The sequence below is a fragment of the Mycolicibacterium monacense genome (genome assembly GCF_010731575.1).
Taxonomy (GTDB): domain Bacteria; phylum Actinomycetota; class Actinomycetes; order Mycobacteriales; family Mycobacteriaceae; genus Mycobacterium; species Mycobacterium monacense.
This window is the reverse complement of record NZ_AP022617.1, coordinates 4,688,659-4,916,623: the sequence shown is the minus strand read 5'-3', so window position 1 is coordinate 4,916,623 and position 227,965 is coordinate 4,688,659. Positions and strand designations below refer to the sequence as shown.

At 68.6% G+C, this 227,965-nt stretch carries 216 protein-coding genes, 4 tRNA genes and 1 pseudogene (2 of these 221 running past the window's edge); 137 read left to right on the top strand and 84 right to left on the bottom strand.

The genetic code is table 11. The annotated features are described in order from the left end of the window. The 8 genes from gnd to G6N49_RS23440 all read left to right on the top strand — a co-directional run. Positions 1-173: the final stretch of a phosphogluconate dehydrogenase (NAD(+)-dependent, decarboxylating) gene (gene gnd / locus G6N49_RS23475; protein ID WP_011854140.1), read on the top strand. Its footprint begins 721 nt before the window's first position; 173 of the gene's 894 nt are visible here — the last part of the coding sequence; its start codon lies off the left edge, out of view; it ends in the stop codon at positions 171-173. Between the two features lie 52 nt (positions 174-225). Next, the gene (recF, locus tag G6N49_RS23470) at positions 226-1,368 is read left to right on the top strand and encodes a DNA replication/repair protein RecF (RefSeq protein ID WP_011854141.1); all 1,143 of its coding nucleotides are present in this window, start codon (positions 226-228) and stop codon (positions 1,366-1,368) included. Beyond that, positions 1,365-1,937 carry a DUF721 family protein gene (locus G6N49_RS23465; RefSeq protein WP_011557433.1) on the top strand — a complete coding sequence of 191 codons (573 nt, stop codon included), beginning with the start codon at positions 1,365-1,367 and terminating at the stop codon, positions 1,935-1,937. The genes recF and G6N49_RS23465 overlap by 4 nt, the downstream gene beginning before the upstream one ends. 220 nt (positions 1,938-2,157) lie before the next feature. Next, the gene (gene gyrB / locus G6N49_RS23460; RefSeq protein WP_011557434.1) at positions 2,158-4,185 is read left to right on the top strand and encodes a DNA topoisomerase (ATP-hydrolyzing) subunit B; all 2,028 of its coding nucleotides are present in this window, start codon (positions 2,158-2,160) and stop codon (positions 4,183-4,185) included. A gap of 33 nt (positions 4,186-4,218) precedes the next feature. After that, entirely contained in the window at positions 4,219-6,729 is a 2,511-nt protein-coding gene (gene gyrA / locus G6N49_RS23455) for a DNA gyrase subunit A (RefSeq protein ID WP_011854142.1), read from the top strand. 17 nt (positions 6,730-6,746) lie between these two features. Beyond that, on the top strand, positions 6,747-7,619 hold the full coding sequence (locus tag G6N49_RS23450; protein WP_011557436.1) for a DUF3566 domain-containing protein: 873 nt from the start codon (positions 6,747-6,749) through the stop codon (positions 7,617-7,619). Between the two features lie 94 nt (positions 7,620-7,713). After that, positions 7,714-7,787 (top strand) — tRNA-Ile (locus G6N49_RS23445). A 161-nt stretch (positions 7,788-7,948) separates the two neighbouring features. Next, positions 7,949-8,021 (top strand) — tRNA-Ala (locus tag G6N49_RS23440). A 48-nt stretch (positions 8,022-8,069) separates the two neighbouring features. Here G6N49_RS23440 and G6N49_RS23435 read toward each other — a convergent pair. Continuing rightward, on the bottom strand, positions 8,070-9,200 hold the full coding sequence (locus G6N49_RS23435) for a site-specific integrase (protein ID WP_083045515.1): 1,131 nt from the start codon (positions 9,198-9,200) through the stop codon (positions 8,070-8,072). Beyond that, on the bottom strand, positions 9,187-9,708 hold the full coding sequence (locus G6N49_RS29295; protein ID WP_179967787.1) for an XRE family transcriptional regulator: 522 nt from the start codon (positions 9,706-9,708) through the stop codon (positions 9,187-9,189). The genes G6N49_RS23435 and G6N49_RS29295 overlap by 14 nt, the downstream gene beginning before the upstream one ends. A 124-nt stretch (positions 9,709-9,832) precedes the next feature. Here G6N49_RS29295 and G6N49_RS23425 point away from each other — a divergent pair, with 124 nt between their 5' ends. From G6N49_RS23425 to G6N49_RS23385, 9 genes are all read left to right on the top strand, one after another. Further along, positions 9,833-10,042, top strand: coding sequence for a helix-turn-helix domain-containing protein (locus G6N49_RS23425; RefSeq protein ID WP_083045514.1), 210 nt, complete (start codon positions 9,833-9,835; stop codon positions 10,040-10,042). Between the two features lie 142 nt (positions 10,043-10,184). Next, a complete protein-coding gene (locus tag G6N49_RS23420) occupies positions 10,185-10,481 on the top strand; it encodes a hypothetical protein (RefSeq protein WP_083045513.1) in 297 nt (98 codons plus the stop codon). Beyond that, positions 10,478-10,837 carry a hypothetical protein gene (locus G6N49_RS23415; RefSeq protein ID WP_083045512.1) on the top strand — a complete coding sequence of 120 codons (360 nt, stop codon included), beginning with the start codon at positions 10,478-10,480 and terminating at the stop codon, positions 10,835-10,837. Before G6N49_RS23420 ends, G6N49_RS23415 begins: the two co-directional genes overlap by 4 nt. Positions 10,838-10,967: 130 nt before the next feature. After that, on the top strand, positions 10,968-11,342 hold the full coding sequence (locus tag G6N49_RS23410) for a DUF2742 domain-containing protein (RefSeq protein WP_083045511.1): 375 nt from the start codon (positions 10,968-10,970) through the stop codon (positions 11,340-11,342). Then, complete coding sequence (locus G6N49_RS23405) at positions 11,339-13,120, top strand: hypothetical protein (protein WP_083045510.1); 1,782 nt, start codon at positions 11,339-11,341, stop codon at positions 13,118-13,120. The genes G6N49_RS23410 and G6N49_RS23405 overlap by 4 nt, the downstream gene beginning before the upstream one ends. Before the next feature lie 124 nt (positions 13,121-13,244). Beyond that, entirely contained in the window at positions 13,245-13,592 is a 348-nt protein-coding gene (locus G6N49_RS23400) for a hypothetical protein (RefSeq protein ID WP_083045509.1), read from the top strand. Next, a complete protein-coding gene (locus G6N49_RS23395; RefSeq protein ID WP_083045508.1) occupies positions 13,589-14,101 on the top strand; it encodes a hypothetical protein in 513 nt (170 codons plus the stop codon). The genes G6N49_RS23400 and G6N49_RS23395 overlap by 4 nt, the downstream gene beginning before the upstream one ends. Positions 14,102-14,227: 126 nt before the next feature. Continuing rightward, positions 14,228-15,058: a phage major capsid protein gene (locus tag G6N49_RS23390; RefSeq protein ID WP_083045507.1), complete on the top strand. Its 831-nt coding sequence runs from the start codon at positions 14,228-14,230 to the stop codon at positions 15,056-15,058. A gap of 380 nt (positions 15,059-15,438) precedes the next feature. Continuing rightward, a complete protein-coding gene (locus tag G6N49_RS23385; RefSeq protein WP_083045506.1) occupies positions 15,439-15,933 on the top strand; it encodes a hypothetical protein in 495 nt (164 codons plus the stop codon). A gap of 124 nt (positions 15,934-16,057) precedes the next feature. Here the strand turns inward: G6N49_RS23385 and G6N49_RS23380 are convergent, their stop codons facing one another. Further along, entirely contained in the window at positions 16,058-16,255 is a 198-nt protein-coding gene (locus G6N49_RS23380) for a hypothetical protein (RefSeq protein ID WP_083045505.1), read from the bottom strand. 463 nt (positions 16,256-16,718) lie between these two features. Between G6N49_RS23380 and G6N49_RS23375 the strand changes: the two genes are divergently transcribed. Further along, on the top strand, positions 16,719-17,399 hold the full coding sequence (locus tag G6N49_RS23375; RefSeq protein WP_163647432.1) for an NYN domain-containing protein: 681 nt from the start codon (positions 16,719-16,721) through the stop codon (positions 17,397-17,399). Positions 17,400-17,490: 91 nt separating this feature from the next. After that, positions 17,491-17,557 (top strand) — tRNA-Ala (locus tag G6N49_RS23370). A 24-nt stretch (positions 17,558-17,581) separates the two neighbouring features. Here G6N49_RS23370 and cwsA read toward each other — a convergent pair. Then, positions 17,582-17,995: a cell wall synthesis protein CwsA gene (gene cwsA, locus G6N49_RS23365; RefSeq protein ID WP_011557437.1), complete on the bottom strand. Its 414-nt coding sequence runs from the start codon at positions 17,993-17,995 to the stop codon at positions 17,582-17,584. Positions 17,996-18,092: 97 nt separating this feature from the next. Here cwsA and G6N49_RS23360 point away from each other — a divergent pair, with 97 nt between their 5' ends. Continuing rightward, a complete protein-coding gene (locus G6N49_RS23360) occupies positions 18,093-18,620 on the top strand; it encodes a peptidylprolyl isomerase (protein ID WP_011557438.1) in 528 nt (175 codons plus the stop codon). A gap of 13 nt (positions 18,621-18,633) precedes the next feature. On the opposite strand, the gene G6N49_RS23355 is transcribed toward G6N49_RS23360, so the two are convergent. After that, entirely contained in the window at positions 18,634-19,053 is a 420-nt protein-coding gene (locus tag G6N49_RS23355; protein WP_011557439.1) for a PH domain-containing protein, read from the bottom strand. A gap of 155 nt (positions 19,054-19,208) precedes the next feature. Then, entirely contained in the window at positions 19,209-19,493 is a 285-nt protein-coding gene (gene crgA / locus G6N49_RS23350; RefSeq protein WP_011557440.1) for a cell division protein CrgA, read from the bottom strand. 65 nt (positions 19,494-19,558) lie between these two features. On the opposite strand from crgA, the gene G6N49_RS23345 reads away from it, so the two are divergent. Both G6N49_RS23345 and G6N49_RS23340 read left to right on the top strand, forming a co-directional pair. Beyond that, positions 19,559-20,395, top strand: a complete 837-nt coding sequence (locus tag G6N49_RS23345; protein ID WP_011854143.1) for a DUF881 domain-containing protein — start codon at positions 19,559-19,561, stop codon at positions 20,393-20,395. Between the two features lie 23 nt (positions 20,396-20,418). Continuing rightward, positions 20,419-21,093 (top strand): aminodeoxychorismate/anthranilate synthase component II, encoded by a 675-nt coding sequence (locus tag G6N49_RS23340; RefSeq protein WP_011854144.1) that lies wholly within the window; start codon positions 20,419-20,421, stop codon positions 21,091-21,093. On the opposite strand, the gene pknB is transcribed toward G6N49_RS23340, so the two are convergent. The 7 genes from pknB to G6N49_RS23305 all read right to left on the bottom strand — a co-directional run bounded on the left by pknB (position 21,071) and on the right by G6N49_RS23305 (position 30,675). Beyond that, the gene (gene pknB, locus G6N49_RS23335) at positions 21,071-22,945 is read right to left on the bottom strand and encodes a Stk1 family PASTA domain-containing Ser/Thr kinase (RefSeq protein ID WP_011854145.1); all 1,875 of its coding nucleotides are present in this window, start codon (positions 22,943-22,945) and stop codon (positions 21,071-21,073) included. The two genes, G6N49_RS23340 and pknB, sit on opposite strands and share 23 nt — an antisense overlap. Then, positions 22,942-24,273: a protein kinase domain-containing protein gene (locus tag G6N49_RS23330; protein ID WP_011557444.1), complete on the bottom strand. Its 1,332-nt coding sequence runs from the start codon at positions 24,271-24,273 to the stop codon at positions 22,942-22,944. The genes pknB and G6N49_RS23330 overlap by 4 nt, the downstream gene beginning before the upstream one ends. 31 nt (positions 24,274-24,304) lie before the next feature. Further along, on the bottom strand, positions 24,305-25,780 hold the full coding sequence (gene pbpA, locus G6N49_RS23325) for a D,D-transpeptidase PbpA (protein WP_011557445.1): 1,476 nt from the start codon (positions 25,778-25,780) through the stop codon (positions 24,305-24,307). Continuing rightward, a complete protein-coding gene (locus G6N49_RS23320; RefSeq protein ID WP_011557446.1) occupies positions 25,777-27,189 on the bottom strand; it encodes a peptidoglycan glycosyltransferase RodA in 1,413 nt (470 codons plus the stop codon). The genes pbpA and G6N49_RS23320 overlap by 4 nt, the downstream gene beginning before the upstream one ends. Further along, entirely contained in the window at positions 27,186-28,661 is a 1,476-nt protein-coding gene (locus G6N49_RS23315) for a PP2C family protein-serine/threonine phosphatase (protein WP_011854146.1), read from the bottom strand. Before G6N49_RS23315 ends, G6N49_RS23320 begins: the two co-directional genes overlap by 4 nt. Further along, complete coding sequence (locus G6N49_RS23310) at positions 28,658-29,122, bottom strand: FHA domain-containing protein FhaB/FipA (protein WP_011557448.1); 465 nt, start codon at positions 29,120-29,122, stop codon at positions 28,658-28,660. Before G6N49_RS23310 ends, G6N49_RS23315 begins: the two co-directional genes overlap by 4 nt. A 143-nt stretch (positions 29,123-29,265) precedes the next feature. After that, positions 29,266-30,675 (bottom strand): FhaA domain-containing protein, encoded by a 1,410-nt coding sequence (locus tag G6N49_RS23305; RefSeq protein WP_011557449.1) that lies wholly within the window; start codon positions 30,673-30,675, stop codon positions 29,266-29,268. A gap of 237 nt (positions 30,676-30,912) precedes the next feature. On the opposite strand from G6N49_RS23305, the gene G6N49_RS23300 reads away from it, so the two are divergent. Beyond that, a tRNA-Leu gene (locus G6N49_RS23300) sits at positions 30,913-30,995 on the top strand. Positions 30,996-31,109: 114 nt separating this feature from the next. On the opposite strand, the gene G6N49_RS23295 is transcribed toward G6N49_RS23300, so the two are convergent. The 4 genes from G6N49_RS23295 to G6N49_RS23285 form a co-directional block, all read right to left on the bottom strand. Beyond that, positions 31,110-31,706, bottom strand: a complete 597-nt coding sequence (locus G6N49_RS23295) for a hypothetical protein (protein ID WP_099962229.1) — start codon at positions 31,704-31,706, stop codon at positions 31,110-31,112. Between the two features lie 114 nt (positions 31,707-31,820). Then, positions 31,821-31,964 carry a hypothetical protein gene (locus G6N49_RS29615; protein WP_216824059.1) on the bottom strand — a complete coding sequence of 48 codons (144 nt, stop codon included), beginning with the start codon at positions 31,962-31,964 and terminating at the stop codon, positions 31,821-31,823. Next, complete coding sequence (locus G6N49_RS23290) at positions 31,961-32,269, bottom strand: hypothetical protein (RefSeq protein ID WP_235679571.1); 309 nt, start codon at positions 32,267-32,269, stop codon at positions 31,961-31,963. Before G6N49_RS23290 ends, G6N49_RS29615 begins: the two co-directional genes overlap by 4 nt. Before the next feature lie 23 nt (positions 32,270-32,292). After that, a complete protein-coding gene (locus tag G6N49_RS23285; protein WP_024445165.1) occupies positions 32,293-33,714 on the bottom strand; it encodes a hypothetical protein in 1,422 nt (473 codons plus the stop codon). 166 nt (positions 33,715-33,880) lie between these two features. Here G6N49_RS23285 and G6N49_RS23280 point away from each other — a divergent pair, with 166 nt between their 5' ends. Genes G6N49_RS23280 through G6N49_RS23260 form a run of 5 tightly spaced genes read left to right on the top strand, consistent with a single transcriptional unit; the run spans position 33,881 to position 42,902 of the window. After that, positions 33,881-35,743: a hypothetical protein gene (locus tag G6N49_RS23280; protein ID WP_083045643.1), complete on the top strand. Its 1,863-nt coding sequence runs from the start codon at positions 33,881-33,883 to the stop codon at positions 35,741-35,743. A 10-nt stretch (positions 35,744-35,753) separates the two neighbouring features. Next, positions 35,754-37,379 carry a class I SAM-dependent DNA methyltransferase gene (locus tag G6N49_RS23275; protein ID WP_083045642.1) on the top strand — a complete coding sequence of 542 codons (1,626 nt, stop codon included), beginning with the start codon at positions 35,754-35,756 and terminating at the stop codon, positions 37,377-37,379. Positions 37,380-37,425: 46 nt separating this feature from the next. Then, complete coding sequence (locus G6N49_RS23270) at positions 37,426-38,553, top strand: restriction endonuclease subunit S (RefSeq protein WP_099962231.1); 1,128 nt, start codon at positions 37,426-37,428, stop codon at positions 38,551-38,553. Then, complete coding sequence (locus tag G6N49_RS23265) at positions 38,554-39,657, top strand: 5'-nucleotidase (protein WP_083045640.1); 1,104 nt, start codon at positions 38,554-38,556, stop codon at positions 39,655-39,657. Beyond that, entirely contained in the window at positions 39,654-42,902 is a 3,249-nt protein-coding gene (locus G6N49_RS23260; protein ID WP_083045639.1) for a type I restriction endonuclease subunit R, read from the top strand. The genes G6N49_RS23265 and G6N49_RS23260 overlap by 4 nt, the downstream gene beginning before the upstream one ends. A gap of 18 nt (positions 42,903-42,920) precedes the next feature. Here G6N49_RS23260 and G6N49_RS23255 read toward each other — a convergent pair. From G6N49_RS23255 to G6N49_RS23245, 3 genes and pseudogenes are all read right to left on the bottom strand, one after another. Then, positions 42,921-44,147: pseudogene (locus G6N49_RS23255) on the bottom strand (IS3 family transposase). A gap of 226 nt (positions 44,148-44,373) precedes the next feature. Then, a complete protein-coding gene (locus tag G6N49_RS23250) occupies positions 44,374-45,807 on the bottom strand; it encodes a hypothetical protein (protein ID WP_133056637.1) in 1,434 nt (477 codons plus the stop codon). Between the two features lie 499 nt (positions 45,808-46,306). Next, positions 46,307-46,573 carry a hypothetical protein gene (locus G6N49_RS23245; RefSeq protein WP_024445172.1) on the bottom strand — a complete coding sequence of 89 codons (267 nt, stop codon included), beginning with the start codon at positions 46,571-46,573 and terminating at the stop codon, positions 46,307-46,309. Positions 46,574-46,959: 386 nt separating this feature from the next. Here G6N49_RS23245 and G6N49_RS23240 point away from each other — a divergent pair, with 386 nt between their 5' ends. The 4 genes from G6N49_RS23240 to G6N49_RS23225 all read left to right on the top strand — a co-directional run bounded on the left by G6N49_RS23240 (position 46,960) and on the right by G6N49_RS23225 (position 51,689). Then, a complete protein-coding gene (locus G6N49_RS23240) occupies positions 46,960-47,133 on the top strand; it encodes a hypothetical protein (protein ID WP_163647431.1) in 174 nt (57 codons plus the stop codon). Positions 47,134-48,086: 953 nt separating this feature from the next. After that, positions 48,087-49,193, top strand: coding sequence for a hypothetical protein (locus tag G6N49_RS23235; protein WP_083044498.1), 1,107 nt, complete (start codon positions 48,087-48,089; stop codon positions 49,191-49,193). Continuing rightward, positions 49,190-50,974: a hypothetical protein gene (locus G6N49_RS23230; RefSeq protein ID WP_083044499.1), complete on the top strand. Its 1,785-nt coding sequence runs from the start codon at positions 49,190-49,192 to the stop codon at positions 50,972-50,974. Before G6N49_RS23235 ends, G6N49_RS23230 begins: the two co-directional genes overlap by 4 nt. A 508-nt stretch (positions 50,975-51,482) precedes the next feature. Continuing rightward, entirely contained in the window at positions 51,483-51,689 is a 207-nt protein-coding gene (locus G6N49_RS23225) for a hypothetical protein (RefSeq protein WP_041924946.1), read from the top strand. 212 nt (positions 51,690-51,901) lie between these two features. On the opposite strand, the gene G6N49_RS23220 is transcribed toward G6N49_RS23225, so the two are convergent. Then, positions 51,902-52,921 carry an aldo/keto reductase gene (locus G6N49_RS23220; protein WP_011854148.1) on the bottom strand — a complete coding sequence of 340 codons (1,020 nt, stop codon included), beginning with the start codon at positions 52,919-52,921 and terminating at the stop codon, positions 51,902-51,904. Between the two features lie 84 nt (positions 52,922-53,005). On the opposite strand from G6N49_RS23220, the gene G6N49_RS23215 reads away from it, so the two are divergent. Together G6N49_RS23215 and G6N49_RS23210 are read left to right on the top strand one after the other, a co-directional pair. Then, on the top strand, positions 53,006-53,611 hold the full coding sequence (locus tag G6N49_RS23215; protein WP_011557462.1) for a TetR/AcrR family transcriptional regulator: 606 nt from the start codon (positions 53,006-53,008) through the stop codon (positions 53,609-53,611). Positions 53,612-53,907: 296 nt separating this feature from the next. Further along, on the top strand, positions 53,908-54,744 hold the full coding sequence (locus G6N49_RS23210) for a hypothetical protein (protein WP_235679570.1): 837 nt from the start codon (positions 53,908-53,910) through the stop codon (positions 54,742-54,744). 24 nt (positions 54,745-54,768) lie between these two features. Here G6N49_RS23210 and G6N49_RS23205 read toward each other — a convergent pair whose 3' ends face one another. Then, positions 54,769-55,797: an alpha/beta fold hydrolase gene (locus G6N49_RS23205; protein WP_011557464.1), complete on the bottom strand. Its 1,029-nt coding sequence runs from the start codon at positions 55,795-55,797 to the stop codon at positions 54,769-54,771. A 104-nt stretch (positions 55,798-55,901) separates the two neighbouring features. After that, a complete protein-coding gene (locus G6N49_RS23200; RefSeq protein WP_179967786.1) occupies positions 55,902-57,461 on the bottom strand; it encodes a protein kinase family protein in 1,560 nt (519 codons plus the stop codon). Between the two features lie 154 nt (positions 57,462-57,615). Between G6N49_RS23200 and G6N49_RS23195 the strand changes: the two genes are divergently transcribed. Next, positions 57,616-58,053 (top strand): hypothetical protein, encoded by a 438-nt coding sequence (locus tag G6N49_RS23195; protein WP_179967785.1) that lies wholly within the window; start codon positions 57,616-57,618, stop codon positions 58,051-58,053. 50 nt (positions 58,054-58,103) lie between these two features. Here the strand turns inward: G6N49_RS23195 and G6N49_RS23190 are convergent, their stop codons facing one another. Then, positions 58,104-58,679: a TetR/AcrR family transcriptional regulator gene (locus tag G6N49_RS23190; protein ID WP_011854151.1), complete on the bottom strand. Its 576-nt coding sequence runs from the start codon at positions 58,677-58,679 to the stop codon at positions 58,104-58,106. A 73-nt stretch (positions 58,680-58,752) separates the two neighbouring features. Here G6N49_RS23190 and G6N49_RS23185 point away from each other — a divergent pair, with 73 nt between their 5' ends. The 6 genes from G6N49_RS23185 to G6N49_RS23160 are packed head-to-tail and all read left to right on the top strand — an operon-like array spanning position 58,753 to position 64,832. Continuing rightward, on the top strand, positions 58,753-59,760 hold the full coding sequence (locus tag G6N49_RS23185; protein ID WP_011854152.1) for an NAD-dependent epimerase/dehydratase family protein: 1,008 nt from the start codon (positions 58,753-58,755) through the stop codon (positions 59,758-59,760). After that, on the top strand, positions 59,760-61,976 hold the full coding sequence (locus tag G6N49_RS23180) for an acyl-CoA dehydrogenase family protein (RefSeq protein ID WP_011854153.1): 2,217 nt from the start codon (positions 59,760-59,762) through the stop codon (positions 61,974-61,976). Before G6N49_RS23185 ends, G6N49_RS23180 begins: the two co-directional genes overlap by 1 nt. A 13-nt stretch (positions 61,977-61,989) precedes the next feature. Next, positions 61,990-63,198, top strand: a complete 1,209-nt coding sequence (locus tag G6N49_RS23175) for a thiolase family protein (protein WP_011854154.1) — start codon at positions 61,990-61,992, stop codon at positions 63,196-63,198. Between the two features lie 4 nt (positions 63,199-63,202). Next, positions 63,203-63,619: a Zn-ribbon domain-containing OB-fold protein gene (locus G6N49_RS23170; RefSeq protein ID WP_011854155.1), complete on the top strand. Its 417-nt coding sequence runs from the start codon at positions 63,203-63,205 to the stop codon at positions 63,617-63,619. Next, positions 63,616-64,023: a nuclear transport factor 2 family protein gene (locus G6N49_RS23165; protein ID WP_011854156.1), complete on the top strand. Its 408-nt coding sequence runs from the start codon at positions 63,616-63,618 to the stop codon at positions 64,021-64,023. The genes G6N49_RS23170 and G6N49_RS23165 overlap by 4 nt, the downstream gene beginning before the upstream one ends. Beyond that, the gene (locus G6N49_RS23160) at positions 64,020-64,832 is read left to right on the top strand and encodes an SDR family NAD(P)-dependent oxidoreductase (RefSeq protein ID WP_011854157.1); all 813 of its coding nucleotides are present in this window, start codon (positions 64,020-64,022) and stop codon (positions 64,830-64,832) included. The genes G6N49_RS23165 and G6N49_RS23160 overlap by 4 nt, the downstream gene beginning before the upstream one ends. Before the next feature lie 23 nt (positions 64,833-64,855). Here G6N49_RS23160 and modA read toward each other — a convergent pair whose 3' ends face one another. Both modA and G6N49_RS23150 read right to left on the bottom strand, forming a co-directional pair. Continuing rightward, the gene (gene modA / locus G6N49_RS23155; RefSeq protein WP_011854158.1) at positions 64,856-65,596 is read right to left on the bottom strand and encodes a molybdate ABC transporter substrate-binding protein; all 741 of its coding nucleotides are present in this window, start codon (positions 65,594-65,596) and stop codon (positions 64,856-64,858) included. After that, positions 65,593-65,997 carry a TOBE domain-containing protein gene (locus tag G6N49_RS23150; RefSeq protein WP_011854159.1) on the bottom strand — a complete coding sequence of 135 codons (405 nt, stop codon included), beginning with the start codon at positions 65,995-65,997 and terminating at the stop codon, positions 65,593-65,595. The genes modA and G6N49_RS23150 overlap by 4 nt, the downstream gene beginning before the upstream one ends. Before the next feature lie 192 nt (positions 65,998-66,189). On the opposite strand from G6N49_RS23150, the gene G6N49_RS23145 reads away from it, so the two are divergent. The 6 genes from G6N49_RS23145 to G6N49_RS23120 all read left to right on the top strand — a co-directional run bounded on the left by G6N49_RS23145 (position 66,190) and on the right by G6N49_RS23120 (position 74,015). Continuing rightward, entirely contained in the window at positions 66,190-68,190 is a 2,001-nt protein-coding gene (locus G6N49_RS23145) for a SaeA-related protein (RefSeq protein WP_011854160.1), read from the top strand. Continuing rightward, positions 68,187-70,676: a GAP1-N2 domain-containing protein gene (locus tag G6N49_RS23140; protein ID WP_011854161.1), complete on the top strand. Its 2,490-nt coding sequence runs from the start codon at positions 68,187-68,189 to the stop codon at positions 70,674-70,676. Before G6N49_RS23145 ends, G6N49_RS23140 begins: the two co-directional genes overlap by 4 nt. A 1-nt stretch (position 70,677) precedes the next feature. Continuing rightward, complete coding sequence (locus G6N49_RS23135) at positions 70,678-71,835, top strand: hypothetical protein (RefSeq protein ID WP_011854162.1); 1,158 nt, start codon at positions 70,678-70,680, stop codon at positions 71,833-71,835. 159 nt (positions 71,836-71,994) lie between these two features. Further along, positions 71,995-72,969: an FHA domain-containing protein gene (locus tag G6N49_RS23130; protein WP_235679569.1), complete on the top strand. Its 975-nt coding sequence runs from the start codon at positions 71,995-71,997 to the stop codon at positions 72,967-72,969. A gap of 60 nt (positions 72,970-73,029) precedes the next feature. Further along, positions 73,030-73,539 (top strand): pyridoxamine 5'-phosphate oxidase family protein, encoded by a 510-nt coding sequence (locus G6N49_RS23125; protein WP_011557479.1) that lies wholly within the window; start codon positions 73,030-73,032, stop codon positions 73,537-73,539. Continuing rightward, positions 73,536-74,015 carry a nitroreductase family deazaflavin-dependent oxidoreductase gene (locus G6N49_RS23120; protein WP_011854164.1) on the top strand — a complete coding sequence of 160 codons (480 nt, stop codon included), beginning with the start codon at positions 73,536-73,538 and terminating at the stop codon, positions 74,013-74,015. Before G6N49_RS23125 ends, G6N49_RS23120 begins: the two co-directional genes overlap by 4 nt. Here the strand turns inward: G6N49_RS23120 and G6N49_RS23115 are convergent. The 3 genes from G6N49_RS23115 to G6N49_RS23105 are packed head-to-tail and all read right to left on the bottom strand — an operon-like array spanning position 73,996 to position 75,690. Further along, positions 73,996-74,826: an acyl-CoA thioesterase domain-containing protein gene (locus G6N49_RS23115; RefSeq protein WP_011557481.1), complete on the bottom strand. Its 831-nt coding sequence runs from the start codon at positions 74,824-74,826 to the stop codon at positions 73,996-73,998. The two genes, G6N49_RS23120 and G6N49_RS23115, sit on opposite strands and share 20 nt — an antisense overlap. Positions 74,827-74,877: 51 nt before the next feature. Then, positions 74,878-75,183, bottom strand: coding sequence for a GNAT family N-acetyltransferase (locus G6N49_RS23110; protein ID WP_011557482.1), 306 nt, complete (start codon positions 75,181-75,183; stop codon positions 74,878-74,880). Between the two features lie 12 nt (positions 75,184-75,195). Then, a complete protein-coding gene (locus tag G6N49_RS23105; RefSeq protein WP_083044502.1) occupies positions 75,196-75,690 on the bottom strand; it encodes an EVE domain-containing protein in 495 nt (164 codons plus the stop codon). 126 nt (positions 75,691-75,816) lie between these two features. On the opposite strand from G6N49_RS23105, the gene G6N49_RS23100 reads away from it, so the two are divergent. Beyond that, on the top strand, positions 75,817-76,095 hold the full coding sequence (locus tag G6N49_RS23100) for a DivIVA domain-containing protein (protein ID WP_235679568.1): 279 nt from the start codon (positions 75,817-75,819) through the stop codon (positions 76,093-76,095). A 133-nt stretch (positions 76,096-76,228) separates the two neighbouring features. On the opposite strand, the gene G6N49_RS23095 is transcribed toward G6N49_RS23100, so the two are convergent. Then, a complete protein-coding gene (locus G6N49_RS23095; protein ID WP_011557485.1) occupies positions 76,229-76,522 on the bottom strand; it encodes a WhiB family transcriptional regulator in 294 nt (97 codons plus the stop codon). Between the two features lie 358 nt (positions 76,523-76,880). Here G6N49_RS23095 and G6N49_RS23090 point away from each other — a divergent pair, with 358 nt between their 5' ends. Beyond that, a complete protein-coding gene (locus G6N49_RS23090; protein WP_011854165.1) occupies positions 76,881-77,612 on the top strand; it encodes a hypothetical protein in 732 nt (243 codons plus the stop codon). A 121-nt stretch (positions 77,613-77,733) separates the two neighbouring features. Next, a complete protein-coding gene (locus G6N49_RS23085) occupies positions 77,734-78,684 on the top strand; it encodes a hypothetical protein (RefSeq protein WP_011854166.1) in 951 nt (316 codons plus the stop codon). A 69-nt stretch (positions 78,685-78,753) separates the two neighbouring features. Here the strand turns inward: G6N49_RS23085 and G6N49_RS23080 are convergent, their stop codons facing one another. Further along, the gene (locus tag G6N49_RS23080; RefSeq protein WP_011854167.1) at positions 78,754-79,785 is read right to left on the bottom strand and encodes an MPT63 family protein; all 1,032 of its coding nucleotides are present in this window, start codon (positions 79,783-79,785) and stop codon (positions 78,754-78,756) included. A gap of 117 nt (positions 79,786-79,902) precedes the next feature. Next, the gene (locus tag G6N49_RS23075) at positions 79,903-81,192 is read right to left on the bottom strand and encodes a MinD/ParA family ATP-binding protein (RefSeq protein WP_179967784.1); all 1,290 of its coding nucleotides are present in this window, start codon (positions 81,190-81,192) and stop codon (positions 79,903-79,905) included. A gap of 541 nt (positions 81,193-81,733) precedes the next feature. Here G6N49_RS23075 and G6N49_RS23070 point away from each other — a divergent pair. The 13 genes from G6N49_RS23070 (at position 81,734) to G6N49_RS23010 (ending at position 96,252) form a co-directional block, all read left to right on the top strand. After that, entirely contained in the window at positions 81,734-82,582 is an 849-nt protein-coding gene (locus tag G6N49_RS23070) for an ESX secretion-associated protein EspG (RefSeq protein WP_011854168.1), read from the top strand. A 12-nt stretch (positions 82,583-82,594) separates the two neighbouring features. Next, positions 82,595-83,095 carry a hypothetical protein gene (locus tag G6N49_RS23065; protein WP_011854169.1) on the top strand — a complete coding sequence of 167 codons (501 nt, stop codon included), beginning with the start codon at positions 82,595-82,597 and terminating at the stop codon, positions 83,093-83,095. Beyond that, positions 83,088-84,809 carry a type VII secretion AAA-ATPase EccA gene (gene eccA, locus G6N49_RS23060; RefSeq protein WP_011854170.1) on the top strand — a complete coding sequence of 574 codons (1,722 nt, stop codon included), beginning with the start codon at positions 83,088-83,090 and terminating at the stop codon, positions 84,807-84,809. Before G6N49_RS23065 ends, eccA begins: the two co-directional genes overlap by 8 nt. A gap of 3 nt (positions 84,810-84,812) precedes the next feature. Continuing rightward, positions 84,813-86,288, top strand: coding sequence for a type VII secretion protein EccB (eccB, locus tag G6N49_RS23055; RefSeq protein ID WP_011557493.1), 1,476 nt, complete (start codon positions 84,813-84,815; stop codon positions 86,286-86,288). Positions 86,289-86,301: 13 nt separating this feature from the next. Then, complete coding sequence (gene eccCa / locus G6N49_RS23050; RefSeq protein ID WP_011557494.1) at positions 86,302-88,539, top strand: type VII secretion protein EccCa; 2,238 nt, start codon at positions 86,302-86,304, stop codon at positions 88,537-88,539. Next, complete coding sequence (gene eccCb / locus G6N49_RS23045; protein ID WP_083044504.1) at positions 88,536-90,338, top strand: type VII secretion protein EccCb; 1,803 nt, start codon at positions 88,536-88,538, stop codon at positions 90,336-90,338. The genes eccCa and eccCb overlap by 4 nt, the downstream gene beginning before the upstream one ends. Positions 90,339-90,485: 147 nt before the next feature. Next, a complete protein-coding gene (locus tag G6N49_RS23040) occupies positions 90,486-90,779 on the top strand; it encodes a PE family protein (protein ID WP_011557496.1) in 294 nt (97 codons plus the stop codon). 50 nt (positions 90,780-90,829) lie between these two features. Beyond that, positions 90,830-92,161, top strand: coding sequence for a PPE family protein (locus G6N49_RS23035; protein WP_083044505.1), 1,332 nt, complete (start codon positions 90,830-90,832; stop codon positions 92,159-92,161). A 93-nt stretch (positions 92,162-92,254) separates the two neighbouring features. Further along, a complete protein-coding gene (locus G6N49_RS23030; RefSeq protein ID WP_011557498.1) occupies positions 92,255-92,554 on the top strand; it encodes a WXG100 family type VII secretion target in 300 nt (99 codons plus the stop codon). A 30-nt stretch (positions 92,555-92,584) separates the two neighbouring features. After that, positions 92,585-92,872, top strand: coding sequence for a WXG100 family type VII secretion target (locus G6N49_RS23025; RefSeq protein WP_011557499.1), 288 nt, complete (start codon positions 92,585-92,587; stop codon positions 92,870-92,872). Positions 92,873-92,977: 105 nt separating this feature from the next. After that, positions 92,978-94,405 carry a MinD/ParA family ATP-binding protein gene (locus G6N49_RS23020; protein WP_083044506.1) on the top strand — a complete coding sequence of 476 codons (1,428 nt, stop codon included), beginning with the start codon at positions 92,978-92,980 and terminating at the stop codon, positions 94,403-94,405. Further along, entirely contained in the window at positions 94,402-95,931 is a 1,530-nt protein-coding gene (gene eccD / locus G6N49_RS23015; RefSeq protein WP_041924947.1) for a type VII secretion integral membrane protein EccD, read from the top strand. Before G6N49_RS23020 ends, eccD begins: the two co-directional genes overlap by 4 nt. Positions 95,932-95,940: 9 nt before the next feature. Continuing rightward, positions 95,941-96,252, top strand: a complete 312-nt coding sequence (locus G6N49_RS23010) for a type VII secretion target (protein WP_011557502.1) — start codon at positions 95,941-95,943, stop codon at positions 96,250-96,252. 5 nt (positions 96,253-96,257) lie between these two features. Here G6N49_RS23010 and G6N49_RS23005 read toward each other — a convergent pair whose 3' ends face one another. The 8 genes from G6N49_RS23005 to G6N49_RS22970 all read right to left on the bottom strand — a co-directional run bounded on the left by G6N49_RS23005 (position 96,258) and on the right by G6N49_RS22970 (position 105,238). Then, a complete protein-coding gene (locus G6N49_RS23005; RefSeq protein WP_011557503.1) occupies positions 96,258-96,578 on the bottom strand; it encodes a YbaB/EbfC family nucleoid-associated protein in 321 nt (106 codons plus the stop codon). Positions 96,579-96,586: 8 nt separating this feature from the next. Next, positions 96,587-98,191, bottom strand: coding sequence for a PPE domain-containing protein (locus tag G6N49_RS23000; RefSeq protein WP_011854179.1), 1,605 nt, complete (start codon positions 98,189-98,191; stop codon positions 96,587-96,589). Between the two features lie 50 nt (positions 98,192-98,241). Further along, positions 98,242-99,639 carry a type VII secretion protein EccE gene (gene eccE, locus G6N49_RS22995; RefSeq protein WP_011854180.1) on the bottom strand — a complete coding sequence of 466 codons (1,398 nt, stop codon included), beginning with the start codon at positions 99,637-99,639 and terminating at the stop codon, positions 98,242-98,244. After that, on the bottom strand, positions 99,636-100,982 hold the full coding sequence (gene mycP / locus G6N49_RS22990) for a type VII secretion-associated serine protease mycosin (protein WP_011854181.1): 1,347 nt from the start codon (positions 100,980-100,982) through the stop codon (positions 99,636-99,638). Before mycP ends, eccE begins: the two co-directional genes overlap by 4 nt. Before the next feature lie 190 nt (positions 100,983-101,172). Then, positions 101,173-101,430, bottom strand: a complete 258-nt coding sequence (locus G6N49_RS22985; RefSeq protein WP_011557507.1) for an HPr family phosphocarrier protein — start codon at positions 101,428-101,430, stop codon at positions 101,173-101,175. A gap of 30 nt (positions 101,431-101,460) precedes the next feature. After that, the gene (locus tag G6N49_RS22980) at positions 101,461-103,476 is read right to left on the bottom strand and encodes a PTS fructose transporter subunit IIABC (RefSeq protein ID WP_011854182.1); all 2,016 of its coding nucleotides are present in this window, start codon (positions 103,474-103,476) and stop codon (positions 101,461-101,463) included. Positions 103,477-103,496: 20 nt separating this feature from the next. Continuing rightward, a complete protein-coding gene (locus tag G6N49_RS22975; protein WP_011557509.1) occupies positions 103,497-104,474 on the bottom strand; it encodes a 1-phosphofructokinase family hexose kinase in 978 nt (325 codons plus the stop codon). After that, entirely contained in the window at positions 104,471-105,238 is a 768-nt protein-coding gene (locus G6N49_RS22970; protein WP_083044507.1) for a DeoR/GlpR family DNA-binding transcription regulator, read from the bottom strand. Before G6N49_RS22970 ends, G6N49_RS22975 begins: the two co-directional genes overlap by 4 nt. A gap of 42 nt (positions 105,239-105,280) precedes the next feature. Between G6N49_RS22970 and G6N49_RS22965 the strand changes: the two genes are divergently transcribed. Beyond that, positions 105,281-107,035, top strand: coding sequence for a phosphoenolpyruvate--protein phosphotransferase (locus G6N49_RS22965; protein ID WP_011557511.1), 1,755 nt, complete (start codon positions 105,281-105,283; stop codon positions 107,033-107,035). A 36-nt stretch (positions 107,036-107,071) separates the two neighbouring features. After that, on the top strand, positions 107,072-108,058 hold the full coding sequence (locus G6N49_RS22960) for a pirin family protein (RefSeq protein WP_011557512.1): 987 nt from the start codon (positions 107,072-107,074) through the stop codon (positions 108,056-108,058). A 2-nt stretch (positions 108,059-108,060) separates the two neighbouring features. Here the strand turns inward: G6N49_RS22960 and G6N49_RS22955 are convergent, their stop codons facing one another. Both G6N49_RS22955 and G6N49_RS22950 read right to left on the bottom strand, forming a co-directional pair. Further along, on the bottom strand, positions 108,061-110,217 hold the full coding sequence (locus tag G6N49_RS22955) for an FUSC family protein (RefSeq protein ID WP_011557513.1): 2,157 nt from the start codon (positions 110,215-110,217) through the stop codon (positions 108,061-108,063). A gap of 31 nt (positions 110,218-110,248) precedes the next feature. After that, positions 110,249-110,815 carry a TetR/AcrR family transcriptional regulator gene (locus G6N49_RS22950; protein WP_064876207.1) on the bottom strand — a complete coding sequence of 189 codons (567 nt, stop codon included), beginning with the start codon at positions 110,813-110,815 and terminating at the stop codon, positions 110,249-110,251. 165 nt (positions 110,816-110,980) lie between these two features. Between G6N49_RS22950 and G6N49_RS22945 the strand changes: the two genes are divergently transcribed. The 9 genes from G6N49_RS22945 (at position 110,981) to G6N49_RS22905 (ending at position 118,760) form a co-directional block, all read left to right on the top strand. After that, positions 110,981-111,616 carry a TetR/AcrR family transcriptional regulator gene (locus tag G6N49_RS22945; RefSeq protein WP_011557515.1) on the top strand — a complete coding sequence of 212 codons (636 nt, stop codon included), beginning with the start codon at positions 110,981-110,983 and terminating at the stop codon, positions 111,614-111,616. Between the two features lie 108 nt (positions 111,617-111,724). Further along, positions 111,725-112,663, top strand: coding sequence for a class I SAM-dependent methyltransferase (locus G6N49_RS22940; protein WP_064876205.1), 939 nt, complete (start codon positions 111,725-111,727; stop codon positions 112,661-112,663). Beyond that, on the top strand, positions 112,660-113,451 hold the full coding sequence (locus G6N49_RS22935; protein WP_011557517.1) for an SAM-dependent methyltransferase: 792 nt from the start codon (positions 112,660-112,662) through the stop codon (positions 113,449-113,451). Before G6N49_RS22940 ends, G6N49_RS22935 begins: the two co-directional genes overlap by 4 nt. Positions 113,452-113,522: 71 nt before the next feature. Continuing rightward, entirely contained in the window at positions 113,523-114,944 is a 1,422-nt protein-coding gene (locus G6N49_RS22930; protein ID WP_064876204.1) for an aldehyde dehydrogenase family protein, read from the top strand. A gap of 74 nt (positions 114,945-115,018) precedes the next feature. Then, entirely contained in the window at positions 115,019-115,882 is an 864-nt protein-coding gene (locus G6N49_RS22925) for an SDR family oxidoreductase (protein ID WP_011557519.1), read from the top strand. A gap of 2 nt (positions 115,883-115,884) precedes the next feature. Next, positions 115,885-116,850, top strand: a complete 966-nt coding sequence (locus tag G6N49_RS22920) for an NADPH:quinone oxidoreductase family protein (RefSeq protein WP_064876202.1) — start codon at positions 115,885-115,887, stop codon at positions 116,848-116,850. After that, positions 116,847-117,551, top strand: coding sequence for a haloacid dehalogenase type II (locus G6N49_RS22915; protein ID WP_234786955.1), 705 nt, complete (start codon positions 116,847-116,849; stop codon positions 117,549-117,551). The genes G6N49_RS22920 and G6N49_RS22915 overlap by 4 nt, the downstream gene beginning before the upstream one ends. 40 nt (positions 117,552-117,591) lie before the next feature. Next, on the top strand, positions 117,592-118,281 hold the full coding sequence (locus tag G6N49_RS22910) for a methyltransferase domain-containing protein (protein ID WP_179967861.1): 690 nt from the start codon (positions 117,592-117,594) through the stop codon (positions 118,279-118,281). Further along, positions 118,278-118,760: a DUF456 domain-containing protein gene (locus G6N49_RS22905; protein WP_083044578.1), complete on the top strand. Its 483-nt coding sequence runs from the start codon at positions 118,278-118,280 to the stop codon at positions 118,758-118,760. Before G6N49_RS22910 ends, G6N49_RS22905 begins: the two co-directional genes overlap by 4 nt. 53 nt (positions 118,761-118,813) lie before the next feature. On the opposite strand, the gene G6N49_RS22900 is transcribed toward G6N49_RS22905, so the two are convergent. The 3 genes from G6N49_RS22900 to G6N49_RS22890 form a co-directional block, all read right to left on the bottom strand. Further along, entirely contained in the window at positions 118,814-119,650 is an 837-nt protein-coding gene (locus G6N49_RS22900) for a type IV toxin-antitoxin system AbiEi family antitoxin (RefSeq protein ID WP_011854194.1), read from the bottom strand. 91 nt (positions 119,651-119,741) lie between these two features. Then, positions 119,742-120,542, bottom strand: a complete 801-nt coding sequence (locus tag G6N49_RS22895; protein WP_011557525.1) for a tyrosine-protein phosphatase — start codon at positions 120,540-120,542, stop codon at positions 119,742-119,744. Next, entirely contained in the window at positions 120,542-121,768 is a 1,227-nt protein-coding gene (locus G6N49_RS22890; protein ID WP_085975361.1) for an acyl-CoA dehydrogenase family protein, read from the bottom strand. Before G6N49_RS22890 ends, G6N49_RS22895 begins: the two co-directional genes overlap by 1 nt. Before the next feature lie 17 nt (positions 121,769-121,785). On the opposite strand from G6N49_RS22890, the gene G6N49_RS29725 reads away from it, so the two are divergent. Beyond that, positions 121,786-121,914, top strand: coding sequence for a hypothetical protein (locus G6N49_RS29725; RefSeq protein WP_268793762.1), 129 nt, complete (start codon positions 121,786-121,788; stop codon positions 121,912-121,914). Here the strand turns inward: G6N49_RS29725 and G6N49_RS22885 are convergent. The 4 genes from G6N49_RS22885 to G6N49_RS22870 are packed head-to-tail and all read right to left on the bottom strand — an operon-like array spanning position 121,901 to position 126,755. Continuing rightward, positions 121,901-123,043: an acyl-CoA dehydrogenase family protein gene (locus G6N49_RS22885; RefSeq protein ID WP_011557527.1), complete on the bottom strand. Its 1,143-nt coding sequence runs from the start codon at positions 123,041-123,043 to the stop codon at positions 121,901-121,903. The two genes, G6N49_RS29725 and G6N49_RS22885, sit on opposite strands and share 14 nt — an antisense overlap. A 5-nt stretch (positions 123,044-123,048) precedes the next feature. Then, complete coding sequence (gene pntB, locus G6N49_RS22880; protein ID WP_011557528.1) at positions 123,049-124,488, bottom strand: Re/Si-specific NAD(P)(+) transhydrogenase subunit beta; 1,440 nt, start codon at positions 124,486-124,488, stop codon at positions 123,049-123,051. Positions 124,489-124,491: 3 nt separating this feature from the next. Beyond that, positions 124,492-126,015: a Re/Si-specific NAD(P)(+) transhydrogenase subunit alpha gene (locus tag G6N49_RS22875; RefSeq protein WP_011557529.1), complete on the bottom strand. Its 1,524-nt coding sequence runs from the start codon at positions 126,013-126,015 to the stop codon at positions 124,492-124,494. Between the two features lie 53 nt (positions 126,016-126,068). Next, the gene (locus tag G6N49_RS22870) at positions 126,069-126,755 is read right to left on the bottom strand and encodes an SDR family oxidoreductase (RefSeq protein ID WP_011557530.1); all 687 of its coding nucleotides are present in this window, start codon (positions 126,753-126,755) and stop codon (positions 126,069-126,071) included. A 137-nt stretch (positions 126,756-126,892) separates the two neighbouring features. Between G6N49_RS22870 and G6N49_RS22865 the strand changes: the two genes are divergently transcribed. The 4 genes from G6N49_RS22865 (at position 126,893) to G6N49_RS22850 (ending at position 131,290) form a co-directional block, all read left to right on the top strand. Further along, positions 126,893-128,500 (top strand): Na+/H+ antiporter, encoded by a 1,608-nt coding sequence (locus G6N49_RS22865; protein ID WP_011854195.1) that lies wholly within the window; start codon positions 126,893-126,895, stop codon positions 128,498-128,500. A 134-nt stretch (positions 128,501-128,634) separates the two neighbouring features. Further along, positions 128,635-129,495 carry an ABC transporter permease gene (locus G6N49_RS22860; protein WP_011854196.1) on the top strand — a complete coding sequence of 287 codons (861 nt, stop codon included), beginning with the start codon at positions 128,635-128,637 and terminating at the stop codon, positions 129,493-129,495. Positions 129,496-129,501: 6 nt separating this feature from the next. Next, positions 129,502-130,527, top strand: coding sequence for a taurine ABC transporter substrate-binding protein (locus G6N49_RS22855; RefSeq protein ID WP_011854197.1), 1,026 nt, complete (start codon positions 129,502-129,504; stop codon positions 130,525-130,527). Continuing rightward, a complete protein-coding gene (locus G6N49_RS22850) occupies positions 130,511-131,290 on the top strand; it encodes an ABC transporter ATP-binding protein (protein WP_011557534.1) in 780 nt (259 codons plus the stop codon). The genes G6N49_RS22855 and G6N49_RS22850 overlap by 17 nt, the downstream gene beginning before the upstream one ends. A 107-nt stretch (positions 131,291-131,397) precedes the next feature. Here the strand turns inward: G6N49_RS22850 and G6N49_RS22845 are convergent, their stop codons facing one another. Further along, positions 131,398-131,526: a hypothetical protein gene (locus G6N49_RS22845; protein ID WP_011557535.1), complete on the bottom strand. Its 129-nt coding sequence runs from the start codon at positions 131,524-131,526 to the stop codon at positions 131,398-131,400. Positions 131,527-131,674: 148 nt separating this feature from the next. On the opposite strand from G6N49_RS22845, the gene G6N49_RS22840 reads away from it, so the two are divergent. Genes G6N49_RS22840 through G6N49_RS22830 form a run of 3 tightly spaced genes read left to right on the top strand, consistent with a single transcriptional unit; the run spans position 131,675 to position 134,863 of the window. Next, on the top strand, positions 131,675-132,334 hold the full coding sequence (locus G6N49_RS22840) for a TetR/AcrR family transcriptional regulator (protein ID WP_011557536.1): 660 nt from the start codon (positions 131,675-131,677) through the stop codon (positions 132,332-132,334). Continuing rightward, complete coding sequence (locus G6N49_RS22835; RefSeq protein WP_011854198.1) at positions 132,327-133,100, top strand: SDR family oxidoreductase; 774 nt, start codon at positions 132,327-132,329, stop codon at positions 133,098-133,100. The genes G6N49_RS22840 and G6N49_RS22835 overlap by 8 nt, the downstream gene beginning before the upstream one ends. Then, a complete protein-coding gene (locus G6N49_RS22830; protein WP_011854199.1) occupies positions 133,097-134,863 on the top strand; it encodes an acyl-CoA dehydrogenase in 1,767 nt (588 codons plus the stop codon). The genes G6N49_RS22835 and G6N49_RS22830 overlap by 4 nt, the downstream gene beginning before the upstream one ends. Before the next feature lie 8 nt (positions 134,864-134,871). On the opposite strand, the gene G6N49_RS22825 is transcribed toward G6N49_RS22830, so the two are convergent. After that, positions 134,872-135,978, bottom strand: a complete 1,107-nt coding sequence (locus G6N49_RS22825) for an alcohol dehydrogenase catalytic domain-containing protein (protein WP_085975440.1) — start codon at positions 135,976-135,978, stop codon at positions 134,872-134,874. A gap of 40 nt (positions 135,979-136,018) precedes the next feature. Here G6N49_RS22825 and G6N49_RS22820 point away from each other — a divergent pair, with 40 nt between their 5' ends. Continuing rightward, positions 136,019-136,462, top strand: coding sequence for an acyl-CoA thioesterase (locus tag G6N49_RS22820; protein ID WP_011557539.1), 444 nt, complete (start codon positions 136,019-136,021; stop codon positions 136,460-136,462). A 16-nt stretch (positions 136,463-136,478) separates the two neighbouring features. Continuing rightward, complete coding sequence (locus G6N49_RS22815; protein WP_011557540.1) at positions 136,479-136,925, top strand: SRPBCC family protein; 447 nt, start codon at positions 136,479-136,481, stop codon at positions 136,923-136,925. 21 nt (positions 136,926-136,946) lie between these two features. On the opposite strand, the gene G6N49_RS22810 is transcribed toward G6N49_RS22815, so the two are convergent. Then, entirely contained in the window at positions 136,947-137,642 is a 696-nt protein-coding gene (locus G6N49_RS22810) for a GntR family transcriptional regulator (RefSeq protein WP_011557541.1), read from the bottom strand. Between the two features lie 135 nt (positions 137,643-137,777). On the opposite strand from G6N49_RS22810, the gene fadD5 reads away from it, so the two are divergent. The 16 genes from fadD5 to G6N49_RS22730 all read left to right on the top strand — a co-directional run bounded on the left by fadD5 (position 137,778) and on the right by G6N49_RS22730 (position 156,740). Next, a complete protein-coding gene (fadD5, locus tag G6N49_RS22805) occupies positions 137,778-139,448 on the top strand; it encodes a fatty-acid--CoA ligase FadD5 (RefSeq protein WP_011854200.1) in 1,671 nt (556 codons plus the stop codon). A 212-nt stretch (positions 139,449-139,660) separates the two neighbouring features. After that, the gene (locus G6N49_RS22800; protein ID WP_011557543.1) at positions 139,661-140,458 is read left to right on the top strand and encodes an MlaE family ABC transporter permease; all 798 of its coding nucleotides are present in this window, start codon (positions 139,661-139,663) and stop codon (positions 140,456-140,458) included. Between the two features lies 1 nt (position 140,459). Then, positions 140,460-141,353: an MlaE family ABC transporter permease gene (locus G6N49_RS22795; protein WP_011854201.1), complete on the top strand. Its 894-nt coding sequence runs from the start codon at positions 140,460-140,462 to the stop codon at positions 141,351-141,353. 2 nt (positions 141,354-141,355) lie between these two features. After that, positions 141,356-142,576 carry an MCE family protein gene (locus G6N49_RS22790; RefSeq protein WP_011854202.1) on the top strand — a complete coding sequence of 407 codons (1,221 nt, stop codon included), beginning with the start codon at positions 141,356-141,358 and terminating at the stop codon, positions 142,574-142,576. Next, positions 142,573-143,604, top strand: a complete 1,032-nt coding sequence (locus tag G6N49_RS22785) for a virulence factor Mce family protein (protein WP_011557546.1) — start codon at positions 142,573-142,575, stop codon at positions 143,602-143,604. Before G6N49_RS22790 ends, G6N49_RS22785 begins: the two co-directional genes overlap by 4 nt. Beyond that, positions 143,601-145,181: a virulence factor Mce family protein gene (locus G6N49_RS22780; protein WP_064875009.1), complete on the top strand. Its 1,581-nt coding sequence runs from the start codon at positions 143,601-143,603 to the stop codon at positions 145,179-145,181. Before G6N49_RS22785 ends, G6N49_RS22780 begins: the two co-directional genes overlap by 4 nt. Before the next feature lie 14 nt (positions 145,182-145,195). Next, positions 145,196-146,842, top strand: coding sequence for a virulence factor Mce family protein (locus tag G6N49_RS22775; RefSeq protein WP_011557548.1), 1,647 nt, complete (start codon positions 145,196-145,198; stop codon positions 146,840-146,842). Continuing rightward, complete coding sequence (locus tag G6N49_RS22770; RefSeq protein WP_059097314.1) at positions 146,842-147,990, top strand: virulence factor Mce family protein; 1,149 nt, start codon at positions 146,842-146,844, stop codon at positions 147,988-147,990. Before G6N49_RS22775 ends, G6N49_RS22770 begins: the two co-directional genes overlap by 1 nt. A 3-nt stretch (positions 147,991-147,993) precedes the next feature. Next, positions 147,994-149,553: a virulence factor Mce family protein gene (locus G6N49_RS22765; protein WP_011854205.1), complete on the top strand. Its 1,560-nt coding sequence runs from the start codon at positions 147,994-147,996 to the stop codon at positions 149,551-149,553. Next, positions 149,523-150,194, top strand: a complete 672-nt coding sequence (locus G6N49_RS22760) for an Rv1363c family protein (RefSeq protein WP_011854206.1) — start codon at positions 149,523-149,525, stop codon at positions 150,192-150,194. The genes G6N49_RS22765 and G6N49_RS22760 overlap by 31 nt, the downstream gene beginning before the upstream one ends. Further along, positions 150,191-151,162, top strand: a complete 972-nt coding sequence (locus G6N49_RS22755; protein ID WP_011557552.1) for an RDD family protein — start codon at positions 150,191-150,193, stop codon at positions 151,160-151,162. Before G6N49_RS22760 ends, G6N49_RS22755 begins: the two co-directional genes overlap by 4 nt. Further along, a complete protein-coding gene (locus G6N49_RS22750) occupies positions 151,159-151,710 on the top strand; it encodes an Rv1363c family protein (RefSeq protein ID WP_011854207.1) in 552 nt (183 codons plus the stop codon). The genes G6N49_RS22755 and G6N49_RS22750 overlap by 4 nt, the downstream gene beginning before the upstream one ends. Then, positions 151,677-152,624 carry a hypothetical protein gene (locus G6N49_RS22745; RefSeq protein WP_011854208.1) on the top strand — a complete coding sequence of 316 codons (948 nt, stop codon included), beginning with the start codon at positions 151,677-151,679 and terminating at the stop codon, positions 152,622-152,624. Before G6N49_RS22750 ends, G6N49_RS22745 begins: the two co-directional genes overlap by 34 nt. 16 nt (positions 152,625-152,640) lie before the next feature. Beyond that, the gene (locus tag G6N49_RS22740) at positions 152,641-153,315 is read left to right on the top strand and encodes a YoaK family protein (protein WP_011854209.1); all 675 of its coding nucleotides are present in this window, start codon (positions 152,641-152,643) and stop codon (positions 153,313-153,315) included. Beyond that, complete coding sequence (locus tag G6N49_RS22735) at positions 153,312-154,082, top strand: fructosamine kinase family protein (protein ID WP_011854210.1); 771 nt, start codon at positions 153,312-153,314, stop codon at positions 154,080-154,082. The genes G6N49_RS22740 and G6N49_RS22735 overlap by 4 nt, the downstream gene beginning before the upstream one ends. Before the next feature lie 372 nt (positions 154,083-154,454). Further along, positions 154,455-156,740 carry a hypothetical protein gene (locus tag G6N49_RS22730; RefSeq protein ID WP_064875007.1) on the top strand — a complete coding sequence of 762 codons (2,286 nt, stop codon included), beginning with the start codon at positions 154,455-154,457 and terminating at the stop codon, positions 156,738-156,740. A 3-nt stretch (positions 156,741-156,743) separates the two neighbouring features. On the opposite strand, the gene G6N49_RS22725 is transcribed toward G6N49_RS22730, so the two are convergent. Further along, entirely contained in the window at positions 156,744-158,924 is a 2,181-nt protein-coding gene (locus G6N49_RS22725; protein ID WP_083044508.1) for an acyltransferase family protein, read from the bottom strand. A gap of 50 nt (positions 158,925-158,974) precedes the next feature. Then, positions 158,975-160,054 carry a phosphodiester glycosidase family protein gene (locus G6N49_RS22720; RefSeq protein ID WP_179967782.1) on the bottom strand — a complete coding sequence of 360 codons (1,080 nt, stop codon included), beginning with the start codon at positions 160,052-160,054 and terminating at the stop codon, positions 158,975-158,977. Positions 160,055-160,294: 240 nt separating this feature from the next. On the opposite strand from G6N49_RS22720, the gene G6N49_RS22715 reads away from it, so the two are divergent. Then, complete coding sequence (locus G6N49_RS22715) at positions 160,295-160,585, top strand: GlsB/YeaQ/YmgE family stress response membrane protein (RefSeq protein WP_011557560.1); 291 nt, start codon at positions 160,295-160,297, stop codon at positions 160,583-160,585. 55 nt (positions 160,586-160,640) lie between these two features. On the opposite strand, the gene G6N49_RS22710 is transcribed toward G6N49_RS22715, so the two are convergent. Next, positions 160,641-161,924, bottom strand: a complete 1,284-nt coding sequence (locus tag G6N49_RS22710; protein ID WP_083044510.1) for a PQQ-dependent sugar dehydrogenase — start codon at positions 161,922-161,924, stop codon at positions 160,641-160,643. Continuing rightward, positions 161,902-162,666 (bottom strand): pirin family protein, encoded by a 765-nt coding sequence (locus tag G6N49_RS22705; RefSeq protein ID WP_083044511.1) that lies wholly within the window; start codon positions 162,664-162,666, stop codon positions 161,902-161,904. The genes G6N49_RS22710 and G6N49_RS22705 overlap by 23 nt, the downstream gene beginning before the upstream one ends. Before the next feature lie 72 nt (positions 162,667-162,738). Here G6N49_RS22705 and G6N49_RS22700 point away from each other — a divergent pair, with 72 nt between their 5' ends. Next, the gene (locus tag G6N49_RS22700) at positions 162,739-163,194 is read left to right on the top strand and encodes a MarR family winged helix-turn-helix transcriptional regulator (RefSeq protein WP_083044512.1); all 456 of its coding nucleotides are present in this window, start codon (positions 162,739-162,741) and stop codon (positions 163,192-163,194) included. Here the strand turns inward: G6N49_RS22700 and G6N49_RS22695 are convergent. Next, entirely contained in the window at positions 163,183-164,307 is a 1,125-nt protein-coding gene (locus G6N49_RS22695; protein WP_011557564.1) for an NDMA-dependent alcohol dehydrogenase, read from the bottom strand. The genes G6N49_RS22700 and G6N49_RS22695 overlap by 12 nt on opposite strands. Positions 164,308-164,501: 194 nt before the next feature. Here G6N49_RS22695 and G6N49_RS22690 point away from each other — a divergent pair, with 194 nt between their 5' ends. Then, on the top strand, positions 164,502-165,404 hold the full coding sequence (locus tag G6N49_RS22690) for an endonuclease domain-containing protein (protein ID WP_083044579.1): 903 nt from the start codon (positions 164,502-164,504) through the stop codon (positions 165,402-165,404). Positions 165,405-165,432: 28 nt separating this feature from the next. On the opposite strand, the gene G6N49_RS22685 is transcribed toward G6N49_RS22690, so the two are convergent. Further along, positions 165,433-166,446, bottom strand: coding sequence for a sigma-70 family RNA polymerase sigma factor (locus tag G6N49_RS22685; RefSeq protein ID WP_011557566.1), 1,014 nt, complete (start codon positions 166,444-166,446; stop codon positions 165,433-165,435). Between the two features lie 44 nt (positions 166,447-166,490). Here G6N49_RS22685 and G6N49_RS22680 point away from each other — a divergent pair, with 44 nt between their 5' ends. Genes G6N49_RS22680 through G6N49_RS22655 form a run of 6 tightly spaced genes read left to right on the top strand, consistent with a single transcriptional unit; the run spans position 166,491 to position 170,706 of the window. Next, positions 166,491-167,330, top strand: coding sequence for an alpha/beta hydrolase (locus G6N49_RS22680; protein ID WP_011557567.1), 840 nt, complete (start codon positions 166,491-166,493; stop codon positions 167,328-167,330). Beyond that, positions 167,327-168,340, top strand: a complete 1,014-nt coding sequence (locus G6N49_RS22675; RefSeq protein WP_064874997.1) for an alpha/beta fold hydrolase — start codon at positions 167,327-167,329, stop codon at positions 168,338-168,340. The genes G6N49_RS22680 and G6N49_RS22675 overlap by 4 nt, the downstream gene beginning before the upstream one ends. Positions 168,341-168,350: 10 nt before the next feature. Further along, complete coding sequence (locus tag G6N49_RS22670; protein ID WP_064875019.1) at positions 168,351-169,100, top strand: DUF2786 domain-containing protein; 750 nt, start codon at positions 168,351-168,353, stop codon at positions 169,098-169,100. Continuing rightward, the gene (locus G6N49_RS22665; RefSeq protein WP_011557570.1) at positions 169,097-169,612 is read left to right on the top strand and encodes a TIGR04338 family metallohydrolase; all 516 of its coding nucleotides are present in this window, start codon (positions 169,097-169,099) and stop codon (positions 169,610-169,612) included. The genes G6N49_RS22670 and G6N49_RS22665 overlap by 4 nt, the downstream gene beginning before the upstream one ends. Before the next feature lie 3 nt (positions 169,613-169,615). Then, complete coding sequence (locus G6N49_RS22660; protein ID WP_011557571.1) at positions 169,616-170,281, top strand: O-methyltransferase; 666 nt, start codon at positions 169,616-169,618, stop codon at positions 170,279-170,281. A 26-nt stretch (positions 170,282-170,307) separates the two neighbouring features. Beyond that, positions 170,308-170,706 (top strand): SRPBCC family protein, encoded by a 399-nt coding sequence (locus tag G6N49_RS22655; RefSeq protein ID WP_011557572.1) that lies wholly within the window; start codon positions 170,308-170,310, stop codon positions 170,704-170,706. 93 nt (positions 170,707-170,799) lie between these two features. Here the strand turns inward: G6N49_RS22655 and ilvD are convergent, their stop codons facing one another. Beyond that, complete coding sequence (gene ilvD, locus G6N49_RS22650; RefSeq protein ID WP_064874995.1) at positions 170,800-172,542, bottom strand: dihydroxy-acid dehydratase; 1,743 nt, start codon at positions 172,540-172,542, stop codon at positions 170,800-170,802. A 79-nt stretch (positions 172,543-172,621) separates the two neighbouring features. Here ilvD and G6N49_RS22645 point away from each other — a divergent pair, with 79 nt between their 5' ends. The 10 genes from G6N49_RS22645 (at position 172,622) to G6N49_RS22600 (ending at position 180,551) form a co-directional block, all read left to right on the top strand. Then, a complete protein-coding gene (locus G6N49_RS22645; RefSeq protein WP_011557574.1) occupies positions 172,622-173,230 on the top strand; it encodes a DUF305 domain-containing protein in 609 nt (202 codons plus the stop codon). A gap of 2 nt (positions 173,231-173,232) precedes the next feature. Further along, positions 173,233-173,544: a copper-sensing transcriptional repressor RicR gene (gene ricR / locus G6N49_RS22640; RefSeq protein WP_011557575.1), complete on the top strand. Its 312-nt coding sequence runs from the start codon at positions 173,233-173,235 to the stop codon at positions 173,542-173,544. Positions 173,545-173,556: 12 nt separating this feature from the next. Beyond that, positions 173,557-174,069, top strand: coding sequence for a GNAT family N-acetyltransferase (locus tag G6N49_RS22635; RefSeq protein WP_234786902.1), 513 nt, complete (start codon positions 173,557-173,559; stop codon positions 174,067-174,069). Between the two features lie 7 nt (positions 174,070-174,076). Next, positions 174,077-175,279 (top strand): MFS transporter, encoded by a 1,203-nt coding sequence (locus G6N49_RS22630; protein WP_064874993.1) that lies wholly within the window; start codon positions 174,077-174,079, stop codon positions 175,277-175,279. A 76-nt stretch (positions 175,280-175,355) separates the two neighbouring features. Further along, positions 175,356-176,342, top strand: a complete 987-nt coding sequence (locus G6N49_RS22625) for a L,D-transpeptidase (protein ID WP_011557578.1) — start codon at positions 175,356-175,358, stop codon at positions 176,340-176,342. A 98-nt stretch (positions 176,343-176,440) separates the two neighbouring features. Then, on the top strand, positions 176,441-177,403 hold the full coding sequence (locus G6N49_RS22620; RefSeq protein WP_064874991.1) for a DUF4129 domain-containing protein: 963 nt from the start codon (positions 176,441-176,443) through the stop codon (positions 177,401-177,403). Continuing rightward, positions 177,400-177,885, top strand: a complete 486-nt coding sequence (locus tag G6N49_RS22615) for a hypothetical protein (protein WP_064874989.1) — start codon at positions 177,400-177,402, stop codon at positions 177,883-177,885. Before G6N49_RS22620 ends, G6N49_RS22615 begins: the two co-directional genes overlap by 4 nt. Before the next feature lie 10 nt (positions 177,886-177,895). Next, on the top strand, positions 177,896-178,858 hold the full coding sequence (locus G6N49_RS22610) for an AAA family ATPase (RefSeq protein WP_064874987.1): 963 nt from the start codon (positions 177,896-177,898) through the stop codon (positions 178,856-178,858). After that, complete coding sequence (locus tag G6N49_RS22605; RefSeq protein WP_011557582.1) at positions 178,858-180,084, top strand: DUF58 domain-containing protein; 1,227 nt, start codon at positions 178,858-178,860, stop codon at positions 180,082-180,084. Before G6N49_RS22610 ends, G6N49_RS22605 begins: the two co-directional genes overlap by 1 nt. After that, positions 180,081-180,551, top strand: a complete 471-nt coding sequence (locus G6N49_RS22600; protein WP_064874983.1) for a hypothetical protein — start codon at positions 180,081-180,083, stop codon at positions 180,549-180,551. The genes G6N49_RS22605 and G6N49_RS22600 overlap by 4 nt, the downstream gene beginning before the upstream one ends. On the opposite strand, the gene G6N49_RS22595 is transcribed toward G6N49_RS22600, so the two are convergent. Next, a complete protein-coding gene (locus tag G6N49_RS22595) occupies positions 180,548-182,542 on the bottom strand; it encodes a M13 family metallopeptidase (RefSeq protein WP_083044513.1) in 1,995 nt (664 codons plus the stop codon). The two genes, G6N49_RS22600 and G6N49_RS22595, sit on opposite strands and share 4 nt — an antisense overlap. Before the next feature lie 40 nt (positions 182,543-182,582). Here G6N49_RS22595 and G6N49_RS22590 point away from each other — a divergent pair, with 40 nt between their 5' ends. Continuing rightward, entirely contained in the window at positions 182,583-183,197 is a 615-nt protein-coding gene (locus G6N49_RS22590; RefSeq protein WP_083044514.1) for a hypothetical protein, read from the top strand. After that, entirely contained in the window at positions 183,194-183,883 is a 690-nt protein-coding gene (locus G6N49_RS22585) for a hypothetical protein (RefSeq protein WP_083044515.1), read from the top strand. Before G6N49_RS22590 ends, G6N49_RS22585 begins: the two co-directional genes overlap by 4 nt. Positions 183,884-183,931: 48 nt before the next feature. Here the strand turns inward: G6N49_RS22585 and G6N49_RS22580 are convergent, their stop codons facing one another. Genes G6N49_RS22580 through G6N49_RS22570 form a run of 3 tightly spaced genes read right to left on the bottom strand, consistent with a single transcriptional unit; the run spans position 183,932 to position 187,858 of the window. Next, positions 183,932-184,351, bottom strand: a complete 420-nt coding sequence (locus G6N49_RS22580; RefSeq protein WP_011557587.1) for a CoA-binding protein — start codon at positions 184,349-184,351, stop codon at positions 183,932-183,934. 28 nt (positions 184,352-184,379) lie between these two features. Beyond that, positions 184,380-184,910, bottom strand: a complete 531-nt coding sequence (locus G6N49_RS22575; protein ID WP_083044516.1) for an SDR family oxidoreductase — start codon at positions 184,908-184,910, stop codon at positions 184,380-184,382. Further along, positions 184,907-187,858: an MMPL family transporter gene (locus tag G6N49_RS22570; RefSeq protein ID WP_083044517.1), complete on the bottom strand. Its 2,952-nt coding sequence runs from the start codon at positions 187,856-187,858 to the stop codon at positions 184,907-184,909. Before G6N49_RS22570 ends, G6N49_RS22575 begins: the two co-directional genes overlap by 4 nt. Before the next feature lie 328 nt (positions 187,859-188,186). Here G6N49_RS22570 and G6N49_RS22565 point away from each other — a divergent pair, with 328 nt between their 5' ends. The 4 genes from G6N49_RS22565 (at position 188,187) to G6N49_RS22550 (ending at position 191,291) form a co-directional block, all read left to right on the top strand. Further along, positions 188,187-188,675 (top strand): hemophore, encoded by a 489-nt coding sequence (locus tag G6N49_RS22565; protein ID WP_011557590.1) that lies wholly within the window; start codon positions 188,187-188,189, stop codon positions 188,673-188,675. A 138-nt stretch (positions 188,676-188,813) separates the two neighbouring features. Next, positions 188,814-189,212, top strand: coding sequence for a heme-binding protein (locus tag G6N49_RS22560; RefSeq protein WP_011557591.1), 399 nt, complete (start codon positions 188,814-188,816; stop codon positions 189,210-189,212). Positions 189,213-189,217: 5 nt separating this feature from the next. Further along, positions 189,218-189,949 carry a response regulator transcription factor gene (locus G6N49_RS22555; RefSeq protein WP_011557592.1) on the top strand — a complete coding sequence of 244 codons (732 nt, stop codon included), beginning with the start codon at positions 189,218-189,220 and terminating at the stop codon, positions 189,947-189,949. 4 nt (positions 189,950-189,953) lie between these two features. Beyond that, entirely contained in the window at positions 189,954-191,291 is a 1,338-nt protein-coding gene (locus G6N49_RS22550; RefSeq protein WP_083044518.1) for a sensor histidine kinase, read from the top strand. Here G6N49_RS22550 and G6N49_RS22545 read toward each other — a convergent pair. Beyond that, entirely contained in the window at positions 191,279-191,662 is a 384-nt protein-coding gene (locus G6N49_RS22545; RefSeq protein ID WP_064874971.1) for a DUF3054 domain-containing protein, read from the bottom strand. The two genes, G6N49_RS22550 and G6N49_RS22545, sit on opposite strands and share 13 nt — an antisense overlap. A 60-nt stretch (positions 191,663-191,722) precedes the next feature. Next, a complete protein-coding gene (locus G6N49_RS22540) occupies positions 191,723-192,859 on the bottom strand; it encodes a lysylphosphatidylglycerol synthase transmembrane domain-containing protein (protein WP_011557595.1) in 1,137 nt (378 codons plus the stop codon). A 118-nt stretch (positions 192,860-192,977) separates the two neighbouring features. Between G6N49_RS22540 and G6N49_RS22535 the strand changes: the two genes are divergently transcribed. Continuing rightward, positions 192,978-194,123, top strand: coding sequence for an AI-2E family transporter (locus G6N49_RS22535; protein WP_011854243.1), 1,146 nt, complete (start codon positions 192,978-192,980; stop codon positions 194,121-194,123). Positions 194,124-194,145: 22 nt separating this feature from the next. Here G6N49_RS22535 and G6N49_RS22530 read toward each other — a convergent pair whose 3' ends face one another. From G6N49_RS22530 to trmB, 3 genes are read right to left on the bottom strand one after another with little or no spacing between them, the layout of a single operon-like run. Beyond that, positions 194,146-197,415 carry an MMPL family transporter gene (locus G6N49_RS22530; protein WP_083044519.1) on the bottom strand — a complete coding sequence of 1,090 codons (3,270 nt, stop codon included), beginning with the start codon at positions 197,413-197,415 and terminating at the stop codon, positions 194,146-194,148. Between the two features lie 46 nt (positions 197,416-197,461). After that, positions 197,462-198,160: an NYN domain-containing protein gene (locus tag G6N49_RS22525; protein ID WP_011557599.1), complete on the bottom strand. Its 699-nt coding sequence runs from the start codon at positions 198,158-198,160 to the stop codon at positions 197,462-197,464. Then, on the bottom strand, positions 198,157-198,936 hold the full coding sequence (trmB, locus tag G6N49_RS22520; protein WP_064874967.1) for a tRNA (guanosine(46)-N7)-methyltransferase TrmB: 780 nt from the start codon (positions 198,934-198,936) through the stop codon (positions 198,157-198,159). Before trmB ends, G6N49_RS22525 begins: the two co-directional genes overlap by 4 nt. Positions 198,937-199,030: 94 nt before the next feature. On the opposite strand from trmB, the gene G6N49_RS22515 reads away from it, so the two are divergent. The 5 genes from G6N49_RS22515 (at position 199,031) to G6N49_RS22495 (ending at position 206,144) form a co-directional block, all read left to right on the top strand. Then, positions 199,031-200,056 (top strand): hypothetical protein, encoded by a 1,026-nt coding sequence (locus G6N49_RS22515; protein WP_083044520.1) that lies wholly within the window; start codon positions 199,031-199,033, stop codon positions 200,054-200,056. Beyond that, positions 200,053-201,546, top strand: coding sequence for a hypothetical protein (locus G6N49_RS22510; RefSeq protein WP_083044521.1), 1,494 nt, complete (start codon positions 200,053-200,055; stop codon positions 201,544-201,546). Before G6N49_RS22515 ends, G6N49_RS22510 begins: the two co-directional genes overlap by 4 nt. Positions 201,547-201,744: 198 nt before the next feature. After that, positions 201,745-203,574, top strand: coding sequence for a phosphoenolpyruvate carboxykinase (GTP) (locus G6N49_RS22505; RefSeq protein WP_064875017.1), 1,830 nt, complete (start codon positions 201,745-201,747; stop codon positions 203,572-203,574). Positions 203,575-203,739: 165 nt separating this feature from the next. Next, positions 203,740-205,260, top strand: coding sequence for a fatty-acid--CoA ligase FadD4 (gene fadD4, locus G6N49_RS22500; RefSeq protein ID WP_064874961.1), 1,521 nt, complete (start codon positions 203,740-203,742; stop codon positions 205,258-205,260). An 8-nt stretch (positions 205,261-205,268) separates the two neighbouring features. After that, on the top strand, positions 205,269-206,144 hold the full coding sequence (locus tag G6N49_RS22495; protein ID WP_064875015.1) for an enoyl-CoA hydratase/isomerase family protein: 876 nt from the start codon (positions 205,269-205,271) through the stop codon (positions 206,142-206,144). 155 nt (positions 206,145-206,299) lie between these two features. On the opposite strand, the gene G6N49_RS22490 is transcribed toward G6N49_RS22495, so the two are convergent. Next, positions 206,300-207,031, bottom strand: a complete 732-nt coding sequence (locus tag G6N49_RS22490; RefSeq protein WP_110807585.1) for an SDR family oxidoreductase — start codon at positions 207,029-207,031, stop codon at positions 206,300-206,302. A 101-nt stretch (positions 207,032-207,132) separates the two neighbouring features. On the opposite strand from G6N49_RS22490, the gene G6N49_RS22485 reads away from it, so the two are divergent. Further along, complete coding sequence (locus G6N49_RS22485; protein WP_179967781.1) at positions 207,133-207,954, top strand: helix-turn-helix transcriptional regulator; 822 nt, start codon at positions 207,133-207,135, stop codon at positions 207,952-207,954. A 50-nt stretch (positions 207,955-208,004) separates the two neighbouring features. Here G6N49_RS22485 and G6N49_RS22480 read toward each other — a convergent pair whose 3' ends face one another. Continuing rightward, on the bottom strand, positions 208,005-208,742 hold the full coding sequence (locus tag G6N49_RS22480) for a GntR family transcriptional regulator (RefSeq protein ID WP_083044522.1): 738 nt from the start codon (positions 208,740-208,742) through the stop codon (positions 208,005-208,007). Between the two features lie 9 nt (positions 208,743-208,751). Then, complete coding sequence (locus tag G6N49_RS22475; RefSeq protein ID WP_011854253.1) at positions 208,752-209,909, bottom strand: acyl-CoA dehydrogenase family protein; 1,158 nt, start codon at positions 209,907-209,909, stop codon at positions 208,752-208,754. Between the two features lie 65 nt (positions 209,910-209,974). On the opposite strand from G6N49_RS22475, the gene G6N49_RS22470 reads away from it, so the two are divergent. The 3 genes from G6N49_RS22470 to G6N49_RS22460 all read left to right on the top strand — a co-directional run bounded on the left by G6N49_RS22470 (position 209,975) and on the right by G6N49_RS22460 (position 213,458). Then, on the top strand, positions 209,975-210,970 hold the full coding sequence (locus G6N49_RS22470) for a MaoC family dehydratase (RefSeq protein WP_083044523.1): 996 nt from the start codon (positions 209,975-209,977) through the stop codon (positions 210,968-210,970). Positions 210,971-211,062: 92 nt separating this feature from the next. Then, positions 211,063-212,169 (top strand): CoA transferase, encoded by a 1,107-nt coding sequence (locus G6N49_RS22465; RefSeq protein ID WP_083044524.1) that lies wholly within the window; start codon positions 211,063-211,065, stop codon positions 212,167-212,169. Next, positions 212,163-213,458 (top strand): amidohydrolase family protein, encoded by a 1,296-nt coding sequence (locus tag G6N49_RS22460; RefSeq protein ID WP_083044525.1) that lies wholly within the window; start codon positions 212,163-212,165, stop codon positions 213,456-213,458. The genes G6N49_RS22465 and G6N49_RS22460 overlap by 7 nt, the downstream gene beginning before the upstream one ends. A 10-nt stretch (positions 213,459-213,468) precedes the next feature. On the opposite strand, the gene G6N49_RS22455 is transcribed toward G6N49_RS22460, so the two are convergent. Beyond that, complete coding sequence (locus tag G6N49_RS22455; protein WP_011854257.1) at positions 213,469-214,341, bottom strand: potassium channel family protein; 873 nt, start codon at positions 214,339-214,341, stop codon at positions 213,469-213,471. Positions 214,342-214,450: 109 nt separating this feature from the next. Then, on the bottom strand, positions 214,451-216,763 hold the full coding sequence (gene aceA / locus G6N49_RS22450) for an isocitrate lyase ICL2 (RefSeq protein WP_064915812.1): 2,313 nt from the start codon (positions 216,761-216,763) through the stop codon (positions 214,451-214,453). Between the two features lie 120 nt (positions 216,764-216,883). Here aceA and G6N49_RS22445 point away from each other — a divergent pair, with 120 nt between their 5' ends. Further along, positions 216,884-217,672, top strand: a complete 789-nt coding sequence (locus tag G6N49_RS22445; RefSeq protein ID WP_064874946.1) for an SDR family NAD(P)-dependent oxidoreductase — start codon at positions 216,884-216,886, stop codon at positions 217,670-217,672. Here the strand turns inward: G6N49_RS22445 and G6N49_RS22440 are convergent. The 10 genes from G6N49_RS22440 to G6N49_RS22395 form a co-directional block, all read right to left on the bottom strand. Beyond that, a complete protein-coding gene (locus tag G6N49_RS22440; protein ID WP_083044526.1) occupies positions 217,669-218,451 on the bottom strand; it encodes a GntR family transcriptional regulator in 783 nt (260 codons plus the stop codon). The two genes, G6N49_RS22445 and G6N49_RS22440, sit on opposite strands and share 4 nt — an antisense overlap. A gap of 68 nt (positions 218,452-218,519) precedes the next feature. Then, positions 218,520-219,299: a 3-oxoacyl-ACP reductase FabG gene (gene fabG / locus G6N49_RS22435; protein WP_011854261.1), complete on the bottom strand. Its 780-nt coding sequence runs from the start codon at positions 219,297-219,299 to the stop codon at positions 218,520-218,522. 34 nt (positions 219,300-219,333) lie between these two features. Then, positions 219,334-220,326: a phosphotransferase enzyme family protein gene (locus G6N49_RS22430; protein WP_064874940.1), complete on the bottom strand. Its 993-nt coding sequence runs from the start codon at positions 220,324-220,326 to the stop codon at positions 219,334-219,336. Beyond that, complete coding sequence (locus tag G6N49_RS22425) at positions 220,326-220,979, bottom strand: microcompartment protein (protein ID WP_011557619.1); 654 nt, start codon at positions 220,977-220,979, stop codon at positions 220,326-220,328. Before G6N49_RS22425 ends, G6N49_RS22430 begins: the two co-directional genes overlap by 1 nt. A gap of 44 nt (positions 220,980-221,023) precedes the next feature. Then, positions 221,024-221,305 (bottom strand): BMC domain-containing protein, encoded by a 282-nt coding sequence (locus tag G6N49_RS22420; RefSeq protein WP_011557620.1) that lies wholly within the window; start codon positions 221,303-221,305, stop codon positions 221,024-221,026. A gap of 23 nt (positions 221,306-221,328) precedes the next feature. Beyond that, entirely contained in the window at positions 221,329-221,583 is a 255-nt protein-coding gene (locus G6N49_RS22415; RefSeq protein WP_011557621.1) for a EutN/CcmL family microcompartment protein, read from the bottom strand. Further along, positions 221,580-222,104, bottom strand: coding sequence for a hypothetical protein (locus G6N49_RS22410; protein ID WP_064915813.1), 525 nt, complete (start codon positions 222,102-222,104; stop codon positions 221,580-221,582). The genes G6N49_RS22415 and G6N49_RS22410 overlap by 4 nt, the downstream gene beginning before the upstream one ends. Continuing rightward, complete coding sequence (locus G6N49_RS22405; RefSeq protein WP_011854263.1) at positions 222,101-222,706, bottom strand: BMC domain-containing protein; 606 nt, start codon at positions 222,704-222,706, stop codon at positions 222,101-222,103. Before G6N49_RS22405 ends, G6N49_RS22410 begins: the two co-directional genes overlap by 4 nt. 3 nt (positions 222,707-222,709) lie before the next feature. Continuing rightward, the gene (locus tag G6N49_RS22400; protein ID WP_083044527.1) at positions 222,710-224,230 is read right to left on the bottom strand and encodes an aldehyde dehydrogenase family protein; all 1,521 of its coding nucleotides are present in this window, start codon (positions 224,228-224,230) and stop codon (positions 222,710-222,712) included. Positions 224,231-224,313: 83 nt separating this feature from the next. After that, positions 224,314-225,591 (bottom strand): class-III pyridoxal-phosphate-dependent aminotransferase, encoded by a 1,278-nt coding sequence (locus G6N49_RS22395; RefSeq protein WP_011854265.1) that lies wholly within the window; start codon positions 225,589-225,591, stop codon positions 224,314-224,316. A 150-nt stretch (positions 225,592-225,741) separates the two neighbouring features. Between G6N49_RS22395 and G6N49_RS22390 the strand changes: the two genes are divergently transcribed. Then, on the top strand, positions 225,742-227,274 hold the full coding sequence (locus G6N49_RS22390; protein WP_011557626.1) for an APC family permease: 1,533 nt from the start codon (positions 225,742-225,744) through the stop codon (positions 227,272-227,274). On the opposite strand, the gene G6N49_RS22385 is transcribed toward G6N49_RS22390, so the two are convergent. After that, positions 227,271-227,965, bottom strand: the 3' portion of a protein-coding gene (locus G6N49_RS22385) for an alpha/beta hydrolase (RefSeq protein ID WP_011854267.1). 211 nt of this gene lie beyond the right edge of the window; only the last 695 of its 906 coding nucleotides appear in the window; its start codon lies off the right edge, out of view; the stop codon is at positions 227,271-227,273. The genes G6N49_RS22390 and G6N49_RS22385 overlap by 4 nt on opposite strands.

Below are 227,965 nucleotides of genomic sequence, written 5' to 3'. Positions count from 1 at the left end.
GGTGGACGGTCGAGGAGGCGATCCGCCTCCGCGTGCCGGTGCCGTCCATCGCGGCATCGCTGTTCGCGCGGTTTGAATCGCGCCAGGAGGACTCCCCCACCATGAAGGCCGTCTCGGCGTTGCGGAACCAGTTCGGCGGGCACGCCGTCCAGAGGATCAGCAAGTCGGGGTAGATGCCGCGGTTGCGAGGTGCAATGAGATGCCGCGGACGCGAGGAGCAGTGAGTTGTTCGTCCGGCATCTGACGCTGACCGACTTCCGGTCCTGGGCGCGCGCCGATCTGGAGTTGGAGCCCGGCCGTACCGTCTTCGTCGGCCCCAACGGTTTCGGCAAGACGAATCTCGTTGAGGCGCTGTGGTATTCGGCAACGCTCGGCTCACACCGAGTGGCCTCGGACGCCCCGCTCATCCGGGCCGGCGCACCGCGCGCGGTGGTGTCGACCATCGTGGTGAACGAAGGTCGCGAGTTGGCGGTCGACCTCGAGATCACCACCGGCCGGGCGAACAAGGCGCGGCTCAACCGTTCACCGGTGCGCAGCCCCCGCGAAGTGCTCGGGGTGTTGCGTGCGGTGCTGTTCGCCCCCGAGGATTTGGCGCTGGTACGCGGTGACCCGGGCGAACGCCGCCGCTATCTCGACGAACTCGCCACCACCCGTCGCCCGAGCATCGCCGGCGTACGCGCCGACTACGACCGGGTCATCAGGCAGCGCACCGCACTGTTGAAGAGCGCCGCGGGGGCCCGGTACCGCGGAGACCGCAGCGTTCTCGAGACCCTCGACGTGTGGGATGGGCACCTCGCCGCGCACGGTGCGTTGTTGATGGCCGCGCGCGCCGACCTCGTGCACCACTTGGCGCCGGAGGTCGAGAAGGCCTATCAACTCCTGGCGCCGGGGTCGCGGCCGGCGGCCATCCGGTACCGCACCAGCATCGATGCCGAAGACGATGTCAGCGCCGAGTACTACGAGGCCGCCCTGCTCGACGCGATGACCCGCCGGCGCGACGCCGAACTCGAACGCGGGGTCTGCCTGGTCGGCCCGCACCGGGACGACCTGGAGTTGCGGCTCGGTGACCAGATGGCGAAAGGCTATGCCAGCCATGGGGAGTCGTGGTCGATGGCGTTGTCGCTGCGGTTGGCCGCCTATGAGCTGTTGCGAACCGACGGCAGCGATCCGGTCCTCCTGCTCGATGACGTGTTCGCCGAACTGGACGCCGCCCGGCGGCGCGCCCTGGCCGAGGTCGCAGCGTCTGCGGAGCAGGTGCTGGTCACCGCGGCGGTCGCCGAGGACATCCCCGCCGACTGGGATGCGCGGCGGATCGTGATCCGGATGCAGGACGACGACGATGGGCGCGTATCGATGGTGGAGTCATGAGCGACGACGACCGGGATGGCGACGGCGACCCGATCGGTCCCCCCGCGCACCTGTCCGAGCTCAAGGGCATGGATCTGGTGCGGCGCACCCTCGAAGAAGCCCGCGGGGCGGCGCGCAGCCAGGGTAAGGACGTGGGCCGGGGTCGGACCTCGCCGGCCCGCCGGGTGGCGGGTACGGGACGGCGCCGCAGCTGGTCGGGACCTGGTCCGGATTCCCGCGACCCCCAGACACTCGGTGCGGCGACGCGGGATCTGGCCCGTACCCGGGGCTGGTCCCCCAAGGTCGCCGAGGGTGCGGTGTTCGGACAGTGGTCGACGGTGGTCGGCGAACAGATCGCCGAACACGCCACCCCGAGTTCGTTGCGCGAGGGCGTCCTGACGGTCGCCGCCGAATCGACCGCCTGGGCCACCCAACTCCGGATGGTGCAGTCGCAGCTTCTGGCGAAGATCGCCGCGGCCGTCGGCGACGGTGTCGTCACCTCGCTGAAGATCACCGGGCCGACGGCGCCGTCGTGGCGGAAAGGCCGTTACCACATCGCGGGCCGCGGCCCGCGCGATACGTACGGATGAGTCCTCACAACTGTGCGCTCAGAGGCGCGTGGGGTTCCCGGGGCCGTCCCTTCGGCGTCCCGACGCACCGAAGTTCGAGAAATTCCGCGCACGGCGCGGATAGATAGGTGAAAACGCCGCCGCAGCGTCGGTCCTGACGGTATCTGCCGGTAGACTGGACAGGAACTACGCGGCGGTCCGTCGACCGTTCGCCCGCGAACCCCGAGGAGACGCGTCCAACGTGGCTGCCCAGAAGAAGAATGCTCCGGCCGAGTACGGCGCGGATTCGATCAAGGTCCTCGAGGGGCTCGAAGCGGTCCGCAAGCGACCGGGCATGTACATCGGCTCGACGGGCGAACGCGGTCTCCACCACCTGGTCTGGGAAGTCGTCGACAACGCCGTCGACGAGGCGATGGCCGGTTTCGCCACCAAGGTCGAGGTGCGGATCCTCGAGAACGGCGGCGTCCAGGTCACCGACGACGGTCGTGGCATCCCGGTCGCCATGCACTCCACCGGCATCCCCACCGTCGACGTCGTGATGACCGTCCTGCACGCCGGCGGCAAGTTCGAAGAGGGCGCCTACCAGGTGTCCGGCGGTCTGCACGGTGTGGGTGTGTCGGTGGTCAACGCGCTGTCCACCCGGCTCGAGGCCGACATCCGCACCGACGGGTACGAGTGGTTTCAGACCTACGACCGTTCGGTGCCGGGCACCCTCAAGCAGGGTGAGAAGACGAAGAAGACCGGCACGACCATCCGCTTCTGGGCCGATCCGGACATCTTCGAGACCACCAGCTACGACTTCGAGACGATCGCCCGGCGTCTGCAGGAGATGGCGTTCCTCAACAAGGGCCTCACCATCGAATTGACCGACGAGCGGGTGACCGCCGAAGAGGTGGTCGACGACGTCGTCAGCGATCATGCCGAAGCGCCCAAGAGCGCCGAGGAGAAGTCGGCCGAGGCGGCAAAACCGCAGAAGGTCAAGCACCGGGTCTTCCACTACCCGGGCGGTCTGGTCGACTTCGTCAAGCACATCAACCGCACGAAGACCCCGATCCAGCCCAGCGTCATCGACTTCGACGGTAAGGGCGAGGGCCACGAGGTCGAGATCGCGATGCAGTGGAACGCCGGCTACTCCGAGTCGGTGCACACGTTCGCCAACACGATCAACACCCACGAGGGCGGCACCCACGAAGAGGGGTTCCGCACGGCGCTGACGTCGGTGGTGAACAAGTACGCCAAGGACAAGAAGCTCCTCAAGGACAAGGATCCGAACCTCACCGGCGACGACATCCGGGAGGGCCTCGCTGCCGTCATCTCGGTGAAGGTGTCCCAGCCGCAGTTCGAAGGCCAGACGAAGACCAAACTCGGCAACACCGAGGTCAAGTCGTTCGTGCAGAAGATCTGCAACGAACAGCTCAGCCACTGGTTCGAGGCCAATCCGGCCGAGGCGAAAACCGTTGTGAACAAGGCGGTCTCGTCGGCGCAGGCGCGGCTGGCCGCCCGCAAGGCCCGGGAGTTGGTGCGGCGCAAGAGCGCAACCGACATCGGCGGTCTTCCGGGCAAGCTCGCCGACTGCCGTTCGACCGATCCGAGCAAGTCGGAACTGTATGTGGTGGAGGGTGACTCGGCCGGCGGTTCGGCCAAGAGCGGTCGCGACTCGATGTTCCAGGCGATCCTGCCGTTGCGCGGCAAGATCATCAACGTCGAGAAGGCGCGCATCGACCGCGTGCTGAAGAACACCGAAGTCCAGGCGATCATCACCGCGCTGGGCACGGGTATCCACGACGAGTTCGACATCAGCAAGCTGCGGTATCACAAGATCGTGCTGATGGCCGACGCAGACGTCGACGGCCAACACATCTCGACGCTGCTGCTGACACTGCTGTTCCGGTTCATGAAACCGTTGATCGAGAACGGTCACGTGTTCCTGGCGCAGCCGCCGCTGTACAAGCTCAAATGGCAGCGCAGCACACCGGAATTCGCCTATTCGGACCGGGAGCGCGACGGGTTGCTCGAAGCCGGCCGTGCCGCGGGCAAGCGGATCAACGCCGACGACGGCATCCAGCGCTACAAGGGTCTGGGCGAGATGGACGCCAAGGAACTGTGGGAGACCACGATGGACCCGTCGGTGCGGGTGCTGCGCCAGATCACGCTCGACGATGCGGCCGCTGCCGACGAACTGTTCTCGATCCTGATGGGCGAGGACGTCGAGGCGCGCCGCAGCTTCATCACCCGAAACGCCAAAGACGTTCGCTTCCTTGACGTTTAGACTACGTTCGACCGAAATACTTAGGAATCATCGATGACTGATACCACGTTGCCTCCTGGCGACGAAGCCGGAGACCGCATCGAACCGGTCGACATCCAGCAGGAGATGCAGCGCAGCTACATCGACTACGCGATGAGCGTTATCGTCGGGCGTGCGCTGCCCGAGGTGCGTGACGGCCTCAAGCCGGTGCACCGCCGCGTGCTCTACGCGATGTTCGACTCCGGCTTCCGTCCGGACCGTGGACACGCGAAATCCGCACGCTCCGTTGCCGAGACGATGGGTAACTACCACCCGCACGGCGACTCCTCGATCTACGACACCCTGGTCCGCATGGCGCAGCCGTGGTCGCTGCGCTACCCGTTGGTCGACGGGCAGGGCAACTTCGGCTCGCCGGGTAACGATCCGCCGGCCGCGATGCGGTACACCGAGGCGCGGCTGACCCCCCTCGCGATGGAGATGTTACGTGAAATCGACGAGGAGACAGTCGATTTCATTCCGAACTACGACGGCCGGGTGCAGGAGCCGACCGTCCTGCCGAGCCGGTTCCCGAACCTGCTGGCCAACGGTTCGGGCGGGATCGCGGTCGGTATGGCGACCAACATCCCACCGCACAACCTGCGCGAGCTGGCCGACGCCGTCTACTGGTGCCTGGAGAATTTCGAGGCCGACGAGGAGACGACGCTCGCCGCGGTGATGGAACGCGTGAAGGGTCCGGACTTCCCCACCCACGGACTCATTGTGGGCAGCCAGGGCATCGAGGACACGTACAAGACCGGGCGCGGCTCGGTGAAGATGCGCGGCGTCGTGGAGATCGAAGAGGACAGCCGCGGGCGGACCGGCATCGTCATCACCGAATTGCCGTATCAGGTCAACCACGACAACTTCATCACCTCGATCGCCGAGCAGGTCCGCGACGGCAAGCTGGCCGGCATCTCGAACATCGAGGACCAGTCCAGTGACCGTGTCGGCCTGCGCATCGTCGTCGAACTCAAGCGCGACGCCGTGGCCAAGGTGGTGCTGAACAACCTCTACAAGCACACCCAGCTGCAGACCAGCTTCGGGGCCAACATGCTGTCGATCGTCGACGGTGTCCCCCGCACGCTGCGTCTCGACCAGATGATCCGCTACTACGTGGAACACCAGCTCGACGTGATCGTGCGGCGCACCCGGTACCGGCTGCGCAAGGCCAACGAGCGGGCCCACATCCTGCGCGGTCTGGTCAAGGCGCTCGACGCCCTCGACGAGGTCATCGCGTTGATCCGCGCGTCGCAGACCGTCGACATCGCGCGGGCCGGCCTGATCGAGCTGCTCGACATCGACGAGATCCAGGCCCAGGCGATCCTCGACATGCAGCTGCGGCGCCTGGCCGCCCTGGAGCGTCAGCGCATCGTCGACGACCTGGCCAAGATCGAAGCTGAGATCGCCGACCTCGAGGACATCCTCGCCAAGCCGGAACGTCAACGCGCGATCGTGCGCGACGAGCTCAAGGAGATCGCCGACAAGTACGGCGACGACCGCCGGACCCGCATCGTGCCCGCCGACGGCGAGGTCAGCGACGAGGATCTGATCGCCCGCGAGGACGTCGTCGTCACGATCACCGAGACCGGATACGCCAAACGCACCAAGACCGACCTCTACCGCAGCCAGAAGCGCGGCGGCAAGGGTGTGCAGGGCGCCGGCCTCAAGCAGGACGACATCGTCAACCACTTCTTCGTCTGCTCCACCCACGACTGGATCCTGTTCTTCACCACCCAGGGCCGGGTGTACCGGGCGAAGGCCTACGAGTTGCCGGAGGCGTCCCGCACGGCGCGCGGTCAGCACGTCGCGAACCTGCTGGCCTTCCAGCCCAACGAGCGCATCGCGCAGGTCATCCAGATCAAGAGCTACGAGGACGCGCCGTATCTGGTGTTGGCCACCCGCAACGGTCTGGTGAAGAAGTCGCGGTTGACCGACTTCGACTCCAACCGGTCCGGCGGCATCGTCGCGGTGAACCTGCGCGACGGTGACGAACTGGTCGGAGCCGTGCTCTGCTCGTCCGAGGACGACCTCCTGCTGGTGTCGGCCAAGGGCCAGTCGATCCGGTTCTCCGCCACCGACGAGGCGCTGCGGCCGATGGGCCGCGCGACCTCCGGTGTGCAGGGCATGCGGTTCAACGCCGACGACGAACTGCTGTCCCTCAACGTGGTGCGACCGGACACCTACCTGCTGGTGGCGACCAGCGGTGGCTACGCCAAGCGCACCTCGATCGAGGAGTACACCGCGCAGGGTCGAGGCGGAAAGGGCATCCTGACGATCCAGTACGACCGCCGACGTGGCAATCTTGTCGGGGCGTTGATCGTCGATGACGACACGGAGTTGTACGCGATCACCTCGGGTGGAGGTGTCATCCGGACGGCTGCCCGCCAGGTCCGCAAGGCCGGGCGACAGACGAAGGGCGTTCGGTTGATGAACCTGGGTGAGGGCGACACACTGATTGCCATCGCGCGCAACGCCGAGGCGGGCGACAGCACCGACGAGGTCAACACCGACCCGGATGCGGTCTGATCAGTGAGGAGCCGTAGGTGAGTGCACCGAACGAGCCGGGATTGCCGCGCGGGGGCGACGGCCCAGGAGGCGGCAACGGCTCCCCTGCCCCGGGTGCGGGCCGCGACAACGGTTCGCCGGCCAACGCGGCTGGTCGGGTCGGCACCGAAGGCGGGGACGTCCCGCCCTGGCAGCGTGGCCGCCCGAATCGGCCACCGCAGTCACGGGCACAGGACGCCCCCACCCGGCAGGAGCCCAGCCGCGGCGGCTCGCCCACCCACGCCCCCGGCGCCGAGGCGCGGAACACGAGCCGGTTCCCGGTGAGCGGTTCGGCACCGACCGAGGAGACCAAGGCGCCCGCCGCCCCGGTGCGCACCCCCGAACGCACGGAGGCGCCCCGGCCCGAGGCGTACGCCAGCGAACTGCCGGACCTCTCCGGTCCGGTGCCGCGGCCACCGCAGCGCAAGCCGGCGACCGACCGGCCGGCGACGGAAGCTCCCGCTCGCCCGGCCGCCCGCACGCAGGTGGGTCAGCGGCCCGCCCGCGGTCCGGTCCGCGCCAGCATGCAGATCCGTCGCGTCGACCCGTGGAGCGCACTGAAGGTGTCGCTGGTGCTGTCGGTGGCGCTGTTCTTCGTGTGGATGATCGCGGTGGCGTTCCTGTACCTCGTGCTCGGCGGGATGGGCGTCTGGAGCAAGCTGAACAGCAACGTCGGCGACCTGTTGACCAGCGCGAGCGGGTCCAGCGGCGGTGAGCTGGTCTCCAGCAGCACCATCTTCGGCGGCGCCGCGCTCGTCGGCCTGGTGAACATCGTGATCCTCACCGCGATGGCCACCGCGGGCGCGTTCATCTACAACCTCACCACCGACCTCGTGGGCGGTGTGGAGGTCACGCTGGCCGACCGCGACTAGGGATACCGGCGGGCAGGAACGAAATGCCCCGGGAAGGGATTTGGGGACAGAGGCGCGGTTACGGTAATCTCGCTGCTCGTCCGTATGCGACTACGGGCCTATAGCTCAGGCGGTTAGAGCGCTTCGCTGATAACGAAGAGGTCGGAGGTTCGAGTCCTCCTAGGCCCACTGGACAGGCTGGTCGCCACACCGGCCAGGCCCGCTGGAAGGGGGCACCGTGCGATTCGTTCTGGTGCTCGCTGCGGTGGCCGCGTCGGTTCTGGTGTGGCGGTCACGGCACGGCCCCGAGGTGTGGCACGCGCTCGACGAACGATCAGCCTGACCCGCGAGGGGCCTTAGCTCAGTTGGTAGAGCGCTGCCTTTGCAAGGCAGATGTCAGGAGTTCGAATCTCCTAGGCTCCACAAGTCAAACGGCAGGTCAGACCCTATGTGGTCTGGCCTGTTCTGCGTCTAGGCCGCGTCCGTGCCCACACTATGCCCACAATCACGAGTCAACAACGCGTTGATTGCCACCCCGACCGCATCCACATCCGACCCGTACAGATGGCCGTAACGGTCCAGGGTGAGGGCTGCGCTCTCGTGTCCCAGCATGTTCTGCAAGCTCTTGATGTTCGCGCCCGCCTGAATCGCCAACGACGCCGCTGTGTGCCGCAACTCGTGCAACTTAAACTCATAGACCACCGTGTCGTGGTCCGTCATGGTCGGAAACAGCTGCGCCTCAGTGACCGCCTGAGACCACCACCGCCGCCGCACGTTGGTCCCCCGCATGTGACCACCCGCGGAGTCCGGGAACACTAGTTCGTCTGCTGCTGCACAACTACCGGACAGCAGCAGATCGGCGACGAAGGCCGGCAGGCTCACCGTGCGGCCCTTGCCGCCCTTCGGCGACCCCACCACGAACTTGTTGTCCACGAGCACCACAGACCGCGTGACCCTGATCATCAGTCGGTCGAGGTCGACATCACGCCACCGAAGCTCCGCAGCCTCACCGAACCGCAACCCGCACGTCCCGAGCACGTAAACCAACGCCCGGTGCTCGCCCGACGCCGCCGCCAGCGCGTGCAGCTGTTCGAGGGTGAGGAACCGCTGCTCGACCGTCCCCACCGCGGGCAGTTCGACACCGTCGACCGGGTTCAGCACCAGGCGGTTGTCCGACACCGCCATCGCGAGCACCTGGCGCAACACACCGACCACCTTGTGCACCGTGGCCGGTGATCGATCCGAACTGATCTCGGCCACCCAATCGCGCACGAGCTGCCGCGAGATGTCCCCCAGCGCGACGTGTGCGTGCTCCGCAATGAAGGTGTCCAGCACCACCTGATACCGGGACCGGGTCGACGGCTTGAGGTTGTGTTTCGACGCGAGCCACTCCTGCGCGTACTCCCCCAGTTTCACCCGACCGGCGGCCGGCGCTACATACGACCCACGCCGCTTGTCCACCTCGAGCTGGTTGGCGAACGCTTCGGCATCCCGTTTGGTGCGGAACCCTCGTTTGTCAGTCTGTCGACGGTCCGGCGTCCGGTACCGCACCCGGTAACGGACCGCGCCGGAGCTCGTCTCGTACTTTTCAATCGTTGCCATCAGCGGCCTCTCCCTTGGCTACCCGCCGACGCTGCAAGTGGTCTTCCTGCCGCTGCTTGAAGGCGTCGAGCTTTTCGGCGAGGCGATCCCTGTCCCAAACGGGCCAGGAACGAATGAACCACTCAAGCCGGCCTTTACGGTCGATCGTCTCCCACGCGCGCAACCAGTCCCATACCTGCCCCGCTGGCACCGGCCCCTCCTTGCCTGTGACCGACACTTGCTCGTCAGCATCAGACGTCTCAGGCATCAGCAGGGTAACCGGCGAAACATCAAGTGCCGCAGCTAAAGCGGCCAGGTCGTCCGCGTCGACCCGCCGCGTCTCGGCAACGATCTTGCGCAATCCGAGCGTTGGGATCGGCCGCCCGATCCGAGACAGCCGCTCGGACAGCGCAGCGAATGTCAGGTTCTGCTCGGTGCGCAGCCGCTCGACGTTGGCGGCAACGGCCTCGCCGGTTGCTCCCAACGGGTTCTTGGTCAGCGCCTTCGAGGCATCCGGTGTAGGAGTCACGAGACAACGATAGGCGATCGTTTGGATCTCTCCAGCGATTCACTTGACCACGTTGCGAATCGTGATGCATTATTACCTCGCGAGAGATCCAAACGATCTCTCAAACGATTGAAAGGAAACATCAATGGCCGATCTCCTTGCGCCGGAGGCGCTGCCTCCAGTCGCAACCGCCTCCCAAGTGGCGAGAGTCGTACAAACAACTGTCGACGCGCTCAGCCAGGACAGGTATCGCCGCAGAGGCATCCCTTACGTGAAGATCGGCGGCCGCGTCAGGTACCTCCGCGAAGACGTAGTCGCCTACCTCGCGGCGAATCGCATCGGCGGCGCTGCCTGATGCGGATCTACCCGCAGCACGAAGATCTCGGCCTTGATCCTGAGGCCGACCGGACCGAGGATATGCGGCCCCGAAATTATGACGCCGCCAGGGTGGCAGCCCTGACGGCGTCTGAACTCACCCATCACCAGGAAGGTTAGTCATGACCACTGTAAAGCAATGCCTGCACTGCACGGTACCCACCTGCGACAGCGATGTGTGCGCGTTCTGCGCCACCTACGTACCACCGGAGTCGCCCAGCCAACGGCTCGACGTCGCCGCCAACCGCGTCGACCTCCTGCGCCACGACATCAACGACGTCTTACGCGACCTGCCAGAGACGGCACCGTTGTTCGCGGTCGCTGACGTTGTCACCGCACTCGGCCATCTGCGCCGCGCCGCCGTAGCGCTGGACCGTGCGAACGACGTCCTCGAAGGCGACGAGGCGGTGAAGCGATGAGCGCAACGGACTTCCACGCCGTGTGGTGCGACCACCGTGGTACCGGCGAAACCCACCACGACACCTATCCGTACTGCATGCGGATGGTTCACGGCGTCAAAACCATCCCGCTCGAAGGCGAGCCGCACCCGCCGAACATATGGGTCACTGCGACCTCGATGGCTCACCCAAGCGCCCTGACGTCGGGCGAGCTCGCAGCCGATGGCCAACGCTTCGACGGCATCGAGCTGACCATCGAAAAATACATCGGCGCGGAGTGGGTCGAGCAGACGCTCCGGTTACGCTCCGACGCCGCCAGATCGTTGGCGGCGACGCTGGTCCGGGCCGCCGACATTCAACAGGGATTGACCCGATGACCGCCGAACCACTCAACGCCGCTTGCCAGCTCTGCCGCGCTTTCGCTGGCGAAGATTGCACCGACTGGTCTGGGAAAGTGCGCTTCGCGGTGCACTTTTCGAGACTGCTTGGTGCTGAGGCGGAGCGCCAGTGACCAGAGCGCACAGGGAGACCCGCCCCATTGGGGCGGGCACTTCCGCGTCACAAGAGGTTTCGTGGTGGGCCACCCATGTGTTCCTCGAAGCTGTTCTCGCGCAGGCCAACACAGGATCATTGCCAATGGCCGGAACCCCCGCATGGGGAGCCCTGGCCGACAGCGACCCGCGGAAGTTGCTCGCGTTGGCTGCCGCCGGTGAACACCATGCTCTGCGCATGGAGACAGCTCAAGCGGCACGCGCCGAGGCGAACCAGGAGATATCGACGGCGGCCCCGTGGTCACAGATCGCGCACCAACAACTCCAGCGCGCCCAGTGGGATGAAGCACACCCCTGGGCCCGCCCAACGGCTTCTAGGAGAGCATCTTGACCGGCGACGAGTTCTTCGACGCGACTCCCCAACTCCAGACGATCAGGCAGTGGGCACACGCACGTTTCGCCGCCAAGTGGGCCGTGTTCCTTGCGGTCCTCCTCCGGGTGCACGCCAGCACCAGCCCCGGCGTCCAGCTGCCCGGCGTGATCGGGGGGCCGGCATCACTGAATCTGATCGGCGCGTTCGTCTCCCCGTCCGGCGGCGGGAAAGGCATCAGCGACAAGGTCGCACGACTGGCGTGGCCAACGCCGATCATCGAACGCCCCATCGGCTCCGGCGAGGGCATCGCCGCGCTCTTCGCCCCTCCGAAAAAGGAGGGCGTCGAACGGATCACCCAGGCGATCATCAACGTCAGTGAGATCGACTCGCTAACCGGCATCGCGTCACGGCAAGGATCCATCTTGCTCGCTCAACTCAAGGCCGCGGTGATGGGCGAGTTGATCGGGCAGTCCAACGCCTCGGAGGCCACAACGCGTGTGGTGCTCCCACACAGCTACCGCTGCGTGATGAGCGTCGGCGCCCAACCCGGTCACTGCGACGTCATCTTTAACGACACGAGTGGGGGCACACCGCAGCGAGTGCTGTGGGTCCCGACCACCGACCCGGACATGCCCGCGGACCCGCCCGACGATCCTGCACCCCTAGAAACCTCTCTGCCCGCGTGGAGTCGCACGACCGACACCGTGGAGATCCAGTACGGTCCCAGCGAGATCCGCGAGCAGATCATCGCCGCGCACCTCGCGCGCCAACGCGGTGAAGCCAACGCCTTGGATGGGCACCGCATGCTGACCCGCTGCAAGGTCGCCGCGGGCCTGGCGATCATGCACCACCGCTCTGTGATCTCCGAGTTGGACTGGCAGCTATCCGAGACGGTGATGGCGGTGTCCGATTCCACCCGGGACTGGATCGTGAACGAGGCGCGCCGGGCAGCACGGGCCAAGGCTCAGGATCGTGCGATGGCGCGCGCGGTCGGGGAGGAGTTCATCGATCAACGGCGCCTCGACGTGGTGAAGCGCAGGGTGCTCAAGGTCCTCGCCGATGGCCGGATATCGCGCGGTGATCTACGGGCCAGGATGGGCAAGAAGGAGTACCGCGAGCTGCTCGAAGCGGCGATAGCAGAGTTAGCTGCAAACGGTATGATCACCCGCATTGAGGCCACGCAAGGTGGTGCACAATTGGAGTTGAACCCCGAGTTCAGCCCTGAATCCGAGTTCAGCCCCGATATCGGCAGGTCAGAGGCCCTGAACCGTGAGTTCAGCCCTGAACTGCAAGCCACAGTCACGCACTTGGATTCCCGCAGGTCGGCGGATTCTCCCCGCCCGAAGGTGACCGCAGTGAAGTGGTTCGCCGATCACATCGACGAACTGCAAGCGGCAGGCCACACGACTGTCCCGGCATTTGCTGTATACCAGGCGGGAGAGGCCGCTGGGTACACCATGTCCACCCTCGCCAACGCTGCCAGAGCGCACCCCGACATCGCCGTCATCGACCGCGCCGGCGGCAGGGTTACATGGTCGATCACCCCCGACCGGCAGCACACTTATCGGCCCGTCCGCCAATGGCTCGACGACTACCTCGACACCCTTGGCCGCACCGAGGTCACACCCGACGAAGTCCGCATCGCTGGACAGGCCGCCGGCTACGGGTGGGAAACCGTCAGGGCCACCGCCCGCGACTCCCCGCGCATCCAGAGCGTGCCCGCCCGCGGGCGAAGCAAGTCCAACCGAATCTGGCACATCATCAACCCGCCCACCGACGGGGAGGAATCCGCATGACGTGGAAGCCACCGGGGATACCCCCTCCCCCCGGTCAACCAGGGCACGGATGGCATAGGGCCTGACTGTCTGTGCAGAACTCAAAACCTTTTCGGACCCCCGTTTCACACACATAGGAGTTGACGTGCAGGAAGGCAACGAGCAAGACGATGAGACGCGCGATTGGGTGCGCCAGGTGTTCAGTACCGCCGAACGCACCCCGCAAGACGTCGTGCCAACCCCCGGGTTAACGCGTGAGGCCCTCGAACGCCAATCAGCGGCGGCAGGGAAGCCGTGCAGCGGCACGATCCCCGGCAAGGTGATCTGCGACCCCGACGGCATACCTATTGGCGTCGAGGAAGCCCGCACGGTGACTGGCATCTTCGGCGGCACCGTCATCACCGAGGCCGAGGCCGAGCGACTCGGCATCGCGCCGGGCGAACTACCCGGAATCACCATCATCCCCACTACAAAGAAGGACGACACCAAATGACTGACAGCACCAACGAATTCGACCCGGTCGACCTCGACACCTTCAACGCCGCAGCGGACACAGCAGGCGACACAACCGACTCCGAGGAAAGGGAAAGCGCAGATCCGGCAGCGGACGACATCGACGCCGCAGACTCCGAACCGGACAACGGGAACCGGGAGGCCGCCAAGTACCGTCGACGCCTGCGCGACACCGAAGCCGAACGCGACACCCTCGCAGCACGACTCGAGGGGATGCAACGCGCCGAAGCTGAACGCCTGGCCGGCAAAATGCTCGCCAAGGGCGCAGCACTGTGGGCCGGCGGCACCACAATCGCAGACCTCCTCAACGAGGCGGGCGAACTCGACCCCGACAAGGTCCAGACCCGCGCCGCGGAGATCCGTGAACAGTTCGGTATTCCGCAGCCCCGCTCCGGGCTGCACGTGCCCCGCGAGGGCTACAGCCCCGCCACCAGCGGACGCAGCGGCGCCGACAGCATGGTCAACGTCGTTATGGGCCGAGAGCAGTAGAATGGGCTGTGGCAGGGGGTTTCGGGCCTGGTGCTCGACCCCCCGCCACAGACCGCCCCAGGAGGGCATCCCACGGCATCGCCAGCGGCGAGCCACCAATTCCGCTCTCCTGAAAGGCGATTCATCGTGGCTACTCAGACCACACCTACCAGCCCCGCCGCATGGCGGCCAGACATCACCGCCTACGTCCCCGACGACGTCATCCCCGACGCCCTGATCCTGACCACGGCCACCGTGGTCGGCCGCATCGAAGGTGACGAACCCGCCGTCCGCGTCCCGTACGTCTCCGATGACGGCACAGTCGGATTCGTCGCCGAAGGCGCACCGATCCCCGACGCCGCCCAAGAGTTCGACGAGGTCGTCGTCCACACGAACAAGGTCGCCGCCCTCGGCAAGTACAGCTACGAGACATTGGCGCAGCCCGAAGCCGCACGCATGGTCACCAACTCGCTACGTCGATCGGTCGTGCGGAAAGCCAACGCCGCCTACCTCGGCAACGCCTCCGCCCCAACCGGTCTGCTCAACATCACCGGCATCACCGACGGCGGCGCCATCGACACCGACCTCGACCCAGTCGTCGATGCCATCGCCGGGATCGAAGCCGTCGGCGGCGCCGCGACGAACATCATCGCAGCACCCGACGCCTGGGCGACACTGTCCAAGCTGAAGGTGAGCGATACCTCCGCGCAGCCGTTGATCGGTCCCGATGTCACCCAGCCCGGCCAGCGCGCACTGCTCGGTGTCCCGGTATCGGTAACCCCTGCGATGCCCGTCGGTGGTCTGCTCGTCGTCGACCGATCCAGCGTCATCGCCGCGGTCAGCCAGGTCCGTTTGGCTCGCAGCGAGGACGCGTTCTTCGCCAATGACGTGGTCGCGATCCGGCTGACGTTCCGCCTCGGCTGGGACGTCATGCACACTGACCGCATCGCCAAGCTGACCACCGTCGTCACCCCCTAAGTGAGTGTGACGTGCGTCGAGGGATACGAGTGATTGCCTCCGCCCTCGGCGCACGTCAACCCCCTGGGGAACCAACCCATGACAATCGGCCTGTCGCCACTCCAGGCATAGGCGGGGCTTTCACACACAGAGGCCGATTTCCACACCGGGGGTGGGGGACTGACCCGGTCGCCGCTGGTCAGCCGCCACTCAAGGCATAGGCGATCCCCCCCCGACGATTTTTTCAAAAAAGAAACCGGCTCCCTCTCTGTTCGCCTATGCCTCGAGCGGCGGGCCACGTCAACCCCGGGGGGTATCCCCCCACCCCTGTCGACACCGGCCACGGATGGCATAGGGCCTGCCGGTGTGTATGAGTTCCAAACGGTTTGAAAGGCACGTCGATGTTGATCGGGACCGCGACCGGTTGGCGCTTCTGGTGCGTCCACGAGACGTTCCTCGACGGGTTAATGCTGGTGTCGCCGTATTACTGGCCGGAGCCAGAACGCAACCAAGGGGTCAGCTGGCCGAAGCGGCGTTTCGAGGCCCGATGCTATAGAGATGCTGCGCACTGGCCGCCAGTGCCGGACTGCGAGTGCGGTGTCTACGCGTTCACGACTGCTTCGGAGGTTCTGCTGAAAGCAGAGATTCATCGGCGGTGCGCGGTTTGGTCCGATCGCTCGAGACAGATTGGCCCCATCGCGGTCGGGCGCGTGACATTACGGCAGGTCTTCCCATACCAGCACGCGATCATGGCCCCGGAGTTGAGAGCCGCAACCGGCATCATCGACGAGCTGTGGGTACTCGGTGACGGCAGCGAATCGGCCGAAGCCGAGCGAATGAGGTCGCTGCTGGCGGCACGGTATGGGGTGCCGGCCGTTGTTGGCGAACCCGGCTGACCCGGCGGTTCTAGGCGAATTCCACTAAGCGGGAATGGGCGACCAGCAGATCCTCGAAGCCCAACTTGATGCCGAAGGGGAAGGGGAGTGACCCCGCCCCAGACGTCGAGGGACAGCCGATGAACTAGAGGATGACCGGCGTTTCGTACGCCGATGAACGTGGTGATTCTTCGACACTGGCCCACAGCGTGGCGTTGATGTAGACGGTGGTTCCATCCTTGCGGTGGATCTTCAGAACCCCACCCTCGATGATCTCGAAGCGGTCATCGTCGCCGTACTCTTGAAATGGTTCGGCGCTGTCGCGGTACACCTTGAAGGCCATGCCGCGGAGTGTCGCATATGGGTCCGACAAGCGAGGCAGGATGCGGCAGAGCGCCAATCGTCACATGACGAAAATGCCGGTTGTCATCCGTGAGCAGGCCCCGCGGGTCGCCTCGACCCCCGACGAAGTGATCTATATCACATTGCACTGATGTGATTCATAACCGTCGGCGTTCCCGCCTGCCGGATGCCCATTTTGGGCGCCTAGCGGCCGCGTAGAACCACGATCTAGGCTCCAGGAAGGGGCGAACCGCGGAGCCCCCACGATCCCGACTTGGGCGGTGTTCTAGGCCGTATATATGCAGGCAGGGCGCGGAATGCACCCGGCGTCATAACTGTTGACAGTGTCGTCCAGGTTGCCTAACTTGGACATCAGTTGCGGCCCGGTCTTTCCCCTTCGGGGGTGCCGGGCCATCTTTTTTCTCCAGCGTGGCAGGGGATCGGTGAGCAAGCGGCGAGTCGGTGTGTACATCGATTACAGCAATGTGTACGCAGGTGCTCGAGATGCGTTTGGCTTGACTCGGGAACCCGGTTACCGGGGCAATGTCAACCCGCTGTATCTGGCGAAGCGCGTTGCGTTGCAGTCGCCGGGAGCCGGAGCCCCACCTCGGAGGGACACCCACGAATTACATCTGACGAAGGTGTTTCGAGGCGCGCCCGATCCGGCCAGAGATCCGCGCGGCGCGCTGATGGAGGCCAAGCGCGCGGCTCAATGGGAGAAATGGGGCTGCAAGGTTTACCGGCAGACCGTCAATTACAAAGGCGACGGGACTGCGGAAGAGAAGGGCGTCGACGTCCGGCTGGCCAACACGATGCTGATCGATGCCCTTAGGGGCGAAGTCGACACGGTGGTCTTGGTCTCTGCCGATAAGGACTTCCGCTACGCGATCTTGCAGGTCCTCGACGAGACCCAGGTCGAAGTCGAGGTCGCCATCTGGCAGGCGATCCCGGGTGGTACTGCTGTCGGGCGTATCGAGATAAGGCCGGAACGTCCGGAAGCAGCCGAGGTGCCCTTCCACCCCCTCGACCGAACGGTTTTCGGCAGGGTCGAAGACAAGATCGATTACCGCAATATGCCCGTCCCAGAGGGCTGGCGGGGGCCTGTGCCCGACATGCAGTGGCGACCGAGTTCCAATCGGCGTTGACTGCCCACCCGGTGCCCACAATCTGCCCACAGTTACAGGAATCTTCCGTGATCTGGAGTGATGTAGCTGCGCACCTCATAACTAGTGCACAGGGCTGAGCAGCGGTCCGATTCGCCTTTGCAAGGCAGATGTCAGGAGTTCGAATCTCCTAGGCTCCACCCCCTTTCCCCACCCGGCCCCCTTCAGGGCTTCGGGGTGACCTCCACGCTCGGTGGCAGCGGCGACGGTTCGGGTTTCATCGAGCGGCGCACGATCGAGAACGTCACCGCCCCCACCGCGAGGACGCCGGCCCCCACCCCCACCATCAGCAGGCGCTTACGGCGCCGGTTGCGGGCGCGGGCACCCGTGAGGGCCTCGGGAAGACCGCTGACCGCCTCCTGGGCGGCCACGAGCTCCGCGACGAGGGTCTCCCGCGCGGCGGCGAGTTCACGGCGCAGCTGTCCGGATTGGTAGCGCCGGCGTAGTTCCGCCGCGGTGGCCTGGGCGGAGTCGACGCCCACGCCCAGGACGCCTCGGGTGACGTCGACGGGTCCGACCGCGGTGTACTTCAGACCGCGGGCCAACCGCTGTCGCGGTGTCAACGGCGTCAGGGTCATGCGTCACCTCTTCTGCAACGGTCCGGTGGGTCACCACAGCCTGCCATCACCGGGTGCGGTGTCGGCGCCCAATCGGCGGATGGCACACTGACTTCCCGTGACGAGCCCTATTCAGACCGCGACGGCGACCCTGCACACCAATCGTGGCGACATCAAGATCGCCCTGTTCGGAAACCACGCCCCCAAGACGGTGTCGAACTTCGTCGGCCTGGCGCAGGGCACGAAGGACTACAAGGGCGAGAACGCCTCCGGCAGCACGTCGGGTCCGTTCTACGACGGTGCGGTGTTCCACCGGGTCATCGACGGCTTCATGATCCAGGGCGGCGATCCGACCGGCACCGGGCGCGGCGGGCCGGGCTACCAGTTCGCCGACGAGTTCCACCCCGAGCTGCAGTTCGACAAGCCCTACCTGCTGGCGATGGCCAACGCCGGGCCGGGCACGAACGGTTCGCAGTTCTTCATCACCGTGGGCAAGACCCCCCACCTCAACCGCCGCCACACCATCTTCGGCGAGGTCGTCGACCCCGAGTCGCAGAAGGTCGTCGACGCGATCGCCACGACCGCGACCGACCGCAACGACCGGCCGACCGATCCCGTGGTCATCGAGTCGGTCACCATCAGCTGACCGACGACTGCGTTCACTGCGTGCCGGTGTAGCCGGCCGCAGTGAGCGCATCGAGCACGTCGACGGGGTCAGTCCCCAGATCCCACCGCGTGAACACGTGCAGCCGGTCATCGGCTGTGTCGATCTCTAGTAGCCGCATCTTGCGGGCCAGGCGCCGGAACTCGGTGATCCGCACGATCTTGATGTCGGCCTGCCTCAGCACCCGGGTGTGCCACCAGCCGCGCACCGCCACCCCCTCGGGGGTGATTGCCAGCTTCGGCCGGGCACGCCACGACATGATTGCAAATGTGATCAATCCCACTGCGGCAATGCCGGCGAGAAGCCTGCCCGGAGGGTCTGTGACGACAGTCACAGCCGCGATTGCCATCAACAGACCCGCGAAGCCGCAACCTGCGATTCCAGCCGCGGGCGGACTCCATTCAGTTTGCTGCATGGGTTGTGCACACCCTTTTACCGTTGCCGATGAGGTTATCCACAAGTGCTATCCCCAATGGGGATGAACTACACGGATGTGATTGCGGGGGCTTGGCGTTGCTGTGTGACACGCCAGCCGGGCGCGGAATGAATTCATTCCGCCCGGTTGGGGGCTCAGCGCCACCGCATCGTGAGCAACAGACCCGTGATCATGAAGGCAAACGCGATCGCGTAGTTCCACGGGCCGAGGTCGGCCATCCACTGCAGCATCCCGGGTGCGTCGACCGGGTTGGTCGCGGCGAGCTGGAACACCAGCAGCCAGATCAACCCGATGAGCATCAGCCCGACGAACAGGGCGACGAACCACACGCTCGACGGGCCGGCCTTCACCTTCACCGGCGTCCGGCTGACCGGGCTGATGGTGAAGTCGTTCTTCTTGCGGACCTTCGACTTGGGCATGGTCACCTTCGTGGCTGTCGGCGTCGCAGTTCCACCGGTGCGCTGACCGGCTCCGAGATGCGACGATGGTGCAGATGCCCCCTGAGCCTAACGCAGTACCGGACCGGGAAACGCCGCCCACGACGTCGGCGGCCCCCGCGGCCCCGGCGCGCGCGGGCGCCGGCCGCCGCTCCGGGTGGCGGTTCGGGGTGCCGCTGGTGTGTCTGGCCGCCGGCCTGTTGCTGGCCGCCACCCACGGGGTGTCCGGCGGTGACGAGATCCGCCGCAGCGACGCACCCCGGCTGGTGGACCTCGTGCGGGAGGCGCAGCAGTCCGTCGACCGCCTCGGCGCCGAACGCGACACCCTCTCGGCGCAGGTCGACGGCCACCACGGTGGGAGCCCGGGCACCGATGCGGCCTTGAGCGCCATCACCAACCGGTCGGCGGCCCTGGCCGCCGAAGCGGGGCTGAACCCGGTGAAGGGGCCGGGCCTGGTCGTCACCCTCAACGACGCCCAGCGCGACGCCGAGGGCCGGTTCCCCAGGGACGCCTCCCCCGACGATCTGGTGGTCCATCAGCAGGACATCCAGGCGGTGCTCAACGCGCTGTGGAGCGCGGGCGCGGAGGGCGTCCAGATGCAGGACCAGCGGATCATCGCCACGTCCGCACCCCGCTGCGTCGGCAACACCCTGCTGCTCAACGGGCGCACCTACAGCCCGCCCTACGTCATCACCGCGATCGGTGACGCCGGCGCAATGCAGGCCGCGCTGTCGGCGTCCCCGCTGGTGACGCTCTACAAGCAGTACGTGGTGCGGTTCGGCCTCGGCTACACCGAGGAGCCGCGCGCCGAGGTGGAACTCGTCGGCCACACCGAACCGGTCCGGATGAAGCACGCACAGCCGATCGGACCCGTCGGGTACTGACACACCGGATGTAACCTGGCCGAATGCAGTTCTTGGTCGTCGACAATTACGACAGCTTCGTGTTCAACCTCGTCCAGTACCTCGGACAGCTCGGGGTGGACGTGACGGTCTGGCGCAACGACGACAACCGGCTGAGCACCGACGCCGACATCGCCAAGGCCGCCGAGGACTTCGACGGTGTGCTCCTCAGTCCCGGCCCGGGCACACCCGAACGCGCAGGCGCCTCGATCCCGCTGGTGCACGCGTGCGCGGCGGCGGGCACTCCCCTACTCGGCGTGTGCCTCGGCCATCAGGCGATCGGGGTGGCGTTCGGCGGCACCGTCGACCGCGCCCCGGAGTTGCTGCACGGCAAGACCAGCATCGTCCACCACACCAACCGCGGTGTGCTGAAGGGACTGCCGGACCCGTTCACCGCGACCCGGTACCACTCGCTGACCATCCTGCCCGAAACGATGCCCGACGAGCTCGAGGTCACCGCGCGCACTCCCGGCGGCGTCATCATGGGTGTGCGCCACGTCGACCTGCCGATCCACGGCGTGCAGTTCCACCCCGAGTCGATCCTCACCGAGGGCGGCCACCGGATGCTGGCCAACTGGCTGGGCTACTGCGGCAGCGCCCCGGACGAGGCGCTCGTCCGGCGCCTCGAGGACGAGGTCGCCTCGACGGTCGCCGCCGCTACGACGCGAAGTTCAGCGTGATCCGGCTGTCGAAGTTCACACCGGTGCCCGGCGGCGGGGTCTGACGGACCACCGCGTTGGTGCGCTGACCGCTGTTCTGCACGTCGCCGCCCTTGTCGAGCACACCGGTCCACCCCAGTGCCCGTAGGCGCGGTTCCGCATCGGTCCAGAACTGACCGGTGAGGTCGGGCATCACGAACTGGTTGCCGCGCGACACCTGCAGCTGGATCAGGGTGTCCACCGGCACGTTCTCACCGGCGGTCGGGCTGGTGCCGAGCACCTGACCGGCCGGTTCGGTGCTGTCAACCTCGGCGGGCACCGAGTTGCGGAAACCCGACGCGGTGAGGATCTGCTGGGCCGATTCGACGGTCTGGCCGACGACCTCGGGAACGGCGCGAGTCTGGGGGCCCGAACCGATGATGATCGTGACCTCGTTGGTGATCGCCGACGTCTGATTGGCCGGTGGGTTGGTGGCCATCACCCGGTCCTTGAGCTCCGGGGTCGACGGCGAGGCCTGCTGGCGGAAGCGCCCGAACCCGGCGTCGGTGAGTGTGCGCACCGCCTCGGCGTAGGTCAGCGACTTCACGTCGGGAACCTCGCGCTGCTCGGGCCCGGTGGAGACGTTGAGCGTGATCTCCTCACCGGCGTCGGCCTCGGTGTTCGCCTCGGGCGAGGTGCTGATCACGTGGTCGGGCGCCACTTCCGAATTCGGCTCGTTCTGGGTGCGCACCGTGAAACCGGCGTTCTGCAGTTGGGCGATCGCCTCGGCGGAGACTTCACCGCGCACGTCGGGCACCTGCACCGCGCGGGTCTCGCCGCCGTAGGTGTTGATGGCCACCGCGACCACCACGGTCAGCACCGCCAGGACGGCGACGGCGGCGATCCAGCGGCCGATCGATCCCCCACGGTTGCGTTCCACCAGTCGCGGTTCGGGACGCGGCATGTGGGTCATCGGTTCGGTGCGACCGGGGTGCGGTGCGGCCGACAGCATCGAGGTCCGCTCGGCGTCGGTGAACACCTTCGGCGCCTCGGGCGGTTCGCCGCTGTGCACCCGGACGAGGTCCGAGCGCAGCTCCGCGGCGGTCTGGTAGCGGTTGTCGGGGTTCTTCGCCAACGCCTTGAGCACCACGGCGTCGAGGTCGCGGGAGACCCCCTCGTGACGCTGCGACGGCGGCACCGGATCCTCGCGGACGTGCTGGTAGGCCACCGCGACCGGCGAGTCGCCGACGAACGGCGGTTCCCCGGTGAGGATTTCGTACAGCACGCAGCCCAGCGAGTAGACGTCGGAGCGGGCGTCGACCTTCTCACCGCGGGCCTGTTCGGGTGACAGGTACTGCGCAGTGCCGATCACCGCGGCGGTCTGGGTGACGCTGCTGGAGTCGGCCAGCGCGCGGGCGATGCCGAAGTCCATCACCTTCACCGCACCGGTCTTGCTGATCATGATGTTGGCGGGTTTGACGTCGCGGTGGATGATGCCGTGCTGGTGGCTGAAGTTCAGCGCCTGGCACGCGTCGGCGATGACCTCCAGCGCCCGCTTCGGCGGCATCGGTCCCTCGGAGTGCACGATGTCGCGCAGCGTGACGCCGTCGACGTACTCCATCACGATGTAGGGCAGCGGCCCGGCCGGCGTCTCGGCTTCCCCGGTGTCGTAGACCGCGACGATCGCGGGGTGGTTCAGCGCGGCGGCGTTCTGCGCCTCGCGCCGGAACCGCAGATAGAAGCTCGGGTCGCGGGCCAGGTCGGCGCGCAGCACCTTGATCGCGACGTCGCGGTGCAGTCGGTTGTCACGGGCGAGGTGGACTTCCGACATCCCGCCGAAGCCGAGGATCTCGCCCAGTTCGTAGCGGTCGGACAGGTGCTGTGGGGTGGTCATGTCTGTGTTCGGAGCCATGTCTGTGCAGGGGCGGGCAGCGCCCGTAGGTGCGCGGATGCGGCAACCGCGTCGGGGCGGACTGCCCCGGATGTGTCTCCACCATGACCGATGACCGCAGACGAGGTCCAATCGGGCATCCACTCGGGCATGGCGGCGGGCGATTGGTACGGCGTGGTCTCGGTGATGGTGTTCGTCACCGTCGGCGGTGGCAGTTGGCGGTCCTTGCGGTCCTGGGCGTTGAGCACGATCAGGATGGCGATGACGATCGCCAGCGCGCCCAGCACGCCGGCGGCCCACAGCAGCGCGCGCTGACCGGAGGAGAACGTGCGCCGCGGTGGTGGCGGCCGGTGGATGGCACCGGTGGGACGGGCGCGGGCGGCGGTGACCGGCGCCCGGCCGGTGAGATCGGCGGCCGCGCGGGCCTGCGCCGCCGAGGGCACGGCGGCGGGGGTGGCGCGCCCGATGCTCGGTGCCTGGTTCGGCCGCGGCGGACGCCGCCCCGAGCGCACGGCCGCGACCGCGTCGGCGAACGGTCCGCCGGAGCGGTAGCGCATACCGGGGTTCTTCACCAGCGTGATCTCGATCAGCTCACGCACGTTCGGCGGCAGATCGGCAGGCAGCGGCGGCGGGGTCTCCTTGATGTGTTTCATCGCCACGGTCAGGGCCCCGTCACCGGTGAAAGGCCGCTTCCCCGAGACGGATTCGTAGCCGACAACCCCCAGTGCGTAGACGTCGCTGGCGGCGGTCGCGTCGTGGCCGAGGGCCTGTTCGGGCGCGATGTACTGCGCGGTGCCCATCACCATGCCGGTCTGGGTGACCGGGGCCGCGTCGACGGCCTTGGCGATGCCGAAGTCGGTGAGCTTCACCTGACCGGTCGGGGTGATGAGGATGTTGCCGGGTTTGACGTCGCGGTGCACCAGACCGGCGGTGTGGGCGACCTGCAACGCGCGTCCGGTCTGCTCGAGCATGTCCAGGGCGTGCCGCAGCGAGAGGCGTCCGGTGCGCTTGAGCACCGAGTTCAACGGTTCGCCGTTGACGAGCTCCATCACCAGGTACGCGGTGCGGCCTTCCCCGTCCATATCGGTCTCGCCGTAGTCGTAGACGCTGGCGATGCCGGGGTGGTTGAGCATCGCGACGGTGCGTGCCTCGGCGCGGAACCGTTCGACGAACTCCGGGTCGGTGGAGTACTCGGCCTTGAGGACCTTGATGGCGACACGACGGCCCAGCCTGCTGTCGACGGCCTCCCAGACCTGACCCATACCGCCGGTGGCGATGAGTCGCTGGAGCCGGTAGCGGCCGGACAGGGTGACGCCGACGCGGGGGCTCATTGCTCGCCTCGCTTCGCTCGGCTTCGCGCAGTCATGAGCCCTCCCGCAGCGCGGCGGCGATGGTGGCGCGTCCGATCGGCGCGGCGACCTGTCCCCCGGTCGCCGAGAGCCGGTTGCCGCCGTTCTCCACGAGAACCGCGACGGCGACCTTGGGCGCCTGCGCCGGTGCGAAGGCGATGTACCAGGCATGGGGCGGAGTGTTGCGCGGGTCGGTCCCGTGCTCCGCAGTGCCTGTCTTCGAAGCGATCTGCACGCCGGCGATGGCTCCCTTCTGCTGCGTCTGCTGCTCGGCGCCGACCATCAGATCAGTCAGTGTAGCCGCGACTTCGGGTGTCACCGCCCGGCGCTCTTCGACCGGTTCGGTCGTGGTGATGTTTGCCAGGTCGGGTCCCCGGAGGCTGTCGACCAGGTAGGGCCGCATGGTTACCCCCTCATTCGCGACGGTGGCAGCGACCATCGCGTTCTGCAGCGGTGTCAACGCCACGTCCCGCTGCCCGATGCTCGACATGCCCAGCGCCGCGGCGTCACCGATGGGGCCGACCGTGGACTCGGCGACCTGCAGTGGAATCGGCGCGGGCGGGGTGTCGAGCCCGAAGGCGGACGCGGTGTTCTTCAGAGCCTCCGTACCGGTGTCGGTGCCCAACTCGACGAAGGCGGTGTTGCACGATCGGGCGAACGCTTCGCGCAGCGGTGCGGTGGGGCCGCCGCCGCAGGCCGAGCCGCCGAAGTTCTCGAGCGTCACCGAACTGTTGGGCAGCGGGATGCGTGGCGCCGCGGTCAACTGGGTGTCCGGGGTCGCGCCGTTCTGCAGAGCGGCGGCGGTGGTGATGACCTTGAACGTGGAACCGGGCGGGTAGGTCTCCGAGATCGCGCGGTTGACCAGCGGGTTGTCCGGGTTGTCGCGCAACTGCTGCCACGCCGCGGTCTGTTCCTCGACGTCGTGGGTGGCCAGCAGGTTCGGATCGTAGGACGGCGCGGACACCATCGCGAGGATCTTGCCCGTCGACGGTTCCAGCGCCACGACCGAACCCTTGCACGGTCCGTTGCAGCCCTGTTCCATCGCCTCCCAGGCGGCCTGCTGCACCCGCGGGTTGATGGTGGTGACCACGTTGCCGCCCCGCGGATCGCGGCCGGTGAAGAAGTCGGCCAGCCGGCGGCCGAACAGCCGCTCGTCGGAGCCGTTGAGGATCGTGTCCTCGGCCCGTTCCAGTCCGGTGCTCGAGTAGGTCAGCGAGTAGAACCCGGTGACCGGCGCGTAGGCCTGCGCATTCGGATACACCCGCAGGAACCGGAACCGGCCCGGAGTGGACACCGAATACGCCAGCAGTTGACCGCCGGCGGTGATCTGTCCGCGCTGGCGGGAGTACTCGTCGAGCAGTACGCGCTGGTTGCGCGGATCGGTGCGCAGTCCATCCGCGGTGAAGACCTGGGTGACGGTGGCGTTGCCGAGCAACAGCACGATCAGCACCATGATCGTGACCGCGATGCGCCGCAGTGAGGTGTTCATACTTTGTCGATCACCTCGGTGCTGGCGGCGGCGATCGGTGTCTGCGTCACCGGTTTGGTGCTGATGGGCCTGCGGGCCGCATGGGAGATGCGCAGCAGGATGGCCAACAGCAGGTAGTTGGCCAGCAGTGAGGAACCGCCGTAGGACATCCACGGGGTGGTCAGCCCGGTCAGCGGGATCAGCCGCGTCACACCGCCGACGACGATGAACAACTGGATCGCCAGGGTGGACGCCAGACCGGCGGCCAGTAGCTTGCCGAAGCTGTCACGCACGGCGATCGCGGTGCGCAGTCCCCGGATGACGAGGATCGTGTAGAGCATCAGCACCGCGGAGAACCCGACCAGGCCGAGCTCCTCCCCCACTGCGGCGATGATGAAATCCGTCGACGCCGCGGGCACCGTTCCCGGCTGGCCGTTGCCCAGGCCGGTGCCGAAGATGCCGCCCGTCGCGAAGCTGAACATCGACTGCACCATCTGGTAGCCGGCGCCCTCGGGGTCGGCGAAGGGGTCCAGCCAGGTCTGCACCCGCACCCGGACGTGGCCGAAAAGGTGATATGCGACAACGCTTCCCGCCGCGAACAGGCTCAGGCCGATCGCCACCCAGCTGATGCGGTCCGTCGCGACGTAGAGCAGGATCAGGAACGACGCGTACAGCAGCAGCGAGGTGCCGAGGTCTTTTTCGAAGATCATCACCGCGATCGAGGCGATCCACGCCGCCAGCAGCGGGGCGAGGTCGCGCGGGCGGGGGAGATCCATCCACAGGAAGTGCTTGCCCGCACTGGTGAACAGTTCGCGTTTGTCGACGAGCACGGCGGCGAAGAAGATCAGCAGCAGGATTTTGGAGAACTCCGCGGGCTGAATCGAGAAGCCCGGCAACTCGATCCAGATCTTGGCGCCGTTCTGCTCCGACATCGAGGCGGGCAGCACAGCCGGGATGGCGAGCAGGACCAGACCGGTCAACCCGCAGACGTAACCGTAGCGGGCCAGCATCCGGTGATCACTGAGAAACGTTATGACACAAGCGAATCCGATCACGCCGACCAGCGTCCACAGCATCTGCTGGTTGGCCGTGCCGCCGAGGCCCCGCCCGGTCAGCTCGCCCTGGGCGAGGTCGAGGCGGTGGATCATCACCAGGCCCAGCCCGTTGAGCAGGGCGACCACCGGGAGGAGCAGGGGGTCGGCGTAGGGCGCGTAGCGGCGCACGGCGAGGTGGGCCCCGGCGAACAGGGCCAGGTAGCCGGCGGCGTACTGGGCCAGATCCCAGCTGATGCCCTGTTCCTGGTTGGCCTCCACCATCAGCAGCGCGACGGTGGTGATGACCGCGGCGAAGGCCAGCAGTAGCAGTTCGGCGTTGCGCCGATTCGGCAGCGGCGGAGTGACCGTCACCGGCGACTGCGGCTGGGTGGTCATGACGCCGCCCGGCAGGTCGTTCCCGGTTGTGGTGGCGGGGGAGGCAGTGCGGTCACCGTGGGCGACGGGGGAGGGGGCGGCGGGGTGACCGTCGTCGGGGTCTCGGGCGCCGGGGAGGTGCCCGGGCGCGGAACAGCGCTCGTCGCAGCGGATTCCGTGGGTGAGGGCGGCGGGGGCGGCGGTGGGCGACGGCTGGTCGTCGCCGGGGGCGGGCAGATCGGCAGGACCGAACTGCGGGCGAGTTCCTCGATCTGCGCGATCGCCTCGTCGAGAGATCCGCCGGGAAGACCGGCGACCACCTGGGCGCGTTCGGATTCGCGCATGTCCTGGACGTCGAGGAGCTGGCATCCGCGGTTCTCACCGGACTGGCCCGCGCTGATCAGCGAGAGTTCGTTGCGGGCGTTGAGGCAGCCGAGCAGATACGGCTCCTGCAGCGAGTATCCGAGAAGGGAGCCGTCGACCCCGCGCATGATCGACACGGTGCCCTCGTGTGCCGTCACGTAGTAGTTGTTGCGCACGATCTCGCGGGCGATCGCCAGCCCGGCGAGCACCACCAGCACCACCAACGTCGCGGCGATGATCATGCGGCGCTTGGACCGTGGCTTCTTGACGGGCTCTTCCGGCTGCGCCACAACACGTTTCGGAGCGTTGCGTTTCGGATTGAACGCCGACGCGCGGCCGGCGGCCGTATTCGGGGGCGGTTGATCGTCGTCGCCGCTGACCGCGCCGGCCAGGATCGGGGCCGTCTGGCCGTAGTCGTAGTCCACCACGTCGGCGACGACCACCGTGACGTTGTCGGGGCCGCCCCCGCGCAGCGCCAATTCGATGAGCCGGTCGGCGCTTTCGGCGACATCGGGGATCTGCATCGCCTCGGCGATGGTGTCGTGGCTGACCGGATCCGAGAGCCCGTCGGAGCACAGCAGGTAGCGGTCGCCGGCGCGGGCCTCGCGCATGATCAGTGTGGGCTCCACCTCGTGTCCGGTGAGCGCGCGCATGATCAGGGAGCGCTGCGGGTGGCTGTGCGCCTCCTCGGCGGTGATGCGGCCCTCGTCGACGAGGGTCTGGACGAACGTGTCGTCCTTGGTGATCTGGGTGAGTTCACCGTCGCGCATGAGGTAGCCGCGGGAGTCGCCGATGTGGACCAGACCGAGCCGGTTGCCGGCGAAGAGGATCGCGGTGAGCGTGGTGCCCATACCCTCGAGCTCGGGGTCGGCTTCGACATGGGCGGCGATGGCCGAGTTGCCTTCGCGCACCGCATTGTCGAGCTTGCTGAGCAGATCGCCGCCGGGTTCGTCGTCGTCGAGGTGGGCCAGCGCGGCGATCACGAGTTGCGAGGCGACCTCACCCGCGGCGTGGCCGCCCATCCCGTCGGCCAGTGCCAGCAGACGCGCACCGGCGTAGACCGAATCCTCGTTGTTGGCGCGGACCAGGCCGCGGTCGCTGCGCGCGGCATACCGAAGAACGAGGGTCACGGGCGCAGCTCGATCACCGTCTTGCCGATTCGAACCGGCGTACCCATCGGAACCCTTACCGCAGTCGTCACCTTCGCCCTGTCAAGGTATGTGCCGTTGGTCGATCCTAGGTCTTCGACGTACCACTCGGAGCCGCGCGGCGACAGCCGGGCATGCCGGGTGGACGCGTAGTCGTCGGTCAGCACGAGCGTCGAGTCGTCGGCCCGCCCGATCAGCACCGGCTGACTGCCGAGCGTGATCCGGGTGCCGGTCAGCGCACCCTCGGTGACCACGAGCTGCCGGGCCACGCTGCGCTGCCGGTTGGGCAGCAGCGAGCCGCGCAGGGCCAGACCGCGGCGCACCATGACCGCACCGGTCGGCGCGTAGATGTCGGTCCGCAGAATGCGCAGCACCGACCAGATGAACAACCACAGCAGCAGCAGGAAGCCGACACGCGTCAGCTGCAGCACCAACCCCTGCATCTGACGTCCTCTCCGTCCTGATCACCGCACGCCGGTATCACCGTCGCCCGCGCCTGCTGGCAACGTCACGATACTTGGGGTAGCGATCGGGGCGAAGACGAAGCCGACAGCTTGACCTGAACGTGACCGGGCGCGCCGTGTTCTCAGTGCACCCGGACGATGATCTCCGAGTGCCCCAGACGGATGACGTCACCGTCGGCGAGCTGCCATTCCTGGACCGGCGCATTGTTCACCGTGGTGCCGTTGGTGGAGTTCAGATCGGACAGCAGGGCGACCTGACCGTCCCACCGGATCTCCAGGTGGCGGCGTGACACACCGGTGTCCGGGAGCCGGAACTGGGCGTCCTGACCGCGACCGATGACGTTGGCGCCCTCGCGCAACTGGTAGGTGCGGCCACTGCCGTCGTCGAGCTGCAGGGTCACCGTGGTACCTACGCCGGCGGCGGGGTAGTCGGCCTGGCCGTAGCCGCCGCCATAACCCCCGGCGCCCTGGCCGTAGTCGTAGTCACGGCCGGCGGGCTCGCCGTATCCCGGGTCGCCGTAACCACCGGCCGGCTCGGCGTAACCGCGGCCGTAGTCCTGCCCGTAGTCCTGACGGCCGCCGGCCGGAGCGCCGTAGCCGCCGCCGTACCCGCCCTGATCCGGGTAGCCGCCCTGATCGGGGTAACCGGGACGTCCGTATCCGCCGTCCTCGTGGCGGCCGGGGCCGCCGGGGGGACGGCCGTAGTCATAGTCCGCGCCGGGCGCGCCGTAGCCGGGCTGCCCGCCGGGAGGCGGCGGAGGTGCGTATCCGCCGGGACCCTGGCGGTAACCCTGGTCGTAGCCGCCGCCGGGCGGGCCGTAGCCGCCCGGGCCGCGCTGCTCGTAGCCGCCGCCGTAGCCGCCCTGGTCTGGGTAGCCGCCCTGGTCTGGGTAGCCGCCGCGGTCGGGGTAGCCGCCCTGCTCGGGGTAACCGCCGCGGGGCGGGTAGCCGCCCTGCTCCGGCGGGTAGGGGGCGCGGGGCTCCTGGCCGCGCGGCTCCTCCTGTGGCCGGCCGTAGCCGTCGTCGTAGTACTCGTCGCCGGGCCGTCCCTGTCCCTGGCCGCCGCCGCGGTACGTCGGGTTGTCGCTCATCGGTGGTACTCCTGGTTCTGCGGGGAACGCGTGGTCTCGGTGTGCTGGGGCGGGTTCGCCGGTGGTCGAGTCGGGGTTGACCGCACCACGAGCGCGGAACTGTCCAGTGTGCAGATTTGGTGCCTGTTCGAACTTGACGACCACATCACCATACGTTTGCCACCCCTGCTCACGTATGTATCCCTCCAGATGCTTGGCGAAAGTGGTCGCGGTCAGGTCAGGATCGGCGCTTACCTTCTTATGGTCGGGCACACTGAGGGTAATTACGTATTCATTCGGTGCCAAAATGCGGCCGCGGCCGAGCTCGCGGATTCCGGCCTCCGCTTCGCGGCGCAGCAGTGCCTCGACCTCCTGCGGCACAATCGATCCGCCGAAAACGCGGGCGAAGGCGTCGCCGACGGTGGATTCGAGCTTGCGCTCGAAACGGTCCACCAGACCCATGTCACCGCCCGTCTCGTTCGTCGTGGCTGCTCACGCAGTCGGACCGCCGCGTGTCGGCTGGCCCGGACTCTTCCTGCATGGTATCTACCCAGGTTCGGCCGATGGGACCAACGAAACTCTGAGAATCACATCGGGGCAGGTCAATGCGTCGCCGGTCACGTCGGAGGGGAGCGGAGGCCGCCTCTGCTGCGGTTTTGGGGTGCACGCGACGGGGGTGATAGGCTCCTGCGGTCGTCCGGGCGAGTGGCGGAATGGCAGACGCGCTGGCTTCAGGTGCCAGTGTCCTTCGGGACGTGGGGGTTCAAGTCCCCCTTCGCCCACAGCGAGGAGTTCTACGAACTCCGGGCATAAAGGTCACGAACTCGAAGAGGTCGTGACCTTTGTGTTTGGTGGGTTGTTCGTCATGACGGCTGCCCAGCCAGCGGCGACGGGATTTACTCGCGTAAGTCCCGGATTGGGGCCTGCGCGGCCTCATCAATTGCGCTGCGAAGGCCGTCGAAAGCGACTTGTTGCGCCTCACTTTGGATCCGCGCCAACCCGATGCTCCTTTGACCAATCGACTCAACGCTGGACCGCGGCAGGACGTAGAAGTCCCACTGTGAAACGTCCAGCGGATCGTAGGCACCATGTGAACGCGCAGTTTGGACGCAGAAGACGTACACGTCGGCATTGAATGTTCGCTGATCTGAACGCCCCAGCTCTGCGTCCCACTTCGCGGCGTTGAGGCCGCTGAAGGCGATGGTCGACAGCCGGCGCTGCGTCCACGCTTGGAGGTAAGCCGAAGACTTGACTTCAACGCGAGTGCCGGCGGGAGTGAGGACGTCGAAATCATCCCATTCAGGCCGGGGTTCCGCCGCGCCGACGGCTTTCGCTACGAGCCATTCCGCAAGAACGCCTCGAAGGACGTTGGAGCGAAGGTCTCTGGCAGCGTATGACCAGAACTCCCTCACGCTGCGGTCGAGTCCTTTGAAGCGCTCGTCTCCCGTCAGCTCCGGCGCGGGCGGTGGTCGAAAGAGCATGTGGTCGTTCACGGTCCTGAGTCTCCATGCCACCACTGACAAAGGCGCCCATGAGGGTCACTTACGGGTTGGCGACGCCGGCCGGCGGGTACCCGCTTTGCATCTCTTCCCGCGCAAAGATTTCGGTCATCGGCCGGGAATGACTTGCGTGACGCTTGCCTGCAAGTCGGCGTTCTCTTCGCCGGAGATCGAGGTCTCACGATCGAAGGTGGCTGTGCCGTCCGAGTCGATGGTGAAGTTGCCGACCTGATCCTGTTCGCCACCTGTCACGGTGAAACCACGGTGGTCTTCTCCGGCAACGGCTGGGCGCTGATGTACTGCGGATTGACCGTGTAGCGATAGTTACAGCCGGCGGACCCGAAGCACTTCTGCTCGGTCACAATCACCTCGATGATGAAGTCGGCAGCGGTGGGCGGTGCCGCCACCGGTGTAGGCGGCGTCGTCGTGACTTCGGGCCATGACGCCGCCGACCCGCTACTTCGCGTGGAGGTGGCCTGGTCAGGCGCAACGCAGCCCGAGAGCCCGGCGGCGAGGAATGGAGCGACGAGAACAGCCTTCAGTGCGATGTGCGTCATGTTCATCCTTCGGGTTGAGGGGATCAGGCGGCGGTGTCGCCGGACGTGTCGGCGATACCGTCGCCGACGGCTTGCGCGTCGGCCAACGCGGCCAGCGCCTCGGAGAGCAGCCGATTGATTCCGGACGTGACTGCGGTGCAGCCCGTTTCGATCTTCTCGGCGTTCTTGTGGATGGAGCCGGCGGCCTTCTTGATGTCATCGATGCGGTCCAGTTGCGCGACGGCCTCGGAGATCTTCTCCTCGGCGGTGGACAGCTGCTCGGCACCGCGGCGGGTACTCGCCGCAATCGCCGCGGCTCGCAGCAGCATGAGCACGGTGCGGATCAGGTCGCCGTCATCGGTCGTCGGGTCGAACGCAAGCACGATGCGTCGTGAACCGATGACGCGAATCGACTGACCCGCGTTCTGCTCGGGGGTTCGGACGAGGCCGAGCGACGCCGCCGCGTGGCGGTTGCGCTCGGCCTCGTCCAGGTACTCGGCCCAACCCCCGCGGGCCGAGTCCGTCATTTCGATCACCACGCGGGCAGTGCCACCGTCGACCGTGAGCAATCCGTCGCCCTTCTTGGAGCGTGGCAGGTGCCCGACGATCGCGCGGGTGTCGGTGTATTCATCGCCCAGTCCGGTAGCGATGCCGGACAGCACGGCATTGACCTGGGTTTCGAAGGTGTCGCCCTTGATCGGGGTGACCTTGCTCAACGTGGTGCGGGCCTCCTGAACTTTGAGCGCGGTGCCAATCTCGTCGATCTTCTGCGTGAGCGATTCGTGGTTCTTGCCCATCAGTTCGGTCAGCTGTTGTTGACGGAGTTCCAAGCCCGCGGTGTGCTTGGCCATCGGTGAGGTCGGGTCGGTGGGGTCGAACTGCTTGACTGCCTTGGTGACGACCTCGGTGATGCTCGCGGAGCTCTTCGCGTCGAGTTCGGTGCTGAACTTCTCCAGCAGCGGCGCAAGCTTTTCCAGCAGCTCTGGGCTGTCACCGGCGAAGATCTTGCGCACTTCGGCGGTCAGTGCGTTCTTGGCGGCAGCGACCGACTCGGTGAACTCTTTGCGGCTGGTCTGGTCGGCTTCGATGATCGCCTTCTTGGCGTCCTCGGCGGCTTTGGTCACGGTTTTGCCGGCGTCCTTGACGGCGGTCGCGGTGAGTTCGGCGGCCTGGGTCGAGGTCGCCGCGGTCTTCTCGCCGACCTCCTTGATCATTCGCTCGATGGCGCGCGAGTCCTGGGACTGACCGGTGGCCGACAGCGCGTGGGCGCCAATCTTGACGGCTTCGGTGACGAAGCTGGACAGGTCTGCATCAGCGAGAGCCTGCGGATCGTCGACGATGTCGCCGCGCTCGCCGGTGGTCCAGCGCTGCGCCTCCCGGGCGACGTCCTTGTCCTGGACCGTCAGCTGGTGGATCACGAGGGTGTTCTGGTCGGGGCCCAGGTGGGCGCCTTTGTGGTCGGTCATGGGTGCTCCTCGTAGGTCGGGCCGCGGATGCGGCGGATGCCATCGAGATTCACAGCCAGACCGAAAGCCGACAACAAGAATCACTGATAAGGCCGCTTATCAGTAAACGCAATTGCTCGACGTGGACCCATTGCCTACCGTGGGACCGGATGAAGGGAGGCCAGCCATGCGTTCGCTGACGTTGCAGGACGTGGCCGACCTCGCCAACGTACAGCGCCCCGTCGTTAGCATGTGGCGTAACCGCCCACGCGTTCGCGGCGAATTGGTGCCGTTTCCCAGCCCGGTCGGTCATATCGATGGCATTGAGCGCTTCGCACCCGGCGAAGTGGTGGACTACCTCAAACGCACTGGCCGCGGCAAGAACGCCGACGCCGACTACGACGTCGCCGCCATCGCCGTCCCCGATGACGTGGACATCGAGGTGCTTGTTGTGCTGCTGGCGTGGCGCGCGCTCACCGGGGCGGAACTCGCCGGCACCACCCTGGCGGACAGGTCCCGGCTGGCCGCGGAGTTCGACCCGGAGGACAGCTGTGTGTGCAGTGAGATCCAGTCGATCGAGCCGGCCGCGGCGACGTTAGAGTACGTCGACGACCTTGTCGAAGCTTCCTTCGGTCTGCCCGACGCGCTGATGCGGATCGAGCGTGGCCGGCTGCAGCGGGAACTCGCGCTACGTGAACTGACCGCCGACGCCGTCACGCTCCTGGCCCGGGTGGTGACCGAATGCTCGGTTTTCCTCGGTGCCGAGGAAATAACGTTGCGCACCGACGGGAGCCGGATGTCCTTGTCGGTGGCTGCCGAATCCGGGCTTGCCGTGGTTTCCGATAGCCGGGCGGTGCGGCGCCGGGCGGTGATCGCTGGCACTGCCGTGGGGAGATCCGGGAGCGGCGTGCTGAACTTCGTGTCAGCTGTGGGACTCGACGCAGGGCAGACGCTCGACTGTGCCGACGATCTGGTTCTCGGACTGGAGCCGGGCCGAATCGGCATTTTCGTCGGGCCGGCGGCGGCACTGGCGGACACGTTGGCGGGGGAACTGCAGCGCCGGCGAGCCGATGTGCTTCGTGTCGGCAATGTTGTTGCTGCCGTGCGGCTTCCGCGTGGATTCTGGCGGGAGGCGCATCGGCAGAACCTGGCATTGTGGGTGTGTCTGGGTGGTGCCGATGAGCAGCGGCCTTGTGTCACCGACCTGGCTGCGGTGTCTGAGCCAGACCTCGGCGACTTCGCCGCCGATATCGCTGCCGGGCTCGCGCAGACAGACCTGCGGGCTTTCCGTTACGCCCGCCGGATCGACCGTGCCGGGGTATTGGCTGGCGGACCGTTTGTCCCACGAGGCACCCGGGCAGTGCGGCTGAGTTCGGCGGACAGGGGCAGCCACGTGGAGCGGGTGCACGCCGCGACGTTGACGACCACCTCGCCAGTGCGCCCGGTCGATGTGCTGGTCGAACCCTCTCCCGGCAGGCTGAAGCTGCGGTACCGGTCTTTGGGTGAGCTGCGCGACGAGGGCAAGCTGGCCCTCAAACGCGGTAACCGAATTGACCTCGCGCACGCCACACTTGGGGGAACTGTTCGTGTTCTGCCCGCCGATGATCGGATTGCTTTGGATCCGGTTGATGCTGAACAGCTTTACCCGCGTTCGACGCGGACCGAGCCCGGGGACGTCGTCTTCGTGGAGAGTCCGCAACCGCAGGCGTGGGTGGATGCGCTGGGTGGTGCGATGGTGGCCGCACCTGCTCGCATCCTGCGCCTGGGCCGCACGGCGGACTTCGGTCCGCGGGTTCTTGCCGCCGTCATCAACGAAACCGCCACCGCAGGCTCGGAATGGCCGACCTGGACGGTCCCGGAGATGGCCGCGGACGAAGCCGCGCGGTTGGAGGCAGCGCTCGGTGATGTCGAACAGTTCGAGGCCGAGACTCGCCGCCGACTCGATGCGGCCAGAGAACTGAAGACGGCGCTGATCGACGGGGTCGCCGCGGGCGCCCTGACCCTCGACGCGCAACCCACCACGCCCGGCGTCGCCGCGGCGGACCACTGAAAGGCCACCGATGCCACCGAGCAAAAATGCTGAGCCACAGGCTCCTTCGACTATGAAGGAGCTCAAGGACACCCTGTGGAAGGCCGCCGACAAACTGCGTGGATCGTTATCCGCGAGCCAGTACAAGGACGTGATCCTGGGTCTGGTGTTCCTGAAGTATGTCTCGGATGCCTATGACGAGCGTCGGGAGGCGATCCGGACGGAGTTGGAGGCCGACGGTCTGGATGCTGACCAGATCGAGGAGTTGATCGAGGACCCCGAGGAGTATCAGGGGTACGGGGTGTTCGTCGTGCCGCCGGGTGCGCGGTGGAAGTTCCTGGCCGAGAACGCCAAAGGCTTGCCGGCCTCCGGTGGTGAACCCGCGAAGAACATCGGGCAGTTGATCGACGAGGCCATGGACGCCGTGATGAAGGCCAACCCGACATTGCAGGGCACATTGCCGCGGCTGTACAACAAGGACAACATCGATCAGCGCCGGTTGGGTGAACTGATCGACCTGTTCAACAGCGCCCGGTTCAGCCGCCAGGGCGACGGCCGAGCGCGCGACCTGATGGGCGAGGTTTACGAGTACTTCCTCGGCAACTTCGCCCGCGCGGAGGGAAAGCGGGGCGGTGAGTTCTTCACCCCGCCGAGCGTGGTGAAGGTGATCGTCGAGGTGCTGGAGCCCTCGCGCGGGCGGGTGTATGACCCGTGCTGCGGATCGGGCGGCATGTTCGTGCAGACCGAGAAGTTCATCTATGAGCACGATGGTGACCCGAAAGAGATTGCCGTCTACGGTCAGGAGTCCATCGAGGAGACCTGGCGGATGGCCAAGATGAACCTGGCCATCCACGGCATCGACAACAAGGGCTTGGGTGCACGCTGGGGTGATACCTTCGCCCGGGATCAACATCCCGATGTCCAGATGGATTACGTGCTGGCCAATCCGCCGTTCAATATCAAGGACTGGGCCCGCAACGAGGAGGATGCCCGCTGGCGCTTCGGTGTGCCGCCGGCCAACAACGCCAACTACGCCTGGATCCAGCACATCCTGTACAAGCTGGCGCCGGGCGGCAAGGCCGGCGTGGTGATGGCCAATGGGTCGATGTCGTCGAACTCCAACGGCGAGGGCGATATTCGGGCCCAGATCGTGGAAGCCGATCTGGTGTCGTGCATGATCGCGCTGCCCACCCAGCTGTTCCGCAGCACCGGAATCCCGGTGTGCGTGTGGTTCTTCGCCAAGGACAAGACCGCCGGTAAGCAGGGCTCGATCGACCGATCCGGACAGGTGTTGTTCATCGATGCTCGTGGAATGGGCGACATGGTGGACCGAGCAGAGCGGGCACTGTCCGACAAGGAGATCGTTGAGATCGGCGACAAATATCATGCCTGGCGCGGCTCGGTGTCGGCGGCATCGAAGGGTGTTGTTTACGAGGATATTCCGGGCTTCTGCAAGTCGGCGACGCTGGCCGATATCAAGGCTGCCGACTATGCACTAACGCCGGGGCGCTACGTGGGTTCCGCGGCGGCCGTGGACGACGGCGAGCCGATCGACGAGAAGATCGCGCGATTGAAAACGGAACTGCTTGCAGCGTTTGACGAGTCGGCGCGGTTGGAGAAGGTGGTTCGGGAGCAGTTGGAGCGGATCGGTGGGTGAATGGCTACCCCGCACGACGGGCGCACTAGTGGCTGACGGAGCGCTAGTGATCGGAGACGGCTACAGGGCAAAGGTCGAGGAGTTGCGCGGTGGCGGACCGTTGTTCTTGAGGGCGGGAGCTTTGTCGGACAACGGGTTTAGCTGGGCAGGACTGGACGCATTTGACCAAGATGCCCGCGTCGATGGCAAGCTCGGCGAAGCTGGTGACTTGGTCATTACAACTAAGGGGAACAGCATCGGCCGGGTGGGCCGAGTTCCTGACAATGCTCCCAGCTTTGTCTACTCGCCCCATCTTAGCTATTGGCGCGTTGTAGACCGTGCTCAGATTGACAGCGGATACTTGTACTACTGGGCACGTAGTAGGGAGTTTTCGACGCAGCTTCGGCAGTTAGCGTTTGGTACCGACATGGCGCCTTACTTCAGTCTCCGAGACCAGCTGCGCGTCGTTGTGAGCCTTCCGTCGATACCTGTGCAGCGAGCGATTGCGGAAGTACTGGGTGCACTCGACGAGAAGATTGCGGCGAACGAACGGGTGTTGGAGAGCGCAGATACGCTGGCCAGATCAGTATGGAACGAGGCCACATTTGGTGGACAGCTAGTGCCGCTGTCTCAACTCGCAAACTTCGTGAATGGCCGAGCCTTCACGAAAGGTGCGACCGGCACCGGTCGCGTCGTGGTGCGGATCGCGGAACTTAATTCAGGAATCGGTTCCTCGACGGTGTACAACGATATCGAGGTTCCTGAGGAGCATTTGGTTCGCCCCGGGGACTTGCTCTTTGCCTGGTCTGGATCGCTGACCGTTGCGCGATGGTACCGGCCGGAGGCAATCGTGAATCAGCACATCTTCAAGGTGATTCCGAAGCCCGACTATCCAATGTGGTTGGTGAACCAAGCGATACGTTCAAAGCTCGCTGAGTTCAAAGCTATTGCGAGCGATAAGGCCACCACCATGGGTCACATCCAACGGCGGCATCTCGACGAGCCTGTACCGATTGCGAGACGGGAGTCTGTTGAACGTATCGATGCGACTATGAGTTCCTTGTGGTCAGTTGCCCTCGCGGCTGAGGTCGAGAATCTACGGCTGGCAGCCACTCGCGACGAGCTTCTTCCGCTGCTCATGTCCGGAAGGGTCACAGTGAAGGCTGCTGAGCAGATCGTTGGAGACTCCACGTAGATGCCGTACGAACTGAGTGACAAGTTGGTGGTCGGCGTCGCGTCGAGCGCGCTGTTCGATCTCACGGAATCGGACGCCTACTTTCGCGAGCATGGAGAGGACAAGTACCGGACGTATCAGGACGAGCGGATCGACCAGACACTCGTACCGGGAGTCGCTTTCCCCTTCATTCGGCGACTCTTGAACCTCAACGACCTACGGCCGGGCAATCCGTTGGTCGAGGTGATCATCCTGTCGCACAACGATCCGATGACCGGACTGCGGGTTATGCGCTCGGTCAGGAAGCACGGGCTGCCGATTACTCGATCGGTATTCACACAGGGCCAGGCGCCCTACGGATACATCGAGGCATTCGAAATGTCTCTGTTCCTAACCGCCGATCGCGACGATGTCGATGCGGCAATCAAGCGGGATCTCCCTGCAGGCCATGTGCTGCCATCGACGGCGACGTACGACGATGCTGATCCGTCGCTTCGCGTGGCGTTTGACTTCGATGGGGTTTTGGCAAGCGACGAGTCCGAGCGGGTCTACCGGGAAGCGGATTTAATCGAGGACTACCTCGAGCATGAGGACGTCAAGAGCCACGTCCCGCTCGCACCTGGACTACTGAAGCCGCTTCTCGCTGATCTGAACCGCATCCAAACTCTTGAGGACGAGCGGCGGGCGGCTGACCCGTCGTATGTACCTCGGTTGCGCATCTCGTTGATCACGGCACGAAATGCTCCGGCCCACGAACGTGCAGTTCACTCGATGCGCGATTGGGGAGTGAACGTCAACGACGCGTTCTTTCTCGGAGGTATCGAGAAGTCGAGGGTGCTCGAGGTTCTCGGACCGCATATTTTCTTCGACGATCAGCAGCAACATCTCGATAGCGCGCTTGAACACATCGCTGGGGTCCACATTCCCTATGGCGTTGCCAATGTGCAGGACTCGGCTGACGACGTGGTGCCGACAGCCGACATCGCGTTTCCTCCGCTAGTCGACCCCCAGATGGTGGCCATCACCGAAGAACTGCCCGACGACCTCGAATCCAGCCTGCCGACCATCGCCGAACTCGGGGCCGAACTCGCCGCCGATCCCAACCCAGCAGAGGGACACCAATGAGCGAATTCAGTGAAGCCGAATGGGAATCCGTCGCACTGGAGACGCTTGCGCAGCAAGAGTGGTTGCCGCTCAACGGTTCCGTCATCGCACCGGGCATCGAGAACGGTCGCACCAGCTGGGACGAGCTGGTGCTGCCCGAGCGACTGCTGACCAAGATGCGCGAACTCAACCCCGAGGTGCCCGGCGAATACCTCGAACAAGCCCGTGCGGCGATCCTGCAGCCGTCATCCCAGGATGCCATCGCCGAGAACTACCGGCTGCACCAATACCTGGTCAGCGGCTACCGGGGCATCAGCTATGTGGATTCCGATGGCATCGAACAGAACCCGACGATTCGGCTGATCAGCCACCGGCCTGAGGAGAACGAACTCCTGGCCGTGCAGCAGGTCACCGTCCGCTCCGCCGAGTACGACCGCCGTTTCGACATCGTGCTCTATCTCAACGGGATGCCGATCGCGTTCTTCGAACTCAAGCAAGCCGGCTCCAAATACGCCGACCTGCCCGGCGCGCACGCGCAATTCGCCACCTACCTGCGCGAGTTTCCGATGGCCTTCCGGTTCGCGGTGCTCAACGTCATCAGTGACGGCATCACCGCGCGCTACGGCACCCCGTTCACCCCGCTGGAGCACTACGCCCCATGGAACGTCGACGACGACGGCAAGCCGGTGACCTTCGGCGAACCGGTTGACGACGTGCACCTGGGTACCGAACTCGAGTACTTGATCGACGGCCTGTTCAACCCCGAACGATTCCTTCAGCTGGTCCGAAACTTCACCGCATTCGACGCCGGCGCAGACGGTCTGATCAAACGGATCGCCAAGCCGCACCAGTACTTTGCCGTCACCAAGGCGGTCGGCTCGACGGTGGTGGCCGCCGAAAGCAACGGCAAGGCCGGTGTTGTCTGGCACACGCAGGGTTCCGGCAAATCCATGGAGATGGAGCTCTACACCCACCTGGTGGCCCAACAACCCAAGCTCAAGAACCCCACCGTCATCGTCGTCACCGACCGCAAAGACCTCGATGGCCAACTCTATGCAACCTTCGACCGCTCAAGGCTTCTGGGCGAATCGCCGATCAAGGTCACCAGTCGGGCCCAGCTGCGCGATGAACTGTCGAACCGTTCCACGGGAGGGATCTACTTCACCACGCTGCAGAAGTTCGGCCTATCCAAGGCCGAACGCGAAGCCGGCGCCGACCATCCGCTGCTGACTGACCGCCGCAACCTCATCGTCGTCGTCGACGAAGCGCACCGCAGCCACTACGACGACCTCGACGGCTACGCCCGGCACATCCGCGACGCGTTGCCCAACGCGGTATACATCGCCTTCACCGGCACCCCGATCGCCGACGCCGACCGTGACACCCGCGAGGTGTTCGGCCCCGACATCGACGTCTACGACCTGACTCGCGCCGTCAACGACAAAGCCACGGTGCCGGTGTATTTCGAGCCCCGGCTGATCAAGGTCTCTCTCGCCGCGGGCGTCACCGAGGACGATCTCGATAAGGCGGCCGATGAGGTGACCTCCGGACTCGACGACGTCGAGCGTGATCAGATCGAGAAGTCGGTGGCCGTCATCAACGCCGTGTACGGCGCACCCGATCGGCTCGCGGCACTGGCACGCGACATCGTGGAGCACTGGGAAGCCCGCTCGGCCGAGATGCGGAAATTCATCTCCTGCCCGGGCAAGGCATTCATCGTCGGCGCCACCCGTGAGATCTGTGCCCAACTCTACGAAGAGATCATCAAACTCAAACCCGAATGGCACGACGACGCCGTCGACAAGGGTGTCATCAAGGTCGTCTACTCGGGAAGCGCCAAGGACCAGGGCCTGGTGGGCAAGCACGTTCGCCGCGACGCACAGAACAAGACCATCCAACAGCGACTGCGCGATCCCGATGACGAACTGCAGATCGTGCTCGTCAAGGACATGCTGCTGACCGGGTTCGACGCGCCACCGTTGCACACCCTCTACCTCGACCGCCCCCTGAAGGGCGCGCTGCTCATGCAGACGCTGGCCCGCGTGAACCGCACCTTCCGGGAGAAGCCCAACGGTCTGCTGGTCGCCTACGCGCCACTGGTCGAGAACCTGAACAAGGCGCTGGCCGAGTACACCCAGACCGATCGGAAAGAGAAGCCCGTCGGCAAGAACATCGACGAGGCTGTCGCGCTGACCGAGACGCTGATCGCCCAGCTGGACGCGCTGTGCAGCGAATACGACTGGCGATCCAAAGTGGCTCAGCCGCATGGCTGGATGAAGGCCGCCGTGGGGCTGACAAATTACCTGCGCTCACCGGCAACCGCCGGAAACCAGGTCCCCGAGGGGGAGGCGACGCTCGGAGACCGGTTCCGCACCTTGGCCAATCAGCTCTCGCGGGCCTGGTCGCTGTGCGCCGGCAGCCAGACGCTCGATGCACTGCGCCCGACCGCCAAATTTTACGAAGAGGTCCGGGTGTGGATGGCCAAGTTCGACGCCAATGACCGGCAGGCCTCCGGAAAGCCGGTACCGGAGGCGATCCGGCGGATGCTCGAATCACTGGTGTATGACTCCACGGCCTCCGACGGCATCGTCGACATCTACGACGCGGCGGGGCTGCCGAAGCCCTCGCTGTCCGATCTCACTCCGGAGTTCGAGACCAAGGCCGCCGCCGCGGGCAACCCGCACCTGGCGATCGAGGCGCTGCGCGCCGTGATCACCGAAGAAGCGGTACGTGCCACCAAGAGCAACGTGGTACGGCAGAGGGCGTTCTCCGAACGTCTCACCAACCTGATGCGGCGGTACACCAACCAGCAGCTCACCTCGGCCGAGGTGATCGCCGAGTTGATTGAGATGGCCAAAGAGGTTGCCGCCGAAGGGAATCGGGGGGCGCACTTCAGTCCGCCGTTATCGCATGACGAACTGGCGTTCTACGACGCCGTCGCGCAGAACGACTCCGCCGTCGAACTGCAAGGTGAGGACGTGCTGGCGCAGATCGCCCGCGAGCTCGTTGGCGTCATGCAGCGCGACACCAAGACCGACTGGACCGTGCGCGATGACGTTCGGGCCAAGCTGCGCTCGTCGATCAAGCGACTGCTGGTGAAGTACAAGTACCCGCCAGACAAGCAGCCGGCGGCGATCAAGTTGGTGATCGAGCAGATGGAGGCGCTGGCGCCGGGTTACGCGGAAGCGGCGGCATCGGCTTCAAGGCAGTCGCCCGGCTCGGCATCAACACATTCCCAGGGTCGAGGGGGCCTTGCCCCCATGTAGTGGACACGGGATTTGTGGTTATGCGGCTTCGGGCAGCGTAGCCGGTGTCAGGTTCCTTTCGTAGGTCGCGGGGCTGGAATGACGGCAGTAGGAGTGCCGTCGTGTGGTGTTGTAGCGGGCCAGCCACCGAAAGACCTCACGGCGGCAGATCGCCGCGTCCGGCCAGCAGGCACGGTCTTGCAGAATCTCGCGCTTGAGGGCGGCGTTGAACGATTCGGCCAACGCGTTATCGGCACTTGACCCCACCGCACCCATCGACTGGACGACCCCCAGATCGCGGCAGAGATTCGCGAAATCCCGTGAGGTGTACTGACTTCCATGATCTGCATGGAATATTGCACCAGCCAGTGAACCCGCAGTGCAGCAGCGGCTTTGAGCGCATCGATGACCAGTTCGGTGCGCATGTGATCGGCGATCGCCCACCCGGCGACCCGCCGTGAACAGCAGTCGATCACGGTGGCCAGGTACAGGTTGGCGCCGGTCGCCAATGGCAAGTAGGTGATGTCGCCGACGTAACGGGTGTTGACCTGCGCGGCGGTGAAATCGCGTTTGAGCAGGTCGGGGACCTTCTGGTTCGCCGGGTCCGCCACGGTCGTCTTGACCCGACGTCGGCGTCGATAACCGGCGATCCCGGCGCCGCGCATCACCCGAGCCACCCGCTTGTGGTTGACCCGCTGCCCCTCGGGCGCACCGTCGTTGAGCTCGGCGGTGATCCGCGGCGCCCGTAGGTGTTGTCCTCGTCGTGGACGGCGCGGATACGCTCGGCCAGCGCCTCGTCAGCAGCCCGACGGGCCGCTCGTCCGTCAGCACCGGCCAACCACGCGTAGAACGACGAACGCGCAACCTCGACGACTGCGCAGAGCCACTTCACCTCGAAGGCGTGCAGGTGGTCGGCGACAAACTGAAAGCGGCTCACCAGTTCGTCTCCCCGGCGAAATATTTGGCCGCCGACCGCAAGATGTCACGCTCGGTGGACAACCGCGCCTCGGTGGCGCGTAACGCCTTGACCTCACTGCGGAGGCGGGCCAGCTCCTGCTCAGGGCTCTCGGCCCCTGGCACAGGCTCGGCCACTACGACACCGCGGCGGTGCCGAATCGGCACCCCGGCCGACTTGCACCACGCCGAGAGCGTGGCCTCGCTGACACCGAGCTCGGCAGCGATCTGGGCGATCGTCGCGCCCTCGGTGTCCCGGTAGAGCGCGACCGCGTCACGCTTGAACTCATCGGGGTAATTTTTCCTTGCCATCGGGTTGGATCATCTCGCTTCCCCCAGCACATTCCTGGGATTGAGCGTGTCCAACACACGGGGTCAAGTCCCAGGCGTGTCGGAAGGGTGAGCACCCTTGAGCTGACCGCAAGCCGATCGTGATTCTGCGGCGGATGCTCCATTTTCACGCCGAGGAGCGCCGATTGAGTTGACGCACGAGAGGTCGGTACTGCCCGAGGGCGAGGGGAAAGTCCTACTTCGGCAATCAGAGCTTGTAGATAGGTTGACTACTCTGAGAATTGCTCGTAGCGACGATTCGTTTGTGGTGGTTGTCTATTCGTGCGCATACGGCCCAGAGGTAGAGCAATGCGATGATGCATACCGCCCCACACGCGATCCAAACAATCGCCAGAATGTGCCCGCTGAACTGCGCAATAGTGGCAGCAGCGGCAACGAATGTGAGCCCTGACGTCAACATCACGACGGCCCGAGGTACAGACAGAAGCTTCGATCTGACCTCATGTTCGCCCTCCCTGACGACGTAGGCCGCAATCAGTGAGGGGATGACAATCAGGATGGCAACCGCCGGATCTGTGCTGTGATCGACGATTTTGCCTAGAACGTTCCCGGTCCACTGCCCAACCGCCCCGCCGACCAGAACTAGGGCGCTTAGCAGCGTGCCAATCAACGCTGGCGTCCTAAACCCTGTAATGGTTGGTCGAATCCCGACGATTACCTGGTGCAGATCCGAACTCTGCCGTCCAGACGTATAGACCAAGGCGCGTTCCGGCGTGACGCGGCCTGTGAACTCGCTTCCTGATGGCTGTGGCGTGAGTGGGCCGGAGTCGAGCGTTTCCGCCACCGCGACATCGACGCTCACCGCGAAGACGCCGCCGGGGGAGGAAATGCGAACATGCTCGCGCTGCGCACGGCCGATACTGGGCGTCTCGATCCCGATGTAGATCTCGTTCCAACCCAAACGCTCAGCCATGGTCCACTTATCGAAGTCCGCGGCTGGCTCGCTCTCGATGGTCCGGTACTTCACGATGGTCGGCGTTCGGTCACGTCTGACGCTGATTATCGGCATGTACTGCGTGGTGAACTCAGCGATCCGGCTTACGAAGCCGGCATCGGCGAATAAGGTCTCCCGCCAGAATTTGATGTCGGCGTCGGTGACGTTGTAGCCCGGCTTGAGTTGCCAACCCGGTACTTCCAGCCGACCTGACGAGCGGCTCGCGCGCGCAATCACTGCCGCGTCTTCGGTCGAGGCCGGATGACGAACAATGTCGTGAAGTTTCTGCAGCGCGCCGGAACTCAGCCTCGACGGATCTATGCCACTGCCTTCCGCGGTTGCCAAGAGCATCGCGAGCGCAGCATGGCTGTCTTCGTCACTAGTCACCAGAGACATCGTTTGGCCATCTTGGTCCACGACGTCAAAATCGATCAGCAGCCGTTTCTTGAAGGAGGCGATGGGAACGTAGAGATTCGTGACATCGGAAACACCGGAATCGGTCGCCCGCTTCGCAAGGTCATCGACATCGATATCCAGTGAGACCGCACGTTCGAAGCGCACCGTATTGATTACTTCGACGGTCTCGACCCGTCGTCGCACCCAGCCCGGATCTGAGAGCAGGCTGTGGAAGTACTTTCCCAGCGGCTTACACGCAGGCCACTGCGGGAGGTCACCTGGTAGATCCACCGCCCCGGTCCCCCGACTAGCCGTCCTAACTAGCGGGAACCAGCTTCGACGCAGTCTCCCGCGAGACGGCAGCACCCTCGGCGGATGTAACCTTCACGATTCCGCGGCTCCCGTGCTTCTCAAGCCGTTCACGCAGCCTGCTCTCTGCGGGATTGCTAGCTGGTTGGGTCATTTCTGGCTGTTGTCCTTCATCCGAAGCCCCCTGGATACGACGAGTGTAAATCCTCTACCCATATGCCCTGGTAGGTACCCCGCTACGCGCTAGCAGTCACATCTGCGATTCACCAAAATCGCATCAGTCACTCTAGTCCCATCAGTCACACGCACCTATAACAGAACGATCTCACATCCGGCGCGGTTTGGATACTCAAACCGTTAGACACGCCCACACGCGCAGACACGACGCCGCCCGGCGCCATTGGCGGGGATCCGGATCCGTGGCTTCGTTCTTTGCCGACAGCCCTTCGGGGACTTCCGCCCAAATCCCACCGCATAGGCATCACGGCGTCGAAGACCTCCTCAGCGGCCCGGTGGACGGACCGGTCTCCAAAGCATCGTGTCCCATCTGGCCGTACGCCCGGAACGCATCAACACCATCCCAACGGACCTTCAGCCGCGCCGGCGGCACCCACTCCTGACGACCCTCGAAGGTCTCATCGACCCATCGGACCAGCACCCGTGATGGCCGCTGTGTCCCCAGCTTCAGGACGTCGACCTGCACGACCTCCTCGATACGTCGGACGCGATAGGCCCAGAATTCGCCCACTTGAGCGGCATGCTCCGCGGTACCTAAGCAGACCCGCTCCGCCCTACCCCGCGCCTGCGGCGAGGTGCCACTAGTCCTGCATTGCTTCCTGATCAGCTCGATAAGCGCAATCGTCAGCGTGCATCTGTTGGCGGATCCGGGCGACGCGTTCAGCGCGCTTGGGATCGGCCAGCATTCGATCGAGGTAGGCGCTACCGCGGTCTTGGAATTTCATTGCTGGTTGCCCTCCTACGGCCAGCCCACCCGTTCGCGGTGCCGACAGGGACTATCACAGGGCATCGTTGCTCGAAGGCGAGCATTGTGCAAGCTCGTTGCCGTGGTAGTGGCAACTCCTTGATTAGCCGGCCTGCGCGCCGCAGCACCGTCGGTTTCGTGAGGGCGTTCAGATGACAGATCCATCGGCCGAGCGGGTCTCCGAGCTATCAGACGACGACCTGCGTCAGCGTTTAGACGTGGATGCTGGATACATTTATGGGCTGACTGTTGAGGATCTCGATAGGGCGGCGACGGCTGCAGCCGATGTCGTTGATCCGGCGATTATGGAAGGCGCCTGGCGGTAGCACTAGCTGACGTGTCGGTCGCCAGAGTGCTTCGTCCTGCGAGTCGGTGACGCGACGACAGCCACTCATTCGGTCGCGATGCCATCCGAGCACATCGCGATCGTCGCGTGCGCCGACGACACGCCGAGCGGCGCTTTCTTTCTGTTGGGGTAGAGATTCCGTGCAGCGCGCACGATCGGATCGTCCGCAGAATCTACACGAAATATGCTTTCGCACAACGTGTTTACCTATATCGGCCCCCGAAATCCGCATGCCGATATAGAACCCAAAGCTCTTGAGAAGCAACGGATTACAGTGCAGATCGATATTGCCAGAAACGGGTGTAGCCAATGTTCGGCTATATTCGCGCCACGAGATCTTTCGGCCTTCTCCGGAGTGATCCGGACCCCACGGCAGAGGTGGTTTGCGATGGCTCGACCGGTGATGAAACGCCGCGAGCGTGTGCGCGTGGAGTTCAGCTTAACCCCGGAGCTGGCAGCCCGAATCTATGACTATGCCGATGCCCAAAGTCTGACGTTATCCCAAACGGGGGAGCGTCTTCTTGCCGGGGCACTGCCTCACCAAACAGATACCAGTTCCACGCAGTGCTCTGGCGCGGACTCGCCGGCATCGGCAGACAGGACGTAGGCGGGGCCGCTTCACGACGACCGCAATCAAGGGAAGGACGCCCGAATAGGTAGCTCTTAAACGGTTCTCGCGCCGAAACGCGAACATTCACCTTGCTCGGCTTTGCCGAGCCCAGAAATGCCAAAAGCTGGGGGGCAACCCAGCTTCGGCGTTCATCAAGAGTCTGACGGCTCTAGACCCCTCAAGGAGGGATAGGTGTATTCCACCGCGTACGAAGAATCCTGTCAACTTTCCACGCCGGATTGCCTCGACCGAATCCTGGGGGCCAGGTGGCTGGGCGCGAAGGCGGCTCACCGAAACCGTGCAGGCGGACCAGCTTGCGACTGTTGGTCATTCAGGCCGAGGACGGCCCGCTGATGGCGCGGTTTAAGAAGATGACCATCGCTGCCAGCCAGCCGGTCAGCCCTCAGGCGGCTGCTCACGGTCCCGCCGCGGAGTCAGCGGCGAAGACAACGATGCTCGTCGCTCGATCCGCGGTGAGGCAGCTCCCCGCGCTGCCACCGTCAGAGCATGACCGGCTGGATACACTGCTGCGCCAGACCGTCGGTGCCGATGATCCGGAGGTGGCGCGGGCGGCCATCGTGGCGGCGGCCACGCTGCGCTGTCAGGTGCCGTTCACCAGCGCAGAACAAGACCGCAAAGACGTGGGCCACGTCGCGCGGTTTCTGGTGTGGGCGGCGTTCGGCGATGTGGTCGACCCGGTACGGGCGTTTACCCGGGCCAACGTCGACGAGCACTTGGCCGCCACTGCCACCGCCAGCAAGCGATCGGCTGACCAACGCCGCTACATCCTCTACCGCACGGGCCGGCGTTTGCACCCCCAACAGTTCCCCCCCCGAAAGACCGGCACGAATCAGCCAGGGCGCCCGCGCCATCCGGTGGCTAGCCATGCCGAGATCGAACGCCTGCGGACGCTGATCCCGCGGCTGCCGGCACGCCTGTCGCAACGGACGCAGGCACTGCTGGACCTCAGCTACGGTGCGGGTGCTCGGCCAGCTGACTTCCGGAGCCTGCGGGGCACCGCGATCACGACCACCACCGTCGACGGGCGTGCGGTCGCGATTGTGGCGTTGCCGAATCTTGGAGGGGGTGTGCGGCAGGTGCCAGTGTGGGACCGCGAGATCGGTGCGCGGCTTGTGGGTCTTGCGGCAGGCCTCGGCGACCGCCTCGTCTTGGCCCCACACGCCGTGGCCGCTGAGCGCAATATCGTCAACCGGGTCGGTGAGCAATTGCGCAGCCACGGCCACCCCACCATCGATCCGGTTGCGTTGCGCAATCGGTGGGTGTTGGACCTGGCTGAACGCGTCCCGGCGGTGCTGCTGCAACAACTCGCCGACCTCTGCGAACTGCGGATCCTTGTCGATGAACGCAGCCTGGTGACCCAGTACAAGCTGCGCCACGCCATCACCATCCTCGACGAGGCGCGGCGATGATCCGTAACCGACAGCAGCTGTGCACGATCGCCGATGACGTGTTCGCCACTGCGCTGGAGGTTATCGTGAAATCTGGTGCAGCACAGAGCATCGAAGACTACTGGCGCGACACCGTGCAGCCCGGTGGCCGCAAATGCGCGGGAATCTCCTACACCGTGACCGGGGTGTTCGTCGCGCTGCTGGTGCGGTTCATCATCGGGCGCCCGTACAGTCTGCGGGGCACGATGGACACCCTCGGCGAATTCAGCGCCGATCAGCTCGCCGCGGTCGGTATGGCAGGACAAGACTGCACCGCCATCAGCACCATGGCAGTCACCGAGTACAAGCGCTTCCACCGGTTCTGGAGCTTGCGCATGCAACCCCTGGACCCTGACTCAGATCTGCCCGCCCGGCGGATGACCAACGCCGAATACGCCGCCCGCCTACACGCCCGCAGCCCCGACGACCACGTCCGCAGCGCCCTGGCCGATCAACGACTAACCGCCGTGATCAACGATCTGCTCTACGGGTCGATCAGGGCCGCCGCCCCGACCGACTGCCACGGCGACGTCGTTGTCGACGAAACAATCATCAACACCGCGGCACCCGACGGCATGTTGGGCACCCGTCCAGAGCGCTACCGTGGAGCATCCTCGGTAGCGCGGTACTGGGCCCGCGACAAGCGCGGCCAAATCAAACAACCCGGCATCCCAGGAGAGATCAAACCCAGCGGGTTCGGCATCGGAGCCACCTTCGTGTCCCGGGTCGCGCGCCGCGACGCCTTGCACGCCCAGCCCGCCCTGTTCGTCGGCATGGACGTCCACGCCCCGACCAGCGGCAGCGTCGAGGGCCTAGCGACCGCGTTGACCCACGCTCGCCGCAACGGTGTCGATGGTCGTAGCGCAAGTAGGAGTGGCCGATCCCGGCGACCGCTGCTCACCGCCGACATGGGTTACAACCCCAAGAACGGATTCGCCGAACTCATGCTCAAACACGGCTTCTCACCGGTGGTGCGCTACCCGAAACACTGGACCGTCGAATACCCGAGCGCCTCACCGCCGGGTGCTCCCGACGGGCCCGAACCCGGACCCCTGCAGTACGCAGGCGCGTTCTACTGTCCCGCGGTGATCAAACGGATCACCGGCCACCGCACCCCCAGCACCGAAGAACTCCTTGCACAAGACAATTTCGGAACCCACGATCGCCGCCTGCAAGCCATCTATCCCTTCCTGATGGGGCTGCACTCACGGGCTGTAATGGCTGACTGCCGATTCGGTCGGCCAGCCATCGCCGCCACACCACCGAGGCGGGTCAAGATCCGGCAAGTCTGCCCGGCAGCACTGGGGACAGTCATGTGCCCGCACAAACCTGAATCGATGCACACCGAGGTCACCGGACTGCCGATGGCCGAACCGGACTGGCCTGCTGACGCCATGGCATGCTGTAGCAACTCCAGCATCACCGTCTACCTCACCGACGGCCAGCTCAAGATGGCCCAATGGGACCTCGTCCCCGGCTCTTGGGAGCACACCCTCTACTTCGAAGCCGCCCGAGCACTCACCGAACAACGATTCAGCCAGCTCAAGTCTCGCCACGTCGCCGGCCTGGACTCACTGACCACCGGGCCGCGCAGGACGCCGATGATCAAGATCGCTACCGCGCTGGCCGCCGCAACGGTCAACATCCGCGCCCAACAGAACCACGACCCCAAGATGCGGCGCACCGAAGCCATCGACATCCGGCTGCGCCAACTTGCCGCCGACCTCGGACACCCACCCACACCGATGCCCCGACGCAGCTGACAAATCCTTCTCGCAGGTAGGCGGGCTGGCACCTTCGGTCAGCCCGCCTATTGGTGTGTTCGACGCGAAAAAGGTTGTGGAAATTTCGGCCCGATACAGCAACTTCGGGCGGGACCCGCATCGCAACGTTGGCCCGCGTTCCTCAGCTTGCGACAATCAGCCGATCCCGCAGGCCGACGCGAGGCTCACCAGCCTTAACGACGCCCAGGCAGATCGGCCTCTGCGCATCGGAAAAGGCTGTGGACAAACCCGTAAAACCCAGTGGAAGCGACCGCAGAAACCCATACTGACCAGCACAACTGAACCGCCCACAGCGAGCGGTTCATGAACCGCAGGCGCAGAGGTCACGAACTCATACGGGTTCGTGACCTCTGTGTTTGGCGAGGGTGGGGCGGCAGTACGACTCCACGCTGCGCTGGGGACGACGTCGCGTGGGTCGCCATAATCGTTGAAGCGCATCTGATCCGGCCGGGGGCCGCCCTCTCGGGGCACCGAGGAGTTGTAGGGCGTGCACGTGCAGTCGGTGCTCGATCAAGTTGACTCCTCCGGCCCGCACCGCTTCGGCGGCGACGGTATCGGTCAACGCGAAGTCGATGGCGTCGACGACGTCGCTCTTGCCGGGGCCATCGGGCCCGACTACGACAAGCGAGTGGCGATCCAGTTTCGGATCCAAAACCGCCGGATGCCGCGAAACTCCTCGTGTGGCCGGCCTTGATCCAAATCACGACCGAGGAGCGTCACGAGCTGGTCTGCCTCTGCTGCGGGCACCTCATCGACGTCCGGCAGCCGTGAACGGCGGCAGCACTTTGGACTCGATACGAGACGCGCCAACCCTTCCTATTGAGTCTCGTTGATACGGACGGCGCGGTCATGTCACGTGTGGAAATCGCTAGAGTTTGCTGAACGCTTCGCGTGCGGGGTCCGAGACTATGCGGCCGCGCGCTCAGCGAGCGGGCGGCGACGAAGTGCGGCCTTTTGTATGGCAGGCGGGGTGTGGTCTTGGTCCAGGGGCCCAGCGTCGGTGCCTGGGGGCACGATGTCGTCTATCTCGTCGAGAACGTCGTCGCCGAGGACGGTGTCGGTGCCGGTGAGTAGATCATCAAGGTGGCTCATGGTCCGCGCGCCGAGCAGCGCGCCCGTCACGCCGGGATGGGCGATGGTGAACGCCATAGCCAGGTGCGGCATGCTCAGGCCGGCCTGCGCGGCAACGGGAATCAGGCGCTCGACTGCATCTAGACGGCGTTGGTCGTGAAACGAGGAGAGCAGCTGGGCGCGAATGACGTCGTTGTCGTGACCGCGACGCACACGCCCGGTGAGCATGCCTTGCCCCAGTGGTCCCCATACGAGGACACCTAGGCCGTACTGCTGGGCTATAGGTAGCACTTCGCGTTCAATGCCGCGATTGAGGATTGAGTACGGCGGTTGCTCAGTGTGCGGTCGCTCGTATCCGTGCCGCTCGGCAATCCACTGCGCCTGCACAAGATTTGAGGCAGGAAGGGTGGAGGTTCCGAAGGCACGGATCTTCCCGCTGCGGACCAGGTCTGTCAAAGCCGACAGGGTTTCTTCGAGGTCGGTGTCGGGATCGGAGCGATGCAGTTGGTAGATGTCGATGTAGTCGGTCTGCAGTCGGCGTAGCGAGTTCTCCACTGCAGCAACGATCCAGCGGCGCGACGCGCCTCGATGGTTGGGGTTGTCGTCCACGGGCCTACCGAACTTGGTGGCCAGGACGACGTCGTCGCGGCGGCCCTTGAGCGCATGACCGACGATGTCTTCGGAGTCTTCATAAGCGTCGGCGGTGTCGATCAGGTTGATGCCAGCATCGAGCGCGCGATGAATGACATCGACTGATTCCTGTTTCGAGTTGCCCATGCGGGTGGCGAACATCATCGCGCCGAGGCCGATGGCGCTCACCTGTATTCCAGTCCGTCCGAGGGTTCGGTATCTCATCGTGTGCCTCCGTCTCAAGGTCGAACAGTATCTGGAACCTCTTTCCGGTAATATACGGAACGATGTTCCATTAAGCTAGAGGCCATGGCAGGTCGACCCGAGCGCGCAGGCGTGACCAACGCCAGCATCAACACGGGGCGCCGCCAACGCCTTGACGCTCAACGCAACGTCCTCTCGATCCTGGAGGCAGCGAAGACAACCTTTGCGGACAGCGGTGTCGATGTTCCCGCTAGAACCATCACCGACCTGGCCGGTGTGGGCGTGGGGACGCTTTACCGCCACTTCCCACGCAGATCCGATCTCATCCTCGCTGTCATCGAGCGCGAGATCGATGACTGCATCGAGGCAGCGCATGAGTTGACCGCACGCATGGAACCCCGCGATGCGTTGGTGGCCTGGGTCAGCCGATTCGCGGAGTTTGTGCGCACCAAACACGGCCTCGCGAACGCGCTGCATTCCGGAGATCCTGCCTACACCGGCCTGGCCGACACTCTGCTGGACCGTCTTGAGCCGGTCCTGGATTCGCTACTCGAACGGGTACCTCTGAACGTTCGAAACCGCGACACCGTGTCGGCACGCGACGTGCTGACCACGATTGCGCTCATGTGCCAACCGGTGCCCGGCGAAACGTCGTCCTTCAACGAACGCATGACGAAGATCTTCCTTGAGGGTTTGCTGGCCTCCGGGTGATCGCATCGCCACAGGTCGCGGCGTAGGAAGTGACGGTCGGGACTACCGCCGAAGGCCGTCCGATCCAGATCGCCGGGGTTAGCGAAACCGCGCACGCGCGCACTCGGTGACCGCCCGCAGCCGTCTAGTGAGGCAAACTATCCATGTCAGAAAACCTCTGTGTAAAGGCACCTTTCAGTGACCTTCGCTACCTGGTTGACTGCCTGGGACCCCTCACGCGACGGGATTCTGGGCCCTGCTCGCTCGTTCGCCGGCGCAGGCACGAAGCCATCAGCCTGTCGGTACCCGTAGCTAGAATGGGCCAACGCAGTGAGTGGGGGCTCGGGATGGGTAGCAAGCGTTCATCCGACGGATCCGGCGCCATCGGTGGCGCCATCTTCTTCGTCATCGTGCTCATCGCCATGGTGCCCAAACCCGTCTGGATCGCCATCGGCATCGGCGTCGCGGTGATCGTGCTCGGCTGGGTCGCCTACCGCATTTTCGAGGCGGTGGAGAAGAGCCGTGCAGAGGCGGCGGAACGCGAACGCGCGGAGCAGGCAGCGCGAGCGGCTGCCGCGAAGCGGGAGCGTGAAGAGCGGGCGCGCACGGAGAAGCAACGGCGTATCGACACCCTCGGTAAAGCGAATGCGGCGCTGGTCGAATCCGCCCTACGAGCGGTGAAACAGATCGCCGGCTCCGAAGCCGCCCGCGCAGGCTGGCTGGGTGACGTCGACTTCACCGCCGACATCCGGGGGATCACCGAGAACTTCCAGAAGGCGCACGCCCTACGCGGCGTGGCGGGCAAGCTGTCCGCACTGGACAAACCGAGTGCCGAGGACCGCGTGATCCTCGCCGAGGCGAAGACCACCGCCGCCAATCTCGAACGCACCGCGATCGAGCGCGTCGAGCTGGTCGGCAAGTGCGCGGTAGAAGCCCAACTCATCGACAAGTCGCTACGCACCGAACGCGAGGATGCGCGGGTCGCGGAGCAGCGCGCGGAACTGCACGCGAAGCTGAGCGCCATGCTGTACGGCATCGGGGCCGCGCCGAACACCACACCCGAGGACTCCGCGGTGGACGCCGTGATGGCCCGAGTGCAGGCCTACCGGGAGATCAAGTATCAGATCGAACAGGCACGCGACGGCCAGTCCTGATCACGCAGCGGTCCGCCGCGGTACTCAGCGCGCCAGCAGATCCTTGAGGGCGGCGTCGATGAACTGGTTGTCGGCGGGGTTCGCGTCCCCGCCGGCGAAATGCCCGTAAATGCCTGGGATGACGCGCAATTCGGCGTTGGGGATGTGGCTGACGGCGAACTCCTCGTCCTCCGGCGGGAAGTACAGGTCCTTCTCGGCCGGCGCCACGATCATCTTCGCCTTGATGGTCTTGAGCGCCGCGACCTGGTCGCCGTCGAACCCCCGGCCGGGGGTGGCGCCGACGTTGCCGTTCTGCCAGGTCCACAGCATCGCCAACAGATTGTTCGGATCGCGGCGGTCGAGGAAGAAGCCCTCCCAGAAGCCCACGAGGAAGTCCTCGAGTGAGGAGTAGCCCATCTTCTTGTACTCCTGCTGCCAGTAGAACGCCTGCGAGAAACCCCACCCGGCGTAGACGCGGGCGGCCGCACGCAGCCCCTTGGTCGGCTTCTCGGTGTACCAGCCCTCCTTGAAAGCGGCGTCGGCGGTGAGCGCCGACTTGACGCCTTCGAGGAACACGATGTTGTGTTCACTGGTCTTCGACGAGCCGCAGAACGGCAGCGCGCGCTGCACCATGTCCGGATAACTGACGGCCCACTGGTAGGTCTGCCCGGCACCCATGGACCAGCCCGTGACGAGTGGAAGGGTCTCGATCCCGAACGACGTGACGAGCTTGTGCTGCTGCTCGACCTGGTCGTAGAAGGTCACGTGCGGGAATCGTGCGGCGTCGTACGGCGGCGGTGTGTTCGACGGTGACGACGAGAGCCCGTTGCCGAGCATGTTCGGGACGATGATGAAGTACTTGGTCGGGTCTAGCGCCATACCCTCGCCGATCAGCCACTCGTTGTCCCAATGGCGTCCGGAGTACCAGGTCGGATAGACGATGGCGTTGGTCTTGTCGGCATTCAGCTCGCCATAGGTCTTGTACGCGAGCTTGGCGTCGCGCAGCGTGGCGCCGTGCTGCAGCGTCACGTCGCCGAGGTCGAAGATTTCGTAGTCCTGCGGGAACTCATCCATCAAAACGGCCTCTTCCTCGTCGCATGCACCACCATGGCCGGCAACCGAAATGCGCTGGCTGACCGGAGCGTAACGAAGCAGAGCCGTTGGCGTCGGGCAAACCGCTACGCCGGCGGCGCGGGCGGATGCAGCGTGATCTCGGAGACCGCGGCTTGATTGCGGCCGTCGGTGCTGCCCAGGGTGCTCACCCACACGAGGACGTGCTTGACCGGTTCACGGCTGCGCACCGCAATGGTGTTGCGGCCCGGCTGCATCGGCGTGGGCGCGCTGATCTCCGTGGTGTCGCCGAGCGCGGCGGGGGACTGTCCGGGCGCCGACCGAACCTGCACGACCGTACCGGTGCTCCCGAGATCGACCTCGACCGATCCGAGCGTCGTCGGAGCCGGCAACTCCAGCATCAACCCCAGCCCCTCCTTGAACTCGGGGAAGGGATCGGCGTCGTAGTACCGGTCTGTCGACCACGCGGTGGCTGGGTCGCCGTCGATCACGCGACCCGCTTCCCCGGGGTTGTCCGGCCTGCCGTCGGTCGAGAACACCTCCGCCCTCACCGGCTTGACCGGCGCATCCGCCGCGGCAGCCTTGACCGTCTCCTCGGGGACCTTCGGTGCGACCGACGTCGGGCCGTCCTGCAAGCCCAGTTGCCCGGCATCCATCGCCGGGGTCTCGTCAGGAGCCTGCAACACCTCGTTGACGCTCGAGCCCAGCATCACCACACCCGCCGTGACGACCGCCGCGGCGGCGCCGATCGTCGCGCGCAGCACGCTCTTGCGGGCTTCCTGCGCCTGTTCGTCCGGTCCGAAGTTGCGGAACGCGGCATACGCCCCCGGCGGCGGTGGATCCAGCGGCGGCAGGACGCGGATGTCGGCACCGTCGTCGCGGCCGTCGCGCGCGGCCTGCCGAAGCATCGTCAGAACTGTCGCGGCACTCGTGATCCCGGGTTCGGGCCGCACCAGACCGGAGGCCGTCGCCGACACCAAATACGGTGTCCCAGGTCGCAACTCGGCCAACTGCGCGGGTTCCGACACGTCTTCGGGCCAACATTTCGCGAGCAGCGCGTAGAGGCAACCACCGATACCGCGCAAGTCGGTGTGCGGTGCGCCGTCGGGCAGGGTCGCCGGGAACGCCAGCACCGCGCGGGCGTCCGAACTGATCCGGACGCGTGCCGGATCGTCGATACTCAGGTGCATACCGGCGCGATGTGAGGCCTCGGCGGCCATGGCGAGCGATTCCAGCGCTGCGGCGGCGGCTTCCGGCGCAGGGTCGGTGTCCGCCACTTCCCGCAGACTGCCCCCGGCCACCCAATCCGCCACGACGACACCGCATTGCCCGGTATGGAGGACGTCCAGGATCGTCGCGATACCAGGTGCGTCGACCCCGCGCAGTCGGACGGTGAGCGACAGAATTTCGTTGACCCATTCGATCGGCAGGTTCGAGCGCGGATCCACCAGCGTCACCGCCACCGCGCGACCCGCGGCCAGGTCGACGGCCTGCCAGAATTCGAGCACCCCGGAGGTGCCGTGACAGACGAGAAGCCGATAGCGACCGCCGACGATGCATCCGGGTACCTGGGTGGTCGCGGGATTGAGCGCGCGTCCCGGGGCAGGAAGCGGTTGCGTCGGCCGCTCCGCCGAAGCCCCCGGATCCTGATGCTCGATAGTCGTCACAGTCCAGCACCTCGTCAGCTCAACGCATCCGTCTTCCGGACGGGCATAGCCGCGGCGGGCCTGCGCCAAACCGTAACCGGCCGACCGAGGCGATGTCGAACGCGTCACCAATCGGGGTGGTTTGAAGATCAGTGACGGCGGCAAAGCCTTAGTCATGCGAAACAAATTGAGTAAAGCCGCCGCCCCCGCGTTGTTCGCAGGCGTCGCCGCAAGTGCGATCGCGCTGGCCCCGGCGGCATTCGGTAGCACAGGAAGTTTCGTAAACCAGCCGCCGCCGTGCGTGGCCGCCGACGGCACCGCATGCGCCGCCATCCCCGGCGGTCCCGGTGGTGTCGCGGGTCCGGACGGCGCCGCGGGCGCCATTCCGGGCGGACCCAGCGGCGCTGCAGGCCCTGAGGGCGCGGCGGGTGCGATCCCGGGTGGTCCGGTCGGTGAGGCCGGTCCGGGTGGCGCCAGCGCTGCGATCCCGGGTGGTCCGGTGGGTGAGGCCGGTCCCGGCGGCGCCAGCGGCGCCATCCCCGGCGGACCCAGCGGCTCTGTCGGCCCGGACGGGGTCGAGGGCTGTATCCCCGCCGTCGGCTGCATCGGGTAACCACGAACGAACAACCGCAGGGGCCGGGTCGCGCCACGACCCGGCCTCTGTCAGTTCGCCAGGTTCTCGACGACCAACCGAGCGGTCCGCTGTGCGCGGGACCGTGAGTACGCACAGCCCTCGCGCTGAATCGCGTACACGACGCCACCCACGATCGCCTCGGCCGCCGACTCCGCAGTCGGCGCATCGACCCCCGCGGCCAACAGCCGGTCGCGCACCGAGACATGCAGTGGGTCACCGAAACCCGCCCGCAGCCGCGCGGCGGTGTCCTCGTGTTCCATCGACGCGACGGTGAGGATCCGCAACATCGCATTGCCTCGCGGGCTGGTCAGCGTTGCCGCCAGCTTGCCGATCCACGACACCACGTCGGCCACCAGATTCCCGGAGTCTCGCACCGGCAGCAGGATCTCGTGCGCATCCTCGAGCAGCACGTCGGCGACCAGCGCGGGCCGACTCGGCCACCAGCGGTAGATCGTCTGCTTACCCACCCCGGCGCGGGCAGCGACCGCCTCGATGCTCAGCCCGTCGAAGCCCCGCTGCAACAGCAACTCGCGCGTGGCGGCGATGATCGCCACCCGCGACTTCTCACTGCGCCGCCGTGGCGCAGCAGTCACCCCGTCGGGCATTGCGGGCTGGGTCATCGCCCCGTAGTCTGCCACAGACGAGACGAACCGTCTCGTCTCGAAGAGCAGGAGTTCCGTGGGGAAGAAGCTCGTCATCGGGGCCAGCGGGTTCCTGGGCTCCCACGTCACGCGCCGACTGGTCGAGCGCGGCGACGACGTACGCGTGCTCATCCGCCACACCAGCTCGACCCGCGGCATCGACGGACTGCCCGTCGAACGCCACTACGGCGACATCTTCGACGACGACGCCGTGCGCGCCGCGGTGGCGGGCTGCGACGTCGTCTGCTACTGCGTGGTCGACGCCCGCGCATGGCTGCGGGACCCGGCACCGCTGTGGCGCACCAACGTCGAAGGGCTGCAACGGGTACTCGACGTCGTCGCCGACGCCGACCTGTACCGCTTCGTGTTCACCAGTTCCATCGCCACGATCGGTATCGCCGACTCCGGCCCGGCGACCGAGGAGCTGTCCCACAACTGGCTCGACCGGGCGGGCGAGTACGTCCGGACCCGCGTCGCCGCCGAAAACCTGGTGCTGCGATACCACCGCGAACGGGCCCTACCCGCGGTGGCGATGTGCGTGTCCAACACCTATGGCCCCGACGACTGGCTGCCGACACCGCACGGCGGACTCGTCGCCGCCGCGGTGCGCGGGAAGCTGCCGTTCTACATCGACGGCGCCCAGGCCGAGGTGGTCGGTGTGCGCGACGCGGCCGATGCCCTCATCCTGGCCGGCGAACGCGGACGACCGGGGGAGCGCTACATCGTCTCCGAACGGTTCATGACCGCCCGTGAGATCTACCAGACCGCTTGCGCCGCAGTCGGAGTGACACCGCCACAGCGCGGTGTGCCGATCCGGGCGCTGGCCGCCGCCGCGGTGCCCAGCGCGTGGCTGGCCCGCCTGCGCCGCCGCGACACCCGGCTCACGCCGCTGACCATCCGGCTCATGCACATCATGTCGCCGATGGACCATTCCAAGGCCGAACGCGAACTCGGATGGCGTCCGGCACCCACGACGGATGCCCTCGCCGAGGCCGCGGAGTTCTTCGTCGGCAACCGCCGCCGACCCGCCGAGGACCGCCGCTGATGCCGATCGCCCTGACCCCGGAACAGCGGGCGCTCTCCGACGCGGTGCGCGAGTTCGCCGCCCGCCACGCCCCGGTCGAGAAGACCCGCCAGGCCTTCGACGACCTGGCCGCCGGCAACGTCCCGACCTGGTGGGATGACCTGGTGTCCGCCGGATTCCACGCCGTCCACCTGCCCGAGCGCGTGGGCGGGCAGGGCGGGGATCTGGTCGACACCGCCTGTGTGGTCGAGGCGGCCGCGCAGGCGATGCTGCCCGGCCCGCTGCTGTCCACGGTGGCCACGGGCGCCGTCGCGCTGCTCGCCGACACGGCCACGTCCGAATCGCTGCTACGCGACCTCGCGGGCGGCACGACCGCGGCCGTCATCCTCCCCAATGACGCTGCACTGCAGGCGGTATCGACACCCGACGGGTGGGAGGTCTCGGGTGTCTCCCCGGTGGTGCTCGGCCTGCGCGCCGCACGCCTGCTGCTGGCCGCGGCACACACCGAGGACGGCGGACTGATCTGGTTCGTCGCCGACGCCGACGCCGCGGTGACCGAATGCGAGCGGGGGACCGACCTCACCACCGACGTGGCCCGCGTCCGGTTCGACGGGCACCGGGTGGCGTCCGGGGCCAGGCTGACCGGGATCGACACCGAGCGCGCCCGGTGCACCGTCGCGGCGCTGACGGCGTCCGCGTCGGCGGGCACCATCCGGTGGTGCGTCGACGCCGTCACCGAACATCTGCGCACCCGTGAACAATTCGGCAAACCGATCGGCACGTTCCAGGCGTTGCAGCACCGCGCCGCGGACCTGCTGATCAGCAGCGAACTTGCCACCGCCGCCGCATGGGACGCGGTGCGCTCCGCCGACGAACCCGCCGAGCAGCACGTGATCGCCGCGGCGACCGCCGTCCTGATGGCGGCCGCGCCCGCCCCCGACCTCGTCCTGGACACCCTGACGATGTTCGGCGCCATCGGTTTCACCTGGGAACACGACCTGCACCTCTACTGGCGGCGCGCCACGGCGCTGGCGGCGTCGCTCGGTCCGGCGACGCGGTGGAGCAGGCGACTCGGTGAGCTCACCCGGACCACCGCCAGGGACGTCACCGTGCGACTCGGTGACGCCGACCCCGAGTTCCGGGCCCGCGTAAGCGACGTCCTGGACCGCGCGTCGACACTGCCCAACGACGGACCCCGCCCGCAGGGCGACTACGACCAGTTCGCGACCGGCCCCCAGCGCACCGCCATCGCCGAAGCAGGTCTGATCGCCCCGCACTACCCGGCGCCCTGGGGACTCGACGCCACACCACTGCAGCAGTTGATCATCGACGAGGAGTTCGCGGCCCGGCCGGCCCTGACCCGCCCGTCACTCGGCATCGCCGAATGGATCGTCCCCTCGCTGATCAGCGCGGCCGGGCAGGAGGTGCGCGACCGCCTCATCCCCCCGACCCTGCGCGGTGAGACGGCCTGGTGCCAGCTGTTCAGCGAACCGTCGGCCGGATCCGATCTGGCGTCGCTGACCACCCGGGCCACCAGGGTGGACGGCGGCTGGAAGATCAACGGCCACAAGATCTGGACCTCGTCGGCGCAGCACGCGCACTTCGGCGCGCTGCTCGCCCGCACCGATCCCGACGCCCGCAAGCATCGCGGCATCGGCTACTTCGTCGTCGACATGAGCTCCGAAGGTGTTGAGGTGCAACCCATCCGGCAGGTGACCGGAGACGCGCACTTCAACGAGGTGTTCCTCACCGACGTCTTCGTGCCCGACGAGATGTTGCTCGGCGAACCGACCGGCGGCTGGAATCTGGCCATCGCCACGATGGCACAGGAGCGGGTGGCCATCGGCAACTACGTGCACAACGACCGGGCGGTGGCGCTGCGCGCCCTGGCCCGCACGCCCGGACCCGACCAGGACGCGGCGCTGCGCGCGCTGGGCGACATCGACGCCTACGCCGGATCGATCAAGGCGCTGGGTGTGCGCGAGACGCTGCGGCTGCTCGACGGTCAGCACGCCGGGCCGGCATCGAGCATCGCGAAGGTCGCCACCGCGGCCATGCTGCGGCGCACGTTCGAGGCCACCCTTCGGTTGACCGGTGAGACCGCGCTGCTCGAGGACACCGATCCGCCGGTGGTGCAGCCGTACCTGCACCTGCCGGCCGAACTCGTCGGCGGCGGCACCAGGGAGATCCAGCTCAACATCATCGCCCAGATGGTGCTCGGGCTACCTCGTGGATGACAGGGAGACACGGATGGGATTGCGTGGTGAGGCGGCGATCGTCGGCTATGTCGAGTTGCCGCCGGAGCGGCTGAACAAGGCCGGCCCGGCACCGTTCCTCCTCGAACAGTGGGCGGAGCTCAGTGCGGCCGCGCTCGAGGACGCGGGTCTGCCCGCCGAATCGGTGAACGGCATCGTCACCTCGCACATCGGGGAGTCCGAGATCTTCGTCCCGTCGACGGTGGCCGAATACCTCGGGGTGGACGCCAATTTCGCCGAGATCCTCGACCTCGGCGGCGCCAGCGCGGCCGGGATGGTCTGGCGGGCGGCGGCGGCGATCGAACTCGGGCTGTGCGACGTGGTGCTGTGCGCACTGCCCGCGCGGTATCTGACCCCGACGTCGGACAAGAAGCCCGCACCGCTCGTCGACGCGATGTTCTTCGGATCGTCGAGCAACCGGTTCGGTTCTCCGCAGGCCGAATTCGAGATCCCCTACGGCAACCTCGGTCAGAACGGTCCCTACGGTCAGGTCGCCCAGCGCTACGCGGCCGTCTACGGCTACGACGAGCGGGCGATGGCCAAGATCGTCGTCGACCAACGGGTCAACGCCAACCACACCGAGGGTGCGGTGTGGAAGGACAAACCGCTCACCATCGAAGACGTTCTCGCCAGCCCCGTGATCGCCGATCCGCTGCACATGCTCGAGATCGTGATGCCGTGTGTCGGCGGGGCGGCGGTCGTGGTCGCGAGCGCCGACATTGCCAGGCGCGCCAAGCGACGGCCGGTGTGGATCAAGGGTTTCGGCGAGCACGTCCCGTTCAAGACCCCCACCTACGCCCGCGATCTGCTGCAGACACCGATCACGAAGGCCGCCGACACCGCGTTCGCGATGACGGGCCTGGGCCGCGCCGATATGGACATGGTGTCGATCTACGACTGCTACACCATCACCGTGCTGCTGAGCCTCGAGGACGCCGGGTTCTGCGAGAAGGGCAAGGGGATGGCGTTCGTCAGCGACCACGACCTGACGTTCCGCGGCGACTTCCCGCTCAACACCGCGGGCGGACAACTCGGGTTCGGCCAGGCCGGCCTCGCCGGCGGCATGCACCACGTGTGTGACGCCACCCGCCAGATCATGGGCCGCGCCGGCGCCGCCCAGGTGGCGGACTGCAACCGGGCGTTCGTCTCGGGCAACGGCGGCATCCTGTCCGAACAGACCACCCTCATCCTGGAAGGTGACTGACCCGATGACCACCTTCGAACGGCCGATGCCGGTCAAGACGCCGACCTCCGCACCCTTCTGGGATGCGCTGGCCGAACACAAGATCCGCATCCAGTACTCACCGTCGTCGGATGCCTACGTGTTCTACCCGCGGGTGCGGGCGCCCCGCACCCTGGCCGATGACCTCGAGTGGCGCGAGATCTCCGGCCTCGGCACGCTGTACTCCTACACCGTCGCCCGCCGCCCGGTGGGACCGCACTTCGCCGATGCCGTCCCGCTGCTCACCGCGGTCGTCGAATGGGATGAGGGGCCGCGCTTTTCGACCGAGTTGGTCAACGTCGCACCGGAGGACATCCGGGTCGGGATGCGGGTACGCCCGGTGTTCTTCGACTACCCCGACCACGACGTCACGATGCTGCGCTACGAACCGGACGTCGCATGACCGACCGCGACGACATCGCCGACGTCCTGATCCGCTACGCCACCGGCATCGACCGCCGCGACTGGCCGCTGTTCCGGACCGTGTTCACCGACGACTGCGCCCTCGACTACGGCGACATCGGCACCTTCGACGGCGTCGACGCGGTCACCGAGTTCATGGACCAGGCGCACGCGATGGCCGGTCACACCCTGCACCGGCTGACGAACTTCGCCATCGACGTCGACGGTGACAGCGCCCGCGCCCGCGCGTACGTCGACGCACTGATCTTCGCCCCGGACAACGCTTCCGGCGTGAACGCCGTCGGGTTCTACGACGACGAACTGGTCCGGACCCCGGCCGGGTGGCGCATCGCGCGGCGCCGGTTCACCACCGTCCGGGTCAGCCCCGTCGGAGGACAGTCGTGACGTTCGCGCAGAAGTACGGCCCGTGGGCCGTGGTGGCCGGCGCATCCGACGGTCTGGGCGCCGCCTTCGCCGAGCGGATCGCCGAGAACGGCGTCAACGTGGTGCTGCTGGCCCGCAGGCAGTCCGTGCTCGACGACGTGGCCGCGGGCATCCGCGACCGCACGGGCGTCGAAACTCGCACGCTGGCAATCGACCTCACCGATCCAGCCGCCACCGGCGCCGTCGCCGACGCCACCGACGACCTCGAAATCGGGTTCCTGGTGTACTGCGCGGGCGCTGACCCGGCGTTCGAACCGTTCCTCGCGCAACCGATCGAAGCCGCCGAGGCGATGGTGCAGCGCAACTGTGTGGCGCCGATGCGGCTGTGCCACCATTTCGCGCCGGCGATGGCCGCACGCGGGCGCGGCGGCATCGTGATCTTCGGGTCGGGCGCCGGACTGGCCGGCGGCCCGAACATGGTGGCCTACGCCGCCACCAAGGCGTTCGACATGGTGTTCGCCGAAGCCCTGTGGGCCGAACTGCACGATACGGGCGTCGACGTGCTCGGTCTGATCCTCGGCAAGACCGACACCCCCGCACTGCGGACCCTGGAACACCGTCGCGGTCAGATCGCCTCGACGGAGCAGACGCCGCCCGGCGCCGTCCCGGTCGCAGACGTCGTCTCCGAGGCCTTCGACAACCTCGCCAACGGACCCACCTGGATCGTCGGGGAAGATCTGCGCGCCGCCACCCAGATGATGGGGTCGATCAGCCGCAGCGATGCGGTGCGGTTCATCGTCGAGGCGTCCCGCGACGCGATGGGGCCGTAGCCTCAGGGCGCAGCGAAACAGCCTCAGGGCGCAGCGAAACCGTTGCGGCGCAACACCGTCTGCCCCGCCGTGCCGGTCACTGCCGCCAGGAACTGCCGTGCGCCGGTGGCGTTCTGCGACTCCTTCAGCACCGCGATCGGGTAGGTGTTGACCGCCCGCGCGGACTCGGGAAATGGCACCGCCGTGACCCGCTCTCCGGCGTCGCGCGCGTCGGTGACGTACACCAGCCCGGCGTCGGCCTGGCCGCTGGTCACCTTGTTGAGGACGTCGGTGACCGACGACTCCTCACTGACCGGGCGCAGATCCACCCCGGCCGCCTCCTCGACGGCGGAAGCGGCGTGGCCGCACGGCACCTGGGGGGCGCAGAGGACGACGCGCACCTCCGGATCGGACAGGTCGCGCAGCGACCGGATTCCCTTCGGGTTGCCCGGCGTGACGGCGATGGTCAGCGTGTTCGCCGCGAAGTCGACCGGTGCGCCGTCCAGTAGGCCGGCCTCGGCGGCGCGGTCCATGTTGCGGTGGTCGGCCGAGGCGAAGACGTCGGCGTACGCGCCCTGGGTGAGCTGGGTGACCAGATCCGATGAGCCGGCGAACGAGAACTCGACGTCCATCCCCGGGTGGCCGCGTTCGAACTGCTCGGCGATCTCGGCGAATGACGTACGCAGCGACGCGGCGGCGAAGACCGTCAGGGTCGACGGATCCCGTTGTGCGCCACACCCACCGAGTACGACGACCAGTAGGAGGGTGAGGGCGAACCGGGTCACGGCTGCGCCGGCGTCTCGACGATGACCGTGGTGGCCTTTACGACGGCCACGGCCACACTGCCCGGTTCGAGTCCCAGCTCGCGCACCGCGGCGGTGCTCATCAGCGACACCACCGTGAAGGGTCCGCACTGCATCTCGACCTGCGACATGACGGTGTCGCTGACGACGTCGGTGACCAGACCCGCGAATCGGTTGCGGGCCGAACTGGGGGTGCCGAGCGGATCCTTCGGTGCGGTCGCGGGGTTTCCGCGGGCGAAAGCGGCCAGTTCGGCGCCGTCGACGACCTTGCGTCCGGACGCGTCGGCCGATGCGGCGAGGCTGCCGTCGTCGATCCACCGTCGGACGGTGTCGTCGCTGACGCCCAGCAACTCGGCGGCCTGGCGGACCCGGATCTTCGGCATGCGCGCAATGCTAACAACCGCATGCGCGGTCATTTCGACCTCCTTGACCCGCAGACGCGGAGACGCGGGTACGTGATCGGTGGCTGCCCCGCCGTCTTCAGCCGTATCGGTGGATAATTTGCTGTCCTTGGTGGTGGAATCTGACGCAATGCACACAAGCGGGGGTGGCGTCGTGACAAGAGGTCCGTTGCGGTGACCGAACACCCGCAGGCGGACGACGATCCGCGCCTCGGCGCGCTGCTGGAATGGCGCCAACGGCTCATCGACTCCGGCGCGGTGTCGGCCCGCAGCTTCAAAGAGGCGCATCTGCGCCTCGTGCTGCGCTCCGGGCGCACCGACGTCGAGCAGATCCGGGCCATGCTGCCCGGGTCCGTCGCCGAACACGCCGACGACATGGCGCGTGTCCTGGCGGAGCTGCCCGCCCGACCCGGCGGATCAGAGGAGGAGATCACCCCGGCCGGGCGCCACCGTGGGGACGACCCGGTTGGGGAACCGCTGTACGAATCAGCGACGCAGGGAGACCATTTCGCGCCGTACGAAGGTGACGGGCCCGGCGCCGCCGCACACAGCGTGACGCTGCACCGCCGCCGCGACACCGGAGCGCTCGAACTGCGCTGGCCGCCGATCGACGCCGCGGGCCAGACCGTCGTCTACCGGGTGGTCAGCGGAGAAGACGCCGCGCCCCGCTCGCCGGACACCGGTGACCCGCTCACGGTGACCACCACGACGTCCGCGACCGACGACCGCCCACCGGTCGCCGCGGTGCGCCACTTCCAGGTGTGGGCGAACCTCGGCGCCACCCGGGCCGAAGCGCTGGCGGCGCAACCGGTGCTGCACGCCGCCGGGGTGCTGATCGGCCGGATCACCGACCTCGCGTTGCAGGAGGACTCCGGCCGGGTGGTCGGCCGCTACACCGTCCCGCCCGGGATCAGCGCGGTCTACGTGTACCGGATGCCCGCAGGCGAGGCGCACCGCGACGGACCCCAGTACCGGATCCTCGCCGGACAGGACAACCTCGCCGGGTTCGTCGACATCGACGTCGAACGCGGATACCGCTACGTCTACCGCGTGCGCTGCGCGGCACCCGTCGGCGGCGTGTTGCGGCTGTCGGAGGCCGCCGAGTCCGGTGTGGACGTGTCGGCGGTGCTGGCGCCGGTCACGGATCTGACGATCACCGGAAGCACCGCGGACGCCACCGTCCTCGACCTCGCCTGGACCACCCCACCGGGGGGACGCGTGGTCGTCTACCGCACGCCGACCGGTCCGAGTGCCGGCGCCGAGGCCGACGAGTTGCCCGAGGATGCGCTCGACCAGGTCGGGCTTCCGCCGGAACTGCGTCTGGCGCAACCGGTCACCGAAGAGCGTGACGAGGACGGCCGTGTCCGCACCGCGATGCCCGGCGTCGCCTGGCCGGACCAGTGGAGCCGCGCCTACTTCACCCCGGTCACGCTGATCGGCGGTCGCGCCATGCTGGGCAAGACGTTCTCGACGGTGCGGACCGGGGTGATCCGCGACATCGAACTCGCGGAGTACTGCAACAAACAGGTGCTGACCTTCGACTGGCCCGACGGCGCCGCCTCCGTCGTCGTGTATCTCGCGCCGCCGGGCCACGATCCGCGCAACGGGCTCGGCGGGCACACCTACGAGATCACCCTCGAGGAGTACGAGAAGTACGGCGGTCTGCAGCTTTCGGGTCCACTCCCGGTGCACGGCTGCTCGCTGCACCTCGCGCCGATCGCCTTCACCGGCGGGCGCCGCGTCATGGGCGCGATCGCCAGCATCGACTACCAGGGCCTGCTGCGGTTGCAATACGCCGTGCGGGTCGGCCGCGACGCCGACGGGCGGCCGTTCACCGCGACGATCGCGGTCCGCTCCGAGTACGACCTGCCCGGCTCGCCGGCGTTCGTGTTGGTCAACAATCCGACCCGAATCCCGTTGAGCGTGCACGACGGTGAGCTGGTCGACGTGGCACCGCTCAACGAACAGGGCCAGCTCGCCGCCCCGCCCGCCAAGGAACTGCGGTGGTCGCAGCTGACCACGACCGGCGGAAGCGAACTGTGGGCCGCGAACGTCCGCAACCGGCAGGGCTGGATCCGCCTGTTCGTCAGCACGCCCTCGCCGGCCAGTCTGCGGCTGATCGCCCTGCTCGACCCGCCGGTGGAGCATCTGCGGCTGACTCCGGCGGTGACATGACCGGGCGCTACGGGCAATTGACCTACACCTCGTTCGACACCGCCGCGCACATGGGCGGCTGGCAGGTCAAGGAGACCTCGGCGGACCTGTCTCCCGACGAGGTGCACGCCCTGACCTCCGGGGTGCGTACCGTCTTCCGGCCCGCGCAACCGTTACCCGCCTACCCGACCCCCGAACAACTCGACCGCGGCCCGCGCCGGCTCGCCTACGGCCGCCTCGACCGCAGGCGCGCCGGGTACTGGCACACCGTGCCGTCCGGGTCGGACAGCACCGGCCGCCCCGGAAACGTGTTCGCCCACGCACTTCTCGACCGGGCCGCGGGTGACGGCGCCGACCGGCCCATCCAGTGGTGGCGGTCCGACGGCTGGCTGTGTCCGTACGGTCCGCTCGCCGTGGGCGCGGCCGCGCTGCCCGGTACGCCACCCGCCCCCGGCACGGCGGTGACCAAGGACAGCGTCGTGCGGTTCGCGCTCGATCCGGACGCCTGGCGGCTGGCGACCCTGTTCGGACTGCTCGACGCCGTCGCGGCCGCGCTGGACGGCGGCCCGCCGGTCGTATTGGGCGTGGAATCGGCGGATTCGGCCGCCCAGTGGATCGGGCTGGTCAGCTTCCTGATGTCGGCGGGAACCGCTGCCCGCCTGCATTTCTCGACATTCGACCGCGCCGACCAACTGACCCTGGCCCGACAGAGCGGCCAGCATCTGACGGCGGTGCCCGTCGATGATCTCGAGCACGTCCCCGACGACGTCGTCGCGATCAGCGAACACGCGACCCTGTCGCTCGGGGAACTCGACCACGAACCGCACCGCACCGCCGACGGACGGGCCATCACCGTCACGCCGTGGTCGGCGATGGCGCAGGTGGTGCTGCTCGACGCCGAAGGGGCACGGTCGGTCCTCGACGACATCGACCATTACGCCGCGCAGGTCGCCGACGCCGGCCTGCATCCGGCCTGGCCGCTGGCGATGTCGGTGGCCCATCGGGACGAATTCGCCGACGCGCTCACCGAGGCGTACGCGGTGATCGCCGCGCATTCGCCGCGTGCCGCGAGCGATTCTGTGACCGCCCGCACCGTCGCGGAGGTGATGCGCAACGCATTGGGCACCAGCACCGCCGACGCATGGAAAGCGGTGCAGGACACCGTCGACGGACCGGCGGCCGATCTGGCCGACGTGACGTATCTGTGCCGCGCGGTGGCCGACGAGGATTGGCTGAGCCGACCGGGGCGGATCCCGGCCCGCGAACGCGATTCCGAAAGACGCCCGCCGCCAAGGGAACTACGCGAGTCCCTCGGACCCGCCCTGGCGGCCGCGCAGGCCGGCGGTGCGCACCGGGTGGCGCGTTTGGCGGACCTCCTGCTGCGCTCGGGGATCGACGACGACCGGGTGAGTGCCGCCCTCCGCACCGAGGTGGCCCCGAAGCTGATGGATTCCGAGGCCGCACCGGCCCTGCTGGAAGCGTTGCGCGAGAGCCTCGGCGCACCGACCCGACTGGCGTTGGCGGCCACGCTGCTGCAGGACGGCGACGCGACCGCGGTCAACGGCGATGTCTTCGACTGGTTGGCCGAGGGTGTGCGCGCCCCGGCGCCGCACGACCTGCGGGAAGCCCGGCCGGGGGATCCGGTGTGGACCGCGGCGGCGCTGCGGGGTGCGCGGACGGTGCAGCGCGGTGCTGTCGATCAGGCGGACCGCTGGGCGAGCCTGTGGTGGCTGCGGGTCAGCGGCTCGGAGCGGTTCGAGGAGGTGGCAGGCAGTTCGGTGTGGCACCCCGACGAACTGCTTGCCGCCGTGGGGGATTCGGCCCTCCCGGGTGCGGCGGCGGTCCGCACGCTGGCGGGGGCGCCCCCGTCGGCGGCGCTGGAGCGGCTGGCCCAGACGGTGCTGCGCGCCAACAACGACGACGTCGCGGTGGCGTGTGCGGCGGTGCGGATCTTCGATCCGCGCGGCTGGATCGAACAGGGTTACGCGGCTAGCCACCAGTCCGCCTATGCGCCGCTGTGGGAACGCGCGCTCGAGTCGACCGGCACCGACGCCGTCCACCGCGATTTCGCGGTGCGCCTGGTGACGTTCGCCGCCATCGCCCTCGCGGCCGGGCAGCCCTATCCACCGTCGAGCGCGCTCCTGACGGCCGAACCGCGGGTGGCCGCGGACGCCTTCGGGCAGCTGGCCGCACTGCTCGACGGCTATGTCCTCAACGCCATGTCGGTGCTGGCGGTGGCGGCGCTGCGCTTCGCGCACAACGGCGACGATCCGGCGGCGGTCACCGACGGGATCGAGGAGCTGATCTGGCAGGGCGCGCGGCATGTCATGGCCACCCGCAGGCCCGAGTCGATCGATATCGGCGTGGTCGCCGCCACGATGGCCCGGCTGACCGGCGAACCCAACGACGGTGCCGTCCGCCGGCACCGCAAGACCGTGCTGAAACTGCTGGCCCGCCGCCCGGAGGCGCCGACCGCGCCGATCGCCCGAACCCGCTGGAGCCGTTGACGTGACGAAATGCCCGCGGTGCTTTTCGGTGCTGGATCCGAACCAGTACCTGTGGACACTTCCGCCGCACGCCGGCGGGACCCGCTACCGGGACGACCTCGCCTCGTCGTATCTCGGGGCCCCGGCCGATTCGGGCGCGCTCTACACCTGGGCCCGCCCACCCGGCTACACCGGACCGCCGCCACCGCTGTCCGAAGCCAGCCAGGCGCTCCAGGGTCCGGCCGTGGAGATCTGCCTGGCCTGCCACTTCATCCTCCCCGACGACTGGCGCAACGGCCACGCCGTGTGCATCGCGATGGCGGGCGCCCGCGCCACGGGTAAGAGCCTCTACATCGGCGTGCTGGTCAAGCAACTCGAGCTGCTGTGCGAACACCTCGGGGTGTCCATGCAGCCGGCCACCCGGGCGACCGCGGTGGCCTACACGATGAACTACGAGACCCCGCTCTACGTCCAGCGCGGTCTGGTGCCGCCGACCCCGACCGTGCAGACCCAGGCGTCCCATCAACGCGAGCCGCTGATCTACGGGATCGGCGTGTGGCACGGCGTGCGGCGCTACCTGGTGTTGCGTGACGTGGCGGGGGAGGATCTGGAGTCCGGCGATCTGTACACCCCGCCGTTCCGGTTCTTCGCCAACGCCGACGCGGTGTTCTTCATGTTCGACCCGTTGCGTATCAAGGGTATTCGTGACCAGCTCCACGATCTGCTCCCGGCGCAGGCGTTCAGCGGTGGCGATCCGCGCGCGGTGCTGAACAACGTGTTGCACGCCGTCGGGGCCGCGCAGCCGAAGCTCGCGGTGATCGTGTCGAAGTTCGACGCGCTGCGGGTGCTGCGCGACGTCGAGGGCTCCGAGTGGAGCCTGATCATGTCGAACGCGGGGGCGGCGTATCTGCGGGATCCGTCAGACACCCCACAGTACGACGAGTCCGACGGCCAGCTGTTGCACGAAGAGGTGCGCAGCCTGCTCACCCGGTTGCACGGCGGGGCCATCGTCGCGGCGGTGGAGAACCCGTCCACCGGGATGCGGTTGCCCCACCGATATTTCGCGGTCTCCGCGCTCGGTGCGCCCCCGAGCGGGAACCGGTTGCACTCGCGGGGGATCGCGCCGTTCCGGACCGTCGACCCGGTGCGGTGGGTGACCGCACCCTACGGGGTTCTGTGACGGGTCCGTCGATTACGGCCCGGCACCGGACGAACCGCATCCGCCCTGAACGGCCCCGCGATTGGCTAGCATCGCAGAGCGAACTGATCGCGGGGGAGGTCCATGGTGCAGGGCGCTGGCGAAACCGTTCCGGCCCTGCGGATCCGGTGCGGAGACGTCTTGTGCACCGTCACGCCGGGCGACGCGCCGGTCCTGATCGGCCGCGACCTGCTGGCGCAGATCCGTGCCGACGATCCGCGGGTCTCGCCCGTCCACGCCCAGATCGCCGTCGATGGCGACCACTGGGTGATCGGTGATGCCGGCGGCACCACCGGTGTGTTCGTCGACGGCGAGCGCGTGGAATCGGTCGGCGTCCGCGATACGGTGACCGTCCGGTTGGGGCACGCCGAAGGGCTCGTGGTCACCCTGGCCGTCGACCACGCGACCGATCCGGAGGAGATCGAGGCGGGCGTCGCCCGCGCCGGTGCGGCCGTCGAGGACCGTCGCGAAGAGCTCGGATTCACCCGGCGCCGGCTGTCGGCCGAAGGGGTCATCGACCCGCAGACCCTGGCCGACTTCGAGGCAGGCCGGGTGTGGCCGCCCGACGATGCGCGGGCGCGCCTCGAGGTGCACCTCGGGTGGGAGCCGGGCACCATCGCGGCGGTGCGCGCCGGCAGCCCGGCACCCGAGGACGAGAGTACTGAAATCCTTTCCGACACAGTGCAAATGGCGGTGATGGTCGACGCCGCGAGTATCGGACTGGGCAATGTGAAGGCCCGGATCGACCGGGCGCCGGCGCCGCACGATGCGGCGTACGACGAGTATGTCGAGACAGTGCTGTTCGATCTGCGCGGTCTGGAGAAGATGGTGCGCAACGCGGGCAAGACGACCCGGCGTCCGGACGGCGCCGTCGTGCTCAGAGACATCCGCCGCACCTACAACGGCGTGATGACGCGGGCGGCGCAGGCGCCGGGTGCGCCGTTGAGCCGACGGCTCTACGCCGCGCGGCGTTCCGCCGAGCTGACCGTCGAGGAGGCCGCCGATGCGGCCGGGGTGAGCGTCGAGGCCGTCACCGACGCCGAGGACGGCCAGTTCGTCGCCGACGCCGATGCCGCCGCACTCGAAGCCCTGGTACGCCGACTGGCCGCCGGCTGAACAATGCTGAACACGAGGACTCCTGTGACGGCGGCCGCGTCGGCCTGATAGGCATACACCGTGGGCAAGAACGAACGGGCGAAGATCGTGATGTCCGACCCCGAGATCGCCGAATTCATCGACCATAGTCGCACCGCGACGCTGGCCACGCTGCTGCCCAGCGGTCGGCCACATCTTGTGGCGATGTGGTACGCCGTACTCGACGGAGAGATCTGGTTCGAGACGAAGGCCAAATCGCAGAAGGCGGTCAACCTGCGCCGGGATCCGACGGTGACGGTGATGATCGAGGACGGGCTGACCTATAACACGCTGCGCGGGGTCTCCATCGACGGCCGCGCCGAGATCGTCGACTCCGATCCGGATCTGCTTCTGCGCGTGGGGATCAGCGTGTGGGAGCGCTACACCGGGCCCTACAGCGACGATATGAAACCGTTCGTCGACCAGATGATGCACAACCGGATCGCGGTGCGGGTGGTGCCCGAGCGGACACGGAGCTGGGATCACCGCAAGCTCGGGATGCCCGACATGCCGCTGAGCGGCAGCACCGCACAGTATCTGGGCGAGCAGTGACCGCGCCCGATCGGCCCAAGCAGCTGGACTCCCCACTGCTGCCGACGATCTTCAAGTACGTGGGTAAGGCGCACGTGTGGGTGTATCGCCGCACCGGCGGGCGGATCGGGGGCAAGTGGCGCGTCGGCGCCGGGTTCCGTAAACCCGTGCCCACCATGCTGCTCGAACATCGCGGCCGTAAATCGGGCAAGGTCTTCGTCACGCCGCTGCTGTATCTGCGCGACGGCGCCGACGTGGTGATCGTGGCGTCGCAGGGCGGCCGCAAGGAACACCCGCAGTGGTACCGCAACCTGATCGCCGGTCCGGACGTGTTCGCCGAGATCGGTTCCGAACGCCGCCCGGTGAAGGCCGTCGTCGCCGACGCCGAGCAGCGGGCCCGGTTGTGGCCCGCGCTGGTCGAGCTCTACGCCGACTTCGACACCTATCAGAGCTGGACGGAGCGCGAGATCCCGGTCATCATCCTGCAGCCGCGCTGAGCCCCGGTGTGAAACCCGGGTTGGCGAGCGCGGTGACAGTGGCGTTGCCGATCGGACCCCGATGGTCGAACAGGGTCGCCACGCCGGTGGAGACGCCGTCGCAGGCGTGATGGGTGAGCGCCGCGAGGCCCAGGTGCGGGCCGTCGGGCAGCCGACTCAGCGAGACCGTGTAGTCGGCGTTGATGAACGGCAGGCCGGTGGACCCGAAGTTGGTCAGCGAGCTGGCGTAGTCGCCGGCGATCGCCGCCCGGACGAACGGCGTCAGCGTCACCCCGTCGATCAGCGGCGTGATCTCGCGAACCCACACCGATTTCGGACCGCTCTGCTGCCACCCGCTGAGGTCGGCGGTGGGGGTGGAGGGGTCCGCACCGCCGAACACCCACAGCACGGTCGTGCGGGTGCCGATCTCGGTGGGGTCCGGCGGCAGCGGCGGCATGTTCACCGGGCTGGTCCAGGCGTCGTCGGGCGGTTCGGGGCCGCGACGCAGGAGCAGGGCACTCGCCCGGGCGACGACGGTGCCGGCCTGGACCAGTTCGGCGTCGGCGAGCCATAGCCGTCGGCCACGGCGCACCACCGTCGACCGGGTGTGCACCGGCGCCATCGCGACCGGCCGCAACAGGTCGACCGTGAGCCGGGCCGGCGCGACCTCGGGATCGGCGTCGGTATCGCGTTCGACCACGTGCCCGAGGAGCCCGCCGACGTAGGTGCCGCTCACCGTCTCACCCCAGGGGCCACGGGCGATCCCGGTCGGGATGAAGGTGTCCCCCTCGGGGACGAAGAACGCCGGCGCGGAAGGTCGGGTCGTACTCACCGCGCTGACCCTAAACGGTGTGTGCGCCACCTCCGCGGCGGGCGCCTTCGGTCAGTGGCCGACGGGGTCGACGATGTCGGCGTACTCGTCGTGTTTGTCGATGTAGCTCGCGACGAGTTTGCACTCCGGCACGATGCGCTTACCCGCGGACCGCGTCTGGTCCAGCGCCTCCCCGACGAGGATCGTGGCCAGGCCGCGGCCCTCGAACTCACCGTCGACCTCGGTGTGGGTGAACACCCGCTGGCCGTCGCGATCGGTGAACTCTGCGAAGCCGACCGTCTGACCCTCCACGCCGATGGTGAATCGGTCGGCTTCGGCCTTGACGGTGGTGGACGCGCCGGTCTTGTCGGTGGTCACGGGCTCTCCTGATCAGTCGGTGTCGTTCGGCGGTGCTGCCGTCTGTCCGGGTACCCCGCCGGCGGCGTCGCTGACCGTCGATGCCCCGATCAGTTCGGGCGAACGCGTCATCGCCGCCCGGATGGTCTCGAAGTCGTGGTCGTCGATGCGGAACACACCGAAGCGGAATTTGTATCCCCAGCGCTGTTTGTTCTCGATGAAGTCGAGGGCGTCGATGAGGGGGCGGATCGGTGTCTCCGCGCAGTCGAGGAAGTCGACGTTGCGCCGCCACACCTCATCCTCGGTGGACGCCTGATAGGGCTCGTCGTCGACCACCTGACCGATCGCGGTGAACGCCTGCAGCTGAGCGCCGTCGGGATAGGTGACGCGCGGTGAGTAGAAGATGATCCAGTCGCCCCGCGCCATGCGGCGCAGCGCTTGGGGCTTACCGTGGTTCGCCTGCGTGAAACGCCCGCGAACAGCACGTTCGACGTGGTCGCGGCTCACTGTGTTGATCCAGTTCGTCATGCGTCGACGCTAAGCGCCGGTCCCGACAGGTGGTGGGCATGATCCACAGGGCCTGTGGACAGGCGGCGCATTGGGGATGGGCGAAGCGCCGCACGGACAAGATCGGTCCGTCTACGATCGCAGTCGATGAGCGAACCCTCCGGCGGGTTGACCGCTGACGCCGTCCGCAGCGCCACCTTCTCGAAACCCCCGTTTGGTAAGCGGGGCTACGACCCCAAATCGGTCCGGGACTTCCTGGCGCTGACGGCGCGCCGCCTCGAGGGCCGCGGCCATCTCTGCGCCGCCGACGTCCGGTCGATCAGATTCCCCAAGCCGCCGCTCGGCCGTCGGGGCTATCACGACGGGGAGGTCGACGAGTACATGGTGACGGTGGCTGCGGCGATCGCCGCGCTCGACGGTCAGTGAGAAGTTGAGGACGGTGCCGCCATGGCGCCTCTCGGCGAGTGGTCGCTCGAAGCGACTGTTCTGTGGTGGGGCCCGGGGCATGCCCGGCACCGTCGCATGATGTAACCGCGGGCCCCGCCTCGGTATTCCGGCGTCACGCGGACTCGGGAAACACCCGGCGGATCGCCCGGACGGGGTAACCGTTGCGCTCGGCCAGCGAACGAAGTTGTTTGAGTGCGAAGGTGCGGCCGCGGCCGGCCTCCGGGATGACGATCCCGGCCCACAAACCCTCGGCGCGGGGGAGTTCGACCGCGTCGCGCGCGCACATCCAGCGGCGCGGGCAGCCCCGGCAGATGGCCTTCGCCTCTTCGTCGGCAGTCGTCGTCCAACGTTCCGGATCGCGAGTGCAGGCGCCGACCGGGACCTCCAGAAATGTCACGTTGCTCATGGGTTACTCCTTAGGACAAGCCGTGCGGGTCAGCGCCCCGCGTTGCGGTGAAATCTATAGCAAGAACCGTAGCGATGCAACGGTTAGTGGTGCTGACACTCGCGCAGTGCTCGGCCACCGAGGCAACCGAATCCCACTAAGTGGCATTGAAGTGCAGTGATACCGAGCGGACGTGGCGGTGGTGCAACGGTTCGGCGGACGGCAAACGAAGCATTTCGCCCGTCGAAGCGCAGCGAAAGGTGTAGCTTCGATACGGATTCGTGGGCAGATCGCGAACCCGAGTCATAGCGGTAGCGGTTCCCGCGGTTAGTATTGCGGCACCGAGCCGTCGTCGAGCCAGCGAGGATGAGCGCCGTCCATGACCAACGCGGAGTCGATCGACGAGGCGACCGGGGTCCTCGACCCCGGGGTGGCGCGCGCCGGTGCGGCCGCGGCGGCGCGGCGCCGCGAGCTCGACATCAGCCAGCGCAGCCTGGCTGCCGACGGCATCATCAACGCCGGCGCGCTGATCGCCTTCGAGAAGGGCCGCAGTTGGCCCCGCGAGCGCACCCGGGCAAAGTTGGAAGAGGTGTTGCGCTGGCCCACGGGGACCATCGCCAAGCTGCGTCGAGGTGAACCGACGGCGACGGTTCCCGCGGTTCCCGCAGCGGCCGACGGCGCCGAGGCACCGCTCATCGCCCAGGCCGTCGAGGCCGCGGTCCACACGCTCGGCGCGACCGCGGACGTCCTGCCCGCCCTCGACGATCGCGAGTTCACGCCACGGGTCACCACGATCCTGTCCGACCTGCGCCAACTCGAGGCCGTGGCCGCCCGCGCGGCCCGGATCGGGAAGGTCACCCCGGCTCTGATCAAGGCGCTCAGCGCGGTCCGCGGGCGCATCGACGAACTGACGATGCTCGCCGCCACCGCCCCGAACGCCACCCTGGGACAGCGGTTGTACGCCGTCCGCCGACGCGCCAATCTGACGATCAGCGAGACGGCGCAGGCCGCCGGGGTCCCCGACGACGACATCGCGGGAGCGGAAGCCGAACGACCGATCTCGGCGGAGTCGGCGGCGGCGATCGAGGCATTGATCGGTGTGCTCAAGTGACGGGCGTGGCGCATCGGCACCGCCGCCGAGCGGCGCGGCCTACTACGCTTCCATGGGTACGTTTCCGAGTTCGCCCGAGCGGGGGTTGCGAAGTGACGACGAGGTTCGTGGAGGTCCGGACATGACATGGCCGCCTCCGCCCCCGTCCTCGGACCCCTGGGCCACCGGACCCGCCCCCGATTCGGATGCCGACCGCGATGACGGTGCGCCCGCGGCCGATCCGGTCGCCGAACCGCTGTGGGAGCCGCTCGCCGACCCGGTCGCTGACTCCGGTCCCGACGAGCTCTCCGAACCCGTCGAGCAACCCGTCGAGCCACCCACAGCCCGGCCCGTCGACCAGCCCATCGTCCATCCGGAAGCCGCGACACCCGTCCCGCAGGGCGAATTCGTCCCGCCGCCTGCCCCGGCATCCGAACCGCCCCCACCCGACGGCGGTTGGTCCGCTGCCGGGTACGGCGCTCCGCCGCCGGTGGTGCCCAGGGCGCAGGTTGCGCCGCCGCAGCAGAAGAAGCCGGTGTGGCTGATCGCCGCCGCGGTGCTGGGCGTGGTGGTCTTCGGTGTCGTGGTGTGGCTGCTCGTACCGTCCGGCGACGGCGGCAGCACGGCCGCCTCCCCGACGACGCCCTCACCGACCCGCACCGCAGACCCACGAGCCGAGGCCGACCTGCGCGGCCTGCTACCGCGCGGCTACGCCGCCGACGCATGCGAGATGCGGACCCCGCCCGAGGGGGCGCTCGCCGAGGCAGCCTGTGGCGCGAACCTCGACCCCGGCGGCCCGCCGTCGGCGACCTACACCATCACGGCCGACGACACCGCGCTGGACGCCGCGTTCAACGACGTCGTCGAGGCCTCGTCGATCGTCACCTGCCCGGGCAACATCCAGTCGCCCGGACCGTGGCGGCGCAACGCCACGCCGCAGAAGGTCAGCGGCGTGCTGTTCTGCGGACTGCAGGCCGACCGCCCGGTGGTGGCGTGGACCAACACCGACGAGGCGCTCGTCGCGGTGGTGAAGTCCGGACCGCGTGGTCCCGGCCTGGATCAGCTCTACACCTGGTGGAGTTCACACTCCTGAACGCACAGGCGGGGCTGACCGCGGCTCACGCCGCAGCAGCCCCGCCGATGTGATCGCGGAGACAGTGCGTCAGGGCACCGGCACCGGGGTGGGAGTCGGGGTCGGGACACCCTGGCCGTGCGGCACGGGCGCCTGATCGCCGGTGCTCACCGGCACCGGTGCGGGACCGCTGCTCGCGGGCTGCGGCGCCGGCTGGGCCGGAACGGCCGGAGCTGCCGGAGCGGGTGCAGGTGCGCCCGGGGCCAGTGCCGGGGTGCCCGCGCTGGTGGCCGGCAGTGGGGTGCCTGAGCTACCCGCCGGCAGCGGGGTGCCCGAACTGGTGGCCGGCAACGGTGTGCCCGAGCTACCCGCCGGCAGCGGGGTGCCCGAACTGGTGGCCGGCAGCGGGGTGCCCGAGCTGCCCGCCGGGAGCGGCGTGCCGGAGCTGCCGGCGGGAGCCGGGACGAGTTCGGTGCTGGCGGGCGCGGCGCCCGGCGTGCCCGGCTCGACGGCTTCGGCGGCAGGCGGGCTCGCCTCCGAACCCTGGGGCGTGGCCTGCGGCGTCGCCGACGTGGCGCTTCCCGACGGCGAGGAGCTCGACCGCGGGGTCGACGACGACGTGCTCGACGGAGGCGGCTGCACCCACAGCAGCAAGTCCTGACCACCGTCGTTGTAGACGACGCTGTCCGGCTGGGCGCCGGTGACGTCGAAGTACAGCTTGCCGGTGGTCTCCTGCCCCTGGCCGAGCGTGGAAGGGTTGACGCCCTGCGCGGTGGCGACCTGCCACAGCGCGCGGTAGGTCTCACCGTTCCTCGCCCTGGCGTTGAAGTTCGACACGATCGGCGTCGCCGCGCCCTGGATCGCCTCGTCGGTGGCGGTCGCCTCCCACAGCGTCCCGCGCACCGCGTAGGGGATGGTGTCGGTGCTGGCCTTCAGATCGGTCACGGTCCAGCCCTGTACGACCGATCCGTTGACCAGATCCGCCTGCTGGCCGATCTCGTGGACGGCCGGGCCCGCCGGCGCACCCGACTCCGCCCCGGCGATCGGTGCGGCGATGACCGCACCGGCAGCCGCGACGGCTGCCGCCGCGGCGGTTGCTGCGAAAACAGTGGTGATCTTCAACGTGGTTCACTCCTGAGTCGTCCTACGGCCGACTCCCCCGATCCTGGAGGCGGTCCCGCTAGCGAACCTAGCAAATGATGACGTTGCTGGGCACCCCCGGTGGGCAGGTCGAAGGCGTCAGCCGCGTTCCCGGGATCGGTCGTCGGTCGACGGGAAGTGGTCGGCGAGCGCCGCCGCCAGTTCGAGGAACTTCCGCCGCGCCGCGGGCGACATCTCACGTGTTCCGCTGATGACGCCGCCGGGCCGCAGGTGCCCGTCGAACGGGATCTCGATGACCCGCTGACCGTGTCCGGCGAACTGCTGCGCCAGGATCGACCGGGTCCGTTTGTCGGCGTGGCCGTCAGAGTCGTTGAGTACCACCACAGTTCGTTGCAGCAGCCCGGTCATGCCGCGGGCCGCCAGCCAGTCGAGCGTCTGCCCGGCGGCAGCCGCACCGTCCACCCACGGCGAGGAGACGACGATCAACGCGTCGAGATCGCGCAGGACCTCCTGGGTGACGGGCGAGTCCATGGTGGAACTGCAGTCCACGATCGAGATGGAGAAGTAGCGGTCCAGCCGTGAGGCGGCCTCACGGTAGATCGCCGGATCGAGCACTCTGCGACGGGCCGGCGACCCCTCTCCGGCGAGCACGAACAATCCGGCGGCGTTGTTGCCGACGCGGCTGCGCACATCGGCGAACGATTCGAGATGCTGATCGGACGCGAGCTCCCAGTAACTTCCCTGCGCATTCGGATCCACCCGGCTGCCCAATTTGCCGAACGCGGTGTCGGCGTCGATCGCGACCACGCGATCGTCCTGCCGGAGTTCGGCGAACACCGAGCCGATGCTGGCCGACACCGTCGTCTTGCCGACGCCGCCCTTACCCATCACACCGACCTTGTAGTGCCCGCGGAGCACACCCCGGACCTTGTTCTCGAGCTCGAGCTGACGCAGCTCCTCGGGCGACTGACCGGGGTTGATCCGACCGAAGCTCAGGCGGTAGACCCACCGGCGCCAACCATGTGCCGGTGGGGTGCGGCGCGGCGGTACCAGCTCGTCGACCCGGATCCAGTCGGCATAGGACCCTGGTTGGGCCATCGGACCGCCGGGACCGTAACTCTCGGGACCGTAACCCTCGGGGGGCCGACTCTGTTGCGGCGGCGTCCCCGCCGGCGGCAGCGGTCCGCGGGCGGGCTGCCAGCCGGGCGGCTGACCCCAGTTGGTGGGTTGCGGACGCGGCGGAGCGGGCGGCGGTCCGGGCCGCGACTGCTGAGGGTCGCGGAAGCTGGTGCGCCGCTCCGGGTCGGGCACGGGCGGCGGGGGCGGGGTCGCGCGCAGTCCCGAGGGCCCGGTGTCCGGTTCGAAGTCCTCATCCTCCTGGCCGGTCCAGCCGAGCTCTCTGCGCAGGGCGTCATCGCGGTCGGTCACTACGGTCTCCTCCGGAGGTCAGGCGAGACGGACGTCGACCCAGTATCGACCAAGCGGCTCGCGATTCGCGCGGCCCCGGCCACCGAGCGACATCAGCAAAGTTATGGCGCACGAACGCCCACCGCGCTGCCGCAGCGGGACCCCGCCGGATGTGGTTGCGACCGCGAACGCCGGATATGTCCGACCGGATTTGCGTGGCGGACGCCGCCACGGTGCGAGCCACCCCCGGCGTGGCGGTCTGAGTGTTCGCTGAGGAATCCGTGAGACGGAGGTGAACGGCAGAAGTGGCAGGCGTTGTATATTGCTGATCTTGCGGTAGACGCGCCGGCAGATGCGATGGCCCGGCCTGGAAAATCGTGCGCTGGAGGTGCCTGGTGCGCTGGTACGCTCACTTGCGGCGAAGGGACGCCGAACCTGGTGTTTCGCCGACGCTGTTGCGGGATGCGGCAAATGTCCGAACAATCCAGGGCAGAATCCGCCGCGCGCCTGGCGCGATGAGAGTTGGGGGTCCGATGGGTGATCTGCGGGTCGGGGCAGTCCGATGATGGCCGGCGCACCGGCCGCATCCAGCGGCACCCATTACGACGACGTCGTCGCCGTCGAGGTCACGATCGACGGGATGCTCGTCATCGCCGACCGCATGAGCGCGTCGGACTTCCCGCCTTCGCTCGGCATCCGCCTCAACATCCCGCAGCCGGATCTCCGCAAGATCGTGTGGGACCAGGTGGCCCGCGATCTCACCGAGCAGGGCGTACTGAACTTCTACGGTGATCCGCACCCCGAGGTCGCCGCGATGGTCGACACCCTGAGCCGGTCGGACCGGGTCCTCGAAGGCCGGTGGTGGCGGCGCGACCTCGGCGGCAAGATGGTCCGCTTCGTGGTGTGCCGCAAAGGTGATCGCCACGTCGTCGCCGCCAGGGACGACGAGATGCTGGTGCTGCAGCGCATCGCCCCGCAGATCGGCCTCGCCAACATGGTGACGACGGTGCTGGGCACCGCACCGCCCGCGGACGTGGAACCGCTGACGGGGGTGGCCGCCAAACTCGCCCAATGCCGGACGGCCAACGAACTCCAGGCCTACGGGATAGCCCTGACATCAGCGCGCGCCTACGCCGACATCATCAGCGAGCCGGCGAGCTGGGTGGAGCTCACCGCCACCGAACGCCACCCGGGCGGCACCCAGACCACGACGGACGTGGCCGCCGGTGTACTCGACTCCCCGCACGGCCGCATCGTGTCGATCCCCCGCCGGGTCAGCGGTGAGCTCTACGGCAGCTTCCTGCCCGGGACCCAGGAGAACCTGCAGCGCGCGCTCGACGGGCTGGTCGACTTCCTCCCGTCGAAGACGTGGTTCGACCACAGCGACGCCGACGCCTTCCACGGGGAGTGAGCGGAACCCTCCATGGCGGGTGACTTTTCGACGCGCGACCCCGATGACGACGCCGACGACCTGTCGGCGCTCGACTTCTACCGGCCGGTGCCCGTCGAGGACGACGGTGAGGTGGACGGCGGGGACCTCGCCGCGCTCGACGCGTTCGCCGGGTACGGACTGTCCGACGAGCCCGAGCCCGAACCGCTGTTCACGGTGACCAATCCACCTGGCACCGTCACCGTCACCAGCTACCTCGACGGCCGGGTCCAGCACATCGACCTGTCACCGCGGGCGGTGCACATGTCCGAAACCGAACTCGCGGAGGAGATCGTGGTGATCGCGGGACTGGCCGCACAGGACGCCAAGTCGGCGCAGTACGAGTTCATGCTCGACGGGATGCGCGAACAGGGCCACGACGACCCCGCGACCCGCGACTTCCTGCAGCGCGACCTCGAACTGCCCACCCCCGAAGAGGCCCGAGCGCACCGCGCCGAGGTCTTCACCACCAGGTATGCAGGTAGCCATGAGTGATCACCTGGCCAGCCTGTTCGGCAGTGCGGTCGGCATGCTGCCCAACGCCCCCGCCCGTTCCTACGAGCTGTTCACCGACATCACCAACTACGACGAAACCGCCTGCGACGCCTGGGTGGGACGGATCCGCTGCGGCGACATGGACCGGGTGACGCTGTTCCGGGCGTGGTACTCGCGCGGCAACTTCGGACAACTCGCCGGCGCCGCCGAGATCTCGATGAACACCCTCGCCGCACGCATCCCGATCGGCGGCCTGTTCGGGGAGATCACCTACCCGATCACCTCGCCGCTGGCCATCACGATGGGCTTCGCGGTGAACGAGGCGAAGGAAGGGAACTTCACCGACGCCATGGAGGCGCTCGAGAACGTTCCGCCCGGCGGCGCGGACCACCTCATCGCGTGGGTGAAGACCGTCGTCTACGGCGCGGCCGAACGCTGGACCGACGTGATCGACCAGGTGCGCGGCGCCAACTCCTGGCCGGACAAGTTTCTCGCCGCCGCCGCCGGGGTGGCCCACGGTGTGGCCGCGGCGAACCTCGGACTGTTCACCGAGGCCGAACGGCGACTGACGGAGATGAACAGCTCACCCGCCGGTCAGGCCTGCGCCCAGACCATCGCCTGGTACCTGGCGATGACCTACCGCAGCCAGGGCAACGAAGAGGGCGCGCGAGCGCTGCTGGAGTGGCTGCAGGCCACCCATCCCGAGCCGAAGGTGACTGCGGTCCTTCGCGATCCGTCGTACCGATTGGTCACCACCACCGCGGAGAAAATCGCCGCCCGCACCGATCCGTGGGATCCGGCCAGCGCCGTGGCCGACACCTCCGGTCGGGAGCGGCTGCTCGAGGAGGCTCAGGCCGAACTCGACCGGCAGATCGGGCTGAGCCGGGTCAAGGAACAGATCGAGGCCTACCGTGCCGCCACCCAGATGGCCAAGATCCGGGCGGCCCGCGGGATGAAGGTCGCGCAGACCTCGAAGCACATGATCTTCGCCGGCCCGCCCGGCACCGGTAAGACGACCATCGCCCGCGTGGTGGCGAACATCCTCGCCGGGCTGGGGGTGATCTCCGAACCCAAGCTCGTCGAGACCTCGCGCAAGGATTTCGTCGCCGAATACGAAGGCCAGTCGGCGGTCAAGACCGCCCGCACGATCGACCGCGCGGTCGGCGGGGTGCTGTTCATCGACGAGGCCTACACGTTGGTTCAGGAGCGCGACGGCCGCGCCGACCCGTTCGGCACCGAAGCCCTCGACACGCTGCTGGCCCGCATGGAGAACGACCGGGACCGACTGGTGGTGATCATCGCCGGCTACAGCGCCGACATCGATCGGCTGCTCGAAACAAACGACGGCCTGCGGTCGCGCTTCGCCACCCGCATCGAGTTCGACTCGTACTCTCCCGACGAGATCGTCGAGATCGCGAAAGTCATTGCCGCCGCCAATGACTCGTCGGTGAACGAGGATGCCGCCAAACTCGTGCTCGAGGCGGCGACGCTGCTCGGGCAGCGCACCCTGGGCGGGAAGCCGGCGCTGGACATCGCCGGCAACGGTCGTTACGCCCGGCAGCTGGTGGAGGCCGGTGAGCAGAGCCGTGACATGCGGTTGGCCCGGTCCCTGGACTTCGACAGCCTCGGGGTCGAGCAATTGAGCGAAATCAACGGCGAGGACATGGCGTCGGCGATCGCCGCCGTGCATTCCCGCCTGAACATCAGCGGGTGAGGTATGGCGAGTTTCCGGCTTACCACCAAGGTGCAGGTCAGCGGTTGGCGCTTCCTGCTGCGCCGGGTCGAGCACGCGATCGTGCGCCGCGACACCCGGATGTTCGACGATCCGCTGCAGTTCTACAGCCGCGCGGTGGGCGCGGGCATCATCATCGCGGTGCTGATCTGTCTCGGCGCGGCGCTGATGGCGTACTTCAAACCGCTGGGCAAGCGCGGCGGTGACCAGCTGCTCGTCGACCGCAGCACCAACCAGCTCTATGTGGTGATGCCTGGCGGCGGGGAACTGAGGCCGGTGTACAACCTCACCTCGGCGCGGCTGGTCCTCGGCAACCCCGGAACCCCGGTCGCGGTGAAATCCGAAGAGCTGAACCGGATGTCGAAGGGACAACCGATCGGCATCCCCGGCGCGCCCTATGCGACGCCGGTCTCCGGTGCGGCCGAGTCGATGTGGACCCTGTGCGACACCGTCACCAAACCGGAGAGCGTGGTCCCGAGGGTGGAGACGTCGGTCCTGGTGCGCCCGCTGGTGGTCGACTCGACCGTCGGTCCGCTGCGTCCGGACCAGGGCATGCTGGTGTCGTTCAAGGGTGCCAACTGGTTGGTGACCGAGGGTGGCCGACACTCGATCGACCTGGCCGACCGTGCGGTGACGTCGGCCGTCGGGATCCCGGTGACGGCCAGGGCGACCCCGATCTCCGAGGGGCTGTTCAACGCCCTGCCGAACGCCGGGCCATGGCAACTGCCCCAGGTGGCCCGCGCCGGTGAACCCAATACCGTTGGGCTGCCTGCGAATCTGGTGATCGGCTCGGTGTTCGAGACGGTGACCGAATCCGACGATCAGCAGCACTACGTCGTGCTGGCCGACGGGGTGGCCCGCGTCAACGACCCGACCGCCGCAGCGCTGCGCGCCACCAACTCCTACGGTCTGATCGAGCCGCCGATGGTGGAAGCCAGTGTGGTGGCGCGGATTCCGGAGCAGGTCTACGTCTCACCGCTGCCCGACAAGGCACTCGACATCCTGCTGCGCCAGGACGATCCGACGCTGTGCTGGTCGTGGCAGCGCGTCGCAGGCGATCAGGCGCCCCGGACGACGGTCATCGCCGGCCGGCGACTGCCGATCGCCGCGTCGGCGTTGAACACCGGCATCCGGCAGATCACCGGCGACTCCACCGTGTACATCGACGGCGGGCAGTTCATCCGGTTGCAGTCACCGGATCCGCGGTACGGCGAGAGCCTCTACTACATCGACCCGCAGGGCGTGCGCTACGGCGTCTCCGACGAGGAGACCGCCAAGAATCTCGGCCTGGTCGGACCGTTGACCGCGCCGTGGCAGGTGGTCAGCCTGCTCGTCGACGGGCCGGTGCTGTCGAAGCAGGCCGCACTGCTCGAACACGACACCCTGCCCGCGAACCCCAACCCGCGCAAGGTCGGCGAGGACGGTCCGGTGGCGGGCGCCCGACCGGGAGGCAGCCGATGACTGGAGTCGCTGGATGACCACGAAGAAGTTCACCCCGATCATCAAACGGGGTCCTCGGCTGACCCCAGGCGAGATCACCGTCACCCCACCCGATGATCTGGGCGTGGAGATCCCGCCGTCGGGTATTCAGCGCGCGCTGCCGTGGGTGATGGGCGGCTGCATGCTCGGGATGATCTCGATCATGATCTTCACCGGCGTCCGGCAGCTCTCGCCCTACATGCTGATGATGCCGCTGATGATGGTGATGGCCACGGTCGGCTTCATGGCCGGCGGCGGGTCGGGCGCCAAGCGGGTGCCCGAGATCAACGCCGACCGCAAGGAATACCTGCGGTACCTGTCGGGTCTGCGCACTCGCGTCACGTCGTCGGCCGCCGCGCAGGTGACGTTCTTCAACTACCACGCACCGCATCCCGAGGATCTGCTGTCGATCATCGGCACGAACCGCCAGTGGTCGCGTCAGGCCAACAGCGAGTTCTTCGCCGCGACGCGGATCGGTCTGGGTTCCGAACCGGCGGTGGACCGGCTGCTCAAACCCTCCATCGGAGACGTCAACGGGCTCGCCGGTCCGCAGGCCGCCCCGCAACCGCACCTCGAACCGGTCAGCCACATGTGGGTGACCAAGTTCCTGCGCACCCACGGCCTCATCCACGACTGTCCGAAACTGCTTCAGCTGCGGTCGTTTCCGACCATCGCGATCGGCGGTGACCCCGACGGCTCCGCCGCCCTGCTGGCGGCGATGATCTGCCACCTCGCGGTCTTCCATCCACCGGATCTGCTCCAGCTGCGGGTGCTCACCGACAACCCGGAGGACCCGAACTGGAGCTGGCTCAAATGGCTTCCGCACGTTCAGCACCAGAGCGACGTCGACGCCGCCGGACCCACCCGCATGGTGTTCACCCGGCCGGACGGGTTGAGCGATCTCACCGCGCGCGGACCGCACACCGCCGATTCGGCGCCCAGCGGCCCGTACGTCGTCGTGGTCGACCTCACCGGTGGCCGCGCCGGATTCCCGGCCGACGGCCGCGCCGGGGTCACGGTGCTCACGCTCGGCAACCACAACGGCTCGGCCTACCGGATCCGGGTCGCGGCCGACGGCACCGCCGACGACCGGATGCCGAACTCGTCCTTCCGGCTGGTCACCAACAGCAGCGACCGGCTCACCCCCGGCCAGGCCGGCCGCATCGCCCGCAAGCTCGCGGGCTGGTCCATCACCGGCGCGATCATCGACAAGAACGTGCGGGTGCAGAAGAAGGTCGCCACCGAGTGGCACCAGCTCGTCGGCGCCCAGACCGTGGAAGAGGTGACCCCGGCGCGCTGGCGGATGTTCGCCGACACCGACCGCGACCGGCTGAAGATCCCGTTCGGGCACGAGCTGCGGACCGGCGACATCATGTATCTCGACATCAAGGAGGGCGCGGAGTTCGGCGCGGGCCCGCACGGGATGCTGATCGGCACCACCGGTTCGGGTAAGTCGGAATTCCTTCGGACGCTGATCCTCTCGCTCGCGGCGACCCACCATCCCGATCAGGTGAACCTGCTGCTGACCGACTTCAAGGGCGGGTCGACCTTCCTCGGCATGGAGAAACTGCCGCACACCGCGGCGGTGGTGACCAACATGGAAGAGGAAGCCGAACTCGTCAGCCGCATGGGTGAGGTGCTCACCGGCGAACTGGACCGGCGGCAGTCGATCCTGCGGCAGGCCGGTATGCAGGTCGGGGCCGCGGGCGCGCTGTCCGGTGTGGCGGAGTACGAGAAGCACCGCGAACGCGGCGCCGACCTGCCGCCGCTGCCGACACTGTTCGTCGTCGTCGACGAATTCGCCGAACTGCTGCAGAACCACCCGGACTTCATCGCGCTGTTCGACCGCATCTGCCGGGTGGGCCGCTCACTGCGGGTGCATCTGCTGCTGGCCACCCAGTCGCTGAACACCGGCGGGGTGCGCATCGACAAGCTCGAGCCGAACCTCACGTATCGAATCGCTTTGCGCACCACCAGCTCCGCGGAGTCCAAGGCGGTGATCGGGACGCCGGAGGCGCAGTACATCACCAACAAGGAGAGCGGTGTCGGCTTCCTGCGCGTCGGCATGGAGGACCCGGTGAAGTTCCAGAGCGTCTACACCGGCAACCCCTACGTCCCGGCGACGACGGTCCAGGAGGACGGTGAGGTCAAACCCCGCCAGTCCACCCGCAACCGGGTGCGGATCCACAAGTTCACCGCGACCCCGATCTTCGATACGGCGGTGACGTCATGACGGCGTCGAGGCAGGCCGCCGAACAGAAGGTCCTTCGCGAGGTCGTCCTCGATCAGCTCACGACGGGCGAGATCCGCGCCTACCGGATGTGGCTGCCGCCCCTGACCGATCCCACGCCGGTCGACGAACTCGTCGAACGCGACCATCAGCGCCGGCCGCTGCGGTTCGGGCTGGGCATCATGGACGAACCCCGCAGGCACCGCCAGGACATCTGGGGTGTCGACGTGTCCGCCGCGGGCGGCAACATCGCGATCGGCGGGGCACCGCAGACCGGTAAGTCGACGTTCCTGCAGACGTTGATCCTGTCGGCGGCGGCCACCCACTCCCCGCGCGACGTGCAGTTCTACTGCGTCGACCTCGGCGGCGGCGGTCTGATGTACCTCGAGGATCTGCCGCACGTCGGCGGCGTCGCCACCCGTGCCGAACCGGACCGTGTCAACCGCGTGGTCGCCGAGGTGAAAGCCGTTCAGCGGCAACGAGAGCGGACCTTCAAGGAGTTGCGGGTCGGGTCGATCGCGGGCTACCGGCAGATGCGGGAGGATCCGAACAACCCGGCCGCCGCCGATCCGTTCGGCGACGTCTTCCTGGTGATCGACGGGTGGCCGGCGTTCGTCGCGGAGTTCCCCGACCTCGAACCGGTCGTCCAGGACCTGGCCGGTCAGGGCCTCGCGTTCGGGGTGCACGTGATCATCTCGACGCCGCGCTGGACCGAGTTGAAGTCACGCGTCCGCGACTACCTCGGCACCAAGATCGAGTTCCGGCTCGGCGATGTGAACGAGACGCAGATCGACCGCATCACCCGCGAGATCCCGGCGAACCGGCCGGGCCGGGCGATCTCGATGGAGAAGCACCATCTGATGATGGGCGTGCCACGCCTCGACGGGCAGCACAGCGCGGCCAACCTCGTCCCGGCGATCACGTCGGCCGTCGCCCAGATCGCCGCCCGGCACACGGTCCGGGCGCCGCAGGTGCGGGTGCTGCCGGAACGGGTCCATCTCGACGAACTCGACCCCAACCCGCCGGGACCCGACGCCGACTACCGCACGCGGTGGCGCATTCCGCTGGGTGTGCGGGAATCCGATCTCAGCGTCGCCTACAACGAGATGCAGATGACGCCGCATCTGTTGATCTTCGGTGCGCCCAAGTCCGGCAAAACGACGATCGCCCACGCGGTGGCGCAGGCGATCTGCCGCCGCAACAGTCCCCAGCAAGTGCGGTTCATGCTGGCCGACTATCGGTCGGCGTTGCTGGACGCGGTGCCCCAGAGCCACCTTCTCGACGCAGGCGCGGTCAACCGCAATCACGCATCGCTCGAGGCGGCAATCAAGGCGTTGGCGACCAACCTGCAGAAGCGACTGCCGCCGCCGGACCTCACCACGGCCCAGTTGCGGTCGCGGTCGTGGTGGAGCGGACCCGACGTGGTGCTGCTGGTCGACGACTGGCACATGATCGTCGCGGCGTCCGGCATGGTGCCGCCGATGGCACCGCTGGCCCCACTGCTTCCCGCGGCCGCCGACATCGGCCTGCACATCATCGTGACCTGCCAGATGAGCCAGGCGCATCGGGCCACCATGGACAAGTTCGTGGGGGCGGCGTACGGCGCCGGGACCCCGACGCTGTTCCTGTCCGGGGAGAAGACGGAGTTCCCCTCGAGCGAGATCAAACTGCGGAAACGGCCGCCTGGCCAGGCGCTTCTGGTGTCGCCGGACGGTAAGGAGGTGGTCCAGGCCGCCTACGTTGACCCCCCGGCCGATCCACTGGAAGAAGAAGTGTTAGCACCACCCCCACACGGCGGTTAGTATCTAACGAGAGCTTCACAGCAACGTTGGTGGTAAACCGCCAGCAAATAAGTCGGGGGATGAGTCCGGAGACGACGGGGTAGGTATGCCCGAGCCGTTCACCATCGCTTGTCCTGCAATTGGGGAACCAGTAAAGGAGATGCGCAAATGCAACCTCTCGAGCACAATCCGGGCGCGGCGGGCATCGGTGGTCAGGTCGTCGCAAATGGTGCGCGGGGTCTGGCCGGTGGTACGGCGGCGACCGCGGCGGTGACCGCGCTGGTCCCGGCCGGCGCCGACGAGGTGTCGGCGATGGCCGCCGCCACCTTCGCCGCCGAGGGTGCCGAAACCCTGGCGCTCAACACCTTCGCGCAGGAGGAGCTGTCCCGCGCGGGCGCGGCGTTCACGGAGATCTCCGGTATCTACGCCGCCGTCGACGCCGCCAACGCCAGCACCTTCTGAGCGGCGCGGCAGATTCCCCAGCGGATCCCTAGCGGAGCCACCCACACACCATGGCACTGACGGGCATACCCCTTCCACCGACCTGGACGGCGCTGCCGCCCGAGGTCAACACCGGCCGGCTGATGGCCGGAGCCGGTCCCGCGCCGATGCTGCAGGCCGCGGCCGGGTGGGAGGCGCTCGCCGTGCTGTTGGAGACCCAGGCCGACGAACTCGCCGCGAGCCTGGCGAACCTGTCGTCGATGTGGACGGGCACCGCGAGTGAACGGGCCGTGGCCGCGACCATGCCGATGGTCCTCTGGTTGCGGACCACGTCGGCGCAGGCCATGAAGCGGGCGCTGCAGGCGGCCAACCAGGCAAACTCCTACACCCTTGCAATGGCAACTACTCCGCCGTTGCCGGAGATCGAACAGAACCACATCACGCACGCGGTCCTCGAGGCGACGAACTTCCTGGGCGTCAACACCGTGCCGATCGGGGTGAACGAGTTCGACTACTTCGTCCGGATGTGGAACCAGGCCGCCGGGGCGATGGACGTGTACCAGGCCGAGACCCAGATGAACCTTCTGTTCGAACCGATTCCGCCGATGACGCCGATCGTCATCCCCGGCGTCGGCGAGAGCACCGGCGCCGCCGCGGTGGCCCAGGCGGGCGCCCGCGCCCCGATGGGGGTGGCCCGCAACGGGCTCATCGCCAAGGCCAGCGCCACCGCCAAGATGGAGTCCGTCGGCCTCAACGCCGGCCGGGCGATGGCCCAGGGCAACATGGCCGCGCAACGCGCGCAGGGTGCGGTGCAGAAGGGGGAGCAGGCCGCACACCAGCAGCCGCAGGACCAGGTTATGCAGCAGGGCGTCCAGATGGGTGTGCAGATGGCCGGCCAGGTGGGTTCCATGGTCGCGCAGGTACCGCAGCAGTTCGGCCAGATGGTGCAGACCCCGATGCAGATGCTGACCCAACCGCTGCAGCAGGTGTCGTCGATCTTCGGTCAGATGGGCGGCGGTCTCGGCGGCGAGAAGGCCCAGATCGGCCTCATCGGTGCCGCACCGTTCTCCAACCATCCGCTCGCGGGTGGTTCCGGTGTGAGCTCGGGTGCGGGTCTGGTCCGGGCGGCGTCGCTGCCCGGCGCCGGGGGGACCGCGGCGCGCACACCGCTGATGGCCAACCTCGTCGGCGACAAGATGGCGGCCGCACCCGTGCCCGTCGGGGCCGGCGCGGCGGCCGGAGCCACCGTCGGCGGTCTGGCGCCCGTCGGCGGCGCGGGCGGTGGGATGGGCCCGATGGGGATGGCCGGACAGGGCGCCAAGGGCGGCGGTTCGAAGCCGGGGCTGACCGCACCCGCACCACTCGTCCACGACCTGGACGAGGACGACGGCGACGACTGGTGAGTCGCCGCAGGAACACAGACTTCCCGGTCACCTGACCGGAAGACTCGCCATTTCCCGTGGTGAGGACACAGGAAAAGAAGGAATGTATCCACAATGGCAATGAATACCGATATTGCTGTCCTCGCCAAGGAGGCCGGCAACTTCGAGCGGATCTCGGGCGAACTGCAGGGCGTGATGCGGTCGGTGGACGCCACCGCCAACAGCCTGCTCCCGCAGTGGCGCGGTCAGGCCGGCGAGGCGGCGCAGGCGGCGCTGCTGCGCTACCAGGAGGCCGCTCAGGCGCAGATCCAGACGCTGACCGAGATCTCCTCGAACATCCACACCTCGGGCACCCAGTACGGCTCGACCGACGAGGATCAGGCCGGCACGCTCGCGTCGTCCATGAATCTCTGACCACTCACAGACCAACTCAAGGAGAAATCAATGTCGGAACAGGTATGGAACTTCGCGGGCATCGAGGGCGGCGCAGGCGAGATCAACGGCGCGGTCAGCACGACCCAGGGTCTGCTCGACGAGGGCAAGGCCTCGCTCGGCGCGCTGGCGGCGGTGTGGGGCGGTTCGGGTTCGGAGGCCTACCAGGCCGTCCAGGCCCGCTGGGACAACACCTCGGCAGAGCTCAACGCGGCCCTGCAGAACCTCGCCCAGACCATCAGCGAGGCCGGCTCCACCATGGCTCAGACCGAAGCCGGCGTCACCGGAATGTTCGCCTGACCCACAGCTGCATGAAGGTGGGCGGGGCCGGCCGGCGCTCACGGCACCGGCCGAACTCGCCCACCTCCTGCGCTACGGCGCAAACCCACCATCGAGAGGCACCCCATGTCGGCCGACTATGACCGGCTCTTCCACTCCCCAGACGCCGCTCAGACGCCCGACGAGGCGACCGTGCACGTCGACCGCGACGCCCTGATGCAGGGCACCGCCCCGGCGCCGGCGCCTGCCGGCGGCTCGAACAACGCCGACGGCGCCGCGCCGCCGCCGCTGCCGATCACCCCTCCGCGCACCCAGGCCGCACCCGCGCCGCCACCGCGGCACGCCGAGATCACCACCCAGATGCCGCCCACCACGCAGGCGCCGACATCCCAGGGTCCGGTGCCGCAGCGGCCCCCCAACGGCATGATGCGCACCCCCCAGACCAACCTGCCCGGCGGCGCCCGCTTCGAGGCGCCGCGCCAGGCGAGCGCCCCGGCCCCGCGCCCCGCGCCTGCGCCACCCCCGTCGGCGCATTTCGCCGAGGCCCCGCCGGCCGAGGTGGCCTGGCCGCAAAGTCAGCCTCCCGCGCAGCCGGCGCCGACGTCCGCGGCGGCGATGGGCAACCACCGCGCCATCGATGCGCTGTCGCACGTCGGGGTGAAGTCCGCGGTCAAGATGCCGTCGCAACGGGGCTGGCGCCACGTGCTGTACCTGCTCACCCGGATCAACCTGGGCCTGTCGCCGGACGAGATGTACGAGATGGATCTGCACGCACGGATCCGGCGCAACGCCCGCGACTCGTACCAGATCGGCGTCCTCGGTCTCAAGGGCGGCGTGGGCAAGACCGCCGTCACCGTGGCGCTGGGATCGACGCTGGCCAAGGTGCGCGGTGACCGGATCCTGGCCATCGACGCCGACCCCGACGCGGGCAACCTCGCCGACCGGGCCGGCCGGCAGTCCGCGGCAACGATCGCCGACCTGCTGTCGGACAAGGAACTTGACCGCTACAACGACATCCGCGCCTACACGAGCATGAACGGCGCGAACCTCGAGGTGCTGTCCTCGGAGGAGTACAGCCAGGCCCGCCGCGAGTTCAATGACGACGACTGGAAGGGTGCGACGGATGTCGTGTCCCGGTACTACAACCTGGTGCTCGCCGACTGCGGGGCCGGTCTGTTCCAGCCCGCCTCGAGGGCGGTGCTGTCCACGGTGTCCGGGCTGGTGATCGTCGCCAGCGCATCGATCGACGGGGCCCGTCAGGCCGCGGTGACGATGGACTGGATGCGCCAGAACGGCTACCAGGACCTGCTGGGCCGGTCCTGCGTCGTCATCAACCACGTGGTGCCGGGCAAACCCAATATCGATGTCGACGATCTTGTTCAGCAATTCGAGCGACACGTGGCGCCCGGGCGTGTCATCGTGCTGCCGTGGGACAAGCACATCGCGGCGGGCACGGAGATCCAGCTCGACCTGCTCGACAAGGTCTTCCAGCGGCGGATCACCGAGTTGGCGGCCGCCTTGTCTGACGATTTCGACAGGCTCGAACGGCGTTGACCACCACCGCCGCGGCATCCACCACCTCGAGCGTCACGCCCGGGCGGCCGTCGACCACCCGGGTGACGATCCTGACCGGCCGGCGTATGACGGATCTCGTACTGCCCGCGGCGGCCCCCGTCGAGACCTACATCGACGAGACCGTCGCGGTGCTCGCCGAGATCCTGGAGGACACCCCCAAGGATGTGCTGGCGGGCTTCGACTTCACCGCGCAGGGGGTGTGGGCGTTCGCGCGTCCCGGGGCGCCGCCACTGAAGGCCGACGAGTCCCTCGACGACGCCGGGGTGGTCGACGGGTCGTTGCTGACGCTGGTCTCGGTGAGCCGGACGGAACGCTACCGTCCGCTGGTCGAGGACGTGATCGACGCGATCGCGGTGCTCGACGAATCCCCGGAGTTCGACCGCGCCGCGCTCAACCGCTTCGTCGGTGTGTCGATACCCCTTGTCTCCGTTGCGATCACGCTGATGTCCTTGGTCTCGTGGGACCGCACCGGGCAGAGCCTGTGGTGGGCGCTGGCGCTGGCCGTGCTCGGCCTCGGACTGCTCGGCGGCAGCCTGCTGGCGCAGAACCGCTACGCCAACCTGAACATGGCCGAAAGCCTGCTGATCGCCTCGATTCCGGCGCTCGCCGGAGGTGCGGCGCTGGCCGTGCCGCTGCCCAACGGCGTCGGATCGCTGGGTGCGCCGCAGCTGGCGGGCGCGGGCGCCGTGGTGTTGCTGCTGACATTGGCGACCAGGGGCGGGCCCCGGAAGCGGGCCGAGGTCGCGGCCTTCCTGGCGATCGCCACGGCGGCGCTGACGGCGGCCGCGGTGGGGTACGGATACGGGTGGCAGTACTGGGTGCCCGCGGGTGCGGTCGCATTCGGCCTGATCGTGCTGACCAACGCGGCGAAGCTGACCGTGGCGGTCGCCCGCATCGCCCTGCCGCCGATCCCCGCACCCGGTGAGACCGTCACCAACGACGAACTGCTCGATCCGGTCACTTCGCGCGAAGGCGTCGACGAGGAATCGCCGACATGGCAGGCCATCATCGCCTCGGTGCCCGAATCGGCCGCCCGCCTGCAGGAACGCAGCGTGCTGGCCAAGAAGCTGCTGATCGGCTTCCTCACGGCGGGCGCGCTCATCCTCGCGGTCGGGGCGATCGCGGTGGTGGTGCAGGGTCACTTCTTCGTCCACAGCCTGATCGTGGCCGGACTGGTCGCCGCGATCTGCGGCTTCCGCTCCCGGTTGTACGCCGAGCGCTGGTGCGCGTGGGCGCTGCTTGCGGTGACCGTGATCGTGCCGACGGGTGTGATGGTCAGGCTGTGCCAGTGGTATCCCGACGACGCGTGGTTGGTGCTGGCGATCTACACCGCACTGGGCGCGGTGGCGTTGGTCGTCATCGGTGCCACCGACGGGGTGCGTCGCGTGTCGCCGGTGACCAAACGGATCCTCGAACTGGTCGACGGCGCGGCGATCGCGGCGGTCATCCCGCTGCTGCTGTGGATCGCCAGCGTGTACGACGTGCTGCGCAACCTGCGTTTCTGAGGGGGACCGGTGAGTGGTGAAGTGCTGCAGGTGAATCCGCCCGCGCTGGCCGGCGCCGGGACGGCGTTCGGGCAGGCCGCCTCGGGGGTCGCCGGCCTGCACGCCGACGCTCCGCTGGGTGAGGCGGCGAGGGCGGTGGCGGCATTGCAGACCGCGGCGGCGTGCCGGCAGGCGCAGGCCGACATCGGTGCGCTCACCGCTGCGGCGGCCGCCGCGGCCGACGAGTACGGCGAGAACCTGCGAAGCGCCGCCGCCCGATACGAGTCCGTCGACCAGGCCGGCCGCGACGCCATCGAGCAGGTCGCGCTAGCCGGCGGCTGATCCGCTCAGGGCCGCCACGACTCGGTCAGCTCGGCGACCCGGGCGTCGATTCGTTCCCGATCCGCTTCGATGGCAGCCGACGCCGCCTCGGTCGCGTTCTGCAGCGCCTCGTTCAACCGCTGTTCGACGACGTGCGCGCCCTGGCGCAGCAGACCGTCCTCGATGTGCACACTCGTCAACTGCTGATGACCGTCGAGCGTCACCTCGACGGTCTCGGTCTCGTCGGATGCGGTGAACGTCTGGTGCTTCATCTTGTGTAGCTGCTCGTCCATGATCGACTGCAGTTGCTGGGCCTGGGCGAGGACCGCCGCCACCTGCGGGTGCATCTCGCCGCTCACTTCGAGTCCTTCCGATCCCGCGGCTTGGGCGTGTAGCCGATGACGGATTCGGTGAACGGACGGTCCTCGACGTAGAGATCCTCGTCCGGTGCCAGGCCGGGCGTGCGCTTCTTCTCGCCGCCACCCTGACCGCGGCCCGCGCCGTGGCCACCCATCGGCATACCGCCCATACCCCCCATCGCACCCATGGCACCGGCCGGGCCGGCCGCGGCGGCACCGGCGCGCCCCGTCCCGGCCGCCCCGGGGGCGACGGTCTCGGCTCCGACAGCGGGCTGCAGCGGGGAGGGTGGGACCCCGCCGCCACCGCCGCCGGCTCCACCACCCGAGCCACCACCGGCGCCGCCACCGCTCGCGGCGGCCGGCTTCAGCGCGGGGTCGTCCAGCGGAGGCAGCCCGTCCGGGCCGCCACCGGGCAGGCCGCCCGGTAGGCCACCACCGGCAGCCGGTGCGGCCGGGGCGCCACCGCCACCGGCGGGAGAGCCGCCGCCTCCCGACGGTGAACCGCCGCCGCCGGATGAGGCGCCCGCGGGCTGAGCGCCGCCCTGTCCGGCGGGAGACCCCCCGCCCATCGGCGCCGCCGCGGCCTGACCGCCGGGCTGCCCACCGGGCCGGCCGCCGGGTTGGGCGCCGCCCCCGCCGGAGCCGGGTTCACCAGGTGCACCCTCGCCGGCGGGCTGGGTCTTCCCCTTCCGCGGATCGCCGTTGCTGCTGATCGGCGGTACCGGCGCTGCTCCCGGTGGCGGGTCGAGCACCTTGGGCAGGCTCTTACCGGCGACGTCGGCGCTGTAGCTGGTCCGGACGTCTTCGGACTTCCGCTGCAGCGCAAGGTAATCCATCATGGCCCTGGCGAGCGCGTCCTTGTCGCCCGCCTGACCGGCCTGCGCCACCCTGGCCTCGACCGCCTCGACCTCCGCAACGGTCGGGTGCTGACCCGACCACTTGTCGTGCGCATCGGCCATGTCGATCGCCTCGGTGCCGAGGAATTCGTAACTCTCGGCCAGCTTCTCCAGCCACTCCTTGTGCTGACGGACCGCGTCGCCGGCCTTCTCGGCGGCGGTGCCGTCCCAGTTGATGCCGTCGAGGTTGAAGGATGCGGCCCTGTCGCGCAGCGTCCCGGCGAACTTCTTCGCCTGTTCCCCGTAGGTCCGCATCGGGCCCGAGTCGCCGGAGTGGATGATCTGCGCGGCGGCCTTCACATCCATGAAGCCGGCGTCGGTCTGGCCGCCCGGGACCGCGGGCACCGTGGCGGGGAATTCGATCGGCGGGACCGACGGCGGCAGTGTGGGGTTGACGGGGACCGGTTCCACCGAGCGTGGTCCGTCGGGGTACTCCAGCGCCTGGGCCGCGCGGTTGTCGATCTGCTGGTAGACGTCGGCCGCCTCGGACAGCACCGCGGCGAGCCGTTCGGCTTCGCGGTTGCCGGAGATCAGGTGGCTGCGCAGCGTGTCCGAACCGGCCGCGATGCCGGCCGCCGACGCCGTGACGAACGGGAGGCCGCACGGCGGTGTGGGCCGCTGCGACTCGTCGGTGATCTCCTCGTCCAGGGTGGTGGCTCGAGCCCGCAGATCCGCAGGTTCGACTCGGACTTCATCCCCCGCCATGTCTTCCTCCTCAGGTCACCGCGGTGTCGGGGCGGCCGGCCTACAGTTGGTCACTGCTCGAGTGCCATCTGGTAGCGGCTTTCCTCGCGCGGGTTGATCAACCGGATGGGCAACTGCCGGTGCCTCGGGGTGTCGATGAAGTTGTGTCGCAGTATCACCCGGCCGACACCGGGATGCGGGCTCAGATAGGTCGTCGCGTTCGGCCACGACAGCTTGGCCTCCTGGCCGATGCGTCCGTTGACGAAGCCGGCGAACTCGCGGAACTGCGGGCCGAGCGTCACCACCGCACCCGCCGCGGCGGACCGGACCACGAACTGGGTGAACAGCCGGGCATCGCCGAGGTTGATGCTGACATCGACGTCGTCGAACGGCATGTACACCGGATAGCGGTCGGCGGTCTCGCCGATGAGAATCCCCGCCGATCCGATCGGGAGCTCGTAGTGTTTGTCCGACACCGGGCTGATGCCCTGCAGCGCCGCGCGCTGGCCGCCGAACAGGCACGAAAAGCCACGCGGCGTAGCCGGATTCGCCAAGGTGGTCAACAGTACGGTGGTCGTCGGGGCGATACCTGGGCGGATCCGCATCCGGGTGATGGTGTGGTCGGCGCGCGCCGACCACCACACATCAGGCCCGCCGGGCGCGCTGTAGGCCGCGGTGAATGTGCTGCGGCCCTTGATCGCCGACCAGGTCTCCCGTTCGAAGCTGACCTCGGTGGCCCGGTCGAAGTCGTCGAAGCTGCGGCTGGGTCGGGCGTCGATTCCGTTGCCTGCCAACTGATCCGCGAGCCGCGTCGTCGAGGCCACCAGATAGCGGGCCAGCCCGGCGACACCGGAGTCGCGGCGCTGTGCGGGTTTGCGGGTCAGTTCGGGATCGGCCCGCAGCACGATCCACGTGCGGCGGTTCGCCGGCGCGGGATACGGTCCGACCACCTGTTCGTATAGCGCCACCAGGCTGGCCGGCGCGGTCTTGCCCACCCGGTATCCGGCGGCGACCACGTCGGCTTCGAGTTCCGGGCAGTGCGCGGCGATCAGGTTCTCCACCATCGCGGTGTCGAGTACGTCGTCGGTGAAGGACTGTCCGTTGACCACGACGGTCGGGGTGAACGGCCGCGGCACCAGTTCGATCGCCGACATCAGATGGTCGCCCTGCCAGCGCACCGCCACGTGGTCGCCGGGCATGACCGTCGAGCCGACCGCGGGTTCCGACGGTGCGGGTGGCGTACTGAGGTGCCTGCGCCGCCACGAGAACAGGGCCGCCACCCAGCCCGTCAACCGGCGCCCGCGGACGGTCACGACCGCGATCAGCGCGATCAGCACCGAGACCGTGACGCCGACCCACAGCAGGTCCAGCGGTACGAAGATCGCGATGCACGCCGGGATCAGCACCGCCGCCCACATCAGGTGGCCGGTGGTCAGGCGTAGACCGAACTGCGTGACGAACGACCTCATCGGCGCCTCAACGCCCGCCGGGTCAGCGCGGCGATGCCGAGGACCAGCGTCAGACCCGCCCCGATCACGACCACCCAGGTGATCGGCCCGCGGTCGGGCGGCGGTACGTGCACCGGCGGCGGCAGTTGTTTGACGCGGTACGGGATCGCGGTGGGTCCCTCGGGCACCTCCCAGGTCAGCGCCGCGACCGGATCGATCACACCCGCCCCGACGTAGTTGTCGACACCGCCGCCGGGATGCCGTGCGGTGGCGGTGATGCGGTTCATGATCTGCGCCGGGGTCAGCTCGGGGAAGCGCTGTTTGAGCAGCGCCGCCAGGCCCGAGACGTAGGCGGCCGAGAAGGATGTGCCGCCGATCGGGATGGGGCCGTCCTGCCCCTGCAGCGCGTTGACCGGCTGACCGTCGTAGCCCAGCGCGGTGATGTTCGCACCGGGTGCGGCCGCACCCACCCACGGCCCGGACATCGAGAAGTTGCTCGGCTGACCGTTGTCGTTGATGCTGCCGACGGTCAGCACCAGCGGTGAGTACCAGGCGGGGCTGACGACGGTCTGCACCTGCTGCCAACCGCGCGGATCGGTGGGGACGGCCGGATCGGGTGGCGGGTTCTGGCTGCAGTCCTGTCCGGTGTTGCCGGCCGCGACGACGACCACGGCGTTCTTCACGTTGACGGCGTAGTTGACCGCCGCGCCCAACCCCGTCTCGTCGATGGGGCGGGTGATCTTGTAGCAGGCGGCTTCGCTGATGTTGATCACCTGCGCGCCGAGGTTCGCCGCGTGCACGACCGCGCGGGCCAGGCTGCGCAACGAACCCGCGGTCTGGGTGGTGTTCGGATCGTTGGGGTCCTGGCGGGCGCCGACGGGCTGGAAGGCCTCCGAGGTCTGGCGCAGCGACAGGATCCGGGCGTCGGGGGCGACGCCGATGAACCCGTCGGTGGGCGATCCGCGTCCGGCGATGATCGACGCGGTCAACGTGCCGTGCGAGTCGCAGTCCGACATTCCGTTGCCGGCCTGGTCGACGAAGTCACCACCCGGTTCGGCGGGCACGCGCGGTGAGCCGTTCACGCCGGTGTCGATCACGGCGACGGTGACCCCGGCGCCGGTCGCGAACTTCTGGGCCTCGGCCAGTTGGAGATAGTCGTTCGGCCAGGGCTTGTCGGCAAAGTTCGAGTTGGGCAGCACCGTCGGGGCCGAGCACACCCGGCGCTGCTCTGTCGGCGAATCGGGTCCGGTCTGGTCCGGGGGCAGCGCCGCCGGGTCGATGCTGGGTGGTTCGATCGCACCCACCGGCGGCGCACTGAGCAGGGCCAACAGCAGTGCCAACAAGATCACCCCGACCCGCTGCACCGCGTTCAGCACCCCCCGTTTCGACCCGCCGACGGCTTCGCGCCTCAGTGTAGACAGCAAACCGCCAAGCGCGTCGCGGGAGGCCCGTTCCATCCCGCCATGCGGACCGGTCGAATGCACGGAGCAAGCCTAAGGGCTCCGCGAGGGGGGTAGCTGCGGTTTCTTTGTCGGAGGAGTCAGCGGCGGTGCGTCAGGCGTCGAGGTCCTGCTCGACGAGCCCGGCGACGGTGTCGAGCGCCGCGGCGTCGTCGGACTCCACGGTGACCTCGGCGCCATTGCCCGCGCCCAGGGTCATGATCATCAGGGCGGACCCGGCGTCGACGGGCTCACCCCCGGCCACCGCCAGCGTGACCGGGACGCCGGCGTTGACGACGGCTTCGGCGATGATCGCGGCGGGGCGGGCGTGCAGGCCGATGGCCGAGCCGACGGTGACGGTACGTGCGGGCATGGTGGGGTTTCCTTTTCTGGGGGTGGGGGCTCAGGCGTTGGCGAGTGCGGGGCTGGCGTCGGCGGGCGTTTCGGGTTTGGCGAACTGCTTGGCCGCGACGACGGCGCCGGCGCCGGCCGCGGTGCCCACCGCGAGCGCGACCAGGAACCACGCCAGGTTGCCGATCGCGAAGAACACGAAGATGCCGCCGTGGGGCGCCTTGGAGGTGACGTCGAACGCCATGACCAGCGCACCGGTGATGGCGCCGCCGAACATCATCGACGGGATGACGCGCAGCGGGTCGGCCGCCGCGAAGGGGATCGCGCCCTCGGAGATGAACGACGCCCCGAGCAGCCATGCGGCGCGGCCGTTTTCGCGTTCCGGCTCGGTGAACAACCCGGGCCGCACGGTCGAGGCGAGCGCCATCGCCAGCGGCGGGACCATCCCAGCGGCCATCACCGCCGCCATGATCCGCAGCGACGCCGGGTCGGCCACGTTGAGGCCGGTGGTCGCGAAGGCGTACGCCGCCTTGTTCACCGGACCGCCCAGATCGAAGCACATCATCAAGCCGAGGATGACGCCGAGCACGATCACCGAACTACCGGACAGCCCGTTGAGCCAGTCGGTGAGGCTGGTGGTGAGCCACGCCAGCGGACGGCCGAGCAGCAGGAACATCAGCAGGCCGACGACCAGTGAGGCGAACAGCGGGATGATCACCACCGGCATCAGCCCGCGGGCCCAGTGCGGTACCCCGATCCGACTGATCCACAGCGCGGCGAAACCGGCGATCAGGCCGCCGACGATGCCGCCGATGAACCCGGCGCCCACCGTGGTGGCGATGTAACCGGCGACGAAGCCGGGTGCGATACCGGGCCGGTCGGCGATGGCGAACGCGATGTACCCGGCCAGCGCGGGTACCAGGAAGAAGAACGCCAGGTTCCCGATCGTGAACAGCACCGCACCGAGGTACTGGATCAGCCCGCCGGACGGCAGGTTGGTCAGTGAGTTCGTCGTCGCGATGATCTTGCCGAGTGAATCCGTCTGGCCGTCAGGCGTATTCGCGATGTCGTAACCCGCGAACAGGAAGCCCAGCGCGATCAGCAGACCGCCCGCGGCGACGAACGGGATCATGTAGCTCACACCGGTCAGCAGGATCTGCCGGGTGCGCGTGCCCCAGCCGACATCACCCGCGGGCGCCGCCGCCGAGGGGGCGCCGGCGGAACCCTCGACGCGGGCGGCGTCGGGGTTGTCCGCGGCGGCCAGTGCGTCGGCGACCATCTTGTCCGGTTCGTTGATCGCCCGCTTGACCCCCGAGGCGACGACGGGTTTGCCCGCGAAGCGCTGCCGGTCCTTCACCCCGACGTCGGTGGCGAAGATGACCGCGTCGGCTTCGGCGATCGTCGCGTCCGACAGCGGCGTGCTGCCCGAGGAACCCTGGGTCTCCACATGCAGCGTGACGCCGGCGTTCTTCGCGGCGGCGGCCAGCGAATCGGCCGCCATGTAGGTGTGCGCGATGCCGGTCGGGCAGGCGGTGACGGCGACGAGTGAGCGCTGCCTGGCCGGTTCCGGCTCCGCGGCGGGCGGCGGCGGTGCCGCCGGTTGCGGGTTGACCACGTCCTCGACCAGGGAGACGACGTCCTCGGACGTCTCGGCCGCGCGCAGCGAGGCGACGAACTCCTTGCGCACCAGGGCGCGCGCGAGGCTCGACAGCAGCTTCATGTGCTCGGCGCCGCCGGAATCCGGTGCGGCGATCAGGAACACCAGGTCGGCCGGCCCGTCGGGGGCGCCGAAGTCCACACCGGGGGTCAGGCGCGCGAAACCGATCGTCGCGGTGTCGACATACGGGGAGCGGCAGTGCGGGATCGCGATGCCGCCGGGTAGGCCGGTCGCCGACTGTTCCTCCCGGGCCAGCGCGGCGCGTGTCAGACCGTCGGCGTCGGTGCTGCGCCCGGCGTCGGCCAGCCGGTTGACGAGGCGGCCGATCACGGCTTCCTTGTCGCCGCCGGCGTCGACGTCGAGCAGCACGAGATCGGTGGTGATGATCGGCGATGCGGTGGGACTGGACATCACGGGCTCTTTCGGTCGGTTCACGAGCTGGCAGGGGTCGGGGCGATGGTGCTGACGGCGACGCCGTCGAGGTCGAGCTGGGCGGGGGACGGCAGTGCGGAGCCGGGTAGGGCCGCGGCGGCGCTGCCGTAGGCGACCGCCATGCGCAGCCGGCGGGGCGGCTCGGCGCCGGCCACGGCCGCACGGACGTAGCCGGCCAGCGACGCGTCGCCCGCACCGACGGTGCTGCGCGGGACGATGGGCGGCGGCGTCGCCATCCACGCGCCGGTCCGGTCGACGAGGACGGCGCCCGCGGCGCCCAGCGTGGCGAGCACCGCGCCGACGCCGCGGTCGACGAGCTGGCGGGCGGCGGCCGCGACCGGTTCCGGATCACCCTGTGCGGCGGCGCTTTCGAGCTCCTCGGCCGATGCGCCGACGAGGCCGGCCAGTTCCTCGGCGTTCGGCTTGATGACGTCGGGCGCCGCATGGTCGAAGGCGGCGGCGAGCGCGGCGAGCGGGCGTTCGGAGGTGTCGACGGCGACCCGGCAGCGCAGGGGGACCAGCCGCGCGACCACCTCGGCGTACCAGTCGTCGGGCAGGCCGGGCGGCAGTGAGCCGGACAGCACCACCCAGCTGGCCTGCTCGGCGGCGTCGATGATGCCCCGGGTCAGCGCGTCTCGGGCGGCGGCGTCCAGCGCCGCGCCGCGCTCATTGAGTTTCGTTGTGGTTCCGTCGGATTCGGTGATCGCCAGGTTGGTGCGGACAGGTTCGGCGATCGGCACACAGCGGAACGGAACACCGATCGCGCGCAGTGCGGTGACCATCGGGTCGCCGTCCGCGGCGGGCAGCAGCGCGACCGCGTCCAGCCGCGCGAGGGTCAGGGCCCGGGCGACGTTGACGCCCTTACCGCCCGGCTCGCTGGTGACCGACGTGACCCGCTGCACCGCACCGCGGGTCAGCGGGGCCGGCAGCGCGACCGTCCGGTCGATGCTGGGGTTGGGGGTGACGGTGACGATCATGCGACCACGACCTCGACGCCGCGTTCGGCGAACTGCCCGCGGTAGTTGTCGCTGATCTCGCCGTCGGTGATCAGGATGTCGACGCTGCTGATCGGCGCGAAGCTGACGAACTCCTCGCGGCCGACCTTCGACGAATCGGCCGCCACCACCACGTAGCCGGCGGCGCGCACCATCGCGCGCTTGACGGCGGCCTCCTCACTGTCGGGGGTGGACAGGCCGTGGCGCACGCTGATGCCGTTGGTGCCGATGAACGCGACGTCGACGCGCAGGCTGTCGAGGACCCGCAGGGCCTGCTCGCCGACGGCGGCCTGGGTCAGCCCGCGCACCCGCCCGCCGAGCAACTGCAGGTTCACCGAGGGCATGCCGGCCAGCCGTGCGGCGATGGGCACGGAGTTCGTGACGACGACGAGTTCACGGTCCGACGGCAGCTGCCCGGCGATCCGCGCGGTGGTCGTCCCCGCGTCGAGGAGCACGCTGGCGCCGCTGCCGGGCAGGTACTCCAGCGCGGCGGCGGCGATGGCATCCTTGTACTCCGCCCGCGTCGCTTCCCTTTCCCCGACGCCTGCCTCGACCAGATGCAGCGTCCGGGCCGGCACCGCACCGCCGTGGACCCGGCGCAGCAGGCCCGCCCGGTCGAGGGCGGCGAGGTCACGACGAACGGTCTCGGTCGTGACGTCATAGGCCTCGGCCAGCTCCGCCACCGAAGCGCGGCCCTTCTGCATCACCAGGGAGGCGATGGCCTGCTGCCGTTCTTCGGCGTACATGGAGCTCCGTTTATGTGGGAAGTGGCGGGAAGGTGCTTGGTTATGTTTGGTTTTACCCCCGTTCGTGTTGACTTGTCAACACTTTTTAGTAACCTGGTTCACATGACCGCTTCATCTGCGCCCACATCACACGCCACTGCCGGCACGGTGCTGCGCGGCGTGCCCGTCGTTCCCGGGGTGCAGTACGCCCCGGTGGTCCGGCCCGGCCGGCTGCCGGTCGTCGAGGACACCGCCGCCGAGATCGCGGACGCCGACCGACCCGCCGAGGCCGCCCGCTTCAGCGCCGCGGCGACCGCCGTCGCCACCCGCCTGCGCGACCGCGCCGCGCACTCGACCGGGGCGGCCTCCGAGGTGCTCGCCGCCACCGCGACCCTTGCCCAGGACCGGGCCTGGTTGGGCGCCGCGGAGAAACGCATCGCCGGCGGTACCCCGGCCGTCCGCGCGGTGCGGGAAGCCGTCGCCCAGTTCGTCGACCTGTTCACGAAGATGGGCGGGCTGATGGCGGAGCGGGTCACCGACCTGCAGGACATCCGCGACCGCGTGCTGGCCGAGCTCAGCGGGCTGCCCGAACCCGGTGTCCCGCTGCCGATGGTCCCGTCGGTCCTGTGCGCCGAGGACCTCGCCCCCGCCGACACCGCGGGTCTCGATCCCACGCTCATCGTCGCGCTGGCGACCACACTGGGTGGCCCGACCAGTCACACCGCGATCATCGCCCGTCAGCTCGGCATCCCGTGCGTGGTCGCCGTCGACGGCCTCGACGCGGTACCCGCCGGCGCGTTCGTGCTGGTCGACGGCACGGCAGGCACGGTGACCGTCGGCCCCGACGAGGTGGCCGCTGCCGAGGCCGTCGCCGCGGCCCGGCACGAGGCCGAGCGCGCCGCGCACTGGGCCGGGCCCGGGGCGACCGCCGACGGCCATGCCGTCGCGATCCTGGCCAACGTGCAGGACGGTGCCGCGGCGCGGGCGGCCCGCGAGACGCCGGCCGAAGGCGTCGGCCTGTTCCGCACCGAACTGTGCTTCCTCAACCGCGACACCGAACCGACCGTCGACGAGCAGGCCGAGATCTACGGTGAGGTGCTCGACGCCTTCGCGGGGCACAAGGTCGTGGTCCGCACGCTCGACGCCGGTTCGGACAAACCGCTCAAGTTCGCCGGACACCGCGACGAGGCCAACCCGGCACTGGGTGTGCGGGGCATCCGGATCGCCCACGGCAACCCGGGCATCCTCGAACGGCAACTCGCCGGTATCGCGGCCGCGGCGGCGCGCACCGGCACCCGACCGTGGGTGATGGCGCCGATGATCGCGACCGCCGGGGAGGCGAAGGACTTCGCCGCCGCCGCGCGCCGCCACGGGCTGACGCCGGGGGTGATGATCGAGGTGCCCGCCGCCGCCCTGCTGGCCGACCGCATCCTCGAACACGTCGACTTCCTGTCGATCGGCACCAACGACCTCGCGCAGTACACGATGGCCGCCGACCGGATGTCGGCCGACCTGGCATTGCTCACCGACCCGTGGCAGCCGGCGGTACTCGCGCTCGTCGCGATGACCGTGCGGGCCGGCGCCGCGGCGGGCAAACCCGTCGGCGTGTGCGGTGAGGCGGCGGCCGACCCGACGCTCGCCTGCGTCTTGGCGGGTCTCGGCGTGACGTCGCTGTCCGCCGCGTCCGCGGCGGTTCCCGGAGTGGGCGCCAGGCTGGCCCAGGTCACCCTGCAGCAGTGCCGCGATGCGGCCGAGGCGGTGCTGGCCACGGCGACCGCCGCCGAAGCGCGCGCCGCCGCGCTCGCCGCCCTCGGGTGACGGAATGAATCGGACCGCAGTCCGGTTGATCGGAACATGCCTGCCATCACCGCCGACACCCTGACCCTGCCCCGCGTGACGGCGCCCGCGCCGTCCGACACCGAACGCCCCGTCCGCTCCATCACCACCGGTCCCCGCGGCTACGAAGGTGAGGGTTTCCCCGTCGTCCGCGCGTTCGCCGGCGTCAGCGCCGCCGACCTCGACCCCTTCATCCACATGGACCAGATGGGCGAGGTGGAATACGAGCCGGGCGAACCCCGCGGCACCGACTGGCATCCCCACCGCGGGTTCGAAACCGTCACCTACATGATCGACGGCCGCTTCGCGCACCAGGACTCCCACGGCGGCGGCGGCCTGATCACCGACGGCGCCACCCAGTGGATGACGGCCGGTTCCGGCATCCTGCACATCGAGACCCCGCCCGCCGAACTCGTCGAGAGCGGCGGACTGTTCCACGGCATCCAGCTCTGGGTGAACCTGCCGCGCAAGGACAAGTTCGCCACACCGCGCTATCAGGCCATCGAGGGCGGCCAGGTCAAGATGCTGGCGTCCGAGGACGGCGGCGCGCTGATCCGCATCATCGCCGGGGACGTCGACAGCCAGGACGGTCCCGCGCGCGGTCCCGGTGCCACCCACACGCCGATCACCATGGCGCATGCGACCGTGGAACCCGGTGCGCGGCTGAACATCCCGTGGAACCGCGACTTCAACGCGCTGGTGTACGTGCTGTCCGGACGCGGCGCCGTCGGCCCGGTCGGCCATCCGATCCGGCAGGGCCAGCTCGCGGTGTTCGGTCCCGGCGACCGCCTGAGCGTCGCGGCCGAGCCCACCCAGGACTCCCACCGCCCCGCCCTCGAGGTGCTGATCCTCGGCGGCAGGCCGATCCGTGAGCCGGTCTTCCACTACGGGCCGTTCGTGATGAACTCGAAGTCCGAGCTGATCCGGGCCGTCGAGGACTACCAGGCCGGCAAGTTCGGCACCATCCCGCCGAACGCGCTGATGCCGCACACGTCCGGCCGCTGACGTCAGCGCCCGGTGGTCAGCGGTTGCTCGGCGCGCGGGTACAGCAGCTCGAGCTCGCCCAGGTGCGCGGCCACGGTGACCAGCGGGAGCGCCGCGGAGATGGCCAGGTCGTTCTCTTCGGCCTCGGGGCGCAGCGCGAGAGCCACGTCGTCGCTGATCGGCGGTGTGTGGACGGCCTCCGGCGCGGGGCCGACCAACCGACGGCAGACCAGCTCGGCGTGCGCTTCGAGCACCCGGCGCGTCTGTGGGTAGACCCCCAGCGGCGGCGGGACGACGTCGGCGATCAGCTCGGCGGCGGCACGCAACCGGACCGCGCGGTTCGCTGCACGGACGACGGGCGCCCGCACGTCGGTCTTCCCGCCGTTCTCCGAAAGATATTGGCGTACAGCGTCATCGAGGGTTCGGGACGCTTCCAGTGCAGCGTGGCTGAGTGCGGTGACCCGGTCGGCGGCCTGCTCCGACGAACCGCGGGTGACCCGCAGCACCGCGGCCCGCAGCAGCGCGGCGCCCGCCTCACAGGCGTCGCGCACCGCCGCCGTCACCGTCGCCGAGGCGCCGCGCGGCCACATTAGCAGCGAGACCGTCGCACCCACCAGCGCGCCGAGCACCACATCCTCCACCCGGATCAACCCCACCGACCACCCCGTCGGCGCGATCACGTTGAAGATGATCAGCACCATCATCGTGAACGCGGCCTGCCCCGCGATGAACGAGGCGATCTCGGGGACGTAGGCCGAACCGAACGCCACCACCGGCAGCAGCAGCCACATCACCGCCGGTTCCACGCCGACGACTTCGATCAGCGCCACCCCGAGCAAGAACCCGATCGCGGTGCCCGCCACCGCGCGCAACACCCGCGTGCCGGTGGTCAGTGCGCTGCTGCGCAGCACCGACATCGCACCCAGCACCACCCAGAAGCCGTGCTCGACCGGGAACACCTGGGTGACCGTGACGGCCAGGGCCAACCCCAGGCCGGTACGCAGGCTGTTGCGCAGGACCACGGCCCGGGTCGCCACGAAACCCTTGGTGATGGCCGCGACCGCGGTGGTCTCGGGCATCACCCAGTCCGCGGCGCCGGTGCGCGGCAGCCGTCGCCCCAGCACCCGCGCCCACACCGGACGCGCATCGGCCAGTGCGGCATTGCGGATGATGCGCCCGGTCACCCCGACCGTCGCCGAGAAGGTGCGCCGGCCCAGCAGGGTGCGGGAGACGGCGACCGCGGTGGCGTCGTCGGGCACCGCGAGGATCTGCTCGATGTCCTCCCGATAACGGCCGTGGGCGATCGAGCGCAACTCGTCCAGAGCGGCGTCCAGATCGGCGTTGCGGGCGGCGCGCACCTGCCGATCGTGGATCCGCACCACCGCCGCCGCGTCACGCAGCACCCGCACGATCGGCGGCTTCATATCGCCCAGCAGCGCCGCGGTGTCGTCGGTGACGCGGTCGGACAGCCACCCGAGGTCGTCGACCACCCGGACCAGCGCACGGCTGCCCGCCGTGAGCGCCACCGGGCGGAAGTCGGCGTTGACGAAGTTCTCCCACAGCGCGTTCATCGCCCGGTGGACGTCTCTGGTCGACGCGTCACCGTCGAGGCAGTCCGCCAGCGACCGGCACACCGTCGCCGCGTGCCTGCGCAGGTCGTCGTGGTGGCGGGGCGGGAACAGGAACAGCGCGGCCGGCACACAGAGGGCCAGCGCGATGAGCCATCCGGTGAGCCGCTCGTCGATCGGGCCCGGCGCGGTGCAGGCCGGCAGCACGAAGGTCATCAGCGTGGCCCGCTGCCCGGCGGCGATGACCTCGCTGAGCACCCCGGAGAAAGTCACCACGACGCCGAGGACGAACATCAGCGCGACCCCGAGCCAGGGATGCGGTGCGGTCAGGGTGCCGAGCGTGATCAGGATCGCGCCGTTGAACCCGAGCCCCGCATAGGCCAGTGCCCGCGCGGCCCGGTTGCCCGGGAAGTCGGCGAGGATCAGCAGCGCCACCGAACCGAAGATCGTGAACATCGGCGCCTGCGTGCCGCCGGCCAGGGTGAAACTCGCCGCCGCGGCGACCGGCAGCACGATCGCAGCCCGCCCCGCGCGGCGCAGCGCGTCCCGTTCGGGGTCACGGCGCTGGATGCGGTCGGCGGCCCGGCGCCACAGGACGGCCGGGGTCAGCATGACCGCTGATGGTAGACCGCCGCGGCGACGCTCAGCGGGTGTCGGACAGTGAGCTGAAACGGCCGGAGTCCAGCGTGTGGATCATCTCGGCGGCAATCCACGTCACCGCGTCGTGGTCCCGGGGGATGGTGGCCTGCTCGTACCCGACCAGGACGTAGACGCACCACCGCGCGAAGACCTCCGCCTGCCGCTCGTCGCCGACGACCTCGAGCGACGACTCCCGCACGATGTCGAAACGCTGGCGGTCCACCGCGGCCTGGACGGCGTGCACGTCCGGGTCGATCGCGCTCCACACGCGGATCGCCGCCTCGGCGCCGTGCGGCAGCGCGAGCGCCTCCTCGATCAAGGTCTCGACGCGGCGGTGCGGATCTTTCTCCGCACGGACCGCCTCGACGATCCGCGTCACGGCATGGTGGCGCCAGTACTCGACGAGCTCACGCGTATAGGCCGACCAGTTCGCGAAGTAGTGGTAGAACGACCCCGTCGTGACGCCCAGTCGGTGACAGACCTCGGCGAGCTTCAGCCCGCCGTACCCCTGATCGGCGAGCACCGCGAGGCCCGTTTCGAAGTACCCCTCCCGAGTGACCACCGCCCCCATGAGACGAAACAATAGTTGCTGCGACTGATTTTGTGGCCGACGCCGCCACATGGCCCGCCGCGACTATTTCGCGGCCCGCCGCCGCGATTTGCTGAAAGTGCAGCCTCGGGCGCACGAAGGACACCACGTGCAGGTACAGAACGTTACCTATGGCACAATTTGACTGTGCCGCATACTGCCAGCCGGGGGCCGGGACGACCGCCCGCAGCGAAGGCCGCAGAGACACGTGAGCGCATCCTGCGTGCTGCTAGAGAGGTCTTCAGCGAACTCGGTTACGACGCTGCGACTTTCCAGGCGATCGCGATCCGGGCCGATCTGACCCGCCCGGCGATCAACCATTACTTCGCGAGCAAACGCGTCCTCTACCGCGAGGTGGTCGAACAGACCAATGCGTGGGTGATTAGCGCGGGAATGGAACGCGCCCACGGCGAAGGCACGCTGCTGGGCCGTTTGTCGGCGTTCTTCTCGGCCGCCATGCACGCCGAATCCGAAGACCGTTCGGCCGCCGCGTTTCTCGTCACCTCGGTCCTCGAATCGCAGCGGCATCCCGATCTGCGCAGCGACGAGCACGACGCGTTGCGGATGTCTCGTTCATTCGTGTCGTGGGCGGTCAACGACGCCATCGAACGCGGCGAGCTCAGCACCGACACCGACATCCCGTCGATCGTCGAGATGCTGGTCGCGGTCATGTGGGGAATGGGTTTCTATGCCGGCTATGTGGGCGGTCAGCAGGAGCTCGAGGTCATCGTCGAGAAGTTCGAGCTGCTGATGGCGAACAAGCTCTGGCAGCTCAACGCCTGACCGGGTGAGATCGGCCACAATCACATAGCTTGCCTAAGCTATTTCGGTAAGATTGCGTCACCACCCGATCTTGCCGAGCGCCGCCTCGTGTGCGGCGAAAGGACCCCGATGAGCTCTCTGCGCACAGCCGACGACACGTGGGACATCGCGACGAGCGTGGGGTCCACCGCCGTCATGGTGGCCGCATCCCGCGCCGCCGAGACCGAACGCGACGAGGCCCTGATCCGGGATCCGTACGCCAGGCTGCTCGTCACCGGGGCCGGCACCGGTATCTGGGAGTCCGTCCTCGACGCGAAGTTCGTCGAGACGGTCGCCGCGGCCGACGCCGAGGCCGCCGCCATCTTCGAGCACATGATCAGCTACCAGGCGGTGCGCACACACTTCTTCGACGCGTTCTTCACCGCCGCGGCCGAGGCGGGCATCCGCCAGATCGTCATCCTCGCCTCCGGCCTGGACTCGCGCGCGTACCGCCTGGACTGGCCGTCGGGCACCACGGTGTACGAGATCGACCAGCCCAAGGTGCTCGAGTACAAGTCCGCCACACTTGCCGAGCACGGTGTCGAACCGGCCGCGACCCGCCGCGAGGTGGGCATCGACCTGCGCCACGACTGGCCCGCCGCGTTGCGCGGCGCCGGATTCGACCCGTCCCGGCCGACGGCGTGGCTCGCCGAGGGACTGCTGATGTACCTGCCCGCCGACGCCCAGGACCGGCTGTTCGAGCAGATCACCGAGTTGTCGGCGCCGGGAAGCCGCGTCGCCGCCGAAACCGCGGGGGTGCAGGCCGAGGACCGCCGCCAGCAGATGCGCGAGCGCTTCGAGCGCATCGCCGAGAAGTTCGACATGACCGCGTCGCTCGACATCCAGCAGCTCATCTACGAGGACCCCGACCGCGCCGACGTCGCCGACTGGCTCGACGCCCACGGCTGGACCGCGACCGCCGTCAGCTCGCAGCAGGAGATGCGTCGGCTTGACCGGTGGGCCCTGCCCGCCGATCTGACCGACGATGATGCTTTTTCCAACTTCGTCACTGCCGAGAAGCTGTCGTGAGGCGGCAGGAGGCGGGCACGTCGAGCCTCGCCACCCGCGTCGGCCCCGAGGTGCTCACCACGGCGGCCGTCGCGAGCGTCACCGGCTGCGACGATCCGCTGGCCGCGGTGCTGCTCGGCCGGCCGAAGGTGATCGAGGTGTTGCAGCGCTCTGCCGAACTGATCGACCGGGTGCCCGCGCTGGCCGCGGCCCACCACCAGATCGCCGACTATCACGCGATGCGCAGCCGCTTCTTCGACGCCTACCTCGCCGACGCCGCGGCCGAGGGCATCCGCCAGTGCGTGGTGCTGGCAGCCGGGCTGGATACCCGCGCGTTCCGCTTGCCGTGGCCGGACGGTATGACGGTCTTCGAGATCGACCAGCCCACGGTGCTTCGGTACAAGGAGAACGCGCTGACCGCGCACGGCGCCCGGCCGGCCGCGGACTGGCACCCGGTCGGCGTCGAATCCGATATGCCGTGGCCGAGGCGGCTGTGGGAGTCGGGCTTCAACCACAACGAGCCGACGATCTGGCTGGCCGAAGGTCTGCTCCCGCTGCCGGACGCCACCCAGGACGCGTTGATCTCCGAGATCGACGGGCTCAGCGCGGCGGGCAGCCGGATCGCCTTCGACGACGTGCTCGGGATGTGCTCCGGGCGGTCCGATGCGCCGGGCTGGCTGACGTCGCGGGGGTGGTGGACCGACGTCGTGGAGGCCCGTCATCTGCCCGAACTGTCGGGCCGGCGCGACGACGATGCGCAGTCCTACACCGCGCACGCCGCCCTGGTGACCGCGGAGAAAATCGCCTAGCGCCGCGGAGCCCGGTGGGCGGGCCAACCGGTTGGTTACGATCGGGTCATCCCGGTCAGGAAGGACCAGCCATGACCACCGATTCCGCCGCCCAGGCCACTCAGGCCACCCAGGCCGCTCACGCCGACACCGACATCCCCGCCACCGTCGCCCGTCTTCGCCGCACCTTCGCGACCGGTCGCACCCGCGACATCGAATGGCGTAAACGCCAGCTGCGTGCCCTCGAACGGTTGATGGTCGAGAACGAGACGGCGATCGCCGCCGCGCTCGAACAGGACCTCGGCCGCAAACCCTTCGAGGCATGGCTGGCCGACATCGCCAGTGTCGCCGGTGAGGCCAAGGACGCCGCGAAGAACGTGCGCAAGTGGACGCGGCGGCGCTACCGGATGCTGGAGCTCTCGCAGCTGCCCGGGCTCGGCTGGGTCGAGTACGAACCGTTCGGCACGGTGCTGATCATCGGTGCGTGGAACTTCCCGTTCGCGCTGACGCTGGGTCCGGCCGTCGGGGCGATCGCCGCCGGTAACACCGTGGTGCTCAAACCCTCCGAGGTCGCGCCGGCCTGCTCGGCGTTGATGGCCGATCTGGTGCCGCGCTACCTCGACAACGAGGCGATCGTCGTGGTCGAGGGGGACGGCTCCGTCAGCCAGGAACTCATCGCGCAGGGATTCGACTATCTGCTCTACACCGGCGGTACGGAGATCGGCCGCAAGGTCTACGAGGGCGCCGCCCCGCACCTGACCCCGGTGACGCTGGAACTGGGCGGCAAGAGCCCGGTGATCGTGACCGCCGACGCCGACATCGACGTGGCCGCCAAGCGCATCGCCTGGACGAAGCTGATCAACTCCGGACAGATCTGCATCGCCCCCGACTACGTGCTGGCCGACGCGAAGATCCGCGATCAGCTCGTCGACAAGATCAAGGCCGCGGTGCAGACGTTCGAGTCCGAGAACCCCGAGGGTAAGCGCATCGTCAACGAGCGGCACTTCGACCGGCTCACCACCGCGCTGGCCGCGACCAAGGGCGACGTCGTGATCGGCGGCGGTTCGGACGCGTCGAAGATCAGCATCCAGCCGACCGTCGTCGTCGACCCCGATCCCGCCGAACCGCTGATGACCGACGAGATCTTCGGACCGATCCTGCCGATCGTCACCGTCCAATCCCTGGACCAGGCAATCGATTTCGTCAACGCGCGGCCGAAACCGCTGGCGGCCTACCTGTTCACCAAGACCAAGGCGATCCGCGAGCGGGTGGTCAAGGACGTGTCGTCCGGCGGCATGGTGGTCAACCACCTGTTGTTCCACTTCGCCACGAGCAAACTGCCGTTCGGCGGTGTCGGCCCGTCCGGAATGGGCGCCTACCACGGCCGGTTCGGCTTCGAGACTTTCAGCCACCACAAGACCGTGATGACCAAGCCCACCCGACCCGACGTGGGCGCCTTCATCTACCCGCCGTATACAGAGAAGGCTTGGAAACTCGCCCGTCGCCTCTTTTAGCGATTTCGGCGTGCCTGGTCGCGCTGAGCGCGACCGAGCACGCCGAAATCACAACTGAACCCGAAAGGACACCCATGCCAGGAGTGCAGGATCGCGTCATCGTCGTCACCGGAGCCGGCGGAGGGCTGGGCCGTGAGTACGCGCTGACGCTCGCCCGCGAGGGTGCCGCCGTCGTCGTCAACGACCTCGGCGGTGCGCGCGACGGCACCGGCGCCGGATCGGCGATGGCCGATCAGGTCGTCGACGAGATCAAGGCCGCGGGTGGCCGGGCCGCGGCCAACTACGACTCCGTCGCCGAACCCGAGGGCGCCGAGAACATCATCAAGACCGCGATCGACGAGTTCGGCAAGGTCGACGGCGTGGTGAGCAACGCGGGCATCCTGCGCGACGGCACGTTCCACAAGATGACGTTCGAGAACTGGGACGCGGTGCTCAAGGTCCACCTGTACGGCGGGTACAACGTGATCCGTGCGGCGTGGCCGCACTTCCGTGAGCAGAGCTTCGGCCGCGTCGTCGTCGCCACCTCGACCAGCGGGCTGTTCGGCAACTTCGGCCAGGCCAACTACGGCGCAGCGAAACTCGGCCTCGTCGGCCTGATCAACACGCTGGCCCAGGAAGGCGCGAAGTACAACATCAAGACCAACGCCGTCGCACCGATCGCCGCGACCCGGATGACGCAGGACATCCTGCCGCCGGAGGTCTTCGAGAAGCTCACGCCGGAGTACGTCGCGCCGGTCGTCGCGCACCTGATGACCGAGGAACTGACCGACACCGACTCGATCTTCATCGTCGGCGGCGGCAAAATACAACGGGCAGCGCTCTTTCAGAACGAAGGTACTACCTTCACCAAGGTGCCCACCCTCGACGACGTCGCGTCCCGGTGGGGTGAGATCACCGATCTGTCCGCAGCGCAGCAGGCCAGCTTCAAGCTCGGCTGACTGTGAAAGCGCTTCTCGCGCAGGAACTCTCGGGGCCATCCGGTCTGGTCTACACCGATGTCGATGATCCCGTCTCCGACGAGGCGGTGATCATCGACGTCGGTGCGGCCGGCGTCTGCTTTCCCGACCTCCTGCTGTTGCGCGGTGAGTACCAGCTCAAGCTGGAGCCGCCGTTCATCCCCGGTATGGAGGTGGCCGGTACGGTCCGGTCGGCGCCCGACTCGTCCGGATTCGTGCCCGGGCAACGGGTTTCGGCGTTCACGTTGATGGGCGGTTTCGCCGAACGGGTCGCGGCGTTGCCCGACAGTGTGATTCCGACGCCCGACGGGGTCGACGACGCCTCGGCGGCGGCGCTGCTGGGCAACTACTACACGATGCAGTTCGCCCTGGCCCGCCGCGGCGGGCTGACGCCGGGGGAGACCGTGCTGGTGCTCGGTTCGGCCGGCGGTGTGGGCACCGCGGCCATCCAGCTCGCGAAGGCGCAGGGCGCCAAGGTGATCGCGATGGTTCACCGTCCCGGCGCCGAGGAGTTCATCCGCGGTCTGGGCGCCGACGTGGTGCTGCCGCTGACCGACGGGTGGCGACAAGCCGTCCTCGACGCCACCGACGGGCGCGGCGTCGACATCGTGGTCGACCCGATCGGCGGTCCCGCCTTCGACGACGCGGTGCGGGTGCTGGCTCCGGAGGGGCGGCTGCTGGTGATCGGATTCGCCGCGGGCGGCGGCATACCCACCGTGAAGGTGAACCGGTTGCTGCTGCGCAACGTGAGCGTCGTCGGGGTCGGCTGGGGCGAATTCGTCAGGCGCAACCCGAGTGCGCAGGCTGCCGTCGGCGCCGAATTGGCGGCCCTGGTCGAGGCGGGTCTGCGTCCGCCCCCGCCCGTGTGCTATCCGCTCGCCGAGGGTCCGGCGGCGTTGCAGGCGCTGGCCGACGGGGGGATCAAGGGCAAGTTGGTCCTGCAACCGTGACGAGCGTCAGCGTGTTGGCGTTCGACGTCTTCGGGACCGTCGTGGACTGGCGGTCCAGTGTCATCGCCCAACTCGAGGAGTTCGGGCGTGCGCACGGGGTGGACGCCGACTGGGCGGCGTTCGCCGACGCCTGGCGGGCCGGCTATGTGCCGTCGATGGACCGGGTGCGCCGCGGTGAGCTGCCGTGGACCCGACTCGACGACCTACACCGGATGACGCTCGTCGATCTGCTTGCCGCCGAGCACATCTCGGTCGGGGACGAGGCCGTCGACGAGCTCACCCGGGCCTGGCACCGGCTGGACCCGTGGCCCGACAGCGTCGCGGGACTGACGCGGCTCAAACGCCGCTACGTCATCACCCCGCTGTCCAACGGCAACGTGTCACTGCTGACGAACATGGCCAAGCGGGCCGGGCTGCCATGGGACTGCGTCCTGTCGGCCGAACTGTTCCGGCACTACAAACCCGACCCCGAGGCCTATCTCGGCTGCGCCGACCTGCTCGACGTCGCCCCCGATGAGCTGATGCTCGTCGCCGCGCACCGATCCGATCTGCGCGCCGCACGCGAGGCGGGTCTGCGCACCGCATACGTGTCCCGGCCACTGGAATACGGCCCCGGACGGCAGGTCCGGATGCCGGCCGAGGGCGAATTCGACGTGCTGGCAAGCGATTTTCTTGATCTGGCGGACCAGCTCGGGGCATGACCGGGCAGCGTACCGTGGGGGAGTGGACACCGCGCTGACCATGGCTCAACGGCTGCTCGCCGACCCGCCCGAACACCCCGACGTCAGCAAGGGATATCTCGACCTGCTGACCGACGGCGGTGACCGCAACACCGGAACGATCCAGGCGGTGTGGTCGTCGCGGCTCGGATCGCTGCTCTACGACAACTCGCAGACGGTGATCCGGCGGGTGTCGGCTGCGTGGCAGCTACCGCTGGAGTGGCTGAACGTGCCGGTCGGGGGAGTGGCCCTCGACGTCGGCAGCGGCCCGGGCAACATCACCGCGGCACTGGGCCGCGTGGTCGGTCCGGGCGGACTGGCGCTGGGCGTCGACATCTCGGAGCCGATGCTGGCGCGCGCGGTCCGGGCGGAGGCGGGTCCGAACGTCGGGTTCATCCGGGCCGACGCCCAACGGTTGCCGTTGCGGGACGAATCCGTCGACGCGGTCGTCTCGGTGGCGATGCTGCAGCTGATCCCCGACCCGACGGCCGCGATGGCCGAGATGGTGCGGGTACTGCGACCCGGTCGGCGCATGGCCGTCATGGTGCCGACCGCGGGACAGATGGCACGGCTGATCAACGTGTTGCCCAACGCCGGGGCGCGGGTGTTCGACGAGGACGAACTGGGCGACGCGCTCGAGGGGCTCGGCCTGGTCGGGGTGCGGACGAAGACCATGGGCACCGTCCAGTGGGCGCGCGGTCGGCGACCGTGAGCACCGGGGGTCTGCTTCTCGTCGCGTTGGCGGTCGCCGTCGGCATGGTCGGCATCGTGGTGCCGCTGTTGCCCGGGACGCTGCTGGTGTTCGGCGCCATCGCGGTGTGGGCCGTCGTCGAGCAGAACGTCACCGCGTGGGTGACGCTCGGCGTGGTGACCGTGATCCTCGGGGCGGCGCTGCTGATCAAGTACCTCTGGCCGATGCGGCGGATGCGTGCGGCCGACGTGCGGACCATGAGCCTGGTGGCCGGCGGTGTGCTGGGCGTGATCGGGTTCTTCGTGATCCCCGTGCTCGGGCTGGTGATCGGTTTCGTCGGCGGGGTGTACGTGGCCGAACTCGGTGTGCGCCGCGACCAGCGGGTGGCGTGGGCGTCGACGGTGCATGCGGTCAAGGGCGTCGCGCTGTCGGTGGGCGTCGAGTTGGCGGGCGCGCTGCTCGCGACGGTGGCGTGGGCGGTCGGGGTCTACCTGACGTAGTAGCGATTTGCGTAACGCTGGGGCGGAATTCCGACCCGAAGATCGCCGTGACGTTACGCAAGCCGGTCCCAGGCGACCCGCAGCCGCCGAACGACTGTCGCTTCGGAATCGGCAGCGGTGATCCTCACAACGCTCCAACCGCACTCGATCATCTCCTCCAGCCGGCGGATGTCTTTGTCGAATGCGCTGCGGGTCATTCGGTGGTGCTTGCCTTCGTACTCGACAGCAAGTCGCCTGTCCTGCCATCCGATGTCCACGACCCCGATCAGCACGCCGTATTCGTTGTAGACGGGGACCTGCGTTTCCGGCCGTGGGAACCCGGCTCGGATGATCACCAGTCGAAGCCAGGTCTCCTTGGGAGATTCCGCGCCCGCGTCGACGAGTTCGATGGCCTTGCGTGCCCGGGACATGCCGTGCCGTCCGGGGCGAAAGGTGGCGGCCATGACGTCGTCCACCGAGATTCGGGTCGCTCGGGCGAGCGCGTCGATGGCCGCGACGGCGGTGTTCAACGGATAACGCCGCGCCAGATCCACCGCCGTGCGGACGGGAGTGGTCACGCGGATCCCGTCGACTTCCCCGATCTCGTCGTCCTCGAGACGGTCGGCCCACACCTCGAGTGCACGGGTGCGGCGCCTGTTCGCGTCGATCACGGTCGCGGGTCGGCCGGGATCGATCCACCTCGCGCCGTGCAAGGCCGAGGCCGAGAAGCCCGCCAGCACGCCGTGACCACGCGTCCGCAGCCAGGCCGCTTTGGCGCGCACCACGGCGGTGACTTCGGCGTCCCGCGGGAGGTACACGTCGTGGTGGACCGCAACGAACCGCGTGCGCAGCGCGTGGCGGGTCAGAGCGCCGGCCTCGAGGGCGGCGCTGCCGATGAACGGCTCGGACATGGCAGCAGCATGCCGATCGCGACTGACACCCCCGACTTGCGTAACGCTGTGGCGGAAATCAGGTGCTGAAATCGCCGTGGCGTTACGCAAATCAGCCGCGCAGCGTGGACCTCAGCCGCGCGAGCTCGTCCGCCGACACGCCGGCCGCCGAGAGGTAGCCCTCGAGCGAGCCGTACTCGCCGGCGATGGTGCGGAACGCGGCGTCGAGGTACTCCTCGCGCACGCCGAGCACCGACTCGGTCAGACGGGCCTCCGCCATCTCCAGCACCTCGGGTGTCTCGGCCGCCCGCTCACGCACGGTCACCAGGATGCTCTCGCGCAGTTGCGGTACCGCGGTGTTGCTGTGCAGGTAGTCGGCCATCACCGCCTCGCGGTCCACCCCCGCGGCCTCCAGCACGACCGCGACGGTGAAGCCGGTCCGGTCCTTCCCGGCAAAGCAGTGCGCCAGCACGCGGCGGCCGGAACCCAGCAGCGTGACCACCTGCCGCACGGCGCGCTGGGCCAGCGGTGCGCTCGCGATGCGGGCGTACTCCTCGGTCATGTAGCGCGCGGCGGCGGCAGCGATCGACTCACCCTCGGGTTTGTCGGTCATCATCCGCTGGAAGGCGTGTTCGTGCGGGGCCTCCGCGTCCGAGGCGACGGTCTCGATGAACGGCAGATGGTGGATGTCCACTCCGGCGGGGACCCGGCCCGGGCCGTGCCGTTCGAGCTCGCGCAGCGTGCGCAGGTCGGCGACGTCGGTGACGCCGTAGCCGCTCAGCGCGGCGCGACCCTCGTCGTCGAGGCGCGACAGCTCACTGGCGCGGAAGAACACCCCGGGGGCGACGCCCGTGTGCGAGGAGACGTCGCGGAAGTTCCACGCGCCCGACAGTTCGTCGCCGGCCGAGGCCACTAGCGGCACACCGCGGCTGCGAACGGGGACTTCTCGCGGCCCAGTTCGGCGCGCGCGATGGTCCGCATGTGCACCTCGTCGGGGCCGTCGAACAGCCGCATCGCGCGGTGCCACGCGTAGAGCCGGGCCAGCGGGAAGTCGTCGGACACCCCGGCCCCACCGTGCACCTGGATCGCGCGGTCGATGACGTCGCAGGCGACCTGCGGGGCCACCGACTTGATCTGCGACACCAGCACGTGCGCGGCCTTGTTGCCCTCCTGGTCGATGGTCCACGCCGCCTTGTGGCACAGCAGCCGGGCCATGTCGATCTCGTTGCGGGACTTGGCAATCGCCTCGCGCACCACACCCTGTTCGGCCAGCGGCTTGCCGAAGGCCACCCGCTTCTGGACGCGGTCGATCATCAGCGCCAGCGCCCGCTCGGCGGCACCGAGGGCCCGCATGCAGTGGTGGATGCGGCCCGGGCCGAGCCGGGCCTGGGCGATCGCGAAACCGCTGCCCTCTTCGTGCAGCAGGTTCTCGACGGGCACGCGGACGTTGTCGAACACGATCTCGCAGTGGCCGTGCTGGTCCTGCCAGCCGAACACGGGAAGCGACCGCTGGATGTCGACGCCGGGGGTGTCGGCGGGCACCAGGATCATCGACTGCTGCTGATGGCTGGCCGCATCCGGGTTGGTGCGGCCCATCACGATGAGGAGCTTGCAGCGCGGATCGGCCGCGCCGGTGATCCACCACTTGCGGCCGTTGATCACGTAGTCGGATCCGTCACGCAGCATCGTCGTCTCGATGTTGCGGGCGTCGGAGGAGGCGACGGCCGGTTCGGTCATCGCGAACGCGCTGCGGATCTCGCCGTTCAGCAGCGGGTCGAGCCACTGCTTGCGCTGCTCATCGTTGGCGAAGAGGTGCAGGGTCTCCATGTTGCCGGTGTCGGGGGCGGCACAGTTGATCACCTCGGGGGCGATCTCCATGCTCCACCCGGACAGTTCGGCCAGTTCCGCGTACTCCAGGTTGGACAACCCGGATTCCGACGGCAGGAATAGGTTCCACAGGCCGCGTTCCTTGGCCAGCTTCTTGAGGTCCTCGACGACCGGCGGGACCGTGTGGTCCTTCGGTCCGGCCTCCTCGCGGTAACGGTGGTAGTCCGCCTCGGCGGGGAAGACGTGCTCGACCATGAAATCGGTGAGCCGCTGGTGGTAGTCGAGCGCCTTGGCCGACATCGCGAAGTCCATGCCGTCACGATATGACGATGCCCACGCAGACGGTCCGCCGGGCCACTGTCGGTGACCGAGAGCCCGACGTTCCATCCGCGGCCGGCCGCGGACGCCAGGACGGCTTCGAGCGGGTCTGCTACGGCGAACGGCTCAGCGTGCCGTGAGCGAGCGCGAGATGACCAGCCGCTGAATCTGGTTCGTGCCCTCGAAGATCTGCGTGATCTTGGCTTCGCGCATGTAGCGCTCGACCCGGAAGTCGCGGGTGTAGCCGACGCCGCCGAGCACCTGCACCGCGTCGGTGGTCACCTTCATCGCCGCATCCGTCGCGATCAGCTTGGCGACGCTGGCCTGGGTCGAGTACGGCAGGCCGAGGTCGCGCCGCCGCGCGGCATCCAGGTAGGTGGCCCGGGCGCTGACCACGGCGGCGGCCATGTCGGCGAGCAGGAAACCCAGCCCCTGATGGTCGATGATCTTGCGGCCGAACGTGGTTCGCTCGTTGGCGTAGCGGGTCGCCTCGTCGAGTGCGGCCTGCGCCAGACCGACGGCCACCGCCGCGATACCCAACCGTCCGGAGTCCAGCGCGGAGAACGCGATCTGCAGACCCTGACCCTCCGCGCCGATGCGCCGGTCGGCGTCGACGCGGGCCTCGTCGTAGTGCGCCGTCGTCGTCGGCACCGCGTGCAGACCCATCTTCTCCTCCGGCTTGCCGAAGGACAGCCCGGGCTGGCCACCGGGGATCAGGAAGCAGCTGATCCCGCGAGACCCCTCGCCGGTTCGCGCGAACAGCGTGTAGAAGTCGGCCCTCCCGCCGTGGGTGATCCACGACTTCTCACCGGTGATCACGTACTTACCGTCGGAAGGCACAGCCGCACAACGCAATGCCGCCGCATCGGAACCGGCCTGCGGTTCGGACAGGCTGTACGCGCCGATCTGGGAGCCCGACAGCATGCCGGGCAGCCAGCGTTGCTTCTGCTCGTCGGTGCCGAAGGCCAGCAGCGGGTGCGACGACAGGCTGTGCACGCTGACCGCCACCGCGACCGCCGCCCACCGCGCCGCAATCTCCTCGAGCACCTGCAGGTAGACCTCGTACGGTTGACCGCCGCCACCCCACTCCTCCGGCTGCGGCAGGCTCAGCAGCCCCGCCGCGCCCAGCTGGGCGAAGACGCCCTCGGGGTAGGTCTCGGTCTTCTCGTGCTCGTCGACGATGGGGTCGAGCACCTTGTCGGCGATGTCACGGGTCAGCGCGATGAGCTCGCGCGCCTCGTCGGAGGGCAGCAGACGGTCAACCGGCATCTGACCTAGACCTTCTCGGGGACCGTGAGCGCCGCGTTGATGGCGTCGACCCGGTCTTTGGCGTCACCGAACAGCATCTGGGTGTTGTCGCGGAAGAACAGCGGGTTCTGCACGCCGGCGTAGCCGGAGGCCATGGAGCGTTTGAACACGATGACGTGGTTCGCGTTCCACACCGTGAGGACGGGCATGCCGGCGATCGGGCTGCCCGGATCCTCGGATGCGGCGGGGTTGACGGTGTCGTTGGCGCCGATGACGAGTACGACGTCGGTGTCGGCGAAGTCGTCGTTGATCTCGTCCATTTCGAGCACGATGTCGTAGGGCACCTTGGCCTCGGCGAGCAGCACGTTCATGTGGCCGGGCAGGCGGCCGGCGACGGGATGGATGCCGAACCGGACGTTGACGCCCCGTTCGCGCAGTTTGCGGGTCAGGTCGGCGACCCCGTACTGGGCCTGGGCGACGGCCATCCCGTAGCCCGGTGTGATGATCACCGAACTGGCCGAGGACAGCAGCTCGGCGGCGCCCTCGGCGTTGATCTCCCGATGCTCGCCGTAATCCTTGTCCTCGGCGGGCCCGGCCTCGATCCCGAAGCCTCCGGCGATCACCGAGATGAACGACCGGTTCATCGCCTTGCACATGATGTAGGACAGGTAGGCGCCCGAGGACCCGACCAGTGCGCCGGTGACGATCAGCAGGTCGTTGGCCAGCAGGAAGCCCGACGCCGCGGCGGCCCAGCCGGAGTAGCTGTTGAGCATCGACACCACCACGGGCATGTCGCCGCCGCCGATCGAGGCGACCAGGTGCCAGCCCAGCAGCAGCGCCAGCACGGTCACCACGACGAGCAGCCACAGCTGCGGATCGATGACGAACCACACCGTCAGGGCGGCGAAGGCCACGAGAGCCCCGACGTTGAGAGCGTTCTTACCGGGCAGCATCATCGGCGCGGATTTGATCCGGGCCGACAGTTTGAGGTTGGCCACGATCGAGCCGGTGAACGTGACCGCCCCGATGAACACACCGATGACGACCTCGGCCGAGTGGATGCCGAGCATGCCTTCGGCGGCGATCGCGGCCGCCTCGGCGCCGTCGGGCTGACCCTCGACATGCAGGTAGCCGTTCCAGCCGACCAGCACGGCGGCCAGGCCGACGAACGAGTGCAGCAGCGCGATCAGTTCGGGCATACCGGTCATCTCGACCACCTTGGCGCGCCACAGTCCGATCACGGCGCCGATGACCATGGCGCCGATCAGCAGCCCCAGGCCGAGCGGCTCGATGTCGTGATCGAGGGCCAGCGCGATGGTCGCGATCAGGGCGACGGCCATCCCGGCGATGCCGAAGGTGTTACCCGCCCTCGAGGTCTCGTGCTTGGACAGTCCGGCCAGGGCGAGGATGAACAGGATGGCCGCGACGACGTAGGCCGCCGTCGCGGTGGTTTCCAGTGACAACATTCCTCAGCTCCTCGAGAACATGGCCAGCATGCGGCGGGTCACGGAGAACCCACCGAAGACGTTGATGCTGGCGAGCAGGATCGCCACCGTGGCGATTGCGGTGACCACCGGATCGCCGTGCCCGATCTGCAGGAGGGCGCCGACGACGATGATCCCGGAGATCGCGTTGGTCACCGACATCAGCGGGGTGTGCAGGGCATGGTGCACGTTGCCGATCACGTAGTAGCCGATGACGATGGCCAGCGCGAAAACCGTCAGGTGGACCTGGAGTGCGGCCGGTGAAAGGGCGATGAGCACGAACAGCGCCGCGGCGGCGGCGAAGGTGATGCCCAGTCGGCGGCCCATCGACATCGGCTGCTTGGCGGGTTTGTGCTCGACAGGCGCCGCGGCCTTGGCGGCCGGTGCGGCCGACACCTGCACCGGTGGCGGCGGCCAGGTGACCTCGCCGTCGCGGATCACGGTCACCGAGCGCTGCACCACGTCGTCGAAGTCGAGCGTGAGCTGCCCGTCCTTGTTGGGGGTGAGCAGTTTGAGCAGGTTGACCAGGTTGGTGGCGTAGAGCTGGGAAGCCGTGGCGGGCAGCCGCCCGGCCAGGTCGGTGTAGCCGATGATCGTCACCCCGTTGTCGGTCACGATCGCCTGGTCCTTCACGGTGCCCTCGACGTTGCCGCCGTTGGCCGCGGCCATGTCGACGATCACGCTGCCCGACTTCATCGAGGCCACCATGTCGGCGGTGATGATCCGCGGGGCCGGCCGGCCCGGGATGAGCGCGGTGGTGATGATGATGTCGACGTCCTTGCACTGCTCGGCGTACAGCGCCGCCTCGCGGACCTTGTAGTCCTCGCCCATCTCCTTGGCGTAACCGGTGGCCGACACCTCCGCGGCCGCCGGGTCGACGGCCAGGTACTCCCCGCCCAGGGACGCGACCTGATCGGCGACCTCCGGGCGTGGATCGGTGGCCCGCACGATCGCCCCGAGGCTGCCCGCGGCGCCGATGGCGGCCAGACCCGCCACGCCGGCGCCGACGACGAGCACCTTGGCCGGCGGCACCTTGCCCGCGGCGGTGACCTGACCGGTGAAGAACCGGCCGAAGGTGTGCGCGGCCTCGACCACCGCGCGGTAGCCCGCGATGTTGGCCATCGACGACAGCACGTCGAGTGACTGTGCCCGCGAGATCCGTGGGACGGCGTCCATGGCCAGCACGGTGATCCGGCGCGTCGACATCTTCTCGACGAGCTCGGGGTTCAGCGCCGGCGAGATCAGACCGACGAGGGTCGCCCCGTCTCGCAGCGCCGCGATCTCGGCGTCGGTAGGTGCGTTGACCTTCAGCACCACATCTGCCGACCACGGATCGCCTATCTCCGCCCCGGCCTCGACGTAGGCGGCGTCGGGGAAACTGGAGGCCACTCCGGCGCCGGATTCGACGACGACCGAGTATCCGAGCTTGGTGATCTGCCCGACCGTCTGCGGTGTGGCGGCTACGCGTGTCTCGCCGGGCTGAGACTCGCGCGGTATCGCGATGAGCATCGGCACAGTTTGGCATCCGCGGGAGCGGAATGCGTGGCCGCCCTCGCCGCCGGTCAGGCGGTCATCAGATAGTCGGTCTTACCAACGTAGACGATGCTCGGGGGGAACGGGGTTCGGGTCGCGCCCACGATCGCCTCGGCGAACTCGTCGGCGGTCGGCAGCGGGCGCAACGTCGGACCGTCGATCCGGTCACCGGAGACCACGGTGAGGTGGATGCCGGCATGGGCGAGGACCGAACGCATCCCGTACAGGGCGGTCTCCCCGGCGCGCTTGCTCGCCGCGACGGCGACGTACCCCTTGGGCACCGCCTTGTTCGGGAAGAAGTGCGCCTGATGGCTGGTGACGAACACGATGCGGGCGCCTGCCGGCATCAGAGGCACGGCCAACTGGGCGAGGCGACGCTGCGCATCGCGGTTGAGGCGCATGGCGTACCGGGGGTCGGCGCCGAGTTCGGCCCGGCTCGCCGTGTTGAGGACCAGCGCGTCCAGACGTCCGAAGCTCGCCGCGACGGAGTCCATCAGCGTCGCCGCCTCCGCTTCGTCGGAGATGTCGGCGCCCAGCGTGGACGCGCGACCACCCGCGTCGCGGATGGCGCCCGCGACAGCGTCCGCGGCGCCGGAGTGCTCGCGGTAGTGGACTACGACGTGGGTGTCGGGGCCGGCGAGATGCCGGGCGACCTCGGCGCCGATGCCCCCTGAGGCACCCGTGATCAGGACGATCCGTTCGGGTCCATGGTGCATGTCTGGCTCCTTCCTCGACCGAGCGATGCAGCCACCGTACACCCGGATTAAGGAAGTTAAGGAAAAGATAAGGTAACGGTAAGGCAGCTTATGCTGCGGTTTTCTCGGCGGTGGTGCGGCGGCCCGTCAGCGGGTACATGGACACGTCTGACCCCACCTCTGACCGATGGAAGGATCACCCCGCCTTGGCCGCTCTCACCCTGTGCCTGGCTCTGTTGGCGGCCACCGTCGTCCTCGCCCCCGCGGCGCAACGCCTCTCCGTGCCGTATCCGGCGGTGATGCTGGCGTTCGGGCTGGCGCTGGCGTTCATCCCGGGCGTCCCGGTGCTGTCGCCGAATCCCGAACTGATCCTTCCGCTCGTCCTGCCGCCGCTGCTGTTCGCCGCCGCCCGGCGCACCTCCTGGCGGGAGTTCCTCGACAATCGCCGCCCCATCGCGCTGCTGGCCGTCGCGTTGGTCGGCGTCACCGCCGTCGCGGTCGGCGCGACGCTGCACGCCCTGGTGCCGACCGTCCCGCTGATCGCGGCGATCACCCTCGGCGCGGCCGTCGCCCCACCGGACGCCGTGGCCGCCACCGCGGTCGCCCAGAAGCTCGGCATCCCGCGACGGCTGCGCACGATTCTCGAGGGGGAGGGGCTGTCCAACGACGCCACCTCGCTGGTGCTCTACGAGGTGGCCGTCGCCGGCACGATGACCGGCGCGTTCTCCGCCTGGGGCGCGGGTGAGGCACTCGGGCTCGCCGTCGTGCTCGGTGTCCTCGTTGGTCTTGCCATCGCCGTCGCCACCCGCTGGCTGATCAACAAGCTGCCAGCGCACCCGGCGGGCAGCGGTCTGGTCCTGGTCGTGCCGTTCGCGGCCTACGCCGCCGCGGACGCCGTCCACGGCAGCGGCGTGCTCGCGGTGGTCACGGTGGCCCTCGCGATGAGTCGCTACGGCGACACCCAGTCGTCGCAGACCCGACTGGCCACCGGGACGACATGGGAGATCGTCGAACTGCTGTTGACCGGTTCGGCATTCGCGTTCGTGGGGCTGCAGATGCGGGCAGTCGCCGACAGCATCGACATGACCTTCTGGGAACTGCTCCAACAGGGGCTGATCATCACGCTGGTGGTGATCGTCGTGCGGTTCCTGTGGATCTTCCCGGTCGCCACCATCGACGAACGGATGCACCGGCGCAAAGCGCACGTGGCCGAGCCGATCGGCTGGCGGGAGATGACCGTCTCGTCATGGGCGGGGATGCGGGGTGTGGTGACACTGGCCGCCGTCCTCGCGCTGCCACCCCAGTTCCCCGAGCGTGAACGGCTGGTGTTCTACGCGTTCGTCGTCATCGTCGTCACCCTGCTGCTGCAGGGCCTCACGTTGCCGACCGTGGTGCGGCGGCTCGGCGTGCGCGCCTCTCCTCACGAAGAGGACGACGCGGTGCAGGCGCTGATCCGGCGGGCCCGCGACGCCGGCTTCGAACGCCTCGACGAAATCCGCGCGCGCGAGGAAGCCGACCCCGAGGTCATCGAACACGCCCGCGACAACGCCGAGCGGATGTGGCAGTCGGTCGGGTTCGCCCCGCCCGACGCCGAATCCCACCACGCGCACACCGACCACGCGATGACGCTCAACGCGCTCAAGGACGAGATACTCGCGGCCGCCCGCGAAGCCGTCGTCAAGGCGCGTTCGGAATCGGGCACGGATCCGACGGTCGTCGACCGGGTGTTGCGCCGCCTCGACACCCGCGGCAGCCAGCCCGAATAAACTCACGCGGATCGCAATCATTTGCCGATCGCGACGGTGCCGGTAGCAATATCCCGGTGAACACCGCGCTGTCCGACGACTGCTGTCGCTGAAGCCTTCTCGCTCACCTTCTTCAGCCACAGAAAGTCGCCACAGTGTCGGTCTTCGTCGATCTCACGCCGGACGAGTCGCAACTCGACTCACCCGTCGCGCCGCCGCGCGGCAAGTGGGCGGGCCGCCTGACCCGCGCCGCGCTGCCTCTCATCTCGGTCGCGGTGTTCACCGGGCTCTGGCAGCTCGCGGCCGCCAGCGGTATCTGGAACCAGACCTTCGTGCCGTATCCGGGCACGGTGGTTCGGGCGTTCATCGAGGTGTCCACCACCCACGACGGCACCCGCGGCTACGCCGGGTACCTGCTGGTCGAGCACCTCTACATGACACTGCGCCGGGTGCTGGCCGGTGTCGTCATCGGTGTGGCGCTCGGGGTGCTGCTCGGGCTGGTCATGGGCTCCGTCAGCTGGGTGCGCAGCGTGCTCGAACCGTGGCTGACGTTCCTGCGGGCGCTGCCGCCGCTGGCCTACTTCTTCCTGTTGGTGATCTGGCTGGGGATCGACGAGGCGCCGAAGATCACGCTGCTCGCCCTGGCGGCGCTGCCCCCGGCGGCGGTGGCGACGACGGCCGCCGTACTGGCCGCGCCCGTCGGCCTGACCGAGGCGGCGCGCGCGCTGGGCGCCTCCCGCGGAGAGGTCATCCGCGATGTGGTGGTGCCCTCGGCGCTGCCCGAGACGTTCACCGGCATCCGCCTCGCGGTGGGGATGGCCTATTCGTCGGTGGTCGCCGCGGAACTGTTCAACGGTCTGCCCGGCGTCGGCGGCCTGGTCAAGGACGCCAGCAACTACAACAACACCCCGGTCGTCCTGGTCGGCATCTTCGCCATCGGCATCTCGGGTCTGATCATCGATGGTCTGTTGCGCACGATCGAACGTCGCAGTACCCCCTGGATTGGAAAGGTCTAGAAAGATATGAGACTCAAAGCCCTTGCCGCCGTGGCGGTCACGATGCTGGCGGTGGCCGGCTGCTCGGTCGACACGTCCGGTCAGGATGCCGGGAAGCAGACGATTCGCATTGCCTACCAGAGCTTCCCGAGCGGCGACCTGATCGTGAAGAACAACCGCTGGCTCGAGGATGCGCTGCCGGACTACAACATCAAGTGGACGAAGTTCGACTCCGGCGCCGACGTCAACACCGCGTTCATCGCCAAGGAGGTCGATTTCGGCGCGCTGGGTTCGAGCCCCGTGGCCCGTGGCCTGTCGGCCCCGCTGAACATCCCGTACAAGGTGGCGTTCGTGCTCGACGTCGCAGGCGACAACGAGGCGTTGGTGGCGCGCAACGGAAGCGGCGTCAACACGATCGCCGATCTGCGGGGTAAGCGCGTCGGCACGCCGTTCGCCTCGACCGCGCACTACAGCCTGCTCGCCGCGCTGGACCAGAACGGGTTGTCGCCCAACGATGTTCAGCTCGTGGACCTGCAGCCGCAGGCCATCCTGGCGGCGTTCGACCGCGGTGACATCGACGCCGGGTACTCGTGGTTGCCGACCCTGGATCAGCTTCGCCGCAACGGCAAGGACCTGATCACCAGCCGACAGCTGGCCCGCGACGGTAAGCCCACGCTCGACCTGGCCGTGGTGGCCGACGAGTTCGCCGAAGCCCATCCGGACGTGGTCGACATCTGGCGTCAGCAGGAGGCCCGCGCACTGACCGTCATCAAGGACGACCCCGACGCCGCCGCCAAGGCCATCGCCGCCGAAATCGGGTTGACGCCCGAGGAGGTCGCCGGACAGCTCACCCAGGGCGTGTACCTGACACCCGCGGAAGTGGCCTCGCCGGAGTGGCTGGGCTCCGAGGGTGCGCCGGGCAACATCGCGGTCAACCTGGAGAGCGCGTCGCAGTTCCTCGCCGAGCAGAAGCAGATCCCGGCCGCCGCACCGTTGAAGACCTTCCAGGATGCGATCTACACCAAGGGTCTACCCGGTGCCATCACCCAGTGACGGGGCCATCCGGCTGCGCGGTGTCTCCCACCGGTACGGCCGCGGCGGTCAGGAGGTCACCGCGGTCGGGCCCGTCGACCTGACCGTCGAACCCGGGGCGTTCCTGGTGCTGGTCGGCGCCTCGGGGTGCGGTAAGAGCACGCTGCTGCGACTGCTCGCCGGCTTCGAGGCGCCCACCGAGGGAACGATAGCGGTGGCCGGCGCCCCGCCCACCCCGGGTGTGACTGCGGGGGTGGTGTTCCAGCAGCCCCGGCTCTTCCCGTGGCGAACCGTCGGTGGAAACGTCGACCTCGCGCTGAAGTACGCGCGGGTGCCCCGTGAGCGGCGGGCCGAACGGCGCGAGCAACTGCTGGCCCGGGTGGGTCTGGAGGGCACCGCCGACCGGCGTATCTGGGAGATCAGCGGCGGTCAGCAGCAGCGGGTCGCGATCGCGCGGGCGTTGGCGGCCGAGACGCCGCTGTTCCTGCTCGACGAACCGTTCGCCGCGCTCGACGCGCTGACGCGCGAACGATTGCAGGAGGACGTGCGTCAGGTCAGCGCCGAATCGGGGCGCACCACGGTGTTCGTCACGCACAGCGCGGACGAGGCGGCCTTCCTCGGATCGCGCATCGTGGTGCTCACCCGCAGGCCGGGTCAGGTGGCGCTCGACCTGCCGGTGGATCTGCCGCGTACGAATGTCGACCCCGACGAGCTGCGGCGTTCGCCGGAGTACACGGAACTGCGGGCGGAAGTGGGCCGCGCGGTCAAGGCAGCCGCGGCGTAGCCGCGAATCAGGCGGGAGCGGCGTAGCCGCGAATCAAGCCGGAGCGGCGTAGCCGCGAATCAAGCCGGAGCGGCGTAGCCGCGAATCAAGCTGGAGCGGCCTGAGTTCTAGACCGGCGGATAGGCCGGCGGCGGGTAGCCGCCGCCCGGGCCGGAGACCCCGCGCAATCCCCAGAAGAAGTAGTTGAAGAAGTACTCGATCTCGTCGCTCGCGTCGTAATCGGGATTCGGGTCCATTTGGTACCTCCGGGTGCGACGCGGCCGTTTGTTGGCAGTCTAGACGCAGGGTGGCGGACGTGGACAGGGGTCGGTGGCATTGCCATAGACTGACCGACCAGCCAGTTGATAGACGCCCGTACCGCGGGCCCGTCGATAGTGAGTCGCCATGTCTGCCGAAGCCTCGCCGAACGGCTCGACGCGGCGCGATGAGCTGCTGAGGGTCGCCACCAAGCTGTTCGCCGCCCGCGGCTACCACGGCACCCGGATGGATGACGTCGCCGACGCCGTCGGCCTGAACAAGGCCACGGTGTACCACTACTACGCGAGCAAGTCGCTCATCCTCTACGACATCTACAAAGGCGCCGCCGACTTCACCGTCGACGCACTGCACGACGATCCGACGGCGTCGGCCCGCGAGACGATCTACCACTTCACCCGCCGGTTGCTCGTCGGCATCGCCAACGACATCGAGCGCGCCGCCGTGTACTTCCAGGAGGGCCCCTACATCGGCGAGTGGTTCACCGAGGAGCAGGTCGAGTACATCCGCGAGAAGGAGACCCAGGTCTACGAGCACGTGCGTGACGTGATCGACCGGGGCATCGCCAGCGGCGAGTTCTACGACTGCGATTCGCACGTGCTGGCGCTCGGCTACATCGGGATGACGCTGGGCGCCTACCGCTGGCTGCGGCCCCAGGGCCGGCGCACCGCACAGGAGATCGCCGAGGAGTTCAGCACCGCACTGCTGCGCGGGCTGATCCGCGACGAGGCGGTGCGCACCGAGTCACCGCTGGGCGTGGACGTCCGGACGGGAGTAGGCAGTGACTGACCTGTTCTCACTCGACGGCAAGGTCGCCGTGGTCACCGGGGGCGGCCGCGGGATCGGCGTGATGATCGCCCGCGGGCTGTTGCAGGCGGGGGCGTCGGTCTACCTGTCCAGCCGCAAGGAGGCCGAACTCGCCGCGGCGGTGGACGAACTGTCGCCGCTGGGCCGGGTCGAGGCCGTACCCGCCGATCTCGGGACCGCCGAGGGTGTGCAGACGCTGTCCGATGCGCTCGCCGCCCGCGAGGACCGGGTGCACGCGCTGTTCAACAACGCCGGCGCGAACTGGGGTGCGCCCTTCGCGGAGTTCCCCGAGTCCGGGTTCGACCGCGTCTTCGACGTCAACGTCAAGGGTGTCTTCCTACTCACCCGCGCCCTGGTGCCGTTGCTCGAAGCCGCTGCGACGGAACAGGATCCGGCCCGGGTGGTCAACACCGGCAGCGTCGACGGCTTCCACACGCCGGAGAAGGGCCGCAACAACTTCTCCTACTCGGCGAGCAAGGCCGCCGTGCACATGCTGACCAAACACCTGGCGACCGAACTGGCGCCGAAGATCCTCGTCAACGCGATCGCGCCCGGCCTGTTTCCGTCGCGGATGACCAAGGTGCTGCTCGCCGCCGGTGAGGAGGCCGTCGGCGCGGCGCTGCCGCTCGGCCGCGTCGGTGCGCCCGACAACATGGCCGGGATCGCGGTGTTCCTGGCCAGCCATGCCAGCGCCTACATCACCGGCGCGATCATCCCCGTCGACGGCGGCGTCAGCACGATCCGATGAAATCGACGCTGCTGTCGCGCCGCGACCTGGACTTCCTGCTCTTCGAGTGGCTCCGGGTCGACGAGCTGACACAGCGGCCACGATTCGCCGACCATTCGCACGACACGTTCACCGGCGTGCTCGACCTGTGTGAACAGCTCGCCGAACGGTACTTCGCCCCCCACAACAAGAAGAGCGACGCCCACGAACCGACCTTCGACGGCGAGAAGGTGACAGTGATCCCCGAGGTCAAAGAGGCCTGGGAGGCGTTCGCCGCGGCGGACCTGCTGGCGATGGGGATGGACGCCGAACTCGGCGGCGCGCAGCTGCCCGCGACGGTCGCCCAGGCCGCGTTCGCGTGGATCTCGGCGGCGAACCTCGCCACGTCGGGCTACCTGATGCTCACGATCGCGAACGCGAATCTGCTGGCCGAGTTCGGAACGGCCGAGCAGATCGACAGGTTCGTCAGGCCGATGCTGGCCGGGCGGTTCTCCGGCACGATGGCGCTGTCCGAGACGCAGGCCGGATCGTCTCTGGCGGATATCACCACCCGCGCCGAACCGCGGGACGACGGCACCTACCGGCTGTTCGGGTCGAAGATGTGGATCTCCGGCGCCGAGCACGAGATCACCGAGAACATCGTCAACCTGGTGCTGGCGAAGATTCCCGGCGGCCCGCCGGGCACCAAGGGCATCTCGCTGTTCGTCGTGCCGAAATACCTTGTCGCCGAGGATGGTTCGGTGGGTGAGCGCAACGACGTGGTGCTGGCCGGGCTGAACCACAAGATGGGCCAGCGCGGCATCACCAACACCGTCCTCAACTTCGGCGAGGGGGTCTTCAACCCGGGCGGCGAGCCCGGCGCGGTCGGCTATCTGGTCGGCGAACCGCACCGCGGCATCACCTACATGTTCCGGATGATGAACGAGGCACGCCTGGGTGTCGGCATGGGCGCGGTCGCGCTCGGCTACACCGGCTACCTGAAGTCGGTGAAATACGCCCGCGAACGCCCGCAGGGCAGGCCGGTCACCGCCAAGGACCCGGCCACACCGCAGGTGCCGATCATCGAACACGCCGACGTGAAGCGAATGTTGTTGGCGCAGAAGTCCTATGTCGAGGGCGCGCTGGCACTCGCGCTGTACTGTGCGCGGCTGGTCGACCTCGGCGACAACCAGGATCTGCTCGACATCCTCACGCCCGTCGCCAAGAGTTGGCCGTCGCAGTGGTGTCTGGAGGCCAACAGCCTGGCGATCCAGGTCCACGGCGGCTACGGCTACACCCGCGAATACGACGTCGAACAGCACTACCGCGACAACCGCCTCAACCCGATCCACGAGGGGACCCACGGCATCCAGAGCGTGGATCTGCTCGGCCGCAAGGTCACCCAGCGCGGTGGCGCAAGCCTGCGCGCGGTGGGCGGGGCGCTGGCGGCGACGGTGGCCGCCGCGGGTGAATGCGGTGGTGAGGCAGCGTCATTGGCGGAGGAACTCGACGCGCGGTGGCAGCGGCTGGTCGCCGTCACCACCGCGATGTTCGGCTCCGGCGACATCGAGGCGGCGATGGCCAACAGCGTCGTCTACCTCGAGGCGTTCGGGCACGTGGTGATCGCCTGGATGTGGCTCGAGCAGTTCCTCGCCGCCGAGGGCCGGACCGGTGACTTCTACGACGGCAAACGGCAGGCGGCGCGGTTCTTCTACCGGTACGAGCTGCCGAAGGTCGGACCCCAGCTCGACCTGCTCGACAGCCTGGACCGGACCACGCTGGAGATGCGTCCCACCTGGTTCTGAGCCTGGTCCTAGTCGAACTCGATGACCTGGCGGACGGCCTTGCCCTCGGCCAGGCGGTCCATACCGGCATTGATCTCGTCGAGTGAGATCGTCGAGGACACCAGGGTTTCCACCGGGAGACGACCAGAGCGCCACAGCTCGACGAACCGGGGGATGTCGCGGGCCGGCACCGCCGACCCGAGGTAACTGCCGATCAGGGACCGGCCTTCGGCGACGAAACCCAACGGCGACACCGAGATCCGCGCATCGGGGCGGGGGAGGCCGACGGTGATCGTGCGGCCACCAGGAGCGGTGTGCGCGATCGCGGTCTCGAGTGCGGAGGGGTGGCCGACCGCTTCGATGACCACCGCTGCCTTGAGGCCCCGTTCAGCGGCCTCCTCCGGGGTGTAGGCGGCGTTGATGCCCATCGCGCGGGCTCGGTCGAGTTTGTCCTCCAGCTGGTCGATCCCGACGACGTCCACGCCGTCGTGCGCCATGGCGGTGATCATCGCGGCCATCCCGACGCCGCCGAGGCCGACCACGACGACGGTCTGGCCGGGTTGCGGTTTGCCGACGTTGAGCACCGCGCCCCCGCCGGTGAGGACCGCGCAACCGAGCAGCGACGCGACGACCGGTGGGACGTCGGCGTCGACGGCGACCACCGAATGCCGGTCCACCACGGCGTAAGTGGCGAAACCGGACACCCCGAGGTGATGGTGCACCGGTTGGCCGTCGCGGTGCAGCCGGATGTCGCCGTGCATGAGGGTGCCGGCGCTGTTGGCCGCGGTGCCCGGTTCGCACGGGGTGAGACCGCCGGTGGCACAGGCGGTGCAGTGGCCGCAGCGCGGCAGGAACGTCATCACAACCCGCTGACCCACCTCGAGGTCGGAGCCGCCCGGACCGATCTGCTCGACGATGCCGGCGGCTTCGTGGCCGAGCAGCATCGGAACCGGCCGCACGCGGTTGCCGTCGACGACCGAGAGATCCGAGTGGCACAGACCCGCGGCCTCGATCCGGATCAGCAGTTCGTCGGGGCCGGGCGGATCGAGCTGGAGTTCGGACACGGACAGCGGCGCGGACTCGGTGAAAGGGCGGGGCCGGCCGATCTCTTCGAGGACGGCGCCGCGGATCGTCATGGTCATGCTCACAGACTGCCCTGACTGAGAGACTGCAACCATGCCCCCCGAATCCGCGGACCGGCCCACCAGCCGTGACTTCCCGGTGCACTGGCCGGTGTCGACCCGATGGACCGACAACGACATGTTCGGCCATCTCAACAACGCCGTGTACTACGCGCTGTTCGACACCGCGATCAACGGGTGGATCAACACCACGGTGGACGTCGACCCGGTCAGTGCGCCGTGGTTGGGAGTGGTCGCCGAGTCGGGTTGTCAGTACTTCGCGGAGCTGAGGTTCCCGGACCCGCTGACTGTCGGGTTGTCGGTGGCGCGGTTGGGCAACAGCAGCGTGACCTATCGCCTGGCGCTGTTCGAACGCGACGCGGTGCAGGTCGCGGCGATCGGGCATTGGGTGCACGTGTACGTCGACCGTTCGACACGGCGCCCGGTCCCGATCCCGGAGGCGATCAGGTCGCTGCTGGAGACGGCGCGCGTCGAGTAGTCGATATGCTCCCCTGATGCCGCTCGTGAGCAAGACCGTCGAGGTCGAGGCGCCCGCCGAGGCCATCATGGCGATCGTCGCCGACTTCGAGAGGTTCCCGGAGTGGAACCCCGAGATCAAAGGATGCTGGATCCTCGCCCGGTATGACGACGGCCGGCCCAGTCAGCTGCGACTCGACGTCGAGGTGCAGGGGCAGGCCGGCACGTTCATCAACGCGGTCTACTACCCGGGCGAGAACCAGATCTTCACGCTGCTGCAGCAGGGCGACCATTTCGACAAGCACGAGCAGCGGTTCTCGGTGGTGTCGATCGGGGCGTCGTCGCTGCTGACGGTCGACATGGATGTCGAGACCAAGTTGCCCATCCCGAAGCCGATGGTCAAGAAGGCGATCGGCGAGACGCTGGACTATCTGGCCGACAACCTCAAGGCCCGGGCCGAACATTTGGGCGCCGGCAGCGCATAGACGCGCGCGAAGCCGGGTTGCCTAGTCCCAGAGCCCGATCTTCTCCAGCCGGACGATCAACCTCTGCGCCCCGTCGGTGAACTGCCCCGTCGTCAACCGCACCACCGTCTCCGCGTCCCGCCGCCGTAGCGCCGCGATCAACTCCCGGTGACTGGCCACCGCGTCCGTGCCCCAGCTCGGATCCGTCGCATACAGCAGTGGCGGCAGGTACCGCGCCACGTGCAACAGGAACCACGCGAGCTTGATCCGCCCCGATGCGTGGTTGAACGCCCGGTGGAAGGCGAACTCCGCGAACGCCACCTCCTCCGGATCCTGATGCTCGACCGCCTCGGCGAGCGCGGAGTTGAGCTGCTCGAGCTCCTCGATCTGCGTCTCGCTGATCCGTTCGGTGGCGGCCTCGGCCAATTTCTCCGCGATCGTCGCCTGCAGCCAGAAGATGTCCTCGATGTCCCCGCGCGTCATCGGCACCACGACGTGCCCGCGGTGCGGCTCGAGCCGCACCATCCCCTCGCCGCGCAATGTCCGAAGCGCCTCCCGGACCGGGGTGATGCTCACGCCCAGCTCCGCGGCCGTCTCGTCGAGCCGGATGAACGTCCCTGGCCGCAGTGCTCCGGTCATGATCGCCGCACGCAGATGCCCCGCCACCTCGTCGGAGAGCTGTTCGCGGCGAGTGGCGCGCCGCCTCGCCGGACGTCGTGCGACGGGGGCGGCGTTCACGGGTGCTCTCCGGTTCTTCGGCGTGATCGGACGGGGTTGTCCACGAAGCGCCTTGGCCATAGTGTGACCGGGGCCATCCAATGTTTGATCAAATATCAACCACACGCAACCCCGAGACGATGGAGCCGACCCACGTTGACCTCCGAGCCCGACGCCTCTGAGCCTTCACACACCGAGCAGCCGTATCTCGCCCGCAGGCAGAACTGGACCAATCAGCTCGCCCGGCACGCCCTCATGCAGCCGGGCGACACCGCACTGCGTTTCATGGGCCGCACCACCACCTGGGGTGAACTCGACGACCGCGTCACCAAGCTGGCCGGAGCCCTGAGCCGCCGCGGCGTCGGTTTCGGCGACCGTGTCCTCATCCTCATGCTCAACCGCACCGAGTTCATCGAGTCGTTCCTGGCCGTCAACAAGCTCGGCGCCATCGCCGTCCCCGTCAACTTCCGCATGACCCCGCCGGAGATCGCCTTCCTCGTCAGCGACTGCGCCGCCCGCGTGGTCGTCACCGAAGCGGTGCTGGCCCCCGTCGCCACCGCGGTACGCGACCTCGATCCGACGCTCGAGACGGTGATCGTCGCCGGTGGCGCCACCGACGACGGGATCCTGGGCTACGACGACCTGATCGCCGAACCCGGTGAGGCGCCGGCGCCCGTCGACATCCCCAACGACGCACCCGCGCTGATCATGTACACCTCGGGGACCACCGGCCGCCCGAAGGGTGCGGTGCTCACCCACGTCAACATCGCCGGCCAGGCGATGACGTTCCTGTTCACCAACGGCGTCGACCTCAACCACGACGTCGGTTTCATCGGGGTGCCGCTGTTCCACATCGCCGGTATCGGCAACACGATCGTCGGCCTGCTGCTCGGCCGCCCGACCGTCCTCTACCCGCTCGGCGCGTTCGACCCGGGGGCGCTGCTCGACGTGCTCGCCGAAGAAAAGGTCACCGGCATCTTCCTGGTGCCCGCGCAGTGGCAGGCGGTGTGCGCAGCGCAGCGGGCCAAACCGCGCGACCTCAAACTGCGGGTGCTGTCCTGGGGCGCCGCGCCCGCTTCGGACACCCTGCTGCGCGATATGGCGGAGACCTTCCCCGGCGCGCAGATCCTCGCCGCCTTCGGCCAGACCGAGATGTCGCCGGTCACCTGCATGCTGTTGGGCGAGGACGCGCTGCGAAAGCTCGGCTCGGTGGGCAAGGTCATCCCGACGGTGGCCGCGCGCATCGTCGACGAGGACATGAACGACGTCCCGATCGGACAGGTCGGGGAGATCGTCTACCGGGCCCCGACGCTGATGGCCGGCTACTGGAACAACCCCAAGGCCACCGCCGAAGCATTCGAGGGCGGCTGGTTCCACTCCGGCGACCTGGTCCGCCAGGACGAGGAGGGCTACATCTGGGTCGTCGACCGCAAGAAGGACATGATCATCTCGGGTGGCGAGAACATCTACTGCGCCGAGGTCGAGAACGTGCTCGCCGCCCACCCCGCGATCGCCGAGGTGGCGGTCATCGGGCGCGCCCACGAGAAGTGGGGTGAGGTGCCGGTGGCCGTCGCGGCGGTGCGTGGCGCCGAGGACGCTGCCAAGCCGCCGGCGCTGTCATTGGCGGATCTCGACGAATTCCTGACCGAACGGCTGGCCCGGTACAAGCACCCGAAGGCGCTCGAGATCGTCGACGCGCTGCCCCGCAACCCCGCCGGCAAGGTCCTCAAGACGGAGCTACGCCAGCGGTACGCAGGCCCGAAGCCGATTGACGCTGGCGAAAGTTCCACTGCGCCAACGGGTTCGGCAGCAGGTCCGGGAAGCTAGCGAATGGACGCGGGTTTGCTAACGGTTGAGTGCCCAATCCTGCCGATGCGGTGCACGGCCGGGAAACGATCGGGTACAGTCCTGTGGTCTCACTTACTACTTATGAGTAGGGAGACAGTCGTCACTAGGGTCGGAATGGGGCAAGGAGGCGGCGTGCGACAGGTTCTGCCGTTGCGCCACGAGGTTGACGGTTCCGGCATGGGAGCGCGCTCGTGACCGCCTCCAGTGGCGGGTTGACGGGATACGTACGTGATCAGGTCAGGCCGGGGCTCGAAGCCGTCGGCGGGTTCGTCCGGATGTGCGTGCTGACCGGTAAGGCGCTGTTCCGTCCGTTCCAGTGGCGCGAGTTCATCCTGCAGGCCTGGTTCCTGTTCCGGGTGTCCTTCCTGCCCACCGTCGCAGTCTCCGTGCCGCTGACGGTCCTCATCATCTTCACGCTCAACATCCTGCTCGCCGAATTCGGCGCCGCCGACGTCTCCGGCGCCGGTGCGGCGCTCGGCGCCGTCACCCAGCTCGGACCGCTGGTCACCGTGCTCGTGGTCGCCGGCGCCGGATCGACCGCCATCTGCGCCGACCTCGGCGCCCGCACCATCCGCGAGGAGATCGACGCCCTCGAGGTGCTCGGCATCGACCCGATCCACCGTCTGGTGGTTCCGCGTGTCGTCGCCTCCACCTTCGTCGCGCTCCTGCTCAACGGCGCGGTCATCACCATCGGCCTGGTCGGCGGCTTCATCTTCGGCGTCTACATCCAGAACGTTTCGGCGGGCGCCTACGTCTCCACGCTCACGCTGGTGACCGGCCTGCCCGAGGTGCTCATCTCCGTCGTCAAGGCCACCACGTTCGGCCTCATCGCCGGGCTGGTCGGCTGCTACCGGGGGCTCACCGTGGGCGGCGGCGCCAAGGGCGTCGGCACCGGCGTGAACGAGACCCTGGTGCTCTGCGTCGTCGCGCTGTTCGCGGTCAACGTGGTGCTCACGACCATCGGCGTGCGGTTCGGAACGGGGCGCTGACATGGCAACCACATCGGAGTCGAACGCCAAGACCGGGACAGTCCTGCGACAGCGCTTCCCCCGCGGTTATGCCCGCGCGGAGAAGCTCGTCGCGGCGCCGTCACGAGGTCTGGACAGCGTCGGCCACGTCGCGTGGTTCGTCGTCACCGCCGTCGGCTCGATCGGCCACGCCCTGCGGTACTACCGCAAGGAGGTGCTGCGGCTGATCGCCGAGATCGGGATGGGCACAGGCGCGATGGCCGTCATCGGCGGCACCGTCGCGATCGTCGGGTTCGTCACCCTCTCGGGCGGTTCGCTGATCGCGATCCAGGGGTTCGCCTCGCTCGGCAACATCGGCGTCGAGGCGTTCACCGGATTCTTCGCCGCACTGGTCAACGTGCGCATCGCCGCCCCGGTGGTGTCCGGTCAGGCCCTGGCCGCGACCGTGGGCGCCGGCGCCACCGCCGAACTCGGCGCCATGCGCATCAGCGAGGAGATCGACGCCCTCGAGGTGATGGGCATCAAGTCGATCTCCTACCTGGTGTCGACGCGCATCATGGCCGGCTTCATCGTCATCATCCCGCTCTACGCAATGGCGATCATCATGAGCTTCCTATCGGCGCAGGTGACCACGACGCTGTTCTACGGGCAGTCGACCGGCACCTATGAGCACTACTTCCGTACGTTCCTGCGACCCGACGACGTCGCATGGTCGTTCGTGCAGGCGATCATCATCTCGATCATCGTCATGCTCAACCACTGCTACTACGGCTACTACGCCAGTGGTGGTCCGGTGGGCGTCGGTGAGGCGGTCGGCCGCTCGATGCGGGCCTCGCTCATCGCGATCGTGCTGGTTGTCCTGTTGGCCTCGTTGGCGCTGTACGGCACCGACCCGAACTTCAACCTCACGGTGTAGCCATGGCCGAGCCGAACTCACCCGTCAACAAGCCGCGTACGCCGCCGTACAAGATCGCGGGCCTCGTCCTGCTGGTGATCTTCGCGGTGGTCGCCACGCTGGTCGCGTTTCAGTTCCGCGGCGACTTCGCTTCGCGCGAGAAGCTGACCATGATGGCCGCCCGCGCCGGCCTGAACCTCGACCCCGGCACCAAGGTCACCTACAACGGTGTGGAGATCGGCCGCGTCGCCGAGGTCAACGCGGTCAGCGTCGGCAACGATCCCCGGGCCAGGATCACGCTCGAGGTCGACACGAAGTACATGCAGCTGATCCCGGCGAACGTGCTTGCGGACATCTCGGCGACCACGGTGTTCGGCAACAAGTACGTCTCGTTCACCACGCCGCCCGACCCGGTCCCGCAGCGGATCAAGTCCACCGACGTCATCGACGTGACCAGCGTGACGACGGAGTTCAACACGCTGTTCGAGACCGTCGTGTCGGTGGCGGAGAAGGTGGACCCGGTCAAGCTGAACCAGACCCTGACCGCGACCGCGCAGGCCCTGGACGGCCTCGGCGACCGCTTCGGCGAGTCGATCGTCAACGGCAACGCGATCCTGGCCGACCTCAACCCGCAGATGCCGCAGATCCGACGGGACGTCCGCGGGCTGGCCGACCTCGGCGAGGTGTACGCCAACGCCGCCCCCGATCTGTTCGACGGGCTGGAGAATGCGGTGACCACGGCCCGCACGCTCAACGAACAGCGCGGCAACCTCGATCAGGCGCTCATCGCGGCGGTCGGCTTCGGCAACACCGGCGGTGAGGTGTTCGAACGTGGTGGTCCCTACCTGGTCCGCGGTGCGGAGGACCTCATCCCGACGAGTGCGCTGCTCGACGAGTACAGCCCCGCGCTGTTCTGCACGATCCGCAACTTCCACGACGTGGAGCCGAAGATCTCGTCGTCGCTGGGCGGGAACGGCTATTCGCTCAACACCCACTCCGAGGCCCTCGGCGCGGGCAACCCGTACGTGTACCCGGACAACCTGCCGCGCGTGAACGCCAAGGGTGGTCCGGAGGGGCGGCCCGGCTGCTGGCAGCCCATCACCCGGGATCTGTGGCCCGCGCCGTACCTGGTCCTCGACACAGGCGCCTCCCTTGCGCCGTACAACCATCTCGAACTCGGTCAACCGATCGCCATCGAATACGTCTGGGGACGCCAGATCGGGGAGAACACGATCAACCCATGAAAATCACCGGTACCGCACTCAAACTCGGCGCCTTCTCGCTGGTGCTGCTGCTGTTCACCGCGATCATCATCGTGGTGTTCGGTCAGATGCGTTTCGATCGCACCACCGGCTACTCGGCGATCTTCACCAATGTCAGCGGCCTGCGGCCCGGCCAGTTCGTCCGCGCCTCCGGCGTCGAGGTCGGCAAGGTCTCCAAGATCGAGCTGATCGAAGGGGGCAGCCGGGTCAAGGTCGACTTCAAGGTCGACCGGTCCCTGCCCCTGTTCGACGAGTCCACCGCGTCGGTGCGCTACCTGAACCTGATCGGCGACCGCTACCTCGAACTCAAGCGCGGCGACAGCGATCGGAAGATGCCCTCCGGCGGCACCATCCCGGTCGAGCGCACCGAACCCGCGCTGGACCTCGACGCGCTCATCGGCGGTTTCCGCCCGCTGTTCCGGGCGCTCGACCCGGAGAAGGTCAACAACATCGCCAGGTCGATCATCACGGTATTCCAGGGGCAGGGCGGCACCATCAACGACATCCTCGACCAGACCGCGTCGCTGACGTCGGCGCTGGCCGATCGAGACCAGGCGATCGGTGAGGTGATCCGCAACCTCAACACCGTGCTCGACACCACCGTCAGGCACCAGGAGCAGTTCGACGAAACGCTGGTGAACTTCGAGCGGCTCATCACCGGTTTGAAGAACCGCGCCGACCCGATCGCGTCGTCGGTCGCCGACATCAGCGACGCCGCGGGCACCGTGGCCGACCTGCTCGCCGAGAACCGGTCGCTGCTGCAGGACACGGTCGGCTACCTGGAGGCCACCCAGCAGCCGCTGGTCGAGCAGAAGGGTCAGCTCAATGACATCCTCGTCCGGTTGCCGAACGCGTTGAAGATCATCGGCCGCGCCGGCGGCGTGTACGGCGACTTCTTCAACTTCTACGCCTGCGACGTGACGCTCAAGCTCAATGGCCTGCAGCCGGGCGGGCCGGTGCGCACCGTCAAGGTGTGGGGTCAGCCCACGGGTAGGTGCACTCCGCAATGAGAACGCTCGAGGGATCGAACCGCCTCCGCGGCGGGTTGATGGGCATCATCATCCTGGTGCTCGTCGTCGGGGTCGGACAGAGCTTCGCCAGCGTGCCTATGCTGTTCGCCAAGCCGAGGTACTTCGCGCAGTTCGGCGACACCGGCGGCATCAACCCCGGCGACAAGGTCCGCATCGCCGGCGTCGACGTCGGCGAGGTGCTCAAGACCGAGATCGAGGGCGACAAGGTCGTCGTCGGCTTCACGCTGGGCGGTACGCAGATCGGCAGTGACAGCCGCGCGGCGATTCGCACGGATACGATTCTGGGCCGTAAGAACATCGAGATCGAGCCGCGTGGGTCGACTGCGCTGGAGGCGAACGGAATTCTGCCGCTGGGGCAGACGACCACGCCGTACCAGATCTACGACGCGTTCTTCGACCTCACCAAGTCGGCATCCGGCTGGGACACCACATCGGTGCGCGAGTCGCTCAATGTGCTGTCGGAGACGATCGACCAGACCTATCCGCACCTGAGCGCGGCGCTCGACGGGGTGGCCCGCTTCTCCGACACCATCGGTAAGCGCGACGAGCAGCTCAAACAGCTGCTGGCCAATGCCAACAAGATCGCCGGGGTGCTGGGTGAGCGCAGCGGTCAGGTGAATGCGCTGCTGGTCAACGCGCAGACCCTGCTGGCCGCGATCAACGAGCGCAGCTACGCCGTCGGCCAGCTGCTGGAGCGGGTGTCGGCGTTCTCGGAGCAGGTCGAGGGCTTCATCGACGACAACCCGAACCTCAACAGGGTGCTCGAGCAGCTGCGCGTGATCAGCGACATCCTCGTCGAGCGCAAATTCGACCTGGTCGACGTGCTGACCACGCTGAGCAAGTTCACCGCATCGCTGGCCGAGGCCTTCGCGTCCGGCCCGTACTTCAAGGTCATGCTGGTCAACCTGGCGCCCTACTGGATCCTGCAGCCGTACGTCGACGCGGCGTTCAAGAAGCGCGGCATCGACCCGCAGAAGTTCTGGCGTGACGCCGGTCTGCCGGCCTACCAGTTCCCGGATCCGAACGGGGTGCGTCAGCCCAACGGTGCGCCGCCGCCTGCGCCGGCGACCCTGCAGGGCACTCCGGAGTACCCGAATCCCGCGGTGCCGAGGGGCGACCCATGTTCCTACACCCCGCCGGCCGACGGCCTGCCCACACCGGGCAATCCGCTGCCGTGTGCGGACCTGAGCGTCGGCCCGTTCGGCGACAATCCCTACGGTCCGAACTACCACGGCCGGCCCAACGTGGCGACGTCGGAGCCGAACCCGAACGGCATGTTGCCCACTCCCGGCGTCGCCAGTTCCGGGGTGCCGGGTCAGCAGGCGCCCGTGGTGCCGGGTACGCCCGTGCCGCTGCCGCCGGCCCCGCCGGGTGCGCGCAACGAGCCGCCGGGACCGTTCCCCGGTCCGACGGCCGTAGGCGGTCAGGTGAACAACGTGCCGCCGCCGCCGGCGCTGCCGGGTCCGCCGCCGGGGCCGGGCCAGCAGCTGTCGCCCGCCCAGACGGGTCCGCTGCCGGGCAATCCACCGTTCCTCCCGCCGGGATCTCAACAATGACGGGGGCCTGATCAATGTCAACGATCTTCAACGTGCGGAACATGAAGATGCCGACGTTGTCACGCGCTTCGGTGATCATCGGCACGCTTGTCGTGGTGCTGGCGCTGGTGGCCGCGTTCGCGGGCTGGCAGCTGTACAAGAGGCTGTCCACGAACACCGTCGTGGCGTACTTCTCCGACACCCTGGCGCTGTACCCCGGCGACAAGGTGCAGATCATGGGTGTGCGGGTCGGCACGATCGACAAGATCGAACCGGCGGGCGACAAGATGAAGGTGACCTTCAGCTACGAGTCGAAGTACAAGGTGCCCGCGAACGCCACCGCGTCGATCCTCAACCCGAGCCTGGTGGCCTCGCGCACCATTCAGCTGGCCCCGCCGTACACCGGCGGCCCGGTCATGGAGGATGACGCGGTCATCCCGATCGACCGCACCCAGGTGCCCGTCGAGTACGACGAGCTGCGTGACTCGCTCGACCGCATCCTCACCGACCTCGGCCCCACGCCGGACCAGCCCAAGGGTCCGTTCGGTGACGTGATCGAGTCCTTCGCCGACGGTCTGTCCGGCAAGGGAAAGCAGATCAACACGACGTTGAACAGCCTCTCGGAGGCGCTGACCACCCTCAACGAGGGCCGCGGTGACTTCTTCAGCGTGGTCAAGAGCCTCGCGTTGTTCGTCAACGCGCTCTACCGCAGCGATCAGCAGTTCGTCGCCCTCAATGACGACCTGGCGCAGTTCACCAACTCGTTCACCAACACCGACCGCGAGCTGGCGACCGCGCTGCAGGACCTCAACGAGCTGCTCACCACCACGCGCGGGTTCCTCGACGAGAACAGTGAGGTCCTGACCAAGGACATCAACAACCTCGCCGACGTGACCAACGCGATCCTGCAGCCCGAACCGCTCGACGGTCTGGAAACGGGTCTGCACGTGTTACCGAACCTGGGCGGCAACATCCTCAACATCAGCTCACCGGTCAACGGCGGCATCGTCGGTGTGCCGGTCATCAACGGCATGGCCAACCCGATGCAGTTCATCTGCAGTTCGATCCAGGCGGGCAGCCGGCTGGGCTACCAGGAGTCGGCGGAACTGTGCGCGCAGTACCTGGCGCCGATCCTCGATGCGCTGAAGTTCAACTTCCCGCCGTTCGGGTTGAACCAGATCAGCACGGCCATGACGTTGCCGAAGATGATCGCCTACTCCGAGGACCGGCTGCGCCCGCCGCCGGGATACAAGGACACCACGGTGCCCGGCATCTTCTCCCGCGACACGTTGTTCTCCCACGGCAACCACGAGCCCGGCTGGGTCGTCGCCCCGGGGATGCAGGGCGTCGACGTGCAGCCGTTCACCGCGAACATGCTGACGCCGCAGTCGCTGGCCGCGCTGCTCGGCGGACCCGACGCGCCGATCCCGGGTGCACCGCCCGCGTTCGGCACCACGCGCGACGGCAACCTGCCCGGCCCGCCGAACGCCTTCGACGAACGCAATCCGTTGCCGCCGCCGTGGTACCCGCAACCCGGCCCGCCGCCCGCACCCGCCCCGGGTGTCATCCCGGGCGACCCCGGGGGCTCCCCGCTGTCGGGTCCGGCGCCAGGACCCGCGCCCGCCGCGCAGGCACCCGCACCGGCAGGCCCGCCGTTGCCCGCTGAAGCAGGAGCGCCGTGATGAAGCACAGGATCCGTCGTCTCGCCACCCGCACGGTCGCGCTCGCCGTGGCCGCGGTGGTGCTGACGTCGTGCGGTTCGTGGAAGGGCATCGCGAACGTGCCGTTGCCCGGCGGTCCGGGCACCGGCGGCGATGCCATGACGGTGTACGTCCAGATGCCGGACACGTTGGCGCTCAACGTCAACAGCCGGGTCCGGGTGGCCGACGTCTTCGTCGGGACCGTCCGCGCGATCGAGCTGAAGAACTGGGTCGCAACCCTCAAGCTGGGCATCCAGCCGGGTGTCGAACTGCCGTCCAACGCGCTGGCCAAGATCGGTCAGACCAGCCTCCTGGGGTCCCAGCACGTCGAGCTGGAGGCACCACCGGATCCGTCGTCGGAGCCGCTTCGCGACGGGGACACCATCCCGCTGAAGAACGCCTCGGCGTTCCCCACCACCGAGCGGGTGCTCGCCAGCATCGCGACGATCCTGCGCGGCGGAGGCATCCCCAACCTCGAGGTGATCCAGACCGAGGTGAACAACCTGCTGACCGGGCGGGCGGAGCAGATCCGCGAGTTCCTCGGCCGGCTCGACGTGTTCACCGACGAGCTCAACCAGCAGCGTGAAGACCTCACCCGCGCCATCGACTCGACGAACCGGTTGCTCAACATCGTGGCGAGCCGCAACGACACCCTCGACCGTGTGCTCACCGAGTTCCCGCCGCTGATCGAGCACTTCGCCGAGACGCGGGATCTGTTCGCCGACGCCGTGATCGCGGTGGGCCGCATCAGCCGCGCGGCCGACACCTACCTCGGCCAGGCCCAGGACCCCCTGAACACCAACCTGCAGAACCTGCAGCGTCCGCTCAAGCAGTTGGCCAGGTCGTCGCCGTACCTGATCGGTGCGCTCAAGCTGATGCTGACCGCCCCGTTCAGCATCGAGAACATCCCGAAGGTGGTGCGCGGTGACTACATCAACGTGTCGCTGAACGTGGACCTGACGTTGTCGGCCCTCGATAACGCTTTCCTGTCCGGCACCGGTGTGTCGGGTATGGCCCGCGCGCTCGAACAGTCGTGGGGCCGCGACCCGGCGACAATGATCCCGGACGTGCGCTTCACGCCGAACGCGCACAGCGCACCGAACGGACCGCTGGTCGAAAGGGGTGAGTGAGCGGTGCTGACTCGCTTCATCAAGATCCAGCTGATCATCTTCACGGTGCTGACGGTGATCGCGCTCGCGGTGCTCGGCTGGTATTACCTGCGGGTGCCCAGCCTGGTCGGGATCGGGCAGTACACGCTGCACGCCGAACTGCCGAGGTCGGGCGGCCTGTACTCAACCGCCAACGTCACCTACCGCGGCACGACGATCGGCAAGGTCACCGCGGTCGAGCCCACCGAGCGCGGCGCCAAGGCGACCATGAGCATCGACAACCGGTACAGGATCCCGGTCGATGCGAGCGCCAACGTGCACTCGGTCTCGGCCATCGGTGAGCAGTACCTCGACCTGGTGTCGACCGGCAACCCGGGCCAGTACTTCAGCGACGGGCAGACCATCACCAAGAGCACGGTGCCCAGCGAGGTGGGACCCGCACTCGATGCGGCCAACGAGGGCCTTGCCGTGCTGCCCAGGGAGAAGATCGACGCGCTGCTCACCGAGACCGCGGACGCGGTCGGCGGCCTCGGCCCGTCGTTGCAGCGGCTGGTGGACTCCACCACGTTGATCGCCCAGGACTTCAAGGACAACCTGGGTCCGGTCAACGACATCATCGCGAATTCGGCGCCGATCCTGGAGAGCCAGGTGAACTCCGGCGACAACATCGCGCAGTGGTCGCGCAACCTGAACATCCTGGCGGCCCAGTCGGCCGAACAGGACGCCGCACTGCGCAGCGGGCTGCAGCAGGCCGCGCCGACCGCCGACCAGCTCAACGCGGTGTTCAGCGGCGTGCGGGACTCGTTGCCGCAGACGCTGGCCAATCTGGCCGTGGTCATCGACATGCTCAAGCGCTACAACAAGGGCCTGGAACAGGCCCTGGTGGTGCTGCCGCAGGGCGCGTCGGTCGCGCAGGCGGGCACGATCTTCGAGGGCGAGGGTCTGCTGCACTTCGGTCTGTCGATCAACCAGCCGCCGCCGTGTCTGACCGGGTTCCTGCCCGCATCGGAGTGGCGTGCGCCGGCCGACACCAGCATGAAAGAGCTGCCGTCGGGCACCTACTGCAAGATCCCGAAGGACTTCCAGGCCAACGTCGTCCGCGGTGCGCGCAACTATCCGTGCGCCGACGTGCCGGGTAAGCGGGCGGCGACGCCGAAGGAGTGCCGCAGCGACGAACCGTACGTGCCGCTGGGCACCAACCCCTGGTACGGCGATCCGAATCAGATCCGCGACTGCCCGGCCGCCGGTGCCCGCTGCAACCAGCCGGTGCACCCGGGCCGCAACGGCGTGATCCCCGCCCCGTCGATCAACAACGGGATGAACCCGCTGCCCGCCGATCAGCTCCCGCAGCCGCCGTCGCCGGTCAGCGACCCGTTGAGCCCGCCGGGGCAGGGCCGTGTCGAGTGCAGTGGACAGCAGCCCAACCCGTGCATCTACACTCCGGCACCAGGACCACCGGGCACCGCTGTGTACAACCCAGCCAGCGGCGAGGTGGTCGGACCTGACGGCGTCAAGTACAACGTCAGCAATTCGAGCAACCCAGGAGACGACGGATGGAAGGAGATGCTGGCACCCGCCAGCTGAACCCCACCGATGCTGAGGAAACGCCGGACAAGTCGGTAGCAGTATCCGGAGACAATCCAGACGACACTGAATCCCCCGCCGAGGACGGCATCCTGGGCGAGCGGGTGACCACGGTGCCGTCGGAGGACGACGGGCGTCGTCCGCCGCGGCTCGGCCGCGGCTGGCTGACCGCGATCTGCGCCGTCCTGCTGCTGCTCGGCGCGGGCGCCGGCGTGGGCGGATACCTGGCGTTGCGGTCCCACGAGGAGAGCACGCAACTCGCGGAGAACGAGGCCGCCGCGGTGGCGGCCGCGCGGGATTGCGTGGCGGCCACCCACGCCCCGGATGCGGCGGCGATGACCGAGAGCCAGGCCAAGATCCTGGAGTGCTCGACGGGCGACTTCGGCGTGCAGGCCGGGTTGTACGGCGGCCTGCTCGTCGACGCCTACCGCGCCGCCAACGTGCAGGTGCAGGTGTCGGATATGCGCGCGGCGGTGGAGAAACACAACGCCGACGGGTCCATCGACGTCCTGGTCGCGGTGCGGGTGAAGGTGACCAACTCCGAGGCCGCCGATCAGGAACAGGGATACCGCCTGCGGGTCCAGATGGCACCCGACGAGGGCACCTACAAGGTCGCCCGACTCGACCAGGTGACTTCGTGACGGCCGTCGTCGACGCACCGCCCGACGCGCCGGCCGCCGAGACAACGCCGGCCGAACCGCTGGCCAGATGGCATGTGCGGGCCGCGGCGCTCGCGGTCGACGTGCTACCGGGGCTGGCCGTGGTCGCGACGACCGCGCCGTGGGTCCTGGCCGGACCGGGGATCGGCTGGTCCTGGTGGGTGCTGACGGCGGTGGCGGCCGTCGCCCTGCTCGCGGTGATCGTCAACCGGGTGCTGTTGCCTTCGCTGATCGGCTGGACCCTGGGCCGCGCCCTGTGCGGGATCCGCGTGCTGCGCCGCGACGGCGGCGAGGCGGCACTCGGGCGGCTGCTGCTGCGGGAACTGGCCCACGTGCTCGACACCGTGGCGTTGTTCGTCGGCTGGCTGTGGCCGCTGTGGGACCGCCGCAACCGCACGTTCGCCGACCTGTTGCTGCGCACGGAGGCCCGCGTCGTCGCTCGCCCGGACCGTGATATGCGCCGCTTCACCGCGAAGGTGCTGATCGGTGCGGTGGTGGTGGCCGTTGCGGCGGTGGGCGTGACCTACCTGGCGGTGTACCGCAAGGAGCAGGGACTCGACCGGGCCCGGGCGCAGATCGCCGAACAGGGCCCGCGGATCGTCGAGCAGATGCTGAGCTACGGCGCCGAGACGATGGACGAGGACCTCAACCGCGCACAGACGTTGACCACGGAGGCCTACCGGCCGCAGTTGGTGGCGCAACAGGAGGCCGCCCGCAAGGGCGGTGCGACCACCAACGAGTACTGGGCGGTGAGCAGCGCCGTGCTGTCGTCGTCGATGGACGAGGCGGCGATGCTGCTGGCCATGCAGGGGCAGCGCGGCACCAAGGCCGAGGATCTCAAGTTCATCACCGCCACGGTGCGGGTGGACTTCGACAAGATCGGTGACAACTGGCGAGTGGACAATCTGACGGTGCTCAAGGCGCCGCTGATGCAGGGAGCCGGTCAGTGAGCCCGCGCCGCAGGGTCGACGGGGACGAACCCGACTTCTTCGCGGCGTCGCCGAGGCGGCCGCGCCGGTGGGGGCTGCCGCTGATCGCGACGGTGGCCGCTCTGCTGCTCGCCGCGGCGCTGACGGTCAGCACGCTGATGCTGGTTTCACATGAAACCGACCGCCGCGCCGAGGTGCGCGACGCCGCCGCGCTGGATTACGTGCGGAGTTTCATGACGTCGTACACCACCCTGGACCCGTTCAACGCCAACGCGTACGCCGACCGCATCCTGGCGCAGGGCACCGGCGAGTTCGCGAAGATGTTCAAAGAGAAGATGAACGAGATCGTGATCCAGGTGGCCCGCGCCGAACCGACCGAGGGCAACGTGGTCGAGGCGGGCGTGCAGCGCTGGAACGACAACGGCAGTGTCGACGTGCTGGTGGCCACCACGACGACATCCAAGACACCGGACGGCAAGAAGACGATCGAGAGCGGAAACCGTTGGGTGGCAACGACGACCCAGGAGGGCCAGCGGTGGAAGATCAGCCAGCTGATTCAGGTGATCTGACCACGGATCCCGCCGGGACGGGATCTCCCGAACCCAAGCGCGGGCGGCGGCTGCCGTGGCGGCGCGCCAAGAAGGCTGCGGCCGAACCTGATTCGCCGGGCGTCGCCGACGAGGAGCCGGCGACGCCTGAGGAGCCCGCGACGCCTGACGAGCAGGCACCACGCATGCCGACCGGCAAGGCGCGCAGGTCGCCGAAGCCGGTCAGCACGACGGACACCGAGCCCGAGCCCGAGCCGGAGGTCGCGGTCGAGAAAGAGTCGGACGCCGAGCCCGAGGGCGAGGCTCAGGCCGCCGAGCCCGAGGTCGAGGCGGAAACCGCCGACGGCGCAGGCGAATCCGACGCCGCTGGTGAATCCGAAGGCGAGCCGGAACCGGAACCGGTACTCGTCCCGCACCGACCGGCGGGCAGGCGCCTGTTGATCGCCGCCGCCGCGGCGTCGGTCGTCTTCGTCGGGGCGGGCGCCTTCGCCGGCGCGATGCTGCAGCCGTACCTGGCCGACCGGGCCGAGGTGGACACCAAGCTGAACATCGCCCGCACCGCGACCGAGGCGATCACCACGCTGTGGAGCTACACCCCCGAAGACATGGCGACCCTGCCCGACCGCTCATCCCGTTTCCTCACCGGCGATTTCGCGACCGAGTACCGCCGCTACATCGACGCCATCGTCTCGACGAACGAGCAGGCGAAGGTGACGAACACGACCCAGGTGATGGGCACCGCCGTCGAGAGCCTCACACCGACAGAGGCGACGGCCCTCGTCTACACGAACTCCGTGTCCACCAGCCCGGTGAGCAAGAACGTGCCGTCGCTGCGCTACCTGTCCTACCGGCTGACGATGGAGCGTGACGGCGCCGACTGGCTGATCACCGGGATGAACGCGGTGACCAAGCTGGATCTCACCCCGCAGCTGTAACGATCATCTCCGGGCCATGGCCGTTCGTTCACCGGTCTCGAACCGGTTGACCGTCACCGCATTACTGCTGCTGACGTTCGCGACGGGGTTGATCGACGCGGTCAGCGTGCTCGTGCTCGGGCACGTGTTCGTCGCCAACATGACCGGCAACGTGATCTTCCTCGGGTTCTGGTTCGTCCCGCACTCCGGGGTCGATCTGACCGCGGCACTGGTCGCGTTCGTCAGCTTCCTGATCGGTGCCGTCATCGGGGGGCGGTTGGCCCGTCACCTCGGCTCGCGCCCCCGCCACTGGCTCAGCGTTGCCCTGGGCGTCGAGGTGGTGGCGCTCATGGTGCTGGCGGTTCTCGCCGGAACCGGGGTGCTCGATTACCGGGACAATACGAAGCTGGTGCTGATCGCCTGCCTCGCAATGGTGTTCGCGATCCAAAACGCCACCGCCAGGCAGTTCGGCGTCCAGGAGCTGAGCACCACGGTGCTGACCCAGACGATCGTCGGCATCGGTTTCGACAGCAGGCTGGCCGGCGGAAGTGGCGAACGCGAGAAGCTGCGCAACGGGGTGGTGCTGACCATGTGCGCGGGTGCGGTGGTCGGAGCCACCCTGACGCTCGTGACGGTCGCCCCGGTGATCGCGTTGGCCGGCGCCGTGGTGGCCACCGCCGCTGCGCTCTTCCGCTTCGGACCACCCGCGTGACCGAGTTCGTCAAGCGCAACCCGGATGCACCCCCGGGCTTCTTCGCCTGCGAAGCGGCCGGGCTCCGCTGGCTCGCCGCGGCCGGCGGGGCGGCCTGTGTGCCGGTGATCGACTGCGATGCAACGTCGTTGACCCTAGAACACCTGGATTCGGCGGCGCCGTCGCGAAGTGCGGCCGCCGCCTTCGGGGCCCGACTCGCCGTGACGCACGATGCGGGCGCGTCCGGTTTCGGCGCCGGGCCGGACGGCTGGGGCGGACCCGGATTCTTCGGCCCGCTGCAGAAGCCGCTGCCCATGTCGTTGACCGCGCATCCCACCTGGGGGGAGTTCTACGCCGACGAACGCCTCGGACCGATGGGGGAGCACGCCGCCCCGAGGCTCACTGCCGCCGGCCGCGAGGCCCTCGCGGCGGTCCGTGATCTGTGCCGCGCGGGCCGGTTCGACGACGGTGACCCACCGGCGCGGCTGCACGGTGACCTGTGGAGCGGAAACCTGATGTGGACCCCGGACGGAGTGGTGCTGATCGATCCGGCCGCCCACGGCGGACACCGCGAGACCGACCTGGCGATGCTCGCGCTCTTCGGATGCCCGCACTTCGACGAGGTGATCGCGGGATACCAATCGGTGCGGCCGCTGCGGGGCGGGTGGCGCGAGCGGATCGCGTTGCACCAGTTGTATCCGCTGCTCGCTCACGTGGTGCTGTTCGGTGGCGGGTACATCCGCCAGACGGAGTCAGCGCTCCGCAGCGTGCTGAGCGACTTTGCCTAACTGCTTTCGTACGCAACGACAGCGAACCCGAACGATCGCAGCGGCCCGCATTGCCGGACAGCGCTGAAGTGCATGAACAGGCAAATTCCGGCCGGTGCCCCATCGCACCGGACCGCTGTGTGGCTAACCCGCCCGCATTTGCCGATCCAGCGCCCGTTCAGCAAACATAAGAACAGCGTCCGCCGCGTCGCCTGATCGAACATTTGAAAGTCAAAGCACAGCACTCAAGTGCACAAAAGACGTGACCAATCGGCGAGGCGGCGCCTCGCGGCTCCGACCGCTGCCGATTTCCAGCAATTTGACGTGTGTGCTGGTGACGGGTGCTACGGTGCCTGAGACCAAGCTGAGAATCTGCGGGGAGGATCCAGTCATATGGCCAAGCATCGCGGTGCGAAGCGGCGTTCGAAGAAGATTGCTGCACTCGGCGCGGTCACCGTCACCGCGACGGCGCTGACCGTCGGCGCCGCTCCCGCGCCCCAGGCTTCGGCCGCGGCTGCCAGGTCCACCGATCGCGTCGACCTCACCGCCGACTTCCGGCTCTTCCCGCCCCCGCAAGCAATCCCGGACCTCACCGGGGGCGCCGGTGAGGCCGCCTACGACCTCAAGAACGAATTCGCCGATTTCGTCTTCCGCTCGATCTTCGAGAATCTGAACCTCGCGGCATTCGCGCAGGCGGCGGGGGTCGATCCGCAGAGCATCCTCGAGCGGGTGCTGGACAACCTGCCGCTGGCGCTGCTGACCGACCCGATCTTCGTCGACCTCCTCGGCGGCATCACGCTCCCCCTCGCCGCGGCGCTCGGCGCGCTCCCGGTCCTCAACCAGATCCCGTTGTTGCGGGACCTGTTGACCCAGGGCCTCAACGTCGCCGGCCTGAACACCATTTCCGGGCTGCTCGACATCCTCGGCCTCGACCTCAGCAATTTGGCCGACCTGACGGGGCTGGGCGAGCGGGTGGGCGTGAACCTCGTGACCTCCGGCGACGTGTTCACGCTGCTCAAGGTGCTGGGCACCGACCTCGGCTGGGTGCCGACGCTGCCCAACTCCGTGGCCGATGACGTCAACGAGACCGAGTACCTCGGCATCGGAGTGGACGGTGTGCTCGACCTGGTGGACACCGGCATCATCAACGTCCCGGGCCTCCTCAACCAGCTTCTCGACCTGCTCAACCTCAACACGGACCAGATCCCGGACGTGCTCAAGGTCCGGGCGCCTGTGGTCATCGGCGAGGGTGTCGGGGCGTTCGCGGCCGGCATGGCGTACCAGGACATCCTCGCCCAGCTGCCCAATCAGCCGGGCGGCGCGAACTACAACGGCGTCGAGGCCGACCCGCTGCTGGGCAGCGTGACGGTGCTGCCGATGTTGTTGCTGCGCAACCCCGGTCGCGCGAACGGCGGCCTGTTCGCCCGCCTGTACCCGCTGGCCGGGTTATTCGGGATCGATACGGTGACCCCGGATACCGAGGTGAGCAACAGCGGCGGTGTGCGGCTCCCCGGCGGCCTGTATGTCGGTGGGGCGACGCTGATCCCGGTCAAGATCGACGTCACGCTGCAGCACGACTGGCTCTCCGACGTCCCCGCGTGGCCCAACCCATTCTCGCTGCTGAACACCCTCACGGCGGTCGTCGCACCGACGTACATCCTGCGGGGCCTGGATACGGGTCTGGTGGCGGGTGCGGTGGCGGGGCAACTGGGGCCGCAGATCGGGGAGGTCGTCGGCGGCATCGCCGAGGATGACCCGTTGGCGCTCGACTTCTACGTGACGGTCCCGATCGACGCGCTGCCGCTGCTCGAGCCCACCTATCTCTTTTTCGACGCCATCAACCTGCTGACGGGCGCCAACCTGAACAATCCCATCGGCACCGCGCTCGGTCCGGCCCTGAGCAGCCTGGTCAACCTCGGCTACACCGACGTGGTGCGGCAGTGGAACGACGACGGCGACTACTGGGAGTACGTCCGCACCTTCGACGACACCGACGTGCCGACGGCGTTCGGCTCGTTCCCCGACATCAACTGGATGAACGTGCCGGGCGACATCGCGGGCGCGTTCGCCGCCGGCGTCCGGCAGGCGTTCGAGGACGGTCTGGTCAACCGCGACGGCCCGGTCAAGAACGCGCTGGCGACGCTGCTGAACCTGATCGGCCTCGACAACGGTCTGCCCGGCGGTATCGGCGGTGCGGGCCTCAACGGAGTCCTCGACCAGATCCGCGACACGATCGACGATGTGCTCGGCGGCCTGGATCTGCCCCGGCCGTCGACGGCCGCAGTCAATTCCGTGCCCGACGACGCCTCGCCCCGGATAGCGCTGAGGACCGTCGGCGGCGAGGACACCCCGGCCGAGGAAGCGGACGACGACACCAAGGACCACGTCGAGGATGTGCCGGTCGCCGATACGGACACCGATGGCGACGCAGACACCGATACGGACATCGACACCGGCACTGACACGGAGAACGAGCCCGTCGACGAGCCGGAGGACCAGCTCGAGGAAGACGAGACCACGGTCGAGGACGACACCACGGTTGAGGACGAAGACGCATCCGAGACCGAACCCGCCGATGACACCGCCGATACCGAGGACACCGCCGACACCAAGGACACCGGCGACACCAAGGACACCGGCGACACCGGCGAGAGCGGCGCGGGCGAGAAGGCCGCCTGACGGTCAGTTCGGGGCGAAGGCGCCGAGGGTGATCTCGCCGATCACCGGCGCCAGCCACTGCGCGTACTCGCCGGTGATGTGGTTGTCGTCGCGGTACACCAGCGTGTTGCCGACGATGACGGGACAGCGCTGCGATGTGCAGAACAGGTCGCCGAGGTCGGCGTAGCTTCCCCCGGCGGCCTGTGCGGCGTTGGCCTCGGCGGCGATTCCGCCGGCATTGAGCGCCGCCGCCCGTCCGGGCGAACAGGCCACCACGTCGTCCATGTGGTCCGAGACGCAGGACGGCACCGTCGACAACGGATCCGGTGCCGGGCCCAGCACCAGCACCGCCGCACCGGTCGCGCGCAGCCGCGACACCAGGCGGCCGAGCCCCTCCACCCAGGCCGGATCGTATGAGACGAAACCGAAGTCGGCGCCGTAGCGTCGGGACATGTCGACGACGATCAGTTGCGGCCGTTCGGATTCCAGCCGGGCCAGCACATCGCCACGCCATTGTTCGCACTCACTGAACGTCCGGCCCAGATAGGGACTGGTGATCGGAAGGTCCATCAGCGGACAGGTCACCTTGCTCATCGTCTCGAGCCGCCAATGATTCTGCTCGGCAACGGTTTCCAGGGCCGGCTGCCACATCGCGGCGTGCGAGTCCCCGACCAGCGCGACGCGCACCGCCGACTCCGCGTCACCCGATACGCATTCGGGTTGATCGACATCGCGCCACGACAGCACGCAGCCGTTGACGAACACCTCGGGTTTCGTGACGTTACCCAGAGACGGCGCCAGATCGGCGGGCACACTGCGCATCTCGGCGGACGCGGCGACCGCGGCCTGCACCTGCTGTCGTGGGGTGGGTGCGGACGGGGCGACCTCGGGAGCGGGGCCGGCGGTGGCCCGGGGCGCGGGCGCGGTGAGCGCCACCGGGGTCGCGGCGGGTCCGTCACCCGTGGGTACCGGCCGGATGACGAGCAGCACGATCGCCGCGCACACCGCGGCGGCCGTGGCGACGCCGCCCACGGCGAGGCTGCGCACCGCCGATCCGCGCAGCGCGGCGGCGAACCGGGCCGGATTCTCCACCAGATGCAGCGTCAGGATCGCCAGCCCGAGGGAGATGACGATCATGGCGAGCCGACTCGCGAGCCCGAGGTCGGTGCCGAACATGGCCGGCGCGAGGATCAGCACCGGCCAGTGCCACAGATACCAGGAGTAGGAGACCCGGCCGATCGCCCGCGGCAGGGGTTTCGACAGCAGCCGGCCGACGCCGAGGTTCGGTGTGGCACAACCGGCGACGATGACCAGCGCGGTGCCGGCCACCGGCAGCAGTGCCGCCGTACCGGGAAACGGTGTGGTGGCGGTGACGCGCGTACAGGCCGCCACGATCAGCACGAGGCCGGTCCAGCCGACCGCGGCCGCGGCGACCGGTGGCAGCCGCCGCCACCATCCGACGCTCAGCGCGACCAGGCCGCCCGCCGCGAGTTCCCACGCCCGCGTCGGCAGCGAGAAGAACGCCCACGCCGGCCAATCGCCGGTCCACGCCAGCGACACCGCGTAGGACGCCGCGGCCGCCGCCGAAAGCACCGCCGCGAACGGCAGCACCGAGCGGGCGGCGCCCGGCCCGAACCGGCGCGCGATCAACCAGGCGGTCCCGACGATCAGCAGCGGCCACACGAGGTAGAACTGCTCCTCGACCCCGAGAGACCAATAATGTTGCAGCGGCGAGGGTTCCGTCGCGGCGAGGTAGTCGGTGCCCTGGATCGCGAAGCGGTAGTTGCCGACGTAGAGGGCGCCCGCGATCGCGTCGCCGAGCACGGCGCGGGCCTGCAACGGGGGCAGCAGCAGCACCGCGCCGACGGCGGTGGCCACCAGCACGAGCGCCGCGGCGGGCAGCAGCCGGCGGGCGCGAGCGGCGTAGAACGCCCCGAGCCGCACCCCGCCGCCGGCGGCGACCTGACGCCACAGCAACCCGGTGATGAGGAAACCGGAGACGACGAAGAAGACGTCGACGCCGATGAAACCGCCGCCGAGGCCGGGCATGCCGGCGTGGTACAGCACGACGGCGAGGACGGCGACCGCGCGCAACCCCTCGATGTCGGTGCGGAACGTCCGAGACGGCGCACCCGAGCGGCCGCCTGCGGATACGCCGCGGCGGGAGGTGACCCGGGAGATCGGGGGGTTCGTCACATCAGTCACTTGAACCCCGATGGTCCCACGCAGGGGCCGCGGAATCCGGTATTGACGTGCTAGTTGAACGCAAGCCAGCTGGGCAGCGCGCGCTCCCGCGAATCGCACAACACCTGTCGGGTGTCGCAACTGCCGCGCGGTGATCCCGCACCACTCCACATACCGCCGGTGTCACGGCGCAGCACGATGGCCGACGACCCACCGCCGTCGAGCAGCAGCGCGTGTTCGGCGCCCAGCCCGCGGAACAGATCCTGCATGTTGTCGGGCGTGTAGTTACCGCCCTGGAAGACGTAGAGCTGATCGCTGGCGCTGCTGTAGGCGACCGCGGTGCGCGCCGCGCTCGGGCCGGGATCGTTGAGCTGACCGGTTTCGCCGGGGGCCAACAGGCCGAGCCCGGCGACGGCGACGAATCGAACGTTGCGGTCCATCAGCTTCTGGATCTCCGGCGATGCGGCGTCGAAATCCTGTTTTCCCTTGGGCATCACGACGTAGGGGGCCGCGCCGACCGGCAGGATCATCGTCGCCAGCGCTGACCAGGTCTCGTCTCCGCCGGAGAGCCCCTGCTTACCGGCGTAGGCGACGGTCCCGGTGATGGGGGCGTTGGCGCGGCCCTGGCCGCGGGTGTTGTCGACGTAGGCGCCCAGCGGCGAGCTGCACCCGGTCTCGCGCCAGGACCCGCCCTTCTGCCCGCGGACGTCGAAGAAGTTGGCGTTCACGGCGATGGTCGGCTGCCCGAGCGCCTGCCACGCCTGATGCGGGGTGAAGGTCTCCGACGCCTGCCAGAGCCCTTCGCCGGTGCGTGCGCGGGGGTCGCGTTCGCAGCGCGCCTGATAGCCCTGGTGGGTGTCCACCAGCAACCTCGGGTTGAGCCGGGACGACGCGTTCTTGATCGTCATCAGGTGGCCGCCGTTGTTCAGCGTGTACTCGCGCCCGTCGGCGGCGCGGAAGGGGGCGGCGAATTCACCGCCGAAGTTGTAGACGAGGTAGGAGCCCTTGGTGTTGGCGATGGCGCCGAGGAGCAGCGATTTGGGGTCGCTGGCCCGCGCGTGCGGTTCGCCCATCGTGCCCAGCGCCGCGCAGAGCGCGAACACGGCAACACCCGCCGTGAATCGCCGCAGAACGTTTGCTGAGATGGGCACGGCCGCCTTTCGACAGAGGTCACCTAGCCCTAACGATATTCACAGCAGTCACTCTGTCAACTTTGATAACAACCTGGTTGCGGCCGGGCAACGACGGGATTGCTGTCGTGGGCCTTCCGGACTTCTTTGCGTGAACCGCGCGCGGGTGGGGTAATCGGCCCACGTGCCCGTCGACGCCCCCGCGCCGTCGGGCATCCCGGACGCGTGCGTCCCATGGAGACACAGATCTAAGGAGCGGAAATGATCGGAACCATCCTCGGCGCATTGGTCGTCGGCCTGATCGTCGGTGCGCTGGCGCGGCTGATCATGCCGGGCAAACAGAATATCGGCGTCATCATGACCATCGTGCTCGGCGCGCTCGGGTCATTCCTCGGCAGCTGGCTGACCTATCAGCTGGGCTACAGCAACTCCAACGGCGGTTTCGAGATCATCCCGTTCCTCGTCGGGATCATCGTCGCGATCGTGCTCATCGCGATCTACGTCGGTGTCACCGGTAAGCGCGGGTCGCGCCCCGGTAGCACCGTCCGCTAGGAACCATCACCGAAGGTGGGCTCAGGCGTTCGCGCCTCGAGCCCACTTCGGCGTGTCAGCGGCCGGGCGGGGCGAGGCGGTAGACGGCGCCGGCGTCGTCATCGGTGATGTAGACGGCGCCGTCGGGCCCCGCCACCGCGTCGACCGGCCGGCCCCACCGGGACCCGTCCTCGTCCTGGAACCCGCCGACCAACGTCTGCTGATCGCCGAGACCGCCGTCGCTCCACGGGTAGAACGACACTTCGGGGGCGCGCGGCGGCCGCCGGTTCCACGACCCGTGGATGCCGACCAGCGCTCCCCGCGCATACGGTTCGGGCAGTTCCCCGTCGACGAAGCTCAGGCCCAGCGGAGCGGAGTGGGCGCCGAAGCTCTGCTCGACCGGTGGTAGCGCGGCGCAGTCGAGCTTGTCGCCGTCGGCGTTGGTCTGCACGTCGCGGATGAAGGGCACGTCGGCCGGTCCACCGTCGATGTTGCAGTACGGCCACCCCAGTTCGCGCCCGGGTGTGAGCTTGGCGAGTTGTTCGGGCGGGTGGTCGTTGACGTAGGCCGGGTCGACCTCACCGGTCGCGGGGTCGGCGACGTTGTCGCGGCCGTTGACCGCCGTCCACACCGAACCGTCCGGCGCGACCGCCAGCCCGGTGCCGTTGCGGACGCCGGTGGCGAACGGTTCGGCCGGACCGCCGCCCGGGGGCACCCGCATGATGGTGGCGCGCGGTGGGGTGGCGTCGCGGTCCTCGGCCGAGATGTTGCCCGTCGACCCGATCGAGAAGTACACGGCCCCATCGGGTCCGACCGCGACGCTCTTGAGCGCATGCGCGTAGGCGCCCCGCAGGTCCGGACTCTCGGCGTCGGGTAGGCCGGCGGCCACGGTGCGTCGGTTGCCCGCCCTGCCGTCGACGTAGTCGTAGGCAGATATCTCGTCACTCTCGGCGACGTAGAGCGTCGACCCGGCGAACGCCATCCCGTGCGGCTGGGTGAGTCCCTCGAGCAGCGGTGTGGACCGTGATCCGTCGAGTTTCAGGATCTCTCCCGTGCTGGGCACGGAGACCAGCAACGCACCGTCGGGCGCCCACCGGGCGAACCGCGCCTTCGGAACCCGCGCCCATACCGCCATCGTCCAGCCCGCGGGAATCGACACCCGGCGGGCTTCGTCGAAGGGTGCGGCATCCATCCCCGCGGGCACCTCGACGGTCACCGTCCGATCTGCCGAAGCCGGCGCAGGTGCCGACGTCGAGGTGGACGGCGACGGCGCGGTCTCGTCGGGTGCACTCGTCGAGCACCCGGCCAGCGCCGCAACGGCGAGAACGCCGAATGCCTTATACGGCAGACAGATTCGCATGCATTTCCCAGACCAGGATCTCGGCCGGTTCGACGGCCGTCACGCGCTGGCCGCCGGACGCCGTGAAGCGCACCGCATCGCCTTCTGTCAGCGCACCGGCACCCTCGAGCGTCACCTCACCGCGCGGGACGAACAGGTGCAGATACGGCGCCTGGGGCAGTTCGACGTTGTCGCCGGGTTCGAGCCGGGCGCCGTGCAGCGCCGCGTACCGATTGCGGATCGTGATCGCGGTGTCGTCGCGGTGCTCGGGCATGCCCGAGGCGATCGTCACGAACTTCCCGCGCAACTGCTCGTCGTCGATCTCGAGTTGCTGATAGCCCGGGGCGATACCGGATTCGTCGGGTACCACCCACATCTGCACGAAGTGGACGGGCTCGCGGTGGCTAGCCTCGCCGGTCAGGGTCCAGGAGTCGTTCTTCTCCGAGTGCAGAATGCCCCTGCCGGCCGACATCCGTTGCGCCAGACCGGGATAGATCACACCCGAATTGCCCGTCGAGTCCTGGTGGACGAGCGATCCGCGCAACACCCATGTGACGATCTCCATGTCGCGGTGGGGGTGGGTCTCAAAGCCGCTACCGGGGGTGACGGTGTCGTCGTTGTTGACCAGCAGCAGGCCGTGGTGGGTGTTGGCGGGGTCGTAGTGGTCGGCGAACGAGAACGAGTGTTTGGAGTCCAGCCAGGAGATCTGCGTCCTGGGGCGCTCGCCGGCGCGCCGGACGTCGATGCGTTCAGCAGTCGTCATATCACTCGTCTCCTCGAAACCGTGCGCCAGCCTAGGTGGCGCATCTGGACACGACAACTCACATGATGTGTCATGTATTCCGTGTGGTTGTCCGACGAGGAGCAGCAGGTGTGGCGGGGCTATCTCGCGATGGTGGCCGAACTGCAGGCCGCGATGAATCGGCAGCTCCAACACGACTGCGGGCTCTCGCTCGCCGATTACGAGGTGCTGGTGGCGCTCTCCGAGCACGGTGGGCGGCGCATGTACGAACTCGGCGAGACGCTGGCGTGGGAGCAGAGCCGGCTGTCCCACCAACTGCGGCGGATGCGTGAGCGGGGCCTGGTGTCGAGGCGGGGCGCCACAGACGACCGGCGCGGCGCCACCGTCGCACTCACCGACGCCGGACGCGCGGCACTGCGCACGGCGGCGCCCGGACATGCGGCGCTGGTGCGGCGGGTGCTCTTCGACGGGATGCCGACGGCCCGGCGCAAGGCGTTCAGCGACGTGATCGACACCGTGCGCGAACGCCTCCGCGACTCACCAGTCTGATTCGTCGAAGGTGATGACGCCGCGAATGTTCTTGCCGTCCAACATGTCCTGATAACCCTGGTTGATGTCCTCGAGGCGGTAGGTGTTGGTGACCATCTCGTCGACTTTGAGCAACCCGGATTTGTAGAGTCCGACCAGCCGGGGTGTCTCGACGTGGCTGCTGCCGCCGCCGAAGATGTTGCCCTTCAAGGTCTTCTGCAACATCGTGAACAGGAACAGGTTGAGCTTGACGTCGGCGTCGAACATCGACCCCATACCGGTGACGACGCAGGTGCCGGTCTTGGCCGTCAGCGTCATCGCCTCCTCGATGTACTCACCGCGCATCTCGCCGACGGCGATGATCGTCTTCTCGGCCATGAAACCGTGGGTCAGTTCGAGGACGGGGCCGATCGCCTCGGCCATCGACGAGAAGACGTGGGTGGCGCCGAACTTGGTCGCCTGGTCACGTTTGAACTCGACCGGATCGACGGCGACGACGTTGCGGGCTCCCGCGATCACCGCGCCCTGCAGCGCGGACAGCCCGATGCCGCCGACCCCGACGATCACCACCGTCTCGCCCGGTTGCACCTCGGCGACGTTGGTGGCCGAGCCGAACCCGGTCGGGACCGCGCAGCCCATGATCGCGGCGGTCTCGAACGGGACGTCGTGGTCGATCTTGACGACGGAGTCCTTGTGGACGGTCATGTAGGGCGCGAAGGTGCCGAGCAGATTCATCGGGGACACCTCGGTGCTACCGGCGTGCACCCGTGACGTGCCGTCGGCGATGGCCTTGCCGCCGAGCAGCAGCGCACCGCGGTCGCACAGCGAGCGATAGCCCTTCAGGCAGGGCTGACACTGACCGCAGGCGGGGATGAACGCGAGGATGACGTGGTCGCCCTCCTCGATGCCCGTGACGTTGCGGCCGACCTTGGTGACGACACCGGCGCCCTCGTGGCCGCCGAGCGCGGGAAGTCCGATCGGGGTGGCCCCGGTGGTCAGGTGGTAGTCGGAATGGCACATGCCGGCGGCGTGCACGCGGATCTGCACCTCGTCATCGACGGGGTCACCGACCTCGATCTCGTCGACACGGAACGGCGCATTCAGTTCCCAGAGCAGGGCACCCTTGGTCCTCATGGCTGGCGATCATAGAACACGTTCCAGTTCTGTGGCGAAGGTGCGGCCTGAGCTGGGCAGTCATGGCCCAGATGCCGTCGACCAAGCGCCGGAATAAGGTTCCGGCACGCTTATCCACAGCAATGTGTGCCAAAACCCTGATCTCGGCGGAGGGTGTCGGGTCCTGCCTTCACCGTATGGCCATGACGACAACGATGATGGGCCCGTTTCTCGGGACCGAGGCGCTGGCCGCCGGCATGGTGACGCGCCGCCAGTTGGGCCGTCGCTACCGGGCGCTGTATCGCAACGTGTATCTCCCCGCCGAGCAGGAACTCACCGCGGTGACGCGAGCGAAGGGGGCGTGGCTGTGGTCCGGCCGCGACGCCGTCGCCGCCGGGCTGTCGGCGTCGGCACTGCACGGCTCCAAGTGGATCGAGGCGAACGAGCCCGCCGAACTGATCCGCATCGGCGACGCGGTTTCAGGGGTCCTCATCCGCCGTGACCGGTTGCCCGAGGACGAAGTCTGCGTGCGGTTGGGCATCCCCACGACGACCGCAGCGCGAACCGCTTTTGATCTGGGCAGGCGGGGCAACCTCACCGCGGCGGTACAGCGCATCGATGCCCTGGCCAACGCGACCCTGTTGACCCGTGCCGACGTCGAACCGCTGCTCGAGCGGCACCGCGGTGCGAGGGGCATCGTTCAGGCACGCCGGGCGATCGACCTCATGGACGGCGGCGCGGAATCCCCGCCGGAGACGACGGTGCGGTTGATGCTGATCGCCGCCGGGTTTCCACGGCCGGACACCCAGATCGTCGTGCACGACCAATTCGGCAGGTTCGTCGGCCGGATCGACATGGGGTATCGGGAACACCAGGTCGGCGTCGAATACGACGGCCCGCAACACTGGACCGATCCGAACCAACACGCCCGCGATATCGACCGCCAGGCGGAACTGGCCGCCCAGGGCTGGGTCATCATTCGAGTGAGCCGCGACATTCTGCGTCACCGCCGCGACGTCGCGATCCGGCGAACGCGGGACGCCATGCGGGCGGCCGGTTGGCCGAACTGGGCCCAGGTCAGAGTTGACCCACGCATATCGGTCGAACGCTGGGCGTAACCCTGATCTCGGCGGAGCCGGAGGCGACCTACAGCGTGTCCGCCAGCCCGAACGGCGCGAACGTCGTCGCGTGGAACGCCACCACGTGCGATATGCCGTCCGCGGTGACGTCGAGGACATGCAGCTGGAAGGCCTCGTGCCGACCGGTCGCCGGATTGCGCATGTACAGCGCCGCGGCGGTCTGCCCGTTGGCGGTGGTCGGAATCAGCTGCATATCGCCCGCCCGTTCGGCCGGGCAGTGCGTCTTCGACAGCAGCACGATGTCGTGCGGGCCCTGGTACCACCCGTCGAACGGCGGCATCTCCCACACGGCCTCCGCGGTGAACAGGTCGGCCAGCCTGTCGACATCGTAGGTCTCGAACGCCGCGATGTAGCGGGTCAGCAGGTCCCTGGCCTCCGGAGACTCCGGCGGGCGCAGGTCGTCGTCCTCGCTCGGCCCGATGGCGTCGAGTTGGGCCCGCGCCCGCTGCAGCAGGCTGTTCACCGCCGCGGTGGACGTGCCCAGCGCGTCGGCGACCTCGGCCGCCTTCCACTGCAGCACCTCGCGCAACACCAGCACCGCGCGCTGCCGCGGGGAGAGGTGCTGCAGCGCCGCGATGAACGCCAACCGCACCGACTCCCGTGAGCCCACGATGCTCGACGGGTCGCCGGCGTCGTCGGGCAGCGGCTGCAGCCACGGCACCTCGGCGCGTTCGTGGATGTCGTCGACCGGGTCGGAACTGGGCGCACCGAGGCCGGTGGGCAACGGCCGGCGAGCCCGGCCGTCGAGCGCGGTCAGCGAGGTGTTCGTGGCGATCCGGTAGAGCCAGGTGCGCACCGACGACTTGCCCTGGAAACCCTTGTAGGACTTCCACGCCCGCAGATACGTCTCCTGCACCAGGTCTTCGGCGTCGTGCAGTGACCCGGTCATCCGGTAGCAGTGCGCGAGCAGTTCCCGTCGATACTTCTGTGCATCGGCGAGGAATGCGTCTTCGTCAGGGCCGTCGTCGACGGTACGAGCCAGGACGGTCACGCTGGCGAGCTTACGCACGATGGCCGACATCCGGCACCCCGTTGTCCCGGCCGCGACCGATAGTCTTTCGAGCCATGGCCAGCACCCGTAGCGAGCGACATTTCGACGGCGTCGGCGGGGTGAGGATCGTCTACGACACCTGGACCCCCGACGCGCCCGCCCGCGGCGTCGTGGTGCTCTCCCACGGCTACGCCGAGCACGCCCGCCGCTACGACCACGTCGCACAGCGCTTCGGTGAGGCCGGGCTGATCGTCTACGCGCTCGACCACCGCGGCCACGGGCGCTCCGACGGCAAACGGGTCTACCTGCGCGACATCGCCGAGTACACCGGTGACTTCCACACCCTCGTCGGGATCGCGGCCCGTGAGCACCCCGACCTGCCCCGCATCGTCCTCGGCCACAGCATGGGCGGCGGTGTGGTGTTCGCCTACGGCGCCGAGCATCCCGGCGACTACGCGGCGATGGTGCTGTCTGGCCCGGCGGTCTACGCGCAGTCCGCGGTCAAACCGTGGCTGGTCACCGTGGCGAAGCTGCTGGGCCGCATCGCACCCGGGGTGCCTGTCGAACAACTCGACGCCGACGCGGTGTCCCGCGATCCGGAGGTGGTTGCCGCCTACAAGGCCGATCCGCTCGTCCATCACGGCAAGCTGCCCGCCGGTGTCGCCCGCGGGCTGTTCACCGTCGGCGAGACCATGCCGCAGCGGGCGGGTGCGCTGACCGCACCGCTGCTGGTGGTGCACGGTGAGAAGGACCGGCTGATCCCGGTCGAGGGCAGCCACCGGCTCGTCGATCGCGTGGCGAGCCAGGACGTGCACCTCAAGGTGTACCCCGAATTGTTCCACGAGGTGTTCAACGAGCCGGAGCGGGCCACCGTGCTCGACGACGTGATCTCGTGGATCGAGGTGCGGCTGTGAAAGCCGTTGTGCGACTGGCTGCCTCGTGTATAGCGGCCGCGCTGCTGGTCGCCGGGTGCGGCTCGGACGATAAGGCCGCGGACGAGACCGCACCCGCCCAGACGGGCTGGGTCGACGACGAGGTGACGTTCACCGCCGACGGCCTGACCATCCACGGCACCTACCGCCACCGTGACGGCTCCGGCCCGGCCGCGCTGCTGATCTCCGAGAGCGGTCAGACCGACCGCAACGGCGACAACGCGGTGGCGGGTCCGGTCGGCAACATGCGCCAACTCGCCGAACTGCTCTCCGAACGCGACGTCGCCAGCCTGCGCTACGACAAGGTGGGCACCGGACGGACCGGCCTCGGCCCGTACGCCACCAGACCGGCCGACGTCGGCACCGCGGTCTACACCGCCGGGGCAGCCGCCGCGTTGCGGTTCCTCGCCGACCAACCGGACACCGCGCGCGACCGGATCTCCGTCTACGCCCTCGGCGAGGGCACCGTCCACGCCATGTCGCTGGCGGCCGCGAACGATCCGGCGGTGCACTCACTGGCGCTGCTGCAACCGCTGGCCGCCCGCTATCTCGACATCATCACCGGGCGCGTCCGCGCCGAAGCCGATCCGACCGTGCTGGCCAACTGGCTGGCCGCGGTCGAGGAGATCCGCACCAAGGGCACCGTGCCCGCCCAGCTGCCCGAAGGTCTCGGCGCCATCGTCAACCCCGGCAACATCAAGGCCGTCATCGAGGCCGACCGGGTCGATCCCCTGGCGCTGGCCGCGAAGGTGCCCGCGGGTACGCCGGTGCTGTTGACGTGTTCGAACTCCGACGGGCAGGCCAAGTGCGATGCGCTGCGGCCGTTGATGGACGCGCTGCGGCACACCGAGCTGACCGTCGTCGAACTCGACGGCGTCAACCACGTGCTCCGCGACGACCCGAGCGACAACGTCGCGAACTACGCTCAACAGGCGCCGCTTTCTCCACAGGTGGTGAAGGCGCTGGACGAATTTGTCGGCGAGCAGCCCTAACGTGGCGGCCATGAGTGACGACAAGATGCTGGCGCGTATCGCGGCCCTGTTGCGCCAGGCCGAAGGCACCGACAACGTGCACGAGGCGGAGGCGTTCATGGCGGCCGCGCAGCGCCTGGCCACGGCGACGTCGATCGACCTCGCGGTGGCGCGTTCGCACTCCGATCAGCGCACCAAGGCGCAGACCCCGGTGCAGCGCACCATCACGATCGGTGATGCGGGGACCCGGGGGCTGCGGACGTACGTGCAGCTGTTCGTGGTCATCGCGGCCGCCAACGACGTCAAGTGCGACGTCGCGTCCAATTCGACCTTCGTCCACGCCTACGGTTTCGCCGAGGACATCGACGCCAGCCACGCGCTCTACGCCTCGCTGGTGACACAGATGGTCAAGGCGTCGCAGGCCTACATCGAATCGGGGGCGCACCGGCCCACCCCGACAATCACGGCGCGGCTGAACTTCCAGTTGGCGTTCGGCGCACGCATCGGGGTGCGGCTCACAGAAGCCCGTGAGGAGGCGCTGGCGGCCGCGACCGAAGCGGAAGATTCGCGCCCGGGCACCGCAATTGCGTTGCGCGACAAGGACCTCGAGCTCAAGGACTTCTACCGGCAGGCCTCCCAGGCTCGCGGGACCTGGCGCGCGACCAGCGCGACGGCGGGATATTCGTCTGCGGCGCGCCGCGCCGGGGACCGCGCCGGGCGACGGGCCCGGCTCGGACCGAGCCAGGAACTGGCCGGCGCCCGCACGGCCCTGGAGACGTGAGCGGCCGGGACACTCAGCGCGCGAAGGTCTACGCGGCCGAGCAGTTCGTGCGCACCCTGTTCGATCGGGCGGCCGAACGCGGCAACCGGATCGTCGAGTTCTTCGGCACCCAGCTGACGCTGCCGCCCGAGGCGCGCTTCGCGTCGGTGGCGTCGGTGCAGGCCTACGTCGACGACGTCCTGGCCCACCCGCGGATGCGGACCGGCTGGCCCGGCGCCGGTGCGCTCACGGTCCGCCCGCGTCGCGGCGCGACCGCCGCACACTACGAAGTCGGCGACGGCCGGGCGCTCATCGCGGTGCCCGAACGACACTCCACCTGGGCGCTGCGGGAACTGGTGGTGTTGCACGAGATCGCCCACCACCTCAGCCGTGCGGAGCCCGCCCACGGCCCGGCGTTCGTGTCCACGTTCTGCGAGGTCGCCGAGGCCGTGATGGGTCCGGAGGTCGCCCACGTGCTGCGGGTGGTCTACGCCAAGGAGGGGGTCCGGATGGGTGGCGGTAGCAAGGGTTAACGTGTGCGCGTGAGCGAGCCGAATCCGCAGGCGGTCGACCAGCTTTTCGACCGGTTGCTGCACACCGAGGACGATGCGTTGATCGCGGCCAGGGAGTCCGCGGCGGCGGCCGGGATGCCGCAGATCGAGGTGTCCGCGCAGCACGGCAGGCTGCTGTTGCTGCTGGCGAGCGTCACCCACGCGCGCCGGGTGCTGGAGATCGGCACCCTCGCCGGGTACAGCACGATCAACCTGGCCCGCGGTGTCGGGCCCGACGGGCGCGTCGTCACCCTCGAATTCGACCCCCGCCACGCCGAGGTGGCCCGCACGAACCTGGCCCGCGCCGGCGTCGCGGACCAGGTGGAGGTGCTGGTCGGCGCGGCGCTCGACACCCTGCCGACGCTGCAGCACGGCGCACCGTTCGACCTGGTGTTCATCGACGCCGACAAGGAGAACAACGTCGCCTACGTCGAATGGGCGATCAAACTCGGCAGGCCGGGCACGGTGATCGTCGTGGACAACGTCACCCGCATGGGCCGGATCTACGACCCGGCGCCCGACGACCTCCAGGCCCAGGCCGTGCGCGAGATGCTCGAGATGATGGGTTCGCATCCGAGGCTGAGCACCGCGGCGATCCAGACGGTCGGGGCCAAGAACTGGGACGGATTCGCGGTCGCGGTCGTGACGTGACGGCGAATCTGGGTATCACAGGCGGCATGGGGATCTGCTACCGAAACGGCATGCTGACCGTCGACCGGGTGGTCAACGCCTCTCCGGCGGAGGTGTGGTCGGTGCTCATCGACCTCGACGCCTGGCCGAAATGGGGTCCGACCGTGGCCGGCGCCGAGCTGCTCGACGGCACCGAACTCGGGCTCGGTGAGCGTGGCAAGGTCTACACACCGGTGGGCATACCGCTGCCGTTCACGATCACCGAATTCGAACCGGGCCGTCGGTGGTCCTGGCAGGTGGCCGGAATCCCCGCCACCGCGCACGGCGTCGAACCGACCGAAGCCGGCACCCGCCTGTACATGGGTGCGCCCGTGTGGGCGGGCGCCTATCTGCCGGTGCTGGCGGTCGCGTTGCAGCGCATCGACCGGATGGTCAGCGGCGGGTAGCGCAACGCCGACGGTACGGTTCTTGCACTGCTTACGCGGGTAACCGCGTCAACAACCGTACTGTCGGCGCAGCGCAGGCGCGGTCGCGGCGACCTAGCTGCAGACCGCGCCGACCGCCGCCGACCCGACCAACTTCGTGTACTTGGCCAGCACGCCGGTGGTGTACACCGGGGGCAACGGCTCGAATCCCGCTTTGCGGGACTCGAATTCGGCCTCGTCGACCAGGAGGTCCAACGTGCCCTTGGCGACGTCGAGCCGGATCCGGTCGCCGTCGCGCACGAACGCGATGGGCCCGCCGTCGACCGCCTCGGGGGCGATATGCCCGACGCACAGGCCGGTGGTGCCGCCGGAGAACCGGCCGTCGGTCATCAGCAGCACGTCCTTGCCCAGGCCGGCACCCTTGATCGCACCGGTGATGGCGAGCATCTCGCGCATCCCGGGCCCGCCCTTGGGTCCCTCGTAGCGGATGACGACGACGTCGCCGTGGGTGATCGTGCCGTCCTCGAGTGCGTCCAGGGCTGCCCGCTCCCGCTCGAAAACCCTTGCGGTGCCCTCGAACACGTCGGAGTCGAAGCCCGCCGACTTCACGACCGCGCCCTCGGGCGCCAACGATCCGTGCAGGATCGTGATGCCGCCGGTCGGATGGATCGGGTTGTTCATCGCCCGCAGCACCTTGCCGTCCGGGTCCGGCGGTTCGATGTGGGCCAGGTTCTCGGCCATGGTCTCGCCGGTGATGGTGAGGCAGTCCCCGTGCAGCAGTCCGGCGTCCAGCAGCGCCTTCATCACCACGGGCACACCGCCGATCTCGTCCACGTGCTTCATGACGTGACGGCCGAACGGTTTGACGTCGGCGAGGTGCGGCACCTTCTGCCCGACGCGGGTGAAGTCCTCGAGGGTGAGCTTCACGTTGGCCTCCCACGCGATGGCCAGCAGGTGCAGCACGGCGTTGGTGGAGCCGCCGAACGCCATGACGACGGCGATCGCGTTCTCGAAGGCCTCCTTGGTGAGGATGTCGCGGGCGGTGATACCGCGGCGCAGCATCTCGACGACCGCCTCACCCGACTTCCGCGCGTACTCGTCGCGCCGCTTGTCGATGGCCACAGGAGATGCGCTGCCCGGCAACGACATGCCGAGCGCTTCCGCCGCCGACGCCATGGTGTTGGCGGTGTACATACCGCCGCAGGCGCCCTCACCCGGACAGATCGCCCGTTCGATGATGTCGACGTCCTCGCGGGACATCAGCCCGCGGGCGCACGCCCCGACCGCCTCGAAGGCGTCGATGATCGTGACTTCCCGCTCGGAGCCGTCGGTGAGCTTCGCGACGCCCGGCATGATCGAACCGTTGTACAGGAAGACCGAGGCCAGGTCGAGCCGGGCGGCGGCCATCAGCATGCCGGGAATCGACTTGTCGCAGCCGGCCAGCAGCACCGTGCCGTCGAGACGCTCGGCCTGCACGACGGTCTCGACGCTGTCGGCGATCACCTCACGCGAGACCAGCGAGAAGTGCATGCCCTCGTGGCCCATCGAGATGCCGTCGGACACCGAGATCGTGCCGAACTCCAGCGGAAATCCGCCGGCGGAGTGCACGCCGCCCTTCACCGACTGCGCCAGCCGTTGCAGCGACATGTTGCACGGGGTGATCTCGTTCCACGACGAACCCACGCCGATCTGCGGTTTGACCCAGTCGTCGTCGCCCATGCCGACCGCCCGCAGCATCCCGCGGGCGGCGGTCTTCTCGAGGCCGTCGGTGACGTCGCGGCTGCGGGGCTTGATGTCCGGCGATGAGTCGCTCGCGCGAAGAGCATCAGCGGGAGTTCCTGAACTTCCTGAGGGCATCTGTCGATTATGCCTCTGGCGTTTCACCCGGCCAAACCAATTCGGCATACCCCCTTGGGGTATCCAGTACGCTGGTCTCATGACGTCACGCGCCCTCCGACCGCTTGCCCTGTCCGCCGCGTTGCTCACCGCGCTGTTCCTGTCCGCGTGCACCAGCACCGAACAGCCGCAGAGCGAAGGTTCCACCTCCCATGCGCACAGCGAAACCGCCGGTGATGCGCATGCTCCGCACAACGCCGACGACGTCGCCTTCGCCAGGGACATGATGCCGCACCACCAGCAGGCGCTGCAGTTGGTCGACCTCGCCCGGGACCGCTCCAGCGACCCGGCCCTGCAGGGGATCGCCTCGGCGATCGCCGCGGCGCAGGGGCCCGAGATGGACCAGCTCGCCGGCATGCTGCGCGGCTGGGGTCAGGACCCCGAGGCCGGGATGCACCACGGCGGCCACGGCATGGCGATGCCGGGGATGGTCGACGACGCCACGATGAAGCGTCTCGAGTCGCTGCGCGGCGCGGAGTTCGACAGACTGTGGCTGGAATCGATGATCAGCCACCACCAGGGCGCGGTGGAGATGGCCAAGGCCGAGATCGCCAACGGCGACAACGCCGACGCCAAGGCGATGGCCGAGCACATCATCGAGGCCCAGGAGGCGGAGATCGCCCAGATGAAGCAGATGCTGGAGGGTTAGCGATGTCCACAGGTGCTCCCGAAGACGTTGCGGTGCACGGCTATTCGGCGCAGAAGGAGAACTACGCGAAACGCCTGCGCCGCATCGAGGGTCAGGTCCGCGGCATCGCCAAGATGATCGAGGACGACAAGTACTGCATCGACGTCCTCACCCAGATCAGCGCCGTCAACAGCGCGCTGCAGTCCGTCGCGCTGGGCCTGCTCGACGAACACCTCGGCCACTGCGTCACCCAGGCCGTCGCCGAGGGCGGTGAACAGGCCGACGCCAAACTCGCCGAGGCCAGCGCGGCGATCGCGCGGCTCGTGCGGTCCTGACACACTGCTCAGGTGACCGACGTCATCGTGCTGCCCGCCAGTGTCGAGCACCTGACCGCGCTGCGCGACGACCGGACGGCCTTCGGTGAACTGCTCGGATGCGCCGTGCCCGACGGCTGGCCGGAGTTCCCGGAGTCGATCGAGTTCACCATCGGCCAACTCACCGAACATCCGCATCAGGCGGGCTGGTGGATGCACTTCTTCCTCGCCGACGGGGGTGCGGTGCTGGTCGGATCGGGCGGTTTCGTCGGACCACCGCAGGACGGGGTCGTGGAGATCGGGTACGAGATCGCCCCGGAGTTCCGCGGTCGCGGCTACGCCACCGCGGCCGCCCGCGCGATGATCGACAAGGCGAAGACGGCGACGGCCCGGCTCACCACCGTCGTCGCCCACACCCTGGCGCACGAGAACCCGTCGACCGCGGTGCTGCGCCGCCTCGGCTTCATCCGGGTCGCCGAGATCGAGGATTCCGACGACGGACCGCTCTGGCGCTGGGAGGTCGCCGTGCCGGCCGGAGCGCGATGACGGTCGATTGACCCGGGCATGGACACCGCGGGTCGCCGGACAGCTCACCGTGCTGGCCGCGGCCGCGTTCGTGTACGTGACCGCCGAGGTGCTGCCGATCGGCGCGCTGCCGGCGATCGCGGCCGACCTGCGGGTCAGCGAGGCGCTCGTCGGCACCCTGCTCGCCGGGTACGCGCTGGTCGCCGCGGTGACCACGATGCCGCTCGTACGTCTGACCGCATCCTGGCCGCGGCGCCGCACCCTGCTGCTGACGCTGGTGTGCCTCACCGCGTCGCAGGCCGTCTGCGCACTCGCCCCGAACTTCGCGGTGCTCGCCGGTGGCCGGGTGATGTGCGCGCTCACCCACGGGTTGATGTGGTCGGTCATCGCCCCGATCGGTGTGCGCCTGGTACCCGCCGATCACGCCGCGCGCGCCACCACCGCGGTCTACGCCGGCACCGGTCTGGCTCTGGTGGTGGGTAATCCGCTCACCGCGGCGATGAGCCAGCTGTGGGGATGGCGGACGGCGGTCGTCGTCGTCACCGCCGCCGCGGCGACGGTCACGGTCGCGGCGTGGCGCGCACTGCCGCCGATGCGGTCACCGGCGAACGTGGCCACCCGGGTGGCCCCGCGGCCCCGCAACCCCAGGCTGGTCACGCTGGCGGCGCTGACGTTGCTCGGGGTGACCGGACACTTCATGGCGTACACGTTCGTCGTGGTCGTCATCCGCGACGTCGTCGGTGTGCCCGGTGCGCAGTCGGCGTGGCTGCTGGCCGCCTTCGGGGTCGCCGGGCTGGTCGGAATGGCCGCGCTGGCCCGCCCGGGGGACCGGCGGCCGCACCTGGCGGTGGTCGGCTGTCTGGCGGTGATGGTGGTTTCGTTCGGCGTGCTGACCGGGCTGGCGGCCGGCCATCGCACCGGCCTGCTCGTGCTGGGCGTGGGCGCCCTGGCGGTCGTGGCCTGGGGTGCGGCGTCGACGGCGGTGCCGCCGATGCTGCAGGCCGCGGTCATGCGGACGGCTCCGGAGGATCCCGACGGGGCCTCCGGGGTGTACGTGGCGGCGTTCCAGATCGGCATCGTGGCCGGCGCGCTCGGCGGCGGTCTGCTCTACGAACGGGCCGGTGCCGGCCTGGTGCTGGCGGGTTCGACGGCCGTCACCGCGGTCGTGCTCGCCTGTGTATTGCGGCGATCCGACCTGCTCAGGGCCCCCGCGACGGTTTCGGAACGGTGACGGCGAACGCCGAGCGGGGGTTGCCGGCCGGCGTCCTGTGCGACACTGGACCTTGATCTGTGACTGGAGGTATCGGATGCCGCAGCAGACCATGCGGAAGCTGACCACCGCGATCTTCGCGGCCGGATTGTTCGGAGGCCTGGTGCTGAGCGCCGCGCCGGCGCTGGCCCAACCGGCGCCGCCACCACCGCCGCCGGCACCGGTCGATCCGTTCGCCCCGCCGCCACCGCCGGCGAACCCGTTCGCGTTCCCGGCGCCTGCCGCAGCGGACCCGTTCGCGCCCACCGCGCAGCCGCTGCCGATTCCCGAGGGCACCCCGGCCGGCCAGAACCCGACCCCCTACGTCGGCAAGCCGGTGTTCGCACCGCCGACGTTCAACCCGGTCAACGGGTCGATCGCCGGCGCGGCCAAACCGATCTACATCGACTTCCAGCGTCCGATCGCCAACCGGGCCCTGGCCGAGCAGGCCATCCACATCTCGTCGAATCCGCCGGTGCCCGGCCGCTTCTACTGGACAAGTGACACCCAGGTGCGCTGGCGCCCGCAGGACTTCTGGCCGGCGGGCACGGTGGTGAACATCGACGCGTCGGGGACCAAGTCGAGCTTCACCGTCCCCGAGCAGCTGGTCGCCACCATCGACAACAAGTCGCTGCAGATGGAGATCCACCGCAACGGCGAGCTGGTCAAGACCTTCCCCGTCTCGATGGGCAAGAAGGGCTACGACACCAAGAACGGCACCTACTACGTGCTGGAGAAATTCGCCGACATCGTGATGGACTCCTCCACCTACGGCGTGCCGGTCGACGACCCGTCCGGTGAGGGCTACAAGCTCAAGGTCCAGGACGCCGTGCGCATCGACAACAGCGGGGTCTTCGTGCACAGCGCGCCGTGGTCGGTGGGCTCCCAGGGCGAGAGCAACGTCAGCCACGGCTGCATCAACCTCAGCCCGGCCAACGCGCAGTGGTTCTTCGACAACTTCGGCAGCGGTGACGCCGTCGTGATCAAGAACTCGACCGGCATCTACAACCAGCCCGACGGTGCGTCGGATTGGCAGATGTTCTGACCTGACTCCCGTTCGGCGCCGCCCGCCCGGCAGCCCGTGTCAGGATGAGGTCGGCCGGCCGTCGCACCGGCGGCCGGTGACCTGCCGAGGGTTAGCCGATGCCGGGTGCCGACAAGGCGACAGCACGCACGGTCACGGTGATCGTGCTGATCCTGCTCGCCGGTGTCGCGTTGCGGGGCCGAATCCCCGGTGCCGAACCCGCCGCTGACGAACCCACGGACACCGGTCCGGGATCACTCATCGCCGTCCTGGTGATGCTCGGGCTTTCGATGGCGGTCATCGCCGTCTCGGTGGTCAGCCAGGCCCGTCATCCCGTCACCCGCCCGGGCACCGCGGCGGATCCGCCCCGCTTCCGCGGCGGCGAGGGCGCTCGATTCACGTGGCGGATGGTGCTCGTGATGGTCGGCGCCCTGCTGGTGTGGCTGCTGGTGGTGCTGACGCTGATGCGGATCAGCGGCTGGCTCGACGTGTCCGTCGACCCGCCGGCCGCGCCGTCGCCGGATCCGGATCCGGGTTCGTCCTCGGCGGCGGACAGCGAACCGCCACCACCGCCGCCGGATTCCGAGCCGCCGGTCTCCAACGCCGTACTGGGCTACTTCGCCGCTGCCGCAGCGCTTTTCGTGTTGCTGTCGGTGATCGGAGTGATGGCCGGCCGCAACGCGCGGCGCCGTCCCACCACGGTCGTCGCCACCGATGACGAGGGCGATGGCGATGCGCCGTCCACGAGCAGGACGCAGTCGCTGGCCCGAGCGGCCGAACGCGGGCTGATCGAGATCGGCGACCTCAGCCGCGAACCGCGGGAGGCGATCATCGCGTGCTACGCGGCGATGGAGCGCGAACTCGGAAAGTCGCCCGGTGCCATGCCCCAGGACTCTGACACCCCGACGGAGGTGCTGGCCCGCGCCGTCGACCGGCGCCTGCTGCACGGTGAGAGCGCGACCGAACTCGTCGACCTCTTCGAGGAGGCCCGGTTCAGCGCCCACGTCATGGGGGAGGACCACCGCGACGCCGCGGTGCGGGTGCTGCGCCTGGTGCTGCGCGAACTGCAGGACGCGGCGTGACCCGGGCCGTCGCCGCCGCGATGCTCATGCTCGTCGCCGTCGAGATCTACGCCGTGGTCCGACTCGACCGCGACGACGTGCTGACGGTCTCCGCGGTGATGCTGGCAGGTGCGCTGATCGCCGCGCGTTTCGCATTGAGAGGTGAGGTCGCACCGGCGTCGACCGCCACCGACGCCGACGAGCGCGGTGCGGCACTGCGCCGCTGGGTGGATCGGACCGAGACCATGATCGGTTGGTCGGAGGCCAGCCGGGCGGACTGGGACCGGCGGCTGCGCCCGATGCTGGCACGCCAGTTCGAACTGGCCACCGGTCAGCGAAAAGCGCGGGACGCGAGAGCTTTTCACGCGACGGGCCAGATGCTGTTCGGGCCGGAGCTGTGGCAGTGGGTGGATCCGGAGAACGTCTCCCGCACCGGGGCGGATGAGCCCGGTCCGGGGCGCGAGGCGCTCGGCGAGATCCTGCGGAGACTGGAGAGGGTGTGACGGCGGAACCATGAACATGCCGGCGACGACGACCACCGCGCACTGCGAGGCGGTGCTCGACGAGATCGGAGAGGTGGTCGTCGGTAAGCGTCGCGCGCTCGCGTTGATCCTGACCGCCGTGCTGGCCCGCGGCCACATCCTCATCGAGGACCTGCCCGGGCTGGGCAAGACGCTGATCGCCCGGTCGTTCGCCGCCGCACTCGGCCTGCAGTTCACCCGGGTGCAGTTCACCCCGGACCTGCTGCCCGCCGATCTGCTCGGCTCCACCATCTATGACATGCATTCCGGCCGTTTCGAATTCCGGCATGGGCCGATCTTCACCAACCTGCTGCTCGCCGACGAGATCAACCGGACACCGCCGAAGACACAGGCCGCACTGCTCGAGGCGATGGCCGAACGTCAGGTCAGCATCGACGGGGTCACCCACCCGCTGCCCACGCCGTTCCTGGTGCTGGCCACCGACAACCCGATCGAATACGAGGGCACCTACCCGCTGCCCGAGGCCCAGCTCGACCGCTTCGCCATCCGCCTCGAGCTGCGCTACCTGTCCGGACCCGACGAGGTGACGATGTTGCGGCGCCGGCTCGACCGCGGTTCGGCGGCACCGACGGTGCAGCAGGTCGTCGACGGCGACGGGCTGCTGGCGATGCAGGAGTCGGTGGAACAGGTGACGGCGCACGAGGACGTCCTGCAGTACGTGGTGTCGCTGGCGGCGGCTTCGCGCCAGCACCCGCAGGTCGCGGTCGGGGTGAGCCCACGCGCCGAACTCGACCTCGTCCAGCTGTCCCGCGCCCGCGCGCTGCTGGCGGGGCGGGATTTCGTGATCCCCGAAGACGTCAAATCCCTTGCGGTCCCGGCCCTGGCGCACCGGATCAGCCTGCGCCCGGAGATGTGGGTCCGACGGGTGCAGGGCGCCGACGTGGTCGAGGAGCTGCTGCGCCGCCTGCCGGTGCCGCGCACCGGGAACCCCTGATGTACGACGTCGAACTCCATTGGCGGGCTTCGCCGTTGGCGCGGGCGCTGGCGACGTGTGCGGCGGTCGGGTTGGCGGCGGCCCTGTTCACCCTGCGGTGGGAACTGGTGGCGTTCGTCGCGCCGATGCTCGGTGTGTTGTGCTCGGTCGGCTGGCAACCTCGGCCGCCGGGCGTCTCCGTGTCCACCAGTACGCCGCTGCAGCGGTGTTTCGAAACCGAACCGTCCACCGTCGACATCCGGGCCGTCGCCGACGACGGCAGCGACGTCACGATGACCCCGTCCACCCTCGACGGGGCCGACCTCGCCACCGCGGCCGACGGAACGGGTGCGACGGTGACGCTGACGGCCGCCCGGTGGGGCCGCTATCCGGTGCGCGCAAACGTCCGCGTGGCCGGGCGGGGTGGGCTGCTCGAGGGGACGGGGTCCGTCGACGCGGCGCACGTATGCGTATTCCCGCTCGCGGCACCGCAATCGGTCAGCGTTCCGCGCACGGACCTGCTCGACCGGCTGGGCACCCACCTCACCCGCCACATCGGCCCGGGCGTCGAGTACGCCGACATCCGCGGTTACGTCCCGGGCGACCACCTCCGCACGGTCAACTGGTCGGTCAGCGCCCGGCGGCGCAGCCTGCACGTCACGCAGCGGTTGACCGATCGGTCCGCCGACGTCGTCGTCCTCGTCGACACCTATGCCCAGCCACCCGGACCGGCCACCGCCGCGACGGAGCGGATCGCCCGCGGTGCCGTGCAGGTGGTGCAGAGCGCGCTGCGCTACGGCGACCGGGCCGGACTGGTCACCCTCGGCAGCCGCCGCACCCGGTGGCTCGGCGCCGACATCGGCCAGCGGCAGTTCTACCGCATCCTCGACGTCCTGCTGGCGGCGGGCGACTTCGACGCCACCACAGGCAGTCTCGCGCCACAGGCCGCGGTACCGCCCGGCGCCATCGTGGTGGCGTTCTCCACGATGCTGGAGACCGAATTCGCGCTCGCGCTGATCGACCTGCGCAAACGGGGGCACACCGTGATCGCCGTCGACGTCCTCGAGGGCAGTCCGCTCGACGGTGACCGGGACCCGCTGATCGACCGGATGTGGGCGCTGCAGCGCTCGTTCATGTACCGCGACATGGGGACGATCGGCGTGGACGTGGTGTCCTGGCCCGCCGACGCCACCCTCGACCAGGCGATGGCCCTGACCCGTCACCGGCGCACCGGGGCGCGGCGGTGAAGGCGTTGCTGCCCAGCGTGTTCGGCGTCCTGATGGTCGCCGCGGTGGGATACCGTGCCGACGGCCCGGCGCTGGTGACCGCGGTGGCGGCGCTGGTTGCGGTGACGGTGTCGGTGTGGTGGCGGCCGGCGGCGGTCGTCGCGGTGGTGCTGACGGTGTCGGCCGTCGTGCTCGCGCCGAGTGCGCCGATGTCGACCGCGCTCGCGGGACTGGCCGCCGCCGCCTACCTCGTGCTGCGCCACAACGATCGCCACGGGGAAGCCCGCGCCACCCCGCCGACGATGGTGGCCGCGGTCGCGTTCGCGCTGACCGCGACGGCGGTGGTGGCGCTGCCGGTGGACATCCCGTGGTTACCGCTCGCGGCGCCGGTGGCACTGCTGGTCGGCTACGTGCTGACGTTGCGGCCCTTCAGTGATTTCGGCGTGCTGGGTCGCGCCCAGCACGACCCAGCACGCCGAAATCCCTAGTTCCAGATGCGGACGCGGCGTTCGGGTTCCAGGTAGAGCGCATCGTCGGCGCCGACCTCGAACGCCTCATAGAACGCGTCGAGGTTGCGGATGACGCCGTTGCAGCGGAACTCCGGCGGCGAATGCGGATCGGTGGCCAGGCGCCGGATCGCTTCCGCCGAACGGTATTTCGTGCGCCACACCTGCGCCCACCCGAAGAACACGCGCTGCACACCGGTCAACCCGTCGATCACCGGCGCCGGTTCGCCCTTGAGCGACAGCTCGTAGGCCAGCAGTGCGATCGACAACCCGCCGAGGTCGCCGATGTTCTCGCCGACGGTGAACGCCCCATTGACGTGCGCGTCGTGGTGTCCGTTCTGGCCCTCGAGTTCCCGCGGCGTGTACTGCTCGTATTGTTCGATCAACGCCTTGGTGCGAGCGCCGAACTCCGTGCGGTCGGCGTCGGTCCACCAGTCGACCAGGTTGCCGTCGCCGTCGTACTTGGCGCCCTGATCGTCGAAACCGTGGCCGATCTCGTGGCCGATGACCGCACCGATACCGCCGTAGTTGGCGGCGTCGTCGGCGTCGGCGTCGAAGAACGGCGGCTGCAGAATCGCTGCGGGGAAGACGATCTCGTTCATCCCCGGGTTGTAGTACGCATTGACCGTCTGCGGCGTCATGAACCATTCGTCGCGGTCCACGGGACCGCCGAGCTTCTGGACTTCCCGGTCGGAGGCCAGCTGGTAGCCGCGGCGGTAGTTGCCGTAGAGGTCGTCGCGGCGGATGATTAGCTGCGAGTAGTCCTTCCAGCGGACCGGGTAGCCGATCTTCGGCGTGAACTTGTCGAGCTTGGCCAGCGCCTTCTCGCGGGTTTCCGGCGTCATCCACTCCAGCCGGTTGATGCTCACTCGGTAGGCCTCGCGCAGGTTGGCGACCAGTTCGTCCATGCGCGCCTTGGCATTCGGCGGGAAGTGCCGCTGCACGTAGAGCTTGCCGAGCGCCTCGCCCATCAGGTTCTCCACCACGGAGACCCCGCGCTTCCAGCGGTCGCGGATCTGCTCGGTGCCCGAGAGCAGGCGACCGTAGAACGCGAAGTCCTCCGCCACCAGCTCGTCGGTCAGCAGGAAGGCGCGGGCGTGGATGAGGCGCCACCGCACCCAGTGCTTCCAGTCCTCCAGCGGTTCACTCGACCAGGCCGCCGCGAACTCGGTGAGGTAGTCGGGCTGGCGCACCACGACCTCGGCCACCGACTCCGGCGTGGTGCCCAGCGCCGTCACCCAGCCGGCCCAGTCGAAGCCGGGCGCCTCGGCGGACAGATCGGCGAACGTGCGCAGGTTGTAGGTCAGGTCGGCGTCGCGACGCTTCACCACATCCCAGTGCGCGGCGGCCAGCTTGCGCTCCAGCGCGACGATGCGCTCGGCCGTCTGCGTGTGATCGCCCCCGTAGACCAGCGCGAACATCGCCGCGATGTGCCCGGGGTAGGCGGCGAGTATCTCGGCGTGCTGCTCGTCGCGGAAATACGATTCGTCGGGCAGCCCGATACCGGACTGGCTGAAGTGCAGCAGGTAGCGGGTCGAGTTCTTGGAGTCGGTGTCGACGTACACGCCGGCGCCGCCGCCGACGCCGGTGCGTTGCAGCCCGCCGAGGACCGCCGCGAGCGCGTCGGGGCTGTCGGCGGCGTCGACGAGCGCGAGTTCGTCGAGCAGCGGCTGCACACCGATGCGCGCCACCGTCGCCTCGTCGAGGAAGCTGGCGTACAGGTCGCCGATGCGTTGCTCGTCGGTGCCGTCCTCGGCGTTCGCTTCGGCCGCCTCGGTGATGATGTCGCGGATCTGCTCTTCGGCACGGTCGTAGAGGGTGCGGAAGGCGCCGTCGGCGGCCCGGTCGGCGGGGATCTTGTATTCGGCGAGCCAGCGGCCGTTGACGTGGCCGAACAGGTCGTCCTGCGGGCGGGCCGCGGTGTCGAGGTAACTGAGGTCGATGCCGGATTTGATGGTCGCTTCTACCGTCACCCCAACATGTTGCCAGAAGCGCACCGGTACCCTCACGGCCATGCCCGACGAGCTCACCGACGAGCGTGCCGATGCGGCCGAATCCGCCGACGGCCGGGTGTTCACCGGCTTCGGTGTCGCCTCGGCTGTCCTTGCCGCCCTCTCGGTGGCCGCGGTCGTGCTGGCGGTGATGATCTGGTCGGGCCATCGCGAGGCCTCCGCCGAGCGCGCGTACCAGACCCGCGTGCTGCAGGCCGCCGCCGACTGGACCAATGTGCTGGTCAACATGAACAAGGACACCGTCGACGCCAGCATGCAGCGGTTGCACGAGAACACGATCGGTGACCTCAACGCCGACTTCGACTCCGCCGTCGAGCCGTACCGCCAACTGGTCCAACGCCTGCAGACCCGCACCAGGGGTCAGGTCGACTCGGTGTCCATCGAATCGCTGCACCACCCCGTGCCCGGTCCCGACGGCGGACCGGCGCTGGCGCCCCCACCGGATCCGCAGCTGTCCGCGTTCGCCTCCCGCACCGACACCGTCCTGGTGGTCGCGACGTCGATCAGCGACAACGTCGGCAACAAGGAGCCACAGACGGTGCGCTGGACGCTGCGCCTCGACGTCTCCGACGTCGACGGGAAACCCATGATCTCCCGGCTGGAGCCGATCCGATGAGGAACCGGCTGCGCGTCCTGGTCTTCGACATCCTGGCGCCCGTCGCGGCGATCGCCGGGCTGCTCTACATCGGGCTGGCGCTGGGCTGGCCGCTGTGGTGGGTGTCGGTCTGCTCGGTGCTGTGCCTGCTGATCGTGCAGGGCGTGATCGTCAACGTCGCGCTGATGCGGCGCGACGGCGTCACCGTCGGGACCGACGACGACGGACCCGGCCTGCGGTTGGCGGTGATGGGTCTGGCGACGGTCGCGGTGGTCGCCGCCGTCGTGCTGGGTTATCAGCGCTGGACCGTGCCCGATCGCGCGTTCACCGCCGACAGCGCCGAGGTGGTGCGCATCGCCAGCAGCGTCTCGGAGGCGACCGCGACGTTCTCTCCGCAGAGCCCGACCGCCTCCATCGACCGCGCCGCGGCGCAGATGGTGCCCGAGCGGGCCCAGGCGTTCAAGGACGAGTTCGCCGGGGTGGCCAAGCAGCTGACCAGCAAGAACGTCTCCGCCCAGGCCAGCACCGTCTCGGCGGGAGTGGAGGCGATCGGCCCGCAGGCCGCCAGCGTGGCGGTGGTGCTGCGCGGCACCCAGAGCGTTCCGGGTCAGCCGGTCGACAACGCGGTGCTCGCCTTGCGCGTCACGCTGTCGAAGACCGACGGGCGCTGGATGGTCGACGACGTCACCCCGATCCACGCCCGGTGATTTCGGCGTGCTGGGTCGCGCTGGACGCGACCGCGCACGCCGAAATCGCTAAAGCAGGCGGGCGTAGTCGACCTTGAGGCAGCGGTCCATCACGACCTCGAGGCCCGCCGCCACACCGTCACGCGCGATCTGCTCGTCCCACAGTCCCTGCTGCAGCCACAGCGTCTTGGCGCCGACCGAGATGGTGTCGCGCAGCACCCCGGGCAGTTCGCTGCTGCGCCGGAACACGTCGACCATGTCGGGGACGACGGGCAGATCGGCCAGCGACGGATACACCGGTGTGCCGTCGATCTCGCTGACCGTCGGGTTGACCAGGTAGAGCTCGTAGTGGCTGGCCGAGCGCAGGTAATCCCACACCCCGTAGCTCGGGCGCATCGGGTTCGGGGAGGCGCCCACCACCGCCACCGTGCGGGTCTCCCGCATGATGCGCCGCAGGTCGTCGTGCTCGGGTTCGATCCATTCGGTCATGAGGCAGGCATTCCCGCTCGCCGCGGCGTCAACGCGGATTGTTGGCGCGCTGCGCGCGGATTTTGGCGAAGCGTTCCGACAGCCGGCCCATCCGGATCATCAGCGACGCCGACGGGCTGACCTCACCGTCGATGTAGCTCTGGAACTCGTCGACCCCGACCCCGATGCGCGACGCGAATTCGGGTGCGCCCAGCCCGGACCGGTTGAGCAGCAGCTGGACGTGGTGACCGACCTCGGCGCGCTCGGCGGCGGCCATCTGCTCGCGGGTCCGCACCAGCACCTCCGCCAGCGCCTTGGACACCCCGTAGGGCTTCGCCTTCTCGAGGACCTCCTCGACCTGACGTGCCGTGCGGCCATACGGATCCCGCTTGATCGCGGTGACGATGCGCTGCCAGACCGTCAGATCGTCGGTCTCCAGGGCGTCGCGGATCGCCGCGGTGGACCAGAACTCCACCGGCCGGTCATCGATCGACGCGCGCCGGGACACCGCCGTGAGCGGACGGGTCGCGGCGGTAGCAGCGTCGCGGCGGGTTCCCCGCGCGTCGCTCGTCAACGTCACCTCGCCTCCTCGAGCATTGCCACGGCCACCGACAGGCATCTCTGCCGCACCAGTGCCCAGTCGGACTCCGCGTCCGGGTCCGAGATCGCGGCGTCGTGCTCATCGGACGGCTGCGGATCGGCCAGGCGGCGCACCAACTGGGTGGCCACCCACTGCTTTTTCGGCTGTTGCCCACAGTAATACCGGTCCATTCCGGACAGCACGATTGCGGCGGTTTGTGTCTCCATCGACTCCACCAGTTCGGCGAACTCCGCGTAGTCGCGGCTGCTGTTGCGGCACATGATCAGGTAGCTCTTCAGGCGCAGGGTCTCGGCACCGGTCGGGATCTGCAGTCGGTCACCGGTCGGCAGCTGCACGTTCGTGGTCTCGACCGGGGTACGCCGCTCCACCGGCGCGCGGTCGGTTTCGGCCTCGGTCTGCTGGGCGGTCTCCAGCGCGTCGAGCGCCACCGAGAGCCGGCCGCGCCACAGCGTGACCGGGTGCACCGGCAGCGTCGTCCGCACCGTCGACCCGTTACCGTCGCCGTGGCCGTTGCGGCCGCCGCGCCACAACCCCGCGCCGGTGCGCAGCTTCACCGTCTGGTCACCGCCGTTGCGCGCCACCATGCGCTGTTTGATCGGCTGGCAGCCGCTGAACGCCAGCGGATCGGCCACTGTCACGGTCTGCGGTGCGAGCGTCTTCATCCGCGCCGCGGATTTCACCATGCCCCGCAGGTCGGCGCCCGACGGGCCGAGTGCGGAGATGTCGTCGGGAATGATGACCAGATCGTCGATCTGCACCTTGGGCAGCGGCTTCTCGAAATCCACCGACGGCAGCACCCGGTCCAGCCACTTCGGCAGCCACCAGTTCCACCGGTCGAACATCGCCATCAGCGCGGGCACCAGCACCAACCGCACGATCGTGGCGTCGACGGCGATCGCCACCGCACACGCCACGCCGAGCTGGGCGACCAGCGGCATCCCGGCGAACGCGAAGCCGATGAACACCGCGATCATGATCAGCGCCGCGCTGGTGATGGTGCGCGCGCTGGTGGACACGCCGTAGGCCACCGCGTCGCGGGTGTTGCCGGTCTGCAGGAAGCGTTCCCGGATGCGGGTCAGCAGGAAGATCTCGTAGTCCATCGACAGCCCGAACGTCATCGCCAGCACCAGCGGCGGGATCGTGCTGTCCAGCGACGGGATGGGTTCGAAGCCCAGCGGTTCGAGCCACCCCCACTGGAACACGGCGACGAGGCTGCCGTAGGCGGCGGCGACCGACAGCACGGTCATCAGCACACCCTTGAGGGCCAGCACCACCGACCGGATCGAGATGAGCAGCATCAGGAACGCGATCAGCGCGACGAACCCGAACACCAGCGGCTGCGTCGCCGACACCCGGTCGTCGAAGTCCTTGATCAGCGCCGTCGGCCCGCCCACGTCGACGGAGACGTTGGGCCCGGCCGTCGACGGCAGGTTGGCCCGCATCCAGTCGACGGTCTCGCGGGCGCCCTTGTCCTCGGGGTCGACGGTCAGCACCGCCGACAGCAGCGCGCTGCGGTAGTCGTCGCCGAACTCCGCGGGTGTGACCGTGGCGACGTTGGGCGCCTTGGACATCTCGGCGCGCACCGCCTCGAGCGTCGGCTCCTTGGCCGCGGCGGACGCGGCGTTGCCGTCGGGGAAGGTCACCAGCACCCGGACCGGGCCGAGGGCGCCCGGACCCAGCGCCTCGGCGGCGGCGTTGACGCCGCCGCGCACCTCGTGGGTGGGCTCGAACTGGCGCTGCATGCTGTTGCCGAGTTCCATCATGAACGCCGGCGCCGCCATGGTGAGCAGGACCAGGGCCGCCGACGTCGCCGCCACCCACGGTCTGCGCATCACCCACCCGGTCCAGCGCGTCCAGAACCGCGATTGAGTGGTGTCGGGCCTGCGCGAGAAGTGCAGATACGACGAGCGTTTGGCGGCGGCCCGCCCGAACGTCGCCAGCACCGCGGGGGTGAGCGTCGTCGAGGTGAGCACCGCGACCGCGACCGCGAGGATGGCGCCGGTCGCCATCGAGGTCAGCACGGGGGTGTTGATCAGATAGATACCGGTGACCGAGGCGATCACCGTCATCCCCGACAGCAGCACCGCCAGCCCCGAGGTGGCCATGGCCGCGTCGGCCGCCTGCTGGGCGTCGCGGCCTGCGCGCAGTTCCTCCCGGAACCGCATCAGGATGAACAAGGAGTAGTCGACGGCCAGCGCGATCCCGAACATCGACACCGTCGAGGCGACGAACACCGACATCGTGGTGATCGTCGACAGCAGATAGACCAGTCCCATCGTCACGGCGACGGTGCACACCCCGAGCAGCAGCGGCATCGCGGCGGCGGCGAACGATCCGAACACGGCGAGCAGCACGATCAACACGATCGGCAGGTTCCACTGTTCGGCCTGCGCGACGTCGGTCTTGATCGCCTGTGAGGCCGCCGCACCGAGCGCGCCCTGGCCGATCACGTACATCTTGACCTTGCCGTCGCGGAACTCACCCGGTTCCTCGCCGTCGATGCCCACCCGTGTGCGCAGGTCCTTGGCCACGTCGGTGGCGCCGGTGTTGTTGAAGTCCAGCGACAGGGTGATCACGTAGGGCCGGTCGGGCTGCGGCGGCGGCTGCTGCGGATTGGGGGAGATCTTGACGCTGGGCACCTGGGTGGCGATCTCTTCGAGGTGCGCGACGGCGGCGTTCATATCGTCGTAGGAGGCGTCGGCGCGCGGTGCGGCCACCAGTGCCAGCGGGGAGGCGCCCTGATCGGGGAAGTGGTCCTCGAGCTCGTACTGCACGTGCAGTGACTGCGAACCCTCGACCTCGAAACCACCGCCGGTCAGGTTCGACGAATGGTTCAGCGCGAGATAGATCGCGGGCACCAGCAGGAGCACCCAGGCGCCGAAGACCGCCCAGCGGAATCTGCGCAGGGTGCCGCTCAAGCGCATCATGAACTGCTGGATGGTGTCTCCTGAGGATCTTCCCGGCGTTTCGCGGCCTGCTGAGCGAGAGCGTACCGCAGCGTGCGGTAAGGTACCGCGCCCTCAACCCAGCTGCGAGCAAGCTGTGACCAAGCCTTTAACCTGCTCTGATACCGATCTCGCCCGGCGCATCGCGGGCGTTACAGGCGGCCTCGACGGCCTTCGCGCCCCGGGCGGGCGATTCCTTGGATTGGCGGGCGCCGACGCGCGGATGGCAGGATGGCCGACGGCTGTCGATGGGTCGGGGGACCCACAGAGACGTCCGGAGACGTCCGGACCTTCCTACTTCAGGAGTGCCATGCGATCGATCACCCTGGGCCGGCACCGTCTGGGCCGAAGCGTCTGCGCCGCGTTCGCCGTCACCGCCGCCGGCGGTGTCGCCGCCGCCGCGCTGACCATGCCCGCGACCCCGGCGACCGCGGCTCCGGACCCGTGCGCGGCCAGCCAGGTCGCCAAGACCGTCGCCGCCGTGGCCACCAACACCTCCAATTACCTGGCGGCCAACCCCGAGACCGATCAGGCGCTGACCACCATCGCCCAGCAGCAGGCCGGACCGGCCTCGCTCGCCTCGCTCAAGGCGTATCTCGACGCCAACCCCCAGGTCGGGTCGGATATGCAGAAGCTGCAGCAGCCGTTGACGAACCTGTCCGGGCGGTGCAAGCTGCCCGTCACCATCCCGCAGGTGCTGGGTCTGATGCAGGCCGCGCAGCAGAGCGGCGCTGCTCAGCCCGCGGCGCCCGCCGCGGCGTCACCGGTGTCACCGGCCGCCGCGACCGGCCACCGATGAGCGCCGTACCGCAGAAAGCAGACTTTTTCCCTGCTCTTTGCGGTTAAGGCAGGAAACTCTGTCCGGATTCTGATTAGCTGTGCTGTGCCGACAACCGTCGTGGTTTCGGCCTCTCAGATCAGATGAAGGAGCATGTCCATGTTGCTTCCTGCCCGTACCGCACGACGTGTGGTGGTCGGCGCGGCCGGCGCTGGTGCGATTGCCGGTGCGATGCTGTTCGGCGCGGTGCCCGCGATGGCCCAGCCGGCACCCCCGCCGCCGCTGCCCCCGAACTGCACCGCCGCCGATCTGGCCGGCGTCGCCTCCGGGGTCTCCGCGTCCACGTCGGCGTACCTGTTCACCCATCCGCCGGTGAACGACTTCTTCACCAGCCTCGAGGGTCAGTCGCGTGACCAGATCCGGCCGCAGGTGGAGGAGTACCTCAACGCCAACCCGCAGGTGAAGGCCGATCTGACCGGCATCCGCCAGCCGCTGGTCGACCTGAAGACCCGGTGCGGGACGGCGACGCCGCCTGAAGACGACGTCGACACGCCGTAACCGGCGTGCGGGCTGAAACCGGGGAGCCCGAACCCGCAGCGCAGGACACCCCCGGTCGCACGGTGCTGATGGTCGACGACGACCCCGATGTCCGCACGTCCGTCGCGCGCGGACTGCGGCATTCGGGGTTCGACGTACGCGTCGCCGCCAACGGTAAGGAAGCGCTACGGCTGCTGTCGGCCGAATCGCACGACGCGCTGGTGCTCGACGTGCAGATGCCGGAACTCGACGGTGTCGCCGTGGTGACCGCGCTGCGCGCGCTCGGCAACGACATCCCCATCTGCGTGCTCTCGGCGCGCGACACCGTCAACGACCGCATCGCCGGGCTCGAGGCGGGCGCCGACGACTACCTCACCAAACCGTTCGACCTCGGTGAGCTGGTGGCCCGGCTGCATGCGCTGCTGCGCCGGGCCCACCACTCCGACCGCCCGTCGGACACCATGACGGTCGGGCCGTTGACCATCGACACCGCCCGGCGGCTGGTGTTCGTCGACGGAGAACGGGTGGATCTGACCAAACGCGAGTTCGACCTGCTCGCCGTCCTCGCCGAGAACAACGGCGTGGTGCTGTCGCGCCAGCGGCTGCTCGAGCTGGTCTGGGGCTACGACTTCGACGTCGACACCAACGTCGCCGACGTGTTCATCTCCTACCTGCGGCGCAAACTCGAGCGCGACGGTCTGCCGCGGGTGATCCACACCGTGCGCGGGATCGGATACGTGCTGCGGGACGAGCCCTGACGTCGTGTGGTTGCCCCGTCTCTTCCGCTCGACGTCGTTGCGCACCCGGGTCGCCGTGGCGTCGGCGGCCGCCGCGTCGGCCGTCGTGGCGGCGTTCACGATCCTCACCTCGGTGGTGCTGGCCAGCAACGACGATGCCCAGCTCGACCGGAGGCTCGACTCCATCGTCGACGCCAGCATGTATCCCGAACAGCTGCAGGACCCCCGCCGCGGGGTGTTGACCACGGGGCGTGACCGCTCCACCGGGCAGGTGGTGTTCCAGCGTGGGTTCCAGCTGCCGAAGCTGCCGCCGGGCACCGAGACCGTCGAGGTCAACGGCGTGGACTATCGGGTGCGGACCCTCGTCGTCGACCAGGAGGGCGGCGTGCTGGTGTCCATCGGCATCCGCGCCGACAGCATCCTGCTCAGCCGGGGCCGCATCCCCGAGTACGTGCTCGTGGGTCTGGTGACGGTACTCATCGCCGGCGGTCTGGGCTGGCTGCTCGCCGGCCCCGCGATCCGGCCGCTGCGCAAGCTCACCGAGCAGACCTCGAAGCTCAGCACGGGCACCGACGAGATGCCCGAGGTGCGGGGCGCACGGGAGGCCGAGGAACTGTCCGCGGCGATGTCGGCGATGCTGCGGCGGCTGGCCGCCGCGCAGCAGGCCACGACGAACTCGCTGCAGGCCGCGCAGGACTTCGCCGCCAACGCCGCCCACGAGTTGCGCACCCCGCTCACGGCGATGCGCGCAGACCTGGACACGCTGCGCATCCACGATCTGCCCGAGGACGAACGCGCCGAGGTGGTCGCGGACCTGTCGCGGGCGCAGCGCCGGGTCGAGGCGATCATCACCGCGCTGGGGCAACTGGCGTCCGGTCAGCTGGCCCAGGCCGCGGACCGCGAACCGATCGACATCACCGACACCCTCGACCGGGTGGCGCGGGAGAACATGCGCTCGGCGCCGCAGGTCGACATCCAGGTCGACGCGGAGGATCTCGGCACGGTGTGGGGGTTGCCGGACGGGTTGCGCCTCGCCGTCGACAACCTGGTGCGCAACGCGATCACCCACGGCGGCGCCGGCCGCGTGGTGCTGTCCGCGCGGCGCACCGACGGGTGGCTGACCATCGTCGTCGACGACGACGGACGCGGTCTGCCCGCCGAGGAACACGAGACGGTGCTCGGCCGGTTCCGCCGGGGCAGCACCGCGGCCCCCGGGGGTTCGGGTCTGGGGCTCGCGCTGGTCGCACAGCAGGCCGAATTGCACGGCGGCACCATTGAACTGGCCGACAGCACGCTCGGCGGGTTGCGCGCCACGCTGACGGTATCCACGTCAATAGAGGGCGGCGACCCTCAGCTGCGCTGAATCTGCTTGTGCCGCAGGGCAGTTGCCACACCACGCCATCCGAGCAGCAGCAGTGCGGTGACCAGCGACGCCACGATGACGAAGCTGACCGCGACGCCCTGACCGCTCAGCTTGCGCAGCACCATGCCGACCGCGACGGTGCAGACCCACACCAGCACTCCGGTCGGGGTGAGCGAGAGCGGGCGCCGCCACGCCCGCGCGGCCAACCATCCGACGGCGGTGCCCGCCAGGAAGGGCCACGCGGTCTCGGCGATGCCGGCGATCGTCAGCCCCTCGGCATGGCTGCGCCGTCCGATGGTGCAGAACACCACGACGCACACCAGGTCGGCCAGCAGGGCGAGTGCGGCGGTGCGGCGGTCAACGGTCGGCATAGGTCATCACATCCAGGAACATCGGGCTGACAGCGGTTTCGGCGCGGGCGGAGAAGCAGGTCAACCCAGATCCTCGCGCGCGGAACGGGGCGGTTGGTTGCGGATCGGTTCGCCGGCCTTGTGCGCACCCTTCACGGGCGCGTCGGGGTCGATGTCCTTCTCGGTGCGGAACACGAAGAAGAACACCACCCAGCCGATGGCTGCCAGGAAGATCCAGCTGACGAGCCGGTAGATGAGCATCGCGGAGATCGCGCCGGCCAGCGTCATCCCGCTCGACACCAGACCCGGGACCAGCACCGCCTCCACGACCAGCAGCCCACCGGGCATCAGGGGGATGGTGCCGACCGCACGCGCGGCGGCGTAGGCGACGGTGAGCCCGGCCAGCGACGGGTGGCCGCCCGCGGCGTAACAGGCGAACGCCAGGCAGGCGACGTCGGCGATCCAGTTGAACAGCGACCACCCGAACGCCATGCTGAGGTCGCGTCGGCCCAGCTGCACCGACTCCAGTTGCCGCAGCAGTTCCCGCCACTTCGCCAGACCCGTGTCGAGGGGTTTGTTGCGCAGCGAGTTGAACCGGGCCAGCAGCCGTGCGCCGATACCGTCGATCAACTCGGGTCGGCTCGCGACTGCCTGCGCGAGCACGAGCAGCGCGGCGAAGCCGCCCAGCGTGAAGATCAACGACAACGGGTTCTTGCTCGCGCCGAGCATGAAGGCACCGCCGAGGCCGAGCAACGCCAGGCCGACGCCCTGCAGCACACCGGACATCACCAGCTGCCATGACGCCACCACCGGGCTCGCGCCCCACAGCCGCTGCTGCCGGTAGAGGAACGTCGCCGAGAGCACCGGGCCACCGGGCATCGTGGTGCTCAGCGCGTTGCCCGCGTAATACGCCGCCTCCGAGCGCCACTGCTTCAGGTGCACCCCGGCCGAGCGCAGTAGCGTGCGCTGGATCTGCGCGAAGCTGTGCATCGAGGCCAGCGACGCGACGACGGCGGCGACCACCCACCACCAGTTCGCGGAGACGAGGCTCTTCCAGGCCTTCGCCAGCTGATCCCACACGAGGACCACTTCGACGGTGAGCACGACGACCGCGACGGTGATGATCGCCCAGCGGACCCACCAGTACTTTCCGCGGGTGGATCCGTCGGGGTCGGCCCGTCCTCGCTTGGCGTCGTTCGCCGTCGCGTCGTGGGACACGCACTACAGAGTAACGGTGCGTCTGCACGGATTCGCCTGCCCGCGCAGGCGCGCCGCCGCGGGCCGGGCGATTATGCGCCTACGGTCCGCTGACGCCGGTGACGGCTACGCTCATCGCATGTCAGACGGTGTGTCCCTGGAGGACCAGTCGGTCTCGCCGCTCGTCCGCAAGGCCGCCGCATGGTCGTGGCGGCTGCTGATCATCTTCGGCGCCCTCGTCGCGGTGCTGTGGTTGGTGGCACGTCTGGAGATCATCGTCGTCCCGGTGGCGCTGGCCACGATGCTCGCGGCGCTGTTGATGCCCGCCGTCGATTTCCTCGACCGTCGCGGCGCCCCGCGCGGTGGAGCCGTGGCGCTGGTGTTGCTCAGCGGCATCGCGGTGGTGGGCGGCATCCTGACCTTCGTCGTCAGCCAGTTCGTCGAGGGTATGCCGGCGCTCGGTGAGCAGGTCACGCGAAGTATCGACGGTATGCGGCGCTGGCTCGTCGAGGGCCCGCTCGACCTCAGCCGGGAGCAGATCGACAACGCAGGCAACGCCGCGATCGAGGCGGTGCGCAACAACCAGGAGCGGCTGACCAGCGGTGCGCTGTCGACGGCGGGAACCATCACCGAGATCGTCACCGGCGCGCTGCTGGTGCTGTTCACGCTGATCTTCCTGCTGCACGGCGGCCGCAACATCTTCGGGTTCATCACGCAGGTGTTCCCGCCGGACGTGCGCGACCGGGTCCGCGGCGCGGGCCGCGCCGGATTCCACTCGTTGATCGGGTACGTGCGCGCGACGTTCCTGGTCGCGCTCGTCGATGCCATCGGCATCGGCACGGGCCTGGCGATCATGAGTGTGCCGTTGGCGCTGCCGTTGGCATCGCTGGTGTTCCTCGGTGCGTTCGTCCCGCTGGTCGGTGCCGTCGTCACCGGCTTCCTCGCCGTCATCGTGGCGCTGCTGACCAAGGGGCTGGTCTACGCGCTGATCACCCTCGGCCTGATCCTGGCCGTGCAACAGCTCGAAGGGCATGTGCTGCAGCCGCTGGTGATGGGCCGCGCGGTGTCCATCCATCCGCTGGCCGTGGTGCTCGCCATCGCGGGTGGTGGCGTACTCGCCGGGATCGTCGGCGCACTGCTCGCGGTGCCCGCGGTCGCCTTCCTCAACAGCGCGATCCGGGTGCTGCTCGCCCGCGACCAGGCGGCCGCGGTCGAGAACCTCGAGACCGACGAAGGGCCGCGCATCCAGGCCGAGCCCGACGACGTCGAGGAGAAGGTCGACTAGGTAAGCGGCGCGAGCGGCGAACCTACATCCGGCCTTCGCGGCGCAGCAGCTCCGCCGCGCTCATCCCGCCACCGCGGCGCTTCTGCTCCTCAGGGGCGTTGAGCTTCTCCGTCGACTCCGGATCCTGTTGGGTCGGGATCTTCGTCGTGGCGTCGCTCTCCTCGGGCTGCGGCGGGCGCTGCACCGGGATCGCCGTCGTCGGCTCGTTGCCTTCGGGCTCGGGTTCGGGCTTCGGCGCACCGGCCCGCATGGCCGTCGTCGGTTCGGCCGACGGCTGCGGCGGCCGGGGCGGTTGGCCGCCGCCGGGATTGGACGGGCCGCCACGCAGTTCACCGAGCCAGGACTCGATCTCGCGTTCCTCGCGCTTGGGTGCGGGGCCGGTCGGCCGCGGAGCCCGCGGGGTGGTCGCGGTGTTGACCGCACCGCGCACCGCGTTCTTCGCCATCGACAACCGCGTCGTCGGCGGCTCGTGCCCGGGGGCGGGCCGGTTGGTCGGGATCCGGCTCGTGCCGGCGACCGACGGACCGTTCAGCCGGGGCGGGCCCGGGGGGATGCGGGTGGGTCCGACGCGACCCTCGACACCGGGGTGCGTCGGATCGTGCGGCGGCCGCGGCCGCGGCGGTACCGGAGCGCCCGCGCCGACCAGCGCCTGGTCTTCTGCGGGATCGCGCACCAGCGGACGTTTGCGCTCGTCCGGCAGTTCGACCTCGCCGAGGCCGAGGCGCTCCTGCAGACGCTTCATCCAGCGCGGCGCCCACCAGCAGTCGTCGCCGAGCATCTTCATGATCGCCGGCACCAGGAACATCCGGATGATCGTCGCGTCCAGCAACAGCGCGAGCAGCAGGCCGAACGCGAGGTACTTCATCATCACCAGATCGGAGAACACGAACGCACCGGCGACGACGGCCAGCACCAGCGCGGCACCGGTGATCAATCGTCCCGTGGTGGCCGTGCCGACCCGGATGGCCTCCGCCGTGGACAGCCCGCGGGCGCGCGCCTCCACCATGCGGGAGACCAGGAAGACCTCGTAGTCGGTGGACAGACCCCAGATGACCGCGATGATCAGGCCGATCATCGGCGCCATCAGGGGCTGCGGCGTGTAGTTCATCAGCCCGGACCCGTGCCCGTCGACGAACATCCACGTCAGGATGCCCATCGTCGACCCCAACGTCAGGGCACTCATCAACGCGGCCTTGATCGGCAGGACGAGCGACCCGAACGCCAGGAACATCAGGATCGTCGTCGTGACGATCAGGATCGTGACCATCAACGGCAGCCGGTCGAACAGGCTGTGGATACTGTCCTGCTCGAGCGCCGGCGTACCGCCGACCCACACGGAGACTCCGCGCGGTGGGGACAACGCTCGCAACTCTTCGATCTTGGTGGCGGCGTCGTTGCGGTTCTCCAGACCGTTCTGGATCACCCGCACCGACGGATCCTCGGAGCCGCCTTCCTGGACCGACCGTTCCTGCCACATCTTCGACGGGTCGTTGTCGGGATCGATGAAGCCGCTGATCGACATCGCCTTGGCGCGGATGTCGGCCACCTGCTGATCGGTGACCGGGTCACCGTTGTCGCTCTTGAGCACGATCGTCAGCGGTTCGGTGCGGAAGCCGGGGAAGCTGCGGTCGAAGTCCTCCTGCGCCTGCCGGACGGAGTTGTCCGGCGGCAGGTACTTCTCGCTGATGCCGCCGAGAGACAGCTGGCCCAGCGGGATGATCAGCAGGATCATCACGACGATGATCGGGAAGGCGAACGTGCCGGGGCGCTTCATCACGTGGGTGACCAACTTGCCCCAGAACCCCTGCTCGACCTCGGCGCGGGTCTTGGTCTTCTGGGTCTTCTCCGCCAACCAGTGCAGCCACCACACGATGGGGCGACGCGCCAACGGCACGTACCGCGCGAGGGCGAGGCCGAAGGTGACGATGACGAGGAAGGCCACGATGCCGAGCAACATCCAGTAGACGCCGCTGCCGATGGTGCCGTTGTCCTTCAACGCGATGACGCCGTAGGCCATGGCGCCGTACAGCACGGTGTAGCCGAGGACCAGTCCGATCAGGGCCAGGTTGGCGCCCTGTTCACCCGTCTGCTTGATGCGCTTGCGGGCGATGTGGCCCAGCGCGATGCCCACCGGCGGCACCAGCAGCCCCAGCGGGATCGAGGCGATGGCGAACGTGTTGGTCTTCTGGACCGCCGGGTCGGAGGAGATTGGATCGGGTTCGGCGAACTTGATGAGTGTCTTGACGCCGAGCGCATCGACCCGGGGCCCGAGAATCGCCAGTGCCGCGGCGAGGACGGTGATCGACAGGACCGCCGCCAGCATGACCGAGGCGATGATCGCGTAGGTGATCGACTTCAGGAAGCCCTGCGGGAACAACAGCAGCGGGACGGACGAGGCGACCAGGATGACCGCGGAGAACATGATCGTGCGGCCGGAGGTCATCACCGTGCGGCGTACCGCCGCCTCGGTGTCGTAGCCCTCGGCGAGTTCTTCTCGGAACCGGCTGACCATGAACAACCCGTAGTCGACGGCGATGCCCAGGCCCATGAGCGTCACCACCGGCTGGGCGAAGAAGTGCACGGGCATGATCTCGGCGAGCAGGCGCATGATGCCCAGCGCGCCGGCGATGGTGAGACCGCCGATGAGGCCGGGCAGTGCCGCGGCGATCACGCCGCCGAAAACGAAGAACAGCACCACGCAGACCAGCGGGATGGCGGCGACCTCGGCCCGCTTCTGGTCTTCACCGATGCTGCCCGTGAGTTCGCTGGCCAGCGGGTTGAGGCCGGCCAGTTGGATGTTGCCGTCGTTGATCTCCTGCAGGTCGGGTTCGATGACCTGGTAGTTCTTCAGGATCTCGTCGTCGGTGTCGCCTTTGAGCGGGACGCTGACGAAGGTCTTCGACAGATCGGCCGTCTTCATCTGCTGCACGGTCTCGCTGGCGGCGTCGGGCGCCCGTAGCCAGCCGACCCAGCTCACCACCTGGTCCGGATGGTCCTTGACGAGAGCGTCGAGCTCGCCGACGACCTCGCGCTGCCACTCCGGGTTGTCGACCTTCTCGCCGTCGGGCGGGGTCAGGATCGCGACGACGTGGCTGGTGCGGTCGCGGCCGTAGACCTCGTCGCCGGCGACCGACGCCTGCACCGACTGGCTTCCCTCGTCGTAGAAACCGCTCTGCGTGACGTTGTTACCGAGACTGATCCCGTAGATGCCGCCACCGATGCACAGCGCCACCATGACACCGATCACGATGTACCGATATCGGTATACGTTTCGACCCCACCAGGCGAACACGTAAGCTCCTTACCAATTCATGTCGACCGCGCTGTGGCCACAGATGTCACACACGCGAGGTCAGCAGCGCGGACAGCGGCCGGAACGGCTGCAGCCATGCTCCCTGCTCAGGCAGCGAATCGAGTCCGATCCGCGGCAACGGCTCCCGGAAAACACCAGGAATGTCTTCCAGATCGACGAACTCCAAGGTATCCGACGCTAGCGCCCAGCTCGCATGTTCGCGAAATCCGAGCACCTGCACGGGGATCCCCTCACGGGCGATCTCTTCCAGCGGCAGCCGGAACGCCTGACCGTCCGCCGAGGCGACCAGCACGGCGGCCAGCCCCTCGCGGCGGCGCAGCGCGATGTGGTCCAGCATGTCGCTGTCGACGTCGCTGTCCTCGTCGATCTTGGGTTTGGCGAAGACGGCGAAACCGACGTTGCGCAGCGCCTCCACCCACGGCCTGACGACGTCGGCGCTGCCGGGTGCGATGTTGGTGAACACCGTCGCCTCTGGTTCGAGCGTGACGTCCTCGCGGCCGGCGGACAGGTCGGCGGTCCGGCCGAGCAGCCAGCGGCCGAGCGCGTCGAACCGGGGCCGGTGCGCCGCCGTGGGCCTGCCGCCGATGATCGAGCCGAGCCCCATGTCCAGGTTCGGCGCATCCCACACCAGCAGCACCCGCTGCGTTCCGGCGGGCGGACCGGCGGGCGGCGGGGGCGGCGTGACCTGCGGGATCTCCTGCGGAAGGTCTTCGGTGACGCTCACGGCACCTTCTCCCAGAGCAGTTCGGCGACGTCGGGGCCGGCCAGGGCCTTGCGCTCGTACTTCGTGACGGGCCGGCGCGCCGAGATCGGCAGGTCATCGGTGAGATCGACCCGGCGCAGCAGCGGTTCGGCGTCGCCCACCGCCGCGATCTGCTCGGCGTAGCCGGCGTGGTCGGTGGCCGCGTGCAGGATGCCGCCGGGGCGCAGCCGGTCGGCGATCAGCGCCACGGTCGACGGCTGCAGCAGCCGACGTTTGTGGTGGCGGGCCTTGGGCCACGGGTCGGGGAAGAACACCCGCACGCCGGTCAGCGAGCCGCTCGCCACCATGTATTCGAGCACGTCGACGCCGTCACCGCGGATCATCCTGATGTTGCGCACCCCGGCCCGGTCGATGCCGGTGAGCAGCTGGGCGAGGCCGCGCCGGTACACCTCCACCGCGATCACGTCGATGTCCGGTTCGTCCTGCGCCATCGCCAGCGTCGAGGTGCCGGTACCCGACCCGATCTCCAGGACCAGCGGTGCGGTCCGGCCGAACCACGCCGCGGTGTCGATCAGCGCCGCCGGTCGGCCGTCGTCGTCACGCGCCTCGGTGCCGAGCTCCGGCCACAGCCGCTCCCAGGTGTCCTGCTGTCCTCCGGACAGCGCCGAACGGCGCGACCGGAAGCTCGTCACCCGCCGGTGACGGTGCGCCGAGGGTGAGTCGTCCCCGGCTGAGTCAGGCGCCGGCCCGCCGGCGACATCAGACTCGCGCGCGTGCATCCGTCCATGGTGTCTCATCAGTGCCGGGGGACCCCCATCGTGGTACAGATTGATACCCAACAGTTGCCTTCGGCTGGCACGCCAAACATCCGTACGTGAGGCGCCCCGACAGATGCCACGATTTCCCCGGGACCCCACGCGGAGGGAGGGCGCAGCGATTCTCGTTCCCGACTTCGATGACGTGCTGACACGCTTCGCGCAGGAGTGCGGGGACGCGGCGGTGGCGGCGGTCGCCGCCCGCCTGGCGGCACCTCCGCGCGTGGCCGTCACCGGCCGCGCCGGGGTCGGCCGCACCACGCTGGCCCGTGCGCTCGCGCGGGACGGAAGGCGGGTCGCGGAGCACACCCCCGACGTCGCGGTGGTGGTCGTCGCCGAGGCGGTCAAACCGGAGGACGTGGCGTCGGTGGCGGCGTGGCGCGACGCCGACGTGCCCGTCGTGGTGGTGTGTAACAAGGCCGACCTCACCGGACCGATCCCGCCCGATGCGCTGCGCCGGTTCGGCTCCGGCGAACACGGCGACGTCCCGGTGGAGTCCGTCGTCGCGCTGCTCGCCGACGTCAGCCTCGACGACGACAGCCTCGACGACGACGCACCCGGCGCGTTGCAGCTGCTGGCGGCGGAGCCTGCCGAGCTGCGTTCGGCGAATGCGTTCCTCGACGCCGCCCACCCACTGCCTCGCGACGTCCGCATGCGGCTGCTGCGGACGCTCGGCCTGCGCGGTGTCGCGCACAGCGTCCGCGCGCTGCGCGACGGCGCCGACCCGCACGACCTGCCGACGCTGCTGCGTGAGGTGAGCGGGTTCGACCGGGTACTCGGCCGGCTCGACGCACTGGCCGCGCCGGCGCGGTACGACCGGATCCGGGCGGCGCTCGCCGAACTCCAGGGTCGCGCCGCCGGCAACGATCGGATCGCGGCGTTCCTCGCCGATGACGACACCGTCCTCGCGGTCATGACCGCGGCCGTCGATGTGGTGCAGGCGGCCGGGCTGGTGGTCGACCCCGGTGACGACGCCGCCACGCACCTGCGCCGGGCGGTGTGGTGGCGCGGCTACAGCCGCGGCCCGGTGAGCCCGCTGCATCGGGCGTGCGGCGCCGACATCGCCCGCGGTTCGCTGCGGCTGTTCGAGCGCCGCCGATGAGCGCCGCCTCCGATCCTGTCGCCGCGGCCGACGCGGTGGTCGCCGCCGTCGACCCCGCGCTGGACTCGCCGGGGGTGCAGCCCAGCGACAGCGTGCTGGTCACCGGTCCGTGGCTGGCCGGGGTCAGCAGCCTGATCGCGGTCCTGCGCGACCGGCTACCGGAGGTGTCGTTCGTCGAGGCCGACGAACTGCCCGCGGGCAGCGCACCCGTCGCCGTGGTGTTCGCGGTCTCGGCGGTCTCCCCGCTGGCCGGCTCCGACTGTGAACTGCTCGATCTGGCGGCCGACCACACCGACTGCGTCATCGGCGTCGTCACCAAGATCGACGTGCACCTCGACTGGCGTGAGGTCATGGCCGCCGACCGCGAACTGCTCGGCGCGCACCGCCGGCGCTACGCCGCGCTGCCGTGGGTCGGGGTGGCCGCGGCGCCTGACGACGGGGACCCGGCGGTCGACGACCTGGTCGACCTGCTGCGTGACACTCTCGGCAATCCCGAGGTGATGCGACGAAACCGGTTGCGGGCGTGGGAAAGTCAGCTCAATAAGGTGGTCGCGCGCTATCGCGCCGACGGTGAGGGCGCCGACCGGCACGCCCGGGTGTCCGCCCTGCGCGCGCAGCGCGACGAGATCCGCCGCGCCAGACGGGTGGAGAAGTCGCAACGCGCGATCGCCCTGCGGAGCCAGATCCAGCAGGCGCGCGTGCAGTTGACGTACTTCGCGCGCAACCGGTGCGCATCGGTGCGCGGCGAACTGCAGGAGGACATCGCCGAACTGGGCCGCCGCAAACTCGACGCCTTCGAACAGACGGTGCGCGGCCGCGCCGCCGAGGTGATGACCGAGGTCGACGAGGGCGTCACCACCCACCTGACCGCCGTCGCGGCCGACCTGCACCTGGACGACGTGCCGCCACCTCCGCAGCCGATTCCCGTCCCCGACCTCCCCGGGCCGTCGTTGCGGTCGCGTCGGCTCGAGACGCGGCTGATGATGTTGCTCGGCGCCGGCTTCGGACTCGGCGTCGCCCTCGCGGTGAGCCGGCTGTTCAGCGGGGTCGATCCGGGCCTGACGGTCGCCGGTGTGCTCGCCGGCGCGGCGGCCGGGCTGGCGGTGGCGGTGTGGGTGGTCGGCATCCGCGGGCTGCTGCACGATCGCGGTGTCCTGGACCGCTGGGTCGCCGACGTCACCGCGACGCTGCGCTCGGCGGCCGAAGAGGCCGTCGCCACCCGTGTGCTGGCCGCCGAGGCGGCGCTGACCGCCGCGCTGGCCGCCGAGGAGGAGGCCGACGCGGACGCCGCGGCCGCCCGGATCGCCGAGATCGACGCCGAACTGCGGGAGCACGCGGCCGCCACGGCGCGTGCCGCGGCGCTGCGCGACCGTCGGCTACCCGGCTTGCAGCGCGCGCTGGAGGCGGTGTGCGCCGAGTTGTACGACAAAAAAGCAGACGAATTCACCGATGCGAACGAACGCAATTCCGGAAAAAACGTCGGCTACTGATCGGTAGGTGCGTTATTTGCTTTTCTGAATCGTTCCTGTGAGTCATCGGACATAGATCCGAATTCCTTCGGGTATGTCACCCACGTTAACCTCGGGAACAAGGGACGACCGTGATCGCCGTTGATCTCGTTCATCGGCGTCATCGTGGGCCTGCGTCCTGGCGGAACCTAGTGCAGGAAGATGCAGGAGAATCACAGTATGACTTCAGCCACCATTCCGGGTCTGGACACCGCTCCGACCAAACACGAGGGACTGCTGGCCTGGGTTCGGGAGGTCGCCGAGCTGACCCAGCCCGACCGGGTGGTGTTCACCGACGGTTCCGAGGAGGAGTGCGCCCGGCTGACCGAGCAGCTGTGCGAGGCGGGCACCTTCCAGAAGCTGAACGAGGAGAAGAAGCCGAACTCCTACCTGGCACTCTCCGACCCCTCAGACGTGGCGCGCGTCGAGTCGCGCACCTATATCTGCTCTGAGCGCGAGATCGACGCCGGTCCGACCAACAACTGGATGGACCCCGCGGAGATGCGCGGCATCTTGACCGACCTCTACCGCGGCAGCATGCGCGGCCGCACCATGTATGTGGTGCCGTTCTGCATGGGTCCGCTCGAAGCCGAGGACCCCAAGCTCGGCGTGGAGATCACCGATTCGGAGTACGTGGTGGTCTCGATGCGCACGATGACCCGCATGGGTCAGGCGGCGCTCGACAAGATGGGCACCGACGGGTTCTTCGTCAAGGCGCTGCATTCCCTCGGCGCACCGCTGGAGCCCGGTGAGAAGGACGTGCCCTGGCCGTGCAACGACACCAAGTACATCACCCACTTCCCCGAGACCCGCGAGATCTGGAGCTACGGATCGGGTTACGGCGGCAACGCGCTGCTCGGCAAGAAGTGCTACTCGCTTCGGATCGCCTCGGCGATGGCCCACGACGAGGGCTGGCTCGCCGAGCACATGCTGATCCTCAAGCTCATCTCCCCGGAGAACAAGGCCTATTTCATCGCCGCGGCGTTCCCGTCGGCCTGCGGTAAGACCAACCTCGCGATGCTGCAGCCCACCATTCCGGGCTGGCGCGCCGAGACCGTCGGCGACGACATCGCGTGGATGCGGTTCGGCAAGGACGGCCGCCTGTACGCCGTCAACCCCGAATTCGGCTTCTTCGGCGTCGCCCCCGGGACGAACTGGTCGTCGAACCCGAACGCGATGAAGACCATCGAGGCAGGCAACACCGTCTTCACCAACGTCGCCAAGACCGACGACGGCGATGTGTGGTGGGAAGGTCTGGAGGGTGAGCCCGACCACCTGATCGACTGGAAGGGCAACGACTACATCCTGCGTGAGACGGAAACGAAGGCCGCCCACCCGAACTCGCGTTACTGCACGCCGATCTCCCAGTGCCCGACACTGGCGCCCGAGTGGGACGATCCGCAGGGCGTGCCGATCTCGGCCATCCTGTTCGGCGGCCGCCGCAAGACGACCGTCCCGCTGATCACCCAGGCCCGCGACTGGCAGCACGGCGTCTTCATCGGGGCCACCCTCGGCTCGGAGCAGACCGCCGCCGCCGAGGGCAAGGTCGGCACGGTGCGCCGCGATCCGATGGCGATGCTGCCGTTCCTCGGCTACAACGTCGGCGACTACTTCCAGCACTGGATCGACATCGGCAAGAACGCCGACGAGTCGAAGATGCCCGCGGTGTTCTTCGTGAACTGGTTCCGCCGCGGCGACGACGGCCGCTTCCTGTGGCCGGGCTTCGGCGAGAACAGCCGCGTGCTCAAGTGGGCCATCGAGCGCATCGAGCACAAGGCCGACGGCCGCAGCACGCCGATCGGCATCGTGCCGACCGCGCAGGACCTCGACCTCGAGGGTCTGGATGTCGACCCGGAGGACGTCGACGCCGCGCTGGCGGTCAAGCCCGAGGAGTGGCGGCAGGAACTGCCGCTTATCGAGGAGTGGTTCGAGTTCGTCGGCGAGAAGCTGCCCACGGGCATCCGCGACGAGTTCGACGCGCTCAAGCACCGACTGGCCGAAGAGGCTTAGTTCTCTTTCACCGCCAGGTTCTCTTTCACCGCGAGCGGCGTGTCTGATCTTCGACACCCCGCTCGCGGTGTGCTTTTGACGCCCGCTCGCGGCCGCCCGACGGTGTGCTCCCGGCCATACTCGGGCTCTTGACACCTGTCAACTCACCCCTAGTACAGTGCTCACATGCAGATCCGCGACACCGCTGTTGCCACCCCCGACAAGCCCGCCATCATCATGTATCCCTCCGGCACGGTGGTGACGTTCGGCGAACTCGAGGCGCGGGCGAACCGGCTCGCCCACCTGTTCCGCGATGCCGGCCTGGTCGAAGGCGACGCCGTCGCGATCCTGATGGAGAACAACGAGCACATCCACGCCGTGATGTGGGCGGCCCGCCGCAGCGGGCTGTACTACGTCCCGATCAACACCCACCTCACCGCTGCCGAGGTCGCCTACATCGTCGACAACAGCGGTGCCAAGGCGATCGTCGGTTCGGGCAAGCTCACCGACACCCTGGCCGGGCTCGAAGCGGAACTCCCGCACGGGCTGCCGCCGCTCCGGCTGATCGCCGGCGCGCAACTCGACGGCTGGCAGAGCTATCCCGACTGCGTGGCCGACAAGCCCGACACCCCGATCGCCGACGAGATCGAGGGCGATCTGCTGCAGTACTCGTCCGGCACGACCGGGCGTCCGAAGGGGATCAAACGCGAACTGCCGCATGTGCCGCCGTCGGAGTCGCCGGGCATGATGGCCGCGCTGGTGTCGTTCTGGATGCACCCCGACGCCGTGTACCTCAGCCCCGCACCGCTGTACCACACCGCACCCTCGGTGTGGTCGATGCAGACCCAGGCCGGCGGTATCACCACCGTCGTGATGGAGAAGTTCGACGCCGAAGGCGCCCTCGACGCCATCGCCAAGTACAGGGTCACGCACGGCCAGTTCGTGCCGGTGATGTTCACCCGGATGCTGAAACTGCCGGAGGACGTCCGCAAGTCGTACGACGTGTCGAGCCTCGAGCGGGTCATGCACGCGGCCGCGCCGTGCCCGGTGGAGATCAAGAAGCAGATGATCGACTGGTGGGGGCCGATCGTCGACGAGTACTACGCGTCCTCGGAGGCGCACGGGTCCACGCTGATCACCGCCGAGGAGTGGCTGACGCACCCCGGTTCAGTCGGCCGTCCCCTCACGGGTGTCCTCCACATCGTCGGTGAAGACGGCAACGAGTTGCCGCCGGGGCAGGCCGGTGAGATCTACTTCGAGGGCGGCTACGACTTCGAGTACCTCAACGACCCCGAGAAGACCGCCTCGTCACGGCATCCACTCGGTTGGAAGACGGTGGGCGACATCGGATATCTCGACGAGGAGGGTTATCTCTACCTCACCGACCGGCGCCACCACATGATCATCTCCGGCGGGGTCAACATCTATCCGCAGGAAGCCGAGAACATGTTGATCACCCATCCCAAGGTGATGGACGCCGCGGTGTTCGGCGTCCCCGACGACGAGATGGGACAGAGCGTCAGGGCCGTGGTGCAGACCGTGGACCCTGCCGACGCGACCGACGCCTTCGCCGAGGAACTGATCTCCTGGCTGCGGGATCGGCTGGCGCACTACAAATGTCCACGGTCGCTGTCGTTCGAACCGCAGCTGCCCCGCACGGACACCGGCAAGCTCTACAAGCAGGAGTTGATCAAGAAGTACTCGTGAACGATCCGGTGGAACTGGCCGGCGGCATCCGCGTCGCGGTCGAAACCCCTTGCGACGACGCCTCGTTCACGCTGACCGAGGCGCCGTCCGACGATCCGCGGGTGGTCGCCGTCGCATCGGTGGCCGATACGCTCGCCGAACTCGACGAGCGTTGTCGTCGGTGGCCGCAGGCCGCGGCCGTATGCGACGACGTGTTGCGCGCGTTCGATCCCGCGCGATCCACGTTCGCCGGGGTGATCACCGAATCGCTGGCCTATTCGACGTTGCAGTCGGGCCCTGAGTTCGGCCGCTGGCTCGCCGAACGCGGCCCGGCGCAGGCCCCCGAGACAGCAAATCCTGTTGTGGCAGAACGCAGAGACGGGTGCCTGACCGTCCGCTTCAACCGGCCCGAACGCCACAACGCCTTTTCCACGGGTGCCCGCGCCGCACTGCTCGAGGCGCTCGAGGTGGCCCGGCTCGATCCCTCGGTCGATGAGGTGGTGCTGTCCGGGGTCGGTCGATCGTTCTCCAGCGGTGGCGATCTCGCCGAGTTCGGCAGCTTCGACGACCCGGCCTCCGCGCACCTCGCGCGGACCCGACACAGCCCGGCCCTGGTGCTCGACGAGGTGACGGCGCGCCTCGGCCGGCGGTGCCGCGCGCAGGTGCACGGTCAGGTGCTGGGGAGCGGGTTGGAGATGGCGGCCTTCTGCGGATGGGTGGTCAGCAGCCCGGACGCGGTGTTCGGCCTGCCCGAACTGACCCTCGGGCTGATCCCGGGCGCGGGCGGCACGGTCAGCATCACCCGCCGGATCGGACGGTGGCGAACCGGCTACCTGGTGCTGTCCGGGCGGACGATCGACCCGTCGACCGCCCTGCGGTGGGGCCTGGTGGACGCCGTCGAATGACCGGAGACCGGGCGAGGAGCGCCCGGGGGGAATGGGCGCTCCTCGCGATCGGGGGGCGGTCAGTGATGACCGGTCCGCAGTGTCAAACGGGGCAGATACCGGGTTTTGTTCCCGTGGCAGCGATTGACCGGTGATGCGCAGAAGTGCCAACGCGGTCAGCGCTGGCGCGCTGGCCGCACGATCACCTCGTTGACATCGACCTCCTCGGGTTCGGAGATCGCGTAGGCGATGGCTCGGGCGATCGCGTCCGGTGTGATCGCGGCGGCCCGGTAGTCCTGCATCGCCGCCGCGGCGCCGGGATCGGTGATGGTGCTCGCGAGCTCGGACTCCACCACGCCGGGGGAGACGGTCGTGACGCGGATCGAGGGGTCGGACTCCTGGCGCAGGCCCTCGGTGATCGCCCACGCCGCGTACTTGGTGGCGCTGTACACCGCGGACGTGGGCACCACCTCGTGGGCGCCGATCGAGGCCACGGTCACGAAGTGTCCGCCGCCGAGCCGCTGGAAGTGCGGCAGCGCCGCGGCGATGCCGTTGAGCAGGCCCCGGACGTTGACGTCGATCATGGCGTCCCACTGGTCGACCAGCAGGGCGTCGAGCCGCGACAGGGGCATGATCCCGGCGTTGTTGACGAGGACATCGATACGGCCGTGAGTGGACACGGCGTCGTCGACGAAGGCCGCCATCTCGGCGCGGTCGGTGACGTCGAGCCGGCGCACCGACAGGCTTCCGTGCTCGAGATCGGCGGCGCCGTCGACGAGTTCGCGCAGGCGGTCCTCGCGGCGCGCGCCGGCGATGACATGGTGGCCGGCACGGGCGAGGTGGGTGGCGACGGCGGCGCCGATCCCGCTGCTGGCGCCGGTGACGAGGATGATCTTCGAATCAGTCATGTGCCCCAGCATCGTGTGGTGCGCGGCGCGCAACCAGGATGCGGTGTGCCTGGGTGCAGCACACCCAGGCACCGGCCCCGTCGCGCCCTTATCGTGGAGAAATGGCCGAACTCGGTGACTATCTGCGCAGCCGCCGGGGTCAGGTGCAGCCGCGTGACGCGGGTCTGGTCGCCACGGGTACCAGGCGCGTGCCGGGTCTGCGCCGCGAAGAGGTGGCCTGGCTGGCCGGGCTCAGCGTGGACTACTACGTACGGTTGGAACAGGGCCGGGAGCGCTCCCCGTCGGCGCCGGTCCTCGACGCCCTCGCCGCGGCGTTGCGCCTCGACCACGACGGCCACCGCCACCTCTTCCGGTTGGCCGGTCTGGCACCGCGGCTGGACGTCGCGAAGACGCCGGACCGCGTCGACCCGGCATTGTCGCGGCTGATGGCGGCCTGGCCGGACAACCCCGCGCTGGTCTACAACCGCGCCTACGACGTGCTGGCCGCAAACCCGTTGGCGCAGGCACTTTTCGGTGACTTCGGCGCCGGCGAGAACCTGATGCTGCTGGCGTTCGGGGAGCCCCGCGCCCGCGAGTTCTACGTCGACTGGCAGGACGTCGCGGAGAACGCCGTCGCGGGGTTCCGGTTGAACCACGCCGCCGCCCCGGCGGACCCACGCGTGCAGACGGTCCTCGCCGAGCTGTTGAATGACAGTGCCGAGTTCCGTGCACTGTGGGAGCGGCACGACGCCCGCGGGAAGTCGTTGACGAGCAAGACGTTCCGTCATCCGGAGGTCGGTGTGCTCGAGCTGACGATGCAGACCTTCGACGTGCGCTCCGCACCGGGCCAGGAACTCGTGGTCTACGACGCCGCACCGGACAGCCCCGGCGCCGATGCGCTCAAACTGCTCGGCAGCATCGCCGCCACGGCCGCCACTCAGTGATTTCGGCGTGCGCAGTCGCGCTCAGCGCGACCAGTCACGCCGAAATCGCCTCAACCCGAGCGGCGCAACGTCACCCGGTAGGTGTACTGCTCTGGCAGGAAGTGGCTGACCGACAGCTCGACGGGCCGATCCGCATCGTCGGAGTAGAGCCGGTCGACGCGCAGCATCGGATGCCCCTCGGCGCAGCCCACCGCCCCTGCGACGGCCTCGTCGGCGGGCGCGACGGTGATCGACTGTGCCGCCTGGGCGATGGGCGCGTCGAGGTGTGGTTCGAGCAGACCGATGACGGTGTGGGTGCTCACCGCGCCGGTCTGCAGTGCGTTGTCGCCGGCGATGTGGCGGGCGATCGACGGGGGCAGGTGCACGGTCGTCGACACGAACGGCACACCCTGGCCCGGTGGTCCGTGCAGCCTGCGGAACACCACGGTGTGCACGACGTCGTCGTCGAGCCGCAGCCGGCTCGCCGCCTGGATGTCGACCCGCCGCGTCAGCCCCCGGAGCACCTCCATCGTGGTGTCCTGCGACAGGCTCATCAGGTCCTCGATGGAACCCAGTTGACGCAGATAGCGTCCGGTCTCCCGCGCATAGGTGCCCCGGCCGGGAACCCGGTACACGACCCCCTCGGCCACCAGGTCCTGGAAGGCCCGTCGCACCGTCTGGCGCGAAAGGCCGTGTCGGGTGACGAGTTCGGATTCGGTGGGCAGTCGGAGCCCGCCGCGGTAGCGGCCTGCGGCGATCTCGCCGCGCAGTTGCTCGCGCAGCGACCGGTACGCCGGCTCGGGTTTGATCGGGAGCTCCTAGATCCCGCCGCGAGCGACCAGTTGGGCGGCGATGACGTTGCGTTGGATCTCGTTGGTGCCCTCGCCGACGATCATCAGCGGGGCGTCGCGGAAGTAACGCTCGACGTCGTATTCGGTGGAGTAGCCGTATCCGCCGTGGATGCGGACGGCGTTGAGCGCGATCTCCATCGCCACCTCGGAGGCGAACAGCTTGGCCATCCCGGCCTCCATGTCGGCGCGCTCACCGCTGTCGTAGCGTTCGGCGGCGTAGCGGGTCAACTGGCGGGCGGCGGTCAGTTTGGTCGCCATGTCCGCCAGGTAGTTTCCGATCGACTGGTGCTTCCAGATCGGCTGGCCGAAGCTCTCGCGCTCCTGTGCGTAGCGCAGCGCATCCTCGAGCGCGGCCGTCGCCACCCCCAGCGCCCGCGAGGCGACCTGGATGCGGCCGGTCTCGAGGCCCTTCATCATCTGCGCGAAGCCCCGGCCGGGCTCGCCGCCGAGGATCGCGGTGACGGGCACCCGGCAGTCGTCGAAGACGAGCTCACAACTCTCGACGCCCTTGTAGCCGAGCTTGGGCAGGTCGCGGGAGACCGACAGCCCCGTCGTGCCCTGTTCGACGAGCACCACGGAGATGCCCTTGTGCCGGGGCGTGGCGGCGGGGTCGGTCTTGCACAGCAGCGCGATCAGCCCGGACCGGCGCGCATTGGAGATCCACGTCTTCGAGCCGTTGACCACCAGCCCGTCGCCCTCGCAGGGCAGGGCCGTGGTGGTCATGTTCTGCAGGTCGGAGCCGCCGCCGGGTTCGGTGAGCGCCATCGTGGCGCGGATCTCGCCGGTGGCCATCCCGGGCAGGTAGGCGCGCTTCTGCTCCTCGGTGCCGAACAGGGTCAGCAGTTTGGCGACGACGGTGTGTCCGCCCATCGCACCCGCCAGGCTCATCCACCCGCGCGCGAGCTCCTGGGTGACCTCGACGTAGCAGGCGGTCGACACCGGCGAGCCGCCGTAGGACTCGGGGATCGCCAACCCGTAGATGCCGATGCGTTTCATCTGCTCGATCCACGCCTCGGGATACTCGTTGGCGTGTTCGACCTCGCGCACGGTCGGTTTGACGTCACGGTCCACGAACGCGCGGACCGTCTCGACCAGCATGGTCTCTTCTTCACTCAACCGGCTCATGGATCCCCTTGTAAATGTACGGCCATATTGACACAGCGAACGGCTCGCTGCCAGCATGTGAGCCTGTGACTTTGTACGGCCAAATCGTGGGTGGACCCTACTTCGACGACCTTGCGGTGGGGCAGGTGTTCGACTCGGCCCCGACCATGACGCTGTCGGCCGGTGCCGCCGCCGTCCACCAGTCGATCCTCGGCGACCGCCTGCGACTGGCGCTGGACGGGGAACTCGCCGCCGCGGTCACCGGTTCGACCAGCCCACTGGCGCATCCGGGACTGGTGTGCGATGTGGCGATCGGTCAGTCGACGCTGGTGACCCAGCGGGTCAGGGCCAACCTCTTCTACCGCGGCCTGGCGTTCCACCGCTATCCCGTCCTCGGCGACAGCCTGTTCACCCGCACCGAGGTGGTGGGGCTCAAACAGAACTCGGTGAAACCGGGCCGCCCCCGGACCGGTCTGGCGGCGTTGCGGATGACCACCGTCGACCAACTCGGCCGGCTGGTGCTCGACTTCCACCGCTGCGCGATGCTGCCGCTGCGGGACGGCGCCGCCGACACCGGACACGCCGACGACCTGTCGGCCATCGGCGCCGACGCCTCGGCACCCGACCCGACCGCCGCGTGGGATGCGCAGGCCTGGCGGAGCCGGGTGCGGTCGTCGTTCGACGCCGGGCTGGCCGGCACGGTGCTGCACAGCACCGCCGACGTGGTCACCAGCGCGCCGGAGCTGGCCCGGCTCACCCTCAACATCGCTGCCACACATCACGATTCGCGGGTCGGTGGCGGCAGGCGGCTGGTCTACGGCGGACACACCATCGGGCTGGCGCTCTCGCAGGCGACGCGTCTGCTGCCGGATCTGGCGACGGTGCGGGCATGGGAGTCGTGCGATCACACCGGCCCCGTGTACGAGGGCGACACGCTCTACAGCGCCCTGCACGTCGACGGCGCGACGCCGCTACCCGATGGGCGTGGTGGCGTGCTGAACCTGCGGTCGCGGGTGTACGCCGTCGACGAGCAGGAGGATCGCCAGGTGCTGGACTGGAAGTTCTCGGCGCTGCACTTCTGACCGCGAGCAGACACAAATGTGCCCCATTTCGGGCCATTTGAGGGACTTTTGCGTCTGCTCGCGGCGGTGGGCCGGGCACGCGGGACAATGAGGTGGTGTCAGCGTTCGCGATCCCGGCCGCGGTGCTCGCGCGTGCCGCACGCGTCGCCGCGGGCCTGCCCGTCGACGTCGACATCCCCGAACTGCTGACGGGCCGTGCCGCGCTGCTCGACCTGCCCGCGCCGGGCCGGATGTCGGCGGGCGGGGCGTCGCGGCTGTTGCGGGCGCGCGACGGGTGGTGCGCGCTGACCCTGTCCCGCCCCGACGATCTCGCCGCGGTACCGGCCCTGCTCGAGGCCGACCACATCGACGCCGACCCATGGCCGGCCATCGGCGACTGGCTGGCCGACCGTTCCGCGGATACCGCCGTCGCGCGGGCCCGTCTGCTCGGGATGCCCGCCGCGATGCTCGCCGAGGCGGCGCCCGCGCAACCCGTCGTCCAGCGGATCACCACCCAGGCGCCGCCGCGCCCGTGGACGGATCTGCTGGTGATCGAGTTGGCATCGATGTGGGCCGGACCGCTGCTCGGCCGCATGCTCGTCCGGGCCGGCGCGACGGTCGTCAAGGTCGAGAGCCTGGCCCGCCCGGACGGCACCCGGCGCGGATCGCCCGAGTTCTTCGACTGGATGAACGGCGGAAAGCACTGCATCACCGTCGATTTCGATGACGCCACGCAACTGGGCGCATTACTCGCGGCCGCGGACATGGTGATCGAGGGGTCCCGGCCCGCCGCGTTGGCCCGGCGCGGCCTCGGGCCCGATGTCGTCCCCGCGCGCGACGGCCGCGTGTGGGTGCGGATCACCGGGCACGGCACCGTGGCGGAACGCGCCGACTGGGTGGCGTTCGGCGACGACGCCGCCGTGGCGGGCGGTCTGGTGGGTGCGGCCGCCGACGGTCCGGTCTTCGTCGGTGACGCGATCGCCGACCCGCTCACCGGTCTGGAGGCGATGCACGCCGTGGTCGAGTCGCTGCACCGGGGCGGCGGGGAACTCGTCGAGGTGTCGATGGCCGCCGTCGCGGCGGGCTACGCCGCGCTGCCCGACGAGGGCACCGCCGAAGTGGCGGCCCGTGCGCCGGCCCTGGGTCCACCCGCCGCGCATCTGGGCGCGGACAACGCCACCGTACGCGCGTTGGTGGAAAGACGTTTGGCCGCATGCTGATTCGACGGGCTACCTTGCTCGACGGGACACGGGTCGACATCCGGACGGCGGAACGGATCCGCGATGTCGCCGACAGCCTGGTCCCCGAGCGAGGCGAAACGGTGCTCGATGCCGCCGGGGCGACGGTGATCCCCGGGTTGCACGACCACCACGTCCACGTGCATGCCGCGGCGGCGGCGCTGGGCTCGGTGCGGGTCGGACCGGCCGACGTGGGGGACCGAGACCGGCTCCTGCGGGCGTTGAGAAGCGCAACACCGGGCGAGGACGGCTGGATCCGCGCGGTCGGCTACCACGAGGCGGTCGCCGGACCCCTGGACCGCGCACTGCTCGACACGTTGAGGCCCGACGTGCCGGTGCGCGTGCAACACCGCAGCGGGGTGCTGTGGACGCTCAACTCGGCCGGGCTGACCCGGCTCGGTCTGAGCGGGCATCCCGACGGCAGGTTGCGCAGCGCCGACGCGGGGTGGGGCGCCGAACTCGAGCGCAGGCAGGTCCCGCTGGGTGAGTTCAGCAGAGCCCTGGCGCGCCGCGGGGTCACCGGGATCACCGATGCCACACCGGATCTCGATGTCACCACGGTGGGGGACTGGAGCGGCGAGATCGCGCAACGCCTCCACGTCCTCGCGCCGGGTAAGCGGATCCTGCACGATGACGCGCTCGACCTCGATGAACTGGTGGCCTGGATGAAGGACCGGCACGACGGCGGCACACCGGTGGCGGTGCACTGCGTCACCGCCGCCCAACTCGTCGTCACCATCGCCGCGCTGCGCATCGCGGGGGCCCAACCCGGCGACCGGATCGAACACGCCGCCGTCGTCCCCGACGACTGCATACCCGATCTCGTGGAACTCGGTGTGACGGTGGTGACGCAGCCGAACTTCGTGGCCGAACGCGGTGATCAGTACCGCGCCGACGTGCCCGCACCCGAACACCGGGAACTGTGGCGTGTCGGAAGCCTGCTGAAAGCGCATGTGCGCGTGGCATTCTCCACCGACACGCCGTTCGGTGACGGTGACCCGTGGGCGGCGATGCGTGCGGCCGTGCACCGTCGCACCCCGTCCGGTGCGCCACTCGGCACCACCGAACGTGTCGACGCCGCAACGGCGTTGGCCCTGTTCTGCGGCTCCGCCGACTCGCCGACGACACCGCGCGCCGTCGCTCCCGGTGAACCGGGTGACCTGTGCATCGTCGAGGGTTCACCGGACGAGGTGCTGGCGGAGCTCGACGGTGACCGGGTGCGCGCGACCATCGTCGGTGGTGAGCCGGTGTGGGCGCCGGGCCGTGAGTGACCCGCCCGCGTCAGTTGATGTGCCGGTGATCGACCGCGTAGGCCTGTACGACGGCATCCGTGTCACCGCCGAGCTGCAGGAACTCCTGGTCGAGCAGTTCGGCGAGGCTGTCGACGGCGATCTTCATCAGCCGCCCCGCCGTCCGGACGTGATCCTGTGCGCTGGCCATCGCCTCGGCGGCGAGCTGGGTCGCGTACTCCAGTGAAGCTGCCAGGGACGCATCGGTTTCCAGGTCGCGGAAGTAGTAGGTGGCGCTGTACTGGGTGAAGTCGTTTCGCGCTTCGACGATGCCCGCCGCCAGCGAGGTGAGGACCTCGACGGGGACACTGTCGATCGGCAGCACGGGATCGCCCTCCCGCGCCCGCCGCAGCGTCGACAACTGCAGTGCCAGCACGCGGCGGCGGTGCAGCGCCGGGTAGATCTCGAGCACCCACGACACGGCGGCGGTGAGCAGCATGAAACCGAAGAGCGCCTCGATGGGGGCGGCCAGCCGCAGCGTCACCGACGTCGGTACGACATCGCCGAACCCGAGTGTGCCGATGGTCACCAGCGACAGGTACAGCGAGTCGACGATGTCGTGCCGCTCATTCGGATCCAGCTCCGTGCCGTACGCGAAACCCTCGGGCATCTGCGCCCAGTAGATGAGCGTCCAGCCGGCGACGGCGATGACACCCCAGGCGAGCACGACCATGGCGATGCCGAGCGGCCCGGTCAGCGAGGCGATCCGGCGCTGAGGCGGTAGGAGACCCAGCAGCCGCCAGATCAGCTTCATCACCGTCGGCGCGATACTGCCGTGGCCGATCGGATGGAACAGCGTGTGGAACACGTCCCGCACGATGACGGCGATGAGCGCGATGCCGGCCACCGTGGCTGTCCACTCCATGTACGGCGTCTCCTCTACGGCGGGGCCGGTGTCCGCGTCGCTATCCCGTCCATCCAAGCCCACGCCGACGCGCACCGCGTCGGCGGATGCGCCGAGGCCGCGCGCGGGGTCAGTCTTCCTTGCGGATCAGCCGGCCGAGCGCCTCCCGGTCGGGGGCCAGCAGCTCCTCGATGCGCGCGCGGTTGACCTCGGCGACGATGATCTCCCCGACGTCCTTGTGCACATCGCTGAAGATGCCGTGCGACTTCATCTTCTCGGTCTGGTAGACGTTGTCGTCGGTCGGTGTCACGTAGTACACCGCGTCGGCCTTGAATCGGTGCACCAGCCACAGGTGGACCAGCGTCATCAGCCGCTTCTTGCGCAGCTTCTCGGCATAGGTGTTCTGGTCGCGCACCGTGAGGATGCTGCGGCCGTACCGGTCCTTGATCGGGTCGACCAGCACGTCGGCGAGTTTCTCCTCGCCGCTGTCGCGCTCCCCGTAGATACCGAGTTCGAGCACTTCACCGCCCGCGCGACGGGGCCGCAACTGCACCCGCAACTTCTCGCCCAGCTGATAGTGCTCACTCCACATCGCGAGCCAGTCCTCGAGCAGCTTCTTGGGCACCTCGGTCTGCACCAGGTGCTGATGCTGTGTGGAGCCCTTGCCCATCGCCTTGGTGGTGGCGGTGCGGCCGGACGAGGCGAGCAGGGCGGCGTCGCTGCGCGGCCCGCCGACGAGCGTCTGCGGTGTGCGGTAGGGCGATTCGACGAGCCGCATCTTGCGCTGCAGACGGGCCAGCGCGAGCATGCCGTCCTGCCGCAGGGCGGTGGCGAACTCCTCGGAGGCCACCCCGTCGACCTGGTGTCCGCCGTAGGTGATGAAGTTGAAGACGAAGCCCATCTTGCCGAGTTCCTCGGGGAACGCCCGCATCTCGTCATCGGTCATACCGGTGGTGTCCCAGTTGAACGACGGCGACAGGTTGTAGGCGAGCATCTTGTCCGGGTACTCGGCGTGGATGGCCTCGGCGAACTCCCTGGCGTCGGCGAGGTCGGCGGTCTTGGTCTCCATCCACAGGATGTCGGCGAACGGTGCGGCGGCCAGTTGTTTGGCGATCGCGTACGGAATGCCGCCGCGCAGTTGGTAATACCCCTCCGGGGTCTTCGCCAGCTCACAGTCCCAGTCGACGTCGACGCCCAACTCCCTGGCCTTCTTGCCGGCGGTGTACAGCGACGCCCGCTTGGCGAACTGCGTCCACTCGTCGACACCCATCGCGTACGCCTCGCCGTCACCCTCGGCGAACTCGAGGCGGGCGGCCACCGTCTCGGCGTAGGTCTTCAGCCCGGCGTCCTCCTCCCAGGCCGCGATGAACTGCGATTCGACGTCGTCGTAGAGCGCGTCGTTGCTCGGGTCGCCGTCGGAACGCCACTGCTCGACGGCCTTGGCGATGACGTCGGCGATACCGTGGCGTTCCAGCCAGGCGCGCGCGGTCTCGTACTCGCCGTCGGGTAGCCAGTAGAGCAGGTGGCCGTTGAGTGCGGTGACGCCCGCGTCGTGGAAGCTGCGCATCATCGCCAGGAAGCACGACTTGTACGACGGAATGGACAGATTCGTCGCGCCGAGCAGGAAGGGTTGATCGCGTTCGTCGGCGCGGCTGTCGATCAGGTTGGCGGCCTCGGCGTCGGTGCGGGCGACGATGATGCCCGGTACGCCCATGATGTCGAGTTGGAACCGGGCGGTGTTGAGGCGTTTGATCTGCTCGTCCGACGGCACCAGGACCTTGCCGCCCTGATGTCCGCACTTCTTGGTGCCGGGGCGCTGGTCCTCGATGTGGTACCCGGGCACGCCGGCCTCGACGAACCGTCGAATCAGGTTGCGCACGTGGGGATCACCGCCGTGTCCGGTGTCGGCGTCGGCGATGATGAACGGCCGGAAGTCGACGGGAGGCGGCGCTGCCGCCCGTTGCTCCTCGCTCATCCGCAGCCGAAGGTAGTGCTGGTTGCGGTCGGCGGTGAGCAGTGCGCGCACCAGACCGGCGGCTTCGTCGGGCACCTGGCTGAGCGGATAGCTGGCCAGATCGGGACCGGGGTCCTCGTCGGTGGACCCCTTGGCGGAGGTGGCCCAGCCGCCCAGGTAGATGCCCTCGATGCCGGCCCGTTTCATGGTCACGGCCTGCCCGGGGGAGTAGGGGCCGAAGGTCGTGATGCTCTTGCCCTGGGAGAACAGTTCTCGAAGGCGCGGGTAGAACGCCGTCGCCGCCTCGCGGGCCACGGTGTGGTCGACGGGGATCGTCCCGCGCTGTTCGACGACCTGTCGGGCGGTGTAGAGGCGGGTGATGCCCTCGAACCGGGGGCTGTCGAGATAGCGCTGCGTCTCGGCGACCTCTTGGTCGAATGACGTGCCGGTCTTGGATTCAGCGTGGGTGGTCACCGTGGCGCTCCTCATCGAGCAGTTCCGTTCCGGCGCGCGAGCCGGAAACCTTCATCTGCCCGACGATACGACGGTCGGTGCGCTCCGGTGGTTACGTTGGACCAATGAAGGTCCAACGATGATGAGGTTCCGACAGTGAAGCTCACCGGATACACCGCACTCGTCACCGGCGCCAGCGGCGGCATCGGCGAGGAGTTCGCCACGCGGTTGGCCGCCGACCGGGTCAACCTGATCCTCGTCGCGCGGCGCACCGAACGGCTCGAGGAGTTGCGCGGCAGGTTGCTCGAACGCCATCCCGGGATCGACATCGACGTGCTGTCGGCCGATCTGGGGGTGCCGGGCGCGGCCGCCGCGCTCGCCCAGCAGGTCGACGCCCTCGGCCGCCGGGTGGATGTGCTGATCAACAACGCCGGCATCGGTCTGCACGGCAGCTTCGCCGAACAGGACCCGGCGGCCAACGCCGCGCAGATCCAGTTGAACTGCGTCACGCTGGTCGAGTTGACCGGCTATTTTCTGCCGGAGATGATCGCCGCGAAACGCGGGGTGGTCCTCAACGTCGGGTCGACCGCCGGTTTCCAGCCCGTGCCCAGCATGGCGGTGTACGGCGCCACCAAGGCCTTCGTGCTGTCGTTCTCCGAGGCGCTGTGGCAGGAGACCCGCGGCTCGGGGGTCAAGGTGCTCACGCTGTGTCCGGGCGCCACCGAGACCGAGTTCTTCGACCGCACCGGAAAGAGCTTCATGACGCGTGGCCGTCAGAGCTCGGCGCAGGTCGTCGACACCGCGCTCAAGGCACTCGACCGCCCCTTCCCGACGGTGGTGTCCGGTCTGCACAACCGCATCCTGGCCCTCGGCTACCGGATCGCGCCGCGTCCGGTGCTCGCGATGGTCTCCGAACAGCTGATGAAGGCGTCCGGTCAGCGTTAGACGGCGAGCTGGCTCTGCAGTCTGACCGACGCGGTGTTGGTGTCGGGTCCGCTGCCGAGCCCCTTGCCGATGCCCCTGCCCTGTGCGGTGACGGCGAGGTAGATGCGGTCGCCGCGGAACAGGTCGCGGGAGAACTCGCACGGCGTCCCGTCGCTGTCGTAGGTGACCCGGGTGATCAGCAGCAGTGCCGATTTCGGTTTCACCCCGAGCAGCGACGCTTCGGTGGTGGTGGCGTTGACCGCCTCGATGCGCTCGTCGGCCCGCCCCGGCACCAGGCCGTAGCGGTTCTCGAGCACCTCGTAGATGGATCCGCCGAGTTGCTGTTCGAGCAGTCCCGGGAACGCGTCGGCGGGAAACTGGGCCAGTTCCAGCGAGATCGGCGATCCGTCGGCCAGGCGGAGCCGCTGGATCTCCACCACGAAATCGGTGGGCTGCAGCCGCAACGCGGCCTGGGTGGCGTCGTCGACCGGGGCGATCTTCGTCGACAGCACCCGGGTGCCGGCGACGTATCCCTGATTGGCCAGGAACGCCGGTACGCCGACGACATCGGCGAGGTTGCGCTCGACCTGACCGTGGCTGATGAAGATCCCGCCCGCACGCCCGATCACCCGGTGCACCATGCCGGCCTCTTCGAGGGCGGCCAACACCTGCCGCAGGCTCGACCGGCTGGTCCCGTACCGCTCGGCGAGGTCGCGTTCGCTGCCCAGTTTCGCACCGGGGACGCCGGCGTTGATGTCGGCCACGATCCGGCGCCGCAACTCTTCGCTGTGCGTCGCCACCGGCTGACCTCCCGTGTCGCGGTGATTTGGTAGAACCAATTCTAGCGGCCCCCCGTCGGCCGGTGCGGTTACAACTCGGCGATCGCCTGATGCGACTCGGGCAGGATCTGCCCGCCGTCGACGATGAGGCTCTGGCCGGTGATGTAACCGGCCTCCTCGGTGGCGAAGAACAGCGCGGCGTTGCCGATGTCGGCCACGCTGCCCAGCCGCCCGGCGGGGATCGCCGCGGCCATCTGGTTCATGTAGTCCTCGCCCATGTCGACCAGGCCCTCGGTGATGATGTTGCCGGGCAGCACCGCGTTGATGGTGATCCGCTTGGGCGCCAGCTCCATTGCCGCGGTGCGGATGAAACCGAGCTGCGCGGACTTGCTCGCCCCGTAGTGCGACCAGCCGGGATATCCCGTGACGGGTCCGGTGATCGAGGAGGTGACGATGACGCGGCCGTGTCCGCTGGCCGCCAGTGCAGAGAGCGCGGCCTGCACGATGTACACGGTGCCCTTGAAGTTGACCGAGAGGACCTGCTCGATGTCCTCAGGGGTGAGTTCCTCGAGCCGTCCGGACGGGAAGATCCCGGCGTTGGCGCAGACGATGTCGAGCCCACCGTGGCGTTCGACGGCGGTGTCGACCACGCGGCGGCAGTCGGCCGGATCCGCCACATCGGCGGCCAGCCCGCTGACCTTGCCGGCCTTCCCGCCCAGATCGGCGACCGTCGCGTCGATGTCGGCCTGATTGCGTCCGGTGACCACGACGTCGACGCCGGCATTGGCGAAGACCTCGGCGATTCCCCGGCCGATGCCCTTGCTACCTCCGGTGACGATCGCGGAGCGGCCCTGCAGTGAGGTGAACATGTGTGTCCTATGCGGTTGGGAGGGGTTGGGGTGGTCAGGCGAGCCGGCGACCGTTGGTGCTCAAATAGCGTTCGGCGAGTGCGCAACTGCCCGCCGCGTAACTGATCGCCTTGGTCTTGGATTCCTTGGAGTGGCTGTGGGTGCCCATCCACGCCAGCAGCAGCAGCCGCCGCAGGAAGACGAACGAGGCCAGCATGTCCTCGTCGGCGGTGGTCATCGGGCGCCTGCTGCGGTAGCCCTCCACCCAGGAGGCCTGCCACTCGGGCAGTGCCGGATCGTCCTCGATGAACGACACCGCGGTGCCGAAATCGTAGAAGAACCAACCGAATCCGCAGTCGTCGAAATCGATGACCGTGATCGTCGGCGGATCGACCAGCAGGTTGGCCAACCGCAGGTCGGCGTGGATCAGCCCGTAGCGGTCCGGTCCACTGCCGTAGTCGGCCAGCCGCTGACGCAGCAGGTCCTGCGCGCGGTCGAGCAGGTGCCGTTCCTCGGGTCCGACGCCCTCGGCGTCATGCCAACGGCCCCAACGGGGTTCGGAGCCCAGGCAGTGCTCCCAGTCCCAGGCGAACCGCTCGAACCCGGCGGGCCGGGTCCACGACCGGGAGTGGTCGTGCAGCGATGCGGTGATCGCGCCGAGTGTGCGGAAGTCGTCGAGCGTCACCGATCCCTCATCGGGTTCGGCGCCGCCGACCATGCCGAAATGGACGACGTGGCGCGCGGTTCCGTTGTGGTCGACGGTCACCACCCGTCGGCCGTCGCGGGTGGGCAGCACCGTCGGCACCGTGACGTCGCTGTCCCGGCGCAGCGCCTCGAGCCAGTCGAGTTCGGATTCGATCTCGTGCGGGCGGTGGTAGTTCTGGCGGTGCACCCGCAGGATCGAGCAGCTCTGGTCGTCCTCGCACTCCACCAGGTAGGTGGCGTTCTCCGACAGGTTCAGCAGGCGCAGGGTCGAGTTCGCCGGCAGGTCGTAATCGGCCAGCGCCCGCTCCGCGACCTCGACGTCGTCGGCGATGACCTCCCCCATCAGTGATCGCGTCCTTCGATCGCGGCGAGTACGGAGGTGATGCGGTCCCGCGCGGTGGTCACATCCGCGACCGAGCCACCGATGTAGAGGCGGCCGGCCGCACCGATCATCTGCACGTCGACCACCGTAAGCCCCGGCGCGGCGCGTTCGGCCTCGTTCGCCGCCACGGCCGCGAACAGCGCCGGTGTCATCTCGTACACCAGCAGCGACTGCCCCGGCAGGATCATCGACGCCTGCCGGTTGCGGTTGAGGATCACCGCGTGTTGATCGGTGATGTCGGTGATGATGTCGTGGTAGAGCACCCGCGGCCGCAACTGGTCACTGGCCTTGTTACCGGTTCCGGTGAGGATCGCCTCCCCGGCCCGGCGGACGTCGGACAGGCTGGCCGAGTGGATCTCCAGCACACCGAACTGCCGCTCCACGTAGAGGATTCCGGGCTGGATACCCGGTACCTCGCGCAGCGCCAGGTCGATCACCCGCTCGATGGCCAGCGCCGGGGACACCTCGACGATGAGTGCGTGCTCACCCTCGTAGGGCGGGTACCCCCTGGCGCGGGTCGGCGTGCCGAGGTAGGCGGCGAACTGCCGTTGCAGATCCTCCACCAGCAGGTAGACGCGGATGTCGGTGCGCGTCCCCGATGCCGTCGCGGGCATGGCCGTCACTTCCTTCGAGATGGGTGCTGGGTGCGGCAGGCGAATTACTGGGCGTTGACGGCGAAGTGTGCGCCGAGCTCGCTGTGCGGCCGCGGGATGACGTGGACGCTGACGAGTTCACCGACCTGCGACGCCGCCTCCGCACCGGCCTCGGTGGCGGCCTTGACCGCACCCACCTCGCCGGTGACGATGACGGCGACGAGCCCGTCGCCGACCTGCTGGCGATCGGTGATGGTGACGTTGGCCGCCTTCACCATGGCGTCGGCCGCGGCCAGCGCCGCCACGTAACCCTTGGTCTCGATGAGACCGATTGCGTTGCTGGGCATTGTTCTTCTCCTCTATCTCTTGGCTAACTCGTGGAGCTGGGGTCGTCGATGGAGCCGATGATCAGTGCGTCGACGGGCGGCGGGGTGCCGGTGAACCAGTTGGCGGCCACCGAACCCTGGGCGATCAGCACCCGTTCGCCCAGCCCGGTGCCCAGCACGTCGAAGGCGATCATCCGGCTGCCGGAGCCGTCGACCTCGACCTCGAGGAAGGCGCCGGCCGGTATGCCCTCGATCCGGCGGGTGGACCACACGTTTCCGGTCACGGTCGCGGCGATCATCTGCGCTTCTCCTTCTCGATGGACACCCCGAGTGCCCTGGCCTTTTCGCGTGCCAGCGGTGTCAGCACCGCACGGGGTCCGAGCACCAGTGCGGCGCCCGCGGCCGCGACGTCGGCGATGTGCCGTTCGGTGACGGCGCCGCTGTCGATGCGCTGGGTCTGTCCGCGGCCGCCGGTCGGGGCCCCGGCGAGCCGGAAGGTCAGCCGGCCCGCCTTGAGATCTGCCCGGCTCTTGGGGTTCTCGAAGAGTTTGAGCAGTGCGCGGACGAACGCGTCGAGTTCGCGGTCGTTGGTCAGGCGGACGGCTTCGGCGCGGTGCTTGCCGTCGGCGGCCAGCGGGCCGCTGGGCGTGACCCCGAACTGATCGGCCACCGTCTGCACGGGTGGTGGCGGAGGCGGCGCCGCGGGCGCGGGTGCGGCCTTCGGTGGGGCGTCACCGTTCTTCACGGCGACGTCCTTGACCGCCTCGCGGACGACTTCCCGCACCAGGGCGCGTAATTCGGCACGGTCGATCGTGCTCACACGGTGCTCCGGGCGAGGGCGTCCCGAGCCGCCTCGGCGGCCTGGCGGATGTCGGCCTCGGTGCCCGACAGGTAGACCCGTCCGGTCGCGCCGATCATCCGGAAGTCGACGACCTTGATGTCGGCGGCCTTCTCGGCCTCGTTGGTCGCCAGGATCGCGTACGACGCCGGGGCGACCTCGAGAACGAACAGCGACTCACCGGCCAGCACCATCGAGCCGATCTTGTTGCGGTTGATCAGGAAGGCGTGCTGGTGGTCGATGCTGGAGATGATGCGCGACGCCAGGATCGTCGGCCGCACCGCCGAATCCGCCTCCTGGTGCAGGGATTCGAGCGCGGCGTCGGCGGCGGCCTTCACCGCGCCCGTCTCACCGTGGAACTCCAGATAGCCGAACTGCCGCTCGACCACGAGGATCCCGGCCTTGACCTCCGCGTGTTTGAGCGCCACGTCGGTGATGCCCTCGATGTCCAGCCCCGGGGCCACCTCGATGATCTGGGCGGCCATGTTCGCCCGCGGCAGGGCGCCCTTGATCCAGGTGCCCAGGTACGACATCGTCTGCGGCTGAAGCCGATCGATGAAGATGAAGGAACGCAGTTCAGCCACGGGTCACCTCTTGATCAGTTGTGCGAGCTCTTCGACGACCAGCGCCCGCAGTTCGGCACGCAGGGCCTCGATGCTCGGGTCGGCCGCGCGGCGTGCCGCCGGGGCGCTGCGTGACGGGGACACCGGCGGTGCGCCGCGATCGTTGGAGGCGCAGGGATATTCGGGCACCGGTCCGGCCGGTGAACGCCACGGGTCGATGCCCGCGAAGCTCGGCATGGCCACCCCGGGCGCACTGTTGTAGGCGATGCGGGCCCAGTTCATCAGGTTGTCGGGGCGCAGGTTCTCACCGATGGAGCTGCGGCCGACGAAGCCGGTGCCGATCGTCATCGACGGTGCCAGGTTGGTCTCCAGGCCCGAGCTGCCGGTGCTGTTGCCGACGTTGACCGACACCCGCAGCACCGGCACCTGGGTGGCGAATTCGGTGATGACAGAGGCATTTTCGCTGTGGATGGCCGCCGAGTGGCCGGCGCCGCCGATGCGCACCACCGCGCGGGCGGCGCGGATGCCGCGCGCGGCATCGGGCACCGTCGTCATCCCGATCACCGGCGAGAGCTTCTCGTGGGCGAGCATCTCCTCGCTGATCACGTGGTCGAACGGGGCGACGAGCACGCGCGTCTTCGGTGTCACCCGGATCCCGGCCTGCCCGGCGATCCACGCGGCGTCGCGCCCGACCACGTCGGTGTTGAGGTGACCGTCGGCGAACATGTAGGCGCGCAGGCGTTCTGTGGCGTCGGCGTCGAGGATGTGCGCACCGGCGCGGGTCATCGCCGAGCGCAGTGCATCGGCGACCGAGTCCTCGACGATCAACACCGACTCGTTGGTGCACAACACCGAGTTGTCGAACGCCTTGCTGTCGACGATGCGCTTGGCGGCCGCGGTGATGTCGGCGCTGGCGTCGACGAGTACGGGCACGTTGCCCGGTCCGACACCGAGTGCCGGGGTGCCCGACGAGTACGCGGCCCGCACCACACCGGTGCCGCCGGTGGCGACGATGACGTCGGTGCGCTCATCGGCCATCAACGCCTCGACCAGTGGGATCGACGGTTCCTCGACCACCTGGACGATGCCGTCGGGGGCACCCGCCGCGACGGCGGCGTCGGCGAGCAGGCGGGCGGCATCGGCCGAAGACTGTTTGGCCCGCGGATGCGGTGCGACGACGACGGCGTTGCGCGTCATCAGGGCCAGCAGCACCTTGAAGTACACCGTCGAGACGGGGTTGGTCGTGGGGGTCAGCGCCAGCACCACGCCTGCCGGCCGCGGGATCTCGACGATCTTGTTGACCGTATCCACCCGCGGGGAGACGAAGTCCTGTCCGCGGTAGTAGTCCAGGATGCCGCGGGAGCAGGCCCGGTTCTTGATCACCTTGTCGGCGACGACGCCCATCCCGGTCTCGGCGACGGCCTCGGCGGCGAACCGCTCGGCCGCGCCGTACGCGGCGTCGGCGACGGCGGTGGTGATGGCCGAAACGGCGGCCTGGTCGTAGTCGGCGTATGCCCGTGCCGCCCATCGGGCGCGCTCGAGCATGTGGCCGGCTGACGCTATCTCCCGTCGCTCCGCTCGCCCTGACGCTATCTCCCGTCGCTCCGCTCGCCCTGACGCTATCTCGCTCACGGTCGTCCCTTCCTGGCCGCCGTCATCGCCCGGCCCACCGCGACCTCCAGCCGGTCCAGTACGTCCTCGCACAGGTCACGGCCGAGCAGCAGACCCGGTTTGAACTGCAGCACACGGGGATCGAGCGTGGAGAAGATCGCCCACACGCCGTTCTCGTAGAGTTCACGCATCACGAACTTGGCGCCCTCGGGGTGGTCGAACTCCAGCCCGATCACGACCCCGTTCTGCCGGATCCCGATGAACCAGTCCGGATAGTCGGCCTGGATGCGGCGCAGTCCGTTGTCGAAGATGTCGGCGATGTAGTGCACCATCGACCGCACCTCGGGCCGGGTGGTGATCTCGAGGGTCTTGATCGCTGCGACACAACCCAGTTCGGCGCCGCCGAAGGTGGAGATGTGGGCGAAGCCGTCCTGGTCGAGCCACTGGGCGGCCCGGTCACCGAGCAGCGCCGCGGTGATCGGGTACACGCCGCCGGAGAGTCCCTTACCGGTGACGAGGATGTCCGGTTCGATGCCGTGTTTGGTGATCGCCCACAGTTCGCCGGTGCGCATCAGCCCGGTCTGGACCTCGTCGGCGATGTAGAGGGAGCCGTACTTCTGGGTCAGGGCGTAGACCGCTTCGAGGTAACCCGGTGGGGGAAGCGGGAATCCGTACGTCGCGGGGATGGTCTCCATGATGACCGCTGCGACGTCGTTGCCTTTGAGCGCCTGTTCCATCGCGGCGACGTCGCCGAACGGCACCTGGATGAACTCGTCGGGCCGGTCGGAGAGGAACAGTTTGGCGAAGCGCTCGTCACCGGTCGCGACCGCCAGGCCGGTGTGGCCGTGGTAGGCCTTGATGATCGACACGATCTTGCGGCGTCCGGTGGCGTGGCGGGCGCTCTTGAGCGCGATGTCGATCGCCTCCCCGCCGCCGGAGCCGAAGGCCACCTTGCTGATCGAAGCGGGTGCGGTCTCCACCAGGCGTTGGGCCAGCGCGGTGCGCGCCACCGACGGGAAGTGGTGGTTACCGACGTCGAAGATCTCCATGCCCTGCGAAACGGCTTGCATGACTTCGGGATTGCGGTGCCCGAGGTTGTAGGTGCCGCCGTTGAGGTGCATGTCGATGAGCCGGCGACCGCCCATGTCCCACAGGAAGTAGTCCTCCCTGCGGTCGATCACCAGGTCGACGCCGGCGTCTGTCCAGAACTGCGTCTTGTCCGGATTCCAGAACGCCTTCGCCCGGTCCAGCACCTGAGTCTTGGACTCGAACGAGAACGTGCCGTAGTCGTACACGCGGCCCACCGTAAAAGGTCGCAACCATTTATGTCAATGGTTCGCCGTTCCTGTTGCGGGGACCTATTGGTAGTGCCAATATACGTAGCGGTCCCGATGTGGTTCAGCCCACACAGACCTCCCCTTGGCAAGCAGGAAGGCATCCCGTATATGGCGGATCAAGCCGTTACACCACAGAAAACACCAGCTCAAGGCGTGCAACGACTGAAGCGGAACGCCGTGGGGACACTCGGCGTGATCTTCATGGCGGTAGCCACCGCAGCGCCGATCACCGCAATGGTCGGCAACGTCCCGATCGCCGTCGGCTTCGGAAACGGTTCGCACGCGCCGGCGGGTTATCTCGTCGCGACCATCGTGCTCGGGCTGTTCGCGATCGGCTACGCGACCATGGCCAAGCACATCACCGCCACCGGCGCCTTCTACGGCTACATCTCCCACGGGCTGGGCCGCATCGTCGGGATGGCCAGCGGGCTGCTGATCACGATGGCCTACATCGTGTTCGAGGCGTCGCTGATCGGCATCTTCGCGTTCTTCTTCAAGAACTTCCTGTCGTCGCAGTTCGGCGTCGACGTCCACTGGATCATCCCGGCGCTGCTCATGTTGGCACTCAACGCGATCCTGACCTACTTCGACGTCAACCTGACGGCGAAGGTGCTCGGTGTCTTCCTGGTCACCGAGATCGTCATGCTCGCCCTCGGTGCACTCGCCGTGCTGTTCCAGGGCGGCGGCCCGGAGGGCTTCGTCGTCGCCGAGACGCTGAACCCGATCGGCGCGTTCACCCCGGCCGCGATCGCCGGCGCCAGCGCGGGCCTCGGCCTGTTCTTCGCGTTCTGGTCGTGGGTCGGCTTCGAGTCCACCGCCATGTACGGCGAGGAGTCCAAGGACCCGAAGCGAATCATCCCGCGCGCCACCATGATCGCGGTTCTGGGCGTCGGCCTGTTCTACGTGTTCGTGTCGTGGATGGCGATCGCGGGCACCGGCCCCTCAAAGGCGCTGGAACTCGCGCAGGACGCCGACACGTCGTCGGAGATCTTCTTCGGCCCGGTGCGCAGCACCTACGGCGAGTGGGCGATCACGCTGTTCAACATCCTGCTGGTGACCGGTTCGTTCGCCTGCGGTATGGCCTTCCACAACTGTGCCTCCCGCTACCTGTACGCACTCGGGCGTGAGGGTCTGTCGAGCGGCCTGCAGAAGACCCTGGGCGCCACCCACCACAAGCACGGTTCGCCCTACATCGCGTCGTTCGTGCAGAGCGGTATCGCGCTGATCCTGGTCCTCGGGTTCTTCGCCGCGGGCATGGATCCGTACGTGCACATGTACACGCTGCTGGCGATCCTGGGCACCATGGCCATCCTGATCGTGCAGTCGCTGTGTGCGTTCGCGGTGATCGCCTACTTCCACTTCCACAAGGAACACCCGTCCAGCGCACACTGGTTCAAGACGTTCCTGGCTCCGCTGATGGGCGGCATCGGCATGCTCTACGTCGTCTACCTGCTGTGGGAACACAAGGAGTCGGCGGCAGGGACCGCGTCGGGCACCCTGCTGTTCAAGCTGACGCCGTGGATCGTGGTGGCGATCTTCGTCTTCGGGGCGGCCATGGCCACGTACTTCAAGTACCGTGACGCCCGCCGCTACGACCTGATCGGGCGGATCGTCTACGACGACAGCGAGATTCGGGACTAACCGGAGGCGAAGGCCTGCCGGAGGGTGTCGCACTGGCTTCGGAAGAACGCCCGCGACACGTCGGCCTTCGGCAGGACTCCGTCGAATCCGTGGAAGGCACCCTGGACCACCTCGACCTGGCACGGCACGCCGGCGGCCCGCAACCGCTCGGCGTACGCCAGATCCTCGTCGTGGAACAGGTCCAGGGTGCCGACACCCACCCACGCGGGCGGCAGGCCCGCCAGATCCTCCCGGCGGGCGGGCACCGCGACGTCGGGATCGGCGTCACCGAGATAGGCCGACCAGCCGAACTTGTTGCTGGCCTGGTTCCACAGCCGGTGGCCGGGGTGGTCCAGGCCCTGGCGCTCGACGGTGCGGTCGTCGATCATCGGATACACCAAAAGCTGTGCCACCGGCTCGATCTCACCGCGGTCGCGGGTGAGCAGGGCCAGTGAGGCGGCCAGCCCGCCGCCTGCGCTGGCCCCGCCGATCGCCACCCGCTTCGGGTCCACCGCCGGCAGCCGGGCCATCCACGTCAACGCGTCGTAGCAGTCCTCGACCGGGGTGGGGTAGGGGTGTTCGGGCGCCAGCCGGTAATCCACCGAGGCGACGGTGATCCCGAGTTCCCGGCAGAACCGTCGGCACAGTTCGTCGTCCTGTGCGGCCGTGCCGATGACGTAGCCGCCGCCGTGGATCCACAGCAGCGCGGGCG

What these genes read in the sequence shown, in the direction of transcription:
- G6N49_RS23465 (WP_011557433.1), top strand. Translation starts at nt 1,365, where the DNA reads ATGAGCGACGACGACCGGGATGGCGACGGCGACCCGATCGGTCCCCCC.
- gyrA (WP_011854142.1), top strand. Translation starts at nt 4,219, where the DNA reads ATGACTGATACCACGTTGCCTCCTGGCGACGAAGCCGGAGACCGCATC.
- G6N49_RS23435 (WP_083045515.1), bottom strand. Translation starts at nt 9,200, where the DNA reads ATGGCAACGATTGAAAAGTACGAGACGAGCTCCGGCGCGGTCCGTTAC.
- G6N49_RS23425 (WP_083045514.1), top strand. Translation starts at nt 9,833, where the DNA reads ATGGCCGATCTCCTTGCGCCGGAGGCGCTGCCTCCAGTCGCAACCGCC.
- G6N49_RS23420 (WP_083045513.1), top strand. Translation starts at nt 10,185, where the DNA reads ATGACCACTGTAAAGCAATGCCTGCACTGCACGGTACCCACCTGCGAC.
- G6N49_RS23415 (WP_083045512.1), top strand. Translation starts at nt 10,478, where the DNA reads ATGAGCGCAACGGACTTCCACGCCGTGTGGTGCGACCACCGTGGTACC.
- G6N49_RS23395 (WP_083045508.1), top strand. Translation starts at nt 13,589, where the DNA reads ATGACTGACAGCACCAACGAATTCGACCCGGTCGACCTCGACACCTTC.
- G6N49_RS23385 (WP_083045506.1), top strand. Translation starts at nt 15,439, where the DNA reads ATGTTGATCGGGACCGCGACCGGTTGGCGCTTCTGGTGCGTCCACGAG.
- G6N49_RS23380 (WP_083045505.1), bottom strand. Translation starts at nt 16,255, where the DNA reads ATGGCCTTCAAGGTGTACCGCGACAGCGCCGAACCATTTCAAGAGTAC.
- cwsA (WP_011557437.1), bottom strand. Translation starts at nt 17,995, where the DNA reads ATGACCCTGACGCCGTTGACACCGCGACAGCGGTTGGCCCGCGGTCTG.
- G6N49_RS23355 (WP_011557439.1), bottom strand. Translation starts at nt 19,053, where the DNA reads ATGCAGCAAACTGAATGGAGTCCGCCCGCGGCTGGAATCGCAGGTTGC.
- crgA (WP_011557440.1), bottom strand. Translation starts at nt 19,493, where the DNA reads ATGCCCAAGTCGAAGGTCCGCAAGAAGAACGACTTCACCATCAGCCCG.
- G6N49_RS23345 (WP_011854143.1), top strand. Translation starts at nt 19,559, where the DNA reads ATGGTGCAGATGCCCCCTGAGCCTAACGCAGTACCGGACCGGGAAACG.
- G6N49_RS23340 (WP_011854144.1), top strand. Translation starts at nt 20,419, where the DNA reads ATGCAGTTCTTGGTCGTCGACAATTACGACAGCTTCGTGTTCAACCTC.
- pknB (WP_011854145.1), bottom strand. Translation starts at nt 22,945, where the DNA reads ATGACCACCCCACAGCACCTGTCCGACCGCTACGAACTGGGCGAGATC.
- G6N49_RS23330 (WP_011557444.1), bottom strand. Translation starts at nt 24,273, where the DNA reads ATGAGCCCCCGCGTCGGCGTCACCCTGTCCGGCCGCTACCGGCTCCAG.
- pbpA (WP_011557445.1), bottom strand. Translation starts at nt 25,780, where the DNA reads ATGAACACCTCACTGCGGCGCATCGCGGTCACGATCATGGTGCTGATC.
- G6N49_RS23320 (WP_011557446.1), bottom strand. Translation starts at nt 27,189, where the DNA reads ATGACCACCCAGCCGCAGTCGCCGGTGACGGTCACTCCGCCGCTGCCG.
- G6N49_RS23310 (WP_011557448.1), bottom strand. Translation starts at nt 29,122, where the DNA reads ATGCAGGGGTTGGTGCTGCAGCTGACGCGTGTCGGCTTCCTGCTGCTG.
- G6N49_RS23305 (WP_011557449.1), bottom strand. Translation starts at nt 30,675, where the DNA reads ATGGGTCTGGTGGACCGTTTCGAGCGCAAGCTCGAATCCACCGTCGGC.
- G6N49_RS23290 (WP_235679571.1), bottom strand. Translation starts at nt 32,269, where the DNA reads ATGACGCACATCGCACTGAAGGCTGTTCTCGTCGCTCCATTCCTCGCC.
- G6N49_RS23285 (WP_024445165.1), bottom strand. Translation starts at nt 33,714, where the DNA reads ATGACCGACCACAAAGGCGCCCACCTGGGCCCCGACCAGAACACCCTC.
- G6N49_RS23280 (WP_083045643.1), top strand. Translation starts at nt 33,881, where the DNA reads ATGCGTTCGCTGACGTTGCAGGACGTGGCCGACCTCGCCAACGTACAG.
- G6N49_RS23275 (WP_083045642.1), top strand. Translation starts at nt 35,754, where the DNA reads ATGCCACCGAGCAAAAATGCTGAGCCACAGGCTCCTTCGACTATGAAG.
- G6N49_RS23265 (WP_083045640.1), top strand. Translation starts at nt 38,554, where the DNA reads ATGCCGTACGAACTGAGTGACAAGTTGGTGGTCGGCGTCGCGTCGAGC.
- G6N49_RS23260 (WP_083045639.1), top strand. Translation starts at nt 39,654, where the DNA reads ATGAGCGAATTCAGTGAAGCCGAATGGGAATCCGTCGCACTGGAGACG.
- G6N49_RS23240 (WP_163647431.1), top strand. Translation starts at nt 46,960, where the DNA reads ATGACAGATCCATCGGCCGAGCGGGTCTCCGAGCTATCAGACGACGAC.
- G6N49_RS23230 (WP_083044499.1), top strand. Translation starts at nt 49,190, where the DNA reads ATGATCCGTAACCGACAGCAGCTGTGCACGATCGCCGATGACGTGTTC.
- G6N49_RS23220 (WP_011854148.1), bottom strand. Translation starts at nt 52,921, where the DNA reads ATGAGATACCGAACCCTCGGACGGACTGGAATACAGGTGAGCGCCATC.
- G6N49_RS23215 (WP_011557462.1), top strand. Translation starts at nt 53,006, where the DNA reads ATGGCAGGTCGACCCGAGCGCGCAGGCGTGACCAACGCCAGCATCAAC.
- G6N49_RS23210 (WP_235679570.1), top strand. Translation starts at nt 53,908, where the DNA reads ATGGGCCAACGCAGTGAGTGGGGGCTCGGGATGGGTAGCAAGCGTTCA.
- G6N49_RS23205 (WP_011557464.1), bottom strand. Translation starts at nt 55,797, where the DNA reads ATGGATGAGTTCCCGCAGGACTACGAAATCTTCGACCTCGGCGACGTG.
- G6N49_RS23195 (WP_179967785.1), top strand. Translation starts at nt 57,616, where the DNA reads ATGCGAAACAAATTGAGTAAAGCCGCCGCCCCCGCGTTGTTCGCAGGC.
- G6N49_RS23190 (WP_011854151.1), bottom strand. Translation starts at nt 58,679, where the DNA reads ATGCCCGACGGGGTGACTGCTGCGCCACGGCGGCGCAGTGAGAAGTCG.
- G6N49_RS23180 (WP_011854153.1), top strand. Translation starts at nt 59,760, where the DNA reads ATGCCGATCGCCCTGACCCCGGAACAGCGGGCGCTCTCCGACGCGGTG.
- G6N49_RS23175 (WP_011854154.1), top strand. Translation starts at nt 61,990, where the DNA reads ATGGGATTGCGTGGTGAGGCGGCGATCGTCGGCTATGTCGAGTTGCCG.
- G6N49_RS23170 (WP_011854155.1), top strand. Translation starts at nt 63,203, where the DNA reads ATGACCACCTTCGAACGGCCGATGCCGGTCAAGACGCCGACCTCCGCA.
- G6N49_RS23165 (WP_011854156.1), top strand. Translation starts at nt 63,616, where the DNA reads ATGACCGACCGCGACGACATCGCCGACGTCCTGATCCGCTACGCCACC.
- G6N49_RS23150 (WP_011854159.1), bottom strand. Translation starts at nt 65,997, where the DNA reads ATGCCGAAGATCCGGGTCCGCCAGGCCGCCGAGTTGCTGGGCGTCAGC.
- G6N49_RS23140 (WP_011854161.1), top strand. Translation starts at nt 68,187, where the DNA reads ATGACCGGGCGCTACGGGCAATTGACCTACACCTCGTTCGACACCGCC.
- G6N49_RS23105 (WP_083044502.1), bottom strand. Translation starts at nt 75,690, where the DNA reads ATGACGAACTGGATCAACACAGTGAGCCGCGACCACGTCGAACGTGCT.
- G6N49_RS23100 (WP_235679568.1), top strand. Translation starts at nt 75,817, where the DNA reads ATGAGCGAACCCTCCGGCGGGTTGACCGCTGACGCCGTCCGCAGCGCC.
- G6N49_RS23095 (WP_011557485.1), bottom strand. Translation starts at nt 76,522, where the DNA reads ATGAGCAACGTGACATTTCTGGAGGTCCCGGTCGGCGCCTGCACTCGC.
- G6N49_RS23090 (WP_011854165.1), top strand. Translation starts at nt 76,881, where the DNA reads ATGACCAACGCGGAGTCGATCGACGAGGCGACCGGGGTCCTCGACCCC.
- G6N49_RS23085 (WP_011854166.1), top strand. Translation starts at nt 77,734, where the DNA reads ATGACATGGCCGCCTCCGCCCCCGTCCTCGGACCCCTGGGCCACCGGA.
- G6N49_RS23070 (WP_011854168.1), top strand. Translation starts at nt 81,734, where the DNA reads ATGATGGCCGGCGCACCGGCCGCATCCAGCGGCACCCATTACGACGAC.
- G6N49_RS23065 (WP_011854169.1), top strand. Translation starts at nt 82,595, where the DNA reads ATGGCGGGTGACTTTTCGACGCGCGACCCCGATGACGACGCCGACGAC.
- eccA (WP_011854170.1), top strand. Translation starts at nt 83,088, where the DNA reads ATGAGTGATCACCTGGCCAGCCTGTTCGGCAGTGCGGTCGGCATGCTG.
- eccB (WP_011557493.1), top strand. Translation starts at nt 84,813, where the DNA reads ATGGCGAGTTTCCGGCTTACCACCAAGGTGCAGGTCAGCGGTTGGCGC.
- eccCa (WP_011557494.1), top strand. Translation starts at nt 86,302, where the DNA reads ATGACCACGAAGAAGTTCACCCCGATCATCAAACGGGGTCCTCGGCTG.
- eccCb (WP_083044504.1), top strand. Translation starts at nt 88,536, where the DNA reads ATGACGGCGTCGAGGCAGGCCGCCGAACAGAAGGTCCTTCGCGAGGTC.
- G6N49_RS23040 (WP_011557496.1), top strand. Translation starts at nt 90,486, where the DNA reads ATGCAACCTCTCGAGCACAATCCGGGCGCGGCGGGCATCGGTGGTCAG.
- G6N49_RS23035 (WP_083044505.1), top strand. Translation starts at nt 90,830, where the DNA reads ATGGCACTGACGGGCATACCCCTTCCACCGACCTGGACGGCGCTGCCG.
- G6N49_RS23030 (WP_011557498.1), top strand. Translation starts at nt 92,255, where the DNA reads ATGGCAATGAATACCGATATTGCTGTCCTCGCCAAGGAGGCCGGCAAC.
- G6N49_RS23025 (WP_011557499.1), top strand. Translation starts at nt 92,585, where the DNA reads ATGTCGGAACAGGTATGGAACTTCGCGGGCATCGAGGGCGGCGCAGGC.
- G6N49_RS23020 (WP_083044506.1), top strand. Translation starts at nt 92,978, where the DNA reads ATGTCGGCCGACTATGACCGGCTCTTCCACTCCCCAGACGCCGCTCAG.
- G6N49_RS23005 (WP_011557503.1), bottom strand. Translation starts at nt 96,578, where the DNA reads ATGCACCCGCAGGTGGCGGCGGTCCTCGCCCAGGCCCAGCAACTGCAG.
- G6N49_RS23000 (WP_011854179.1), bottom strand. Translation starts at nt 98,191, where the DNA reads ATGGCGGGGGATGAAGTCCGAGTCGAACCTGCGGATCTGCGGGCTCGA.
- eccE (WP_011854180.1), bottom strand. Translation starts at nt 99,639, where the DNA reads ATGAGGTCGTTCGTCACGCAGTTCGGTCTACGCCTGACCACCGGCCAC.
- G6N49_RS22985 (WP_011557507.1), bottom strand. Translation starts at nt 101,430, where the DNA reads ATGCCCGCACGTACCGTCACCGTCGGCTCGGCCATCGGCCTGCACGCC.
- G6N49_RS22980 (WP_011854182.1), bottom strand. Translation starts at nt 103,476, where the DNA reads ATGTCCAGTCCCACCGCATCGCCGATCATCACCACCGATCTCGTGCTG.
- G6N49_RS22975 (WP_011557509.1), bottom strand. Translation starts at nt 104,474, where the DNA reads ATGATCGTCACCGTCACCCCCAACCCCAGCATCGACCGGACGGTCGCG.
- G6N49_RS22970 (WP_083044507.1), bottom strand. Translation starts at nt 105,238, where the DNA reads ATGTACGCCGAAGAACGGCAGCAGGCCATCGCCTCCCTGGTGATGCAG.
- G6N49_RS22965 (WP_011557511.1), top strand. Translation starts at nt 105,281, where the DNA reads ATGTTTGGTTTTACCCCCGTTCGTGTTGACTTGTCAACACTTTTTAGT.
- G6N49_RS22960 (WP_011557512.1), top strand. Translation starts at nt 107,072, where the DNA reads ATGCCTGCCATCACCGCCGACACCCTGACCCTGCCCCGCGTGACGGCG.
- G6N49_RS22955 (WP_011557513.1), bottom strand. Translation starts at nt 110,217, where the DNA reads ATGCTGACCCCGGCCGTCCTGTGGCGCCGGGCCGCCGACCGCATCCAG.
- G6N49_RS22950 (WP_064876207.1), bottom strand. Translation starts at nt 110,815, where the DNA reads ATGGGGGCGGTGGTCACTCGGGAGGGGTACTTCGAAACGGGCCTCGCG.
- G6N49_RS22940 (WP_064876205.1), top strand. Translation starts at nt 111,725, where the DNA reads ATGAGCTCTCTGCGCACAGCCGACGACACGTGGGACATCGCGACGAGC.
- G6N49_RS22930 (WP_064876204.1), top strand. Translation starts at nt 113,523, where the DNA reads ATGACCACCGATTCCGCCGCCCAGGCCACTCAGGCCACCCAGGCCGCT.
- G6N49_RS22925 (WP_011557519.1), top strand. Translation starts at nt 115,019, where the DNA reads ATGCCAGGAGTGCAGGATCGCGTCATCGTCGTCACCGGAGCCGGCGGA.
- G6N49_RS22910 (WP_179967861.1), top strand. Translation starts at nt 117,592, where the DNA reads ATGGCTCAACGGCTGCTCGCCGACCCGCCCGAACACCCCGACGTCAGC.
- G6N49_RS22900 (WP_011854194.1), bottom strand. Translation starts at nt 119,650, where the DNA reads ATGTCCGAGCCGTTCATCGGCAGCGCCGCCCTCGAGGCCGGCGCTCTG.
- G6N49_RS22890 (WP_085975361.1), bottom strand. Translation starts at nt 121,768, where the DNA reads ATGGACTTCGCGATGTCGGCCAAGGCGCTCGACTACCACCAGCGGCTC.
- G6N49_RS29725 (WP_268793762.1), top strand. Translation starts at nt 121,786, where the DNA reads ATGCCCACGCAGACGGTCCGCCGGGCCACTGTCGGTGACCGAGAGCCC.
- G6N49_RS22885 (WP_011557527.1), bottom strand. Translation starts at nt 123,043, where the DNA reads ATGCCGGTTGACCGTCTGCTGCCCTCCGACGAGGCGCGCGAGCTCATC.
- pntB (WP_011557528.1), bottom strand. Translation starts at nt 124,488, where the DNA reads ATGTTGTCACTGGAAACCACCGCGACGGCGGCCTACGTCGTCGCGGCC.
- G6N49_RS22875 (WP_011557529.1), bottom strand. Translation starts at nt 126,015, where the DNA reads ATGCTCATCGCGATACCGCGCGAGTCTCAGCCCGGCGAGACACGCGTA.
- G6N49_RS22870 (WP_011557530.1), bottom strand. Translation starts at nt 126,755, where the DNA reads ATGCACCATGGACCCGAACGGATCGTCCTGATCACGGGTGCCTCAGGG.
- G6N49_RS22865 (WP_011854195.1), top strand. Translation starts at nt 126,893, where the DNA reads ATGGACACGTCTGACCCCACCTCTGACCGATGGAAGGATCACCCCGCC.
- G6N49_RS22855 (WP_011854197.1), top strand. Translation starts at nt 129,502, where the DNA reads ATGAGACTCAAAGCCCTTGCCGCCGTGGCGGTCACGATGCTGGCGGTG.
- G6N49_RS22845 (WP_011557535.1), bottom strand. Translation starts at nt 131,526, where the DNA reads ATGGACCCGAATCCCGATTACGACGCGAGCGACGAGATCGAGTACTTC.
- G6N49_RS22840 (WP_011557536.1), top strand. Translation starts at nt 131,675, where the DNA reads ATGTCTGCCGAAGCCTCGCCGAACGGCTCGACGCGGCGCGATGAGCTG.
- G6N49_RS22830 (WP_011854199.1), top strand. Translation starts at nt 133,097, where the DNA reads ATGAAATCGACGCTGCTGTCGCGCCGCGACCTGGACTTCCTGCTCTTC.
- G6N49_RS22825 (WP_085975440.1), bottom strand. Translation starts at nt 135,978, where the DNA reads ATGACGATCCGCGGCGCCGTCCTCGAAGAGATCGGCCGGCCCCGCCCT.
- G6N49_RS22820 (WP_011557539.1), top strand. Translation starts at nt 136,019, where the DNA reads ATGCCCCCCGAATCCGCGGACCGGCCCACCAGCCGTGACTTCCCGGTG.
- G6N49_RS22815 (WP_011557540.1), top strand. Translation starts at nt 136,479, where the DNA reads ATGCCGCTCGTGAGCAAGACCGTCGAGGTCGAGGCGCCCGCCGAGGCC.
- G6N49_RS22795 (WP_011854201.1), top strand. Translation starts at nt 140,460, where the DNA reads ATGGCAACCACATCGGAGTCGAACGCCAAGACCGGGACAGTCCTGCGA.
- G6N49_RS22790 (WP_011854202.1), top strand. Translation starts at nt 141,356, where the DNA reads ATGGCCGAGCCGAACTCACCCGTCAACAAGCCGCGTACGCCGCCGTAC.
- G6N49_RS22785 (WP_011557546.1), top strand. Translation starts at nt 142,573, where the DNA reads ATGAAAATCACCGGTACCGCACTCAAACTCGGCGCCTTCTCGCTGGTG.
- G6N49_RS22780 (WP_064875009.1), top strand. Translation starts at nt 143,601, where the DNA reads ATGAGAACGCTCGAGGGATCGAACCGCCTCCGCGGCGGGTTGATGGGC.
- G6N49_RS22775 (WP_011557548.1), top strand. Translation starts at nt 145,196, where the DNA reads ATGTCAACGATCTTCAACGTGCGGAACATGAAGATGCCGACGTTGTCA.
- G6N49_RS22770 (WP_059097314.1), top strand. Translation starts at nt 146,842, where the DNA reads ATGAAGCACAGGATCCGTCGTCTCGCCACCCGCACGGTCGCGCTCGCC.
- G6N49_RS22760 (WP_011854206.1), top strand. Translation starts at nt 149,523, where the DNA reads ATGGAAGGAGATGCTGGCACCCGCCAGCTGAACCCCACCGATGCTGAG.
- G6N49_RS22740 (WP_011854209.1), top strand. Translation starts at nt 152,641, where the DNA reads ATGGCCGTTCGTTCACCGGTCTCGAACCGGTTGACCGTCACCGCATTA.
- G6N49_RS22730 (WP_064875007.1), top strand. Translation starts at nt 154,455, where the DNA reads ATGGCCAAGCATCGCGGTGCGAAGCGGCGTTCGAAGAAGATTGCTGCA.
- G6N49_RS22715 (WP_011557560.1), top strand. Translation starts at nt 160,295, where the DNA reads ATGATCGGAACCATCCTCGGCGCATTGGTCGTCGGCCTGATCGTCGGT.
- G6N49_RS22710 (WP_083044510.1), bottom strand. Translation starts at nt 161,924, where the DNA reads ATGCGAATCTGTCTGCCGTATAAGGCATTCGGCGTTCTCGCCGTTGCG.
- G6N49_RS22705 (WP_083044511.1), bottom strand. Translation starts at nt 162,666, where the DNA reads ATGACGACTGCTGAACGCATCGACGTCCGGCGCGCCGGCGAGCGCCCC.
- G6N49_RS22700 (WP_083044512.1), top strand. Translation starts at nt 162,739, where the DNA reads ATGTATTCCGTGTGGTTGTCCGACGAGGAGCAGCAGGTGTGGCGGGGC.
- G6N49_RS22695 (WP_011557564.1), bottom strand. Translation starts at nt 164,307, where the DNA reads ATGAGGACCAAGGGTGCCCTGCTCTGGGAACTGAATGCGCCGTTCCGT.
- G6N49_RS22690 (WP_083044579.1), top strand. Translation starts at nt 164,502, where the DNA reads ATGATGGGCCCGTTTCTCGGGACCGAGGCGCTGGCCGCCGGCATGGTG.
- G6N49_RS22685 (WP_011557566.1), bottom strand. Translation starts at nt 166,446, where the DNA reads ATGTCGGCCATCGTGCGTAAGCTCGCCAGCGTGACCGTCCTGGCTCGT.
- G6N49_RS22680 (WP_011557567.1), top strand. Translation starts at nt 166,491, where the DNA reads ATGGCCAGCACCCGTAGCGAGCGACATTTCGACGGCGTCGGCGGGGTG.
- G6N49_RS22670 (WP_064875019.1), top strand. Translation starts at nt 168,351, where the DNA reads ATGAGTGACGACAAGATGCTGGCGCGTATCGCGGCCCTGTTGCGCCAG.
- G6N49_RS22655 (WP_011557572.1), top strand. Translation starts at nt 170,308, where the DNA reads ATGGGGATCTGCTACCGAAACGGCATGCTGACCGTCGACCGGGTGGTC.
- ilvD (WP_064874995.1), bottom strand. Translation starts at nt 172,542, where the DNA reads ATGCCCTCAGGAAGTTCAGGAACTCCCGCTGATGCTCTTCGCGCGAGC.
- G6N49_RS22645 (WP_011557574.1), top strand. Translation starts at nt 172,622, where the DNA reads ATGACGTCACGCGCCCTCCGACCGCTTGCCCTGTCCGCCGCGTTGCTC.
- ricR (WP_011557575.1), top strand. Translation starts at nt 173,233, where the DNA reads ATGTCCACAGGTGCTCCCGAAGACGTTGCGGTGCACGGCTATTCGGCG.
- G6N49_RS22625 (WP_011557578.1), top strand. Translation starts at nt 175,356, where the DNA reads ATGCCGCAGCAGACCATGCGGAAGCTGACCACCGCGATCTTCGCGGCC.
- G6N49_RS22620 (WP_064874991.1), top strand. Translation starts at nt 176,441, where the DNA reads ATGCCGGGTGCCGACAAGGCGACAGCACGCACGGTCACGGTGATCGTG.
- G6N49_RS22610 (WP_064874987.1), top strand. Translation starts at nt 177,896, where the DNA reads ATGAACATGCCGGCGACGACGACCACCGCGCACTGCGAGGCGGTGCTC.
- G6N49_RS22605 (WP_011557582.1), top strand. Translation starts at nt 178,858, where the DNA reads ATGTACGACGTCGAACTCCATTGGCGGGCTTCGCCGTTGGCGCGGGCG.
- G6N49_RS22590 (WP_083044514.1), top strand. Translation starts at nt 182,583, where the DNA reads ATGCCCGACGAGCTCACCGACGAGCGTGCCGATGCGGCCGAATCCGCC.
- G6N49_RS22585 (WP_083044515.1), top strand. Translation starts at nt 183,194, where the DNA reads ATGAGGAACCGGCTGCGCGTCCTGGTCTTCGACATCCTGGCGCCCGTC.
- G6N49_RS22580 (WP_011557587.1), bottom strand. Translation starts at nt 184,351, where the DNA reads ATGACCGAATGGATCGAACCCGAGCACGACGACCTGCGGCGCATCATG.
- G6N49_RS22570 (WP_083044517.1), bottom strand. Translation starts at nt 187,858, where the DNA reads ATGATGCGCTTGAGCGGCACCCTGCGCAGATTCCGCTGGGCGGTCTTC.
- G6N49_RS22565 (WP_011557590.1), top strand. Translation starts at nt 188,187, where the DNA reads ATGCGATCGATCACCCTGGGCCGGCACCGTCTGGGCCGAAGCGTCTGC.
- G6N49_RS22560 (WP_011557591.1), top strand. Translation starts at nt 188,814, where the DNA reads ATGTTGCTTCCTGCCCGTACCGCACGACGTGTGGTGGTCGGCGCGGCC.
- G6N49_RS22545 (WP_064874971.1), bottom strand. Translation starts at nt 191,662, where the DNA reads ATGCCGACCGTTGACCGCCGCACCGCCGCACTCGCCCTGCTGGCCGAC.
- G6N49_RS22535 (WP_011854243.1), top strand. Translation starts at nt 192,978, where the DNA reads ATGTCAGACGGTGTGTCCCTGGAGGACCAGTCGGTCTCGCCGCTCGTC.
- trmB (WP_064874967.1), bottom strand. Translation starts at nt 198,936, where the DNA reads ATGAGACACCATGGACGGATGCACGCGCGCGAGTCTGATGTCGCCGGC.
- G6N49_RS22515 (WP_083044520.1), top strand. Translation starts at nt 199,031, where the DNA reads ATGCCACGATTTCCCCGGGACCCCACGCGGAGGGAGGGCGCAGCGATT.
- G6N49_RS22510 (WP_083044521.1), top strand. Translation starts at nt 200,053, where the DNA reads ATGAGCGCCGCCTCCGATCCTGTCGCCGCGGCCGACGCGGTGGTCGCC.
- G6N49_RS22505 (WP_064875017.1), top strand. Translation starts at nt 201,745, where the DNA reads ATGACTTCAGCCACCATTCCGGGTCTGGACACCGCTCCGACCAAACAC.
- fadD4 (WP_064874961.1), top strand. Translation starts at nt 203,740, where the DNA reads ATGCAGATCCGCGACACCGCTGTTGCCACCCCCGACAAGCCCGCCATC.
- G6N49_RS22490 (WP_110807585.1), bottom strand. Translation starts at nt 207,031, where the DNA reads ATGACTGATTCGAAGATCATCCTCGTCACCGGCGCCAGCAGCGGGATC.
- G6N49_RS22485 (WP_179967781.1), top strand. Translation starts at nt 207,133, where the DNA reads ATGGCCGAACTCGGTGACTATCTGCGCAGCCGCCGGGGTCAGGTGCAG.
- G6N49_RS22475 (WP_011854253.1), bottom strand. Translation starts at nt 209,909, where the DNA reads ATGAGCCGGTTGAGTGAAGAAGAGACCATGCTGGTCGAGACGGTCCGC.
- G6N49_RS22460 (WP_083044525.1), top strand. Translation starts at nt 212,163, where the DNA reads ATGCTGATTCGACGGGCTACCTTGCTCGACGGGACACGGGTCGACATC.
- G6N49_RS22455 (WP_011854257.1), bottom strand. Translation starts at nt 214,341, where the DNA reads ATGGAGTGGACAGCCACGGTGGCCGGCATCGCGCTCATCGCCGTCATC.
- aceA (WP_064915812.1), bottom strand. Translation starts at nt 216,763, where the DNA reads ATGAGGAGCGCCACGGTGACCACCCACGCTGAATCCAAGACCGGCACG.
- fabG (WP_011854261.1), bottom strand. Translation starts at nt 219,299, where the DNA reads ATGTTCACCTCACTGCAGGGCCGCTCCGCGATCGTCACCGGAGGTAGC.
- G6N49_RS22430 (WP_064874940.1), bottom strand. Translation starts at nt 220,326, where the DNA reads ATGGGGGAGGTCATCGCCGACGACGTCGAGGTCGCGGAGCGGGCGCTG.
- G6N49_RS22425 (WP_011557619.1), bottom strand. Translation starts at nt 220,979, where the DNA reads ATGCCCGCGACGGCATCGGGGACGCGCACCGACATCCGCGTCTACCTG.
- G6N49_RS22420 (WP_011557620.1), bottom strand. Translation starts at nt 221,305, where the DNA reads ATGCCCAGCAACGCAATCGGTCTCATCGAGACCAAGGGTTACGTGGCG.
- G6N49_RS22415 (WP_011557621.1), bottom strand. Translation starts at nt 221,583, where the DNA reads ATGATCGCCGCGACCGTGACCGGAAACGTGTGGTCCACCCGCCGGATC.
- G6N49_RS22400 (WP_083044527.1), bottom strand. Translation starts at nt 224,230, where the DNA reads ATGCTCGAGCGCGCCCGATGGGCGGCACGGGCATACGCCGACTACGAC.
- G6N49_RS22390 (WP_011557626.1), top strand. Translation starts at nt 225,742, where the DNA reads ATGGCGGATCAAGCCGTTACACCACAGAAAACACCAGCTCAAGGCGTG.